Source organism: Thioclava sp. JM3 (genome assembly GCF_002213185.1).
Classification (GTDB): domain Bacteria; phylum Pseudomonadota; class Alphaproteobacteria; order Rhodobacterales; family Rhodobacteraceae; genus Thioclava; species Thioclava nitratireducens.
In genome coordinates, this window is the sequence record NZ_NBOB01000007.1 from 1 (window position 1) to 223,303 (window position 223,303).

Genomic DNA, 223,303 nt, shown 5'->3' on the forward strand with positions numbered 1-223,303 from the left:
AAGAGTTCGCCAAAGGCTGGGCGCTCGATCGCAACTTCGCCCCGCAGATGGACGAGGCCACACGCGAAGCCCGCTACACTGCGTGGAAAAAGGCGGTCGAGGCCACCATCGCGGCGGTCTGACCTGCGGCGACGGGTCAGCCCCCCTTTCCCTTTCGCGTATTTTGCTCTTTCTTGTCCCGGTTCGACCCGAAGACAGGAGCCATTCGATGACCCGCTACCCCCGCGACCTGCGCGGCTACGGCCGCACGCCCCCAGATCCGCAATGGCCGGGAAAGGCGCGCGTAGCGATCTCGATGGTGCTCAACTTCGAGGAGGGCGGCGAGAACAATATCCTGCACGGCGATGCGGCGTCGGAGGCGTTCCTGTCCGATATCGCAGGCGCCGCGCAATGGCCAGGCCAGCGACACTGGAACATGGAGTCGATCTACGAATACGGTGCGCGCGCAGGCTTCTGGCGGCTGCACCGGTTGTTCACCAGGCTGAACGTACCACTCACGATCTACGGGGTCGCGACCGCGCTGGCGCGCGCGCCGGAACAGGTCGCTGCGATGAAGGAAGCGGGCTGGGAGATCGCCTCGCACGGCCTGAAATGGGTCGAGCACAAAGATATGGCGGAAGACGAAGAACGCCGCCAGATCGCCGAGGCTATCCGCCTGCATACCGAGGTCGTCGGAGAGCGTCCGCGCGGATGGTATACCGGGCGCTGCTCGGCCAACACGGTGCGGCTGACCGCAGAAGAGGGTGGCTTCGACTGGATCTCCGACACTTATGACGACGACCTGCCCTATTGGCTGGAAGTGGGCGCGCGGGACCAACTCGTGATCCCTTACACGTTGGAAGCCAACGATATGCGCTTTGCCACGGCGCCCGGCTATATCGAGGGCGAGCAGTTCTTCCAGTACCTCAAGGACAGTTTCGACACGCTCTATGCCGAAGGGATGGACGGCGCGCCGAAGATGTTCTCGGTGGGCCTGCATAACCGCCTGATCGGGCGGCCGGGAAAAGTTGCGGGGCTGAAGCGCTTCCTCGATTACGCGCTGTCGCATGAGGGCGTCTGGTTCGCGACCCGTGGAGAGATCGCCGCGCATTGGGCCGCGACCCACCCCCACACGCGCCGCGAACGCCCGAGCCAGATGAGCCGGGACCGTTTCGTCGAAGTCTTCGGCGGCATATACGAACATTCGCCCTGGATCGCCGAGCGGGCCTTCGAGCTGGAGCTGGGCCCGGCCCATGACAGCCATGAAGGGGTGGCCTCGGCGCTTGTCCGCATCTTCCGCTCGGCTTCGGAGGCGGAGCGTCTCGGCGTGCTGACCGCGCACCCGGATCTCGCGGGAAAACTCGCCCAAGCCAAACGTCTAACCGCAGAAAGCACCTCGGAACAGGCGAGCGCCGGGCTCGACGCGCTGACCGACGAGGAACGCGCCACGTTCGAGGCGCTCAACGCCGCCTATACCGAAAAATTCGGTTTCCCCTTCATCATCGCCGTAAAAGACAATACCAAGGCGTCAATCCTCCACGCCTTCCGCCGCCGGCTTGACCAGGGCCGCGAGACGGAATTCCGTGAGGCCTGCAAACAGGTCGAGCGGATCGCGTGGCATCGCCTGAACGCCATGGACCTTTGATGGAATACACCTATTACGCCCCGACGGGCGGTTTGCCCGATCAGAACCAGCGCGCCCGCGAGCGCGCGCAATTCAACACCTCCTACGCCGTGATCCCGCGCGGTGTGCTCTCCGACATCACCATCTCGCTGATGCCGGGCTGGGAAAACACCCGCGCCTGGGTGCTCGCGCGGCCGCTGTCGGGCTTTGCCGAGACCTTCGCGCAGCTGATCGTCGAAGTCGCGCCGGGCGGCGGTTCGGACAATCCCGAACCCGATCCCGAGGGTCAGGGTGTGATCTTCGTGCTCGCTGGCCACATCCGCCTCGTGATCGAAGGCGTCGGCCACGAACTGGACGCCGGCGGCTACGCCTATCTCGCCCCGGGCACGCAATGGTCGGTCGCGAATGATCAGGACACGCCCGGCACCTTCGTCTGGATCCGAAAGCGCTACGAGCGTGTGCCCGGCATCGACGCGCCGGAAAGCTTCGTCACCGCCGATCAGGACAAGCCGCCGCTCGAGATGCCCAACACCTCGGGCTACTGGTCGACCTCGCGCTTCGTCGATCCGAACGATCTGCGCCACGACATGCATGTCAATATCGTGACCTTCATGCCGGGCGGCACCATCCCCTTCGCGGAAACCCACGTCATGGAGCACGGCATCTACGTGCTGCAGGGCCGCGGAGTCTACCTGCTGAACCAGGACTGGATCGAGGTCGAGGAGGGCGACTTCATGTGGCTGCGCAGCTTCTGCCCGCAGGCCTGCTACGCCGCCGGTCGCCGTCCGTTCCGCTACCTGCTCTACAAGGACGTGAACCGCCACCCGAAGCTCGGCTCGCCCATCTCGAGCTGACCCTTTCGGCTTGGTCGAAATATCCCGGGGGTGAGGGGGCAGCGCCCCCTTTCTTCCGCCCGAACCCGGAGGCGCCATGCAGATCAAGGCCGAACCGCTGACACCCGAGGCGTTTGCCCCGTTCGGGGATGTGCTCGAGGCGTCCGGCGCGCCCGACAAGCTTATCAATGCCGGGCTCTGCGGGCGCTACCATGATCGCGCACAGCTTGATTTCGGGGCGGAGTCCGGCGGGCGCGCCGGACTCTCGATCTTCAAGGCGGAGCCGCGAACGCTGCCCTATCTTTGTGACCTGCTGGAGCGGCACCCCGAAGGCTCGCAGGCCTTCCTCCCGATGAGCGCGGACCCGTTCCTCGTGATCGTGGCACCGGACGCAGGCGGCAAGCCCGGCACGCCGCGTGCTTTCCTGACCGACGGCGCGCAGGGCATCAACCTCCATCGCGGGACGTGGCACGGTGTACTGACGCCGCTCGCAGCGCCCGGTCTCTTCGCCGTGGTGGATCGGATTGGCGAAACCGCGAACCTCGAAGAACATCCGCTGGACGCTCCCTTCACCGTCACCGTGTGACGCATCGTCAAAGAGGCATGGACACTTCCGCCGATCTTTCCCAATCTGCGCCAAATCGATTTGGGGAGGAGCAAGAATGAAAACGCGGATCGCACTTTTGCGCGAGATGGGCAAGGCGCGCCCCTATACCGACAGCCAGCCGCTGGAGATCGTCGAGGCAGAGCTGGACGATCCCGGCCCGGGCGAGTTGCTGATCAAGATGTCCGCGGCGGGCCTGTGCCACTCGGACCTGTCCGTCATCAACGGCGACCGCCCGCGCGACATGCCTGTGGCGCTGGGTCACGAGGCGGCGGGCGTTGTCGAGGCCGTCGGTCCCCATGTCACGCGCTTCGCGCCCGGCGATCACGTCGTCCTCGTCTTCGCGCCGTCCTGTGGCCATTGCGTGCCCTGCGCCGAGGGGCGGCCCGCGCTTTGCGAGCCGGCCGCGGTCGCGGCGGGTAAGGGCAGCCTGATCACCGGGTCGAAACGCATCTCGGTCGCGGGCGAGCATGTGAACCACCATATCGGCGTGTCGGCCTTCTCGGATTACGCAGTCGTCTCCGAGGCGTCCTGCGTGAAGATCGACAAATCGATCCCCCTCGACCAAGCCGCGCTGCTGGGCTGCGCGGTGCTGACCGGCGTCGGCGCGGTGCTGAATTCGGGCGGGCTGAAGACCGGGCAAAGCTGCGCGATCATCGGCCTTGGCGGCGTCGGCCTCGCGGGGCTTCTTGGCGCGGTCGCGGCAGGCGCGCGCACACTGGTCGCGGTCGATTTGGCCAAGGACAAACGCGACCTCGCTCTCAAGCTTGGCGCGACCCATGCCATCGACCCGACCGAGGAAGGCGCGGTGCAGAAACTGCGCGACCTTACCGGCGGCGGCGTCGATCTCGCGGTGGAGCTGGCTGGCGCGGCTCCGGCGCTGCAATTCGCCTATGCCATCACCCGGCGTGGCGGCACGACCGTCACGGCGGGCCTGCCGAACCCGAAGGCGGAGTTCACGATCCCGGCCGTGTCGCTGACGGCGAACGAACATGCGCTGAAGGGATCCTACATGGGCTCCTGCGTGCCGGTCCGCGACATCCCGCGTTTCGCGCAGATGATGGTGCAAGGGCAACTGCCGATCCCGGACCTGATGACCCATCGCCTAAAGCTCGAAGACATCAACGAAGGTTTCGAGCGGCTCGCCGCGGGAGAGGCGATCCGGCAGGTCATCGTCTTCGACTAAGCGCCGATCTCGGCCCGCAACCAATCGCGGAAGGCGCTGACATGCGGCGCCTCCCGCGCGCGCTCGGGCAGGATCAGCGCGTAATTCTCACCGGTGGCAAACCGGCGCGGCGTCGCCTGCACCAGCCGCCCCGAGGCCAGCGCCCCTTGCGCGATGATCGCGGGCACCAGCCCCAGCCCCATGCCCGCGCTCGCCGCATCGAGGATCATGTCGAAATGATCGAACCGCGCGCCGCGGAGGATATGCCGCGCGTCGCGCCCGCTCTCGCGGAACCAGTCGAGCCAGAGCGTCGGGCGCGTCGACTGCTGCAAGAGGGGCAGCGCCAGCAGCGCGTCGTCCTCCAATTCCGCGCGCCCCGTCATCAGGTGCGGCGCGGCCACGACGATCAATTCCTCCGCAACGAGATTTTCGACCTCGGCCCCCGCCTGTTCATGCCTGGAGCGCATGATTGCCAGGTCGAATGGCTCCCGCGCGAAATCCACCGGCAGCAGTCGCGCGCTGAGATCGAGGCTCACCTCCGGCTGCGCGGCCTCGAACCCGGCCAATCGCGGGATCAGCCATGACCGCGCAAAGCTCGGCAGCACGGCCATGCGCAGCACCGCGCGCGCGCCGCCGAAGGCCATCGCCCCCATCGCGGCCCGGTCGATCTGACCAAGGATTTCTTCTGCCTGCGCAAGGAAAACATGACCTGCCGGCGACAGAGACAGCCGTTTGCGCACCCGGTCGAACAGCGCCACGCCCAGCCGTTCCTCCAACGTCCCGAGCGAGCGCGACACCGCCGATTGCGTCAGGTTCAACTCCGCTGCCGCCCGCGTCGTCGTGCCGAGGCGCGCGCAGACTGCGAAGGCCTGCAGCTCGTTGATCGTAGGAGTGTAGCTTTTGCGCATGGTCGCGAGGGTGCTCCGCTGTGTCTTGCCGGATCATGCGCAAAACTCATCATCTTCGCAAATTTAATCGTTTGCGCCGCGCGGCACGATGCCTAGAGTTCGACGCAACGAAAGACAGATCCCGAGGACCGCCATGACCGACCGCCCCACGCTCAAAGCCAAGGATGCCCCCGATCTGGGCAAGTTCACCTGGGACGACGCGCTGCGTCTGGAAACCCAGCTGAGCGAAGAGGAGCGGATGCTGCGCGATGCGGCCCGCGCCTATGCGCAGGACAAGCTGCAACCGCGCGTGATCGAGGCCTTCGAGAACGAGACCACCGACCCCGCGATCTTCCGCGAGATGGGTGAGATGGGCCTCTTGGGCGCGACCATCCCCGAGGAATATGGCGGGATCGGCGCGGGCTACGTGTCCTACGGCCTGATCGCGCGCGAGATCGAGCGCGTCGATAGCGGCTACCGCTCGATGATGTCGGTGCAATCGAGCCTCGTGATGTATCCGATCTACGCCTATGGCTCGGAGGAACAGCGGCAGAAATATCTGCCGAAGCTGGCCTCGGGCGAGTGGATCGGCTGTTTCGGCCTGACCGAACCCGATGCGGGCTCGGACCCGGCGGGCATGAAGACCCGCGCCGAGAAGACCGACGGTGGCTACCGCCTCACCGGCTCGAAAATGTGGATCACCAACTCGCCGATCGCCGATGTCTTTGTCGTCTGGGCGAAGTCCGAGGCCCATGGCGGCAAGATCCGCGGCTTCGTGCTGGAGAAGGGCATGAAGGGGCTGAGCGCGCCGAAGGTCGGGCAGAAGCTGTCGCTCCGCGCCTCGATCACCGGCGAGATCGTCATGGACGGCGTCGAGGTCGGCGAAGACGCGCTGCTGCCGCATGTCGAGGGGCTGAAAGGTCCGTTCGGCTGTCTCAACCGCGCACGCTACGGCATCGCCTGGGGTGTGATGGGCTCGGCCGAGTTCTGCTGGCACGCCGCGCGCCAATACGGCCTCGATCGCAAACAGTTCAACAAGCCTCTCGCGCAGACGCAGCTGTTCCAGAAGAAGCTCGCAGACATGCAGACCGAAATCACGCTGGGCCTGCACGCCGCGCTGCAGGTGGGCCGCCTGATGGACGCAGCCGATGCCGCCCCCGAGATGATCTCGCTCATCAAGCGCAACAATTGCGGCAAGGCGCTGGATATCGCGCGGATGGCCCGCGACATGCATGGCGGCAACGGCATTTCGGGCGAGTTTCAGGTGATCCGCCACATGGTCAACCTCGAGACGGTGAACACCTACGAGGGCACCCATGACGTGCACGCGCTGATCCTGGGTCGTGCGCAGACGGGCCTGCAGGCCTTCTTCTGATGGCCCCGCTGGAAGGTGTGAAAGTCGTCGAACTGGCGCGGATTCTGGCCGGTCCCTGGGCCGGTCAGGTGCTGGCCGATCTCGGCGCGGAAGTGATCAAGGTCGAAGCGCCCGAGGGCGACGATACCCGCCGCTGGGGCCCGCCCTTCATCGCGCGCGAAGGCGACGGGCCGGAGGGTCGCTCGGCCGCCTATTTCCACGCCACCAATCGCGGGAAGATTTCGGTCGTCGCCGATTTCCGTACCGAAGAAGGCCAGAAGATCGTGCGCGATCTGGTCAAGGACGCGGATGTGGTGATCGAGAACTTCAAGCTCGGTGGGCTGAAGAAATACGGCCTCGATTACGAGAGCCTTTCCGCGATCAATCCGCGTCTCGTCTATTGCTCGATCACCGGTTTCGGGCAGGACGGTCCTTACGCGAGCCGCGCGGGCTATGACTTCCTGATCCAGGGCATGGCTGGCTGGATGGACCTGACCGGCGATCCCGAAAGCCAGCCGCAAAAGGTGGGCGTGGCCTTCGCGGACATCTTCACCGGGCTTTACGCGGTGATCGGCATTCAGGCGGCGCTCGCTGCGCGGGCGCGCACCGGGCGAGGGCAGTTGGTCGATATGGCGCTTCTGGATTGCGCGGTGGGCGTGCTCGCCAATCAGGGGATGAACTTTCTCGCCACAGGCAATGCGCCGCATCGCTTAGGCAACGCGCATCCCAATATCGCACCCTATGAGGTTGTTAGCGCCCAGGATGGCGATCTGATCCTCGCAGTCGGCAATGACGGGCAGTTCCGGCGGCTTTGCGAGGTGCTGAGCCTCGACCTCGCAGCCAATCCTGACTTCGCCACGAACGAGGCGCGCGTCGCCAATCGTGAGGCTATGCGCGCGGCCCTCTTCCCTGCGCTTGCGGAATGGCCGCGCGCCGATCTGCTCGCCGCGCTCGAAAAGGCGACGGTCCCCGCGGGCCCGATCAACTCCGTCGATCAGGTCTTCGCCGACCCGCAGGTTGAGGCGCGCGGAATGCGGGTCGAGGCCGAGGGTATCCCCGGCATCCGCACGCCGATCCGTTTTTCGGACACGCCCTTGGCGGAACCAAAACCCGCCCCGAAATTAAAGGCCGACTAGCCTCTTCCTCTTGGTGGAAATATCCCGGGGTGAGGCGGGATCAGCGGCCTTCCAGTGGAAGGACGCCCCGCCGAACGCCCGAAGCGCAAGCGAAGGGCCGTCAGCGCGGGGGCAGCGCCCCCTCCAAGTTCACCCGCTGCAAGCCAGCGTCAGCGCGATCGGGATATTGTCCGGCCCGCCATGCACATCGGGTTGGTTGACCGACACGTTCGGCACGCAGGTCGCGCCGTCGGCCAAGCCGCGGATCACCACCGGGTCCGATTTCACCGGCACCAGTCCAGTCAGGTTCTCGGGGTCATACATCTCGATGCGCAGGTCGTTCGGGTCTTCGGGCTGGGCCAAGGCGAGCGCGAAGGCCATCGTGACGGCCCCATCCTTCACCGTCGCCTGAAAGCCGTAGATCTGGGGATCGGGCAGTTGCTCGGCCCCTTTCCAGAACCGGGTGTAGAAGAACGAGCCTTCCGAATTCTGCTTCGCCGCGTCTTGCAGCGGCGCCAGCTCGTCTCCGGTGAAGGCCCCGTCGCCATTTTTGTCGAAACTCTGGATCAGCCAGTCGGACACGGTCGGATCGAAGGTCCAACTCTCGCCGATATGGGTGACTTTGCCGCTCTCCATGCCGACAAGCAGACGGATCAGGATTTCGTCTTCCGGGTGGGCGTTCGCGAGCCCCGGCAGCAGCCCGATCAGACCGGCGAGGGTGAGAACGGTGCTGCGGATCATGGTTGGAAATCCGGTTTCTTGCTGCCGGGCGGGGCGGCGGGCGGCGGCGCGCCGAAGCTGGGGAAAGCATCGGCCTCGGGCACTGCGGTTTCTGCCGCGGGCGCGTTCTCCGAGGCGGCGGTCGAAGGATCTACATTCTTCGGCTTCAGCTTGCCGCCCATCAGTGCGACGCCTCCGTAAAGCAGTCCGATCGCGACCAGCCAGCTGCCGACGATCCGGCCTGCTATCTCGAACCATTGCGCCTGCCAGCTGCGCAGCACCAGATAGACCGAGCCGATCAGCCAGATGCCCAGGCCGATCCCGGCGAGGAAGACCCAAGGCGCACCGCCATAGCTCGGGTCGGACAATTTCACCGAGAGCGCATACATCACCCCCAGAACAAGTCCCGCTGGCACGATCAGCACGGGCCGCGACCACCGCCCCAGGGCGAGCGTGGCACCGATGGCGATGGCCGAGATCGGCATGGTCAGGAAGTGATGCGTGATCGCGCCGGGGAGTTGTTGCAACGCGGCCATCAGCTCGATGCGGAAGGTGAAGCCGAGCGCGATCCCGACGGCCCAGAGCAGCGCCGCGAACAGTGCAGCGCGCCGCCCGACCAAGGCCAGCGAGATCCCGAAGCCGAATAGCGGGAACAGTCGCTCGATCGCGAGCGCGTCGCGTATCAGCCACGCCCCGGTCTCGCCGCGGTCCGCAGGCGGGATCAGCGCCAGCACAATCAGAGCGGTCAGCCCGGCCAGCACCCAGAGGTGACGCAGCCAGCTAAGGCCGGAACGGTTATGCGATACGTCAATGGCCAAAGAGGCTCAGCCCACCTTGCAGGAACCCGAGCTGAGATTGCAGGTAACCCAGTGCCAGCGCAAGGAAGCCGAGCCCGACCACCGCGATGATCGCGCCCAGCCCGCGCGAGAACTGTCCACCCCGGATCGGGTCGAGGACGAGACCCACGCCGACCCCGATCACGTGGATCATCCCGGTCGCCAGCACGAAGCCGATCGCGAAATCTGCCGGGTCGGCGGCCATCGGCAGCTCTGCCCCATGTGCGTAACCGTGGTAAAGCGCGAAGACCGAGATGATCGCGAGCGCTATCCATTCGTAGGGCTTCCATGCGGTGGCGATGGCGAGGCCGAGAACTACGATCGACAGCGCGATCCCGATCTCGATGCCGGGCAGCGGCAGGCCGAGAATGCCGATCACGCCACCTACGACCATGATCAGCGGGAAGGTCACCGGCAATTGCCAGACCTGACGTCCACCCATCTGCGCGCCCCAGAGGCCCACCGCGAACATCGCGAGGAAATGGTCATAGCCCGAGAGCGGATGCTCGAACCCTGCGGTGAAACCGCCCGAGCCGGTCGCGGTGATGTGGGCGGCGGCCACCTGCGGCAGCATCAGGGCGACGAGGCCCAAGAGGGCGGCAAGGCGGCGATGGATCATGCGGAGGCTCTCTGTCCCGTGACTCTCGAGCGGCATCTTCCGGATCGTCGCGCGAAACTCAAGGCGGCAAAGCGTTCACCGCGTCTCACCATCGATTGAAGGGTGCGCGAGGGCTCAGCCCGCGCCGAGGAGGGCCGATATCTGGTAGGTTGCGAAAGCCGCGAGATAGGCCAGCGCGAACATGTAGACCACCGCGACCCACATCCACTTCGCCGAACCCGCCTCGCGCCGGATAACCGCCAGCGTGGAGATGCATTGCGGTGCGAAGATATACCATGCGAGCAACGCCAGCGCGGTGCCGAGGCTCCACTGATCGGTAAGCGTGTGGATCAGGCCGTTCTCGCCGCCCACCGCGTAGACCGTGGCTAGCCCTGCGACCGCGACTTCGCGGGCGGCCATGCCCGGCACCAGCGCCACGGCGATCTGCCAGTTGAAGCCCAAAGGCGCGAGGATCGGCGCGACGAAGTGGCCGATCATCGCGGCGAAGGAATAGTTGATCGCCGGTTGCGTCGCGCCCTCGGGGGCCATCGGGAAGGTCGACAGGAACCAGATCACCACCATCGCCCAGAAGATCACGGTGCCGGCCCGGCGCAGGAAGACCCGCGCGCGCTGGTAGAGCCCCAGCGCAATATTGCGCAGGATCGGCATCTTGTAGTCGGGCAGGTCGAGCATCAGTGGCGCCGAACGCTCTTCACGTGCGAAGATATGCCGCGCGACGAAGGCCACTGTGAGAACCGAGAACACGCCAGCCGCATAAAGACCGAACATGACCAGCCCCTGCAGGCTCAGCCCGCCGAGCACTTTCGTGTTGGGGATGAAGGCGGCGATGATCAGCGTGTAGACGGGAATGCGCGCCGAGCAGGTCATCAGCGGCGCGACGAGGATCGTCGTCAGCCGGTCGCGTTTATTGTCGATCACCCGCGCGGCCATGATGCCGGGGATCGCGCAGGCGAAGCTCGACAGAAGCGGGATGAAAGCGCGCCCGTTCAGCCCGGCGCGGCCCATGATCCGGTCCATCAGGAAGGCCGCGCGCGCCATGTAGCCGAAATCTTCCAGCAGCAGGATGAAGAGGAAGGTGAACAGGATCTGCGGAAGAAAGATGATGACCGAGCCGATGCCCGCGATCAAACCGTCCGAGATGAAGCTTTGCACCAGCCCTTCGGGCATCACTTGCGTCACCAGCGCGCCCAGCGAACTGAACGCCCAGTCGATCGCATCCATGAAGGGCGCGGCCCAGGAAAAGACCGCCTGAAACATCACGAAGAGGATCGCCAGCAGGATGATCGGCCCCGCGATCGGGTTCAGCACCACGCGGTCGATCTTGGCGGAAATCGTGTCGGGCTCGGGCGGGCGGATGACGTGGGTCTTCACCAGCCGTTCCGCCTCGCGCATCGAGACCCGCATGTCATGCGTACTCGGAACCGCCCAGCTCGAAGGTTGCGGGTCGTCGAGGCCGGCTTCCAGCATCGGATCCACCTTGGACCACAACTCGTCGAGCCCGCCGCGGCGGACGGCAGTGGCCGGGATCACCGGGATGCCCAGTTCCTCGCTCAGCGCGACATGGTCGATCTGCAAGCCGCGATGGCGCGCGATGTCGATCATGTTGAGGATCATCACGATCGGCAGGCCGATCTTCTTCAGTTCCGAGACCAGGCGCAGCGCGCCGCGCAGGTTGGTCGCATCGCCCACCGCGAGGATCATGTCGGGGACGCGCTCTCCTGCGCGCTGGCCCAGCAGCACGTCGCGGGTCACTTCCTCGTCCGGAGAACGGGCGCGCAAGCTATGGGTGCCGGGCAGGTCGATCAGCGCGAACTTGCGCCCCGCAGGCGTGGTCGCCACGCCGACTTTGCGCTCCACGGTCACGCCGGAATAATTGCCGACCTTCTGCGTCGCACCGGTCATCGCGTTGAACAGCGCCGTCTTGCCGCAATTCGGCGCACCGACCAGCGCGGCCTCGATCGGCTGGGCGTCGGGATCGGTCTGCGGGGCTTTGGGCTGGTTTATGGCAGGAGCCGACGTCATTCCGCGAGGATGGCCATCGCCTCGGCACGCCGCAGAGCGACGGTGGTGTCGTTCACGCGCACCGCGATAGGATCGCGACCGAACGGACCTTCGTGAAGGATGTGGACCGACGCGCCCTCGATGAAGCCAAGCTCCAGCAGGCGCAGTTCCAGCTCGTCCGCGTCATAGCCATCCTTTCCGGCCAGCGGGCAGACAGAGACCAGAGTGCCCCGGAACCCGCGACGGCACTGGCCAAGCGGCAGTGCGCATTTGCAGGTTTCGTTCTCGATAGGGCTGGCCTTCATGAGGGCACCTCCGTGATGGGTCGCGAGTCGGTCTTCGCTTCCTATCGTCAGGAGATAGTCTGGAAATTGATCTCTGACAAATGAAGTCTGGTATTTTCCCGCCTTCGTGATCGATTATTTTACTCAGGAATTTAGAAGGAGTCTAAACTGTGGCGTAAGCCCATGAATTCGTTAGGCTGAAGGAGAAAGGCGCCGCGCCCTCGAGAGCGACGCCTTCACGCCGGTTTTCCGTCGGATCGACCTCTCAATGCTCGCGGAAAGCACGGTTCATCGAATCCACCACTGGTTTCGCGATGTATTGGGCGAAGGTCCGCGACGCGGTCTGGATCATCACTTCCACCGGCATCCCGGGCATCGGCGCGAAGCCCGGTACCCGGCGCAGCTCCGAGGCGGGCAGGCGGATGCGGGCGATATAGACCTCGCGGGGATGTTCGCCCGAGCGCTCCACGATCGCGTCGGCGGAGATGTAATAGACCTCCCCAATCAGGATCGGCGTCGTGCGCTGGTTGAGCGCCGAGAGCCGCACCGACGCTTCCTGTCCGACCTTGATCGCGTCGATATCGGTGCGCGCGATCATCGTCTCGATGATGAGCGGGGCTTCCGAGGGCAGGATCTCGGCGATGACCTTGCCCGCCTCGATCACGCCGCCCGCGCCGGAATAGTTCAGCCGCACCACGGTGCCGGAAACCGGGCTTTCGATCACCACGCGCTTCAGGACGGAGGTCGCCTTGCGCTCTTGCTCGCGTACGGAATCGAGTTCCGCCTGCACGGTCTCCAACTCGTCGAGCGCGGCCTGCTTGTGGGTCTCGATCGTCTGCTTGGTCTGCGCCTGGTATTTCGCGCGCATCTCCTCGCTCTCGCCGATCTCCGCCTTGAGGCGGCCGATCTGCCCTTCCGCATCGGCCAGAGCGCGCAGCAGCGCGTTCAGCTCGGTTCGCCGGATCAGCCCGCTCTCGAAGAGTTTCGCCTTGCTCTCATGGTCCTCGGCCAGCAGGTCGCGCTGGGCCTCCGCGGCAATCAGCTGCGCGCGGTAGCCTTCCGAACGGCTCTCCATCGCGGCGATGTTGCGCGCCAGCAGGTCCAACTCGCTTTGCACTTTCGCCTTCGTCACGTCAAAGGCGAGGCGTTGGGAATCCATCATCGCGGCGATTTCCACGTCGCGCCGGGCGTCCTGCAGCCATTTCGGGAAGACCAGTTCGCGCCAGCCGTCATATTCGGCCTGTATCCGGGCCTCCATCGATTCCAGTCGCGCGCGGCGCAGGAATAGCGCGCGTTCATTGGCGAGCGCCGAGGTCTCGTCGAGGCGCAGGAGCGGTTGCCCCGCGGTGACGAAATCGCCCTCGGAGACATTGATCTCTTTGATGATCCCGCCTTCGAGGTGCTGGATCATCTTGTTGCGGCCCGTGGCCACGAAAGAGCCCGGCGCCATGACGGCGGCGGCGAGCGGTGCGCTGAAGGCCCAGACGCCGAAGCCGCCAAAGGCCATCGCGAAGATCGTCAGCCCGACGATGACCAGCGTCTTGATGCTGCGCGGGACCTCGGTCGACCAGTCGGGGGTCTCGTGGGAGTTGAGCGGGTTCGTCAGAAGGAGTGTCATGCCGGGGCTCCTTGCATCGGGGCGGTTGCGGCGACGTTCTGCGCCGCTGCGCGTTGTTGCTGCACCTGCTGGGCCTTGGCCTGCTTGCGCCGCTCCAGCTCTGCGAGCATCTGGTCGCGCCAGCCGAACATCGCGATATTGCCGTCGTTGAGCAGCATGATCTTGTCGACCGCGCTGAGCAGCGAGGGTTTCTGCGTGACCACGACCACCGTGATCCCGTTGGCCTTGGCATGACCGAGCGCGCGCACGAGGGCCGCGTCGCCTTGCGTGTCTAGGTTCGAGTTCGGCTCGTCCAGCACCACGAACTTCGGATCGCCGAAGAAGGCGCGCGCCAGACCGATTCGCTGTTTCTGTCCGCCCGATAGCGGCGAGCCGTCGGAGCTGACGACCGTCTCGTAACCCTGCGGCAGCGAGGCGATCATCTCGTGCACATCGGCGAGCGCGGCGGCGCGATGGATCGCGGCGTCGCTCGCATCCTCCCGCATCCGGGCGATGTTCTGCTTGATGGTGCCCGGGAAGAGCTGCACGTCCTGCGGCAGGTAGCCGATGCTTTCGCCGAATTGCCGCGGGTCCCAGTTGCGGATGTCCATCAGGTCGAGCCGCACAGCTCCCGAGGTCGGCAGCACCGATCCCACCAGCATCTTGCCGAGCGTCGTCTTGCCGGCGCCCGAATTGCCGATGATCGCCAGTTGGTCGCCGGGCGCGAGCGAGAAGGTCAGCGCGTTCAGCACGACATGCTTGGTGCCTTGCGGAACATAGAGGAGACGCTCGATATCGAGCCGTCCTTCCACCTTGGGCAGGCGCAGCTTGTCGTTGCGGGTCTTGGCGGAGGCCAGAAGCTGGCCGACCCGATCATAGGCGCCGCGTGCCAGCAGGAAGGAGTTCCATCCCTCGATCGCGCCTTCGATCGGTGCGAGCGCACGGCCCGCGACGATCGAGGCGGCGATCACCATGCCGCCGGTGATCTGCCCATCGAGCGCGAGATAGGCGCCCCAGCCCAGCATCCCGATCTGGGTGAACAGGCGGAACATCCGCGACGCGGAGGCGGTGAAGACGTTGCGATCCTGCGCCTCGGTCTGCGCGCGCAGGGAGGCGGCGGTATCGCGACCCCAGATCGACACGGCTTCGGGGATCATCGCCATCGCGTTGATGATCTGGCTGTTGCGCGACATCGACTCAAGGTGCAGGTTCGCCCGGGTCTGCGCGATATTGGCACGGCTGAAGCCGTCCGAAGTGATCTTCTGGTTGATCCAGGCAAACAGCATAAGGATCAATGCGGTCACGACCACGATCGTGCCGAGATGCGGGTGGATCAGGAAGACCGCAAGCACGAAGATCGGCGCGAAGGGCACGTCCAGGAAGGACAGCAGCGTGCCGGAGACAAGGAAGCTCCGCAGCGCGTTGAGATCGCCCAGAACCTGATATTCGCGCCCGTTGGAATGCAGCGAAGCCTGCGCTGCAGCCGACAGGACCGGTGCGCCGAGCCGCGCGGCCACATCCACCGCCGAGCGCATCAGTACCAGCCGGCGTACCGCGTCGAGCAGCGTCTGCACCACGATCGCCCCGGCAATCACGATGGTCAGCATCACCAGCGTGTCGGTCGAGCGCGAGGTGAAGACCCGATCGGAAATCTGGAACAGATAGATCGGTACCGCGAGGATCAGGATATTCGTGGCGCAGGTCATCAGCACGACGAAGGCCATGTTCACGCGCAGCCGCTTTTTCATGTCATGCAGCGTGCGGGTGAAATCCACCGGGCCGAGGCGCTTGTGAAAGGCTGGGGTGGAGGGTGGCGCCGGTGGGGAGCCGGAGGCATTTTGCGCGGGGACACGACCCGCCTCCTTTCGGGCGTCAGCACCACCCTCCGTCCGGGCGGCGACTGTCTCGACAGTCCCCTCCGCGCCGGTTTCGTCGGCGCGCGCTTTCGCCCCGGGACCGTCGCCCGTCGCGGTTTGCGCCTGCCGTTTGTCTGTCGGATCGGCCTGCGGCGGATCCACGTTCCGAGCCATCGCGTCATGACCATCTTGGCGGGTCGCCTGCCCCCCGGCGGCGTCGTCAGTCCTGTCTTTCATCGAAGTTCCCCTAGTGAATGAAGTTCCGCCCCTCCGTCAGGCCAGAACCGTGTGCAATGCATCGAGCGACCCGCTTCCCCCGTGGGAGCCCGGATGCACCTGGAATTCGTCATCGTCGTAAGTCGGCGCGTTCTCGATCATCCCGTCCGCGAGGAACGCCACCGCCTCCGAGGCAAGCGCCCCTTCGCTGGGGCTCGTCGGGCCGAGGGGACCGCCGCTGCCATCGTCCATCATCCCCGCCTGCCAGATCACCGCGTCGGAATAGACGCCATCGGCGGCCATGATCGTGCTGTCGACGCCCGCGACAGTCAGCGACGAGACGTTGGCGAGCGTGTTGCCGCCCGCATCGACGTCGAATTCGCCCGGACCGTCGACCGATATCAGGTCGGCATCTTCGAGAATGTTGATCTGGGTGAGGTTGTCGCGAACGATCAGGTCTCCCTCGATATAGAGTACCCGCAGTGCCATCTGGCCGCCCAAAAGCTCGTCGCCCAGCAGCCCTTCGACCGCGTCGTAGGCCGCACCCGGCGGCATCGAATAGCCTTCGCCCGGGTTCGGATCGAGGCCGCTGTAGATCTCCGCCAGCTGGTCGAGGACGTTCTGATATTGCGGGTCCATCTCCAACTGCGTGTCGATGCCCACTTTGGTCAGATGCGCCTCATTCCACAGCAGGTTATCCTCGCTCGAGACATGGCCCACGCCGCCGTGTCCGATGCCGCCCGCGCCGCTCATCACCAGATCGTCGTCGAGCAATACGTTGATCTGCTCGAGCTGAGCGATCTCGTACATGTTGCCGCCGATCATGATCAGGTCGAACTGCGCGCCCGCTTCCAGCAGAAGCTGCAGGTTGACGGTCGAGTTGTCGCCCATCACGATCTCGGCGGAATAGGAGCCGAATTCGAAGCTCACCAGATCCCCATCGGAGACCGCGTTCACCTGCGTCATGTGGTTGTCGACAATCAGGTCACCGCGAATTTCCGTCATCGCGATCAGGCTGCCGCCGGGCGGCATCACCAGGTTAAGGAAGTTCGCGGGATTGGCCTCTTGCGTGTAGACCGCGACGTTGTGGCCTAGCGAGGCGAGCGGGTCGGCGCTGTCACCATTACCCAAGCCTTGCCCGCCCGCGCTGTTGCCTGTGCCGTGGTGGCCGAGACCGGGCTTCATATCCGCGTCGCGCAGCACGTTCACCTGCGAGATCACCGAGAGCGAGGTCACCGATCCGCCGACCGCGATCACCGGCGCATCGAGCCAGTCATGCACCACCTGTGACTGGTTCAGCAGAAGGTTGTTGCCGGTGCTGAGGCTCTGCGCGATTTCCAGTGCCATGCCCGCGGGATCGACGGGCATATCGGGGCCTTGGACCGTTCCGGCCGCCCCTTCGCCATCTCCGCCGATACCGTCGGTCTCCACCTCGATCACACCCGCGTCGAGCGGTGTATCCTCCGACTCGTCGTCCGAGGGGTCGCGTGCTTCCAGCCGAAGTTTCAATGTCTCGGGCAATTCGTCCATGAGCTGCCCGTCGAACACGACCGCGCCCGAAAACGCGGGTGGCAGGAGGGAGGCCGCCGCCTCTTCACCGTCGAGGCTTTCGCTTTGCAGCTCGGTCATGGCCTCCGGGTCGGTTGCGCCCTCCTCGAGACCGTCGCCCTCTTCCGGGTCGGTCGGCGCGGCGAAGATCGTCTCGCTGCGGAACATCGCGGCCGTCACGCCGTCGGGCACGGAATCGGGATCGAGCGCGTCGATCTGCGCCATCAGCGCCTCCGCCTGCGCTTCGACGGTCATGCCGACGGGTGCGGCACTCACCGTCAGCGCATCTGCATATTCGGCCAATGCCATCAGCTTCGACGATGTGGCCGCCGGGCCGTACTCGTCCATCAGCTCGGCCGGCATCATGAAGGGCTTGTCGTAGAGCACGTCATGATCGCTCAGCGTGTTGATCTGCGAAGTGATGTGGAGCACCGAGGAAGGTGGCGCCATTCCGAGAAACATCTGAAGCGGTACCGGAACGGGCGGAAAATCATAGGGCGGGATTGCGAGCTGGCCGGACGGCAACCCGGGCGGTGCGATATCGCGCAGCTGATAATCGTCGACGAAGGGAAGCCACGGCGCCTCTGGCGGAGGCACCAGCGGGAGCTTCAGCTGCAGCGACGGATCGAAATCCTCGAGCAGGTAATCCGAATTGACGCTGACATTGACGGAGAGCAGATCCCCCGGCGAGGGCGCGGAAGCCTGCAGCGCGCGAAAGGCGTCGTATTCCTGTCGGGCGACATTGGTCTCGGTCGTCTGATTGAAGGCACCGATGAAATGGGCGATGATTTCGGTCTGCCGGTCAAGCATCTTCCTTCCCCCCTTCATGACGCTGAAAACCCGCGCTTGGATGCGGGGCGTCAGACTGTCGGTTCATCGCATCCGGCGGGGTGAACTCCGCCGCGGGCAAGGTCCGGGCGTGATGCGATGCGAAACGGCCCGAACGGAATGCGGCGCGCCTCTCGTGGAGGCACGCCGCGTGTTTGCTTACGATGCGTCGTCGTCGCCGATATAGGAGGACGACAGGTTGCCGCCGACCACGGTGGTATCCACGGCATTGCCGAGGATGTTGGCGCCCATCACGATCGACTGGTTGAACGCGGTGGTGTCGATGGCCGCGCTCGCATCGGCATAGGACTGGCCGGTGACGATACCATCGTCGCCATTGCCCGACCCCCAGTTGCCGAGGCTGCCGCCATTGCCGCCGCCGCCTGCGGTGACGTCGCCGCCACCGTTACCGCCGCCGGCATAGCCGCCGGTCGCCCAGGAGCCGCCGCCCGAGGCTTGCGAACCGGTCGAAGACCATCCGTAACCGTCGCCGCCGGCGCCGCCGTTTCCGCCGTCACCGGTGCCGGTGCCAGTACCAGTACCGGTCGCCCGTGCATCAGCCATTGCCTGGCCGGAATCGGTCGCGCTTGCATTGCCACCGTCGCCGCCCATCTGCGGATGGTGATGCTTCATCATCATCGGCATGCCGCCGCCGCCGTCGCCGGCGTTTGCGATTGCGCCGCCTTCGTCCGCTCCAGCACCCGCCATGCCGCCGCCCATGCCGAGGCCCATACCGAAGCCGTCGCCACCGTCGCCGCCATCGTCGCCTTCACCCTCGGTTTCCGAGGCTGCGAGCGAAACGCCGCCGCCCGAGAGGGCGATACCGCCACCCGCGAGCGCCATGCCGCCCGACGAACCGACATCCTCGGCGCCGTTGCCGCCTTCGGAGGATGCGTCGATCCCGTCATCGGAATGCGCCGAATTGTCCTTGATCACGGCGTCGACCTGGAAATTCGCGTCGTTGGAGACTTTGGGATCATTGAGCGTGTCGTTGTCGGTGAGCGTGTTGGCCTGCGTGTTGACCATCATCACGTCATTACCCATGCCGTTGAGCATGTCGCTGAGGTTGATGTCGTCACCCGGATCGTAGTCGTAGGTATAGGTCATATCGCCATCGGCAAAGACCATGTCGCCCACGTCCGAGTTGTCGATATCCGCGAAGTCGTTGTCTTCGCCGAAGATCCCCTCATCCGGGAAATCGATCGTGATGGTGTTGGTGTTGCTCGAAGTCGAGTTGGAATTCGTGTCGGTATCGACACGGTTGTGGTTCGTGTCGTCGAGACGATTGGTATTGCTTGCGTCACCGCCGTCAGCATGGGCACGAGCCGCTGAAGATGAGTCAGCATTAGCATCGGCGTTTGCACGGGAATCCGAGTCCGAGACGGCTTCCTGATGCTGGTGCTGCTGCTGTTGCTGCTCCTGCTCCTGCGTGTCATGCATCGGCTTTTTCATGTCGTCCTTGTCGGGACCGTCATGCGGTTTGTTCGGCTGTTGACCCGAATATCCATAATTACGATTAACCATTTCATTTCTCCCAGTTGATCGGTCCGGGATCCGTCACTCTGTCTAAAACGGATATGGTTCGGACCATTGCTATGCAGGGCTTTCGCCCCGATGAATGTCCGCTTCCCCAACCGCTCGGCACCCCGGTCCCGATCCCCGAATCGAGCGATTCGCAGGTGGGTCACCCTTTCCGGGCGGAATGTGGAAACAGACGAGTCACAGCCCCCAGCTGCGACACCAACATCCTGCGCCCCGTGATCCGGTGGACCTAGCTAGCAAATGGGTCTAGCCGGCCGGTGCACCGTTTTAACCGGCTGAAAATCAACCGTTTCCCCATGCGCTCCGCGCTGTGGCCTGCGGAATCCCGGACCATCGGAGAAATTTTCACGAAGTTGTCGCAGATGCCCAAAGCTGAACAAGGTGTAGTGGCGACTCGATCACAACCTACCATTTGTGACGCGTCCCAAGCGGCGTGGAGCGAAAAACCGTGATTCCGGACGCGATTCGCTTAGACTTACGTTGCGTAAGAGAATCCTTACCGTTGGGTAAACACTTCGGGTAACGCTGATCTCACTGGTCCGTGATATGGTGGATGCGGGCGATATGACGTGGGGTTAGTCGCCCGAACATTTGAGTTCAGGGTAGGACGAGGGGGCCACCATGAATGCGTTGCATAAGAGTGAACCTGCGGGGGCGCGCGTGATGCCGTCCTGCCGCAAACAAGACGCAGCGATCTGCTTTCTTGGCGCATCGCATGTTTTTTCCGATACCGTTTTGCGAACCGTAGATGCCGAAGTGACGCCGGCGACGTGCCTGCGTCTGAACGATTTCGAGACGCTGCTCGAGGAATTGCAGTCCGACGGACGGATCGATCATCGCGGCACGCTGTGTTCGCTGATCGTGGACGAGGATCACGCCGATGGTCTGGTCGCGCTCGCGGAACGTCGCGAGCCGTTCCTGTCGCGCGTGAAACTGATCATCGCGATCGAGGACGAGGCGTACGCGCAGGATCTGATGGCGCGCCACGGCTCTGCGATACTGGCGCATCACATCAGTCTGCTGCCGATGAACGTGAATCTGACGACTTGGCTTCTGATCCTGCGGATGATCGTCTCGGGGGGGCACTACATCCCGCCCGCGCTTCTGCACTGCCGTCCGTCAGAGCTGCCTATGCCGATGCTGAACGGCGCCACCGCGACGGAGTCTGCCAATGCGATCTGCCTGTCGGGGCTGACGCCGCGCGAAACCGAGGTTCTGGAGATGCTCGCCTCGGGCCAGCCGAACAAGATCATCGCGGGCAAGCTGAACCTGTCCGAACATACGGTTAAGCTGCATATCCACCGCATCATCGGGAAGCTAGGCGTCACCAACCGCACCGAGGCGGCGATCTGGTATCACCGTATCCGAGGTGCCTAAGGACCCGCCCGCGCCCGCGGAGGTGCGCCCGCCGGATTTCGATCGGTTCCTGATGCTGATCGGACGCATCAATTATGCCTGGACCAATACCGAGAGCCTGTTGATCCATCTGATCGCCGGGCTCGCCGGGACCGACAAGAGCGTCGCGACGATCATCCATCTGACATTGAACACCACGCGTGCGCGGCTCGATCTCGTGGATCGGCTGGCCAAGCGCGACGACTGTCCCTGCGCGCCGCGGGCCTGCGAACGGGTGCTGGCGGTGTCGGCACGGATGAAGAAAGTGTCGGGGCTGCGCAATCACTTCAACCATTGCCTCTACGCTTTCGACGAGGGCGGAGGTCCGGTGCGCGCGATCCAGATGCGTATCGCGGATCGCAAGACCAGTCTGCGGATTGGAGAGGAAAGCGTTCTGGACAGCGCGACGCTTACCGAACTGGAAGCCGCGCTTGCCGAAATGCAAGCAATCAATGCCGAGATCTGGGCGATCGCCAAGGAATACAAGATGCCGCTTTGAGGCGGGCAGGGGAGGTCGGAACTGCGCGACAGCCAACCTCAGTTGCGCAGCTGGCGTCCCAACGCCTCGGCCAGTTCCCACGGGTTCGTCGGCTTCGAGAAGACCGGGATTTCCGGCATGATCGATTGGAAGGCAAGCGGCAGCTGCTCGGCCGTGTTCACCACCAGGGGCACTTCGCGCTTCCACAGCTCGACGATCAGGGCTTCCGCCGATCCGTCCAGCAGGTTCATGTCGAGGATCGCGCCATCTACGGAGACCGAGTCATCCGTAAGCGCCGCACGCGCACGTGCCAGGGTCGCGAACGGTCCCGCAACCTGACCGCCTGCTTCCTCGACCGAGAAGGCGATGTCATAGGCGATGAATAATTCATCTTCGACGACGAGGACATTGCTGCCCTCGAGGCAAGAAATACTGCTCTGTAGCATGGGCTATACTACCCTTTTATCAGGTCCATTGGCACGGTCATGCGAGCTTGGAACCCGTCGGGAACCCATTCGGTTCCATAGGTTCCCCGCAATTGGCCCTGAATCGTCAGGTCTATCAAGCGCGACCCGAAGCCGCTGTTGCTTGGTGGCACCAGTTTCCCGGGGTGGCCGCTTTCCCGCCAATCAAGCTCGAGCTGGCCGGAGAACTCGCGCCACGTCAGCTCCAGACGCCCCGCATCGTGCGAAAGTGCGCCGTATTTCACAGCGTTAGTGGCCAGTTCGTGGATTACCAGCGCGAGGTTGGTGGACCCCGCATGGTTCAGCGCGAGGGCGGGACCGCCGAGGGTCAGCCGTGGATCGTCGAGATTGGTGTAGGGCGAAAGCACGCCCAGCAACAATTCGCGCAGTTCGACCATGCCGCGGAAATCGCGCTCGGGTGTGGCGGTCGGATTGATCAGCTCATGGGCGCGGGCGAGCGCGCCGATCCGTTCGCGCAGGCCCCGCGCCATCTCGTCCGGCGTCGTCGCGTGGCGGGCGGTCATGCCGACCAGCCCCGACATCATCGCGAAGGCGTTCTTGACCCGGTGATTGAGCTCGCGCGTCAGCGTGTCGCGTGCCTGCGCGAGCTGGCGCTCCTCTGTCACGTCGCGCAGATAGGCGAGGATCGCGCCGCTCTCGGGATAGATGCGAGCTTCCAGAATGCGCCCGTCGCGCCCGATCTGATCGGCGACGGTCGGCGTGCCTGTGCGCCGGGCTTCTGCCAGCGCCTCCGCCAGTTTGCTCTCGCGCAGATGCGGCACGGTTTCCCAGAGCGATCGCCCGATCGCCTGCGACTCGGTCGCGGCCCCGACAGCGGCACGGATGCGTGCGCGCATGACAGAATTGGCGAAGCGGATATTGTCGTCGCGGTCGATTTCGATGATCGCGTCGGAGGTGATTTCGTGGAAATTCGCGAGACGGCGGTCAATTTCGGCCGCACGTTCGCGCGCCTCGTTCAGTTCGGAAATGTCGAGCGCGGTGGCCACGGCCACCGGCGGCTCGCTCTCGATCGGTTGCGCCGAGATCAGCAGGTTGCTTTCGCTTCCGTCGCGGCGCACGCAGCGCAGCTCCATATGGTTGATCTTTTCGCCGTGGCGTGCGGCGCGCACGATCGGAAATTCGCTGAGGCTGAGCTTGCGGCCTTCCGGCGTATAAGCGTCGAAGGCGAGCTGCTTGCCCACCTCGCCGTTCTTCACGCCGAACATCTCGATCGCGGTCGCGTTCAGATCGAGGAGCCGCCCGGTGCCCAGCTCGGCCACGCCCACGCCGACCGGCATCTGATCGAGAATGGCGCGGTAGCGGTTTTCCTCGCGGTGGGCGACGTTGATCTGGTGGCGTAGCCGGATTTCCGCCTCGACGCCCGCGGCGATGTCGGACAGAGCTTCGTACTCTTCCTCGGTCCATTGCCGCGCCTCGCGGTCGATCAGGCAGAACGCGCCGAGCGGTTGCCCCTCGATCGTGCGCAACGGCACACCGAGATAGGCGATCACGCCCAGATCGCGCACCGCGCCATTCTCGCCCAGCACCGCATCCTCGCGCGCGTCGGACACACGCAGCGGCGCATCGGTTTCCACGACATAGCGGCAAAAGGAATGGGTGAGCGGCGTCTCCGATGGAGAATGGGCGTCGAAGCGATCCGGCCCGCTTTGCGCCACGAAGACCTGACGGTTCTCGTCGACCATCGAAACCAGCGAGATAGGCACGCCGGTCATCCGCGTCGCGAGACGCGTCGCACGCGCGAAGATGTCTGCGGGAGCGCTCTCCAGCAGTCCGGTCTCGCGTAATGCCCGAAGGCGCGCCGGATCGGTGAGTCGGGACCGGGGCGCGGGGTCGGATGAGGGTGAGGGCGGTGCAGTGGTTTTCATGCGCAGGCTTTCATATTCCACCTATGCTCAGATAAATCCGTTGCGCCCAGTGTCATAAGACATGACAGCGATCACGATTTTCCCCGAAAGCGATTTTTTGCAAGGTATTTCGTACGGCAGCTGTGGTGCTTGCTAAATGCAGCGCCGAGAACTGGCGTTTCGCGAGTTCCACGGCGGTTCTTCCCTGAAATATCTAACGCTTTTTTACGGGTGCCGTAAGGTGAGGATTCGCGCAGCTTCGCGCTTCGGCAGGAAGGCGCGTAGGCGCCCCGAGACTCTCGGGACGCGCTATTCGCAAGCGCAAGAGCGCGCTTAGCAGGCTGTGGCAGGTGTCATGCTGCGCTGGTCCAGAAGGAAGTCGGTCACCATCGCACCGATCCACATGCAGAACAGCGCCAGCCACGCGGTGCCCGCGAGAACCGAGGTGCCCGTCACCCCGTTGCCGATGGCGCAACCGCCGGCGAGCATCGCGCCAAAGCCCATGAAGACAGCCCCGATCATCGAGCGCCGCATTACTGGCACCGAGTCGAAGCCCTGCCATGCGAATTGGCGCGAGAGGAGCGAGCTCAGGAACGCGCCGAGCACCACGCCCGGCACGAGGCCGACGTCGAATTCCAGCACCGAATGGCGGTCGAGGAAGAACATCAGCGTATTGGCCGAGGGGCCCGAGAAGGTGACGGAATTGACCGGCACCGGATCGAATGCGACCTGGCTCAGCATGAAGGTCAGCACCCAGCCCACCGCGACCGCGAAGCCGACGCCGGAGGCGAAGATCCACGTCTTCACACCAATCTCGTTGCGCTTGGCCAGATACATGCCTGCGATGGCGAAGACGATGCCGACGGCGAGCCCGGTCCAGTCCGGCAGATGCAGCGCGTCGAGGATATTCACGTTCTGCGCCCCGGTAATCCAGAGGCCGGCGAGTCTATCGCGCAGCGGTGCGAGGATGCCCTTGAGGCTCATCGTGGCGGTCACGGCGAAGATCAGCCCCGAGACGACCGAGCGCAGGTTGCCCGTCGCCGCGAGCACGAGAAGCCGCCCCGAACATCCGCGCGACAGCACCATGCCGACGCCGAAAATGAGGCCGCCGATGATCGCGCCCGACCACGAGCCCGGCACCGACATCATCCGGCTGTCGGCCTGCCGGAACAGGTCGAGCAACTGCGCGCTCTGCACCCAGACCAGCGCGGTCGAGAAGGTCAGAAACCAGACCGCGACCTTGCCGCCCAGCTTGCCCCGCGCGAATTCCACGGTCGCAGCCCGCAGGCAGAAGTTCGATTTCTGCGCGGCCACGCCGAAGATGAGCCCGGTGATGACCCCGAAAAGCGCCGCCGTGGGGCCTTCGCCGATCCGCTCGATGAGTGCGATGATGTCCATAGCCAGATCTCCCGTTCGCGCACGGGTTTTGCCAGAAACCGCAGAAACGCACATTGATCTGAGTCAGGTCGCACCTTTTGCAGACTTGCCGTGGACGCTGCCGTCGCGTCTAAGGAAAGCATGATGAAGTTCCGTTCCGTCCCGCTCGACGAAGCCCACGAGCTGCCCCGCTGGCGCAGACCCGAAGCGCTGCTTTACGTCATGGCCGCTGCCATGCCGATCTCCTTCGCCACCTGGTCGGCGCTCCTGAACAACTTCGTCATCGACGTGGTGAATTTCGACGGCGTCGATATCGGCTGGCTGCAAAGCTTCCGCGAAGTGCCGGGGTTCCTCGCGATCGGGGTGATCGTCGTGCTCTGGGTAATGCGCGAGCAGACGCTGGCCATCCTGTCGCTGCTGCTTCTGGGCGGGGCGACGGCGGTGACCGCCCTTTTCCCGAGCTTCGCCGGGCTCATCATCGTGACGCTGCTCTCGTCGATCGGGTTTCACTATTTCCAGACGGTGAACCAGTCGCTGCAATTGCAGTGGATCGACAAGGCAAAGGCGCCACAGACGCTGGGGCGGATCGTGGCCATCGGCTCAGGCGCGTCGCTCGCCGCCTATGCAGTGCTGGTGCTGACATGGAAGACCTTCAATCTCAGCTACGAGTTCGTCTACGCCACAGCCGGGATCGCGACGATGGTGATGATGGCGGCCGCCGCGCTGATTTATCCGCAGTTCCACACCCGCGAGCCGCAATCGAAGAAATTCGTGCTGCGTCGCCGCTACTGGCTCTATTACGCGATCACCTTCATGGCGGGTGCGCGTCGGCAGATCTTCGTGGTCTTCGCTGCCTTCATGATGGTCGAGCGCTTCGGGCTGCGGGTGGACGAGATCACCGCGCTCTTCCTGATCAACTTCGCGGTCAACATGGCCGCCGCGCCGGCAATGGGCCGCTTCGTGCATCGCTTCGGCGAGCGCCGCGCGCTGATCTTCGAATATGTCGGGCTGACGCTGCTGTTTCTTTCTTATGGCGGGATCTACTGGTTCGGCTGGGGCATCTGGCTCGCCTGCGCGCTCTATGTCGTCGATCATCTGCTGTTCGCGCTGGCCTTCGCGCAGAAGACCTATTTTCAGAAGATCTGCGACCCCGAGGATATCGCGCCCACCGCCGCCGTCGCCTTCACGATCAACCATATCGCCGCCGTCTTCCTGCCAGTGACGCTGGGCTATCTCTGGATGGTCTCGCCCGGCGCGGTCTTCGGGCTGGCGGCCTCGATGGCGTTGATTTCGCTGGGGCTTGCGCTGCTGGTGCCGCGTCACCCCTCGAAAGGCTACGAGACCGTGCTGCAGGGGCTTGGCCCGGTTCCGGCGTGAACTGGAAATTTCGTCGAGCCGCGCCTATCTGAGAGGGGCGCGAAAGGGAGACTCACAATGCTGTTCGGAAAACCCGCCACCATTCCCACCAAGGCCGAGGCCCTGCCGGGCCGCGACGAGGCGATGCCTCTGGCAGAGCCGCATTTCCTCTGGGGTCGCGACCTGCGCTCCCCCGTGCCCGAAGGCATGGAAGAGGCGATGTTCGGCATGGGCTGCTTCTGGGGCGTCGAACGTATCTTCTGGAACACCGACGGCGTCTGGCTGACCATGGTCGGTTACGCGGGCGGGCCGACACCCAACCCGACCTATCGCGAGGTCTGCACCGGCATGACCGGCCATAACGAGGTGGTCCGCGTGATCTACGATCCGGCCAAGGTCAGTTACGACGATCTGCTCCGCATCTTCTGGGAAAACCACGATCCGACCCAGGGCATGCGTCAGGGCAATGATCGCGGCACCCAGTATCGCTCGGGCATTTACACCTATACCGACGCGCAGAAAGAGGCGGCCGAAGCCTCGCGCGAAGCATATGCAGAGCGCCTGAGTGCGGCGGGCTACGGAACTATCACCACCGAGATCATGGACGCGCCGCCCTTCTACTATGCCGAAGATTATCACCAGCAATATCTGGAGAAGAACCCCGGCGGCTATTGCGGCATCGGGGGGACCGGCGTGACCTGCCCGATCGGGCTGAACGCGTGATCCGATGGGCGCGCGGGCCGCTTGACGCCTCGCGCCCGCGGCCCTAAGCCCGGGCGCAACCATCCCGAGGAGCGCGCCCCATGACCACCTTCACCGCCTTTACCACGCTGGCCGATCGCGAGGCCGCCGAGGCGCTGTCCGAACGTCTCGAAGAGCTCGATCCCGGCCCCTATGGCACGGGCGTGTTCGAGATCGAGGACGGGTCGGGCCGCTATGAGGTCTCGGGCTATTTCCTCGAGGCACCTGACGACGTGGCGCTCGACCTGCTGGCGATCTCGCACGGGGCGCAGCCTTTCGTCGTTTCGGAAATCCCTGAGACCGATTGGGTCGCCCATGTGCGCCGCGAACTGGCCCCGGTCCGCGCGGGCCGTTTCTTCCTCTACGGCAGCCATGACGAGGACAAGATCCCGGCCGATGCGATTGCGCTGCGGATCGACGCGGCGATGGCCTTCGGGACGGGCCATCACGGGACCACCTCGGGCTGCCTGACGGCGCTCGACGATCTGGCGAACGAGGGTCACACCTTCCACAACGTCGCCGATATAGGCTGCGGCACCGCCGTTCTGGCGATGGCAGCGGCGAAGCTCTGGCCCGAACCGGTTCTGGCCTCCGATATCGATCCAGTCGCGGTGGAAACGGCAGCGGCGAATGTCGCGGTGAACGATCTTGAGGGCCGCGTGATCTGCATCGAGGCCGCGGGCTTCGGCGATCCGCGCCTGAAAGAGGCCGCCCCCTTCGATCTGATTTTCGCCAATATCCTCAAAGGCCCGCTCGTCGCGCTTGCCCCCGAAATGGGCCGCAACTGCGCCGAATCGGGCTTCGTGATCCTCAGCGGGATTCTCAACGAACAGGCCGATGAAGTCGTCGCCGCCTATCAGGCGCAGGGCTTTGTTTCCCATTCGCGTAAGGAATTCGGCGAATGGACGACATTGGTCATGCAGCGCGCCTAATCCGCCACAAATCCGCTCTGATTGTCGTAAGGATTGCTTTACCCTGTTTTGAGAAATTGCCTTCGGGGCATCGCAGTCAACGGGGTTTGCCATGCGCGATCCACAAATAGAGTCCTTTGAAAAGCGGCTGCATCGGATCGACCAGATTCATCAGGCTGGCGGCGCATTCGAGGCGTCCGGTGCCTTGGGCCGCAGCTATTTCGACTCCATGCGTCCCAAGGTGCGGCGCCATTTTCCGTTGCGCGGTGTGGCGCTGATCTTCGCCGGTATTCTGCTGGTGAAGGGCGCCATGCTCGCCCAGGTTGGGCAGGCTAGCTACGAGGCGCGTGTCGCAAGCCTCGCCGGTGGTTCGCAATTCGAACGGGTGGGGGCCTGGATCATGCATGCCGATCCGATTACCCGGAAAATCGCCGGCTGGCTCGCACCGTTCATCGGCTAGGAACCCAAGCCTGTATCCCAAAAAGAAAGGGCTGCGCCGTTGCCGGGGCAGCCCTTTTCGCATGACCTTTCGGTCGACTTAGCGCAGACGCGCCACGTCGAGCCGGGTCAGGCCGATATCGTCCAGCGCGCGGTCGCTGAGCTTCATCAGAGCCTTGCGGGTGACGCGTGCGTCGTTCCAGTCGTGCAGGGCGGCGATCAGCGAGGTGATGACGCTCGGTCGGGCGCTGCGGCTCATGCGGGTGTTGATATCCATCGAAGCCATGGGGAGGATCCTTCGTTCACAAACTGCTCAAGTTTCGGGCATTCCATCTTCTGAGGCGCAGATAAGACTGGCAGAGCGCGAAAACAATCTCAGTTTTGGCAGCCCCGCCATGCAGGAATCGCATGTGATAGAAGGCCCGTTTCTGCATCGCCTCTGGCCGATGTTCCCTTTTCGTGCTAGTTCTTGCGAAACAACACGAGAACGAGGCAGGGCAGATGCGGGTGATCGGGATCGATCCGGGGTTGCGCAATCTCGGATGGGGCGTGATCGAGATGGACGGATCGCGGCTCAGGCACGTCGCGAACGGGATTCTCCACTCCGAAGGTAAGGATTTGGCAAAGCGCCTGCTGGTGCTGCACGAAGGGCTGAGCGCGGTCATCGCGACTCACGCGCCCGAGGCCGCGGCGGTGGAGCAGACCTTCGTCAACAAGGACGCCGTTGCGACGCTGAAACTGGGGCAGGCGCGCGGCATCGCGCTTCTGGCGCCGGCGCAGGCCGGGCTGGAGGTCGGCGAATACGCCCCGAACGCGATCAAGAAAACCGTCGTCGGCGTCGGTCATGCCGACAAGACGCAGGTGCAGCACATGGTGCGCCACCAACTGCCCGGCGTGCAGTTCGAAGGCCCGGATGCCGCCGATGCGCTCGCCATCGCGATCTGCCACGCCTTCCACCTGCAATCGGCGGCCCGGATGAACGCGGCGCAGCTCTCCCGCGAGGCCCTCGGCACGACGCAACGGAGGCGCGCATGATCGGTCGCATCGCAGGCGTCATCATCCACCGCGCGCTCGACCACGTCATGATCGACGTGCGCGGGGTGGGATATGTCGTCCATGTCAGCCAGCGCACTGCACAATCTCTGCCGCCCGTAGGCCAGGCCTGCGCGCTCTATACCGACCTTCTGGTGCGCGAAGACCTTTTGCAACTCTTCGGCTTCCCGACGCTGCTGGAGAAGGAATGGCACCGGCTGCTGACCTCGGTACAGGGGATCGGTGCGAAAGCCTCGCTCGCGATCCTCGGCACGCTCGGCGCGGAAGGGCTGGGCCGGGCGATCGCGCTGGGCGACTGGTCAGCGGTGAAATCGGCCCCCGGCGTCGGTCCGAAACTCGCGCAACGTGTGGTGCTGGAACTGAAAGAGAAAGCACCTTCCGTCATGGCAATGGGCGCGGAATTGACCGTCGACGCCTCTCCCGAGGTGATCGAGGATGCGCCCGCGAAAAAGCCCGCGAAGAAAGCCGCGCCCGCCGCCACGCCGAAGGTGAACTTCACCGCCGAGGCGATCTCTGCGCTCACCAATTTGGGCTACGCGCCTTCCGATGCTGCTGGTGCCGTGGCGCAGGCCAATGACGATCCGGAGGTCACCGATACCGCCAAGCTGATCCGCGCGGCGCTTCGGCTCCTGGCCCCTAAGGATTGATCTTCTTCTTGATCTAAATATCCCGGGGTGCGGGGCAGGGCCCCGCTTGCTCCCCTCCGCCAAAGGCGCGACAGTAGATGACGATGAGCGAACCCGATCCCACGTTGCGGCCCGACCGCTTGCCCGAAGACGCCGACCGCGCTCTGCGGCCTCAGGCGCTGGAAGAATTCACCGGTCAGGCCGAGGCCCGCGCCAATCTGCGGGTCTTCATCGAGAGCGCGAAGATGCGCAGCCAGGCGATGGATCACACGCTGTTCCATGGCCCCCCCGGTCTGGGCAAGACGACGCTGGCGCAGATCATGGCGCGCGAGCTGGGCGTGAACTTCAAGATGACCTCGGGGCCGGTGCTTGCCAAGGCGGGCGATCTGGCTGCGATCCTGACCAATCTCGAAGCGCGCGACGTACTGTTCATCGACGAGATTCACAGGATGAATCCGGCGGTCGAGGAAGTGCTCTATCCCGCGATGGAGGATTTCGAGCTCGACCTCGTGATCGGGGAAGGCCCCGCCGCTCGCACTGTGCGGATCGAATTGCAGCCTTTCACGCTGGTCGGCGCGACGACGCGGCTTGGTTTGCTGACGACGCCGCTGCGCGATCGTTTCGGCATCCCGACCCGACTGCAATTCTACACCGAGGACGAGCTGGACCTGATCGTGACGCGCGGGTCACGGCTTCTGGGTATCCCGTCGGATCCGGAAGGCACCCGCGAGATTGCCAAGCGCGCCCGGGGTACCCCGCGCATCGCCGGCCGCCTGCTGCGCCGAGTCGTCGATTTCGCGCTGGTCGAAGGCGACGGGCGGCTGACTCGCGAGATCGCGGACCGGGCGTTGACGCGGCTGGGCGTCGACAATCTCGGTCTCGACGGCGCGGACCGGCGCTACATGATGCTGATGGCAGATCATTACGGCGGCGGCCCGGTGGGGGTGGAGACGCTCTCGGCGGCGCTCTCGGAAAGTCGCGACGCGATCGAGGAAGTCATCGAACCTTACCTGCTGCAACAGGGCCTGATTAGCCGCACCCCGCGCGGGCGGATGCTGGGCGCGCGGGCGTGGCGGCATCTGGGGCTGGAAGCTCCGAAACCGGCAACCCCGCAGACGGACCTGTTCGGCGATGGCTAATCCCCTGGCACGTTTCGAGATCACCGAGGCCGAGATCGACCGCGTCGTCGCGCGCTTCTACGAGCGCGTCCGGGAACATGCGATGCTGGGCCCGGTCTTTGCGGTGCATGTCACCGACTGGCCGACACATGAGGACAAGGTCGCACGGTTCTGGAAGAACGCGATCCTTCGCAAACCGGTCTATGACGGCTCGCCCATGCAGGTCCACCGGGCGGCGGGCAACGTGCGCCCGGGCATGTTTTCGACCTGGCTTGCAGAATTCGACAAGGTGCTGCGCGAGGAGCTCTCGCCTGAACAGGCGAAAGGTTGGTCAGCGCTCGCCCATCGCATTGGCATGAGCCTGCGCCAGGGCGTGGTCGAACGCGAGACGCTTCCGGGCGGTATTCCGAAACTGAAATGACAATGGGGGCTCTGCCCCCGCTGGCACCGCCAGCCCCCGGGATATTTAAGTCAAGAGGAAGAGGATCAGTCCTCTTTCTTCCCGAACACGCCCGTCAGCGACCGCCCGATCAGGTTGGTCACGCGCGGCTTTTGTAGTTTGCGGAAGGGCATCGGGCGGCAGACCTCCAGCGCGGCGATGCCGACGCGGGCGGTCAGCGCGCCGTTGATCACGCCTTCGCCGAAGCGGCGCGAAAGTTTCGAGACCAGATGACCGCCGGTGACGGTCTCGATCAGATCGTCACCCGCCGCTACCGCGCCGGTCGCGACGAGATGGGTCATCACAGTCCGCGCCAGCCGAACCGAGCCGAGTGTGCCCGAGCGCCCGCCATAGATTTCCGCGATGCGCCGTATCATCCGCAGGTTTGCGGTAAGCGCGGTGAACACATCGGCCAGCGCAAGCGGCACGACGGCGGTCACCGTGGCGACGGTGCGCGACGCGGCCTCGATCTCCAGCCGGGCCGCGGCGTCGAGCGGTCCCATCAGCTCGGTCTCTGCCAGCCCCATCAGCGTGTCGGTGTCGAGCACTTCGCCCGTTTGCTCGGCCAGTCGTTTGCGCGCCCAATCCATTTCGGGCCGCGCGGCATAGAGGCCGGAGACATGGGCCGTCACCTTGCGGGCGCGGCTTAGGTCGTCGGCGCTCAACGCTTCCGAGACTTCCTTGTGGACCTTGTCGAGCCGCGCCAGCCGCGAGAAGGCGGCGATTTCGCGCGCCGTGATCAGCAGCGCGCCAAGCGCGAAGGCCGCTACCAGCGCGGTGCCAATCCAGCCGAGGATCGGATGAGTGGCGAACAGCCCGTCGATGAAGCGCCAGAGCGCGACGGAAATCAGGAAACCGACCAGCGCCACTGTCGCGCGCCAGAAGAACCGCACGATGGGCGAGGCGCGGCGTGCCCCCAGTCGGGTCGCGATCTGCATGGCGCGGCCTTCCAGCCGTTCCTCGGTCGCGCTCGGCATATCCTCGATCGGCGCGGCCTCGGCGGGCGAGGGCGCGTCCTCGATCTCGATCATCACCGGTTTTTTCATAGCTTGTCCCCGATCAGGAAATCGGCCGCGCGGTCGAGCCGGATATGCGGCGGGCCTTCGCCGGGCCTCAGGATCACCGGGGCCGGGGCGAAGTTCATGATCGAATAGTCTTCGTCAAGCCATGCGCTGGCCCCTTGGGCGGCGGGCGAGAGAAGCTGCGCCGGGTCGGCGGGCAATTCGCCGGGATAGAGCGCGACCGATTTACCATTCTCCAAGCGGCCGCGCACGGCCTGCAACTCCACCCCGTCATGCGAGAGGGTTTCTTCCGTAGTGCTGCGCAGGGCCGCGATCGACAGGGCCAGCGTCTTCGCGCCCGCGAAATCGGCGCGGTCCCTGGCCTCGCGCAGCAGTGCGCCGGTGATCGCGGTCAGGCGAGCGTGTTGGGTGTGATGCAGGTGATCGGCCTTGGTCGCGGCGAAGAGGATTTTCTCCACCCGCTTGCCGCCGATCAGCGAGGTCAGCCAGCTTGCGCGCCCCGGGCGGAAGGCCGCCAGAATATCGGCCATCGCCTGCCGCAGATCGTCGAGCGCGGCAGGCCCGGAGTGGATCGCGCCCAGTACGTCGACCAGCACCACCTGCCGGTCGATCTTGGCGAAATGGTCGCGGAAGAAGGGGCGGACCACTTCGCGCTTATAGGCGTCGTAGCGCCGCTCCATCTCGCGCCGGAGCGAGCTGCGCGGGGCGTCGCCCGCGGGCAGCGGCGCGAAGGTCAGCGCGGGCGATCCGGCCATCTCTCCGGGCAGCAGGAAGCGCCCCGGCGTGCAATCGGAGAACCCCGCATCGCGCGCCGCGACCAGATACCGGGTGAAGCCCGCCGCCAGCGCCTTGGCCTGCGGCTCGGTGAACTCCGCCGTGCCATCCGTCGCTTCGGACTGCGCCAGATACTCCGCGCCTTGCGGACGGTTCGGCAGACGCGCCAGCGCCTCGGCCGACCACTCGGCATAGCTCTTGTCCATCAGCCCGAGATCGAGCAGCCATTCGCCGGGATAATCCACGATGTCGAGATGCACGACGCGCGGCCCGCGCACCGCGCCCAGCATCCCGCGCGGCTGGATGCGGAAGGACAGGCGCAGCTCCGAGACCGCGCGCGTGCCGTCCGGCCAATGCGGTGACGGGCCAGTCAGCGCGGCAAGGTGGCTCTCGTAGTCGAAGCGCGGCACGGTGTCGTCCGGCTGCGGCTGCAGATAGGCGGCGGTGATGTCGGAGGCGGACCCCAGCGCAGGCATCCGCCCCCGGTCCAGCAGGTTCGCGACCAGCGAAGTGATGAACACGGTCTTGCCCGCGCGCGACAGCCCCGTCACGCCGAGCCGGATCACCGGTTCGAACAGCGCTTCCGAGACCGATTGGCCCATGCCTTCGATCCCGCGCGTGATGCCGTCCGCAATGTCGGAAATGCCCAAAGCCTGCCCCTCGTCCTCGTTCACGAACAAGATAAGCAGCGGTGAGTATTAATGAAAGAGAGGGCGGACACGCGGCCCGCCCTCCGAAGATTTCTTCTGCCGCGCGCCGGTCTCAGACCGCGAGACAGATATATTTCATCTCAAGATAGTCCTCGACGCCGTGATGTGACCCCTCGCGGCCCAGACCGGATTGCTTCACGCCGCCGAAGGGCGCGACTTCGGTCGAGATCAGGCCGGTGTTCACGCCGACGATCCCGTATTCCAGACCCTCCTGCACGCGGGTGATGCGGCCCACGTCGCGGGCGTAGAAATAGCTCGCGAGGCCGAAGATCGTGTCATTGGCCTTGGCGATCGCCTCCTGCTCGGTCTCGAACTTGAAGAGCGGGGCGACTGGGCCGAAGGTCTCCTCATGCGAGACCTTGGCCTCCTGCGTGACCCCGGTCAGCACGGTCGGCTGGAAGAAGGTACCTCCCATCTCGTGACGCGCGCCGCCGGTGACGATCGAGCCGCCGTGGTCGAGCACGTCCTGAATGTGCTCCTGCACCTTCTTGACCGCGTCCTCGTTGATCAGCGGACCGGCCTCGACACCTTCCTTCAGGCCATCGCCCACCTTGAGCTTCTCGACCGCCTTGGCCAGCTTCTCGGCGAAAGCGTCATAGACCCCGGACTGGACGTAGATGCGGTTGGCGCAGACGCAGGTCTGACCGTTATTGCGGAATTTCGACGCCATCGCGCCTTCGACCGCCGCATCGAGATCTGCGTCGTCGAACACGATGAAGGGCGCGTTGCCGCCCAGCTCCATCGAGCATTTCATCACCTGATCCGCCGCTTGACGCAGCAGGATACGTCCCACCTCGGTCGAGCCGGTGAAGGTCAGCTTGCGCACGGTGTGGTTCTCGCAGAATTCCTTGCCGATATCGGAGGCTTTCGCGGAGGTGATGACCGAGAGGATGCCTTTGGGCAGGCCCGCCCGTTCACCCAGTACCGCCATCGCCAGCGCCGAGAGCGGCGTCTCCGAGGCCGGGCGGCAGACGAAGCCGCAGCCCACGGCAAGCGCCGGGCCCGCCTTGCGCGCGATCATCGCGTTGGGAAAGTTCCACGGCGTGATCGAGGCGGCGACCCCAATCGGCTGCTTGATCACGGTGATCCGCTTGTCGCGCTGATGGCCCGGGATCGTCTCGCCGTAGACGCGCTTGGCCTCTTCGCCGAACCACTCGATGAAGCCTGCGCCATAGGCGACCTCGCCCTTCGCCTCGGCCAGCGGCTTGCCCATCTCGGCGGTGAGGATCGCGCCGAGATCGTCCTGGTTCTCCATCATCAGGTCGTACCATTTGCGCATGATCTGCGCGCGTTCCTTGCCGGTGCGCGCCGCCCAGTCCTTCATCGCCTCGTCGGCGGCAGCGATGGCGCGGGCGGTTTCGGCGCGGCCCAGATCGGGCACGGTGCAGATCACGTCGCCGCGCGCCGGGTTGGTCACCTCGAAGGTGGTGCCGTCATCGGCATCGACCCATTCGCCCGCGACGAGGGCCTTGGTCACCAGAAGCGAGGGATCCTTGAGGATGGATTTGAGGTCGGTCTTGTCGTCGAGCATGATGTCCTCCGAAGGGCTGGATGGGTCGTCCGGTCAATGCGCCGGGGTGTGGGATGTTCCGTAACGGCTGCGCCAGCAGGGCTGCAGATCGCCGGGGTGTTCTTTGGCCTCATAGATGGCGCGGGCGATGGCCCGGGCAAGCACGCAAGACGCCGCATGGCCAAGCTGGAACGGGTCGCGGACCGGGTCGTGCAGGGGCTTCTCGCCGGTCGCGGCGGCGAAGATCAGATCGCCGTCCATCGGCGTGTGCGAGGGCACGATGGCCCGCGCCATGCCGTCATGGGCCGCGGTGGCCATGCGCTGCGCCTGCGCTTGGCTGAGGGCTCCATCGGTCGCGACGATGGCGATGGTGGTGGCCTCGCCCTGGCGTTTCGTCGGTTCGGGCTCGGTGGCGGGACCGTGCCGGGGCGCTGGACCGAGTCCGCCGAATTCGCCCGCGATTTCCCAAGGCGCGGCCCAGAAATGCGGCCCCTCGCCGACGGTCGCCGAGCCGAGCGCATTCACTGCTACGAGTGCCCCCACCGTGAAGCCGCTCTCCAGCACGGCCGAGGCAGAGCCAAGTCCGCCCTTCACCGTGCCGGTCATCGCCCCGAAGCCCGCCCCGGCGCTGCCGATCTCGAACCGCTCCGAAGCAGCCTGGAGCGCCGCGCGCCCGAGCCCGGGATAGGGCGTGTCGACCCAACTCTTGTCGCCACCATTGAGCAGATCGAACAGGATCGCGCCGGGCACGATCGGAACGCGCTGATCGCCCACCGCGAAACCGCGGCCTTGCGCGCGCAGCCCCGCCATCACCCCATCGCAGGCACCAAGCCCGAAGGCCGAACCGCCCGAGAGCACAAGCGCATCGACCTCCTGCACCAGCTTGTCCGGCGCAAGAAGATCGGTCTCCCGCGTCCCGGGGGCGCCGCCCATCACCTGCACCGCCGCCGTGAAGGGGCGCTCGCCGACCAGAACGCTCACGCCCGAGCGCAGGCCCGCATCTTCGGCATTGCCCACGCGCAGCCCGGCGATATCGGTGATCAGATTGTTCGGCCCTGCCTTCATCTTCCTCTTGGTCCAAATATCCTGGGGGTTTGGGGGCAACGCCCCCAAGTCAAACCGCTTTTCTCAGATACAGCGCCCGCCATCCACTTCCAGCGCAACGCCGGTGATCATGCTCGCCTCGTCCGAGCACAGGAACAGCGCTGCATTCGCCATATCTTCGGGGGTCGAAAACCGCCCGAGCGGGATGGTGGAGAGAAACTTCGCACGGATCTCCGGTGTGTCCTCACCCATGAAGCTCTTCAGGAGCGGGGTCTCTCCGGCGACCGGGTTGATCGCGTTGACCCGCACGCCGGACGGCGCCAGCTCGACCGCCATCGCGCGGGTGGCTGTGATCATCCAGCCCTTCGAGGCGTTGTACCAACTTAGATTGGGCCGCGGACTAACGCCGGCGGTGGAGGCCACGTTCAGGATCGCGCCCGCGCCGCGCGCCTTCATCTCCGGCACGATATGGCGCGCCGTCAGGTAGACCGATTTCGCGTTCACCCTCAGGATTCGATCGAATTCCTCCTCGCTCACGTCCTCCATCGGCTTCGGCAGATGGGTGGTCCCGGCGTTGTTCACCAGAATGTCGATCTGACCGAAGGCCTCGCGTGCGGCCTCCGCCATGGCAGCAACATCCGCATCGCGGCTGACATCCACGGTGCAGGCCACGCCGCCGGTTTCGTCCGCAATGGCCTGTGCGGCCTCCGCGTTGAGATCCGCGACCAGTACACGCGCGCCCTCGGCGGCGAAGCGGCGCGCGATCCCCGCCCCGAAGCCCGAGCCCGCGCCGGTGACGATCGCGCTTTTGCCTTCCAGTCTCATCTCTCCTCCTCCTCGGGGCCTACTGTTGTCGCAGGACACATCGGGTGCAAGGGGGCTCTGCCCCGGTTCCGGCCCTTCGCTTGCGCTTCGGGCGTTCGTCGGGGCGTCCTTCCACCGGAAGGCCGCTGATCCCGCCTCACCCCCGGGGTATTTCCGCCAAGCCGAAAGCCTCAGCCATGCCAGGCGGCGACGGTTTTCAGGACGGAGAAGCCATAGAGCGCCTCGAACCCTTTCTCGCGCCCGTGACCGGATTTGCCGACGCCACCGAAGGGAAGCTCCACGCCGCCACCTGCGCCATAATTGTTCAGGAAGACCTGTCCCGCGCGCAGGCGGCGGGCGAGCCGCATCGTCCGCCCGCCATTCTCCGACCAGACCGAGGCGACGAGCCCGTATTCTGTGCCGTTCGCGATGGCGACGGCCTCTTCCTCGTCCTCGAAGGGGATGACGATCTGCGCCGGGCCGAAGATTTCCTCCTGCGCAAGCCGATGTGCGCCGTGGCCGCCACCGATCAGGGTCGGCGCGACGTAATGGCCGCTCGCCGGGGCGTTCTCGGCGATCCGGCCTCGGGCCGCGATGGTGAGGTCGGACGCGAGCGCGAGGTAGCCCTCGACGATCTCCTTCTGCCGCGCCGAGATCAGCGGGCCGAGGTCGTGATCGCCAAGCGCGGGGCCTGCGACGAGGCTTCGGTAGCGCGCGGCCATCATTTCCAGAACCTCGTCGTAGCGGCTGCGCTGTACGAGGATGCGCGACGAGGCCGAGCAGGTCTGGCCCGCGTTCTGGATGCCCGCATTCACGAGGAAGGGCAGCGCGCGGTCGAGATCGGCATCGGCGAAGACGAGCTGCGGGGATTTGCCACCGAGCTCCAGCGTGACGGGCACGACATTGGTGGCCGCCGCAGCTTGGATGCGCTGGCCCACCGCGACCGATCCGGTGAAGGAGATGTGGTCGATCCCCGGATGGGCCGAGAGCGCGGCGCCGGCTTCTTCGCCCAGACCGGGCACGATATTGAGCGCCCCGGCTGGCATTCCGGCTTCTTGCGCGATCCGTCCGAAGGCCAGCGCGGTGAGCGAGGCTTCCTCGGCGGGTTTCACGACCGCCGCGTTGCCCATCGCCAGCGCGGCCCCGACCGAGCGGCCGATGATCTGCATCGGGTAGTTCCACGGCACGATATGCGCAGTCACGCCGTGCGGCTCGCGCAGCGTGTAGGCGGTGTAGCCGTTGAGATAGGGGATCGTCTCGCCCATCACCTTGTCGGCGGCGCCGCCGTAGAATTCGAGATAGCGCGCGAGCGCCGCCACATCGGCCCGTGCCTGCGTCAGTGGTTTGCCGACATCGAGCGCCTCGATCACCGCGAGATCCTCGGCATGGGCGAGCACGAGCCTCGACATCTTCAGCAGGAGCCGCCCGCGTTCCGCCGCGCTCAACTGCCCCCATTCGCCCGCAAGCGCGGCCTGCGCGGCCTCGACCGCCGCGTCGATCTCCTCCGAGCCGCCGCGGGCGATCTGCGCGATTTCGCGCCCATCGGACGGGCATGCCACTTGCAGGCGCGCATTGGGCTTGTGCCAGACGCCTCCGATCAGTATCTCCTCGGGATCGAACCAAAGCCGCAAACTCATGCGCGGCACCTCCTCTTGTCACGCGATTTCGCAGCACGCTCCGCTTGCACGCGCGGAAAATCAAGGGGGCAGGAATCTGCCGGAGTCGCTCCGATCACATTCATGTGAGTGTGAGTGGAGGGAACTTTCCCCTATCTAGCCCCTTGAATGACGGAACCGGGCAGAAGGCCCACCGAAAAAGAGACAGGAATATTGCAAGTGACCGCGAGTTATTCGACGCTCAAACGCGCGATCCGACCGGCCATGCTCTTCGGGCTGGCTGGCATCTTGGCTGCCTGCGCGAGTGCGCCGGAACAGCGCTACGCGCAACCGACCCAGTCGACGAAGGCCGTGCCCTCGGAATATCAGGCACGCGAAGATGACGGGAAAACCATCCCGGCGATCAACCCGAAGTATTTGGTTGAGCGCAACCGCCGTCAGATCGTGCCCTATCACGGGCCCGAGGCCGTCGGGACGATCGTCGTCGATCCTTATGCGCGCTTCCTCTACTACATCACCGAGCCAGGCAAGGCAGAGCGCTACGGCATCGCCGTGGGCCGCGATGGCAAGACTTTCTCGGGCAGCGCCACGATCGAGCGCAAGCAGGAATATCCGAGCTGGACGCCGACCCAGAACATGATCCAGGAAGATCCCGACCTCTACGGGCCGCTGAAAGACGGTCTGCCGGGCGGTCTGGACAACCCGCTGGGGGCGCGCGCGCTTTATCTTTACCAGGGCAACCGCGATACCTATTACCGGATTCACGGCACGATGGACCCGTCCTCGATCGGTCGTGCGACGTCGGCCGGCTGTATCCGCCTCTTCAATCAGGACATCATCGACCTGTTCTCGAAAGTGCCGAAGGGCACGCCGGTGAAGGTTCGCAGCCGCGCCGAAAGCCTCGAGATGGAAGGGCCCGTGGTGCAGCTGCATTCGGGCTACGTGGTCTCCGCCTATAATCAGGTGGCGATCAACGAAGACGAGGCCGCGTGGAAAGCGGGCCGGATTCCCGATCAGAAGAAAGTCGAAGAGGAACAGCATCAGGCTTCGGTCGCGATGGCCCAAGAGGTCGGCGGCTCGGGCGAGAATGCCAACTCCACTGTCGATTGCGGCTATTCCGGCACCGGCACCTGTGTCGATAGCAACAACTGATCGAACCGATCTTGGACAAGAAATTTGCGGCGCGTGGGGCAACCTCGCGCCGTTTTTCATGGGGGCTCGGTCTTTTTGCGAGCGGGGCAAAATCATGCGCGACGCGCCCGATGTCGCAGCGTTTGCGCGTTCACGTCTTTCCTTGCGGGCCGGGTGACGCTAGGACTCGCGCGCAAGCAGATCAGGAGGATGCCATGAGCGTCACCGGAACCACGCGGCAGAAGATGCCCGCAGATATTCTCGCGATGAAGGGCGGCGCGCCGATCGTTTGCCTGACCGCCTACACCACGCCGATTGCGAAGCTGGTCGACAGCCATTGCGATCTCGTGCTGGTCGGCGACTCGGTGGGCATGGTGCTCCACGGACTCCCTTCGACGCTGGGCGTCACCATGGAAATGATGATCCTCCACGGCAAGGCCGTGGCGCGCGGTCTGTCTAACGCGCTGATGGTGATCGACATGCCCTTCGGCTCCTACGAGGAAAGCCCGGCGCAGGCGTTCCGCAACGCGTCGCGGCTGATGGCCGAGACCGGCGCGGGGGCGGTGAAGCTCGAAGGTGGCGCGCATATGGCCGAGACCATCGCTTTCCTGACCGCGCGCGGTATCCCGGTGCAGGCCCATATCGGGCTGACCCCGCAATCGGTGAACACGCTGGGTGGCTACAAGGTGCAGGGCCGCGGCGACAGCCGGGCGCGTCTGGTCAAGGATGCGAAAGCCGTGGCCGAAGCGGGGGCATTCTCGGTGGTGCTGGAAAAAGTGCCGCAGGGGCTGGCCGATGAGATCACCGCGATGGTCGCTATCCCCACCGTCGGCATCGGCGCGGGTGCCGGCTGCGACGGGCAGGTACTGGTGGTCGATGACATGCTGGGCCTCTTCACCGATTTCAAACCGAAATTCGTCAAGCGTTTCGGCCAGCTCGGTCAGGAAGCCGAAGCCGCCGTCGCCGATTACGCAGCCGAAGTACGTGATCGCAGCTTCCCGGCAGCCGAGCACAGCTTCGCCGATGAGGTGAAAAAATGACGCAGGTGATCCGCAAGGCCGCTGAACTGCGCGACAAGGTGGCGGCGTGGAAGCGCTCGGGGATGCTGGTCGGCGTGGTGCCGACGATGGGCGCGCTGCATGACGGCCACCTCAGCCTCGCCCGCGCCGCGCGCAAGCAATCGGACCGCGTGATCGTGACGGTCTTCGTGAACCCGATGCAGTTCAACAATGCCTCGGATCTCGACAAATACCCGCGCGACGAGGCACAGGATCTGGCGCTTCTAGAAACGGAAGGGGTCGACGTGCTCTTCGCGCCCGGTGTGGACGAGGTCTATCCCGACGGGTTCTCTACCACCGTGTCCGTGTCGGGTATCACCGAGCCGCTCGAGGGCGCCTTCCGGCCGGGCCATTTCGATGGCGTGGCGACGGTCTGCTCGAAGCTCTTCGGCATGACGCAGGCGGGGCGCGCATTCTTCGGCGAGAAGGATTGGCAGCAATTGCAGGTGGTCCAGCAGCTTACCCGCGATCTCAACATGCCGATCCGCATCATCGGCTGCCCGACCATCCGCGAAGAGGACGGTCTGGCAATGTCCTCGCGCAATGTGCGGCTGACCGCTCGGGAGCGAGCACTGGCGCCGCGTCTGCATAAGGTGATGCAGGAGGCGGCCGCGAAGATCCGCGACGGCGTGCCGGTCGAAGGCGCGCTCAACGATGCGAAAGCCGAGTTGAAGGAAGCGGGCTTTGGGGAACTCGATTACCTCGAGCTGCGCACGGTCGACGGGCTGAAGCCCGCGGCGGATCTGTCGCAACCGACGCGGATGCTGGCCGCGATCTGGCTCGGCGATGTGCGTCTGATCGACAATATCGCGGTCTGATATCTCGAGGGGGCGCCGCCCCGCGACTACGTCGCCCCCCGGGATACTTGGACAAGCCCGAAGGCCGGGTGATCCTGCATCGCCTTGGTTGAAATATCCCGGGGTGAGGCGCGGCACGCGCCGAGGGGCAGCGCCCCTAAGAACCCAGCAGTTCCGCCAGAACCAGCGCCATGACCTTCGCGCTGTCGGTCATATCCTCGATGCCGACCCATTCGTCGGGCTGATGGGCGAGTTCCAGAAGGCCCGGCCCGTAGGCGATGCAATTCTGCAGCCGGCCGATGCGGTCGATGTGTTTCTGGTCATAGGTACCGGGCGAGACGACATACGCCGCCTCGCGGCCCAGCACAGCCTCGATCGCGGCGGCGGTGGAGCGCACGATAGGCGCGCCCTTGTCGGTCATCGTGGGCTGCACTTCGAACAGGTCGCGGATTTCGTATCGGAAGCTCGGGCGCTGCGCCCTCACGCGTTCCATCAGGTCTGCAATCTCGGCCTTTACCTCGGCAAGGTCTTCCTCGATCAGAAAGCGGCGGTCGATTACGATGCGGCAGCGATCGGCGACACAAGGCGTGGGAAGGCCGGTGTAATCGGCCTCCTCTTCCGGCGCGCCGCCATGGATCGAATTGACGTTCAGCGTCGAGGCCCGCGCGCCTTCGGGGATCACGGGCATCTCGGTATGCTTGCCCAGAAGGAGGGGATAGAGCGTCTCCTCCATCTCGCTCAGAACGGCGCTCATATGGCGGATCGCGCTGTCGCCGAGGAAGGGCATCGAGCCATGCGCGATGCGGCCGTGGGTTTCGATTTCGGCCCACCAGACGCCGCGATGGCCGAGGCAGATCTGGTCCTTGTGCAGCGGCTCGGGGATGATGACGTGCTGCACGCGGGCGGAATCGAAGCGGCCTTGCTCGGCCAGATAGGCCACGCCGCCATAGCCGCCCGATTCCTCGTCGGCAGTGACGGAAATCTCGATGCTGCCCCTGAAGTCGGGGCAGGTGTCGAGGAAGGCCTCTGCAGCGATCACCGAGGCCGCCAGCCCGCCCTTCATGTCGCAGGCGCCGCGCCCGTAGATGCGGTCGCCGTCGATCTCGGCGCCGAACGGATCGCGGGTCCAGCCGTGGCCGATCTCGACCACGTCGTGATGTGAATTGAAATGCACGCAGTCGCCGGGGCGCGCGCCCTCGAAGCGGGCGACGAGGTTCCAGCGCGGATAGGGCTCGCTGTCGCCGGGCGCGCCACGGGCGCGGATCATCTCGGTCGCAAACCCGCGTTCGGAGAGACGCTCGGCAAGATATTCGCAGATTTCGCGGTAATTGCGCCCCGGCGGGTTCAGCGTCGGGATGCGGATCAAGGCCTGCGTCAGCGCGATCAACGCGTCGCGGCGGGCATCGATTGCGGTCTTGAGGCGAGTGGCAAGGTCCATACCCAAGGCTAGCGCCGCTCGACGCGGCGGGCCAAGCGAAAACAGCTGGACTGAAAACACGTGGCTTTCGCGGACGGCGCGCGCTATTGCGGGACAAAATCCTACGGAGGGACCGGATGAACCTGTTCTTGGCCTTCGCGCTCGTGCTCTGCATCGCGGTCGGAGGGTGGCTGTCGAAATACGACTGGGCGAAGCTTCTGGCATTGGTGCCTGTGGCGATGATCGTGCCTGCCTTCTACATGACCGGCACCGCCTGCGGCGCGGGCTTCGTGCTGCATTTCTTCTCTGACACGGCGAGCTGCTCGAACGGCTACGTACCGCGGCAGATGTTCGCCGCGACCTACGTGATGGCGCTGATCCCGGTCGCGGCCTCCGCGATCGTGATCAAGCTGATCCGGATCGGCATGGCGCGCCGCAAAGGCTGATCTGGTCAAGCCCGCCGCTGCGGCCTAGGCTTGCGACAGCGAGGGGCAAGGAGGGCGCGCGATGCTGGCCTTCATCCGACTGGCGATATTCGGCCTGATCCTACTGACGGTCCTGTTCTGGCTGGTGCGTCTCTATGCCCGGTCGGTCCGGCGCGAGGCGCTGGAAGAGGATTGGAACGAGGCCGCAGCCGAGGGTCGGGCCGAGACCACACGCGAGGCTTACGTCGAGGCCGGGATGCGAGACTACGAGAAAAGTCTGCTGCGCAAGCTGATCTGGCTGGTCTATGTCCTGCCGATCGTCGTGGTCGGGCTGATTGTCTATCTGATGAATTACAGGTGAGGGTGCGATGCGTTACGTGAAATGGGGCTTCTGGCTGGTCGTGATCGGCTTTGCCGCCGTGTTCCTGCATTACAACCTGCCACGCCATGACATCGTGCGGATCGTCGGCACCGAGGTGCGCCGGATCGACTTCGGCGAGAACTCGATCTTCTGGGCCGCGCCCGATGTAGGCACTGCGAACGCCACGAGCCGCGATGTGCGCTTCATCAACACGGTGCGCCCGAACGGCAAGACACTGGTCTTTCGCAACGAGGATACCGGCTGGGGGTGGCCGCCCTATTTCAAGCTCGACAGTTCGGATTTGCAGGCACAGGCCGAGTCGCTGATCTCGACCTCTGCCGATCCGATCTGGGTGTCGGTCACGCGCTATGGCTGGCGCTCGCGCTGGCTGACGATCTTTCCGAATGCGGTCGGACTGAAGGTCGTGCCCGCTCCCGATACGCGCATTATCCCTTGGGCGAATATCGTCATCCTGACGCTGCTCGTCATCATCGTCCTGACGATCCGCGCGATGTGGCGGCAGTTCCGTCAGCGCTCGATCGATCCGCTTTTCGAGGAGGCGGGCGAAGCCTGGGACGATGCCGAGGAAGGTGCGAAGGGTTGGTTCGACCGCTTCATCGGACGCAAGTGAGACGGAGTTTCAGGGCCGCCGGGCGGCACCCGACTCAGACCGACGCTGAAACGCGAAAGCCCCGCCACTGGCGGGGCTTTCGATAGGTATTTGATCCGCGCTCAGGCGTTGGCGGCGCGGATCTGCTCGGCAGCTTCCTTGTTGAAGCTCACGCCCTTGGTCTCGAAGAGCTGATCCAGCTCACCCGAGAGGGTCATCTCGGTGATGATGTCGCAGCCGCCGACAAACTCGCCTTTGACGTAGAGCTGCGGGATGGTCGGCCAGTCCGAATAGTCCTTGATGCCCTGACGGATGTCCTGATCCGCCAGCACGTTGACGTCCTTGTAGGTCACGCCCATGAAGTTGAGCACGCCCGCGACGCGGCTCGAAAACCCGCATTGCGGCATGTCCTTGGTGCCCTTCATGAAGAGAACGACGTCATTCTCGGAGATTTGCTGGGCGATCTGGTCTTGCGCGTTCATCGCTTAATCCTTTCTCCGTCCCGGCTCGGGACGCGTGTGAAATCACTCGGGCGCCTTGGTGGTCAGTGCGAGCGCGTGCAGCACCCCGTTCGGCCCGTCCATCGCCCCCTTGAGCGCGGCATAGACTGCGCGCTGTTGCTGGACTCGGTTCTTGCCGCGGAAGCTCTCGTCAATGACCTCCGCTGCCCAATGATTTCCGTCCCCAGCGAGATCGGTGATCGTGATCTTGGCATCGGGGAATTCGGCCCGGATCAGGGCTTCGATGTCATGGGCTTCCATTGCCATAAATAGGGCTCCTCGTCCTTTGCCGCAAACTTAAGTGGCGCGGCGGCTGGCTGCAAGGGGATGCGCGGGGCGGTGCGAGCTTATGCGGTGGCCGCTGGTGGGTGCAGCCGCGACAGGTAGAACATGAGCGTCGCGATGACGACGCTGCCGGTGAACATCGCGGCGGCTCCGGCGGCGGTCACTTGCAGGGAATGACCCGGCGCGCCGACTTCTCCGGCCAGTAGGAAACACATGTTGATGTCGATCCCCATCAGCGTGGTCCGGGGATGGGCGCGCAGTAGCGCACCGCCCGCGATGAAGGCGAAGGCGAGTATCAGGAACTCGGTCTGATCGCCGCCCGACAGGTGGGTCAGCCCGCGATAGGCGATGGCGGCGAGGACGCCAAGCGCGACGCCGGGCACCAGGAAGCGCACGGCGGGGCGCGGATTCGGCATGGAGCCCAGCACCGAGGAGAAGACGATCACCGACAATGCAGCTGCCGTCGCGGCGGGGTGGGTGAAATGGGCGTCGATCAGCGTGGCCGCGCCCGTGAGCGCCGCCACCGCCGCCATGCGCAGCCAAAGCTGCTGGATAAAATGCGGGTTCGGGCGCGGCGGCATCGGCGCGCGACGGGCGGGCGTGAAGAGCCAGTTCACCGCCGTCACCGAGATGACGCCCAGAAGCGTGCAGGCGACCCGGTCGAGTGCGAGCGGGATTGCCTCCGCCCCCATGCCGAGCGCGGGCATCACCACAACGCCGACCGTGATCGCCATCAGCGTGAAACCATAGGCCCAATGCGTCCCGATCCGGTAGGCGATCCCCACGCCCACGGCCGCCGTCAGCGCCACGGTCAGCGCGATTCCCGGCACTGGCAGCCAGCGAAGCGCGGCGATCCCGATTGCTGCCCCGACCAAGGTGCCCACAACCCGCAACAACGCGCGCAGCGCCATGTCTTCGCGATGGGGCTGGATTACCACCCAGACCGGCATCGCCGCCCAGTAGGCGTTGGTCAGCCCGAGCAACCGCGCAACGGTCAGGGCGAGCGTCGCGGCGAGGAACAGCCGGGCGGCATAGGCAAGGGTGGAGCTGGTCAAAGCGGGAACCTGAAATCGGTGTGTCGCGGCGATACTGGTCTGTGCGCAGGCGGCAAGAAACCGCCCGGCGTGCATGTCCGCTCTGCGTCAGATCACAGAACTCAGGCGTCGATCGCCGCTTTGAACGCGCTGCGATAGAGGGTCGACAGCTCCTCCAGCGGGGCGCTCTCCGAGCCGAAGCTTACCGTGTCCCCGCCGAAACGACCCACGGTGTAAAGCGGCACCTCGGCGCGGCGGGCGGCGACCATCAGCGCCTCGGCCTGATCGAAGGAGCAGGCCACGAGGTAACGCCCCTGATCCTCGCCGAAGAGCGTCGCGATGTCGCCAGCTTCAAGCGTGACACCCAGACCGGCCTCTTCCGCCATCTCGAAAGCCGCGAGCGCGAGGCCTCCGTCCGAGAGATCGCTTGCGCCTTTGACCAGCGCGCGGTTCTCGCGGAGGAACTCGCCATTGCGTCTCTCGACGTCGAGGTCGACTGCCGGCGCGTCACCCGCCTCGATCCCGAAGGCTTCGAAGGCGAGCGCGGATTGATCGAGATGGCCCTTGGTTTCGCCGATCACCATCGCCACGTCGCCCGCCGTCGGTAGGCCCGCGATCAACTCGTCGAGCGAGCTCAGCAGACCGACCGCGCCGATGGTCGGGGTTGGCAGGATGCCGGTGCCGTCGGTCTCGTTGTAAAGCGAGACGTTGCCCGACACGATCGGCATGTCGAGTGCGCGCACGGCGGCGTCGATGCCTTTGATCGCACCCACGAACTGGCCCATGATCTCGGGCTTTTCCGGGTTGCCGAAGTTCAGGTTGTCGGTCGAGGCGAGGGGTTTCGCGCCCACGGCCGTCAGGTTGCGGTAGGCTTCGGCCACCGCCTGCTTGCCGCCCTCGAACGGGTTCGCCTTTACGTAGCGCGGGGTCACGTCGGCGGTGAAGGCCAGCGCCTTGTCGGTGCCGTGCACGCGCACGACGCCTGCGCCGAGACCCGGGCGGCGCACCGTGTCACCCATCACCTGCGTGTCGTATTGCTCGTAGACCCAGGACTTGTGCGCGTAGTTCGGCGAGCCGATCAGTTTCTTGAGCGCATCGATAGCACCGATCTCGGGCAGCGCCTCGCCCGCGGTCGCGACGGGCGTCTCGACCCAGGGACGATCGTATTCGGGCGCTTCCGAGGACAGTTTCGACAGCGGCACGTCGGCTTTCACCTCGTTGCCATGCACGATCAGGAACCGGTCTTCCGCGATGGTCTCGCCGACGATGGCGAAGTCGAGATCCCACTTCTCGAAGATCTCGCGGGCGATGTCTTCCTTCTCGGGGTTGAGGACCATGAGCATCCGCTCCTGGCTCTCCGACAGCATCATCTCATAGGCGGTCATCGCGGCTTCGCGCTGCGGCACCGCGTCGAGGTTGAGCTGCACGCCGAGGCCGCCCTTGTCGCCCATCTCGACCGCGGAACAGGTCAGGCCCGCGGCCCCCATGTCCTGAATCGAGATCACCGCGCCGGTCTGCATCAGCTCGAGGCAGGCCTCCAGCAGGCATTTCTCGGTGAAGGGGTCGCCGACCTGAACGGTGGGGCGCTTTTCCTCGATCGTGTCGTCGAACTCGGCCGAGGCCATCGTCGCGCCGCCGACGCCGTCGCGACCCGTCTTCGCACCGAGGTAGACGACCGGCATGCCGATGCCGGACGCGGCGGAGTAGAAGATCTTGTCAGCATCGGCCAAGCCCGCCGCGAAGGCGTTCACGAGGCAGTTGCCGTTATAGGAGGGATGGAAACGCACTTCGCCGCCCACATTCGGAACGCCGAAGCAGTTGCCGTAGCTGCCCACGCCCTCGACCACGCCTTTGACGACATGGGAGGTTTTCGGGTGGTCGGGCATACCGAAGCTCAGGCTGTCCATTGCGGCCACCGGACGCGCGCCCATGGTGAACACATCGCGCAGGATGCCGCCGACGCCAGTCGCGGCGCCCTGGTGCGGTTCGATGTAGGAGGGGTGGTTGTGGCTCTCCATTTTGAAGACCACGGCCTGCCCGTCGCCAATATCGACGACACCCGCATTCTCGCCCGGACCACAGATGACCTGATCGCCCTTGGTGTGCAGCGTGCGCAGCCATTTCTTCGACGACTTGTAGGAGCAATGCTCGTTCCACATCGCCGAGAAGATCCCGAGTTCGGTGAAAGTCGGCTCGCGTCCGATGATCTCGAGGATCCGGTCGTACTCGTCGGGTTTCAGGCCATGGGCTGCGATGAGATCAGGCGTGATCTGCGGCTCGTTCATGAGGATCCTCCGGCATCGGCTTCGCCGCCCCTATTAGGCCAATATGTGCAGGGGGAAAAGAGAGGCCGGACGTTGCGGAAAGAAAAAACGCGAGGCCCGAAGGCCCCGCGTCGTGAAAGCGTCTTGTCGTGGTACGTCCGGCTTACGAGCGCATGTCCACTTGCGTCTCGAGGTTGGTCAGCAGTTCCGAGACGGTCCAGCCGAGCTTGACCTCGCCGTTCGCAGCGGCGTCCTTCGGCACGTTGACCTTGAAGAGCGACACGGTGGTGTCGAGCTTCGGCGAGGTGCGGACATAGATGGTGTCGTAGCCGTCATGCGACTCGACCTTCTCGATCATGCCGATCACGTTACCATCGGCGCTCATCGCCTTGTCCTCCGCGTTGGCCGCGGTCTTCAGGCCGGTGATGCCGGCTTGATCGGTCAGCTGGCGCTGCGCGGGAATCATATCCGACCCCATCGATGTGTTCGCGAACTCGGCGGTGCCGGTCTTCACGTCGGTGATGCCGTATTGATCGGTCGATGCGTAGGTGTTCGACGAGGTGACGGCGGGCGGGGTGCCCATCGACGAAGTCTCTCCCGGAACGGTGCCGGTGCGATAATCGGCGATACCGTAATACTGGCCGTCGTTGTTGTTGGTGGACGGGATCTTCGTCAGGTCGAGGGCCGAAGCCGAGCCTGCGATGGTCATCGCACCCAGAAGAGCGGTCGAAGCGGCAAAGATGTTTTTCGTCGTGGTCATATCAGTATCCTTTCAACTGGTTACCAAATCCTGCGCCGTTGTCGGCGTCGGGGAGGAAACGGGGTGGAATCGTCGAAAGTTCACTGAAATAATTGTGAGTGACATCGCGGATTTTTAAATGAACCGAAGGGGATAGCTGTGCGTAACGCGGGGCTTGCGCGGTCGCGTCAGCGTGAAATTTCGTGAGACCGAGGCTGATGTCGGGGGCTCTCGCGCGGTGCGTGAAAACCGCATCCGGGCGTCGGGCAAAAAAAAGGCCGAGCAAAGCTCGGCCAAAGTCCAACAGGGAGGTAGAAGGTGCTGCGCCTTTCGGCACGGCCAACCCTTCTGAGCCTCATTTATGGGCAGTTTGTTAACGCATCAAGGGAAAACATGCTGCGAATGCATCATGGCCGGTATGCGTTGCGGTAAAGTCGCGCTGCAACCCTAGGCTGAATCGCCTGCCTGGAAGCGCCGATAGTTGGTGATCTCTTCCTGAATGAAGTCGCGGAACGCAGTCACGCGGCGCGAGGAGCGCAGCTCTTCCGGGTAGGCGAGGAAGATCGGAATCTCGACCGATTCCAGATCAGGCAGCACGCGCTGCAGATCGTTGAAATCTGCGGTCAGGTAGTCGGGGAGGATGCCGATGCCGATATGGTTCAGCACGGCCTGCAATACGCCGAAGTAGTTGTTCACCGTCAGCGTCGAGCTTTGATCGAAGGCCAGCACCTGCCGCGCAAGCTGGGCACCGGCCTGTACCTGCGGTGTGCGGGGGGTCTGGCAGATCAGGCGATGCTTGCGAAGATCTTCGATCTTCTCGGGGGCACCCCATTTCGCGAGATACTCGGAGGTCGCGTAAAGCCGCATACGGATGTTCAGCAGACGCTTGCGGATCAGGTCGGCCTGCGCGGGCTCTTTCATGCGAACGGCGACGTCGGCCTCGCGCATCGGCAGGTCGAGCACCCGCTCCTCCAGCATGAGGTCGATCTTCAGATCGGGATATTTCTCGTAAAGCTTCGTCAGGCGCGGCGCGAGCCAGAGCGTGCCGAAGCCCGTCGTGGTCGTCACGCGCAGCTCGCCGAAGACTTCTTCTTCGCTGTCACGGATGCGTGCGGAGGCGCTGTCGAGCTTTTTCGCCATCGAGGAGGTGGCCTCGAACAGCAACTCCCCCTGCTCGGTGAGAATCAGTCCGCGGGCGTGACGGTGAAACAGAGTCGTTCCAAGCGCCTCTTCGAGCGCCCGGATCTGTCTGCTCACGGCAGATTGAGACAGGTGCAGCGCATCGCCGGCATGAGTCAAAGACCCCGCATCGGCCACTGCGTGGAAGATTCTGAGCTTGTCCCAATCCATCAAGGTCACTTTCGCTGTATCATCTGCTGTTCCGCGCAAGTTTCTTTACATTAATCTCGAGGATTTACGAAACCGCTAAGTAACAATTTTCCGCTTTCTAGGTCAGATATTATGACCTACCATGTCTTCATGCCCAGTTAGCAAGGGGAGGTGCTTAATGGGAAGGCAAGAAATATCCCTAGCGGATCGGTTCGACCTAACGAAATCTCCGGTTTTGCTGAACGGGACGCAGGCTTTGGTGCGTCTGGTTCTGGCTCAGGCCGCACGGGACAAGGCGGCGGGGCTGCATACGGCCGGCTATGTGACAGGCTATCGCGGCTCGCCGCTGGGCGCTGTCGATTTGCAGATGGCGCGCGCCAAGACCGTGCTCGAAGAGAGCGACGTTCGCTTCCAGCCGGGCCTGAACGAAGACCTCGCGGCCACCGCGCTGTGGGGCTCGCAGCAGGCGGAATTGCGTGGCGAAGGCAAGTATGACGGCGTTTTCGGCCTCTGGTACGGCAAAGGTCCGGGCGTAGATCGCTCGGGCGACGTGATGCGTCACGCCAATATGGCGGGCACGTCGAAACACGGCGGCGTCCTCATGGCGATGGGCGACGACCATACCGGTGAGTCCTCGACCGTGCTGCACCAGTCCGACTGGGCGATGGTCGATGCCTACATGCCGGTGCTGTCGCCCGCGGGCGTGCAGGAAATCCTCGATTTCGGGCTCTATGGCTATGCATTGAGCCGTTTTGCCGGGGTCTGGGTCGGTCTGAAAACGATGAAGGATACGGTCGAGGCGACTGCAGTCGTCGACGGCGATCCCTTCCGTCAACACTTCGTGATCCCCGAGTTCAAGATGCCCGAAGGCGGGCTGAACATTCGCTTGGGCGACACTCCGGTGGCTCAGGAAGCGCGGATGATCGACTTCAAGCGCTACGCGGCAGAGGCTTTCGCGCGCGCCAACCGCATCGACAACCGCGTCTGGGGCAAGCCCGGCGCGAAGATCGGTCTGGTCGCTGCGGGCAAGAATTGGCTCGACTTGACCCATGCGCTCTCGCTGCTGGGGATCGACGAGGCAGAGGCCGAACGGCTCGGCATTACCACCTACAAGATCGGCCAGACCTTCCCGCTTGACATGGAGAGCTTCCACGAATGGGCCGAGGGGCTGGAGCTGATCATCGTCGTCGAGGAAAAGCGCAAGCTGATCGAGGTGCAGGTCAAGGAAGCGATCTTCGACGACCGTCGTGGCCGTCGCGTCTATGGCTGGCACAAGGGCGACACATGGAAGAATGGCCGCCAGGTGGAGCTGTTCCCGACGCGCTACGCGCTCGATCCGGTGATGATCGCGCGCAAGCTGGGCGATATCTTCATCGAGGAAGGCCGCGGGACCGACGCGATCAAGGCGGGTATCGCCAAGATCGAAGCCGCCCAACGCGCCGACAACGCCCCTGAGATCGCGACCCGTACGCCATGGTATTGCTCGGGCTGCCCGCATAACAGTTCGACCAAGGTGCCCGAGGGCGAGCGCGCCTATGCCGGGATCGGCTGTCACTACATGGTGCAGTGGATGGGCAGGAACACGGAAGGCTTCACCCATATGGGCGGCGAGGGCGTGAACTGGGTCGGCGAGGCCCCGTTCTCGACGCGTGAGCATATGTTCCAGAACCTTGGCGACGGCACCTACAACCACTCGGGCGCGCAGGCGATCCGGGCGGCTTTGGCAGCCGGCACCAACATCACCTACAAGATCCTGTTCAACGATGCGGTCGCGATGACCGGGGGGCAGGAGAACGAGGGCGACCTGACCTCGCAGCAGATCGCGGCGGAAATCGTGGCGATGGGCGTGAAGCCGGTCGTGGTGGTCTATGACGAGAAGGAAGAGCTGGACCTGTCCACCTTCCCCGCTGGCGTCGAGAAGGTCGAACGGGCCGAGCTGATGAACGTGCAGAAGCGGCTGGCGAAGACGAAAGGCGTCTCGGCGCTGATCTATGTCCAGACCTGCGCCGCCGAGAAACGCCGCCGCCGCAAGCGCGGCAAGTTCCCGGATCCGGACAAGCGTGTCTTCATCAACACCGACGTCTGCGAAGGCTGCGGCGATTGCGGGGTGCAGTCGAACTGCGTCTCCATCGTGCCGGAAGAGACCGAACTGGGCACCAAACGCGCGATCGACCAGTCGTCCTGCAACAAGGACTTCCGCTGCCTCGACGGGTTCTGCCCGAGCTTCGTGACGCTGCACGGCGCGAAGGTGAAGAAGGCGGAAGCGCAGGCGCTCGACCTGCCGGACCTGCCGGAGCCCACGCTGCCCGCGATCGACGGCACCCATAACGTGGTGATCACCGGCGTCGGCGGCACGGGCGTCGTGACCATCGGCGCGGTGCTGGCGATGGCCGCCCATATCGACGGCAAGGGCGCAGGCATGATGGAGATGGCCGGTCTCGCCCAGAAGGGCGGGGCAGTGCATATCCACCTGCGCATCGCGAACAAGCCCGAGGATATCTCGGCGATCCGCGTCGCGGTGGGCGAGGCCGATTGCGTGATCGGGGGCGATCTGGTGGTCTCCGCCGGTGCCAAGACACTGGGGCTCATGACGACGGGCCGCACCGGCGCCGTGATCAACAGCCACGAGATCGTCACCGGCGAGTTCACCCGCAACCGCGACTTCCGCCTGCCGGGCGAACAGCTTCGGCTGAGCCTCGAGGCGCGGCTGAAGGACCGGGTGGCCTTTGCCGACACGTCGGAACTCGCGCGGCATATGCTGGGCGACTCGATCTATTCGAACATGGTCGTGCTGGGGGCTGCGTGGCAGCAAGGCTACGTGCCGCTGACCCTCGAGGCGATCTTCCGGGCAATCGAGTTGAACGGCGCGAAGCCCGAGGAGAACAAGCGCGCCTTCAATCTGGGGCGCTGGGCGATGGCCTATCCGGAGGAGGCTGCGAAGGCGATGGCGGCGGAGGTCGTGGAGGCCCCGGTCGATCCGGTCGAGTTCCGGGCCAACCATCTCGTCGACTACCAGAACAAGCGGCTCGCCAAGCGTTTCCGCAAGCTGGTGGACGAGGCGCCGTCGGAGCTGCGTGAGGCCGTCGCGAAGGGCTATCACAAGCTCCTGGCCTACAAGGACGAATACGAGGTCGCGCGTCTGCATCTGTCGACGGCAGAAAAGGCGCGGGCCGAGTTCGAGGGCGATTTCGAGATGCATTTCCATCTCGCCCCGCCGATCCTGTCCAAGGAAGGCCCGGACGGACGTCCGAAGAAGCGTGAATTCGGCCCCGGCATGGAGCGTGGCTTCCGTCTTCTGGCGAAGCTGAAAGGGCTGCGCGGTACGCCGTTCGATCCTTTCGGCTATGCCGAGGAGCGCAAGATGGAGCGGGCGCTGATCAAGCAATACGAGGCCGACATGGCCGAAGTGCTACCCAAGGTCACGCCAGACACGATGGAGATCGCGCGCGAACTGGCCGAATTGCCGCTGACGATCCGCGGCTTCGGCCCGGTCAAGGCGCAGGCCGAGCAAATGGCGGCGAAGCGGCGCGAGGAACTGCTCGCCGCTTTCCGCGCAGGTGGCGCTCCGCAGAAAATGGCCGCCGAGTGACGGCTGTCATCTGAGTGTCGTACCTTCGTGACATGGCGCTGGCAGAGTGAAGCCAGCCCATGTTGCGGAGGTACGAGATGACCGCCACCCCGACGGCCCCCCGGATGCCTGTCCGCCACGCCACACAGGAAATCTCATATGCTTGGTCCGCGCGCTCGAAAGGCGCGCGGGTGCTGATCCGCGCGATGGAGAACGCGACCGGGCGGATCGGGTTGATCCGGCGAGCACGCGGCTACGAGCATGACATCGCGCAAGGTGCGGATTTCTGGCAGGTGATGGCCGAGCGCTACGGGCTGCAGATCGAGGTGACCCGCGGCGCGCTCGCCAATATCCCGCAGACCGGGCCGTTGGTGCTGATCGCGAACCACCCTTACGGCATTCTCGACGGGCTGATCATGGGCCTGCTGCTGTCGCGCATTCGCGGCGATTTCCGTATCCTCGCCCATAACGTCTTCAAGCGTGCCGAAGAGATCGACCGGGTCATCCTGCCGGTGGATTTCTCCGAAACCAAAGAGGCCGCGAGGGCCAACCTGCGCACCCGCGCCGAGGCGCTGCGCTACCTCGGCGACGGTGGCGCGATCGGTGTGTTTCCGGGCGGCACGGTTTCGACCGCCGCTAAGCCCTTTGGGGCGCCGATGGATCCGGGCTGGCGCAATTTCACCGCCAAGATGATCGCGAAATCCGATGCGACCGTGGTGCCGGTCTTCTTCGAGGGCCATAACAGTCGCCTGTTCCAGCTGGCGAGCCATTTGCATTACAGCCTGCGCATGGGGCTGATGATCCGCGAGTTCAAACGTCATGCCAATCGTCCGGTGCGGCTCTGTGTGGGTGAGCCGGTCCCGCAGGCCGATCTCGCACCGCTGCGTGAGCGTCCGAAACAGATGATGGATTTCCTGCGCCGTGCGACGTATGACTTGTCGCCGACTCCCTTGAAGTCCTACGGCTATGGCTTCGAGTTCGAGGCGAAATACAGAAACTGACCGGTGTCCGTGCGCGGCCCGGACGGGCAAGGGGCGCGAGCATGGCGGTAGGCGTTTTCGATTCAGGTCTGGGCGGACTGACGGTCTATGATGCCTGCGCCAGGCGGCTGCCGGATATGGCCTTTTGCTATTACGGCGATAACGCCCATGCGCCTTACGGCGTGCGCGATGCCGATGACATCTTCAACCTGACCTGCGCGGGCGTGGAGCGTTTGTGGGAAGAGGGCTGCGATCTGGTGATCCTCGCCTGTAACACGGCTTCGGCCGCCGCGCTCAAGCGGATGCAGGAAACCTGGATCCCCGAGGGCAAGCGCGTGCTGGGCGTCTTCGTGCCGATGATCGAAGCGTTGACCGAACGCAAATGGGGCGACAACTCCCCGCCGCGCGAAGTTGCGGTGAAGCACGTGGCGCTGTTCGCGACGCCCGCGACGGTGGCCTCGCGCGCTTTCCAGCGCGAACTGGCCTTCCGCGCGATCGGCGTGGATGTTGAGGCGCAGCCCTGCGGCGGCGTGGTCGATGCGATCGAGACTGGCGACGAAATCCTCGCCGAGGCGCTGGTGAAATCCCATGTCGAAGCGCTCAAGCGTCGGATGCCGAAACCCGAGGCAGCGATCCTCGGCTGCACCCATTACCCGCTGATGCAAAAGACCTTCCAGGAAGCACTGGGGCCAAACGTCGACGTCTACAGCCAGGCCAACCTCGTGGCCGAGAGCCTCGCGGATTATCTGGAGCGTCGACCCGAGTTCAAAGGTGCGGGGACGGAATCGAAATTCCTGACCACCGGCGATCCGGCCTCGGTCTCGAGCCACGCGACGCAATTCCTGCGCTACGCGATCCGCTTCGAGGCCGCCTGAGGCGCCTGATCGTCGTGGCCCTCAGCCGAACCGGTTCGGCCCGCGCGTACCGCGCTGGACCATGAACACGAAGAGCGCGATGCCCCAGACCAGCATCACGATCCCCCAGATCGCGAGAAGCGCTGCGGACATGCCCGCCATGGCTGCCGGGTCCTGCACGCCGTAGGACATGACCGTCAGGCCGATCACGAGGCCGCCGAACACGCTCGCTAGAAGGTAGCCGCCGACCCACCAGCCCGAGCGGTCGGTGTCATGCAGGCGTCGAACCTGCGCCGAGATCGATGGCAGGAACGTCGCGATGGAAATCACTGCGCTGATCGCCGTGCCGTCCTCGCCCATCGAGCCTTCGGCCATGGCGCCGATGATGCTCGCCAGCATGACGAAGAGCGCGAACCACCAGTATTCCGAACGGCTCGCCCGACCCTTGAAGGTCGCGTATTTCCTGAAACAGACCTTGATCGCCTCGACGAAGCTGCGCGAGGGGGCCCCGTCGTAAAGCCCGTCCGAGCCGATCCCGCGCTGCGTACGGTCGCGTTCGATCGAGGCCTCGGCATAGGCACGCGGATCGGCGGAGGAAAGCTTGCCCTCCTGCTGATGGCGCTGTGCGATGCGGGCGGCGTAATTCGTCGCGCCGCTATGCGGATCGGTGCCGGTTGCCGAGGTGTCGGGCGGCCGCCGGAAGAAGTGATCGCCCGCAGGCTCCCATCCCTCCATTCCGTCTTGCCAAACCATCGTTTCGGGCTTGATACGACCTCCCCGCACCATATCCATCATATGTTCCGGGGGGAACGGGCCGACGGGATCCTTCCCATCGGCGTAATACCACTGCTCTGCCACGGCCTGCCTCGTTCACTGTCGGTCGTCGACCCGTCTCACACGGAGTTTATTTGAGTGTGAGCTTAGGGTAAGGGAGAGCCGAGCGACAAGCGCGGAGGACCAAATGACCAAGAAAATCGCGATTCTGGGCGCGTCGGGCTATACCGGCGCTGAACTCGTCCGGCTGATCGCCACCCATCCGAACATGGACATCGTGGCCCTCTCGGGCGAGCGTAAGGCGGGCATGGCAATGGGTGACGTGTTCCCGCATCTGCGCCATCTGGGCCTGCCGGATCTGGTGAAAATCGAAGAGATCGACTTCTCGAATGTCGATCTGGCCTTCTGCGCACTGCCGCATGCGACTTCGCAGGCAGTCATCAAGGAGCTGCCGCGCGATCTGAAGATCGTCGACCTCTCGGCCGATTTCCGGCTGCGCGATCCTGCGGAATACGAGAAGTGGTACGGCAAGCCTCATGCTGCGGTCGAGCTGCAGAAAGAGGCGGTCTACGGGCTGACCGAGTTCTACCGCGATGCGATTCGCGAAGCGCGACTGGTGGCGGGCACGGGCTGCAATGCCGCTGCGGGCCAATTTGCGATCCGTCCGCTGATCGAAGCTGGCGTGATTGATCTCGACGACATCATCCTCGATCTGAAGAACGGTGTCTCCGGCGCGGGCCGGTCGCTGAAGGAAAACCTGCTGCACGCAGAGCTGTCGGGCGGTGTCGCGCCCTATTCGCAGGGCGGCAAGCACCGTCACTTGGGTGAATTCGATCAGGAATTCAGCGCCTTGGCGGGCCGCCCCGTGTTGGTGCAGTTCACCCCGCATCTGGCGCCGTTCAATCGCGGCATCCTTGCCTCCGCCTATGTGAAGGGCGAGCCCGAGGCCGTCTACAAGGCGCTGGCCGACCGCTATGCGGAAGAAACCTTCATCGAAATGCTACCTTTCGGCGCAGTTCCGTCCACCAGGTCTGTAACTGGCTCCAATTATGCCCATATTGGTGTATCAGGAGACAGAATTCCCGGGCGCGCGCTCGTGGTCGTCGCGATCGACAACCTCTGCAAGGGGTCGTCGGGACAGGCGATCCAGAACGCGAACCTGATGCTCGGGCTGGAGGAAAGCGAAGGGCTGATGCTCGCCCCCGTCTTCCCTTGATCCGCGTCAATGGCAAGGCCGGCGCGGTGAGGTAGACGAAACGGCATCTCAGGAGGCGAAGAGATGAAGAGTCTGAAGAAGAAACGTCGTATCCAGGTGCTCAGCGTGGCGGCGCTGGCCTTGGTGATCGCGACCGGCACGATCGGGTACTCGATGCGGAGCGGCATCAACTTCTTCCGTGCACCTTCGCAGCTTGCCACCGAACCGCCGCAGCCCGGCGAAGTCTTCCGTCTCGGCGGGCTGGTCGAGAAAGGCTCGCTCAAGCGCGGTCAGGGCGAAGTCATCGAATTCAAGGTCACCGATGGCGGCGCGACCGTCCCGGTGAAATTCGCGGGCGTCCTGCCGGACCTCTTCAAAGAGGGACAGGGCATGATCGGCACGGGCAAGATGGAAGGGGATACGTTCGTGGCCTCGGAAATCCTCGCCAAGCATGACGAGAACTACATGCCCAAGGAAGTCGTCGACGCGCTGAAGGAGCAGGGCGTCTACGAGGGCCCGTCCTCCTGATCCCCACCCCGGCGAACGCTCGCTTGCAGCACTGTTAACCGCACGGCCCGAGCCTGCCTGACGTTGTCATCAACGGAGGCAGGCCATGAAATCGGTCACCCAGATCGCGGCGGAGATCGTCGCGCGCGAAGGCGGTTATGTCGATGATCCGGACGATCCGGGCGGCGCGACCAAGCACGGCGTCACGCTCGGAACCCTGCGCCGGTTGGGGCGCGATCTGACCGGCGATGGCCGGGTGGACGAGATGGATGTCCGCGCGCTCGACCCCGCGCAGGCTGCCGAGATATTCATCGAGCATTACTACAAGGGTCCGCGTATCGACCGGCTGCCACCCTCGGTACAGGCCTCGGTCTTCGACATGTATGTGAATGCAGGCGGCAATGCGGTGGTGATCCTGCAGCGTCTGCTGGGCGACATGGGTCAGCGTGTCGTGGTCGACGGGATCATCGGCCCGCAGACCATCGCGGCCGCCGAACTCGCAGATGCGGCCGCGCCCGGCTATTTCGCCGATGCCTACGGGATCGCGCGGCGCAATTACTACTACCGGCTCGCCGATGCGCGCCCCGCCAGCCGCAAATACGCCACGACACGAGCGGGCGCGAAGGGCGGCTGGATCCGCCGCGCCGAGGAATTCATTTCCCCACGCTTTCACCTGACCGAGGGCGAGCATCGCAAGCGGGTGGCGAAATGGGCTTGATCGAAAAACTGCTCGGCGGTGCGGGCACGGTGAAGGCAGCAGGCGAGGCCGCCAGTTCCGTCGCGGAGGTATTCGTGCCCAATGCCACGAAGAAGCTCGAAGCCGCACAGACCGCCTATCTTGCGGCGCTGCAGGAACACGGCGCCGAGTTCGAATATATCCGACCCGGTCGCTTCGATCGCATCGTGAACGGCCTCAACCGCCTGCCGCGCCCGGTGCTCGCTTTCGGGATCGTGGGGCTCTTCGTCTATGCGATGCTCGACCCGGTCGGCTTCGCGCAACGGATGGTGGGCCTAGACTACGTACCCGAGCCGCTTTGGTGGCTTCTGGGCGCGGTGGTCAGTTTCTATTTCGGCGCGCGCGAGGCGCATTACTTCCGGATGAAGAAGGTGCCGGCGGTGCCTCCCGCAGAGCTCGCGACTCCTCCGGACGAGGAAAACGCGGCGCTTTCGGCGTGGCGGTCTGGCGAGAAACAGAACGGGTAGGGGGCGCTGCCCCCGCGCCCTGCGGGAACCCCCCGGGATATTTCGAAAGAGCGAAGACGAGCGCGGTGTCCGTCTTCGCTTTTGCCCAAAGATCCCGGGATGAATTCGCGAAAGCTTAGAGGGGCAGCGCCCCTGATGGCCTCAGTCGCGGGTGCCCGCGAACCGCTCCTGCCACTCTTCGCGCTCTTCATCCGTGATCTTGCGGAAAAGGACCTCGGGCGTGGTGAAGGCATGGCCCGCGGGCAGCGCCTCTAGCGCGGTCTTCACATCGCCCGGCCAGTCGCGATCCTCGTCGCCCATCGCCTCGAGCATGATCTTCGCCGCATCGGGAATGAAGGGCGCCGAGAGCACCGCGTAGATCGGGATAAGGTTCAGCGCGAGCCTTGCGATAGCTGCCGCCTGATCGGGATCGGTCTTGAACACCGACCACGGTGCCGACGCCTGCAGGTATTCGTTGCCCGCGACCCAGATCCCGCGCAGCTCCATCGCCGCCTTGCGGATATCCTTCTCTTCCATATGCGTCTCGTAGGCGCGGATGCGGGTGGTCAGCTCCTCGATCAGTGCCGCTTCCTGCTCGCCCCAGCTGCCGCCTTCGGGGATCGCTTCGCCGAATTTCGAGCGGGTGAACTTGGTGATACGGCTGACGAAGTTGCCCAGCACGTCGGCAAGGTCCTTGTTCGCCGAGACCTGGAAATTCTCCCAGGTGAATTCGGCATCCGCGCTTTCGGGGGCGTGGGACAAAAGCCACCAGCGCCAGTAATCGGCGGGCAAAAGTTCCAGTGCCTGATCCATGAAGACGCCGCGACCGCGCGAGGTCGAGAACTGGCCGCCATCGTAGTTCAGGTAATTGAACGACTTGATGTAATCGACGAGCTTCCACGGCTCGCCCGAGCCGAGGATCGTCGCGGGGAACGAGAGCGTGTGGAAGGGCACGTTATCCTTGCCCATGAACTGCGTGTAGGTGACGTCTTCCGCGCCCTTGTCGGTGCGCCACCAGCGCTCCCAATCGCCGCCCGTCTTTTCGGTCCATTCCTCGGTCGCGGCGATATATTCGATCGGCGCGTCGAACCAGACATAGAAGACCTTGCCTTCCATGCCCGACCACGGCGCGCCCTCGAATTGCGCGGGCACGCCCCAGCTGAGATCGCGAGTGATGCCGCGATCCTGCAGCCCGTCGCCGTCATGGAGCCATTTCTTCGCGATCGAGGTGGTCAGCACCGGCCAGTCGGTCTTGCTGTCGATCCACGCATCGAGCTGATCTTTCATCGCCGACTGGCGCAGGAAGAGGTGCTTGGTCTCGCGCATCTCCAGATCGGTCGAGCCGGAAATCGTGGAATGCGGGTTGATCAGGTCGACCGGATCGAGCTGCTTGGTGCAGTTGTCGCATTGGTCGCCGCGCGCGCTCTCGAAGCCGCAATTGGGACAGGTGCCTTCGATGTAGCGATCCGGCAGGAAGCGCCCGTCGGCCTTGGAATACATCTGGGTTTCCGAGACTTCACGGATCAGCCCGGCCTCGGCCAGCTTCACGGCGAAATGCTGCGTCAAGCGATGGTTCTGCGGGCTCGACGAGCGCCCGAAGTGATCGAAGCTGAGGCGGAAGCCTTCCGCGATCTTCGCCTGCACCTCGTGCATCTCGGCGCAATACTCGGCGACCGGCTTGCCCGCTTTCGCTGCGGCCAGTTCGGCGGGGGTGCCGTGCTCGTCGGTGGCGCAGATGAACATCACCTCGTTGCCTCGCGCGCGCTGGTAGCGGGCGAAGAGATCAGCCGGCAGCTGCGAGCCCACGAGATTGCCGAGGTGCTTGATGCCGTTGATATAGGGAATGGCCGAGGTAATGAGATGGCGCGCCATGTAGGACCCTCTTGCTGTGGAGCGTTTGGGCGCGGGTTTACTAGGGAATCATGCGAAGGGCTAGGGGGGAGCGCCGAGACGCGCCCGCTTGCGGCTTTGCGATCAGTCGAGCGTGTAGACCTTGCCGATCGCGCCATCGGTTTCGCGCCATGTCTCGGTGCCGGCGCGCTGATAAAAGGCGAGTGCAAAGAGGGCGCGCGCGTCCAAGACTTGCTTTTGCGCGGGTGGCGTCGATAGTCGGGGCGAGAGTGCAAAAGCGTGGGGGGCAGGCGGTGCTGATACATGCCGGAGACGATCGGAGCGTTTCGATCGACCTCGCGCTGGCGGTCTGGCTGTCGCTGGTCGCGGGTGCGGTGAATGCGGCCGGGTTCCGGGCGCTCGGCTATTTCTCGGCCAACATGACCGGGAATGTCTCGACCGCGACCGACCTGCTCGCGCTGGGGCGGTTCGGCACGGCGATCTGGTTCCTGCTGCTGCTTCTGGCTTTCGTCTTCGGCGCCTTTGCGTCTGGCGTGCTGATCGACGTGGGGCAGCGCCGGCGGTTGCACGGGATCTATGCGCTGTCGATCCTTCTGGAAGCAGGACTGCTGATCGTGCTGACGATCCTGGACATGGTCTGGGCCGCGGCGATGAGCGAGCATCTGATGATGATCGGCCTCAGCTTCCTGATGGGGCTGCAGAACGCGGCGAGCACGAAAATCTCGGACGGGCGGGTGCGCACAAGCCATGTGTCCGGCATCGCGACCGATCTGGGGTTGGAGCTTGCGGCGCTATTGCCGGGCGCGCGCGATGCGGAAACCAGGCAGGTGTTGCGATCGCGGCTCCTGCTGCACGTCGCGACGCTGTGTTCCTTCTTCGCGGGCGGCATCGCAGGCGTGCTGGGATATGAGCGCATCGGCCCGATGGTCTTCGCGCTGGCGGCGGCGCTGCTGATCGTCATCGCCGTGCCGGAACTGCGCAAGGTCTATCGCGGGGGGCGGTGAAAGCCGTGTCCCCGCGATGGTGGAGGGAATGAAAAAGGGCGCCCGCGAGGCGCCCTTTTCCGTAACAGTCATGCAGCTCAGGCTTAGAAGCCGAGGCCGGCATACTTGTTCTTGAACTTCGACACGCGGCCACCGGTGTCCATGAGGCGCGACGAACCGCCGTTCCACGCCGGGTGCGAGGTCGGGTCGATGTCGAGGGTGAGGGTGTCGCCCTCGGAGCCCCAGGTCGAGCGGGTCTGGTATTCGGTCCCGTCGGTCATCTTGACGGTGATCGTGTGGTAGTCGGGATGGGTATCGGCTTTCATGGTCCCGCTCCTTATTTCGCAGCTTTGGGCTTGTAGTGGGTGTCTTCGGCGATACGAGCCGACTTACCGCGACGGGCGCGCAGGTAGTACAGCTTGGCGCGACGCACACGGCCACGGCGGACCACTTCGATCGAGTCGATGTTGGTCGAATAGAGCGGGAACACACGCTCCACGCCTTCGCCGAAGGAGATCTTGCGCACGGTGAACGAAGCCGCCAGCGTGTCGCCGCCCTTGCGCGAGATGCAGACGCCTTCATAGGCCTGCACGCGCGAACGGGTGCCTTCGGTCACTTTGTAGCCGACGCGAATGGTGTCACCGGCTTTGAAATCCGGGATGGTCTTGTTGAGCTCGGCGATTTGTTCCGCCTCGAGCTGTGCGATCAGGTTCATCGCAACGTCCTTTCACATGCTCACGGTTTGTCCCGTGAAGGTTTCGCCGCCTCAGAGCTCCGCGTCTTCATCGGGTCCGGTCGCCTTTTCAGGGTCGCGCCCGCGGGAGATTTCAGGTCGTCTTTCGCTTTTTCGCCCTTCGCCGGTGCCGTGTCGCGGACTGAAGAAGGCTCCGCCGGGCAACAGCAAAAGGGTCCGAGGGCCGATTCCGGTCCGGACCCGCGCGTATTACGGGGAAATGGGGTGTGGATCAAGCCTGTTTTATAGGGGCGCGCGGGATCAGCTGGATGAATTGTCGTTTGAGGGAAGCCCCCGCTTCTCCCACAAATCCGGCCGTCGTTCCTGCGTGAGTTTCTCGCTCATTTCGCGGCGCCAGTCTTCGATCTTCTTGTGGTTGCCCGAGGTCAGCACTTCGGGGATCGAACGGCCTTCCCATTCGGCGGGGCGGGTGTATTGGGGGTGCTCCAGCAATCCGCTGGAATGGCTTTCCTCCACCGCGCTCTCGGCATTGCCCAGAACGCCCGGCAGCAGCCGCACGGTGGCGTCGATCAGCACTTGGGCGGCCACCTCGCCGCCGGTGAGGACGAAATCCCCGATCGAGACTTCCTCGACGCTGAAATGCTCCAGCACGCGCTCGTCCACGCCCTCGAAGCGACCGCAGAGAAGCGTCATGCCGTCGGCCTCTGCGAAGCGGCGCGCCATCTCCTGCGTCAGCGGCTTGCCGCGCGGCGAGAGATAGACGACCGGCCAGCGCGCACGGTCATCCGGCGTGCCGTGGGCGGCCTGCTTGAGCGCCTCGCCCACCACATCGGCGCGCAGCACCATGCCCGCGCCGCCGCCTGCGGGGGTGTCGTCGACGTTGCGGTGTTTGCCGATGCCGAAGGGGCGCAGGTCGATCGTCTCAAGCGCCCAGAGACCCAGATCGCGGGCGCGGCCCAGAAGGCTCAGACCCAGCGTGCCGGGGAAGGCCTCAGGGAAGAGCGTGACGATCTTCGCGGTCCACGCGCCTTTCAGCCGCAGCGGCTCGTCCATCAGCGAGCTGGGCTTGCGCGTCGGCGAGATCGTCAGGCGGCCATGCGACTTGGTCGCGAGCTTGGGTTTGTCGTCACTCATCGGATTTCGCCTCTGCCTCTTCGCGCCATGCCGCTCGCAATATGGCGCGCTTTTTCTCTTTTGTGGCCTCGCGCGGCAACCCTTCGGCGTTGATCGCGGCGAGTTGGTCGGCCAGCGCCGCCCGATCCACCCGCCGCGGGCGCGCGTTGGCCGTGGTCCCGACGCCAAGCGACGCGCGAATTTCGGGGGGCACGCCCATCAGATCAAGAAGCGGCGTCAGCGGGCCGTGAGGATTATCGCGGGCTTCGTCGAGCATGACCCAGTTCACCGGGAAAGGCGCCACGGCGCTTACGATCTCACGCAGAACGGGGGCGAGATCGAAGCCCGACAGTCGGGTGCGGAAGGTGTCGAGCGAGTCCGTCAGCATGCCGCTGCGCACGTGCTGCCAATGCAGGCTGTCGATCCATGCGGTCTTCTCGCGGGTGGTCAGGAAGAGTTGGAACTCCAGCGCGTCTTCGTATTTCGCGTGGAACATCTCCGCCAGCGCGCCCATCAGGGCTGGCGTTGCGGAATAGTCCAGCACGCCATCGCGCCCCGGCATGTGGCCTGCGAGCCCTTCGATCGAGATCACGGCTTGCCTGGTGTCTTCGGGGAGGGCATCGGCCCAACTGGCGAGCGCGGCCTGATAGAGCCCCAACTCGAACGGGTCCCGCGTCAGCGAATAGGCGCGGGCAGCGGCGGCCGCGTCGGGAATGTCTTCGCGCAGCGCAATCACCCAATCGGGCAGATGGGCGCTGACTTCGCGCAGTCCGGTCTGGATCGTGGAGGTGCCGGTCTTGTGAAAGCCCGGATGGACGATCACACGCATCCGATTACAGATCCTCGGGCGGATCGACGACGATACGCTGCGCGGCGAGATCCACGGTCGGCACGATGGCCTTGGTGAAGGGCAGTAGCAGCGCCTGTTTGCGCCCGGGCGCGTAGATTTCGAGAATGTCACCCGCGCCGTGATTGTGTACCGCGCGCACGGTGCCGATCTTGGCGCCGCCGGTGTCCACCACCGTCAGCCCGATCAGGTCGGCATGATAGAATTCGTCGTCAGGAAGCGAGGGCAGCTTGTCGCGGTCGGCCCAGAGGGTCGTGCCCCGCAGCGCATCGGCCTCTTCCTTCGTGGCCACGCCCGACAGCCGTGCGCCAAGCCCGTTCTTCAGGCCCCGCGTCAGCGTTACGTCGAACTGGCGTGCGCCGTCTTCGGTATAAAGCGGGGCATAGCCTGCGATATCCTCGGGTTCGGCGCAGAAACTCTTGAGGCGCACTTCGCCCTGCACGCCGAAAGCTCCGGCAATGGCACCCACGCAGACGCGTTCGGGTTGGGTCATGATGCGATCCTCTGTGCTAGATCGGATGGGGCAGGGGCCGGGCACATATCGCGCCCGGCCCACCAGCCATCCATAGCTGCCGATTATTCTTCGGCGGGTGCTTCTTCGGCGTTCGCCTCGGCGGCCTTGGCGGCACGCTGTTCGGCGCGCTCCTGGGCTTTCTTGCCCGGAACGGCTTTCTTCATGTTGGCGCGGGTCGCCTTGCTGCGCTCGCCAGCGGCTTCGAGGAAGCGCGCAATGCGGTCGGTCGGCTGTGCGCCCTGGTCGAGCCAGTACTTCACGCGCTCGATGTTCATTTTCACGCGGTCTTCGCTGTCCTTCGGGAGCAGCGGGTTGTAGGTGCCCAGCTTCTCGAGGAAGCGGCCGTCACGCGGCATGCGCGAGTCGGTAGCGACGATCGAATAGAACGGACGCTTCTTGGAGCCCCCACGGGCGAGGCGGATTTTCATAGCCATGTCAGTTGTCTCCTTTGGATGGCTGGTGATGGGCCGGATGGCCCGTCATTTCTGGAATTGCTCGTGATGCCGGATCACTTCCGAAATCACGAAATTGAGGAACTTCTTCGCGAATTCCGGGTCGAGCCCGGAATCGCTCGCCAGCTTTTCGAGCCGGGCGATCTGCTTGGCCTCCCGATCGGGATCGGAGGGCGGAAGGTCGTGCTCTGCCTTCAGCTTGCCGACGGCCTGCGTCTGGGCAAAGCGTTCGGCCAGCGTGTAGATCATCACCGCATCGAGCCGGTCGATGCTCTCGCGATGTTCTTTCAGCAGCTCAGCGGCACGGGTGGTTGCATCGCTCATGCGGCGGCCTCCTTCGGGGCGGGGTGACGCCAGACGACGATCGGCGGCTCCCCGGGATAGGCGGCCTGCGGGTCGGGGCGCGCGCCCAGACGCTCGGCCAGCGCGGTCGAACGGGTGTTGTTCGGGTCGATATAGCTGACAGCGGTGGACCATTTCAGGTCGCGGAACGCATGAGCGATCACCGCGCGCGCAGCCTCGGCCACGTAGCCCTTGCCCTCGGCCTCCTGCGACCAGACCGACCAGGCGATCTCGGCCTCGGGCCAGCTCTCGGGCATCCATGGGCCGAGCGCCCCGAAACCCTGATCCGAGCCGCGCTCGGTCATCACGAACATGCCCCAGCCGCGCAGGACCCAATGGCCGGCGATCGCCGCGAAGCTGCGCCATGCGGCTTCGGGGGTCGGCTCTTTCACCGGGCGGAACCAGTGGCTGCGCTCGGACATGTAGAAATCGCGCCATGCCGCCCAATCCGCAGCCTTCGGGGCGCGGAGCACGAGACGCTCGGTCTCGAGAACAGGCGTGGAGGACAGCGCGACGGTCATCTCGATCACTTCTTCTTGCCGAAGCCCGACAGGCCCGGCGGCAACGCGCCGCCCAGACCGGGCATGCCGCCCTTGGGCATCTTGCCGCCCATCGCCTTGGCGGCGGCTTCGACCTCGGAGGGATCCATGTTTGCCAGATCCGGCGCGCCGCCGCCTTTGCCGCCCATCATCTTCATCGCCTGTTTCATCATGCCGCCCTTGCCCATCTTCGAGAGCTTCTTCATCGAGTCGGACATCTGGCGATGCATCTTCAGCAGCTTGTTGAGATCGGACACTTCGAGGCCCGCGCCCGCCGCGATCCTCTTCTTGCGGCTCGCCTGAAGGATCTGCGGGTTGGCGCGCTCCTTCTTGGTCATCGAGTTGATGAGCGCGATCTGGTGGCTGATCGTCTTGTCATTCAGCCCGGCGTCTTCCGCCTGCTTGGCGTATTTCGACATGCCCGGCATCATGCCCATGACGCCCTGCATCCCGCCCATCTTGATCATCTGCTCAAGCTGGTTCTTCATGTCGTTCATGTTGAACAGGCCCTTCTGGAAGCGCTTGGCCATGCGCTCCGCCTGTTCCTGTTCCAGCGTTTCCTGCGCGCGCTCCACGAGGGCGACGATGTCGCCCATACCGAGGATGCGGCCCGCGATACGCTCGGCCTCGAAGGTCTCGAGCGCGTCCATTTTCTCGCCCAGACCCACGAAGCGGATCGGCTTGCCGGTGACCGCGCGCATCGAGAGCGCCGCACCACCACGACCGTCGCCGTCCATCCGGGTCAGCACGACGCCCGAGACGCCGACCTTCTCGTCGAACTCGGTCGCGACGTTCACGGCATCCTGACCGGTCAGGCCATCGACGACGAGGAGCGTCTCACGCGGGTTTGCGACATCGCGCACCGCCTGAACCTCGTCCATAAGCACTTCGTCGATATGCAGACGTCCCGCGGTGTCGAGCATGTAGACGTCATAGCCGCCGAGCGTCGCTTGCTGCTTGGCGCGCTTGGCGATCTGCACGGCGCTTTCGCCCTTCACGATCGGCAGCGTGTCGACACCGATCCGGGTGCCGAGGATCTGCAGCTGCTCCATTGCCGCCGGGCGGTTGGTGTCGAGCGACGCCATCAGCACGCGCTTGTGCTCGCGGTCCTTGAGACGCTTGGCGAGCTTGGCGGTGGTGGTGGTCTTACCAGAGCCCTGAAGACCGACCATCAGGATCGGCGCGGGCGGGTTGTCGATCTTCAGCGCATCGGCAGGCTCTTCGCCCGCGAGCATCTTGATCAGCTCGTCATGAACGATCTTGACGACCTGCTGGCCCGGCGTGACCGATTTGGTGACCGCGGCGCCGGTGGCCTTGCCCTCGACCGATTTGATGAACTGACGGGCGACCGGCAGCGAAACGTCAGCTTCGAGAAGCGCGACGCGCACTTCGCGCATGGCCGTTTTCACGTCATCGGCGGAAAGCGCACCTTGTTTGGTCAGCCGGTCGAAGACGCCGCCTAGGCGCTCGGATAGACTTTCGAACATGGGCCACCCTCCTGTGATTGGGGCCGGGACAAACGACAAGCGCACCAGTGGGCGCAACGCGCTGACTGGTGGCGATCCCGACCTCATGCCGGGACCGGAGGGATTCGTCCTCCGGGGAAATCTCGCGTGAACTATGACAAAGGCCCCGCGGAGTCAACCACGGGGCCAGTCGGGGGAGGTAGGGAACGTCTTTGCAGGCTGGGGGATCAGGCTGCGAGCTCGATGATCTGGGTCTCTGCCTTGGCGATCGCCGCCGCCTCGTCGAGGTTCACGCCTTCGGCTGCGACCACGGTCACGTCGGTGATGCCGATGAAGCCCAGAACCTGCTTGATGTAGGGCGTCGCGAAATCGAAGGCGGAGCCCTGCGGCACGCCGCCCGAGGAGTAGGCGATGATGACGCGCTTCGGGCCGGCGAGGCCTTCGGGGCCGGCATCGGTGTAGCGGAAGGTCTCGCCCACGCGGCAGACCATGTCGATCCAGTGCTTGAGCGGACCGGTGACGCCGAAGTTGTAGACGCCGCAGCCAATGACGATCGTGTCGGCGGCCTTGAGTTCGGCGATCAGCTCGTCGGACAGGGCGAGCAGCTCTTTCTGCTCGTCGCTGCGCTGGTCGGCCGGGGTATAGGCTGCGCCGATCCATGCACCGTCGATGGCGGGAATGGCGGTCGCGTCGCGGGCGGTGACGTCGCCGCCGATCCGCTCGACGATCTTGTCCGTGAGGCGTTTGGAGATCGACGCGTCGCCTTTGATGGAGCTGTCGATACGAAGGGTCTTGGTCATGGGGAGGACTCCGTAAAACGTGTTCGATTTGGGGTCGTGATTTTCGTTCTGCGCCTTACTTGTCCCTTGCAATCCAGAACGCAACGGGCATGATCGAGCAGATTATGTTCACGGGCGCACAGCATGAGCTTTGACAGTTGGGATGAAATCCGTACCGCGTTTCACGTGGCGCGGATCGGCACCGTTTCGGGTGCAGCGGAGGTTTTGGGCGTTCACCACGCGACGGTGATCCGCCATGTCGACGCGTTGGAAGACAAGCTGGGCACGAAGCTGTTCCAGCGCCATCCGCGCGGTTACACGCCGACCGAAGCGGGGCAGCAACTGCTCTCCGTGGGTCAGGCGACCGAGGACCAGTTCAGCCAACTCGCCGCCCGGATCGCGGGCGCGGGCGACGAAGTCACGGGCGAGCTGATCGTGACGTCGCTGACTGCGGTTTCGGTGCTGGTGCTGCCCGCGATGGAAAAGCTTCTGGGCGAATATCCCGGGCTGCGGCTGCGCTATCTGACCGATCAGCGCGTGTTCCGGCTGGAATATGGCGAGGCGCATGTCGCGATCCGCGCCGGCAACCGCCCGACCGAGCCCGACAACGTCGTGCAGTCGCTGGGCCGGATGCAGAATGCGCTCTATGCGAGCCACGCCTATGTCGAGCGCTTCGGGATTCCGCGGTCCAAGGAAGAACTCGCAAAGCATCGCTTCGTGTCGAACGACAACCGCGACAGCCGCGCGCCGTTCTACCGCTGGCTGCGCGACAACGTCCCCGACGAGCAGGTCGTGTTCCGCGCGAACGAGCACGAGAGCCAGGTCGATGCGATCAAGGCGGGTCTGGGCTTGGGCTTCCTGACCGTGCCGATGGGGCGCGCCGATCCGACGCTCGAAGAGGTGGTGAAGCCCTATGATACCTGGGACACCAACCTGTGGCTGGTGACCCATGTCGATCTGCACCGGACGCCGAAGGTTCAGGCCGCCGTGAAGGCGATCAAGGAACAGGCGGCGCGCTCGGACGGTCTGATCCTGAACTGAGCTATTCTGCGGCGTGTAGCCGCCGGACCGGAGCGGGCGCAGGCTCTGTCTCGTCGCGGGCCTTCCGGCGCCGGGCCACAGCCTTCGCGCCGAAATTGTCGCGCCCGTAGGCGAAGGCGAATTGCAGCGCGAGCCCGCCGAAGATCAGAATGCTGTCCTGCCAGATCCCGCCCGGATGTACCTGCTTCACCGTCTGGCCCGCGATCGCCAGCACCGTGCCGAGCGCGAAGATCGGCAGCGAGTGGCGGCCCAGCATCCGGATCGGCTCCAGCACGCGCGCCTCGGCGATGCGCGGGACGATCCCCGGCAGCGACAGGATGTAGGCGAGCGCCAGCAGGTGCAACAGGCGCGGCAGCGACACGAATGTCTTGTCGAAGCCCGCGATGAAGAAGGGCACGTTCCACTGGCGCAACTGCCAGACCGCGTGGCCAAAATTCTTCAGCATCCAGTCGTTGTGAATCCACACGAAGGTCAGTGCCAGCCAGCCCGCCGCAAGCGCGATGATCCAGCCTTTCACAGGCACGAGCCGCTTGCCTTGGCGCAGCGAAAGGCCCGTCAGGATGCCGAGGCTGAACACCAGTTGCCACGCCAGCGGGTTGAAGAACCAGCCGCCTTCCATCGGGTAGTTCGGCAGGTTCAGCCGGAACAGCCCCGTCGCCGCCCAAAGCCCGACCGAGGTCGCCAGCAGCGCCAATTTGCTGCGCTGACCGATCCGGATCAGCGCGGGCGCCATCAAGAGAAGCGCCATATACATCGGCAGGATGTTCACATAGCCCAGCTGGTGACCCAGCGTCGCGATCCCGATCAGGAAGCCAAACTGGTCTGTGCCATAGATCTTCATCGCGTTCTTGGACAGCATCGCCTCGTTACCCCAGAACTGCACGGCGGCCGAGACGATGGCGATCGCCCAGACTGCAGTCAGGATATGCACGAGATAGAGGAGCCACGCCCGGCCCCAAAGTCGCGAGGTGCCTTCCCAGCTCAGCCCCTTGGCCAGTGCCGGACCGTAAGCCAGCGCGGCGGCAAGGCCGGACATGAAGACGAAACCCTCCGCCGCATCCGAGAAGCCCAGATTGCGGGAGGTGAAGTTCTCGTAGAGATTGCCCGGGATGTGATCGATATAGATCATCACCAGCGCGAGGCCGCGGAACAGGTCGATCCGCAGGTCGCGCCCGGGTTTCATCAGCGCGATATTACGCATGTGCGGGGCTCCGGTGAGGGGCGTCCGCGAAACCGGCGCGGTCGCCCTCGGGGGCCGGGAAAGCATTTTCCCAGCGGGTGAAGATCGCATCGTGCAGACGCAGGATGCGCGGCGTGTCGATCTCGCTAGGCACCAGCATCAGCTGCGAGGCCGAGGGTTGCGACGACCACGAAATCAGCCACGGCGCGGCGATCATCGGCAGACCGACCGGCAGCAGCCAGAACAGCAGGCCGGGCGCGAGCCACCACGTGACGGCGAGGCCCGCAGCACCGATGGCGACAATCCACCACGCCGCGTTGAACCCGTCGGCCACGCTCAGCCGTCCGTCGCCGCGGTTGTTGGTGGGCCAGCCTCCATCCGCACCGAACAGTACCTGAAAGACCGAACGCGTGGCGAAGGCCAGCAGCACCGGGGCCGTGAGCGAGGAGAAGAGCAGCTCGCTCAGCGTCGAGGCGAAGGCGAGGTTGCCGCCGCCGAAGCCGCGCGCCGTGCCGTTCATCGCGGCGCGCGCGGCGATCAGCAGTTTCGGCACCAGCAGCAGGCCGAAGATGCCGATGGCGAGGCCGATCGCCTTCGAGGCCTCCGACGGCGGGAAATAGGGGAAGGGCCAGTAGGGCTCGGGGAAGTAATCCGGCGGCGGCACGAACAGGGGCGCCGCGATCGAAGCCACGAGAAAGCCCAGCCAGAACAGCGGCGCGATATAGGCCATGATGCCCTGTGCAAAGACGAACCGCGACCAGCCACGCAGCCCCGGCGCGCCGATGATGCGCGCATGTTGCAGGTTGCCCTGACACCAGCGGCGGTCGCGCTTGGCGTGATCGACGATATTCTCCGGGCCTTCCTCGAACGAGCCCTCCAGATCGTCGTCGAGCCGCACGAGCCAGCCGTTGCGTGCCAGAAGCGCGGCTTCGACATAGTCGTGGCTCATCACATGCCCGCCGAAGGGCGGTTGCCCCCTCAGCGCGGGCAGGCCGCAGCTTTCGGCGAAAGCGCGCGTGCGCACGATGGCGTTGTGGCCCCAGAACGGGCCGGTCTTGCCCTGCAGCATCGCCAGGCCACGCGCGAAGACGGGCGAGAAGAAGCTGGCCGAGAATTGCATCGCCCGAGCGAAGCGTGAGCGACCCCGCACGACTTTCGGCAGGGTCTGCAGCAGGCCAAGGCGGGGCTCGGCCTCGATCCGACGGATCATCTGCAGGATCGTCTCGCCTTCCATCAGGCTGTCGGCATCGAGGATCAGCGCGAAATCATAGGCCGCGCCGGAGCGGGTGATGAAATCCTCGATATTGCCCGCCTTCTTTCCTGCGTTGTTGGTGCGGCGGCGATAGAAGAACCGGCCAAGCGCGTCGCGCTCTTCCACGAGATGGGCGAAGACCTGCAGTTCGCGATGGGCGATGTCGTCCTTGCGGGTGTCCGAGAGGATCGCGAAATGGACCTCCGCGTCGTCGTCGGTCGCGGCGAGCGAGGCATCCATCGCGGCCACGCGCGAGAAGGTGGAGACCGGGTCTTCGTTATAGACCGGCACCAGCACGACCGTGCGCCCTTGGATCCGCGCATGGGGGTCCACCCGCGGCGGTGGTTCTGCACGCGAGGTGAGGCCGATCAGTGCCTGCACAGCGCCCCAGGCGAGCCAGAGCGTCGAGATCAGGATCAGCAGCGCGCGCACCACGTCGAGCGTCTGCAGCCCATCGGCCTGCCCGAACTGGATGAACAGTACGAAGGCGCCGATGCCCGCAAGCGCTGCAAGCCCGAGCGCCAGAGCGCGCAGGCCGATCAGCAATGCGCCACGGGGGCGCGCTAGCGCGGACATGTCAGGTGCCTTCCCCGACCGGGCGGCGGGTCAGCATCCGGGCGAGCCGGGTACTCAGCCGAAGATCGGGTTCGATCTGTTGCGCAGGCATGGACATCGGGGCGACCGGCAGCGCGGCGGGCCCCTCAACGAGGTCTTCGGGGGACAGTCGGCGCAGGGCGCTCGGCTGGTCGGTCAGCGCCGGCACAGCCGGCAGCTTCAGGTGTGATTTCATGCTTTGGTCCACTGATAGAGCCAGGTCTCGGATAGGTTCCGTCCAAAACCGGCTAGTGTCGCAGAGAGTTCCACCGGCGCTTCGCCATCGGCGGAAATATCCAGAACGAGACGCCAGACATTGTCCTGCTCGACCTTCGACAGGGCTTGAGTCACGATCTTGCCCTTGTTCGCGTGGGTGACCGGCTTGATCTCGTCGACAGCCGATGCGGGGAGGCGCGAAATCTCTCCGCCTTTGAAATCAATGACGAATTTCCGGGTTCCCTTAGTGTTCTCGACGCCCGACACGCCGCCGGTTCCGGCCCATGTCTGGTTGACATAGGCGCGTTGATCGCTCGGATCGGGGGGAAGGTCGCCCCATTCGAGGCGATAGGCGAATTCCAGCGCATCGCCTGCTTTTGCCGGAGCTTCGGGCACCCAGAACGCGACGATATTGTCGTTCACCTCGAGTTTCGAGGGAATCTCGACCAGGCGAACCATGCCCTTGCCCCAGTCGCCCTGCGGCGTCACGCGGACCGAGGGGCGGCGCTCGTAACGGGCCGAAGCGTCCTGATAGTGATCGAACTCGCGCTCGCGCTGATAGAGCCCGAAGCTTTTCGGCGCGCTCTCCGCGAAATAGGAGGAGGCGAGCGTGTCGGGGTTCTGCAGCGGCCGCCATAGCTTGTCGCCATCGGCCTGCTCGATCGCCAGCCCGTCGCTGTCATGCACGCGCGGGCGGTAATCGTCGAAATCGTGCCGGTTGCGCGGTCCGTAGAGGAACATCGAGGTCAACGGCGCCACGCCGAGCTGCTGGATATCCTCGCGGATGAAGAGGCGTGCGGTCACGTCGACCGCGGTCGCCTCGCCGGGCGTGATGACGAATTTGTAGGCCCCCGTCAGCGAGGCCGAATGCATCTCTGCGAAGACGGTGATCGAGTTCGCGCCCGAGGTCGGCGTCTCGACCCAGAACTGAGTGAAGCGCGGGAATTCCTCGGCGACCGAGACGCCGGTATTCACCGCCAGTCCGCGCGCGGAGAGCCCGTAGGCCGAGCCGCGCCCGAGCGCGCGGAAATAGGATGCGCCCTGAAACGCGATCAACTCGTCCATGACATCGGGGCGGTTGATCGGCGTATTCAGCCGGAAGCCCGCGATGCCCGGCAGATCGGCATGTTCGGGAACGATCTTGCGCGCTTTGCTTTGATAGATGAAATCGTCGGTCGAGAAGGTCATCGGGCGCGCTTGCCCGTTCTCGACGCTGGAGAGATGCACCGGCTCCTTGAAGAGCCAGCCCAGATGGAAGGCCTGCAACTCGAAACGCGTGTCCTCGATATTCTCGAAGCGAGACTTGTCCGGGTCGAAGCGGATCATCCGGTAGCTGTCGTAATCCAGCTTGCTCAGGAAATCGGCCGAGCTGGTTTCCGGCGGGACAGCTTCGCCCTTGGCGGCTTTCTGCATCCGCGCCGCGAGATCGTCGAAGGAAAACGGCGATTGCTGCGGTGCGGCGGGAGCCGGGGCAGGGGCGGTCGAGGGCTCGGCCGGGGCGGCGCTATCTTGCGCGAGCGCATGGTTCGGCCAGCCTCCCGTCGCGCCGAGCGCGCCAAAAGCGGAACCGGCGGCGAGGAGCTGACGGCGGGAAAGGCGGGGCACTTGCACAGTGCGGGAATGAGACATCTGTTTCCCTGCGATTACAGTCGCTTCGCGCGGCCTCACAAGGGCCGTGCTGCAATTTGCATATCCACATGACTTGAAAAACTGCAAGAGGCGAAGCGAGGCCGCTGGGGCGGACAGGGCCGAGCCATGCGATTCTCGCATAACACCGCCCATCCATGCATCGAAAAGCGCAATTTCCCGCCGATTCCGCGACATTTTCGCCGCAGATTGCTGCGCCTGCAAAGGGCGCCGCGCGGGCGGGTCGCTGTCGCATTCGGGCGGCACCGGCACAATGCCTTGCGATTCTGGTCAGGAAACGTCTTCGTGAAGCTTGACAGCCATGTCCCCTGTGCGCAGGTAAAGTAAAGCTTGCGCGGGGGGAGAGTGCGGTCGCATCCATCGCCCCAAGGCCCGCCAGAGAACGGACCGGAGAGAAGATGTCGCCTGCCCTGATCGCCGCTTTGCCCTTCCTGGGCGCAGCCATGCCGTCGATCCTGATCCGCACCGGACGCACCAATGCCGCAGCGGTTTCAGCCCTGTTCACGGGGCTTGCGCTGCTTGGGTTGTTGCTCAACCTGCCGACCGTGATGGCGGGGGGTGTCGTCGAGACGAAGATCGACTGGCTGCCTTGGCTGGGCCTGAACGTGAATTTCTGGATCGACGGTCTGGGGATGCTCTTCGCGACACTGATCCTCGGGATCGGGTTGCTGATCATCCTCTACGCGCGGTTCTACCTGTCGAACAGGGATCCGGTTGGCCAGTTCTACACTTACCTGCTTCTGTTCCAGGGCGCGATGGTGGGGATCGTGCTGTCCGACAACATCCTGCTGCTGCTGATCTTCTGGGAGCTGACCTCGCTCAGCTCCTTCCTGCTCATCGGCTATTGGAAGCACCTGCCCGCGGGCCGTCAGGGCGCGCGCATGGCGCTGACCGTGACCGGCTTGGGCGGGCTCTCGATGATCGCGGGGATGCTGATCCTCGGAAATATCGCGGGCAGCTACGACATCTCCGAGATCCTGAAGCACAAGGACGCGATTCAGGCGAGCCCCTATTACATCCCGGCCCTGCTCCTGATCCTCGGCGGTGCGTTCACCAAATCCGCGCAATTTCCGTTCCATTTCTGGCTGCCGCACGCGATGGCCGCGCCGACGCCGGTCTCGGCCTATCTGCATTCTGCGACGATGGTGAAGGCGGGGCTGTTCCTGATGGCGCGGATGTGGCCGGTGCTCTCGGGCACGCCGGAATGGTTCTACATCGTGGCGAGCGTGGGCCTGATCACCATGCTGATCGCCGCCAAGATCGCGATCTTCAAACATGACATGAAGGCGTTGCTGGCTTTCTCGACCGTCTCGCATCTTGGCCTGATCACCTTCATGCTGGGGCTGGGGACCGAGGCCGGTGCGCTGGCCGCCGTCTTCCACATCATCAACCACGCAACCTTCAAGGCGGCGCTTTTCATGTCGGCGGGCATCGTCGATCACGAGGCGGGCACGCGCGACCTGACCCGCGTCTCGGGGCTGCGCAAGCTGATGCCGATCACCTTCGTGATCGCGACCATCGCCGCGCTGTCCATGGCCGGGATTCCGCTGTTCAACGGCTTCTTGTCGAAAGAGATGATGCTGGAAGCCGCCGCCCATACCAAATGGCTCGAAAATGTCTGGCTGATCCCGGTTCTGGCGACCGTCGCGGCGCTGTTCTCGGCCACCTATGCCTTCCGCTTCATCAGCCACGGCTTCTTCGGCCCGCCGCCGCAGGATCTGCCGAAGACCCCGCATGATCCGCCTTTCGGCATGTGGATCAGCCCTGCCTTCCTGTCCTTCCTCGTGATCGCGATCGGCCTGTTTCCGATGGCGGTGGCGGGCGGCTATGTCCAGATGGCGACCAATGCGGTCGTCGGTGGCGGCTATCACATGCACGAGCTGAAGATTTGGCATGGCGTCACGCCGGCGTTGATCATGTCGGCCATCGCTGTCGCCGGCGGTATCGCGTTGCTTGCTGCACATCGTCCCTTCCAGCGCCTCTGGGACACCACGCCGCGTCCCGAGGCCAAGGCGATGTTCGACTGGGTGATTGCGCGCGCGCAGGGTCTGGCGGGCTGGATCACGCAGGCGCTGCATAACGGTGCGATGGCGCGTTACCTGATGCTGTTCACGATCACCTCGGTCGGCGTCGGTCTTTACGCCTTCACGAGCGGCACGCTGGGCCCCCAGACGCGGGCGCTGACGCCGGTGAACGGAGCTGCGGTAACCTCGTGGCTGCTGTTGCTGACCGCGACGATGTGCATCGTCGCCTTCCATCACAACCGCATCCTCGCGCTGGTGCTGATCGGGATCGTCGGCCTGACCGTCTCGGTCTCCTTCATCTTCCTGTCCGCACCCGATCTCGCGCTGACGCAGATCTCGGTGGAGGTCGTGACGACGGTGCTGATGCTTCTGGCGCTGAACTTCCTGCCGAAGATTACCTCGATCGAGTCGAGCCGGATGAAGATCAGCTTCGATGTGGTGCTCTCGGTCGTGGCGGGCGTCGCGGTTTCGGGGCTGATCTACGCGCTGCTGACCCGCGATTTCGCCTTCCCGACGATGTCCGGCTACATGCTCGACAACAGCTATAATCTCGCGGGCGGGGATAACGTGGTGAACGTGATCCTCGTGGACTTCCGTGGCTACGATACCTTTGGCGAGATCACGGTGCTCGGCATCGCCGCGCTGGTGATCTTCGCGCTGACCGAGGCGCTGCTGCAGGGCGCCTCGTCGCGCAAGCTGATCGCATGGCGGCCCGACGTGCCGCGCGGCGGCGACAAGCACCCGCTGATGCTGCTGATCGTGACGCGGGTGATGATGCCGATCGCACTGGTCGTGGGCCTGTATATCTTCCTGCGCGGCCATAATGCGCCCGGTGGTGGCTTCATCGCCGGTCTGGTGATCGCGATCGCGCTGGTCACGCAATACATGGCCTCGGGCTTTGCGTGGACGCAGGCGCGCCAAAAGGTCTATTACCACGTGCTGATCGCGTCCGGCGTGCTGGTCGCAGGGATCACCGGGGCAGGGGCCTTCTTCAACGACATGCCCTTCCTGACCTCCGATTTCGGCTACGTGAAACTGCCCGGCCTAGACAAGTTCGAGCTGGCGACGGCGGCGGGCTTCGACCTTGGCGTCTTCCTTGGCGTCGTGGGCTCGGTGATGCTGGCGCTTGGCGGTTTGTCGCGCCTCGCACGCCGTGCCGCTATGGGTGAGGAAGGCGGCGAGGACGGTGCGCATATCGCCGCCGAGAAACCTGAAGCCCGCGTGCTCGCGCCACTCTCGGCCGGGCCATATCCACCCGACGCCAAAGTGCCCCGCCGCTGGTGGAAGACCGCCCGCGCCGCGCGCGAAGCCACCCAGCACGAACGTGACATCGTGCACGAGAACAAGAAGAACCACGGGGGCGATCACTGATGGAAGTGCTCGTTGCATCGGCCATCGGCGTGCTGACCGCCGCCGGCATCTACATGATCCTGCGTCTGCGCACCTTCCCCGTGGTGGTGGGCATGTCGCTGCTGTCCTACGCGGTGAACGTCTTCCTGTTCGCCACCGGTCGTCTGGTGATCAACCAGCCGCCGATCCTGCGCGAGGGCGTGACTTCCTATACCGACCCGATCCCGCAGGCGCTGGTGCTGACCGCGATCGTGATCTCCTTCGGGATGACGGCGGTGGTCGTTATGCTCGCGCTTGGCGCCTTCATCGAGGCGGGCAATGACCGCATCGACCTCGAGCAAGAGGAGGACGGCCGATGATGGAACATTGGATCATCGCGCCTGTCCTGATCCCGGCGATGCTTGCACCGCTGATCGTGCTGTGGATGCGCTACGATCTGGTCACACAGCGCGTGGCCTCGATCCTCGGCATGTCCGCACTGGTCGTGCTGGCGATCGTGCTCATGATCTCGGCTTCGATGAACCCGCCCGATGTCTACCGCCTCGGTAACTGGGAGCCGCCCTACGGCATCGTGCTGGTCCTCGACCGGCTGTCGGCGCTGATGCTGCTGCTGACCTCGATCCTCGGCCTCGTGATCGTGCTCTATGCGATAGGCTCGGGCTGGGACAAGCGCGGCTGGCATTTCCACTCGCTGATGCAGTTCCAGATGATGGGGATCAACGGTGCCTTCCTGACGGGCGACGCGTTCAACCTGTTCGTCTTCTTCGAGGTTCTGCTGATCGCCTCCTACGGTCTGATGATCCATGGAGGCGGGCGCGCGCGGCTGAAATCGGGCGTGCAATATGTCGTCTACAACCTCGCGGGCTCGACGCTGTTCCTGTTCGCGCTGGGTACGATCTACGCGACGGCGGGCACGCTCAACATGGCGGATCTCGCGGTGAAGGTCGCGCAGATGCCGGTCGATCAGACGGCGCTGATCAAGGTCGGCGCGGCGCTGCTGATGGTGGTCTTCGCGGTCAAGGCAGCGCTGGTGCCGCTGCAATTCTGGCTGCCCGCGACCTATACCAACGCGCCCGGCCCGGTGGCGGCGTTGTTCGCGATCATGACAAAGGTGGGCACCTACGCGATCGTTCGCGTCTACACGCTGATCTTTCCGATCACCGGCACCGCCGGCACGCTTGCGCATGACATCCTGCTGCCCGCCGCGTTCCTGACGCTGGCGATCGGGATGATCGGTATTTTCGGGGCGCGCGATCTGGGTCGCACGGTCGCCTATGCGGTGATCGGCTCGGTCGGTACGATGATGCTGGGCTTCGCGCAGTTCACCCAAGGGGCAACCTCCGCAGGTCTCTACTACATGGTTCACTCGACGTTGGTGGCCGCGGCGATGTTCCTGATTGCCGATCTCGTGCGTGAGCGGCGCGGCCGTTGGGGGCTCGGCTATACCGATGCGCCTCTGATGAAGAACCACGGGCTGATGGCCGGGATGTTCTTCGTGGGCGCGATCGCGATGGCGGGGATGCCGCCGCTGTCGGGCTTCCTCGGCAAGCTGATGATCCTCGACGCGACGCGCGGCCAATGGGCGCTCTGGGCCACGGTTCTCGTGACCTCGCTGATCGCCATCGTGGGCTATGCCCGGGCGGGTAGCCAGGTGTTCTGGCGTTCCTACGCCGTCGAGGCCGAGGAGGACGAGCTGCCGGCCGGGCCTAAGGATGCGAGCGCGCCGGGCCTCGCCTTCACCGCGACCGGTATCCTGCTGGCGGGCTCCGTGGCGCTGACCGTGCTGGCCGGACCTGCGAGCAACTGGCTGCAGGGCACCGCCGCGCAACTCTTCACGCCGTCGCAATATATCGACGCGGTTCTCGCGGGCGCCGAAGCACGCGCGCAGGAGGCGGCGAAGGTCGGCGCGCATGAGCATGGCCATATGGAAGTGAGCGAGGAGATGCAGGCGGAGGACGGGCATGGTGGCGACACCGGTGTCGCGGACCCGCACGCTGCCGACGGTCAACCGGCCGGTCAGAGCGACACCCACACCGAGACGGGGCAGGATGCCCCCGCCGCGGCGCATTGAGGGGAGCAAAGATATGATCCGCAAGATCCTTCCCCACCCCTACCTGACCGTCACGCTGGTGATGGTCTGGCTGATGCTGGCCAATAGCTACACGCTCAACTCGCTGGTCTTCGCGATCCTCGTGGGGCTCGTGATCCCGTGGATCACCGCACCCTACTGGCCCGCGCGCCCGAGTTTCGCGAAGCCGCTGAAGATCATCGAGTACATCTTCATCGTGATCTGGGATATCATCGTCGCGAATATCACGGTGGCGAAGATCGTCCTCTTCATGCCCAATTCCAAGCTGCACCCCGCCTGGGTCTCCGTGCCGCTCGACATTGTCACGCCCGAGGCGGTGACGGTGCTGGCGGGCACGATCACGATGACGCCCGGAACGCTGACGGCGGAACTGGCCGCCGACGGTCACTCGCTGCTGGTCCACGCGCTGCACGCGCCGGATGCCGATGAGGTGCGCGACGAGATCAAGTCCCGCTACGAGGCCCGCCTGAAGGAGATTTTCGAATGATCACCTATGCCCTGATCTTCGCCATCACCTGCTATTCGATGGCGCTTCTGTTCAACCTCTTCCGGGTCGTCAAGGCGCCCGGCGTGACCGACCGGGTTCTGGCGCTCGACACGATGGCGATCAACGCGATCGCGATGATCGTGCTCTTCGGCATCTGGGAGGGGACCGCGCTCTTCTTCGAGGCGTCGATCCTCTACGCGATGACGGGCTTCGTGGCGACGGTTTCCTTCGCCAAGTTCATCCTGCGCGGCGACATTATCGAGTGAGGGCGTGATGGAACTGTTCTGGGATATCCTGATTTCAGCGCTGCTCGTGATCGGTGGCATCTTTGGCCTCGTCGGCAGCTTCGGGCTGGTCAAACTGCCCGACCCGATGACCCGGCTACATGCGCCCACCAAGGCCGCGACGCTGGGCGTGGGCGCGATCCTGATCGCCTCGATGGTCTGGTTCGCGGTGAAGCAGGGCCACGTGACCCTGCACGAGCTGATGGTCACCATCTTCATCTTCCTGACGGCCCCGATCACGGCGCATTTCATCTCGAAGGCGAATATCTTCCGCGATTGGCCGCCCGAAAAACTGCCGAAACCCGCCGGCGAGGGCGACTGGGCGGTGCATACCGCCGATGCCGATACCTCGAAAGGCGAGCTGGCGGTCGAGCGGGAAAAGAACATCCCGCATGAGAACGACTGACTCCCTGACGCCGCGAAATGCTTTGACGTGGGCGTAAGCCGTGGCCGGCTGATCTCCGGAGGAGATTTCGGGAGACTTTTGCGATGCGGATGCGACTGATGCTGTCCCATCTGTCGATCTGGGTGATGATCGCAGTCGTCGCTGCGGCGCTCTACTGGACCGCGCAGGGACCGTGGTGGCTCTGGGCGGTCGCGCTGCTCGGCATCCCGGCGCAGATGCTCAACGAATACGGGCTTCATCGCTACATCTTCCACATGACGCCCCCGAAACGGCAATGGGCCTTCAACTGGCTCTACCGGGTGCATTACGGACACCACGAATTCCCGACCTGTTGGCCGCTTCTGTTTGCGCCGCTCTCGGTGATCGTGCCGGTGCTCGTGGGCAATACCGCGCTTCTCTGGGCGGTGCTGGCGCTGATCGGCGCGCCCCATGCGTTCGACATCGCCGTGGCCGTCGTGCCGCTGGGTGGAGCCGCCACCTTCCTCGCTTATGAATGGTTCCACACCACCGCTCATGTGACGGTGAAGAAGACCGCGATCGAGCGGCATGTCTCGACGCTGCACAACCAGCACCATTTCCGCGACTTCTCGAAATGGTTCCACGTCACGGCAGGGGGCGAGGTGATCGACCGGCTGATGGGTACCGCGATTTCGCGCGATCAGCTCAAGACCCAAAGCCGCGTCGAGTTCATCCGGACCCTCGGCCTGCGCCCCGACGACCCGCGCCTGATCGCGGCACGGGAGAAATTCGCGCCGCGCTTCGGGATCACCGAGGCCGAAGTCTCGCGGGCGGGTCATGTCGGAGGGGGCGCTGCCCCCGCGCGCTGACGCGCGCCCCCCGGGATATTTGGACAAGCCCGAAAAAGCGCGCGGTCTGCCTCTTCGGGCTTGCTGAAATATCCCGGGGGAGGCCGCAAGCCGGGGGCGGCGCCCCTTACAGGTTGTCAGTCACGCGGAAGCCTTCGGGGATCGTGTCGCGCCCTTCCAGCACCAGATCGACCATCACCTCGGCCACTTTCGGCGCCATGCCGAAGCCGATCTTGAAGCCGCCATTGGCGATGAAATGGCCCGGACGGTCGGGCCAGTCACCCAGCATCGGCGCGCGCGATTTGGCGCGCGGGCGCACCCCGGCCCAACGGTCGATCACCGGGGCCTCGGCGAGGGGCGGGCAAAGCGCGCGGGCTTTCTCGATCAGCGCGTCGAGCTGCGCATCGGTCGTGTCTGGGGCGGCGAATTCGCGCTCGGAGGTCGACCCGATCGCGACCGTTCCATCGGAATGCGGGATGATGTGGAGGCTTTCCGCGAAAAGCTGAGGCACGTCGCCAGCCGCGTATCTCAAGAGCGCCGATTGGCCCTTCACGCCGCTGCCGATGGTCTTGCCGACCACCGCGTTCAGCTCGGCCAGACCTTCGGCGCCGGTCGCGTGGATGACCGGACCAACCTCGTCGGCCTCGCCGATCACGATCTCCGCACCCATCGCTTCGAGCGCCGCGACCAGCGCGGCCCCGGCGGCGCGCGGATTGGCGCGCGCCGTGAGCGTGTCATGGATCACGAGCCCGGTGGGCGAGGGGGGCGCGAAGGCGCCGAACTCCGCAGTCTCGGCCACGCGCCATGTGGCGAAGCCCTGCCACAGCTCGGCCGCCCCCGCCGCGCGGTCCCTGGCGCGTGCGATCTGCGCCTCATCCGCGAGCGGCTGCAGCCGCCCGAGACGCGCATAGCCCGGATCGCCGCCACCGATGCGTTGCACCTCGCCCCAGAAATCCTCGGCCATTCGGAGACTCTCGAATTGAAACTGTTTCTTGGGGTTCCAGTTCTCCGGCACATGCGGGGCGAGCGCGCCGACATGGCCACCCGAGCTGCCCGCGCCGATGCGGCTGCGTTCGATGAGCCGCACCTTCGCGCCGCGCTTCGCCGCGACGAAGGCGATCGCGAGGCCGAAGATGCCGCCGCCGCGCACGGTTATGTCGTGTCTGCCGCTTGTCATTTCGCGCCTCCTGCTTCAAGGCTGGGCCGGAGACTGTGGACTATCCCCGATGAACGCCCCTGACCAGAGCAAAGCCGATCTCGATTGGCGCGATGACCTTGTGCCGGTCTCGCGACGGTTCGACGATCCCTATTTCAGCCTTGCAGGCGGTCTGGCCGAGACGCGGCATGTGTTTCTGGCGGGCAATGACCTGCCCGCGCGGCTGCGTCCTGGCTTTCACGTGGCCGAGCTGGGCTTCGGCACGGGGCTGAACCTGCTTGCGTTGCGGCTGGCCTGTCCCGAGGACTGCCCGATCCGCTTCACCTCCTTTGAGGCCTATCCGATGGAGGCGGACGAGATCGCACGGGCGCTGGACGCATTTCCGGAGACCGCGCCCGTCGCCGGTCCTTATTTGGACGCCTGGGCTGCAGGGCAGCGTCAGTTTCAACTCGGTCCGGTGGCGGTGGAGATCATCGAGGGTGATGCGCGCACGGCGCTTCCCGCTTGGGACGGCGCTGCCGATGCGTGGTTCCTCGACGGGTTCTCGCCCGCGAAAAACCCCGAGCTTTGGGGCGAGGGTCTGATGGCCGAGGTCGGCGCGCATACGGTGCCGGGCGGCACATTCGCGACCTATACGGCGGCGGGCTTCGTGCGCCGCGCGCTCGAGGCCGCCGGTTTCGAGGTCAGACGTGGCCCGGGTTTCGGGCGCAAACGCCATATGTCGCGCGGGGTGAGACATGGTTGAACAATCGACCCGCCGCGGCATTGCGCTGATGGTCGCGGTGACCTTCATCTTCGCGATCCAGGACGGCATCTCGCGCCACCTGGCCGAGACCTACAACGTCTACATGGCGCTGATGGTGCGGTTCTGGTTCTTCGCCGCCTTCGTGCTTGCGATCGCGGCGCGCAGCCCGGGCGGGATCAAGCGGGCGACGCGCTCGGGCCGGCCTTGGGCGCAGGTCTTCCGCTCGGTCGTCCTGATCACCGAGGTGATCGTGATGGTGCAGGCCTTCGTCTATCTCGGGCTCGTCCATTCTCATGCGGTATTCGCCTGCTACCCGCTTCTGGTCGCGGGTCTCTCCGGGCCGGTGCTGGGCGAGAAGGTCGGCTGGCGGCGCGTGGCGGCGATCGGCGTGGGCTTCATCGGGGTGCTAATCATCCTCAAGCCCGGTTTCGGTGTTTTCTCCCCCTATGCGCTGATCCCGCTGGCGGCGGCGACACTGTTCGCGCTCTACTCGCTGATGACGCGCTACGTGGGTCGGGTCGATCCGGCTTCGGTCTCTTTCTTCTACACCGGTGTGATCGGCGCCGTGGTAATCACCGTGGTGGGCATATGGCATTGGGAAAACATGATCCCATCCGATTGGGCGTGGATGATCGTGCTGTGCTTCACCGCCGCGACCGGGCATTTCCTGCTGATCAAGGCCTATGAGGTGGCCGAGGCCTCCGCGATCCAGCCCTTCGCCTATCTCCAGCTGGTCTTCGCCTCGACCCTGGGTGTCGTCGTCTTCGGCGAGGCGCTGGAATGGAACGTGGTGATCGGGGCTGGGGTCGTGGTCAGCGCGGGGCTCTTCACCCTCTGGCGCGCGCGGGTGGCCCAAGAGGCTTAACCGCCTCTTTCGCTTCGGTTCAAATATCCCGGGTGAGGCCGTGAGGCCGAGGGGAAGTGCGCCTCAATCTTTCACGTCGCCGCGCAGGACGTCGGTGAATTTCACCTCCTCCTTGCCCAGTCGAGCGCGGTAGGGTGGGATCGCTTCGGAGACGCGCATGACGTAGTTGCGGGTCTCGGTGAAGGGGATCATCTCGACCCAGTCGATCACGTCGACAGTCCCAACGCGGGGGTCGCCGCGATCCTCTATCCAGCTTCGCGGGCGGCCCGGACCGGCATTGTAGCCCGAGGCGACAAGCACCGAGGATGCGCCGAACTCGTCACGCAGTTCCGCGAGATAGGCGCCGCCCAACCTGAGGTTGTAGGTCGCATCCGTCGTCAGCCGCGCCTTCTCGTAGGGCAGGCCGGTTTTCTCCGCCATCATCTTCGCGGTGCCGGGCATCAGCTGCATCAGGCCCTGCGCGCCGACCGGAGAGCCGACGCCGACCGCGAACTGGCTTTCACGGCGGGCGACGGCGAGGACCAGTTCCTCCGGCACGCCCAGGTCATGGCTCGTCAGGCCCGGGATCGGCCAGAGCGCCTGCGCGATGATCTCGCCCTTCAGTGCGGCACGTTTGCCGATGATCAGCGCGAGATAGGTGTCATCCTCTTCCAACGCGTATTGGGTCAGGGCGCCGAAATTGCCCGGGCCGAGGCTCTCCTCGAGGTGCAGCACGAAGCGCGCGCCCAGCTCGTTTTCGCCCGCCTCGTAAAGCAGTTGCGCGGCCTTGAAGACGGAAGAATGGCGCAGCTTGTAGCGTCGCCAGTCGGGCAGGTCGGGGCCCTTGGCGAAATTCGCTGGCAAGGGCAGGTTCAGCCGCTCGGCCGACAGGAGCCCGTAATAGGCGTCCTGATTTTCCGCGCCTTTGCGCCATGCGGCCTTGGCTTCGTCGCTGCGGCCCAGAACCTCGAGCGCGCGGCCTTGCCAATACCACGCGCGCGACGACGAGATCGGCCCGTCCACCGCTTTCTCGAGATTGTGAAAATGGTCGAGCGCCGTGTCGGCACGGCCCAGTTTCAAGGCGGCATAGCCCGCCACCCATTCGAGATCGGCGTAATCTGCCCCGCCCGGTTCCAAGTGGTGCGAGGAAGCCAGATCATAGGCGCGCTGGGTATTGCCCGCGCGCAGGTCCCAGCGCGACTGATAGCCGCGCAGCGTGGCCCAAAGGTCGGGATCTTCCAGATCGGTCGCGGATTTCGACCGCTCGAGGATCAGCTCTGCCGCGCCGTCTTCCAGCCCGGCGCGCCAGCGCCACATCGCGCGGTCGCGGGCAAGCCCTGCGGACCGCTCGACCATGTAGCCGGGGACGGCGGCCACGAGATCGTCCACGCCCTGCTCGCGCGCCTGCAGGGCGATCCGCGCCTCGGCGACGGCCTTGGTGCCGGGCGTGACCAGATCGATCATCCGGCGCGCATCCGACAGGTGACCGCGATCGAGCATGTTCTGCATCCGCCCGCCATGATCGGCGGAGATAAGCGAGGGATAGTCGGCCAGAAACTTCGCCTGCTCGTCTGCCTCCATTGGCAGTTGGCGCCAGGCGGTCTTGGCGACCTCGGCCGCCTGCGCCTTCTGCCCCAGGGCGAGATGCGCACCAATCAACGCCAGCGCGCCGGTGCCGGTCTGCGGAGGGCCGAGCTTGAAATAGGCGATCACCTCGCGCGGCGGGATGCCGTCGAGCTTGGCCTCGCCTTTCTCGCGCAGCCACGGCATGCCGGGCCAATCGGCGCGACGTGTGGCGAAATCGAGGTAGTCGGCGAAGTCGCCCTCGCCATCGCGCAGGCGCTTCCACTCGATGACATCGAAGCCGAGGGGGCCCACGCGACGCGCGAGATTTTCGGCCTCGTCCCAATCGCCGGAATTGGCCGCCGCGAAGGCATCGGACAGCGCGGAACTCGCAGCGCGAAGCGCGGCCGGCGAGAGCGCGAAACTCGAAGCCGCAAGCGCGGCGAGGAACTGGCGTCGGATCATCATGGCTGCTCGTGGTCGCGGGTTTGTCCCTTTGCTACGGGCCTCTCACAGATGGGGATGAATCACAAGTTGGCAACAGCCGCGCAACCGCCTATAACCCGGCCGATTTCCGCCGGGACGACTCAACCCCCCGGCCCAACCAAAAAAGGAGCGTGTCATGTTCAAAGGGTCTCTTCCCGCACTGGTCACGCCGTTCAAGGACGGCGAGCTGGATCTGGACACGCTCAAGAAACTTGTCGAGTGGCATATCGATCAGGGCAGCCACGGCCTCGTGCCGGTCGGCACGACCGGTGAGAGCCCGACGCTGAGCCATGCCGAGCACATGACGGTCATCACCGAGGTCGTGAAAGCCGCGAAGGGCCGCATTCCGATCATCGCGGGTGCAGGCTCGAACTCGACGGCGGAAGGTGTGCGGCTGATCCAGCACGCCGGCAAGACCGGGGCCGATGCGGCGCTCGTCGTGACGCCCTATTACAACAAGCCGACGCAGCGCGGCATGATCGAGCATTACCGCGCGCTGCACGATGCCTGCGAACTGCCGATCGTGATCTACAACATTCCGGGCCGCTCGGTGGTCGACATGATCCCCGAGACGATGGGCGAACTGGCGAAGCTGCCGCGTATCGTGGGCGTGAAGGATGCGACCGGCAAACTGGAGCGCGTCTCGATGCAGCGCGCGACCTGCGGGCCCGATTTCATCCAGCTCTCGGGCGAGGACGCGACGGCGCTCGGCTTCAATGCGCATGGCGGCGTGGGCTGTATCTCGGTGACGGCGAACGTCGCGCCCAAGCTTTGCGCGGAATTCCAGGAGGCGACGCTTGCCGGCGATTACGCCAAGGCGCTGAGCTATCAGGACAAGCTGATGCCGCTGCACATGGCGATCTTCCTCGAGCCGGGCGTGGCGGGTGCGAAATACGCGATGTCGAAGCTGGGCATGTGCTCGGCCGAGGTGCGTCTGCCTCTGACCGAGTTGCTGCCCGAGACGAAGACCGCGATCGACGCGGCAATGGTCCATGCCGGTCTGATCTGAGTTTCGCCTCCACCGAATAAGAAAACGCCGGCGCGATAGGGTTCGCGCCGGCGTTTTTTTGTGTCCAGAAGCTTACTGCAGAGCGCTGCGCAGGTCATCCATCGCGATCGAGCTGTATTTCTGAGGCTGATCCGACGGGGTGGCCGCCGCGGGGGTGACGATTTCGGGCGCCGCTTGCTCGACCGCAGGAGCCGGCGAGGTCTGCTCGGCATTCGCTTCGAGACGCGGCCTCGTTGCCTCGGTCGGCGTTTTCGCGTCGGCCTCGGGCTGAATATAGGCGAGGGTGACGGTGATCCGACGGTTCGACGGATCGCGCGGATCGGCCGGCTTCAGCGGGTCGGTATCCGACAGACCCGAGACGCGGGTGACCCGTTCCGGGGCGACACCGGCGGCCACGAGCGCCCGGCGCGTCGCGTTGGCGCGGTCCGAGGACAGTTCCCAGTTCCCATAGGTTCCGCCCGCTTTCTGATAGGGTACCGAGTCGGTGTGGCCCGCGATCAGCACGTCATTGGGCAGATCGGAGAGGGCGCGGCCGAGCTGATCCATCAGCGCCAGCGTGGGCCCATCGAGCTTCGCGCTGCCCGAGGCGAACATGGCTTTGCCCGCCTGATCCACGACTTCGATATTCAGCCCGTCCGGCGTGCGGCGGAATAGGACGTTCTGCTGCAGCGGACGCAGGTCCGGAACGCGCTGGATCGCCTGCGTGATCCGGGTCTGAAGCGTCTGGAAGCGGGCGTCGTCGACGGCATGCGGTGTGGCTGCAGCAGTCTTCGCGCCGGTTGTGTCGCCTGCCTCTGCCGTCGCCTGCACCGCGTCGGCGACTTTATTCGTCGTCGCGTCCGGCGTGGCCTCCTTGGAACTGCCGGAGGCGTTGGCCAGCTCGGTCGAGGGGGCTGTCTCGCTCCCGGCGCCGGGATTGGCGGGAATCGTGTCGTCGGCGCGCGAGGCGTTCAGCACCCCTTTCGGCCCGATCGTCTCGCCGGCGAGGGGGCCGGTGCCGCCGGGGGCCTGCATCGAGACTTTCGCAGGGGCGAAGTAATCGGCGATCCCCGTGAGCTGGTTCTCGTCCGAAACGGAGAGAATCCACATCAGCAGGAAGAAGGCCATCATCGCGGTCATGAAATCGGCATAGGCGACTTTCCACGCTCCGCCGTGATGCTCGGATTCGTGATCGTCATCGCTCCGCTTCACGATGATCGGCGCCTGATTCGACCGTGCCATGAGTTGCCCTTTCCCACCTCGCTGGCAGGAGCCAGCAGTCTTCTCTGGGCATGCGTTTTCTGCAGCCCTTGAGTGTGGGTTGTCGGCTTAAAAATGGGCCAAAAAAGGGCGATAATCGTTCATGATCTGGAAACAAAGATGCTGGCCGACCGCTTTGGCATCCTGCCCAGAGTGGCGGAACTCGTGCCCGCCGACCCTTCCTCAGGCGTCGTGGAGCGATGCTTCGTAGTCGTCGCGGCTGTGTTTGCCCAATCCGACTTTCTTGGCATAGGCCGCTTTGCGGGCCGAGTAGCTCGGTGCGACGAGGGGCATGTCAGCAGGCAGGTTGAACAGGGCGCGATATTCGTCTTCGCTCAGCCCGTGTTCCGAGCCTAGGTGGCGCTTGAGCATCTTGAAGCCGCGCCCGCAGCACAGGCAGAAAACCTTGTCTTCGGTGACGGCCTCTTTCACGGGCAGCGCCGGTTGCGGCCGCGCGGGACTGGAGCTAGCTGTTGGCGCCTCTGCCGCGTGATTGGCGGCCGCGTTGTGCAGATCCTCGTCGAACTGCGCGGAGAGTTTCGCCACGAGGTCGACCACCTGATCCGCCGTCACATCCGAACGCGCGGCATAGGCCGCAGCAACTGTCGCGATAATGTTTGCTGCATCCGTGGGCCGGTCCTTCGACATCTGGTCTCTCCAATGCTTAAAGTTGCACTCTCCCCGGATTAGTCCAGAAAGTTACGTGCGAGGCGCGTTTCTGTCAATGAACGCGTGAATCTGTGTTTGGGTTTCCGGGGAAAACACTGTTTCTGCACAGGATTGTTTCGCTGAGTGCTTCGCCTGTCCTGTGGCTGCTCAATGGAGTTTGCCTTTTGTGCGCCATCGCTGCTTGGCGTATTGGTAGTTCGGCGCGGTCGTCGGATAATCCGGCGGAAGCCCCCATTTCGCGCGGTATTCCTCGAAGGTCATTCCGAGTAGGTTTTGGAGGTGACGCTTCAACATCTTGATTGGGCGGCCCGTTTCCAGACAGATCAGTCGGTCTGGTAGGACGCTCTCCGAGATTGGCACCGCAGGAACGCGGGACGTCGCAGGCTCGCCGGACCGGTCCGGGGAATGTTGCGTCATGTCTATCCTCACATGTTTTTGTCCTACGGGAGAAAGATTGAAGGAATTCTTAAAGTTAGGTCAAAGAAATCAACTTTTCCCACGAGACGTCACGAAGGCGCGGTCCATGTCAAATGACTGGTCGGGCTTGTCAGGTGTAAACACGTAAATTAGTTGCATAAAGCAGGTAAAAAAAATTGAAAACGCGAACATGCCGGGGCAGGCGGATTTACGCTCTCTCCTTCAGCTTGGCGCTGCGTTATTCAAAAAAAGGGCTGCGCGATGGGGAGCGGCGCGAAACCTAAGGTTCGCGTCGACGCGCAGAGAGATACGGGGAGTTGCCTTTTGTTTGGCTCGAGCGCCATGCGGAGACAGAACGTTATCGTCGTAGCGGAAGAAAACGCGAAGCAAGCCAAGTTGGCTGCCTTCTTTCTTGCGTGCTGTGGTTGGGCCTCCTTACCGTTCGCGACGGCGGTGGAGGCGGAGCAGTATATCCTGCTGCATGGCAATCCGTGCCTGTTGATGATCAGTCTTGCGCAGCCCGAGGGCGCAGCGGATCTGATCCGCACCTCGCGTGTCAGTACGCCCGAGAGCCTCATCCTTTTCGTCGATCCCTCGAGCGACGGAGTGTTCGCTGCCGAGATGATCCTCGCTGGCGCCGATGACGTGCTCCGGGAGCCCTATTCCGACAGGGAGTTGACGGCGCGCCTCTGGCTTCGGGCGGGGAGCAGATTGCCCATCAGTTTCCCGGGAGAAGAGAGGCGGGTCGCGCGCCTCAAGATAGACGAGGAAAACCGGCTCACCGGCCCAGACGCGACTGAAGCTGTCCAGCTGACTCCCATGGAGCGGGAGATCATGTGCGAGCTTATCCGCAGCGGCGGTCGAATCGTGACCCGCGACGCGCTCTCGCGCCGGATCGACAACACTATGTGGGTCTATGGCGACCGGAAGTTTGACGTTCACATCACCAAGATCCGCAAGAAGCTGCGCGATGCGTTCGGCGACCGATATGTCGTCGAAACGGTGCGATCCGCCGGATACTCGTTCTATGAAATTCCCCAGCGAAAGCCCTCAGACTCTGCAACCTAAGGTTGATTCGCTGATCCTCCGAAACTGGTTTCGAGGGAGTGCCTGTCAAGCGCTGAATTGTTAACGTCTCAGCGATTGATCGTGAGCACACAATTTGTAGCGGAACCGTCGACAAGCTGTGGATGATTGAAGTTGTAGCCACAACTTGTAGCGTAAGAGGCCATGAAAAATTGGGTCATCGACGCTTCTTTCGAGGTTCGCCTGGGGATAACTCGGCGCGGCGGCAAGTTGTCCTTTTGGGCAGGAACTATCCTTACTCGCCTTGCAGTTTTAACAATCCTTAACCTTACGGGAAAGGGAATCGCTGGTAATCTGCAGCCACTGACTTTGGGGGACTTGGGGATTAGGGATGTCCATGAAAAGTAACAATTTGTTAGCGCAAATTTGGGAAGGCTCGGTGAAGCAAGTGTCAGCCGGAGCAGGTTCTCAGGGAAGTTTGGTGGCGGCTGCGCTTCTGCCTGCGCAGACCGTGGTGCTGCGTTCGACACACAAGGAAGCAAGCCTGCTCGTGCTGCCCGAGTCGGAAGAGCTTCTGCCGGGTATTTCGCTTGGCGACGTGCTCGTGGAAGAGCTGGGTATCGAGGTGCCTTATGGAAGCCTCGTGGTCATCGAGCCAGCGAATGCCGCGGAGGTGAAGCATGGTTTTGGGGACCGCGCGATCAACCTCCGCCTGCCGGCCATGGCGTCGCGGCCCCGGAGCGAGTTCTCGGTGCACGAAGATGCGCGCGATTGCAGCGCAACCGCGATGGGCGGCTATCTCTGAACGTGAGTACAGTGCCGAAAGCCGGTATGAACGCGCTGCTCGGCGGGTGGGCCGTGCAACCGCGACATCGTTGGAAATACGAAGCGCCGCCCTTGGGGCGGCGCTGCCTTTTGGGGCGTTAATCTAGGGTTAACCAGAAAACACTGCGATTAACTCGCCTTTAATCAAGTAAAGCTTTCTCCAAACAGGGCGCCGTGGTCTTCTGTTCAGCAAGAATAGAGTGAATAGAGGCGGGTAATGTTTGCATTGAGCTTTCGTGCTGCACTTGATGCGCCGTTTCTCGATGTCGAAGAAGAGCGGCAGGCGATCTCCCGGTGGCAGGAATACGGAGATCAGAACTCGCTTGAAATTCTGCTGCGGTCGCATGTCCGGCAGGCGTATGCACAGGCGCGTCGCTGGGCGTCCAATCCGGTCGAGCTCGAAGACCTCGTGGCCGAAGGGATCATCGGTCTGATGCGCGCCGCCGAACGGTTCGATCTGACGCAGGATGTCCGGTTCTCGACCTACTCGCATTGGTGGGTGATGACTTGCGTGCTGAACGCCCTCGCCCGGATCAAAACGGTGATCGACGTGCCGGCGCGGGTCTATCTCGATGCGCGGATGGGGCGGCTCGACAATCCCGAGGCGAGCCAGCTTCTGACCGGTCTCGTCGCTTTGGACGCCAAATCCTTCGATGACAGTGACGCCGACCTGATGGAGATGATGCCCAGCCCCGATCTCACACCCGAGGAACAGACGCTGGCGTCCTCCGCCGCGCGGGCTGCGCATGAGGTGCTGAGCAGCGCGCTGGATGATCTGGACGCGCCGGATCGCGAGATCGTTTTGCGGCGCAAATTGCAGACGCCGCCGGAGTCGCTCGACGATCTGGCCCGTGATCTTGGAATCAGCCGTGAGCGTGCCCGACAGGTCGAGAAGCGTGCGCTCCTCCGGCTGAAGCGGTGTCTCGAAAAACGCGGCTTCAGCCCCGCGATGCTGAACTGAGGAGAAGGGCGATGGCACGTCATCTGATGATCGCAGGGCACGGGCGCGCAGGCACCACGCTATTTTACAACATGCTGCGCGAGACTCTCAAAGGTTTCGAAATCCCGCCGCGCGAGACCAGCGCGCTTTCCACGATCGGGCAGCCGGGCGACTGGGTCAGCAAGCGGCCGCTCGATATTTTCCAGGTCGCGAATGTCGCGCGAGCGAATGTCCGTAGCAAGCAGATCGATCTGATCGTGCCGCTGCGCGACCCGCGCGACATCCTCGTGAGCCGTCATTCGGCGGTGCCGGACGATTATTTCATCTCGGCGGACGCGATGTATTTCATCGGCGGTCCGGATGCGCCCGCGCCGGTGATGCCGGGGTTCCTGCAGATTCACGAGGCGATCGGGACCGTGCTGAGATCCGGCATTTTCCCGCAGGGTGTATTCCTCCTGAAATACGAAGACCTGGTCAATGATCCCGACAGGATTCAGCAGAAGTTGCGCGATGCGCTCGGTCTGCAATTCGAAGGGCATTTTTCCGATTTCGGCGCCGCCGAAATTCCCGAGGAGTTGCAAGGCCCGCTCAACGGTGTGCGCCCGGTGGAAAAGGCGCGTGCGAAGTGGCTCGACGAAGAGCATCGGGCGCGGATTTTCGATCAATTCTCGCGCTTCCCGGTGCTGTTCGACCTGCTCGAGCAGTTGGGCTACGAAAAGGATCGCGACTGGTTCGCGCCGTTCATGGCGTGGCAGGCGGCCTCGGGGCCCCGGAGCAAGCGTATGAGTTTCGTGTGACGAGGGTGATGAGATGGACGCGATAGCCGCGACATTGTTGAAGGTAACGGCGTCGGCCGCAGGCACCGGGCGCAAATCCGCGACAGAGGGGACCGGTTTCGGATCGCTCGTGCAGGGCGTGCCGGCGGATTGGCTTGCAGCTTCGGGCGTGGGGGCTGCCACGGCGGCCGCGACGCCGGAGGCTGGCGCAGGCGCAGCGTCCGCCTTGACCGACAATCCAGCGCTTCAGGCCGAGCTGGCCGGCAAGCTGCAAACGGTTCGCGACGGCGCGCTGGCAGAGCTGGCGCAGGGCAAGTCGATGAGCGAGGTGCTCAAAAAGCTGGGCGCGTCGCTGGCTACGGTCCTCACGGAGTTCGACGCGGCGCATGGCACGAAGCTGCAGCAAGGTTTGATGCGGGCACTTGAAGGTATGCGGCTGCAAACTGACGGCGCGGGGGCAAAGCCCGCCTCGGATCGTGCGAGCGACAAAAGCGACACGATCGACGCGGTCTTCGCGAGCCTTCTGGTCTCGCTCGGTCTGCAAGCGAAGCCATCTGGGACTGCATCGCCGCAAACGGGTGGTGCGCAGATTCCGTCGGTAGCGGGGCTCATGCCCGCGCACTCTGCTGGCAATCTATCCTCTCCGGCGGCACAGCCGAAGCTTGAGGCAACGCAGACGCAGTCGCAGGCGCAGGCGATCATCGCCGTTCCGCAGGGGCTTGCCGGGGTGTTTCCAGCGCCGCTCACGGCGGAGATTCAGCAGAGCGACATGGACCCGCGGGTGCGCGCCGTGCTGGAAGCTGCCGCCAACGGCGCCACGAACACCGGCAAGGTCGAGGCGCAAGCCGCGGTTCTGCCTGCAGCGCAGAGCAAGGGCGACCCCAAGCCCGCCCAGTTTTTTGCCGAGGCCGCCCGTGCAGGCGTCTTGCCCGAAACCGCGGTGGCGCGGCTCACGCAGCATGACGCCAGTCACGTTGCGCGCAGCGACGCTGCTGCTCAATCGGCGCAGACGGCGGCCCAACCCTCGCCGCGCTTCGCGGCCTTCGTCGCGACGCAGCTTCGGCGCGCGGATCTGCAGGAAGGACGCACCCGCGTGGCGCTGACCCCGCGCGGGCTCGGCGATATCGAGATCGACGTGGAGCGCGACAAGCGTGGTCAGGTCAACGTGGTCGTGCGCGCCGAGAGCCCGGCGGTGCTGAGTGCGTTGCGCGGCGATCGCGAGACCTTGGCGGCGATCCTCGCCGGGCAGGGGCTGCAGATGGATAGCGGCGCGCTCGATTTCGAGCAGTTCGGCGGTCACGGCGAACGGGGCGATGAGCGCGCGTCCGGCGCGCATGTTACCGCAGATGAAGACATCCCCGTGCTGGGCGCCGACTGGCAGCCCACCATTCTCGACGGACAACTGGATATCAGGACCTGAGGAGCCACCGATGAGCATCTCTCCGACAAGCACCAATCCCGCTGCGACCGCGGCCGACGCCAAGGCGAACCCGGCGCAGTCCAAGATCTCGGCGGATTACAACAGCTTCTTGCAGCTTCTGACGGCGCAGATCCGAAATCAGGATCCGCTGAAGCCGATGGATTCCACGCAATTCGTTTCGCAACTGGCGCAGCTGAGTCAGGTCGAGCAAACGGTGCAGACCAATACCAACCTCAAGACCATCGATGCCAAGCTGAGCGCAATGGGTGCGATGTCGGATGTGGCCCTGATGGGCAAGACAGTGTCGCTCGCCTCCGACCGGATCGAGTTGCGCGACGGTCAGGCCAGCACCAGCTACGAGCTTGCCGCACCCGCCGACAAGGTGACCGCGATCATCAAGACGGAAGACGGGACCGAACTGCGCCGGATTACTGGCCTGCCCGGACGGGCGGGCGAGAAGATCGCGCTGAACTGGGACGGGCGCGATTCTGCGGGGTTGCCGGTGCCGGATGACACGTTCCGGGTCGAGATCGACGCGCAGGACGCCGATGGTAATGCGGTCTCGTATGACACCTATCCCAGCACGCAGGTGGAGCAGGTGCGCTTCTCTTCGCAGGGGCAATCGCTGGTTCTTCGCAATGGCGAGGAAGTGCCGAGTTCGCTCATCGTCGCGGTGTCGGGCTGAAACGCCTGCACCGGGCGCGATCCGTGATGGGAGGCTTCCTATCCCTGCTTGAACGGCTCGGCGCTGTTTACCTTGGTCGCTTGTAGGCCGGGTACTCGGTCCGCGAGGCCGCGCTCTAGCAGGGTGGCGAGGTCCTCGGGTTTGACCGTATCGGGATCGAACATCCGGTTATCCGCGAGCTTGCTCAAAAGGTCGAGTGTCTCGTCGCGCAGCTTCGGCACCAGCGCGGGGCCATCGGGAAGCCCGTCTCCCTTCAGCACCAGTGTTGCGTCGACGCTCAAATAGCTGATCGTACCCGCCCGGTAGACCGGCACCGTGACAGGCCCCAAGGCGACGTCACGCGGCGCGGGTTCGGGCGGCGCTTCTGGGGCAGCAGGTCGCGGCGCGATCTGGCTTCCGCCCAGATAGCCCAGCCCCGCCGCGACGATCGGCACCACCACGACAAGCAGTACGAGTGTTCTCCAGCGCGGCATCGGAGACGATCAGTAGGGGAGGACGACGTCGAGCGCGTCTTCCCCGTAGCGGGGCTGTTGCACCTTGCTGATCTGACCGCGCCCGCCATAGGAGATGCGCGCCTCGGCGATCTTCTCGTAGGGGATGGTGTTGTCCATCCGGATGTCTTCCGGACGGATGATCCCGGCCACACGCAATTCGCGCAGCTCGTGATTGACCTTCACCTCCTGGCGTCCCGCGATCACGAAATTCCCGTTCTGAAGCTTCTGGATCACGAGGGCCGCGACCTTCAGGCTGATGGTCTCGTTGCGCTTGATCGAGCCGCTGCCGTTGGAGGTCGATTGCGAGCTGAGATCGACGATGTTGCTGCCGGTGGGCAAGTCCTTCTCGCTGACGCCGGGCAGGATCTTGGCGATCTTGCCGCCATAGCCAAGGAAGGTCGGAAAACCGACGCTCTGGCTGCCGTCGCGGCTCCGCTGGGACGCGTTCTGAAGCTGCGCCTCGTCCTTGATGTTGATATCCACCGTCAGCAAATCGCCCACCTTGTCGGCACGCTGATCGCCGAAAAAGCCGGTGGAGCCGGTCTGCCAGAGCGACGCGGCCTCGGCCCGCTGCGGAATGCGCGTGGGCTCGAGCGGCGGCATCGGCACGCTCACCCGGTTCACCTCGGGGATCGTGTCGCCATCGACCACCATGTCGCTCACTTTTGGGTCGCGCTCAAAGGCCGTGCCGGAACCGCAGGCGGCCAGTGCGAGCATCGGCAGGATGTAGAACGGATGTCTCACTTCTGAATCTCCACTTTGCCGTCGGGCTTGGCGATGCCTTCGACAATCTTGTTGCTCACGAGATTGACCACGCGCACTGACTGGTCGGCATGGGCGTCGGAGATCGCCTTGCCGGGTGCGGTCAGGGACATGGCGCCTTTCGAATATTCGATCGAGACCGGGTCGCCGCGCGAGATGATGACCGGCTCGGTGATGGATTGGCTCATCACCGGGCGTCCGCGGGCGAGCACGCGGCGCACCTGCATCCCCTCCAGATGGTCGAGCCGCGTCACCGCATAGGCGCCCACCTGACCGTAGGGCAGGTCGACGACCTGAAAATCATCTCCGGAAAGAATCTTGCCGGGAAGCAACTGCTGCGCCGGCACCGGGACGGGCACGTTGAGCAGCGCAAGCCCCGCGAGGCGGCGCACGTCGCCCGAGGCCTCCACCGCATTCGCCAGGAACTGCCCCGTGGAGCGGTCCATCCAGAAGTCGCTTATCATCTCCGCGTCGCCCGGGTCGCTGTCTTGCAGCGTGATCTCGAAATGGCCGCTCGGCGGCATCTCCAGCCCCCAGGACTGCTCCGCCTTCTCGGCGATCAGCACGCGCACGGATTCGGCGCTCGCGGGGGCGACGAGAAGCGCGGCGGCGAGCGTGGCGAGAACGGCGGTCGCGGAGGCGCGTATCGGGCTCATGGCATCACTTGATCTGGTTCGAGGTGGACATCATCTGGTCGGCCGTCTCGATGGCCTTCGAGTTCATCTCGTAAGCGCGCTGCGCCGAGATCAGGTCGGTGATCTGCTGGATGATGTTGACGTTCGAGCTTTCGAGATAACCCTGACGCAGGATGCCCACGCCCGGATCGCCCGGAAGCGCCTCGGTCGGATCGCCCGACGCGGTCGTCGCCTGCAGGAGGTTGTTTCCAAGCGGTTTCATCCCCGCCTCGTTGACGAAGGTCGCCATCGTCAGCTGGCCGATCTGAACCGGGGTCGGGTCCTTGCCGACATAAGCCATCACGAGGCCCTGCTGGTTGATCTCGACATTCGTGGTGTTCGCCGGGACGTTGATCCCGGGCGCGACCTCGTAGCCGTCGAGGGACACGATCTGTCCCTCGGGGCTCAGCTGGAAGGTACCCGCCCGCGTATAGGCCTGGCTGCCATCGGGCATGTTGAGGGTGAAATAGCCGCCGCCGTCGATTGCGAGGTCGAGCTGGTTCTCGGTCTGGACGAGCCCGCCCTGGGTGTTGAGCCGCACCACGCCCGCGCTTTGTACGCCGAGGCCGATATCCACGCCCACAGGGCGCGCTGTCCCGTCGGCAGAAGTCAGCGAGCCTTCGCGTTGCAGCGACTGGTAGACCAGATCCTGAAAGGCGGCGCGGGTGCTCTTGTAGCCGGTGGTGTTCGCGTTCGCGATGTTGTTCGAGATCACGTCCACATTGGTCTGCTGGGCCAGCATCCCCGTCGCGGCAATTCCAAGTGCTCTCATGGTTCAGCTCCTTTTCGCGCCGGTCAGACTTTGCCAAGCCTGCGCAACGTTTCCTGACGAAGGTTGTTCTGTTCATCCATCAACTTCACCGCGCGCTCATAGGAGCGCTGGATGTCCATCATCCGGGTCATCTCGACCACCGGTTGGACATTGCTCTCCTCGATGAAACCCTGAGCGACCTGCGTCGTTTCGGATGGCGTAAAGGCGGGTACGGCGCCGCCGGGCGCGGCAAAGAGGCCTCCACCCAGCCGGCTGTAGCTCTGGATGTCGGGTACGGCGAACATGCCCAGCGTGCCGATCGTGCCGTTATTCGGCCCCGAAATCGTGCCGTCGCGGGAAATGGTGATCTCCTCGCCCGGCGGGATCGCGATCGGCGCGCCGCCCCGGTCGAGTACCCGATTGCCCGACAGCGTCACGAGATTGCCTTGCGGGTCGACGGTCAGCCGGCCGTCGCGCCCGAAAGCGGTCTGGCCCGCCGGCGTCTGGTAGGCGAACCAGCCATCGCCGTTCAGCGCCACATCGAGCGGGTTCGAGGTTTTCGTGAGGGATCCCTGCCGGTCGTCGAGATAGGAGCCCTTGTCGAGCACGTAGCTCACGTCATCCTCGGCCCCGGCATTGCCCTTTGACTCGAAGCTCTCGGTCAGCGAGCGCTCCGCCTTGAAGCCGGCCGTGTTGGCATTGGCCATGTTGTTGGCGGAGATGTCGAGACTGCGCCACAGCGTCGAGGCGAGGGATAGGGAGACGTAATTTGAGCTATCCATGAATGTCCGCCCGCGCGAATATAACTTGTGGCTTTGCTTGGACTGCTGCCGATTTCCGGTCAATAATGTTTGCTCTTCTTGGAATAATCAATACTATTCTTTAAAGAGGGAAGGAATTCTGGCGCATTTGGGCAAGAGGTGATGGAATTGCGAAGCGGTTTCCCCTTGATGGGCGGCGTTTTGGCGCTCTGTCTTCTGTGCGGCCCCGCCGCGGCGGAGGCCATACCTGCGCCGCCACCATTCGATTTCGCGCAATACACTCAGGCGGGCTTCCTTGCGGACCGCGATGCGCTAACCGCAGGTTTCGCCGCGGCCGAGCCCGGGCCGTCGCGCGCGGTCGCGCGGCTCAATCTGGCTGAATTCTATCTCGCGCATGTCATGTTGCCCGAGGGGCGGTCGGTGCTGGGCGACGAGATGCCTGACGGTCTGATCCCCGCCGAACAGGCCCGCTGGCGCGCGATCGCCGCCGGGTTCGATATCATGGAAGGGGTGGGGGTGCCGACTGGCACGCTCTTGCCCAATGCGGATTGGGCGAACTGGCAGGATTATCACCTCTGGGCGGCGCTGAATGCGATCACGCAGGGCGACGCGGAGGAGCTCGAGGGGAACCTCGCGGGTGCGGCGGACCGGCTGCCCGCCTATCCGCCCGTTTTCGTGGAGGCCTGCCTGCCCGCGCTTCTGGAAGGCGCGATCGCGGTCAAGCAATGGGCGCTGGCCGAGCGACTGAGCCGGGATTTCGACAACTATCCCGAGTTGAAGGCCCAACCGGTTTACAGCTTCCTCATCGGGCGGGTGGCAGAGCAATCGCATCATCCGGAGAAGGCCTATGCCGCCTATCGTGAAGCAGCGAAGGGGCGGGATCGATACGCTCAGCGGGCGCGGCTCGCTCTGGTCGATCTCGGCCTTGCGAAGGGTGCGCTCACGACGGACCAAGGTTTATCCATGCTCGCCGAGGCCAATCTTGCGTGGCGCGGCGACCGGTTCGATCTTCAGGCCCTCGAACAGCGCGCGCATCTGGGGGAAAAGAGCGGTCGCGATGTGGAGGCGCTGATCGCCTATGGCGAGATCCTGACCCGTTTCCCGGACCGCCCGCAGGCGCGGACGGCCGCCGAGGCGGCGGATCGGTTGCTCAAGGCGTTCTATGCGAAAGGCGCGGCGGGGAAGATATCGCTCACCGCCTTCACCGAAGGCCATCAGCGCTTGGAGCCCTATTACGAGGCTCGCGCCGATTTCCATGCCTATGCCGAGCAATTCGCGGATCGTCTGCTGGAACTGGGCGCCACGACGCAAGCCTCGTCGGAATATCGCAAGATCCGAGAGGCTCTCAGCGTGCAGCGCAAAGATAACCCCGAGGCGGTGTCGCAGGACCGGATGGCCTATCTTGCGCTTCGCGAGGCGGAAGCACTTGCCCGTGGCGGGCAATTCGCGCGTGCTGCCAAGGTGTTGGAGGCCTCCGAGCGTCCCGCCGACGCGCAGGAGCTGAACCAGTTCAACGCGCTGCAGGCCCGCGTTCTGGCCGAGGCCGGAAAGACCGATGCGGCCCTAGACACCAAGGTCACCGCGCAATCGATCGACCATCTCCGGTTGCAGGCGCAGCTCCATTGGAAGAAGGGCGACTGGGAAGCGGCGACGCGGTCCTATCGCGCATTGTGGAGGACAGCCTCTGGTGATTTTTCGGAGACCGATGCGGTCCAATTGCTGCTGGCTGCCTACCGGTCCGGCGACCTGACTACGGCCCGCAGCGTCGCAGAGGTTTTCCCCCGTCTCGCGGGGCGGGAGGACCTGAACAAGCTCGTCGCAAGCCTGCTGGCCGAGCCCGCCAAACTGACCCCGCTGATGGACGCCGCAGCGCGGGATCGGCTGCGCAACGCCGGTGACGCGATCGAGATGGTCGGGGCGGAGGCGAAGCGGGCAGGAGGCTAGGTATCTTTGCTATGCATTGGCCCCTGACGCGAGTCCAAAGAAAAACGGCGGATATTTTTAACTTCAGTGAAACATCACTCGTCTATCTCTTGGATAGGACCCCTTTCTCTTCGGACATGAGAGGATAAAACCATGAGTATTTCGAGCGCAATGCAGACCGGTGTGAGCGGCCTGAATGCGAACTCCGTCGCCGTTGGCGAGATTTCCGAGAATATCGCGAATGCGAACACCACGGGCTACAAGCGCAGCTTCGCCCAGATGGTGACCATGACGCCGACCGGCGGGCTCAACGCGCCATCCGGGGTCAATGCCGTCGTCTCCTCCGATCTGCAGAATGGCGGCGCGGTGATCCCTACCAACTCGCCCACCGATTTCGCGGTGAACGGGAACGGGTTCTTCGTCGTGTCCAGCAACGCCAATACCAGCGTGCAATCCGATTACGTCATGACGCGCGCCGGCTCGTTCCAGCCCGACGAGAACGGCAACCTCGTCAATTCGGCGGGCTACTTCCTGTCCGGCTATCCTTACACGGACGTCAAACTCGCCACGATCGACGGCAACAGCTTCAACGGGCTGAAGACGGTGAACATCACGGACGCCACGCTGAGCGCGAAGGCGACCACCTCTATCGGGGTGCAGGGCAATCTTCCCTCGCAGGAAACCGGCAACGCGACGCCGGGCGCGCCTTTCACCTCCTCGTCGCAATATTACACGCCGCTCGGGGCGGTGAAGCGGCTCGAATATTCGTGGCAGCCGACCTCGACGCCGAACCAATGGGACATCACTGTCTCCGATGGTGACGGCGTGCCCTATGGTCAGGTGACGGTCGATTTCGCCCCGGGCGGTGCCAATGCCGGCGCGCCGATCAGCTATTCCGGTGTGACCAACCTCGCCACGGCCCCCGGCGCTTTCTCGATGGACACGACCACCGGCGTGATGAGCCTGACGATGAATGACGGCGGCACTACGCAGCCGATCGAGATCGGGCTCGGCGCATTGAACAGCTTCGACGGGATCACCCAGTTCGCTGGCGATTTCACGCCCCAGAAGTTCACTGCAGACGGCTCCTCGTCCGGCGCGCTGACCCGGATCGAAGTCGACGATACCGGCACGATGTACGGAATCTTCGACAACGGGCAGCGCCAGCCGCTCTACAAGATTCCGCTCGCCCATGTGGAGAACCCCAACGGCATGCAGGAGATCGACGGCGACGCCTATCGTCTGACCCGCGACAGCGGCGCCTACACGATCCACAAGGCGAACGAGGGTCCGGTGGGCACGATCAGTTCGGGTGCGCTCGAAGGGTCGAATGTCGATATCGCGCAGGAACTGAGCGATCTGATCCGCACCCAGCGGGCCTATTCCACCAACGCCAAGATCGTCACCACGATGGACGAGATGCTCGACGAAACCACGCGCCTCAAGCGCTGATCGTCACGCTGAGAAGAACGGAGCAAACCGATGAGCTTGACGGGCGCCCTCCAGGCGAGCACGAGCGGTCTGCGCGCGGCGCAGATGCAGTCGGAAGCGACCTCGCGCAATATCGCGAATGCGAGCACCGAGGGCTATGTGCGCAAGGAACTGCCGCAGGTCACTATCTCGGGCGGCCTCGTGCAGACCGGCGAGGCGCGGCGCGACGTCGACGCCTCGCTCAACCGCATGTATCGGCAGCATTCTTCTGCCATGGCGCGCGAGCAGGCGATCTTCGAGGCGGTGGGCGAATATACCGCGACCCTCGGCCAGCCGGGCGATGGGCTGTCGCCCGCGGATCGGCTGACCGACCTGCGCAGCTCGATGATCGCGCTGGCGAACAATCCGGGCAACAACGCGGCGCAGAACGGAGTGGCCTCCGCCGCGCAGGAGATGGTGACGTCGCTCAACCAGAGCAGCGACATGCTCGCGCGGATCGGTGGCGAGGTTGATATGGAGATCAAGTACGACGTCTCCGATTTCAACGAGACGCTGCATAAGATCACTTCGCTCAACAAGCAGATCTCGGATGCGCAGCCCGGCTCGCTCGGCGCGGCCGATCTCGGCGACCAGATGGACGTTCTGGTGGAAAAGGCGTCGAAGTTGATCGATATGCAGGTGCGCCGCTCCACCGATGGGCGGGCCACGCTCTACACCGCGGGGGGCACGCCGCTCGTCGATGGCGATCAGGCAAATTACGTCACCTATGACAAGGTGGCCGGAAAGCTGTTCGCGGGCAAGACGGAGATCACCCCGGAAACAACTGACGCGCGCGGCTTCCAGAATGGCAGCATTGCCGGGCTGTTCGCGGTGAAGAAGGATGTTCTGCCGCGCTTCCAGCTTCAGCTCGACGAGATGGCGCGCGGCCTCGTGCAAGGGTTCGAGGGGGCGGATGCCTCGCTCGCTCCGGGGCAGGCGGGTCTCTTTACTGACGCTGGTGCGGCTTACGATCCCGCGAAGCTCGACGGGCTTGCCGGACGGATCGCCGTGAGCGCAGCCGTGGACCCTGCGCAGGGCGGGCAGTTGTCGCGACTGCGCGACGGGATCGGTGCGACCACGCCGGGCGCGGCCGGGGATTCGACCCAGATCGAGGCCTTTGTGTCGATGTTCGACGCCCCGCTTTCGGCGAATCCGGACACCGGGCTGGCGGCGTCCCTGTCGTTGCGCGACTACGGCAGCAGCATGATCTCCGCGCAGGAGTTCGAGGGCACCCGCGCGCAGGAGCGTTTCGCTGCCGCCCGCACCGCCGCTGAAACCGTGAACGGTACGCGTCAGAGCATTCAGGGCGTGAATATCGATGACGAGATGCAAAAGCTGATCACGATTCAGCAAAGCTACGCCGCCAATTCGAAAATGATGACCGCCGTCATGAAGATGATGGACACGCTGCTCGCCGCCGTCTGAGGAGACTGAACGATGATCCCCCTGATCCGGAATTCGCTGTCGACCCTGCAGATGAGCATCATCTCGCGCCGCTCGGTCGACCGCACCACGGCAGAGCTGCAACGCACGAGCGACGAGGTCGCGACCGGGCGCAAATCCGATGTCTACGCGGATATGGGGGCGAAATCGGCCTTCGTCCTCGCTCTGGAAGATCGCGCGACCACAAATTCGAATTACGTCACCTCGAACAAGCTCCTCGGAAGCAAGCTCGATATGATTGCATCGAGCGCGTCGACGGCGCGCGGGGCCGCGCAGGATGTGCTCGGGCTCGCCGTCGGTAACCTCGAGCAACCCGGCGCCGCGGCGGCGACCCTGCAGCAAAGCGCCTGCGCGGCGCTCGATACCATCATGACGAGCCTGAACATCTCGCTCGACGGCGAGCACCTGTTCTCCGGCGTCGCGTCGGACAAGCCCGCGCTGCGGGGCTATGATGTGGCGAATGGTGCGACGGGCCTGTCGGCAAAGGATGTCCTGGCGGGCATCGTCGGTGGCGGCCCAGCGGATGCGACCCAGGCGGCGGCGATGCTGTCGCAGATCGACAGCGTGTTCGACGACAGCAATGCCGATCCGGCCAAGCGCTTCAGTTCTACCTTCTTCAAGGGCGACGCGACGAGCGGAGCGGCGCGCAAGTCGGCGTTGATCGGGGATGGCGAGACGCTTGATTACGGGATGCAGGCGAACGATCCCGAATTCCGCGACATCATCAAGGGGCTCGCACTCTTCGCCTCGACCGACGTCTCGAAGATCACGGATCGGGATGCCTATAAAAGCTGGGTGGCGGCCGGGGTCAAAGCATTGAGCGATGGGGTAGAGGGGCTGCGCAATTCCGAGACCGCCTTGGGTGCGAAGCAGAAGCGGCTCGACATCAAGCTGACGCAGCAGCAATCGATGGATGCGGTGCTCAACAGTCGGCTGTCGGATTATGTCTCGGTCGATCCCTATGAGGCCGCGACGCGGATGACGGCACTCCAGACGCAGCTCAACGCGAGCTACAGCGTTGCCGCGCAGATGTCGAAACTGTCGATCCTGAATTATCTCTGAGCCGCGCGTTTATCGCGCGGCCACCGTGCGGCGCGAGTCGGTCTGCTCGTAAGCGGCGATTTTCACGTCGCTCGTGCTGTCCAGTTCGCTGAACTTGTAGCCGCGACCATAGACCGTCTCGATATACTGGTGGCCGCTTTCGGCCGCGTCGGCGATCTTCTTGCGCAGCTTGCAGATATAGACGTCGATCACCTTGTCGAAGGGCTGGTCGTCGCTCATCCCGTAGACCGCGTCATAGATCGCGCCCTTCGCGATCACCTTGTTCGCGTTCAGTGCCAAGTGCTGGAAGATCGCGTGTTCGCGGTTCGACAGTTTCAGCCGCACACCGGAGACAAGCGGGTCGCGCCCGTCGAAGAAGGCGGTGATTTCGCCGACGCTGATGCTCTCGGCGGCGTGGCCATATGAACGCCGGATGATCGAGTTGATCCGCGACAGCGCCTCGATCCCCTTGATCGGGCTGACCATGACATCGTCTGCCCCGGCATCGAGCGCCTCGGAGGCGTCGCGCGAGTTCTTGAAGTCCCGCATCACCAGAACCGGGTTGCGGCAGCCGCAGCTGCGGATGGCCCGGATGTATTCGGTCACTTCGGGGCAGTCGCCGATCAGGATCGCCCGCGTGTCGACCCCCTTCTGGTTCAGCGTGCTGAGATCGGACGCGAAGAAGGACGCAGGGACGAGGACGGGCTGCAACCCAACGCTCTCCAGCTCGCCGAGCAGGCCGCGAACACGACCATCGCGAGGCTCAAAGACGTAAATATTCATACAGGTCTCCATCCCGGGCAAGTTTCTCGCACAAGCGGCAAGCTCACGCTAAGTTGCCACAAAGGATTAGTCAAGAATAGTACCGATTTATATTGGACACTATTCGCGTTTTACTTTAATTTAATGGAATGTGTCGGTGACGTGAGGAAACTATGCTTGCTGCCTTGTGCCGAAAAAGTCGTCGGGCGTCGCTTTCTTGCGCCGGGTTTCGCGGAGCGCTCGTCGCGCTCTCCGTCTTTGCGGGGGTGCTCAGCGCAATCCCGGCCACCGCACAGGTCCGGATCAAGGACATCGCCAGTTTCGAAGGCGTGCGCGAGAACCAGCTCGTGGGCTACGGTCTCGTCGTTGGCCTGAACGGGACTGGCGACACCCTCAACGGCAGCCCTTTCACGAAGAAGTCGATCGAGGGGATGCTCGAGCGGCTCGGGGTCGGCAATCTCTCCGGCGATGCGATCAAGACGAAGAATACGGCCGCGGTGATGGTGACGGCCAAGCTGCCGCCCTTCGCCCGCCGTGGTTCGACGATCGACGTGACGATCTCCTCGCTCGGCAATGCGGACAGCCTGCGGGGGGGCACGCTGATCGTGACGCCGCTCGTCGGCGCCGACGGTGAGATTTACGCCGTGGGGCAGGGGCCGATCTCGGTTGCGGGCTACAGCGCGAAGGGCAACGCGGCGAGCATCGTGGACGGTGTGCCCACGGTCGCGCGCATGGAGAATGGCGCAATCGTCGAGAAAGAGATCGATTTCGAATTGAACTCCATGAACTCGGTGCGTCTCTCCCTGCGCGAGCCGGATTTCACGACGGCCTCCCGGGTCGCAGGGGTGATCAATGACAAGCTCGGCCACAACACCGCGCAGATGCTCGACCCCTCCACGATCGAAGTGCAGGCGAAGGGCAAATATGGTGTGCCGGAGCTTCTGGCGATGATCGAGAACCTCCCCGTCACGCCCGACTCCGTGGCGAAAGTAGTGGTCGACGAGAAGTCCGGAACGATCGTGATCGGCGCCAATGTGCGGATCGATCAGGTCGCGATCAGCCAGGGCGGGCTGACCGTGAAGGTCAAGGAAAGCTACGCGGTCAGCCAGCCGAAGCCTATCTCCATCGGGCAGACGGTCGTGGTGCCCGAAACGGATGTGCAGGTCGAAGAGCGCAACACTCAGTTCAGCGTGCTCCAAGGGGGTGATGTCAGCCTTCAGGACCTCGTGGACGGTCTCAATGCGATCGGTGTCGGCGCGCGGCAAACCATCTCGATATTGCAGGCGATCAAAGCCGCCGGCGCGCTTCATGCCGATCTGGAGATCATCTGATGAACCCGCTCGGTCCGTCGAAGCCATTTCTCTCGGCTGCGTCGCTCAAGGCGCCTGCCGCATCTGGTGCGAAGTCGCAGAACGCGAAGGAGATCGCCAAGAATTTCGAGGCGACCTTCCTGCAGCAGGCCGTGGGCGAGATGATGAAGACCGTGAAGATGGGCGGGCTGGATGGCGGCCACGCCGAGGAGATGTGGAAGTCCTTCCTCGCGCGCGGCATCGCGGATGAGATCGCCGCCTCGGGCCGGACCGGAATCGCGCAAAGCGTCGAGCGGATGATCGGCGCCTATACTTCGAACGGAGAAGATCATGGCTGAAGAAACCCCGTCGCGTTTTCGCAAGCGGATGCAAGCCCGGCGCGACGATATCTCCGCCGACGGGCCCGTCCTAACCGAGGAGGACGACGCCAACCTCGCCGCTTTCGAGGCGAATATCGATGCGACGCTCGATCTGTTGCATGAGGAAATCGCGGCGGTCGAGGCGGGACATCTCGACCGCGTCACGGAGCTTTATGATCGCAAGGCGGACCTTCTGAAGCGGATCGAGCTGAAGATCCCTGTGATCGAGCCGTTTCTGGAGGCGTCTGAGCATGCCGCGCCCACACTTCGCGAGAAGCTCCGCCAGCTGAAGGTCGCCGTGCAGGACAATAGCGTTCTGTTGTCGCGGATGTCCGACGCGACCCGGGACATCGTGCGCGAGATCGAGAAAATCCGGAACCGGCACAGCCTCGACGGTCTCTATGGAAAGAGTGGCAAACCGGTCACAGGACAGGATGGTCCACAGATGCATATCGATAAGGAATTCTAGGTTTCGGCCAAACGTTAACCCGCGCTTAATCTTCGGTCCAAAATTCCTCTCCACGGCTCGCGCCGTTTTTCTGTCAGAAGACGAAAACAAAATATCTTTCAGAATGAGGAGTGACCAGAAATGTCGTCCATTCTTACCAATACCTCCGCGATGAATGCTCTTGCGACCCTGCGTTCGGTGAACAAAGGTCTCGAAGACACGCAAAACCGCATCTCGACCGGCAAGAAGATCAACTCGGCGAAAGACAACGCCGCGTATTTCTCGATCTCGGAATCGATGAACAGCGACAGCGGCATGTACAAGTCGATCAACGAAGGCCTGACCCTGACCAAGAACTCGGTTTCGACCGCACGTCTCGGCGCAGAGTCGGTAAAGGATCTCGCCCAGCAGTTCGTCGAGCGTGTTTCGTTCGCGCAAGGCGATGCGGTGGATCATGCTGCGGTTCAAAAGGAACTCCGCAGCATCGTTGATCAGATCGGCACCACGATCAGCCAGGCAACCTTCAACGGTGACAGCCTCGTCGACGGCTCGGCCAACGTGACGGTCGTCACCGGGATCAGCCGCGCAAGCGGTTCCTTCGCAACGACGTCGATGACCTTCCAGGCGGTCGATCTCTCATCGCTTCAGGCGACGCTGAGCGGGATCGACATCTCTGGTGGTTCGGCGGCGGTTCTGACCAGCGCGCTGACGAGCGCCCAAAGCGCTCTCTCGACGGCGATCGACAACGCGACCTCGCTGGGCGTTGCGGAGAAGTCGCTGGAAGCTCAGCAGAACTTCCTTGGCAAGCTGACCGACAAGCTCGACACCGGTGTCGGCAACATGGTCGATGCGGACATGGAGCAGGAGGCGGCTCGCCTTCAGTCCTACCAGGTTCAGCAGCAGCTCGCGACGCAGTCGCTCTCGATCGCGAACCAGGGTCCTCAGAACCTTCTGAGCCTGTTCCGCTAATCGGTGGCGAAGACATGAATGGAAAGGCCCCGTGCAGTGCGGGGCCTTTTCTTTTATCCCGCTTGGGTTGTCTTTTCCCTCAAAGTTTAAAAACGCCTTTAACCGGGGCGTGCTAAGTTCGGGCAAAGAGAACAAAAGAATATCGAGAGGAGAGCTTGCATGAGCGTCGCCGCGTATAAGCGAACCATTTCCGAAACCGAGTCTCCGCGGCAGATCGAGCGTCGTATCCTGTCGCGCGTCACTGGCGAGCTTGAGGCCTTTCTCGTCGATTATGACGAGGCGCCACGGGCCGGACGGGGGGCGATCCTCGCGCAGGGGCTGCGCACCGCGCTCTGGGAAAACGAACGCATCTGGACGGCATTGCGCGATGACCTCGCGGAGCCTGCGAACCAGTTTCCCGCCGAGTTGAAGGCCGGGCTGATCTCGCTCGCGCTCTGGGTCGAGCGGCAGACGCAGATGGTGATGGGCGGCGGCGGCGCGGTTGCGCCGCTGGTCGAGGTGAACCGCAACATCATTCGCGGGCTCAGCGGCGACGCGGGCGAGCCGGTGGCTGCGGAATAAGAAGGGGCGCGGGTCATGGCATTACGACTGACGTTGAAACCGAACGAGCGGATCGTGGTCAATGGATGCGTCATCCGGAATGCCAACCGCCGACAGACGCTGCAGATCGAGAACACTGCCGACGTGATCCGGGCCGAAGACCTGCTGGATGAAAACTGCGAGCCGACCCCGGTGAAGCAGGCCTATTTCCTGATCCAGACCGCGCTGATCCGCGCCGACACGCGCGACACGCTGGTGCCGGTCATTCAGGAAAAGCTCGCCGATCTTGCCACGATCTTCAGTGCCGCCGTGGTTGGCGGTGTTTTCGAGGCCGCGAACTGGGTGTCTCAGGGCGATTATTACAAAGCGTTGAGCGCGCTGCGCCCGGTCATGCGCCGCGAAGAAGAACTGTTCGCCCGCCTGTCCGCAAACACGAGCGCGACGGCGGCGCTGGAGGGCGAAGAATGCTGACGATTTCGGGCATGAGCAGTCGGCTCGCGCTGAGCCTGATCGATCGGACGCAGGCCAAGCAACTCGATCAACTGGCGCAAGAGCCGCAGCATGCGCGCGCGATCAGCCGTTTCCGCGAGAAGATCGGGGATATCCATACCGCGGCCGACTTGGTGAAGGATTACGACGCCTATAGTTTCGTGATGAAGGCCTTCGATCTGGAAGACCAGATGTTCGGCAAGGCGATGATGCGCGAAATCCTTTCGAGCGATCCCAATGACAAAAGTTCCCTCGTCAACAGGCTCACCGATCCGCGGTTTCGCAAGCTCTACGATGCGCTCGGGTTCACCAATGGCGGCACTGCAAACGCGAATACCTCCTCGGCCTCGTGGCAGGACAAGATCGTCGATCAATATGTCAGCCAGCAGTTCATCAATGGTGAGCGCGACCAGAACGAGACCGTCGGGTCCGTGCTCGAATTCCGGCAGAAGCTCGGCGGCGTCAAAACATGGTATTCGGTCCTGAAAGACAAGGATATGGCGCAGTTCATGCGCACCGCTTTGGGGATCCCGAATGACGTGGTGAAGCTCGATGTCGAGCGGCAGAAACAGATTTTCGAGGACAAGTTCGATCTTCCGAAACTCAAAGACCCGAAAGAGGTCGATGATCTGGTCTCCCGTTTCGTCGCTGTGTCCGATGCGAATAACTTCTCAATCGGAGGGGCGGCGGGGAATGCTGCGGTGACGCTGATGCAAGGCGCGGTGCAGGGGGGCTCGGGCCAATTCGTGCCCGCGACCTTCGATTTGACTGCGATCGCTACCTTCTCGGCTTCGCGCTACCGGTAAGCTGGTCGCCGGTCACGGACGGCTTCAGTCGATAATCACGTCATCATCGTCGAGCGGAATGCGGATTTCGTCCTCGCGCGACAGCTCGAGCGCATAGTCCACAAGCGCGGATTGCGCTTCTTGCACCTCGCGCCCGCGCACCGGACCCATCGCGGTCATTTCCTCGTTCAGCATGTCGCGCGAGCGGGCGGGCAGGGCGCTCAGGAAGTAGTCGCGTACCTCCTTCTTGGCCCCGCGCAAGGCGAGCGGAAGCGTTTGCCCTTCGACCCCGCGCATGACTTTGACGAGGCTCTGCTGGTCGAGCTTGCACAGATCGTCGAAGGTGAACATCTTCGCCTTGATCGCACCGAACGCCTCGGGAATACGCTTTTCCAGACGCTGGGTGATGTCGTCGAACAGCTTGCTGTCGAGTTTGTTGAAGAGATCGGCCATGCGCTGCTGCGGGTCCGGCCCGGTATTGCGCGTCGCCGAGCTCATGAACTCTTTCTGCAACGTTTCTTCGATGTTCTGGAAGACGTAACGGGGAACGGTCTCGATGCCGATCATCCGCTCCAGCACTTCCATCATGCGCTCTTCGCCCAGAAGCGGCAGCACTTTCGAGGCGACCTCGGGTTTCACCTTGCTCAGGATCGCCGCGACCGTCTGGTCGTGCTCTTCCTTGAGATAATTTGCGATGATCTGCTCGTTCAGCGCCGAGAAGTTTTCCCAGATATTGCGTCCTACCAGCGGGCCCTGAATCTCGTTCATGATGTCGGAGACGCGCTCGTCGGGGAGGAACCCCTTGAGCATGCTCTCCGCCATCTCCATCGAGCCCACGAGGCCGCCGCCATCGCCTGCGGTTTCCATGAACTCGCTCATCACCTCTTCGACGATATCGGCGGGGATCGTACCAAGGGACGAGATCGCATGGGTGATCGAATGGATGTCGTAATCGTCGAGCCGCTGCATGAGCCCTGCGCCGTGTTTCTCCCCGAGGCAGAGGAAAAGAATCGCTGCCTTCTCTGGGCCACGCAGTTTCTTGTAATCCCGGGAGGTTCTCATCGTCGGCGCTCGATCTGTTCTGAGGTCTCGGCAAGGATAGCAGGCTATCCTTGTATTCTCAATCAAGATCGCCCGCTATTCTTTGTAGCGATGTGTTTTCTAAGGATAGGGGCGGCGCAGAGGCTTAGCCACCCCCGCCATAGGCGACGTAAGATTGCATCATGCTCCCTGCGAGCATGTACCAGCCGTCGATCAGCACGAAGAAGATGACCTTGAAAGGCAACGAGATCATCACCGGCGGCAACATCATCATGCCCGCACTCATCAGCACCGATGCGACGATGAGGTCGATCGCGATGAAAGGCAGATAGATCAGGAAGCCGATCGTGAAGGCGCGCCGCAGCTCGGAGATCATGAAGGCGGGCACGAGGGTGCGCCAGTTCGCTTCCTCCGCCGTGGCAGGCGCGGGCGTCTCGGGCGCGGGTTCGGCGTTTTGCCCCGCTTCGTTGTCGCGGACGAGATCGGCGAAGAGCTTCAGGTCCTTCGGGCGCGTATTGGCGAACATGAAGGCCTTGAACGGCGCGCCGATCCCGACGAGCGCCTGTTCCTCGGTCACCGTGTTGTTCAGAAGCGGCCGCAGCCCCCCGGTCCAGGCATCGTCGAAGACCGGCTGCATCACGAAGAAGGTCATGAACAGCGCCATCGCGCTCAGCACCATGTTCGGCGGCGTCTGGTTCAGCCCCAGCGCTGAGCGCAGCATCGAGAAGACGATCACGAAGCGGGTGAAGCTGGTCATGACGACAAGGACGCCCGGCGCGATGCTGAGCACGGTCATCAGCGCGATCAGCTGAATGATCCGCCCGCTCAGGCTGGCCGATGCATCGCTGCCTGGCGCGGCATTGTTCAGCCCCTGCGCTAGGTCGCTCAGCAACCCGCCCGCCTCCTGCGCCTCTGCGCCGCTGCTGAAAGCGAGCGACGCGACGAGCGTCAGGGCGACAAGTGGCAGGCCGGGTTGCGCCGTCAGAAATCGCTTCGTGAGGTGGATCATCGTTTCGGGACGTAGTCTTTGACGATCTCGGTGAGCGTGACGCCGAGCCGGTTGTCGCCCACTTTCACCAGATCGCCTCGCGCCACCAGCCGGTCGTTGATCACCACGTCGACCGGCTCGCCAATCTTTTTCTCCAGCTCGATGACCGAGCCGCGGCTCAGGTTCAGAAGCTGCGAGATCGGGATACGGCTCTGACCCAGCACGATCTGCACCGAGAGCCCGACATTGAGCATCGCGTTGACGTTCTGCCCGTCGGCATCGCTCTCGGCGTGTTTGCTGGCGAGCGTATGCAGCAGGGTCTCGGCTGCAGCGGCGTGGGCTTCGCCCTTCGTCGGCTGGGTTCCGGTTACCGGAATCTCAGGCGGCTGCGTGGATTCGGGCGTATCGTTGTCGGACATTTACACGGCTTTCCTGATTGGTGTGGCTTGGGGAGAGATCGTCTGCCGCAGGGCGATGAGGATACTGCGGCAGACCGTCTCGAAGCTGTAATCCATCACGCCGTCTTCCCAGTCGGCATGGATGTCGCCATCGGCAAGCGCCGGGTCCGCGACGATGTTCAGGGCGGGGCTGTTCGGCCCGGCGCTGGCCTCGATCACCGGCGTCAGCCCCGTGACATTGGCGGGGGAGAGGCGGATCGTGAGGCTCGGTTTGCGCAGCGCGATTTCCATCGCCCGACGGATCTGGGTCTCGACCCGCGCGGTCGAGCAGCTCTCGATGAATTCGGGGAAAACCTTCTCGCAAACGCGCAGCGCGAAGCCGCAAAGGTGTCGCTCCAGTGCCGCTTGATGAGCGAGCTGGTTGCCAAGAAGTGCTGTGATCTCCGGCGAGAGCTTTTCCAGCGCCTCGGTCTGGCGTGCCTCGAGCGAGGTCCTGATCTCGGTGGTAGCCTCGTTGCGGCCTTGCGCACGGCCCGCCTCGAACCCTTGGGCGCGCGCGGCCGCCGCCGCGGCATCGAGATCGGCCTGGGTGAAGACCCTCAGGCGTTCGGCGGCGCGGCGGGCGTCTTCCGCCTGCATCTCTTCATCGAAGTCTCGCTGGAAAACCGTCATGTCATGCCTCGTTGAGCAGCCAGCCGCGCAGGACCTTGAGGGCCTCTTGCGGTTCTTCTTCGGCGATCTTCTGGATTGCCGAGACCTTGCGCTTCAGGATCGCGCCGCTGATCGCGAAGTTGGTGACGAGCTCCTCGTCCCTGGCGGGATCGTAGCGCTCCGCACGTTGGACGGGCGCTGCGGGCTCGGCGGCCTCCTGCGTTCGGGGCGCGACGGCACTGGCGGGCGCTGCGGGCAGGTTGTTGCCCGCGGGTGCCGCTGCTTCCGCCTCGCCCTCGGGGGCTGCGAGTGCCCCGGCGCCGGGCGCCTCGCTTAGCCGCGCGCGTTCGCGGTCGGCCCGGTTCAGCAACGGGCGCAGACCGAAGACAAGCACCGCGACCACGATCAGAAGGGCAAAGACCCAGCGCAGGATCGACACGATATTGTCGGAGAGCCGCTGCATCAGCGTCGGGCCGACCGGGCCGCCGACTTCCATCGAGTAATCGATGAAGCGCAGGCTATCGACTGAGACTGTATCGCCGCGATTCTGGTCGTAGCCGATCGCCGATTTCACCAGTGCGGTGAGACGCGCGATTTCCTCGGGCGAGCGTTGTTCGTATTTCAGCGAGCCGTCGTCCTGCACGTTGTATATGCCGTTGACCAGCACGGCGACCGACACGCGCTTGACTGCACCCGCTTCGGTCGTGGTCTCGCGCCGGGTGTTGCCGATTTCGTATTGCACGGACTCGCCGTTCTTGCTGCGGCTGTCGGTCGTGCTGCTCGCGCCGGGGCCGCCAAGCGCGCCAGGGATGTTGTTCCCGGTGTTCACACCCGTATCGCCATTCTGCACACCCTTTTGCTGCTCGGCGTTGTTCTGGGTGGAGCGCACGACTTGCTGATCGGGGTTGAAGCTTTGCTGCACCACGACTTCACGCTGGTTGGACAGGTCGACATTGACCTGCACGCGGGCATTCCCCGCACCGACACGCGCCGTCAGGATCTGCTCGATCGAGCGCGCCATCCGGTCTTCGGTCGCGGCCTTGTTCGACTGGAGTGTCGCTTGCCCGGCCGCATCCGAATTCTCCGCGAGGATCGTCTCGCCGCTGGCCGAGAGCACCGTCACTCGGTTGCCGTCGAGATTGGGTACTGCCGCCGCGATCAGGTTGCGAATGGCCAGCGCCTCCTTGCGGCTGATGCCGCGGGTGGAGGCGGCGCGCACGATGACGCTCGCGCTCGGGTCGGGGCTGGTGCGCGAGAAGGCTTCGCGCTCGGGCAGAACCAGATGGACGCGGGCGCTGCGCACCCCGTCGATGGTCTGGATCGAGCGCGCCAACTCGCCCTCCATCGCGCGCAGACGGTTCACATGCTGCATGAAGGTGTTCATTCCGAAGCCGCTTGCGTTGTCGAACAGCTCCCAACCGGGTTCGCCATCCACTGGCAGGTTCTTTTCGGCCAGCGCCATGCGGGCGCGGGCCATGTCTCCCTCCGGCACCGACACCGCGCTGCCATCTGCAGACAGTTGCGTCTTGAACCCTGCCTGTTCGAGCGCGTCGACGATTCCGGCTGCGCTGGAGGGCGAAAGCTGGCTGTAGAGCAGCTTGTAGTTCGGGGCGGTCACGACGGATAGGCCGAAGACCAGCGCGAACACGCTGACGACGCCGACGGCCCCAAGCATCAGCAGCTTGCGCCGTCCCAAGGATTGAAGATTCCGCAAGAATTGCTGCACGGCGAACACCAGTTATTCTTCATCTACGCAATAGAGGCTATTCTATCTTTGTATTGCAAGTAAAGTCTGGATGTATATACTTTACGACATCCAATGAAGATCGGGTTTTATCTTTAGGTTCGACGAAGAGAGGCGCGGTAGCCGATGACAGATGCGGCGGTTGATGGAGAAGAGCTTGCCGAAGCGCCTGCCGGGCGCTGGCGTGTCTTGCGTGACCACAAGCGTCTCGTGATGGCGGCGGGCGCCCTCGCGGTCGTGGCCATGTTCTGCGGTGGATTCGTCGCTTTCGGTGGCGTCTCTGCCCTCACCGGGGGCAAACCCGCAGGGTCGGCAGGCCATGGCGGTACGGGCGCGGGCGCCGCGGCGGGCGGGGACGCGCTACTGGATTTCGACGACATCGTGGTGAACATCACCGGGACGACTGCGGACGGCGCCTCCGCCGCGCGCTACCTCAAGATTCACCTCGCGCTGGTCTATCCCGAATCGCCGGATGCCGAAGCCGCGATGGCCGAGAAGAAACCCTTCATCCGCGATACCTTCACCGGATTCCTCCGGCAGATGACGGTCGAGGATCTGCGCGGCAGCATCGGTCTCATCAAGCTCAAGGCGGAACTGCTCAAGCGCGCCCGCGCGGTCGTCGGGGACAATACGCCGAGCGAGGTTCTCATCAGCGATCTGGTGGTGCAGTGACGATGGCGGAGCAGGCGGACATGGCGATGGCGGCGACGACGACGGCGGAGGTCGAGGACGAGATCATCCGCATGTCGATGCTCAATTACGAGCGTCTGCCGATGCTGGACGTGATCTTCGAGCGCTTCGTTCTGTCCTTCTCCAGCTCGCTCAAGTCGCTGACGGGTTCGGTGCTGGACGTGACGCTGGGCGACGTCGAATACCTGCCCTTCGCCGACGCGATGAAAAGCCTGCCCAAGCATGGTTTGATCGCGGTCGCGCAGGCCGATCCTTGGGATGACCAGTTTATCCTTTCGCAGGATCCGGTCTTCCTGTTCTCCGCGCTCGAACTGATGCTGGGCGGGCAGCCGACGGGGCGGGCGAAGGATGCCAAAAACGGCTTCACGACGATCGAGCGCAGGATGGGAGAGCAGGTCGCCGAACGCATCCTCGCCGACATGGCGGTGGGCTTCCGTCAGATTTGCGAAGTCTCATTCCAGGTCGACCGGATGGAGAGCAATCCGCAATTCGCGAACATCGCTCAGCCCAACAGTCCCACGGTCCGCGTACCGCTCAAGGTCAGCCTCGAAGGCTACCACGGCGAGGTTCATCTGATCCTGCCTTACTCGACGCTGGAGCCGGTGCGCCCGCTGCTCACCAAGATATTCTTCGGGGATCGGCTGGGCGCGGACAGCTCGTGGCGTACGCAGCTGAAACAGAAGATCGAAGGGTCGTCGGTGGCGCTGACCGCGCAGCTGCACGAGCTTGTGGTACCGATGCGCGAGATTCTGGACTGGAAAGTGGGCGACACGCTCGACCTCGGGATCGACGACACCCAGCCGGTCCTTCTGCTCTGTGCCGGGAGTCCGGTTCTCGAAGGCGAAATGGGCAAGAAGCAGAACGGGTCGATGGCGCTGAAGGTGACCGCGAACCTCATGGGAAAGGACGAGTGGAGCAATGATGTCGATGCTGATTAACGCGATTATTCTCGTGTCTCTTGTGGGGCTGATGGCCTATGGCGTGGTGATCACGCGACGGGTCAAGAAGCTGATGCTCGTGCTCGAGGAAATGGAGCCGCTCGTCGCCGCTTTCTCCGCGGCCGTGGACAAATCGCAGCTCTCCGTCGAGGAGATGAAGGACGCGGTCGCTGAGGCGCAGAAAGCGCCCGCGCCCGAACCGGCGCCCGCGCAAGAGGCTGCGCCCGCCCTGACCTTCAACTCGCGCCGCGCCGCGCCGAAAGCGCCGATGGGGCTGACCCGTGTGACCGGCAAGGCCGAGCTGGTGAAAAGCTTCTTCGAGCAGACCCGCGTGCGCCGGGAGGCGCAGGGGCAATGGTGAAGAGCCGCCCCCTGCAGGTTCTCGTCGGTGTGCTGCTGCTTTCGGGCGGCGCGAAGCTCGCGACCAGCCTTCCCTCGGACATGATCCCGTTCCCGGACTCGCTTTTGCAGGCGGCTCTCGCAAGCGGAGCGGAAAAGCCGCCCGCGGTAAAGGCTTCGTCGGCGGACGCTCCCGGCGATGCCAAGAGCAGCTGCCCCCCGACGCCGGAGGAGCTTTTGATGTCCGTGCGGCAGGAGCGCGACCTTCTTGCGGAACAGAAGAAGAAGCTCGACGCCCGCAGCGCCGAGATCGAGCTTGCCAAGCAGGGGCTCGACACCCAGTCGCAGCATCTCACCGAGTTGAAGGACAAGGTGACCAAGCTGCTCGACCAGGTCGACAAATCGCATACCGCCGACGTCGATCGCCTCGTGTCGATCTACAAGAACATGAAGCCGGCGGCGGCGGCTTCGATCATGAACGACCTCGATATAGAGGTGACGGTCATGGTGCTGGCCACGATGAATGAGCGCGACGTCGCCCCGATTATGGCCGCGATGACCCCGGTGCGCGCGCGGGCCGTCTCCAAGATCATTCTCGAACGTTCGAAGCTGCCGGGCGACCAGAAGCTGGTCAACGTCAAGCTCAACTGAAACGCGCGGGCGTTCCGGCCCGCGCAGCTACCCGAATTTGCATCCGTTTTGGGGAAAAGGGGCGTTCAGCCCCTATTCTCATTCCTCGTCGTCCCGCAGGACCGAGCCTTTCGGCGGCGCGCGCCGGATGTTGCGACGCAGATCCATGACATAGCCAATGATCTCCGCAACCGCCTGCCAATGCTCGACCGGCACGGTGTCATCCACTTCGATCGTCGCGTGCAGCGTACGCGCGAGGGGCTTATTCTCGACGATCGGCACCTCGTTCTCGCGCGCGATCTGCCGGATGCGGGCGGCCACGGCATCGGCCCCCTTGGCGACGCAGACCGGTGCGGCGTCGCTGCCCTGTTCGTATTTCAGCGCCACGGCATAATGCGTCGGGTTCGTCACGATCACGCTGGCGGTCGGCACGGCCTGCGCCATGCGCTGGCGGGCGCGCCTGCGTGCGATCTCCGCACGGCGGCCCTTGATCTGCGGATCGCCCTCGGAGTCCTTCATCTCGTCGCGGATTTCCTTGAGAGACATGCGCAGTTTGCGCCGCCACTCGAACCGTTTCCAGATGATGTCGCCGATGGTGATCGGCACGAGGAACACCATCGCTGCGCTCAGCAGCCATCCGGCCCAATGGGCGGCGTAGCTCGGAATGTTCTCGGGCAGGAAATTCTCGCCCTGCCAGATCCCGGTGACCGCGCGTTTCGCCACCCACAGCGCGAGCACGCCGATGACGAGAACCTTGGTGATGCTCTTGGCGAACTCGACCAGTGCGCCGGGCGAGAACATCTTCTTCAGCCCCCCAAGCGGCGAGAGCTTCGACAATTTCGGCTTCATCCGGTCCGACGAGACCACGGTTTCTCCCTGGATCAACACGCCGAACAGCGCGGCCAGAAGCATCACGCCGAAGATCGGGGCGGCCCATCCCGCGATCTCGCCGAAGAGCATGCTGAGGATGTCGCCAATATCGCGCGCGCCTGCCGACCCTTGGCCAATCTTAACCTGGCCCGCCCCGGCGAAGACCTGACCAAGCGAGGTCATCGCCCGGCCCGCCACGAGTGGCAGGATGAACATCACGATCATCAGCAGCGAGAAGACCGACATCATGTTGCCGGTCTCGCGCGAGGAGGGCACGTCGCCTTTTTCGCGCGCCGATTTCAGCCGCTTGTCTGTCGGCTCTTCGGTCTTGGAGGATTTATCCTGTTCGTCGCCCTCGGCCACGGCGCGCTCCTTAGGGTATGACGAAAGTGCCGAGCCAGTCGGTGAACCGGCCGAGGAAGACATGCAGCATGCTGGGCGACGCCGCCGCAAGGATCAGCAGGCCCGACGCGATCAGCGCGGGTGCTGCGACGAAGAAGACAGGCAGCGCGGGCATCATCCGGTTTGCAAGCCCCATCCCGAGATTGAAGATCAGCCCCATGACGAAGAACGGCGCCGCGATAGCCGCCCCGATATAGAGGCTGGCCGACGCGGCCTTCACGATCTGCTTCGCCATGTCGCCCAGCAGCAGGGTGCCCGGCGGAAAGACGTCGTAGGAATAGAGCAACGCGCGGATGATGACGTGATGCGTGTTCGTGACGAAAATCAGCGCGACGCCCGAGATCAGCAGGAAGCTCGCGATCATCGTGGAGCCCTCGAACGACCCGAGGCTCGGCGCGAAAGCATTGGCGAGACCCGAGACCTGCCCGGCCTGATGCCCCGCAAATTGCAGCGCGCTGAACAGCACCCGTGCAGTCAGCCCGATCCAGATACCCGTCGTCACCTCAAACCCGAGATAGATCGCGAAAGTAACGAGATTGTCGGGCTGCATCGGCAATACTGGCGTCGCGGGATAAAGCGCGAGGCTGAACACCACTGCCATCGCCAGACGGCTTCGGGTCGGCACCTGCATCTCGCCGAAGCCCGGCATGAACATCATAGCGCTGCCCAGCCGGGCGAAGACTATGAGATAGCCGAATAGCTGCGCGTCGAGAAATGTGCTCAGCCCGCTCACCCCTCAGGCCCCGATCGTCCCGACCGTCTTCATCGCGGCCTTTCGGTGCACCTCGTTATGCGAGATCACCTGAGTCATCGGGCTTACGCGTTCGAGCATCGAGCGGACATAGCCGCGCACTTCCGGCGCGACCATCAGCGCGGGCCATTCGTCGCGTGCGGCGTGGCGCTGGATTTCCTGACGCGCCTCCAGCACGAATTCCTGCACGCGCTGCGGCGACATCAGGAAGGTCCGATCCTTGCCGTTGATCTTCACCGCTTCGCCGAATTCATGCTCCCACGCACCCGACATTGTCAGCACCGGCACGAAGCCCGAAGCATCCGCCAGCGCGCGGCAGATCTGGTTCGCAAGGCGGGCGCGGACCCGCTCGGTGATCACGGCAGGGTTGGTGCTCGACGGCGCGGCCTCGGCCACCGCCTCGATGATGAGCGGCAGGTTGCGGATCGAGATACGCTCGGCCAGCAGCGATTGCAGCACCTGCTGAAGCAGGATTTCCGGGGCGGGGTTGGAGATGTCGCTCGCGAGTTTCTGGTAGTCCCGGTCCAGCTCGGCCAGAAGCTTCTTCACCGCGCCATAGGTGAGCAGTTCGGACATATGCTCCTTGATGATCTCGGTGAGATGGGTGGTAATCACGCTCTCGGGGTCCACGACCGTATGGCCCTGCTGTTCGGCCTCGGACGCGCGCGCCGGGTCGATCCAGACCGCGCTCAGCCCGAAGGTGGGCTCCTTGATCCGCTCGCCGGGCAACTTCACTTGATCGCCGGACGGGTCGATCACCATCACGAGGTTGGGGCGCAGCTCGCCTTTCGCCGCCTCGACGCCCTGCACGAGGATCGAATAGCTGTTCGTCGGCAGCATCGGGTCGTCCTTGATGCGGACCGAGGGCAGGACGAAGCCGTAATCCTTCATGAAAAGATTGCGCAGGCTTTTGACCTTGCCGGGCAGGGCGGCGTCCATGCTCGAGATCAGCGGCACCAGTCCCGCGCCGAGGCTGAGGCGCAGCTCGTCGAGCTTGAGTTGCTGCTGCGTCGTCTCGGCCGAGGTTTCTTCCATCTGGGCCGCGCGGGCTTCTGCTGCCGCCTCGTCGCTGGCGCGCAGCGCGGCCTGCTCCTGCATCACATAGCCCAGCCCCGCGAGCAGCCCGGCCAGCGCGAAAAACACCACGATCGGGAAGCCGGGCAGCAGGCCGATCCCGCCAAGAAGCACCGCCGCCATGTAGAGCGCTTTCGGGAAGTTCGACAGCTGCCCGAGAACCGCCTCGTTCGCCGCGCCCTCGGTGCCGCCTTTCGTGACGATCAGGCCCGCTGCCAGCGACACTACCAGCGCCGGAATCTGCGTCACCAACCCGTCGCCGATCGTCAGCACGGTGTAGTTACCCGCCGCCTGAGAGACGCTCAGCCCGTGCTGGACGACGCCGATCAGGATGCCGCCGACGACATTGATCAGCGTGATGATGATCCCGGCCACCGCGTCGCCGCGTACGAATTTCGACGCACCGTCCATCGCGCCGAAGAAGCCGCTCTCGTCCTCGAGCTCCTTGCGGCGGCGCTTGGCCTCCACCTCGTCGATCAGTCCTGCGCCCAGATCGGCGTCGATCGCCATCTGCTTGCCCGGCATCGCATCGAGCGAGAAGCGCGCGGAAACCTCGGCGATCCGGGTCGAGCCCTTGGTGATGACCACGAAGTTGATAACCACGAGAATCGCGAAGATCACGATCCCGATCACGAAATCGCCGCCCACGATGAAGCGCGAGAACCCCTCGATGACGCCGCCCGCCGCGCCGGGGCCGGTATGGCCCTGGCTGAGAATGAGCCGCGTCGAGGAGATGTTGAGCGACAGCCGCAGCATCGTCACCACGAGCAGCAGCGTCGGGAAGGAGTTGAACTCCAGCGGCTTCGGGATCCACAGCGCCACCATCAGGATCAGAACCGAGACCGACAGCGAGATCGCGAGACCGAAATCCAGAATGATCGGCGGAAGCGGAACGAACAGCATCCCGAGGATCAGCGTCACGCCGATCGCGAAGCCGATATCGCGGTTCTTGATGCCGAGCCCCACGAGGTTCTGGCCGAGACTGGTTTGTTTTTGGCTCATTGCGCGCTCAATTCGTTCGCATGAAATTGGGAAGCACGGGTTGCAGGTCGTTCGTCGAATAGATCGAAAGCCGCATGTCCTGATCCGCCGTCAGATCGGCCGACCAGAAGACGGGCAGTTTGCGGCGCGTGGGGCGTGGCGAGGCGGTCATGGTGGGCGCGTCCACGGAGGCGGCGCCTGCGAGCCGTACGAAATAGTCGCCCCGTTTCTGCGCCACCGCGAGATTGCGCCTGAGCGCGGTCAGATAGGTCTGGCGCGCCTCCGGGGTGAAGGAGTGATACGAGCCTGCGGCGAGCCACCAATCCCCCGTCCGCCGATACAGATCGACCAGAAACCGCGCCGCGTAATCCACATTCGCCGCCGGATCGAAGGACTGAGCCAGCGAGTCAAACGCGTCCGGATGCCATTTGCGGTTCACCTGCATGCAGCCCGTATCGATCGAGGTGACGCCCGCTGCTTGCTTCTGGTGGACCCAAGCCATCGCCGCTTCGCGGCTGTCGAACACGCGCCCTTCGCCCGCGGCATTCACGCTCCACGGCCAGACGGTCAAGCGACCTTCATTGCGAAACCCCGCCTCCTGCAGCCCGATCGCGAGCAGCAGGTTGTCGGGGATGCCGTAGCGGTCCTGCGCCGCGAAAATCTGGCGCAGGCATTGCTGGTCATTGCCGAACTTGGAGGGGACGACTGTGGCTGCCTCGGGCACGGAGCGGCTGGAGGTGTAGAACCCCGCCCAGCCCTCGGCCCGCGCGGGGCCTGTCGCGGCGAAGCTCGCGATTGCAAGCGCCGCCAAGGCGCGAAACCACCCCGCCCGCGCCATCAGGTGGGCCCGTTCATGATGAGATCGAAGACGGTATCCGACAGGTGCGAGAGCGTCGCGTAGATGAAGGGCAGGGCGAGCACGAGGCCCACGAAGATCGCGACGATCTTCGGCACGAAGGTCAGCGTCATCTCCTGCACCTGCGTCAGTGCCTGGAAGATCGCGATGCCGAGGCCGACAAGCAGCGCGAGCGCGAGGATCGGGCCGGCCCCGAGCAGGATCGTCCAGATCGTGTCCGACATGATCGCATAGACATCGGCTTCTTCCATGACGCCCCCGCCTGCCTCAGATCGGCATCCGCATGATTTCCTGGTAGGCCTCGACCAGCTTGTCGCGCATCGCCACGGTGACCTTCACGGTGGATTCCAGCGCCATCGTCGCTTCGACGACCTGCTGCGTGCTGGCCTGTCCCGTCAGACCCGCCTGCGCGGTGGTATCGGCCGCACGCATGGTCTGGACCGCGTCTTCGGCGGCGCTCTTGAGCATGTCGCCGAAGCTTTGTCCCGCGGATTTGGCCTCCTGCGCGGAGGCAGGACCGCCGCTCAGGTTGCGCGAGGCGCCATAGGCGCCCCGGATCGCTGCGTTGGAGAGGACTGGATCGCTCATGCGTCACCTATTTCAGAAGGTCGATCATCTCGCGGCGCATCTGGCGACCGGTCTCGAGCATGTTCAGGTTGGCCTCGTAGCTGCGCGCCGCTTCGCGCATGTTGCTCATCTCGATGATCGGGTTGACGTTCGGCAGTTTCACGAAACCCTCGGCATTCGCCGCCGGATGAGCCGGGTCGTATTTCAACACGAAATCAGAGGTGTCGCGACCGACTTCGGTGACATCGACCATCGAGGCGCCTGTCGAGTCATCGACCATTTCGCCGAAGGAGATGGTCTTGCGGCGGTAGGGATCCGCGCCCGGCGTCGAGCCGGTCGAATCCGCGTTGGCCACGTTTTCCGAGACGACCTTCAGTCGCTCGCCCTGCGCGCGCAGCCCGCTTGCCGCGATCGCACCGATTGATTTCAGAGGGTCCATGCTCATAGTCTGCTCCGCACGTTACTCTTTGCCGCTGGCGGCGTTGATAAGCTGGTAGGCCTTTCGATAGAGGTTCGCCGCCAACCGATATTGGTCCGCATTCTCGCTCGCGATCACGGATTGCTGCTCCAGCGCCACGTCGTTGCCGTCGAGACTGCTGTCCCATGCGCCGCTGGCATTCACCGTCTCGACGGTGGTTTCGTGCGACGGGCCGCCGGTTGCGCGCGCCGCGTCGCTCTTCTCGAGGAAGCTCTGGAAGTCGGTGACGTCCCGCGCGCGGTAATTCGGCGTGTCGGCATTGGCGATGTTCTCGGCCAGCACCTTCTGGCGGGCCGCAAGCCACTGCATCCGATCCGAGGCGAGGTTAAAAAAGGATATCGTATCAAGTTTCACGTTGGATCGCTCCGTTTTCATGGATAGTATACTGGTGTGAGAATGGATTGGTAGGGTTTATCCTTGTGAATACGATTTTTTCTTCCTTGAATTATGCGGTTGACGAGGCCGATGAGGCAAGAATTGTCGGTCATGTCCATTCGGTCACGGGCCTGTCGCTGACTGTCGTCGGGCTCGAACGCGCGATGGGAATCGGCCAGCGCTGCATCGTGCACGGGCGGCGCGGTCCGGTTCTCGCCGAGGCGGTCGGTTTGAACGAGGCTGGAACCCGCGTTCTGCCGTTCGGCAGCTGGGATGGCGTCTCGGTGGGGGATCGGGTCGAACTCGACCAGCACGGCGATCTGATCCACCCCGATGAAAGCTGGATCGGTCAGGTCGTGGATGCGCTGGGCCGGCCCGTGCGCAGCGGCACTGGCTGGACCCCGGGGGAGATGGCGCGCGATCTCAAGGCCGCCCCGCCGCGCGCCTTCGACCGAAAGCGGGTCGGCGCGAAGCTCGAGACGCAAATCAAAGTCTTCGACATCTTTACCCCGATCTGTCGTGGCCAGCGCATGGGTGTCTTCGCGGGCTCCGGCGTCGGGAAATCGACATTGATGGCGATGCTCGCGCGCAATACCGATACGGATGTGATCGTGATCGGGCTGGTGGGCGAGCGTGGCCGGGAGGTGCAGGACTTCATCCAGAACGACCTCGGCCCAGAGGGGATGGCGCGCGCGGTGGTCGTGGTGGCGACGGGTGATGAGCCACCTCTGCTGCGTCGTCAGGCGGCCTGGACCGCGACCGCCGTGGCCGAGCATTTCCGCGATCAGGGCAAGCAGGTGCTGCTGCTGATCGATTCCGTCACCCGCTTCGCGATGGCGCAGCGGGAGATCGGCCTCTCCGGGGGCGAGCCGCCGACGACCCGGGGCTACCCGCCCACCGTATTCGCGGAACTGCCGCATCTGCTGGAACGGGCGGGACCCGGCGTCGAAGGGACGGGCGATATCACCGGGCTCTACACGGTGCTGGTGGACGGCGACGACATGAACGAGCCCATTGCCGATACCGTGCGCGGGATCGTGGACGGGCATATCGTGCTCGACCGCCACATCGCCGAACAGGACCGCTATCCGGCGGTGAATGTGCAGAAAAGCATCTCGCGGATGCTGCCCGACTGCCACACCGACGCCGAGTATCGGATCATGCAGGCTGCCCGGCGCGCGCTGGGAAAATATGCGGATATGGAGGATCTGATCCGGGTGGGCGCTTACCGTCCCGGCGCCGATCCCGACACAGATGCGGCGATCCGCTTCCACCAAAGCGCGACGGTTTTCCTGTCGCAGCGGAAATCGGAGCAGCTTGGATCGATGCGGGCCTTCGCGGAAACCTACAGGCTGCTACTGGAAGCGGGTTTCGACGTGCCGCTTCCCGAAGAGGTAGATGGCGAGGGCGCGTAAGCCCGCGGTCCCGAGCGACCCTTAAAGCGCGGCGATTTCCGAAAGCGGGCCGCTCCAGTCGCCGAGCTGCGCCTGGCGATGAAGTTGCAGGTTTCCATACCAACGATCCGGGCTTCCTTGACGGCCCCAATACCACATGCACGCCGCCCCTTTCGGGATCAGCACATGGGTGTCGGGATGCCCCAGCGCACCGCAGAGATGGGCGGTGGTGTTGTCGATGCTCACCACCCGATCGAGCGCCATGATCTGTGCGGCGAACCCGTCGAGATCGGCGAACTGGTCGATTGCGGCATCGTGGAAAAGCGTCAGGTCAGGACGGCTGCGGGCGGCTTGCGCCAGCTCCGCCTCGCGGTCGCCATATTGCAGGTTCACCACCAAGGCACCTTCGGGCAGGGCCCTCAGCATCGTTTCGAGCGCGAGCGAGCGATGCGCTCCGGTGATCGCGTCGCTGCTGTGCCATGCGACGCCGACGATCGGTCGCCCCTGCGCCATCTCGCGATAGCGGGCCCGGGTCATCTCGACCTGCACCGGATCGGCGTTCAGATACCCGCCAAGCGGTCGCGCCGCGAGCGCCTCGACGGTGAGATAGCGCACGAGGTCACCGACGAAGATCATTTCCTCCGGAGCGACGCCCATCTTGTCGACCTTGGTGGTCTCCGCGAAGGCGATCCCAAGGCCGGAACGCTCGATCAAGGGCTTCATCCGGGCCTCGCCGACGAAGGTCACCTTTGCGCCGGCGGGCAGGGGAGCGCGCCCGATGATGGGCAGCAGCGCAAGCTGGTCGCCGATCCCCTGCTCGTCGACGAGAAAGAGGCGATCGCGGGTGGCGAGCCGCTCGGGCTCGGAATTTTCATAGGGAATGCGGCGGCGGTTCGCGTCGGGCTGGCGGCCTGCGTAATAGGGGGCTCCCGCCGCGAAATCGCCTTCGCCCATCAGGAAGGTGCCGTAGGCGCGCCGCACCCAGAGCCCGCCCCCGTCAACGAGGTGAAGGGCTTCGCGAAACGCGATCCGCGCCGCGCGAAAGTCTTCCCGGTCGAGGTGGCAATTGCCGGAAAATCCCAAAACCCGCTGGAACTGCGCGGGATCTTCGAAGCGATGCGAGAGGGTTTCGAGGGCGCGCTCGGTCTCGCCGCACGCACGTAGAGCCGCCATCCGAAGGGTGACGATTTCGTCGCGATGCGCGGGGGGCAGATCGGCCTCGGCCAGCAAGGCATCGGCGCCGACGATGAGGCCCCTGTAGTTCTGGCGGAAGAGTTTCGCCTTGAGCAAGCCGATGCGGTGCGCGATCGGCGCCGGCGAAAGTCTCGCGGCTTCCTCGTAGGCGGGCGCGGCTTCGGCATTGCTTTCGCCTGTGGCGAAGGCGTCGGCCGTGATGAACCAGATCTCGGCCGTCTTCATGCGCTCAGCCATCTTGCGCAGATTTCGTCCGGCCGTGGTCGACCGGTCGAGCCGCCCCATCAGATCGGCATAGAGGCGGGCCATCGGAACGTCTTCGCTGCCACGCTCGATTGCCTGCGCAAACAGATCGATGGCCGCGAAGATGTCGGCCTTGAGAACCCGCGCCTTACCCAGCCCTGCAAGCCCCATCGGATCGGTGGGCGCGATCAGCAGGGCGCGTTCGAAGAACTTCGTCGCGGCTTCGGCCTCGCGGCGGTCGAGCGCCACGGTGCCCAGCACGAGCCACGGGTGACGGTTCGCCGGATGCGCCTGGCTGACCTCATGCGCCAGCCGCGCCGCGTGCGGGCCGGCAGCCGCAGCGAGCGCCTCATAGGCTTCGTGCATCGTCAGCGCCGCTGCGCTGTCCGCGATACCGTAATACTTCGCGGCTTTCGCGGCCCGGGCGCGCCGGTCCTTGCGTGAGAGGGTGGTCTGGGTCATGCGCGTTCCCTCGGAATGGCGAAGTAGTCGATCGAGTGGATGTAGAACACGCTGTCGACCAGCACGTAGTCATGCGCGCGGCACCATTCCTGCGCGAAGGCGAGGAGGTTGTCGCGGCGGGTCTCGACCCAGATCAGCGGGCGGTCGCGCGCGATCAGCCCCTCGGCCCCGGCGAGCACGTCCAGCTCCATCCCTTCAGCGTCGATCTTGAGAAAGTCGGCGCGGGCGTCGGCCATCAGCGCATCCAGCGTCACGACCTTCAACTCGCCCGCTTCGTCAGCGATCAGTGTCGTGGCCCCGAGGTTGTTCTCCTGCGTGGATTCGGCGCGGAAGCTGCCCTCCGCGCGGCCAACGCCGAAGCCCATGCCGCGCCGGTCGATCAGGCCGTCGATCCCGTTCGCGGCGATATTGCCATCGAGAAGCGTCAGTGCGGCGGGGTTCGGCTCCACCGGATAGATCCGCGCCGGGTTCAGATGCTGTGCGTACCAGACAACGTGATTGCCGATATTCGCGCCGACCTCGACGATATGCGGGTGCTTCACGCCGATCAGATCGCGCAGCTTCTCGAGCGAGCTATCCTCGAAGAACCTCCCCTGAAGGTGGGTGTTCTGGATGATGTCGAGCGGATTGGTGATCTGCATCTTCGCCGCCACCCCCCGATGTTCGAGCGGCGCCCAGAGCGGATCGCGCTCGACCGCGTCGGCCCACATCCGCTCGACCTGTCGGGCCCAATCGGCTCCGGTCGCAGAGCGCGGCCCGGTGGAGTGCTGATCGCGGCGGTTGATGAAGAAGATCTCCGGGCGTTTCGCGCAGTGCCCGTTCTGCCAGAGTTGCAGGTAAAGCTTGTAATCCTCGCCCGTATCCATCGCCTCATCGAAGCCGAAGCGCGCCGCGAGTTCGGTGCGGATGAAAGCGCCGATCTGAACCGCGAAGAAGGGTGGCGTGGCGAGAAACTCTGCATAGCTGGAAAGCTCTGCCGGCTGACCGTCACGCAGTTGCGGCTCGCCCGCCGCGTCGAATTCGCAGATCAGCCCCCAAAGCGCATCGAGCGTGGGCTCATCGGCAAGTCGCGCGCCGAAAGCCTCGAACGCGTTAGGGGTCAGCACGTCATCCGCATCGAGGAAGAAAATCCATTCGATGCCCGCCTCCTGCGCTTGCCGGATCGCGGTATTGCGACGTGCAGACCGGCCGTGCAGCCCTTGCATGTCATCCATCGCGTAGTGATGGACATGGTCGAACGGCCCCTTGGAAAAGCCGATCGCGGTCTCGACGGAGGGCGCGCAGCTTTCTTCGAACAACTGGCGATGGCCGGGGCCGATCGGGGTGATGATTGCGCAATCCATGGCTCAGCGCTCCTTGCCGCTTTGTTCATCCGCAAGCGACTGGAAGACGGATTCCCGGATCGTATCGAGCGAGACCTTCCGCGCCTCGCCATGGCTGAGCGCAGGCGTCAGGCCAAGTTGCAGCGCCAGCGCCGAGAAGAAGGTCAAAGCGGCGCCGCCCAACATCGTGCGCATCTGCGGCTTCGCGCCCTCGCGCTTTGCTGGAAACTTGCCTGGCTCCGCGCGCGCCGGGGCAGACAGGGCAGCGGCGCGCGGTTTTGCGGCTTCGGGGGCGATGAAGATGTAGTGGTCGAGCGCGGTCAGTCGCGCCGGCAGCGGCGCCTGCCGCAAGGTCGCGAGAAGCGGGGCCGGGAAGTGATCCGCCGCGGCGTGGATCTGGCCGGGCAGGGCGGTTGCTCCCTGACGCGCGAGTTCCGCCACCTGGATGGCGAAGCTGCGAAGATCGTCGCGGAAATAGACGTCTCGCACCCCGAAGCTCTGCGCATCGGCACCGGCCTCGTCGATGGTAATCCGGATGGTGTCGGCATCGAGGCTCAATTCGCAAGTCGCCATCAGCGCCTCGGCCCGGTGCGTATCGCTCAGCCGCCGGAAGCCGGGCGGGCCGCCATCCGCGCTCACCGGGGCCGTTGTTTCCGCTCGATCGGTAGGCACAGAGGCCGCATTCCTGCTCGTCGGCGGAGCGCTCGATTTCGCGGAGTGTGTCGGGTTCAACTCCGACAGGAGCCGCTCGACCTCGCGCAACGCGGGCGACACCGAGGCGGATTTCGCATCGGTCATCGCTTCCGGGTCGAGCCCCTCGTCGGCGGCATAGGCGAAATTGATCGCGTAATCGCGGGCGATCTCCGGAAGGTTGTCGGTGTCCTGCACGAGCGACAGAATCTTCTGCTCGTCGGAGAACAGCATCCGCCGTGTCTGGTAGCCGTCGATCTTTGGAATGACGCTGAACTCATCCGTGCGCCAGTTCATCGACCGCGCGAGCCTGGGCAGTACGCGCTCGGCCTCGCTCGCGTGGAAGACCAGCATCGCGCAGCCGCCTTCCGGGTCGAGGCCGACGGCCAGACACATGTGCTGCGGCCATTGCTGGAACAGATGGCGCAGATCCTGCTCTTCGAGCAGAAAGGCAATGGCTTCCGCACTGGCGCTCATTCGATGCCCTGAATCCAAGATCAGTGTTGGAATTATCCTATCTATTCATGAATAATCGGTCAAGTTTCCTTGTCTATAGATGACATGGCGTGTTCTGTGCTTATTCTTGTTAATGATTTTGGCATTTATACTTGACTTAACGAGAGCGTCACCGGAGATTTGCTCGAGATTTTGGGGAAACTGCGCCTGCCGGTGAAAGACTGGGGGCGCGAAGCATACGGACAAAGTATAATGACGATCATCCTTGGCCTGTTGGCCGTCGTGGGCCTCGTGTTCGGCGGCTTCCTCCTGTCCGGCGGCAGCATGGACGTTCTGATTCATGCCTTGCCGTTCGAAGGGATGATGATCGGTGGCGCCGCGCTCGGGTCGTTCCTGATCGCCAACTCGTTCGGGATGATCAAGCAATCGGGCCGGGGGCTCGTAAAGGTGCTCAAGGGCAGCAAGTGGAAGACGGCGGATTACACCGACCTCTTGAACCTGCTCTACGAGCTGTCGCGGCTCTATCGCAACAAGGGTATCATCGCGCTCGATCCTCATGTCGAAGCCCCGGAAGAGAGCGAGATCTTCAGCCGCTATCCGCGTATCCTGAAGGATCATTTCGCGATCCAGCTGATTACCGACAGCTTCCGGATGCTGGCGATGAATTTCGACGACAAGTACCAGACCGAGGACGTCATCAACCGCAAACTGAAGAAGCATCACCGCGAGGTTCTGGCCCCTGCCTCAGCGCTCCAGACCGTGTCCGACGCCTTGCCTGCCATCGGCATCATCGCCGCCGTTCTGGGCGTGATCAAAACCATGGGTGCGATCGACCAACCGCCGGAGATCCTGGGTGGTATGATCGGCGGCGCGCTTGTCGGGACCTTCCTCGGCGTGTTCCTTGCTTATTGCTTCGTGCAGCCGATGTCTGGCCGTCTGCGCCAGATCGAGGAAGAGGATTCCGCGTTCTATGCGGTGATCCGCGACATCTTCGTTGCGCTTGTGAGCGACCACCCGCCGAATATCTGCGTCGAGATCGGGCGCGGTAGCATCCCAACCGCGCATCAGCCGGATTTCTACGCCGTCGAGCAGGCGCAGAAAGACCTGCCGCAGGCGGCGTAACCGCGCCATGACCCGCAACCGGATCGCGGCCCTGGAGGTGATCGGGCGGCTGCGGCGGCGTGAGCTCGAAGAGCAGGCCGGCGAGCTATCGAAGCTGAATGCGCAGGTCGCGCGGCTGGAAAGCGAGCGCGATACGCTGACAGCGCGCGCCCGCGCCGAGCTTCACGTCACCTCGCCTGAGACCGCGCCTTACGCCGCCGGATTCCGCGAGGCGGTGCGCGAGACGGTCTCGTGGCTCGATCAGGAGATCGGCACGCTGAACGAACGCCGCGTGCCGCTCGAAGACCGGATGCGAGAGCTGTTCCGAGAGGCGAAGACCTATGACACGCTTCTCGACCGGGCCCGCGCTGAACGCGCGGCGGAGCTGGCAAAGCGCGAGCAGGCGCAGGTCGAGGAGCGCACGCTGCAGCGCTGGCTGCGCGACAGGGATGCGGTCAGAAGCTGAAAATCTCGCCGAGATTGGCGATGATCGTGACGAGCAGGACAACGCCCGCAACGAGCAGCGCGATCCACCAGACATATTGGAAGACGATCGCCGCGATTCCGAGGCTCACCGCATAGCTCGGCAGTCGCCAGTTTTCGCGGAGTGCCGCTGCGATCCCCGCGAGCACGATCGCTAGGATCCCGAGGACCGGCGCCGCGAGGCCGAGGTAGCTGGAAGCCGGGAGTGGTTGCGGCTCCACCGGCTTCGGCGCAAGGCCGAAGAAGGACCGCCAAGCCGAGCGTTTGATCTCGCCAGCGATCTCGCCAATCTGACTTCCGGCAGAGGGCTGAGGCCCGTTCGCAATACCCGAGATCTGCACGAAAACCAGAACCAACGCGGCCGCGCCCGCCAGCAACGCCCAGAAGCCCCAACTGCGAAACAGGGGGCGAAGCGGGGCGGACGGATGGCTTTCACTTTGGGTCATTCCGTGAGGTTAGCCGCGAATCTTGACGCAAATAAGAAGAATGCACGTCGCGCGTTGACGCATCACGCGCCCACCGCACCTGCCCCGCCGGATTCACGCTGGCGTGACGCGTCGTCCTGAGGCTAAGCTTCCTCGACAGCTCATCCACGAAGGGAGACGCCCGATGGAGTTCAGCGAAGCGATCCGCAAATGTTTCTCGAACTACGTGACTTTCACCGGCCGCGCGGCCCGGCCCGAATTCTGGTGGTTCGTGCTCTTCGTCTTTCTCGGGAACATCGTCTTCGGCTTGCTGGATCGCATCCTCTTCGGTCCGATGATGATGCGGGGCGGCGAAGCGTCGCTGCTGGGGGCGATCTTCTCGCTCGTCGTGTTCCTGCCGTCGCTCGCGGTGCTGGTGCGGCGGCTGCACGACCTCGACCGAACCGGCTGGTGGGCCTTGATCATGCTGATCCCGCTGATCGGGACGCTGGTCCTGCTCTTCTTCACCGTTCAGCGCGGCTCGCCGCGCGGTAACCGTTTCGGGCCGCCGCCGCTGCCGCCGCACCAGATGCCGTCCTGACCTGACATGAAAAAGGGCACCCAAGCGGGTGCCCTTCATTCCGTCACCGGATACGCGCCGCTCAGTCGAGCGCCGCATCGCACCGTTTGCAGGTGCCGGGATGCTCATGCGTGCCGACATCGGGCAGAATCTTCCAGCAGCGCTCGCATTTCTGACCGTCGGCCTTCTCGAAGACCACCGAGATGCCCGAAACTTCGGGCAGGCGGTACGCTTCCTGCGGAGCCGGGTCGGCGGTCAGCGCGATGTCCGAGGTGATGCAGAGATCCTCGAAGGGCACCGATTTCAGCGCCGCCAGAACGTCCGCATCCTCGACATGTACGACTGGTGCGGCCTCTAGCGAGGCTCCGATCACCTTGGCCGAACGCTGCACCTCCAGCGCTGCCGTCACCACGCGACGGGCGCGGCGGATGCCATCCCATTTCGCCGCAAGGCTCGCGTCGGCCCAGGCTTCGGGCGTCTCGGGGATGTCCTGCAGGTGAACCGAGGCATCGTCGCCCGGGAAGCGCGACAGCCACACGTCTTCCATGGTGAAGACGAGGATCGGCGCGAGCCAGGTCGTCAGGCGATGGAACAGCAGATCCAGCACCGTGCGCGCCGAACGGCGGCGCAGGCTGTCCTCGGGGTCGCAATAGAGCGCATCCTTGCGGACGTCGAAATAGAAGGCCGACAGGTCCACCGTGCAGAAGTTGAACAGCTGCTGGAAAACGCCCTGGAAATCGAAGGCGTCATAGCCCTTGCGCACCTCGGTATCGAGCTGTGCCAGACGATGCAGTACCCAGCGCTCCAGCTCGGGCATCTCGGTCGGATCGACGCGCTCGGCGTCGGAGAACCCATCGAGATTGCCCAGCATGAAACGCAGCGTGTTGCGCAGACGACGATAGCTGTCGGCGGTGCCTTTCAGGATCTCCTTGCCGATGCGCAGATCGGCCGTGAAGTCCGACTGCGCAACCCAGAGCCGCAGGATATCGGCGCCGTATTGCTCGATCACCTCCTGCGGCGCGACGGTGTTGCCGAGCGATTTGGACATCTTCATGCCCTTCTCGTCGAGCGTGAAGCCATGCGTCACCACGTTGCGGTAGGGCGCGCGGCCCTTCGTGGCGCAGGCCTGCAGCAACGAGGAGTGGAACCAGCCGCGGTGCTGGTCGGTCCCCTCGAGGTAGACATCGGCGATGCCGTCCTCTGTCCCGTCGGCGCGGTCGCGCAGCACGAAGGCGTGGGTGGAGCCGGAATCGAACCAGACGTCGAGCACGTCGAAGATCTGCTCGTACTCGTCGGGATTCACGACGCCTTCCAGAACCTTCGCCTTGAAGCCGTCCTCGTACCACGCGTCCGCACCCTCGGTCTCGAATGCGGCGGTGATGCGCGCATTGACCTCGGCGTTGCGCAGCAGGAAGTCTTCGTCGGTGGGCTTGGCGCCTTTCTTGACGAAACAGGTGAGCGGCACGCCCCAGGCGCGCTGACGGCTCAGCACCCAGTCGGGACGGTTCTCGATCATCGAATGCAGGCGGTTCTTGCCCTTCTCGGGCGTGAAGGTCACCAGCTCCTCGATCGAGGTCAGCGCGCGGGCGCGGATCGTGTCGCCATACTCGCCCATGCCGTCATCCAGCGTGTGGTCGATCGCGGCGAACCATTGCGGCGTGTTGCGATAGATCAGCGGGGCCTTGGAGCGCCAGCTATGCGGATAGGAGTGCTTGATCTTGCCTTTGGCGAGAAGCGCCCCGGCCCAGGCCAGTTGCTTGATGTTCGACACATTTGCCGGCCCGTCCTTGCCATCAGCCGCGACGATCGCCTCGCCGCCGAACAGCGGCAGGTCCTTGCGGTAGCTGCCGTCGGGCTCGACGTTATAGGTCATCTGCAGCCCGTATTTCAGGCCCATCTGATAGTCGTCGTCGCCGTGGCTCGGTGCGGTGTGAACGAAGCCCGTCCCGGCCTCGTCGGTGACGTGGTCGCCGGGCAGGACCGGGACGTCGTAATCCCACTCGCCATTCGCGCCCTCGACGCCGGCATAGGGATGCGAGAGCGTCAGCCCCTCAAGCTCTGCCGCGCTGACATTGCGCACGCGGGTGAAGCTCTCGACTTTCGCCTGATCCATCACCGATTGCGCCAGCGCATCGGCCATCAGCAGCAGTTCGCCTTCCTCGGCGGTCGATTTCTCGCCCAGCGTGTCGACGCGGTAGAGCCCGTAGGCGATGCCCGGATTGAAGGACACGGCGCGGTTTTGCGGGATCGTCCACGGGGTCGTGGTCCAGATCACGACGCTCGCCGCGTGCAGCTGATCGGCCAGCAGCGCCTGATCCGCGGCGTCATATTCGACCGCATCCTCGGTCGGCATGTCGGCATTGCCGCCCCGGCGGACCTTGAAGCGCACCCAGATCGTGTGGCTGGTGTGGTCGTGATACTCGACCTCTGCCTCGGCCAGCGCGGTCTTCTCAACCGGCGACCACATCACGGGCTTGGAGCCTTGGTAGAGCGTGCCGTTCATCAGGAACTTCATGAACTCCTCGGCGATCACCGCCTCGGCATGGTAGTTCATCGTCAGATAGGGATCGGCCCAGTTGCCATAGACACCCAGACGCTTGAATTCCTCGCGCTGGATGTCGACCCAGTTCTCGGCAAAGGCGCGGCATTCGCGGCGGAACGCCACCACGTCGACAGCGTCCTTGTCGAGCCCCTTGGCGCGGTACTGCTCTTCGATCTTCCACTCGATCGGAAGGCCGTGGCAGTCCCAGCCAGGCACGTAGCGCGCATCGCGGCCCATCATCTGCTGAGAGCGAGTGATGAAATCCTTCAGGATCTTGTTGAGCGCGTGACCGATATGGAGATGGCCGTTCGCGTAGGGAGGGCCGTCATGGAGCACGAAGCCGGGGCGCGTCTCCTTCGCGGCCTTCTCGCGCAGGCGATCGTAGACGCCGATCTTCTCCCAGCGCGCCAGCCAGTCGGGCTCACGCGCAGGCAGGCCCGCGCGCATCGGGAAATCGGTTTTCGGCAGGAAGACGGTGCCGCGATAGTCGGGGGCGGTCGTCTCGGTGGTCTGGTCGGAACTCATGGATAGGTCGTCCTTGGGAAAGGGAAGGGCGTGCGCGCGCACGCCGCGAGGCTTGGCGCAATATCCCGGCTACCCTGACGCGTCAGAGCGCCGGGCAAATAATTCGCGGATATGCAGCCAGCAAGAACATGCCGCCCTTATAGGCGTGAGGTGCAAGCGCGGCAAGCGCAGATCAGGGAGGGCTGCCGCCCGTCACCGTGGGTTCGCAATCGCCGAAGAAGAGGGGGCGCTGCCCCCACGCCCGGTCGGGCGCTCCCCCGGGATATTTGTGCCAAGCCGAAACGTCGTTGCAGGCAAAAGCCGGGGATGCGCGGCCGATCGGGCTGGCCCCCTTCCCCCCCCGGTCGCGATCTCTTAGGGTCGGGGCGAAGCGAGGGAGGCAGCATGGCGGAACAGGCAGAAATCACGGGCGAAATGGTGGAGCAGCTCTTCCGGCGCTCTTCCGACGAATATCTATTCGCGCGCTGGGGGCGCCCCGTCGTTCCCGTCGTGTTCGGGGTCGAGGCGGCGACGCTTGCGACGGTGAAGGGCGCGGTCGAGGCGGTGGTGGCGCTTGCAGGGCACAAGATGGCCGAGACCGATCCCGAGCTGGGCGCGAACCTGATGATCTTCTTCTTCCGCGACTGGCAGGAATTGCTCGAGGTGCCCAATCTCGATCACCTGATCGACGGGTTGCAGGATCTGGTGATCCGGCTCGACGATCAGGGGGCGAACCAGTATCGCGTCTTCCGCTTCGACAAGGAGGGCGCGATCCGCGCCTGTTTCGCCTTCGTGCGGATGGATGCGGGGCTCGATGAGGTGCCCGCCGAGGTAATCGCGCTCAGCCAGGCGGTGCAGATGATCCTGCTTTGGTCCGACAAGGCCTTCGTGAAACGCTCGCCGCTTGCGGTGGCGCGCGGGGTGACCGTGCTGCGTCCCGAGATCGCTGCGGTGATTGCAGCTGCCTACGACCCGACGATGCCGGCTGTGGCGAAAGATCCGAGCCACGCGCTGCGTCTCGCGGCCCGCGCCGGCCTGCGTCAGGGCGAGGCCGCAGAGGCGGTACGGGAATTGTCGCGCGAAGTGGGCGAGGCGGAGCCGGACGATCGGGAGAACGAGCATGGCGCATGAGTTTCCGATCCGGGTCTATTACGAGGATACCGACCTCGCGGGGATCGTCTATTACGCCAATTACCTGAAGTTCATCGAGCGCGGGCGGTCTGAATTCGTCCGCGCGCTGGGCGTAGATCAGGTCGCCATGAAGGCCGATTACGGGGTGGTCTTCGCGGTGCGCCGCGTCGAGGCCGATTACCTGCGTCCCGCGAAATTCGACGACGAACTGGTGGTGACGACCGACCTCGTCACCGAAACGGGCGCGCGCTTGGTGATGGAGCAGACCGTGCAGCGCGACGGCGAGGTGCTGTTCACCGCGCAGGTCACCATCGTCTGTCTCAACGAGGCGGGCGCGGCTCAGCGGCTTCCCGCCGATATTCGCCGGAAACTGGCCCCGAAACTGCATTGAAAAGCGGCGGGGTTTCGCCGGTTACATTGTTGTTATGGCGTTCCCCTTACTGCTGATATAGAATCGCTGGTAATCAGAGGCCCGATAACGTGGCCCCAACCGGCGAGCAGTACCTATGGACCATTCTTCGCTTGCGATGGCGCAGGAGATCGATTTCTCCCTGCTGGCGCTCTTTCTGCGCGCATCGCTGACCGTCAAACTCGTGATGATCATCCTCGTCGTGGCCAGCTTCTGGTCCTGGGCGATCATCATCCGCAAATTCATCGCCTATCGCGCGGCGCGCTCCGAGGCGGAAGCCTTCGACCGGGCCTTCTGGTCCGGCGAGCCGCTCGACGAGCTGTTCGACCAGATCGGCCCCGCGCCCGAAGGCGCGAGCCAGAAGATCTTCGCCGCCGGCATGTTGGAATGGCGCCGGTCGCATCGTCAGGACGGGGCGCTGATCACCGGCGCGCAAGCGCGGATCGAACGCTCGATGGATGTCGCGATCCAGAAGGCGACCGAAAACCTCAATTACGGGCTGACCTTCCTTGCGACCGTGGGCTCGATCTCGCCCTTCGTGGGCCTGTTCGGTACGGTCTGGGGGATCAAGGTCGCCTTCGAGGAGATCGCGATCTCGCAGAACACCTCGCTCGCCGTCGTGGCGCCCGGCATTTCGGAAGCGCTGGTGGCGACCGCGCTGGGTCTTCTCGCGGCAATTCCGGCGGTGATCTTCTACAACAAGCTGTCGTCCGATGCCGATCGCATTGCGGGCAACTATGAGGCCTTCGCGGACGAATTCTCGACCATCCTGTCGCGCCAGTTGGATAGCTGATCATGGGTGCGGGTGTTGCAAAACGCGGATCGGGCGGATCGCGGCGCCGCAGGAGCGGACGCGGGCGTCACGCCGCGATGAGCGAGATCAACGTCACGCCGATGGTCGACGTGATGCTGGTGCTGCTGGTGATCTTCATGGTCGCCGCGCCGATGATGACGGTGGGCGTGCCGCTCGAGTTGCCGAAGACGGCGGCCAAGGCCGTACCGACCGAGCAGGAGGTGCCGCTGACGGTGTCGATCCAGGCGGACGGGAAGGTCTCGCTGATGAACTCGGAAGTGCCGCAGGATCAGCTGATCGACCGTCTCAAGGCGATCGCGGCCGAGCGCAAGAGTGACAAGGTCTTCCTGCGCGCGGATGGCAAGATTTCCTATTCTCAGGTGGTGCAGGTGATGGGCGCGCTCAACGGCGCGGGGTTCTCGAACATCACGCTCGTCACCGATACCGGGGGGCCGCAATTGACGGCGCCTGCGGGGAACTGAGCCCAGGGGGCATCGCATGAACCGTGCGGACAAGATCGGTTACGGCCTGTCGGGCGCGCTGCATCTGGGCGTGCTCTTCTGGGTCATTGCCGGGGGCCAGTGGTTCTTCCCGAAACCGAATAAGCCGGTGGTGATCTCTCAGGTCGCGGTGATGTCCGAGAAGGACTTCAACACGATGATGGCCTCGGCGCCGAAGGACGCGCCGCAGCCCACGCCGGATCCGGTCGCGCCCACGGCGCCCGATACGCCAACCGAGACGGCCCCGCCGCCCAAGCCGCCCGCGCCGGAGCCGCAGGCCAAGCCCGAGCCGGAACCGCAGGCGATGCAGCAGCCCGACCCCGTACCGGATGCGCAGCCCGATGTGTCGGCCCTGCAAGAGCCGACGCCGCCTGCCGAAGTGAGCGACACGCCGCCGGAGATCGTGCCGCCGGTCGAGGAGCCTTCGCCGACGGTCACGCCCGATATCTCGCCCGTGCCGAAGCCGAAACAGGCGCCGCGCGTTGCTCCCACGCCTGCGCCCGAGCCGCCGCCCGAGGCGAAGGTCGACCCGCAGGCTCAGCCGCAAGAGGCCCCCAAACCCGCCGACACGCCCGATCAGCCCACCGAGAAGCCGAAGGAGGCGACGGCGCCGCCCGAAGCCTCCACCGAAATCGTGACCGAGGCGAACAAGACCAAGGACAAGCCGGAAAGCTCCGCGCCGCTGGCCTCGCCGCGGCCGAGCGCCAAGCCGAAACCGCCCGCGCCGAAAGAGACGCAGACGGCTGCGTCCCCGGCAGAGAAGAAGCCTGAAGCGCCCAAGCCCGCCGAGAAGAAACCGGCTGAGCCGAAACAGGCTGAGAAAACGCCCGCGCCGAGCGAGCCGAAGAAAGTCGACAGCGCCTCGGTCAACGATGCGCTTGCGGCTGCCTTGGGCGGTGAAGGCACGGGTGGCACCGGCTCTGCGCCGACGGGTCCGCCGATTACCGCGGGCGAGAAAGACGCGCTGATCGTCGATATCAAGCAGTGCTGGAACACCGGCGCGCTCAGCTCGGATGCGCTGCGCACCACAGTGACGCTATCGGTCGACATGCAGCCCGACGGCCACCCGATCATCTCCTCGATCAAGTTGGTCGGGGCGACGGGCGGCACCGGCAACGCGGTCGATCAGGCCTTCGAGGCTGGGCGACGCGCCATCGTTCTGTGCGGCTCGGACGGGTTCCCGCTGCCGCCGGAGAAATATGACCGATGGAAAACGATCACCATCGACTTCAATCCCGAAAAAATGAGGATGAAATGATGGCTGATCGGCGAATTTCCGCGCGGTGTCATGGGGTTGTGATGCACGATCGTGCCGCAGCGCGTTACAAACCGGGCAAGACCCGGAAAGGGAGTGTGTGACATGATGCGTTTCGTTCTCAGTTTGCTGGCCGCTGTGATGCTGGCACCCATCGCCGCAATCGCGCAGGATTCCGAGCCGCTGCATATCGAGATCACCGATGGTGTGATCGAGCCGATGCCGTTCGCAATCGCGGGTTTCATCCCCGAGACCCCCGACGCTGGCCAGATGGCGAGCCAGATCACGCAGGTGATCTCGAGCGATCTGACCGGGACCGGGCTGTTCCGCGAAATTCCGAAATCTGCCTATATCCAGAACGTGTCGAGCTTCGACACGCCGGTGAAGTATTCCGACTGGCAGGCGATCAACGCGCAGGCGCTGGTCGTGGGGTCGGTCGGGATGCAGGGCGGCAAGGTGGTCGTGAAGTTCCGCCTCTTCGACGTGTTCTCCGGACAGCAGATGGGTGACGGGCAGCAGCTTGCGGCCTCGCCGGCAAGCTGGCGGCGTCTGGCACATAAGGTCTCGGACGTGATCTATTCGCGCATCACGGGCGAGGGGCCGTATTTCGACAGCCGCGTTGTTTTCGTCTCGGAAAGCGGGCCGAAGGACAACCGCCAGAAGCGCCTCGCGGTGATGGATTACGACGGCGCGAATGTGACCTATCTCACCGATGCCTCGACCATCGTGCTCGCACCGCGTTTCTCGCGCGACGGGACGAAAGTGCTCTTCACCACCTTCGAGACCGGTTTTCCGCGCATCAAGATGCTCGACGTGGCGACCGCCTCGGCGAGGCTGCTGCCTGAGGTGCCCGGGACGATGACATTCGCGCCGCGCTTCTCGCCCGATGGGCAGAAAATCGTCTACTCGATGGAGCAGAACGGCAATACCGACCTCTGGATGATGAATGTCAGCACGGGCCAGACCCAACGCCTGACGACCTCGCCCGCGATCGAGACTTCGCCCAGCTTCTCGCCCGACGGATCGCGGATCGTGTTCGAGTCCGATCGCTCGGGTACCCAGCAGCTCTACATCATGCCGGTCGGCGGCGGCGAGGCGACGCGGATCAGCTTTGGCGACGGGCGCTATTCGACGCCGGTCTGGTCGCCGCGCGGCGATATGATCGCCTTTACCAAGCAGAACCAAGGCCGGTTCCATATCGGCGTGATGCGCACCGATGGCTCGGAAGAGCGGCTGCTGACCTCGTCCTTCCTCGACGAGGGCCCAACCTGGTCGCCCAATGGCCGGGTGATCATGTTCACCCGGGAGAGCCCCGGCGCCGAAGGCTCGGCCTCGCTCTATTCGGTCGACATCTCCGGGCGCAACCTGAAGAAAGTCTCCACGCCGGGCGCCGCGTCGGACCCGGCCTGGTCGCCGCTTCTGCCGTGAGGGCGGATTAACAAGCGTTAGAGAAACTGGTAGGCTCGCCCGCAATGGGCAGATCAACAAAGGCGGAACCAATGAAATTTGCAGTGAAGGCCGTGTTGGCCATCTCGATGCTGGGCCTCGCGGCCTGTTCGAACCCCGATCAATACGGCTCCGGTGCGACCGGTCCCGGCGGCGCGCTCGGCCCGGGCGGCGCTGGCATGGGCGGCGTCAGCCAAGGCGGGATCAACGATCCGAACTCGCCGGCCTATTTCAGCCAGACCATCGGCGACATGGTGCATTTCCAGGTCGACCAGTCGACGCTGACCGACACCGCGCGCGGCATCCTGAGCCAGCAGGCGAGTTGGCTGGTGAGCCACCCGAGCTACACCGCGATCATCGAAGGCCATGCCGACGAGCAGGGCACCCGCGAATACAACCTCGCGCTTGGGGCGCGTCGTGCCTCTGCGGTTCAGGAATACCTGATCAGCCAAGGCGTGGCCGGCAACCGTCTGCGCACGGTCTCCTACGGTAAAGAACGTCCGCTGGCAGTCTGCTCGACCGAAGAGTGCTACCAGAAGAACCGTCGCGCCGTGACGGTGATCTCGCAATCGGCGGTCGGGAGCTGATCGCGATGCTGAGAGCTTTGCTTCTCGGTGCGGCTGTTCTGGCAGCCGCGCCCGCGCTGGCTCAGGACGCGAACCGCGCCCAGACGCTGGCTGACATCAAGACCGAACTGGGACAGCTTCAGACCGAGATCGGTAGCCTGCGCCAGGAACTGAAATCCTCTGGTCAAGCCGGTCTGCAGAAGGCGGGCGGCGATTCCGCTCTGCAGCGGATGGATTCGATGGAGCTGTCGCTGTCGCATATGACCGACCGCGTCGAGGAGCTGGAAAACAAGATCAACCGCGTCGTCGCCGACGGCACGAAGCGGATCGGCGATCTGAACTTCCGGGTCTGCGAGATGGAAGAGAATTGCGACATTTCGAAGCTTGGCAAGACAGAGCCGCTGGGAGGCGAAGCGCCGAACACCGGTGCGTCGGTCACGGGTCCGGCTCCGGATTCCACGCCCGGACCCGATCTTGCGATCAACGAGAAATCGGATTTCGAGGCGGGCAAGAAGGCCTATGAGGATGGCGATTACGCCTCTGCGGCCGATCTTCTCACGACCTTCCGGCAGACCTATCCCGGTTCCCCGCTGACCAGCGACGCGATGTATTATCGCGGTCTCGCACTGCAAAAGCAGGGTGATGAGGCGGGCGCTGCGCGGGCATGGCTCGACGGGTTCTCCGCCGACCCGAAAGGCTCGCGCGCCGCGGATAACCTGTTGTCGCTCGGCAAGGCGCTGGGGCAGCTCGGACAGCAGAGCGAGGCCTGCACTACGCTGGGTCAGGTGAGCGCACGCTTCCCGGGTTCGTCGGCGGCGGGCGAGGCGCAGAACGCGCAGCAATCGCTGGGATGCCAGTGAGCGTTCTCCGGTGACGCTGGACGACATCGCAAGACACGGTTTTGACCCCGATGCGCCCCGGCGCGTCGGGGTTGCCGTTTCCGGGGGTTCGGATTCGATGGCGACGCTCGCGCTGTTGGCTGCGCATTTCGAGGTCGCCGCGGTGACGGTGGATCACGGGCTGCGCGCCGAGGCTGCCGAGGAAGCCGCATTTGTCGGGCGGTTCTGCGCAGATCGGGGTATTTCGCACACGATCCTGCGCTGGGACGGAGCCAGCGCCGAAGGTAACCTGATGGACGCCGCGCGCCGGGCGCGCCTTGGGCTGATCGGCGCATGGGCGGGCTCGACCGGGATCAGTCATGTCGCACTTGGGCATACTGCCGACGATCAGGCAGAGACCTTTCTGATGCGGCTCGCGCGCGAGGCGGGGCTGGAGGGGCTGTCAGGCATGCGCCCACGCTTCGAGGCCGAGGGGGTGACATGGCACCGCCCGTTTCTGACCCAGACACGAGAGGCGTTGCGCGGTTACCTGCGCAGGCAGGGCATCGCATGGGTCGACGATCCGTCCAACGAAAATGAACGCTTCGACCGGGTGAAGGCGCGACAGGCGCTTGGCACGCTGAAATCTTTGGGTGTCGATGCGCAGGCGGTTGCCGGGGTGACGACAAACCTTGCGTCGGCCAACGCTGCGCTGCATCGACTGCTGATGGCGGAGGTCGAGCGCCATGTCTCCGAGCAATCGGGAGATCTGCTGATCGACGCGACGGGCTTTTCCGTGATGGATCCGGAGTTGCAACGTCGCCTGATCGTGGCAGCGCTGCGCTGGATCTCTGGCGCGGATTACGCGCCACGCGCAGCGAAGGTGCAGACCCTGCTGGCGGAGTTGCCCCGGCAAGGCGACCGCACCCTGCACGGTTGCCGTATCACCACCGCCAAGGGCGCGCTACGCATCACCCGCGAGGCGCAGGCGGTGGCCGATCTGCGCGTGACCCTCGAAGATGGCGCCGCGACCTGGGACCGCTGGGTGGTCACCGGGCCCGCCATGGACGCCACGGAAGTCGCGGCGCTGGGGGAGGCGGGATTACGCCAATGCCCCGATTGGCGCGAAACGGGCCTTCCGCGTGCCTCGCTTGCTGCAAGCCCGGCCATATGGCGCGGCGAAACGCTTGTCGTGGCACCGCTCGCAGGCTTCGGGATCGGCTGGCAGGCGCGGATTTGCCGCGACGCATTCGACACTTGGCTAATTCGACGTTGAACCCGGGCGCGTAATGCCTATTTTCACTGAGGAAGAGGCGGCGACCGCAGGTCAGCCGCCCGATACGATTGGAGGATATTCCTTGGGTAATGCGCGCAATCTGGCCTTTTGGGCGGTGCTGTTCCTGCTGATTTTGGCCCTGTTCAACCTTTTCGGTGATGGGCAATCTTCGATGAACTCGTCCCAAGCGACCTATTCGGAGTTCATGGACGCCGTCAACAAAGGCGAGGTGAAGAACGTCCGCCTCGATGGCGAAGAGGTGCGCTACCAGCTCGCCGACGGCACGAGCTTCACCACCGTCAAGCCTCTGGAAGATCAGATCGCAGAGAAGCTGATCGACAAGGGCATCGCGGTGAGCGTCGTCAAGCAACAGCAATCCGGCTTCATGTCGCTGCTGGGCGTCTGGCTCCCGTTCCTCGTGCTGATCGGCATCTGGATCTTCTTCATGAACCGGATGCAGGGCGGCGGCAAAGGCGGCGCGATGGGCTTCGGCAAGTCCAAGGCAAAACTGCTGACCGAGAAACATGGTCGCGTGACCTTCGACGACGTGGCGGGCATCGACGAAGCCAAGGAAGAACTCGAAGAGATCGTCGAATTTCTGCGCAACCCGCAAAAATTCTCGCGCCTTGGCGGCAAGATCCCGAAAGGCGCGCTGCTGGTGGGCCCTCCGGGCACCGGTAAGACGCTTCTGGCCCGCGCGATTGCGGGCGAGGCGGGTGTGCCGTTCTTCACCATCTCGGGCTCCGACTTCGTCGAGATGTTCGTCGGTGTTGGCGCATCCCGTGTCCGCGACATGTTCGAACAGGCCAAGAAGAACGCGCCCTGTATCGTCTTCATCGACGAGATCGACGCGGTGGGCCGTGCCCGTGGCGTCGGCATCGGCGGCGGCAATGACGAGCGCGAACAGACCCTCAACCAGCTGCTGGTCGAGATGGACGGGTTCGAGGCAAACGAAGGCATCATCATCATCGCGGCGACGAACCGGAAAGACGTGCTTGACCCCGCGCTGCTGCGTCCGGGCCGCTTCGATCGCCAGATCCACGTGCCGAACCCCGATATCAAGGGCCGCGAGAAGATCCTGACGGTTCACTCGCGCAAAGTGCCGGTGGGGCCCGATGTGGACCTGCGCACCATCGCGCGCGGCACGCCGGGCTTCTCGGGCGCCGACCTGATGAACCTCGTGAACGAAGCAGCGCTGATGGCGGCGCGCGTCGGGCGTCGTTTCGTCTCGATGGAAGATTTCGAGAACGCGAAGGACAAGGTGATGCTGGGTGTCGAGCGCCGCTCGATGGTCCTCACCCCCGAGCAGAAGGAAATGACCGCCTATCACGAGGCCGGTCACGCCATCGTCGGACTGTCGCTGCCGAAATGCGATCCGGTCTACAAGGCCACGATCATTCCGCGCGGTCAGGCCTTGGGTATGGTCGTCTCGCTGCCCGAGATGGACAAGCTCAACTACCACAAGGACGAGGCCAAGCAGAAAATCACCATGACGATGGCGGGCAAGGCTGCCGAGATCATCAAATGGGGCGAGGAGCATGTCTCGAACGGCCCGGCTGGTGACATTCAGCAGGCGTCGGCCATCGCCCGCGCGATGGTGATGCGCTGGGGCATGTCCGACAAGGTCGGCAATATCGACTACGCCGAGGCGCATGAGGGCTATCAGGGCAACACCGCTGGCTTCTCGGTCTCGACCAAGACGAAAGAGCTGATCGAGGAAGAGGTGCGCGGCCTGATCGAAGAGGGCTATCAGGAGGCCCGCCGCATCCTCACCGAGCGGATCGAGGATTGGGAACGTCTGGCGCAGGGGCTTTTGGAATACGAGACCCTCACGGGCGACGAGATCAAGAAGGTCCTCTCCGGAGAGCCGCTGGGCGGTGACGACGATGACAGCTCCTCGGGAAGCCTGCCGTCGGTGACCGCGCTGCCCAAGACGTCCAAGAAAAAGGATCAGGGCGACGGCGGGGCGGAAACCACCCCCGAGCCTTCGGCCTGATCGCGCAGGTTCGCGAGAATGGTCACGCGTGACGCTTCAGTGCCGGGCGCAGCCGATTGGGATCCCGACGCTTATGCGCGGTTCCGCAATCTGAGGCTGCGCCCGGCACTCGACCTTCTGGCGCGGGTTCCGCATCTGCCAGAGCGCGGCAAGATCATCGATCTGGGCTGCGGCAATGGCGCGGTGGGCGAGACGCTGAACCACCAGTACCCCAAGCGTAAGATCGTGGGCGTCGACAATTCCGAGGCGATGCTCAAGCGCGCTGCGGCGACCGGCGCCTATCATCGCTGCGATCTGGTCGATATTTCCGAATGGACGCCCAACAAGCCACCCGCGATGATCTTCTCCAACGCTGCACTGCATTGGCTGCCCGATCACGCGAAGCTGTTCCCGCGTCTGGCCGGAGAACTGCGCGAGGGCGGCGTTCTGGCGGTGCAGATGCCCGCCCAGCACGGCGCGCCGTCGCATCGCATCCTGCGCGACCTGTCGCAAGAGATGTTTCCCGACCGCTTCAACTTCGCCGGCTGGGTGCCGCCCGTGGCCCCGGCGGTGGATTACGCGAAAATGCTTAGCCCCCTCGGCGAGGTCGACATCTGGCACACCGAATATCTGCAGGAACTGGAGCCCACGCCGGGCGCGCATCCGGTCCGCCGCTTTACGGAAAGCACGGTGATGCGACCTTTCCTGCGGCTCTTGGGCGACACTGAAGCGCAGGTTCTCATCGAACGCTATGAAACCGCGCTGGAGACGGTTTATCCTTTGCGGGACGACGGTAGCGTCTTTTTCCCGTTCCGTCGTCTGTTTGTCGTCTTGTCAAAGAGGGGCTGATGGCCGCGCTGAAACCCACGCAATATCAAGGGGAGGTCGTCTGGCTCGGGCTGGTGACCACAGAGGGACAGCTGACCTCGACCCCGGTCGAAGAGATCGAATTCACCTTCGACGGTCCCGTGGGAGAACTGCATGGCGGACGCACACGTCCCTCTTGTTCGCGGGTCACAGATCAGCATCCCAAGGGCACCGAGATCGCCAATGTCCGCCAGCTGACGATCCTGTCGGCCGAGGAGCTGGCGGAGACCGCTTTCGCGATGGGCGTGCCGGAAATCGATCCGTCCTGGGTCGGCGCGACGATCGTGCTGCGCGGCTTGCCGGATCTGACCCATATCCCGCCCTCGGCGCGGCTTCAGAACGAGACCGGGCTGACACTCGTCGTCGATATGGAAAACCGCCCCTGCGTCCTGCCGGGCCGGGTGATCGAAGAGCACTATCCAGATAAAGGCAAGCGCTACAAACCCGCAGCGCACGGACGGCGCGGCGTCACCGCATGGGTCGAACGTCCGGGCCGGCTGGTGGTCGGTGAGACGCTGCGGCTGCACATCCCCGATCAGCGCGCCTGGGAGCTGATGGACGAGGTCCGCTGAGGCGATTTAATCCCGCAACGGTCGCTTCTTTCCCTTTCGCCGCGTCGTCAAATGGTTACCCTCCGTCAGCAGGAGGACCAGATGACCAGTGATCTCGATATTGCCCGTGCCGCCACGCTGCGCCCGATGCCGGAAATCGCAGCGAAACTGGACATTCCTGAAGACGCCCTGATCCCCTATGGCCGCGACAAGGCGAAGCTGGAGGCGGAGTTCGTCGCTGGGCTGGATGGGCGCGAAACCGGCAAGTTGATCCTCGTCACAGCGATCTCGCCGACCCCCGCGGGCGAGGGCAAGACGACGACGACCGTGGGCTTGGGCGACGGGCTGTCCCGGATCGGAAAGCGCGCCGCGATCTGCCTGCGCGAAGCCTCGCTCGGCCCGAATTTCGGGATGAAGGGTGGGGCCGCGGGGGGCGGTTACGCGCAGGTCGTGCCGATGGAGTCGATGAACCTCCATTTCACTGGCGATTTCCACGCGGTCGGCGCGGCGCATAACCTGCTCGCGGCGATGATCGACAATCACATCCATTGGGGCAACGCGCTCGAGATCGACGCGCGTCGGATCACGTGGCGGCGTGTGCTCGACATGAACGACCGGGCGCTGCGCGACATCGTCGTCAGCCTCGGCGGCGTCTCGAACGGCTTCCCACGCCAGACCGGCTTCGACATCACCGTCGCCTCCGAGGTCATGGCCTGCCTCTGCCTGAGCCGCGACCTGACGGATTTGCAGGAGAGGCTCGGTCGGATCGTCGTGGCCTATCGGCGCGACCGCTCGCCGGTGACCTGCGCCGAGATCGGAGCCGACGGCGCGATGGCGGTGCTGTTGAAAGAGGCGCTGCAGCCCAATCTCGTGCAGACGCTGGAGGGCACTCCCGCTTTCGTCCATGGCGGGCCCTTCGCCAATATCGCGCATGGCTGCAACTCGGTGATCGCGACGCAAAGCGCGCTGAAGCTGGCCGATTACGTCGTGACCGAAGCGGGGTTCGGGGCCGATCTGGGTGCTGAGAAATTCTTCGACATCAAATGCCGTAAGGCCGGACTGACGCCGAGTGCTGCTGTGGTAGTGGCGACGGTTAGGGCGCTGAAGATGAATGGCGGTGTCGCTAAGGCGGATCTTGGCGCGGAGGATGTTGCCGCGGTCGAGGCGGGCTGCGCTAATCTCAACCGTCACATCGCGAATATGAAGAAATTCGGCGTACCGGTCGTGGTCGCGATCAACCGCTTCACTGCCGATACCGAGGACGAGATCGCAGCGGTGCGCGCCGCCGCCGAGGCGCAGGGCGTGGAGGCGGTTCTATGCACACACTGGTCGGAAGGCGGCGCCGGAGCCGAGGCGCTGGCCGAGAAGATCGTCGCGCTTACCGAGCGCCCTTCGCAATTCGCGCCGCTCTATCCCGATGACATGCCGCTGATCGAGAAGATCGAGACCATTGCCACGCGCATCTACCACGCGAGCGACGTCTATGCCGATCAGAAGATTCTCAACCAGCTGCGCGACTGGGAAGCGGCGGGCCATGGGAACCTGCCGATCTGCGTGGCCAAGACCCAGTATTCCTTCAGCGCGGACCCGACGCTGCGCGGGGCGCCCTCGGGCCATACGCTGCCGATCCGCGAGGTGAGGCTCTCGGCCGGGGCGGGGTTCGTCGTGGTGATCTGCGGTGAAATCATGACCATGCCGGGCCTCCCCCGGCACCCGGCTGCGGAGACGATCGGCCTCGATGCCGACTGCCGCATCACGGGTTTGTTCTAGGCGCGCGGTCTTGAGCTTGTTGGGCCAAGCTGCGATAGGGGGCGCAAGTGTTCCGGGAGCCTTGTCGATGAAAACCCCGTCCGAACTACACTCGATGGAAGAGCTACGCGTCGCGATCGATGCGCTCGACCGGGAGCTGGTCGAGATGCTCGCCGCGCGCACCCGGCTGATTGCCCGTGCGGCGGAACTCAAACAGGAAAATGGCTGGCCTGCACGCATCCCCGACCGGGTCGAGGACGTGGTCTCGAAGGTGCGCGCCGCAGCGGAGCCTGCCGGGCTCGATCCCGATCTCGCCGACCGTCTGTGGCGCGAGATGATCGAGCATTTCATCGGGCAGGAAGAACAGGTTCTGGGCAAGGGAGACCCCGATGAGCGCCACGATCATTGACGGCAAGGCGTTTGCGCAGGGCAAGCTGGACGAGACTTATGCCGAGGCGCAGCGGCTCTCGGAGGCAGGCTGGGCGCCGTGCCTCGTCTCGATCTCGGTAGGTGACGTCGCCGCCGCCGAACTCTATGTGCGCAACCAGAGGAAATATGCCGAGAAAGCCGGCGTGGCCTTCGAGGTGCGCAACTACCCCGAGACGATCAGCCTCGAACAGCTTCAGGGCGTGCTGGCCGGTCTGAACGCCGATCCGCGCGTCAACGGCATAATCATCCAGCGCCCGCTGCCCGCACATATCCCGGTCAAGGCGCTGCAAAAGGCGGTGCATCCGCTCAAGGACGTGGAGGGGATGCATCCGTCCTCGATCGGCAACATCGTCTATAACGAGCTGGAACTGGGCCCCTGCACCGCCGTCGCAGCGGTGGAGATCCTGAAATCCCTGCCGCTCCAGACCGAAGGGCTCAATGTCTGCGTGATCGGCCACTCCGAGATCGTGGGCAAGCCGATCGCCTTCCTGATGATGGGGCTCGGCGCCACCGTCACGGTGTGTCACCACATGACGCGGCAGGTCTCGGTGCATTCGCGCGCCGCAGACGCCGTTTTCGTCGCTGTGGGAAAGCCGGGGCTGGTGCACGGCGAAATGCTCAAGCCCGGCGCGGCCCTGATCGATATCGGCATCAACCGGGTCGAGGGGCGCACCGTGGGCGACGCCGATTTCGACAGCTGCGCAGAGGTGGCGGGCTGGATCACGCCCGTCCCAGGCGGGGTGGGGCCGGTCACGGTCTCTACGCTGATGAACAACGCGGTCCGCGCGACCCGCATGCAGATGGACCATTACCGCGCGACCTTCGCGGCGGCGGAGTGACGGAGGAATGAAATGACGGCGACGATCATCGACGGGAAGGCCTTCGCAGCGAGCGTGCGCGAGAAAGTGGCCGAGCATGTCACCCGGCTGCAGGAGGAACACGGCATCACGCCGGGCCTCGCAGTCGTTCTGGTGGGCGAAGACCCGGCCAGTCAGGTCTATGTGCGCAACAAGGGCAAGCAGACGCTTGAAGCCGGGATGAAGTCCTACGAGCACAAGCTGCCCGTCGAGACCTCCGAGGCCGATCTGCTTGCGCTGGTCGAGAAGCTGAACGCCGATCCGGCGGTGCATGGCATCCTCGTGCAGCTACCGCTGCCCGATCACATCGACGAGGAGAAGGTGATCAATTCGATCACCCCCGCGAAGGATGTCGATGGGTTCCATATCCTCAATGTGGGTCTTCTGGGCACCGGGCAGAAATCGATGGTACCCTGCACGCCGCTGGGCTGCCTGATGATGCTGCGCGATCAACTGGGTAGCCTCTCGGGGCTGAACGCCGTCGTGGTGGGGCGCTCCAACATCGTCGGCAAGCCGATGGCGCAACTGCTGCTGCGCGACAGCTGCACCGTCACCATCGCCCATAGCCGCACCAAGAACCTCGCGGATGTCTGTCGCGGCGCCGATATCCTTGTCGCGGCCGTGGGCCGTCCACGCATGATCCCGGGCGACTGGGTGAAGCCTGGCGCGACCGTGATCGATGTCGGCATAAACCGGATCGACGCGCCCGAGAAGGGCGAGGGCAAGACGCGGCTGGTCGGCGATGTCGATTTCGACAGCGCCAAGGAGGTCGCCGGCGCGATCACCCCGGTGCCGGGCGGCGTCGGGCCGATGACCATCGCCTGCCTGCTGGCCAACACGGTCACCGCCTGCTGCCGCGCGAACAATCTGCCCGAACCCGAGGGTTTGACTGCCTGACGAAAGTAGGTAAGGATTTCCGCAGGTTGGACAGGAGAAAACGGCCTTTGCCGTTGTCGGACCTGTGATGCTTGCGTTACCCAAGCGTCAATTGAGGCGTGGCGGCTATGGCAGGATTCTGGAAGACATATTGGCGGGCGTTGAAGATTCCGGCTCTGCCGGTGATCTGGATCGTCGCATCGCTTTTCGGCGTCGCCGCCGGTCCGTTCAACTCCCTCGAATCCATGTCCTTCGGCGCACGCTTGGTTTTCTGGCCGACCAGTATCGCCGTGGGCATTCTGATAGGCGCGGCAATCCGCATTTTCGTGCGGCGCAAGTTGGGTTTACGCTGTTTCCGATACGAGGCTCCGACCCTCGCGGGTCTCTCGGCTCTCGTGCTGACCGCGCCGCTTTACCTGCTCGTCCTGCTGCTTGCGGAGAAGCCGAATTTCGGCGGGTTCGAGATATTCCACATGGCCGCATATATCTTTGGCCTCTCGATGGCGGGATCAATCCTGCGGCACTGGATGGCGCCCGAGCAGGGGCGCCGGACGCGGTCGCGTGAGATCCATGCCGCTGCTTATCCGACAGAAGCGCCGAGCGGGGCCGATCCGTCGGCCGAGGAAGCTCCGACACGGCCCGCGCCACGTCTGCTCTATCGGCTCGAGCCGGACTTGCGCGCGCCGTTGATCCGGCTTGCGGTGAATGACCACTACGTCGACGTGGTCACCGAGGCCGGGCAGACCAGTCTGCTGATCCGGCTTGCCGATGCGATCGCCGAGACCGAGGGCGCGCCAGGCCTGCAGGTCCATCGCTCGCATTGGGTGTCGCGCGAAGCGGTGCGCGCGATGCGCAAGGAGAAGGGGCGGGTCTTTCTGGAGATGTCCGACGGCGAAGAGGTGCCTGTCTCGCGCACCTACCAGCCGCGCGTCGAGGCTGCGGGCTTCCCGCCTTCCGGAGCGGAGCGGCTGGCCGCGCAGTAGCGCCGTCAGTGGACGATCACCTCGTCTTTCACGAACATGTTGTCCCAGGCGCGATCCACCAGCTCCGGTGTCATCTGATAGGGGATGCCCTCGAATTCGCAGATCGAGATCATCTGGTCGATCAGGAAGATCGGCTGATAATTGGCGTAGACATTGTCGATGGTGGGATATTTCACCTTGAGCAGGTGCAGCAGCGCTTTCTCATCCAGTGGCATCTGCCGCTTCTTCGCCACCATCTGGAAGATCTTGAGATAGTCGGATTGGTTCGGCCCGTCGATCTTGATCTTGAAGAAGATACGACGCAGTGCCGCCTTGTCGAAGATATCGTTCGGGTGGAAGTTGGTCGAGAAGATCACCAGCGTGTCGAAGGGCACCTCGAACTTCTCGCCCGACTGAAGCGAGAGGATATCGCGGTTCTCTTCCAGCGGCACGATCCAGCGGTTCACCAGCTTCTGCGGCGGCTCTGCCTGACGGCCAAGGTCGTCCACGATGAAGACGCCGCCCGCCGATTTGAACTGCAGCGGCGCGGTATAGGTGCGCGCGGTCGCGTTGTATTTCAGATCGAGCATGTCGAGCGACAGTTCACCACCGGTAATCACGGTCGGGCGCTCGCAATAGACGTAGCGCTGATCGAACTGCATCCCGCGCTTGCGCAGGGCGGTGGGATCGTCCTCCTCGACGGGGACGGGGGTGTGTACGATAGGGTCGTAGACGGTGATGATCTGACCGGCATATTCGACGGCGCGGGGGATGAAGATATTGTCGCCGATCGCGTCGCGTATACCGTTCGAGATCGAGGATTTCCCATTGCCGGGCGGACCGTACATCAGGATCGAGCGCCCCGAGGAGACCGCCGGACCAAGCTGGCCGATCAGGTCGGGCGGCAGGATCAGGTGGCCCATCGCGCCCAGAAGCTGCTGGCGGGTCAGCTGGATGTTGCGGATCGACTGGCGCTTCACCTGCTCGCGATAGATCGTCAGCGGGACAGGCATCGCGCCGTAATATTCCGACTGTGCGAGCGCATCGAGCGCGCGCGCCTTGCCGCTATCGGACAGCTGGAATCCCATCTCGCCGCCGGAATTGGCGTGCAGCGTGCCCATCGCCTCCAGCAGACCGTGCTTGCGGCACATGTCGATCAATTCCTGCACCATGGTAATCGGCAGGCAGACCAGCTTCGACAGCGCGGAGGCCGTGTCCGTATTGGTGCGGAACATCGTCTTCAGGAGAATGTCGCGCATCACCACGACATTTAGCCCCGTTTCCTCCAGCGCGCGCGGCGGGACAGGGGCGATGACATTCGCGGTCATCATGTTCATCTGGCGCATCCTCTCGGCTATACGTCCCGTCTGATCAAAAACGGGGCGAAGATCGGTCCGGGCCAATCTTGCTGGCGATTGTGGCCAAAAGTTGGAAAAACAGGGTAATCGTCGCGATACCTGGTCGGCGGGCCGAACAATCAGCCAAGGGCCGCGAGCAGCAGGTACGCCCAGAGCGTGCCGACCAGCGCCAAGCCCATCGGGAAGTCCTTGCGCTTCCAGCTGACCCAGTCGGGGGTCGCGTTCACCACTGCAGGGATTGCACGAAAGATGCGATGCGCAGCGAAGGCGGCCAACAGGAAGGCGCAGAGCAGGAACATCGTCAGTTGCACGTCGAACAGGTCATGCGAGAAGAATGGCGCGGCGCCGGCGGCGAATTTCGCGTCTCCCGCGCCGAAATGCGCGATCTGGTTCAGGACATAGCCGATCGCGAAGACGACGAGCGCATGGGTCCAACGCCATCCATAGACGTCGAGCGGCAGCAGGAGCGGCCCCGCCACCGCAAAGATCAACAGCAGCGCCAGTACCGCCTTGTTGCGGATCTTCATGTATTTGAGGTCGGTAAAGACCACCCAGGCGCAAACCGGGGTAATCAGCACCAGAAAGATCAGCGCCGACAGAGGCGGAGCAAGACCGAGCATTCCGTCAGCCCTTCAGCGCGCTCGAGGATCCCTGATCGAGCGCCTTCAGCGCCCGGTCGGCCTCCGCGAAATATTGCGGATTGGTGTCGATCGCGTCTTGCAGAAGCGTCTTGCCGATATTGACGTCGCCGCGCTTCACCGCCGCGAGACCCGCCGTATAGAGCAATTGCGCCCTCTCGGTCTGGGTCATGTCGATCACGGGCAGGTCGTATTTGCCCTGGCTCGCACGGGCGAGTACGAGGTTGTTCTTCGTGGTGAAGCGCGTCGGGTCGTAGGTGAGCGCTTCCTTGAACAGTTTCTCGGCCCCCGCCGCATCGCCGCGGCTGAGCTTGGAAAAGCCCCAGTTGTTGTAGATGCCCGCGGGCTTCGTGGTCAGGCCCGCCGCGGTCTCGTAGAAGCTGTCGGCCTTCTTCCACTTTTTCTCGCTATCGGCGACCATCGCCTCAAGCCGGTAGCGGTCGTAGGTCTCGTGGGTCGGCGGCACGGTGTCCAGCGTCGCCTTCGCTCCGGACCAGTCATTGGAGCGGATCTGCGCCTCGGCCATCGACACGCGGTCGTCATTGGTCGCGCCCGGCATGGCGATGACCTCCTGCCAGACCTTCACGGCCTGCACCGGCTTCTGAGCGCGCACGAGCGATTTCGCGAGGCCGCGCTTGGCGTCGATCCGGTCGGGGTGGTCGTTGGACAGCCGGGTGAAATAGGTAACGGCCTCGTTCGGGTCGGCGACCGTCAGCATGATGTCGGTGAGGTTGGTCTCGTCGACGGCATTCACGCTTTTCATCGCGCGCGCGACTTCGGCGTCGCTGTTATTGCCCATACAGCCAGAGAGAGTCATCGCACAGCCAGCCAAGGCTGCCAGAAAGATCGGGTGGCGCATGTTACCTGCGTCCTTTTTGCTCGAGCCTCAGTGCTTCGTCAGCAGCAGGTAGTCACCGACCCCTTTCCTGACGAGCGTGAACTGCTTGTCCTGTGGCGCAGCGTAACCCGGCTCCTCGATTTTTGCGAGCGCCCGCGTGAGGTTTTGCTTGATCGCGTCCGATTGGCCACTGTCCAGCGCGAAGGCCAGTTTGAAGACGCGGGCGGCTTCGGCGTATTTGCCGCGCTCCATCAGAACGACGCCGAGGTTGTTCCACGCCGGCACGAAGGTCCGATCGGCTTCGGTCGCCCGGCGCAGCATCTGTTCCGCCTGGTTGAGACGCCCGAGCTTCAGGTCGGCCGAGCCCACGCCCGAGAGGATTTCCGCCGTGGCGCCATGCTGGCCTGCCGCGCGGTAATAGGCTTTCAGGGCAAGCTCGTATTCACCCGCTTCCATCAGCCGGTGGCCGACCAGAAGCCCGTCGACCGCCTCCGCTCCGGGTTTGGTGCCGGGGGCGAAAGCGCCCCGTTTCTCAGCCGAAAGGCCGCCCGGGTTACAGGCGGCCAGTGCGGTTACTGTCAGCGCGGCCAGTATCAGGCCGCGGCGCTTTGGGATCATGCCGTCAAATGCCCATATTCTTGAAGTTCTCAAGCATATCATGGATCGACGGGCCAACAAGAATGATCAGAAGCGGCGGCACGGTGAACATCATCGTGCCCAGCGTCATCTTGGTCGGGATCTTGTTGGCGGCTTCCTCGGCGCGCATGATCCGCTTGTCGCGCATGTCGGCGGCATAGAGGCGCAGGGCCTCTGCGATCGAGGTGCCGAATTGCTGCGACTGAATCATCACGGTCACAAAACTCGCGATATCCGGCACGCCCGAGCGTTCGCCGAAATTGCGCAGCACGGTCGCCTTGTCGAGACCGGCCTTGATCTCGTGCGCGACCATCGCGAATTCTTCCGACAGTGCCGGGTAGGATTTGTTCAGCTCTTTCGAGACGCGGATGATCCCCTGATCGAGGGACTGGCCCGCCTCGACGCAGACGAGGAGCATGTCGAGTGCATCGGGGAAGCCGTTCTGCATCTCGTCGGTGCGCGCTGCCACGCGCTTGTTCACCCAGTATTTCGGGCCGTAATAGCCCACGCCGCCGGGCCCGAGCACCCAGAGCACGGTGCCCAGCATCCCCATCGCCTGCCCTTCGGGCGCGCTGGAGTTGTAGAGCACGACATAGAGCGAGCCGAGCGCGAGCAGGCCGATGCCAGCCGCGAACTGAACCGCGTGGAAGGTGCGCACTGCATTCGGACCGCGATAGCCGGCCGATTGCAGCCATTTGCGTGACTCCGACAGTTCCTCGGCATTTTGCGGTTCGAGGAAGGCCGCGTATTTCTGCAGTTTGTCGTTCTGCGTGTCGCGCAGCTTCTGACTGGGGCTGTCGTTGTTCGTGCTGGGTGCCTGACGCGGCGGGCGCGGGGCATTGCCACGGATCTTGTCAAAGGGGTCTTCGCGCTTCTTCAGGAGCGCGGGGACCGCAGCGAGCACGAGAAGCCCGCCAAGACCTGCGAGCGCCATCATCGGACCCATCGGCCCGAGCGCATCGATCAGCATCTGGTTGATGGCAGCGAAATCCATTGGGCTCTCCTCAGACCTTGATGGTTGTCATGACCTTCATGAAGATCACGTTGGCGCCGAGCAGCAGGAACACCACGATCGCGGCCGGAATGAAGGCCGCGGTCGTTTTGACCTCGTCGTAATAGTCGGGCGAGACGACCTGAATGATCACCATCACCACGACGGGGAAGGCCGAGAGGAAGATGCCCGACCAGCGCGGCTCCGCGGTAATCGCTTTCACCCTGCGGAACAGCCGGAAGCGTGAGCGGATCACCTTGGACAGACCGTCGAGAACCTCTGCGAGGTTCCCGCCCGAGGTCTGCTGGATCGACACGGCGACCGCGAGGAAGCGCAGATCCTGCATGTCGAGCCGTTCAGCCATTTCCGAGATCGCCTCGGCCACGTTGCGACCGTAGGCCGCCTCGTCGGCGATGATGCCGAATTCGGTGCCCAGCGGATCGGGGATCTCGCGCGCGACCGCCTGGATCGCGGAGGGCAGGGGGTGGCCGACGCGAAGCGAGCGCACCATCAGTTCCACCGCGTCGGGTAGCTGCTCCTCCATCAGGGCCATGCGTTTCTTGGCCTTCGAGTTGACCCAGAAATAAACGCCGCCTACGCCCATGAACAGCGCGAGGAAGATGCGGATGAAAATGCCGGCATCCGAGCTCAGCGTGAGTGCCATGAAAGCGGCGAAGCAGGCGAAGGCCATGATGCCGATCAGCGCCATCGGCGAGAACGCGATGTTGCCCTTCTGCGCCTTGTCTGCCAGCAGCGAATAGAGCGGGATCGAGCGCGCGTCGCTATGCTGCGACGCTTCCTTGCGCAGACGCTCCAGCACCTCTTCGCGCCGTTCGCCCTTGTTGAGCATCTCGAGGCGGCGATTGACCCGCTTGTTGAGCGAGATCGATTTGCCGAAGACCAGCAGGTAGACGCCTTCGACGAGCAGCAGAACCGCGACGAAGATCAGCAGGTAGATAATGGGGGTCGCCATGACGGAGTGTCCTTAGTCCTGCACGGGTTCGTAGATCGACGCCGGCAGGTCGTAGCCCCATTGCCGGAACCGATCGGAATAATGAGAGCGCACGCCGGTCGCGGTGAAGCGGCCGATGATCTTGCCGTCGGGGGCAAGCCCGAGACGCTCGTAGCGGAAGACTTCCTGCATCGAGATCACGTCGCCTTCCATGCCGGTGATTTCGGTGACCGAAACCATGCGGCGCGAGCCGTCCTGCAGACGCGAGGCCTGCACGATCAGGTTCACAGCCGAAGCGATCTGGCTGCGCATCGCCTTCATCGGCATCTCGATGCCCGACATCGAGATCATGTTCTCCAGACGCGCCACGCCATCGCGGGCGGAGTTCGCGTGAATTGTGGTCATCGAGCCGTCGTGGCCCGTGTTCATGGCCTGCAGCATGTCGATGACTTCCTCGCCGCGCGTTTCGCCGACGATGATCCGGTCGGGACGCATCCGCAGCGCGTTCCTGAGACAGTCGCGCTGGGTGACCGCACCCTTGCCTTCGACGTTCGGCGGGCGGCTTTCCATCCGGCCCACATGGGTCTGTTGCAGCTGAAGTTCCGCCGTATCCTCGATCGTCAGGATGCGCTCGGAGTTGTCGATGAATGAGGAAAGCGCGTTCAGGGTCGTCGTTTTACCTGAACCCGTCCCGCCCGAGACGATCACGTTGAGACGGGTCGCGACGGCGGCTTGCAGATAGGCCGCGATTTCCTCGGTGAAGGCGCCGTAACTGACGAGATCGTCAATCCCCAGCTTGTCCTTCTTGAACTTACGAATGGAGACGAGCGAGCCGTCCACCGCGATCGGCGGCACCATCGCGTTGAAGCGCGAGCCATCGGCGAGACGCGCGTCCACATAAGGGTTCGATTCATCGACGCGACGGCCCACGGCCGACACGATCTTGTCGATGATGCGCAGCAGGTGGCGTTCGTCCTTGAAGGTGATGTCGCTCAGTTCGAGCTTGCCATTGCGCTCGATGAAGATCTGCTGCGGGCCGTTCACGAGAATATCGTTGACGGTGTCGTCCTTCAGAAGCGGCTCGAGCGGGCCGAGCCCCATGACCTCATCGTAAAGCTCTTGTTGCAGCGCCTGGCGGTCCTGCGCGTTCAGCGCGACCGAAAGCTCGGTCATCGCCTCGGCGGTGATGTCGGCGATCTCGGCGCGCAGCTCGCGTTCGGAGGCGTGCTCAAGTGCGGCGAGGTTCAGGTTCTCCAGCAGCCGCTTGTGCAGCTCCACCTTGAGTTCCTGAAGGCGCTGTTTGCGTTTCTTTTCCTTGTCGACGGCCACCGGGTCGGCAGCAACCTTCGCTGGGCCCATCTTGCGATGGACCACCTGCGTCTTCGGCGCAGCGTCGATCGGCGGCGGCTTGGCGGCACCGGGCACGGGCGGCGGGGGGGCGGCCTTGCCGTTGGTGGGCTTTGCCCCGTCTTTCTTGTAGCGCGAAAACATCTGGACGTGTCCTTTCGGGTCAGGCGGCTGCTTCGACGGCTTCGTTCAGCTCCACCAGCGAGCCTGCGAGCTTCTGGAATTCCTTGCGTAGCGGCACTTTCGGTGCCGAGAGCGCCAGTGGCAGCCCGTGATCGTTGGCCTGAGTGATCTGCTTGCCGCCATCGCTCATCAGCAGCTCGAGCGAGATATCGAGGCTCTCGGCCAGTCGCTTCACGCGGGCCTTGCCGTTGAGATCGGTGAATTTCGGCGCGCGATTTAGCACGTAACGCAGCTTCTCGGTCGGCAGCCCCTCGGACTTCAGCGCCCGCTGCATCCGCAGCACGTTCTGGGCCGAGCGCATGTCCAGCTCGATCAGCGCGAAGTAGAGATGGGCCTTGTTCAGTACCGTCTCGGTCCAGCTGACCACGGTCGAGGGCATGTCGATCACGACGAAATCGTAATGTGCCCGCGCCATGTCGATCAGGCGCTCCAGATCGTCGCCGCTCAGAAGGTCCAGCGGCAGCATGTCGGTCGGCGCGGTCAGCACGTCGAGCTTGTCGTTGAAGCTGAGCATCGCCTGTCGGAAGGTCTCTTTGTCCATATGCTCGGTATCGGCGAGCATTTCGTAGATCACCTCGCGGCGCGGCAGGTCGAGATAGGTCGCGGCGGCGCCGAATTGCAGGTCGAGATCGAGCAGGCAGACTTTCGGCGAGGTCGACGGGGCTTTCTTCTTCTTTTTACCGTCGTGGATCGTCGCCATTTCCCAGGCGAGGTTCACCGCGAAGGTGCTTGCACCGACGCCACCGGACAGGCCGTGAACCGGGAGGACGACACCATCGTGGTTGCCGGTCGCCGCAAAGGTCGGCGCGTGGACGGGGGGCGCGGCTTCGACCGGCGGGGCGGCTTGGCCAAGACGCTCGATCGCGTCGTGCAGCGCGCCTTCGGGAAGCGGGTAGGGGACGAAATCATCCGCGCCGAGCCGCAACAGTTGATGCAGCGCGATCGGGCTGACCTCATCGGCAATCAGGATGACGCGGATGTTGCGGTCCTTCGCCTCGGTGATGATGCCGGAAATCTTGGTCAGCTCGTCCTCGTCTTCGCCATTCACGGCGATCGCGATGAACTCGAGCTGTTCCGCGTCGGGCTGGCCGAGGAAGATGACCGCTTCATCGAAGGTCAGATCGCCCCAGCTTTCGCCGAGCTCGGTTTCCATATCCTCGATCAGCAGATCGAAATTCGACACATCGCGGGACACGGTGCACGCCTGGATCGGGGCCGGCTCCGAAGTCATGATAGCTGCTGCAGTCATTGCCTCTGTCCTCTTTTTCGTGACCCGTGGCGCGGTTCGGTTAACTCTGTTCATACGCCGCGGACCGGACGCGACTCGCTGGACGCGCCTATTCCGTCGAGGCTCAATCTCGTTTCTAATCTGGGCGACATTGGGGCCAGACTGTTTCAATTGTGGGATATTGAGAGACGATAAAGAAAAACGGCGGGCTTTGTTGAAAGCGCCCGCCGTCTTTGGGTCTCCTTTGCCGCGATGTTGCGACAAGGTTAGCGAATTCAGTGGCTTAGTTGCCGCCGCCGCTATTGTTGTTGCCGCCGCCGGCTGTCGCCGAGGCGATATAGTCGCGATAGATTACCGCCGCGTATTTTCCGTCGAGCAGCATAGGCCGGCCCTTGGTCACGAAACCGGAGACCTCGGTGACGGTGCGGCGATTCTGCGCGTTCGGAGCCTGCGTGTAGACAAGCGGATGCGTTTCGCCGAAGGAAACGACCGCCTCCAGCCGCGCGCGGGAGATGCCTTGCGACACGAGGAAATTCACCACCGCGCGGGCGCGCCGCATCCCCAAGGCCTTGTTATAGGCGTCGGAGCCTACGAGGTCGGTATGCCCATAGACCCGGAAGCGTACTTCCGGGTTCTGCCGGATCCAGTTCGCCTGCATCAGCAGCGCATTGCGCGCCTGCGCATCGAGCACCGAGGAGTTGAAGGCGAAATGCACCGTGTTCGGCACGTCGGCGGCGAATTTGCGCGTCATGTTGATGACGTAGCTTTGATTGCCGCTCATCATCGCCTGGTTCTGCGCGATCGCGGAGCCGAATCCGAGGGAGCCTTCCGTGGTCGAGCCGACCTCGGAGTTGAAGACCTTGGTGCCTTCGGAACAGCCCGCCAGCAGAGCCACGGTTCCGACGGTGATCGCGAGGGTGCGCAGTTTCATGTTCCCAGCCATCTCGCTCACTCCATCACATAGCCATAGGACCCGGAGAAGTCCTGCTTGGCGACTTCCGCGGCAGGACCCTTCTGCGGTGCTCGACCGCCCGAGGTTCTGCCGTTGAGGAACAGCTCGGACTCGGTTGGCGGCTTCAGGCGATCCGTCGGCAGCACCAGCGTGTCGCCCTTCACGGGCGAGACCAGATGCGGCGTGACGATGATCACCAGTTCGGACTGCTTGCGTTCGAACTCGGTCGAACGGAACAGCGCGCCGAGCACCGGCACATCGCCGAGCCACGGGATCTGCCCCACGGAATCGTTGAAGTCGTCCTGCAGCAGACCCGCGATCGCGAAACTCTCGCCGTCGCGCATCTCGACGGTGGTCGAGGTCGAGCGCTTCTTGAAGGCGCTGACGTTGAAGGTCCCGCTCGTGTAACCGTTCGCCGTGTCGATCGAGGAGACAGAGGCGGCGATTTCGAGGTTGATAACGTCACCATCGACGACGCGCGGGGTGAAGGACATCTCGACGCCGAAGGGCTTGTACTGGATCGAGACGTCACCGTTGTTGAGCACCGGGATCGGGTATTCGCCACCGGCGAGGAAATCCGCGGACTGACCGGAAAGCGCGGTGAGGTTGGGTTCCGCAAGGGTGCGAACCACGCCTTTGTTCTCAAGCGCCTGAATGAGAACGCCCAGCTGGAAGGTCCCCCGGGTCAGGCCGATGCCGATCCCGTTCTCGTAGCTCTGCGAGGCAGCGTTCGAGGCGGTCGTTGTGGTGCCCCCGAAGCCAGCCCCCGCGCCCAAGCCTCCGTTCGGACCGAGGCTGGCATTGATCGAGGAGCTGAGGCTTTTCGCGACCGAGCGCTGCATCTCTGCGAAGCGCACTTTCAGCATCACCTGCTGCGTACCGCCCACCATCATCAGGTTCGACACCCGGTCGGGCGCGTAGCGATTGGCCAGTTCCAACGCGCGGCTGAGTTTCTGTGCCGAGGAAACAGTGCCCGACAGCACGATACCGTCATTCGCGGTGCGGACCTGGATGTTTTCGCCGGGCAGAATCTGCTTGAGGCGTTCCTTGAACTCCGCGAGGTCCGGGGTCACCTGAACGTCGACATTGGAGATCAGCTTGCCGTCAGCGCCGAGGATCGTCAGTGTCGTCCGGCCCGGAACCTTGCCGAGCACATAGATCGAGCGGTCCGAAAGGGTCTGGATGTCCGCGATGCCAGGGTTGGCGATCGAGAGTTCCGAGAACGGCGTGTCGCTTTCCACGACCACCGCACGGTTGAGCGGAACGGTCAGCGGCGCTTGAGTGGCGCCGGACATGATCCGCAACGTGTCTGCCTGCACCGGGCCCATCGCCGCGATGCTCAACGCCATGCCACATAGGCAGGCCTGCATCAAAGTTCTAAATTTCATCTGTGACCCTGCCTCTCCGATCACGCCACTCGCAAATCTTCTGCCTGCTTAGGGACTGTTATGGTCCATTATTGCGGGAAAGAATGCGGCAAGACCTGTTTTTTTGCAAGAATCAATGGATTGAGCGTCGTTCTTGATGTGGAAAACGTGTCACATATGAAAGCGGGGCCCCGTAGAGCCCCGCGCAAGCGACTGATATTTGTCATTTATTTAATTCGTGCAGGGGATCGGCGTCTCGATGACTTCCGTGCCCTTGCGGGTCTTGATCGTGCAAACCTGCGCTTTTTCGACCTGTTTGACTTCTTCTTTCTTGATGCCAAGCAGCTCATCGCGGTTGATTTCGATCTGGCCGAGTTGCGCGCTGTTCTCCAAACCGACGAGCGAAAGGGTCAGGCGACCGGTGTTCTGTGCGAGCGTCAGGGCCGCGACCTGCTCGGGGCTGACTTCTGCCGTGACCGAGCGCGCGATCTGGGTCGCGCTGGTGCGGTCGGGATCGGTGCTCTGGTCGATCGCGATCAGTTTCAGGTTGCTGTCGATCAGCTTCGTGACGGGTTCCCCGTTGATTGAGCCGGACCAGTAGACATCGACAAAATCTCCCGGACGCAGGAAGCCCGAAACTGCAGAAGTTGACGAAACTTGGATCGTGAACGCGCGGCGTCCGTCAGGAAGGCTCGCCATGATGCCCGCGTTCTCGCCCGGTTGGGTGACACGCGACGCCAGAATGACTTCTCGCGGCGAAATCTCACGCATGGAGGCGCGCTTGCGCGTTTCGCCTTCAAGGAAGACAGCCTTCTTGGCCTCTTCGGTGCCGGGTTTTGCGGAGATCCTGTCGAAAGCATATTTCGGCACGGCATTTGCCTGCACCTTGATCACGGCGAGATCTTCCGGGCCGAAATGCTCGCCGTATTTGAGCGGTTTCCGCGCGACGACGACATCGGCGAGCTTGGGGGCATTCTTCTGCATCTCGGCCAATTGATCGCGTTCCGCCTGGAACTGCGCGATCTGTCCCTGCGCCATCATCACGGCGACACCAGCGAGGCCGACACCGGCCACGAGGAAAAGAACAAAAATCAGTCGCATCGCTTCTTCCTTCTGTTGTCTGATCGGCGACAATCCTGTGAATAGAGCCGCTTATTACAGATCAAAGTGGCGAAAACTTGGCGCATCCGCAGCACTGGTGAGTATCAGCCCTCGTCGTCGGCGAGTTCGTCGGCCGTGAAGGCAGGGGTAACTTCCTGCTTGTCGATATATTTTGCGATCTTGCCAGAAGTGCCGGCGGTCTGGGTCCAGATCATGGCAGTCGCCATGAAACCCAAAGCGACCAGCGATGCCGTGAGCACGACCCAATCGACCGTTACGGCGCCATCTTCCCCACGAAGTACTTTCTTCAAATTGAAAATCAGTTTGTTCATTTCTGTGTCTCGACTTTCTCAACGGGACCTTTGGTGAAAACTTGGCGGGAGGGAGTGGCGGAAATTGGGCGGTCGCGGGGTATTTTCTGCAACCTGGCGCGCCTGCTGTGCGCGACGCGTTAGTTCAGATTGCATGAGCCCGCGATTTGAAATGATGAGACCGCCCGGGAAGGGGCGGTCTCTGCATCTTCCGACTGAGCCGGAAATTACTGCGGCAGGTAGCCGTCAGCTTGACCAGCGGTGACTTCGTCAGCGGTGAAGGCCTCGGTCACTTCTGCGCCGTCGAGGTAGCTTGCGATCTTGCCCGACAGACCAGCGGTCTGGGTGCGGACCAGGGCCAGCGCGGCGGCGCCGAGGCCGACGACGGCAGCGGTCAGCACAACCCAGTCAACGGTCACAGCGCCGTCTTCTTCGTCGTGGAACTTCTTGAGTTTGAAGAATTTCATCATGGTGTCTCTCCTAAGGTTTTGTCTCTGCCCCGCGGTCCCGGTTGGCGTCCGTGCCGGTTTCCGTCTCGCGGTATGGGGACATATGGCCTCCGGAACGTGGCGCGATTTGGGCGCATCGCAGGCGATTTCGCGAAAATGGAAATTCAGGCTGACGCGCAATCTAACCCATTGTGAAATAATGAAATAAAAATCCAAATTTTTTGGAACATTTGCATTTTGCGTCAGGATTCCGGTCATCACACCGCGATTCGCGGGACTCAAAGGGGCGGATTTTCTGGAATTTTTCTGGGTTTTCAGGGATAGTCGGGCCAAAGCGGCCCTCGAGAGCCGCGCGAGGCAGTGAGCAGGTGGCGCAGATGCGCAAGGTTTTCGCAGGGATTCTCTGCAGTGCGATGGTGGCCGTGGTCGCGCCCGTGGGGGCCGAGCCCGCAGCCCCCCTCTTCAAGAGCGTGAAGCCCAAGACGGTCAAACCGCCCGCGCCGGGCACCAAACGCTTCATCACCATCCAGATCGACCCTGAGGAACAGAAGCGCCAGCTTGCCGCGATGGCGAAGCAGCCCTGGGAGCCGGAAACGGCGCCTCCCGCGGACGACAGCGCGACGGGCGATGCTCCGGCCTCTACGCCGACGCCGCGCGTGCCGGCGCATTACGCGTGGTATTGGAACAAGGTCTCGCCGCGCCTGGGCGAGCGAGCGGGGCGGTTCGATCAGGCGATTTCCGCTCTGTCGCAAGGGCCGAAAGGTACGCGGGTGCGCGAGCCGCGGCTCAACGATCTGGCGAAGATCGCACGGGCGCATGGCACCGATATCCTGCGTTCGACCATCGGGACCGAGGTCTCGCCAGCGCTGGTGCTGGCGATGATCGCGGTGGAATCGGGCGGGCGGCATGACGCGCAAAGCCATGCAGGGGCCGTGGGGCTGATGCAGCTGATCCCAGCGACCGCAGAGCGGTTCGACGTCGAAGACAGCAAGGACCCGGCGCAGAACATCGCGGGCGGGGTGAGCTATCTCGACTGGCTGATGAAGGAATTCGACCGCGATCCGCTGATGGTCATCGCCGCCTACAACGCGGGCGAGAACGCGGTGAAGCGCAATGACGGCGTGCCGCCCTATGCGGAGACGCGCGACTACGTGCCTAAGGTGCTGGCGGCGTGGAACGTGGCGCGGGGGCTCTGTGCGACGCGCCCGCAGCTGGTGAGCGACGGTTGCGTTTTCCGGGTCACCCAAATGGCAAAGAGCGGCCCCTGAAGGCCGCTCTTTCCGTAACTAACCTATGGAGGCGATCAGTTGACGATCGTCGCCTCGGTCGCTTCGCGGATCTCGTCCTCGGTGACGCCCTCGGCGCATTCGACGATCTTCAGCCCGCCCTCGACCACATCGAGGACACCGAGATTGGTGATGATGCGGTTGACGACGCCGGTGCCGGTCAGCGGCAGGGTGCATTCCTTCAGCAGTTTGCTGTCGCCATGCTTGTTGGTGTGATCCATCACGACGATGACTCGCTTCACGCCCGCCACCAGGTCCATCGCGCCGCCCATGCCCTTCACCAGCTTGCCGGGGATCATCCAGTTCGCCAGATCGCCATTCTCGGCCACTTCCATCGCGCCGAGGATCGCCATTGCGATCTTGCCGCCACGGATCATCCCAAAGCTCATCGCGCTGTCGAAATAGACCGTGTTGGGCAGTTCGGTGATCGTCTGCTTGCCAGCGTTGATCAGGTCGGGATCCTCTTCGCCCTCATAGGGGAAGGGGCCCATGCCCAGCATGCCGTTCTCCGATTGCAGCGTGACGTGCACGCCCTCGGGGATGAAGTTCGGGACCAGCGTCGGGATGCCGATGCCGAGGTTCACATAGGTGCCGTCTTCAAGCTCCTGCGCCGCGCGGGCGGCCATCTGATTTCTATCCCATGCCATGGGTCAGGCCTCCTTCTTTTCGCGGGTGGTGACTTTCTCGATGCGCTTCTCATGTTCGCCCTGGATCAGGCGGTGCACGTAGATGCCGGGCAGGTGGATGCAGTCAGGGTCGAGCGAGCCCACGGGCACGATCTCTTCGACTTCCATCACGCAGACCTTGCCGCACATCGCCGCCGGTGGGTTGAAGTTGCGGGCCGTCTTGCGGAACACAGCGTTGCCGGTCTCATCCGCTTTCCACGCCTTCACAATGGAGACGTCAGCGAAGATGCCCTCTTCGAGGATGTAGTGCTCGCCGTTGAACACCTTCACCTCTTTGCCTTCGGCGATCTGGGTGCCGTAGCCGGTCTTGGTGTAGAAGCCGGGGATGCCGTGGCCGGCGGCGCGCATGCGCTCTGCCAGAGTGCCCTGCGGGTTGAATTCCAGCTCGAGTTCGCCGCTCAGATACTGGCGCATGAACTCGGCGTTCTCGCCCACGTAAGACGACATCATCTTCTTGATCTGCTTCGTGTCGAGCAGCTTGCCGAGGCCGAACCCGTCCACGCCGCAATTGTTCGACGCGACGGTAATGTCCTTGACCTTGCTCTCGACCAGCGCGTCGATCAGCATTTCAGGGATGCCGCAGAGGCCGAAGCCGCCTGCCGCGATCAGCATTCCGTCGAAGAGAAGCCCGTCGAGAGCCTCCTTCGCGGAACCGTAAATCTTGTTCATGGATATCCTCCGCTCATATGCGCGTGAAGATGACGCCGGGGCGGAGGGGAGTCAATTGCTGCGATGCGGCGAGGGTGGTGTGTTGGGGTCAACTTCGCGCGCGAGCGCGCCGGGAGGGGGCTCTGCCCCCGCGCTGTCGCGCTCCCCCGGGATTTTTTCATCAAGACGAAGTGGGCGCGGGCGCCTCACTCCTCGTCGGTCTTCTTGGCCGCCGTCTTTTTCGCCGCGGGTTTCTTCGCGGCGGTCTTCTTGGCGGTCGGTTTCTTGGCCGCGGACTTCTTCGCGGTCGTTTTTTTAGGCGCGGCTTTCTTCTTCGTGCCGCCCTTCTTGGCCGCCTTCGCCTCGATCAGCGGAAGCGCGTCTTCAAGCGTGACGGCTTCCGGTTCAAGCTCTTTCGGCAGGGTCGCGTTGATCTTGCCCCATTTGACGTAGGGACCGTAGCGCCCCGGCATGACCGCGATCGGGCCGCCCTCGGGGTGTTCGCCCAACTCCTTGAGCGGTTTCGCGGCGGCACCGCGCCCGCCCTTGGCGGCTTTCTGGGCGATCACTTCCACGGCGCGGTTCATGCCGATGGTGAAGACCTCGTCCACTTCCGGCAGGTTCGCGTAGATGCGGCCTTTCTTGACGTAGGGCCCGTAGCGGCCGATCCCGGCTTCGACCAACTCGCCGTCCTCGGGGTGCGGGCCGATCTCGCGCGGCAGACTCAAGAGCAGCAGCGCCTTTTCGAGGTCGATTTCTTCGGGTTTCCAACCCTTGGGCAGCGAAGCGCGAGGGGGTTTCGGCACATCCTCGGTCGGCTCGCCCTTCTGGACGTAAGGGCCGAAACGTCCGACACGCAGCGTGATCGCCTGCTCCTCGTCATAGCCCAGCACCTTGCCGTCGAGTGCCTGAACCTCATCGTCGCCCTCGGGCGCCGACAGAGGCCGGGTGAAACGACATTCGGGATAGTTGCCGCAGCCGATGAAGGCCCCGCCGGAGCGCGCGGTCTTCAGGTGCAGCTTGCCACTGCCGCAAAGCGGGCAGATGCGCGGGTCCGACCCGTCGGGGCGCGGCGGATAGAGATGCGGCGCCAGAACCTCGTCGATCTTGTCGAGCACTTCCGAGATCCGCAGCTCCGACGTCTCTTCCAGAGCTGCCGAGAAATCACGCCAGAAGCGCTTGAGCACTTCCTTATAGTCGCGATCGCCTGCGGAGATATCGTCGAGCTGATCTTCCAGATCGGCGGTGAAATCGTATTCCACGTAGCGCTTGAAGTAGTTCGACAGGAAGGCCGTCACCAAGCGCCCGGTATCTTCCGGGATCAGGCGGTTCTTGTCCTTGCGGACATAGCCGCGATCCTGAATCGTCGTGACAATCGAGGCATAGGTGGAGGGGCGCCCGATGCCGAGCTCTTCCATCCGCTTGACCAAGGTCGCCTCGGTGTAGCGCGGCGGCGGTTGGGTGAAGTGCTGCTCGGGCGTGATGTCGCCCTTCTTCGCCTCTTCGCCCTCGTGGATCTGCGGCAGACGGTTGCTGTCCTCGCCCTCATCGTCGTCGCGGCCCTGATCGTAGACTTTCAGGAAGCCGTCGAACACAACGACGGAGCCGGTCGCGCGCAATTCTACCTGTTCGTCGCCGGAGCCGACGAGAACGGTCGTCCGCTCGAACCGGGCCGCTTCCATCTGCGACGCGATCGTGCGTTTCCAGATCAGATCATACAGCTTCCACTGATCGTCGGAGAGCTTCAGCTTGTCGGGCGATTTCGACATATCCGTGGGGCGGATACATTCGTGCGCTTCCTGCGCGTTCTTCGCCTTGTTCTTGTACATGCGCGGGCTTTTCGGGACGTAGCTGTCGCCGAACTTGTCCTTGATCGCATCGCGCGCCTGCATCACCGCCTCGGGGGCCATGTCGATGCCGTCGGTCCGCATATAGGTGATGTGCCCCGCCTCGTAGAGACGCTGCGCCGCCGACATCGTGGCGCGCGCACCGAAGCCGAACTTGCGGCTGGCTTCCTGCTGCAGCGTCGAGGTCATGAAGGGCGGGTAGGGGTTGCGGTTGGCGGGCTTCGCCTCGACCGAGGTCACACTGAGATCGCGCGAGGTGATCGCCTGCACCGCCATCTCGGCTGCGGTCTCGTTCTCGAGGTCATATTTCTCGAGCTTCTTGCCGCCGAGAACCGACAGGCGCGCTTCGTATTCCTGACCGCGCGGCGTCGTCAGGATCACCTTCACCGTCCAGTATTCACGCGGTTTGAAGGCTTCGATCTCCATCTCGCGCTCGACGATGAGGCGCAGGCAAACCGACTGGACACGGCCCGCCGATTTCGCGCCAGGCAGCTTGCGCCAGAGAACCGGCGAGAGGTTGAAGCCCACGAGGTAATCGAGTGCGCGGCGGGCGAGATAGGCCTCCACCAGCGGGGCATCGACATCGCGCGGATGCTTCATCGCTTCTTGGATTGCGGTCTTGGTGATCGCGTTGAAGGTGACGCGGGAGACGTTCTTGCCCTTGAGCTTCTTCTCCAGCGCTTCCTGCAGGTGCCACGAGATGGCTTCGCCTTCGCGATCGGGGTCGGTTGCGAGGATCAGCGTGTCGTCATCTTTCAGCGCGTCGGTGATCGCCTTGATGTGCTTTTTCGAGTCGCTAGCGACTTCCCATTTCATCTCGAAATCGTGCTCGGGATCGACCGAACCGTCTTTCGGAGGCAGATCGCGGACGTGACCGAAGGAGGCAAGAACGGTGTAATCGGACCCTAGATACTTGTTGATCGTCTTGGCCTTGGCAGGGGATTCGACGACGACAACGGCCATAAGGTCCTCACTATTCAGCGCTAAAGGGTCTGGGCGCGGAACATGTGGGGGTTTGGTGGGGATTGTCAATGCACCCTGGCGCTGAGGAAATCCCGCAGGCCTTAAACCGGGCGGCTGATCAGCCCGCCGCGATGGCGCTCTATTCGGCCCTCGATTTCGAGTGCGGTGAGGGCCTGTGAAAAGGCCGCCGCCGGCACGTCGAGATCGCGGATCACCTGATCCTCGGCGGTGGGGGAGGGGCCGAGCCGTTCGAGGATCTTCGTGCCCAGATCGGCAGGTTCCGGAGCTGGCTTTCCGGACGAACGCCGGGGGCTGGGTTCGGGTGCGGTCCGGGCGACGGTCGCTCTCCGCGCATTGAGCGCGGCCAGCACGTCCTCGGGCCCGCGCACCAATGTCGCGCCGTCGCGGAGCAGCGCGTTGCAGCCGCCCGCGCGCCCGTCCATCGGGTGTCCCGGGACGGCCATTACCTCGCGCCCCTGATCGAGCGCATCGCGCGCGGTGATCAGGCTGCCGGATTTCAGGGCCGCTTCGACCACGACGACGCCGGCGCTGAGCCCCGAGATAATCCGGTTGCGCGCAGGGAAGTGGCGCGCCTGCGGCTGCGTGCCGGGCGGGGCTTCGGTCAGCCGCAGCCCGGTCTCCGCGATCTGTCGGGCAAGCGTCGTGTTCTCCTGCGGGTAGATCACGTCGATTCCACCCGCCTGCACCGCGATCGTCCCGGTGAGCAGGGCGGCCTCATGGGCGGCGGCATCGATCCCGCGCGCCAGCCCGGAGACCACGCAGATGCCCGCCTCGCCCAGACCTTCGCTCAACCGCTTCGCCATGCGCAGCCCCAGCGAGGACGCGTTGCGCGCACCGACTAGCGCGATCATCGGGCGGGTGAGCAGCTCCGGCTGGCCAAGCGCCCAGAGCACGGGTGGCGCATCGTCGATCTGCGCAAGCGCGGGGGGATAGTCAGGCCCTCCATGAATCAGGAGCAGCGCCCCTGCGGCCTTGCCCGCCTTGATCTCTGCGCGGGCCTGTTTCTCGGGGAAAGGGGTGTAATCGGTGACGCCCGCCGCGCGTGCGACCTCTGGCAGGGCCGCGAGCGCTGCCGTCGCGGAGCCATGTTCGCCGATCAATCTGTGAAAAGTTGTGGGCCCGACACGTCGGGAGCGAATGAGGCGAAGAGCAGATAGTTCGTCTTCTTCCGTGGTGGGTGGGGTGAAGGGGGTGGGGTAAGAAAACAAATCTGTTTCCATCCGGCCCTCCGCCTCAATCGCCCACCCTTCTTGCCGTGTTATTCTTAATAAGTTGTTACCAAAACTCGGTGTGCGCGGCGTTTGGAAGGAATTTTCTGCGTTTTGACTGCAAATTTTCGGCGTCGCCGATTTGTAGCTTCTGATCGCGCGGGCGAAGCGGTCTTCATGGACCGTTCCGCCCGTATCTGTCGGAAACGATTACGCCGCCGAGCCGCCCACCGTGAGGCCGCCGATCATCAGGGTCGGCTGGCCGACGCCGACCGGTACCCATTGCCCCGCCTTGCCGCAATTGCCGATGCCGGGGTCGAGGGCGAGGTCGTTGCCGATGGCGCGGATATGCTGCATCGCGGTCGGCCCGTCGCCGATCAGCGTCGCACCTCTTACTGGTGCGCCTACGACACCGTTCTTCACGCGATAGGCTTCGGTGCAGTTGAAGACGAACTTGCCATTGGTGATGTCGACCTGACCGCCGCCGAAGCCGACCGCATAGATGCCGTCCTTCAGATCGGCGAGGATCTCGCCCGGATCGGCATCGCCGCCGAGCATATAAGTATTGGTCATCCGCGGCATCGGGGCATGGGCGAAGCTCTCGCGCCGCCCGTTGCCGGTGGCCTCGACGCCCATCAGCCGCGCGTTCTGGCGGTCCTGCATGTAGCCTACGAGCACGCCGTCCTCGATCAGCACGTTCTTGCCCGAGGGCGTGCCCTCGTCGTCAATCGTGATCGAACCGCGCCGATCGGGGATCGTGCCGTCATCAAGCACGGTGACCCCTTTCGCGGCGACCTGCTGGCCCATCAGCCCGGCGAAGGCCGAAGATTTCTTGCGGTTGAAGTCGCCTTCCAACCCGTGCCCGACTGCTTCGTGCAACAGCACACCCGGCCAGCCCGGGCCAAGCACCACATCCATAACGCCCGCTGGCGCTGGTTCTGCGCGCAGGTTCACCAGCGCGATGCGCAGCGCCTCACGCGCGACGGGTTGCCAATGCGCGGGTTCGATCAGGCCCGACAGTCCGAAGCGTCCGCCGCCACCATGACCGCCGGACTCGCGCCGCCCGTTCTCTTCCACGATCACCGAGATGTTGATCCGCGCCATCGGGCGGATATCCGAGACCAACCCGCCCTCGGGCCGAAGAATGAAGACCTCCTGCAGGCTCGCCGCCATCGAGGCCGAGACCTGCACGACGCGCGGGTCGAGGTCGCGGGCGAAGGCGTCGATCTCGCGCAGTATGTCGATCTTCGCCGCGAAGGGCGTGTCGGAGACCGGATCGGTATCACTATATAGATGCAGGTTCGTGCCTTTGGGCGGGGGCGCCATCGTTCCGCCGCCGTCGCCCACGGCCAGCCGCGCAGTTTCGGTCGCCCGCTTCAGCGCGGCTTCGGAAATCTCGGTCGAATGGGCATAGCCCGCGACATCGCCCTTCACCGCCCGCAGGCCGAATCCTTCGGAGGCGTCGTAAGAGGCGGTCTTGACCCGCCCGTCATCGAACACGAGCGCCTCGGACCGACGCTGTTCTAGAAACAACTCGCCATCCTCGGCCCCCGCGGTCGCCTCGCGCAGCAATTGCAGGGCGCGGTCCTTGTCGAGCTTGTCCTCGAATGGCGCGAAACGGTCGGGCTGGGTCATCGTCTCTCCTCGGATAGCGATCAAAATTGCCAAAATGTCGCAGCTTTTGCTTGCGCCATCCTCCCAATATGATTTTAAAGTGAGAACACGCAACGGTGAACGGTTTGGGAGAGCCGGACGCCGTCGGGCGGCAGGGAGAAACGCCGCCAAAAGGGAGACATGGGACTTATGCGCTTTGCAAGCAAGGGCCGCGGTATCGCGGCCGCTGTCACGTCGGCTGTTCTGTCGACGCTCGTCGCCGGGCAGGCCTCGGCTCAGGACATGATCAAGGGGCTGCCGGTAATCGGTAAGCCGCATCTGGGCGGGACGGGGTTCCAGCCAGCGTCGTCCAACCTCGCGGAAGACCAGCAATGGCTCGACCATATGCTTCTGGTCATCATCGCCGCGATCTGCGTTCTGGTCTTCGCCCTGATCATCTATTCGCTGCTGCGCTTCAACAGCCGCGCCAACCCGACGCCGCGCAGCTTCACCCATAACACGCCTCTCGAGATCACCTGGACCTTCGTGCCGATCGTGATCCTCGTGGCGATCGGGGCCTTCTCGTTGCCCGCGCTGTGGAACCAGCAGGAAATTCCCGAGGGCGACATCACTGTGAAGGTCACCGGTTACCAGTGGTACTGGGGCTACGAATACCCCGATGAGGGCATTTCGTTCGATTCGCTTCTGCTCGCGAAGGAAGACCTCGAAGAGCATGGCTATGCACCTGACGAATACCTGCTGGCAGCTGACAACGCGATGGTGGTGCCGAAAGGCAAGACGATCGTCGTGCAAGTCACTGGCGCGGACGTGATTCACAGCTGGACCGTGCCGGCCTTCGCGGTGAAGCAGGACGCCGTGCCGGGCCGGATCGCGCAATTGTGGTTTAAGGCCGATCAAGAAGGTGTGTATTTCGGCCAGTGTTCGGAGCTTTGCGGCACCAACCACGCTTACATGCCCATTGTGGTCAAAGTTGTCTCACCGGAAGTTTACGCTAACTGGCTCGAGCGTGCGAAGAATGACTTCGCCTCGGTCGAGACGGATGGGGCGGTTCGGGTCGCACAGAACTGAATACATCGTGCGATAACACCCGAGGAACGCTTTCATGAGTGACATCAGCTATATTCGCCAACAGGACAACGAGGCGCGGTTCGGCGACTACATCGCGCTTCTGAAGCCGCGCGTGATGTCGCTGGTGGTCTTCACCGCTTTCGTCGGTCTCGTGGTGGCGCCGAATCCGGTGCATCCCTTCGTGGGCTTCGTCGCGATCCTGTTCATCGCGCTGGGCGGTGGCGCCTCGGGCGCGCTGAATATGTGGTATGACGCGGATATCGACCGGATCATGCGCCGCACTCGCGGTCGTCCCATCCCGGCGGGCCGCATCTCTGAGCGCGAGGCGCTGGGCTTCGGGCTGGCGCTCTCGGGCATCTCCTGCGTGATGCTGGCGCTGGCCACGAATATCTTCTCGGGCCTGTTCCTTGCTTTCACCATCTTCTTCTATGTCGTCGTCTACACGATGTGGCTGAAGCGCGCGACGCCGCAGAACATCGTGATCGGCGGCGCTGCGGGCGCCTTCCCTCCGATGATCGGCTGGGCCGTGTCGACGGGTGGCATCTCGATCGAATCCGTGGCGATGTTCCTGCTGGTCTTCCTCTGGACGCCGCCGCATTTCTGGTCGCTCGCGCTGTTCATGAAGTCCGATTACGACGAGGCGAAAGTGCCGATGCTGACCTCGACCCATGGTCGGGTGGTGACGCGCAAGAACATCCTGTTCTACGCCTTCATTCTCGCCCCCATCGCTGTCGGCACCGGTTTCACCTCGATCGGCGGCCCGGTCTATTTCGCGACGGCGCTGATCATGAATGCGCTCTTCATCAAGGGCGCGATCGAGATTCACGCCCGCACCGAGGCGCAGGCGGAGGCCGACAAATACGCGGTCGAAAAGCGCTTCTTCTATTTCTCGCTCATCTACCTCTTCGCGCATTTCGCGGCTTTGCTGGCCGAAGCGGGGCTGAGCTATATCGGTTTGGGAGCTTGGTAAGCGATGGCAATCACCCGGGACAGTGACCTCCATATCCGCCGGTTCACCCGCAATGTGGGGCTTGGAGCGGTTCTTCTCGGGTTCGTCGCGATCGTCTTCGGCCTGACCGTGGTCAAGGTCGAGAACGGCTCGAAGATGGAAGCCTACGACCACCAGCCGCGCGCCTCGGTGCTGCCGGCGGAGGGCGCCTCGAAATGACCCAGCGCCCCACAGATCGGTCGAATACGCGCGTGCTGCTCTCGCTGCTCGCGGTGATCGTCGTGATGGGGGCAGGGGCTTGGGCTGCGGTGCCGTTCTACAACTGGTTCTGCAAGACCACCGGATATGGCGGCACGACCAACACTGCCGAGGTGCTGCCCGACAAGGTTCTCGACCGCGAGATTCTCGTGCGTTTCGACGCCAACGTGGCACCGGGCATGCCGTGGAAATTCAAGCCGGTCCAGACCGAGATGAAGCTGAAGATCGGCCAGAACGGGCTGGCCTTCTACGAGGCCTACAACCCGACCGATCACGTCATCGCGGGCACGGCGAGCTACAACGTCTCGCCCGATGTGGCCGGCTACTATTTCGACAAGATTCAGTGCTTCTGCTTCACCGAACAGGTGCTGCAACCCGGGGAGAGGGTGCAGATGCCGGTGAGCTTCTTCGTCGATCCCGGCATCGTCGATGATGCGGATGCGAAGCGGATTCACGCGATCACGTTGAGCTACACTTTCTATCAAACCGACCTTCCCGAGCCGGAAGACACCGCCTCGGTCCGTCAAAGGGAGACGGAGACGGTCAACTAGCCATCGGAGGGAGACGCATGGCCCACGCAAAGAACCACGACTACCACATCCTACCGCCCTCGATCTGGCCCTTCCTCGGTGCCGTTGGTGGCTTCATCATGCTCTTCGGGGCGGTGCTCTGGATGCAGAGCATCACCCATTACGTCTTCTTCGGCGGCCTGCTCGTGGTGCTTTATACCATGTATGGCTGGTGGTCGGACGTAGTCCACGAAGGCGAGACCGGCGATCACACGCCCGTCGTCCGGATCGGCCTGCGCTATGGATTCATCCTGTTCATCATGTCCGAAGTGATGTTCTTCGCGGCCTGGTTCTGGAGCTTCTTCAAGCACGCCATGTACCCGATGGGCCCGATGAGCCCGCTCAAGGATGGCGTCTGGCCGCCCGAGGGCATCGTTACCTTCGATCCATGGCACCTGCCGCTGATCAACACCGTAATCCTGCTGCTTTCGGGCGTGACGCTAACCTGGGCGCACCACGCTCTGGTCCATGAGAACGACCGCAGCCAGGTCAAGCAGGGGCTAATCCTCACGGTGATCCTCGGCGCGTCCTTCACGGTGCTGCAGGCCTACGAATACAGCCACGCGGCCTTCGGTTTGGCGGGCAATATCTACGGCGCCAACTTCTTCATGGCGACGGGTTTCCACGGGGCGCACGTGATCATCGGGACGATCTTCCTGCTGGTCTGCCTGCTGCGTATCGTGCGCGGCCAGATGACCCAGAACGAGCATGTTGGTTTCGAGGCCGCCGCCTGGTACTGGCACTTCGTCGATGTGGTCTGGCTCTTCCTGTTCGCGTCGATCTATATCTGGGGCAGCGCGTAAGCGCCCCCGGCCATCACACGCAAAATGCGCAGATCGGCGCGGGGGGCGACCCTCGCGCCGCTTTCTTGGAGGCTTGATGAAACGCTATATCTTTCCGCTGCTGCTGGGCGTCGTCGGCTGCGCGATCCTGATCTCGCTCGGCATCTGGCAGGTGCAGCGCCTTGGCTGGAAAGAGGCGATGCTGGCCGAGATTTCCGCCAAGATCGAAGGCCAGCCGCAGGCGCTGCCGCCTGAAGGCACCGACACCAAGCCGCTGAAATACGAACCCGTCACGGTAAGCGGGCGCACGACGGGCCAGGAGATCCTCGTGCTTTCGGGCCAGAAGGGCGTCGGCGCGGGCTACCGGGTCATCGACGCTTTCGAGACCGATCAGGGCCGCAAGATCCTGCTCGATCGTGGCTTCATCCCCGAGGGCGAAAAGGGCGCCGACCGCCCCGCAACGGATCTGACCGTCACCGGTAACCTGCACTGGCCCGAAGAGACCGACGGCTACACCCCCAAGCCCGACGCGAAGACCGGCATCTGGTTCGCCCGCGACGTGCCCGCGATGGCCGCGAAGCTCGGCACCGAGCCGATCCTGATCGTCGCCCGCACCGTCCAAGGCGCGGCGCAGGGCATAACGCCGGTCCCCGTCACGATCACCGGCATCCCCAACGACCACCTCGGCTACGCGATCACCTGGTTTTTGCTCGCAATCGTCTGGGCCGGGATGACAATCTTTCTTCTCTGGCGTATCAGGCGGCAACAGGCCTGAGGATTGACGATGCGTTATGTTTCCACTCGGGGCAAAGCCCCGGTTCTGAATTTCGGCGATGCGATGCTGACGGGGCTTGCCCGTGACGGCGGGCTCTACGTGCCCGAGACCGTGCCGCAGTTTTCAGCCGACGAGATCGCCGCGCTCGCAGGGCAACCCTACGAGGAAATCGCCTTCCGCGTGATGAAGCCCTTCGTCTCCGAGACCTTCTCGGACAAGGAACTGCGCGGCGCCATTTCCCGCGCCTATTCCGGCTTCGGCCATGTCGCCCGCGCGCCGATGGTGCAGCTGGCGCCGAACCACTTCCTGCTGGAGCTGTTCCACGGCCCCACGCTCGCGTTCAAGGATTTCGCGATGCAGGTGATCGGACAGCTGTTCCAGATCGAACTGCAAAAACGCAATCAGAAGATCACCATCGTCGGCGCCACCTCGGGCGATACCGGCTCGGCCGCGATCGAGGCGTTCCGCGGGCTCGACAATGTCGATGTGTTCATCCTCTTCCCGCATGGCCGGGTGTCCGAGGTCCAGCGCCGCCAGATGACGACGCCCGTCGAGGGCAACGTCCACGCGCTCGCGCTCGATGGCGATTTCGACGATTGTCAGGCGAAGCTGAAGGACATGTTCAACGATTTCGACTTCCGTGACGAGGTCGGTCTGGCGGGCGTGAACTCGATCAACTTCGCCCGCGTGCTGGCTCAGATCGTGTATTTCTTCTCCTCCGCCGTGGCGCTTGGCGCGCCGCACCGCAAGGTGTCCTTCACCGTGCCCACCGGCAATTTCGGTGATATCTTCGCGGGCTTTCTCGCAAAGGAAATGGGTTTGCCGGTCGAGCGTCTGGTGATCGCGACGAACCAGAACGACATCCTGCATCGCTGCCTCGAGAAGGGCGATTACACCAAGCAGGGCGTCACGCCCTCGATCTCGCCGTCGATGGATATCGAGGTGAGTTCGAACTTCGAGCGCGCACTGTTCTGGGCCTACGGCAAGGACGGGGCCGCGATCGAGAAGCTGATGGACGAGCTGAAAACCGAAGGCTCCTTCACCGTCTCCGAAAACGCGATCGGTGCGCTGCGCGATATCTACGACAGCGGCTCGGTCGGCGAGGCGCGCACGATGGAAGAGATCGGCGATACGCTCAAGGAAACCGGCGAATTGCTTTGCCCGCATTCGGCGGTCGGCGTGAACGTGGGCAAAGCTGCCGTCGCGCGTGACCCGGCCACGCCGATGATCACGCTCGCGACCGCGCATCCCGCGAAGTTCCCCGATGCCGTGGAAGAGGCGACGGGCATCCGCCCCGACCTGCCGCCGCGCATGGCCGACCTGTTCACCCGCGAGGAGCGTGTGACCCGGGTGCCGAACGACCTCGCCGACCTTGAAGCGCTGATCCGGGAGCGTCGCCGCACATGATCGAAATGACCACCCTGAAGAACGGCTTGCGTATCATCACCGAGACGATGCCGGGCCTTGCCTCCGCCGCGATCGGCGTCTGGATCACTGCCGGTGGCCGCCACGAACGCCCCGAGCAGAACGGCATCGCACATTTCCTCGAACATATGGCGTTCAAGGGCACCAAGACCCGCTCGGCGCTGCAGATCGCGGAAGCGATCGAGGATGTGGGCGGCTATATCAACGCCTATACTTCGCGCGAGATGACCGCCTATTACGCCCGCGTGCTGGCCGAAGACGTGCCGCTCGCACTTGACGTTATTTCGGACATCCTGCTGAACCCGGTCTTCGATCAGCGTGAGATCGAGGTGGAGCGCGGCGTGATCCTGCAAGAGATCGGCCAATCGCTCGACACGCCCGACGACGTGATTTTCGACTGGCTGCAAGAGGCAGCTTACCCTGATCAGCCGATGGGCCGCACCATCCTCGGCCCGGCGGAGAAGGTCCGCAGCTTCGCGCGCGACGATCTGTCCGGCTTCGTGTCCGAGCATTACGGCCCGGATCAGATGATCCTCTCGGCGGCCGGTAATGTCGATCACGCGGAGATCGTGAAACGCGCCGAGGATATCTTCGGTGACCTGCGCCCCGCGCTGAACCCCGCGCCTTATCCGGCGAAATGGGTTGGCAACGAGCGGCGCGAGATCAAACAGCTCGAACAGGCGCATTTCGCGCTTGGCATCGAAGCGCCCAGCTATCGCGACGCCGATCTATATACCGCGCAAGTCTATTCGGTCGCGATGGGCGGGGGCATGTCCTCGCGCCTGTTCCAGAAGATCCGCGAAGAACGGGGCCTGTGCTACACGATCTTTTCGCAGGCCGGCGCCTACGAGGACACCGGCATGTTCACCGTCTACGCGGGCACGTCGGGCGACGAGATTCGCGGTCTGGCCGAGCTGACCATCGACGAGTTGAAACGCGCGGCCGAAGACATGACCGAGGTCGAGATCGCCCGCGCCCGCGCCCAGATCAAGGCGGGTCTGCTGATGGGGCTGGAAAGCGCTTCGGCGCGCGCAGAACGCATGGCGCGCAGCCTCTATATCTGGGGCCGGGTGCCCGGGATCGACGAGGCTTCGGCCCGGATCGACAGCGTCACCCGTGACGCGGTGCGCGATTTCGGGGAACGGCTCGCGATCGGTGGTCGCACCGCGATGGCGCTTTACGGTCCGGTCAAGGATGCTCCCGAACTGGGCGCATTGCGGGAAAGGCTCGCCGCCTGATGTTCGCGCGCCGTCGTCAGCTGCGGATCGATACGGATCGGATGATCCTTCGTCCGCCGCAGCATGGGGATTATCGCCCGTGGGCCAGCCTGCGTGAGGACAGCCGCGCCTTCCTGACCCCGTGGGAGCCGAGCTGGTCCTCCGACCATCTCGGGCGCAAGGCCTTCTCCAACCGGGTCTACTGGGCCGCGCGCGCGATCGCGAATGGCACCGCGGTCCCCGTCTTCCTGTTCTCGCGCCGCGATGAGACGTTCCTCGGGGCGATCACGCTCGACAATATCCGGCGCGGACCGGCGCAGGCGGGCACGCTGGGCTATTGGATCGGCCAGCGTCACGCGCGTCAGGGTTACATGCGCGAGGCGATCGAGGCCGTCGTGCATTACGCCTTTACCAAGCTCGACCTCAGCCGGATCGAGGCGGCCTGCCTGCCCGAGAATGCGGCCTCGCGCGGGGTTCTGGAGAAATCCGGTTTCAAATACGAGGGCGTCGCGCAAAGCTACCTGCAGATCAACGGGCGCTGGCGCAATCACGTCCTCTATTCCAACCTGCGCTCGGATCGCCGGGGACGGACGGATGTCCGATAGGGGCGCCTGCGTTCGCGCGACATGTTGCGGGGCGAACGGCAGAGGGGGCGCTGCCCCCGCTGGCGCAGCCAGCCCCCCGGGATACTTAAGCCAAGCCGAAGGAGTCAGAGATGCGTACCGCCGCTGATGAAAGTTTCGTCGAGACGCTGCGGGAGGCGGTGCCGCGCCTGAGCCTCGGCGCGCCGGGGGCGGCCTATCTCGAAGAGCCGCGCGGGCGCTATCACGGTATCGGCGGGGTGCTGGTGAAGCCGACGTCGACCGAAGAGGTCGCGGCGGTGCTGAGGCACTGCCACGCGGCGGGCGTCGCTGTGATGCCCTATGGCGGCGGCACCGGGCTGGTCGGCGGCCAGATCACCGAGGACGGCCCCGCGCCGGTGATCCTGAGCCTCGAGAAAATGAACGCGGTTCGCGCGGTCAGCGGCCATGTGCTGGAGATCGAGGCAGGCGCGACTCTGCTTGAGGCGCAGCAGGCGGCGGAAGGCGTGGAGCGGCTGTTTCCGCTGACCATCGCGAGCCAGGGCTCCGCCCGGATCGGCGGTGTGCTGGCGACCAATGCGGGCGGGGTGAACGTACTGCGCTATGGCAACGCGCGCGAGCTGTGTCTGGGCGTCGAGGCGGTGCTGGCCGATGGCACGGTGATCTCCGGCCTCAAGCATCTGCGCAAGGACAATACCGGCTACGATCTGAAGGACCTGCTGATCGGGTCCGAGGGCACGCTCGGGATCATCACGGCCGCGACGCTGCGGCTCTTCCCGCGCCCGGCGGCGGTCGGCACGGCGATGATGGCTGTTGAAAGCCCCGCCGCAGCGCTGGAACTTCTGGAACTGGCCGAGGCCCGGATGCCGGGCTGTGTCTCGGCCTTCGAGTTGATCTCGGGGCAGGGGCTGCGTTTCCTCGACGAGGTCGGACCGGAAGTACATCAACCTTTCGAGGTGCGCCCCGACTGGTCGGTGCTGATCGAGATCGGTCTGCCCGAGGGGCTCACCCCGGAAGAGGCGCTTGCGGAGCTGTTCGAGGCCGCCGAGGGGCTGGTCAGCGACGGGGTGATCGCAAGCTCCGAGAGCCAGCGCGCCCAGATGTGGTCGCTGCGCGAGAGCCTGCCGGAAGCGAACAAGCGGATCGGGTCGATATCGAGCCACGACATCTCGCTGCCGCTGCCGAAACTGGCCGTTTTCATCGAAGAGGCGCGTGGCGCTCTTCTCGACCTCGGCAATATCCGGATCAACTGCTTCGGCCATGTCGGCGACGGCAATCTGCATTTCAACGCCTTCCCCGCCGAGGGGCGCGACCGCAAGGAATACGAGAACCTGCGCCGTGCGATCCCCGAGACGGTCTATGATCTGGTCGACCGTTTCGGCGGCTCGATCTCGGCCGAGCATGGGATCGGGCGGCTCAAGGTGGGCGATCTGGAGCGCTACGGCGATCCGGGCAAGCTGGCCGCGATGCGCGCGATCAAGGCGGCGCTGGACCCGAAAGGCATCCTGAACCCCGGCGCGGTGCTGGCGGAGCGCTGAAGGCCAAGAGAAACGCGCCCCGCCAGGAGAGCAGGCGGAGCGCGGCGTTCTGGTTCACGTGTCATAGCAAGCAGCCGAACCATCTGGCCCGGCCAGGTTAGGTCGATTTGCGTAAGAAAGACGTCAACGCGGCCCCAGCGCGGCGGCCTGCCGCGCGATCCGTGCTACATCGCGGCTTAGGGGAAGGTCGTTCTCCATCCGGTCTACATCGACCCAGCGCGCATCCAGAGCGTCATCGGCGGCGACCGGCTCTCCGGCCTGCCACTGACATTCGACCGCGATCAGCACGAAGTGATGCTCCAGCGCGCCCGCATCGTCATGGGCAAGTACATCGAGCGCGTTGAAGGCATGGGTGGCCCGCGCCTGCACGCCGGTTTCCTCCAGCAATTCGCGCTCTGCCGCCGCGAGAAGCGTTTCGCCAAGCTCGACCTTGCCGCCGGGAAAGCCCCATAGCCCGGCATCGGGCGGGTTGGCCCGTTGCACCAGCAGGGCCTGTCCGTCGCGGATCACGACGGCGAGAATGGCGGGGACCGGACGGGGGCTCACGCCCCCTCGAATTCGCAGAGCACGCTGACATTCATGCCGCGGTCTTCGAGCAGTTTGCGCCCGCCCAGTTCCGGCAGGTCGACGATGAAGGAGAGGCCCACGATCTCGCCGCCCACGCGTTCGATCAGCTGGATGCCCGCCTGCGCGGTGCCGCCGGTGGCCAGAAGGTCGTCGACGACCAGAACCTTCTCGCCGGGCTTGATCGCATCCTCATGCATCTCCATCACCGCCTCGCCATATTCCAGCTGGTAAGCCTGCGAAATCGTCTGGCCGGGCAGCTTGCCCTTCTTGCGGATCGGCACGAAGCCTTTCGACAGCTGATGCGCGATCGCGCCGCCGATGATGAAGCCGCGCGCCTCCAGCCCCACGACCTTGTCGATCTGCTGGCCCGCCCACGGGTGAAGCATCTGGTCGATCGCCATGCGGAAGCCGCGCGGATCGGCGAAAAGCGTGGTCACATCGCGGAACATGATCCCTTCATGCGGGAAGTCGGCGATGGTGCGGATATAGTCTTTGACGTTCATGGGATCCTCAGAGCTCGAGCACGCGGCCCGCGATGTTCTTCAGTTTGCGCGCCATCTCGGGGGCGCGCTTGTCGGGGGCGGTCATGATCGCGCTGTCGAGGGCGCGGGTGCAGCCGGTGGCGCAATCGCCCGCGGCCCCGTTCAGCAGACCCGGGAGGGCCGCGACCAGAGCGCGCGCCTTATCGGCATTTTTCATCGCGACGGCAACGACCTGCGCCACGTCCACTGCATCGTGATCGGGATGCCAGCAGTCGTAATCGGTGATCATCGCGACGCAGGCGTAATGCAGCTCCGCCTCGCGGGCGAGCTTGGCCTCGGGCATGCCGGTCATGCCGATCACATCAGCGCCCCATTGGCGGTAGAGCTCGCTCTCGGCTTTGGTGGAGAATTGCGGGCCTTCCATCGCGACATAGGTGCCCCCCTCGTGGACGGTGACGCCGGTCTTGCGCGCGGCCTCGGCGCAGGCGGTCGAAAGCTCCGCACAGACGGGATGGGCCACCGAGACATGACCGACCATGCCGGGACCGAAGAAGGTCTTTTCGCGGGCGAAGGTGCGGTCGATATACTGGTCCACAATCAGGAAATCGCCCGGCGCATAGGCCTCTTTCAGCGAACCCACGGCGGAGACGGCGACGAGATCGGTCACGCCCAGCTGTTTCATCGCGGCGATATTGGCGCGGTAGGGGACGGTGGTCGGCGTCTCGACATGGCCGCGGCCGTGGCGGGGCAGGAAAGCCATCTTCACGCCATCGAGGCTGCCGGTCAGCACCTGGTCGGAGGGCGCACCGAAAGGTGTCTCGACGGTGACCCACTCGGCCCCTTCCAGCCCGTTGATCTGATAGACGCCCGAGCCGCCGATCACCCCGATCATCCTGTCCATTCCGCGCATCCTCCGCCTGTCTTTTCCGCGTCGCAGCGAGCCTAAGGCCCGGGCGCGCGGGAGGAAAGAGGGATTGCAGCCACTTGCCGCGCGGTCTATCGCCGATGAGCGAGGGAAATGGGAGCCCTCACGGGAGAGAATTTATGGAAAACCTGCGCGGCTCGGTGCTGATGGTCATAGCGATGGCGGCCTTCGCGATGGAAGACATGTTCGTCAAATCCGCCTCGACCCATCTCGCGGTGGGCGTGGTGCTGATGCTGTTCGGCCTCGGCGGGATGGCGGTCTTCGGCGTACTTATCACCGCGCGCGGTCAGCGGCTGCTGCATCCGGCGCTCGCCTCGAAACCGCTCCTGATCAAGCTCGCGCTCGAAGTGGTGGGGCGTCTCGGCTATACGCTGGGGATCGCGCTGACGCCGCTCTCGAACGCCTCCGCCATCCTGCAGGCGACACCGCTCGTCGTCGTCGCGGGCGCGGCGGTGGTGTTTTCCGAGCGTGTCGGCATCCGGCGCTGGGTCGCGGTGGGGATCGGGTTCATCGGCGTGCTGATCGTGCTGCGCCCCGGCCTCGAAGGTTTCGTTCCGGCTGCCCTTTGGACCGTTCTGGGCATGCTGGGCTTTGCGGGGCGCGATCTGGCGACGCGCGCCTGCCCGCCGGTCCTGTCGAATTTCCAGCTCAGCTTCTACGGCTTCATGATGCTGATCCCGACCGGCGTACTGATCCTTCTGATCTTCGGCGGCGTCACGACGCCCGATCTTGTTTCGCTGCGCGATGTGGCCGGCGCGGTGGCCTTCGGCAGCCTCGCCTATTGGTCGCTGACGAAAGCGATGCGTATGGGCGAGGTTTCGGTCATCACGCCCTTCCGCTACACCCGCCTGATCTTCGCGCTGATCCTCGGGGCGGTCGTGTTCGGCGAGCGGCCTGACACCGCCATGATCTTCGGCGCGGCGCTGATCGTGGCGAGCGGCCTCTACACGTTGGTCGAAGGCCGCCGCAGCCGGATCCGCGCGCGGGTCAGAGCTTAGGCCGCAACATCTCGAAGGTTTCCGACACGGCGGCGTAATCGCCGCGATTGCCGAGCCGCACCAGACGGTCGGGCGGCGAATAGAGCCCGTCCTTGAGGCAATCATCCGCGATGTGAATGCCAGTGACCTCGCCATGGACGAGGTAATTGCCCTCGCCCAAGAGCTTGATGACCTGCACGACGCGACATTCGAGCGAGGCGGGCGCCGCCGCCACGCGCGGGCAGTCGATGGTCTCGCATTCCGCCTTCTCGATCCCGCATTCGGCGAATTCGTCGGTGCCCGCGGGATAGTTGGCGCAGGAGGCGTTCATCTGGTCCTTCAGCGCATAGGTCACGAGATTGGCGCAGAACACCCCCGCCTCGCGCAGTTGCGAGACGCTGTCCTTCGTGCCGTCGCGATCGGGCTTCACCCCGGTCGAGGCGAAGATCACCTGCGGCGGCGTGTAGGCGACCGCGTTGAAGAAGGAATAGGGCGCGAGATTGTCGCCCATCTCGCTGCGCGTCGAAATCCAGCCGATCGGGCGCGGGGCGACGATGGAGTTGAACGGGTTATGCGCGAGCGGGTGGCCATCCGAGGTGCGATAGAACATGCTTTCTCCTGTTTGATCCCGAACTTAGCGCGTGCTACCGCGCAGGAAAGGGGCAGCCTGAAAGGGGCAGCGATGCACGAGCTCGCGCAAGAGACGGCAGAGGACTGGTGGGAGGTCGAGGCGCTCTACGACCTCTGCTTCGCGCCGGGCCGCACGGCGCTGTCCTCCTATCGCCTTCGCGACGGCGTCGATCCGGTCCGGGAGCTTTGCCTCACGCTGCGTCAGGACGGCATCCTTGCCGCCGTAATCCGCTACTGGCCGGTGCGGGTCGGCGGCAAGCGCGTCCTGCTGCTCGGGCCGATCGCGGTCCACCCGACGCGGCAGGGCGAAGGCCTGGGCGGAATTCTGATGCACGAAAGCCTCTCGCGCGCCGCCGATCTCGGCTGGGAGCGTGTGCTGCTGGTGGGGGACGCGCCCTATTACCAGCGCTTTGGCTTTTCAAAGCTCGAAGATGTCGAGATGCCGCCGCCAACCAATCCCGACCGCGTTCTGGGGCTCGAACTGGTGCCCGGTGCCTGGGAGGGCGTGCACGGTCAGGTCGAGAAAGACGACTGATTGCCGAAGCGCTCCCGCCGCCCCATATCTGGAAAAGGCAAGGAGGCGATGATGGCAGATATTCTTCCCCCCGTAAGCGACCCTGCGATTCTGGGCCAGCTCGACACCCTCGCGAAACGCCACCGCGCTGCGGGCGGCTTGGTGATGCAGCTGATCGGCTATGTCGGAGGTTCCGCCGAAGGGCTGCTCGGCAAATTGCCCACGCCGGTCCGTAATGGGCTGGATGGGGCGACCGAGCGCGCGCTTTCGGGCGCGATGACAGCCGCCGAGCGCTCGCGCGGAATCGTCGCGGACCGGCCCGACTGGATGAACCGCACGCTGACCACCGCAATGGGGGCCGCAGGCGGCGTCGGCGGTCTGGGCAGTTCGCTCGCCGAGTTGCCCTTCACGGTCACGATGCTACTGCGCGCCATACAGGGCATCGCCGCCGAACACGGCTTTGACCCGGCCTCCGAGGAAGTGCGGCTCGAATGTCTGCGGGTCTTCGCATCTGCCGGGCCGCTCGAGGATGATGACGGGATGGATCTGAGCTTCCTCGCCGCGCGCGCGACGATCACCGGGTCGAGCATGAAGTCGCTGATCGCAAAGGTCGCGCCTCGCCTGTCGATCGTGCTGGGTCAGAAACTCGCCGCCCAGGCCGCCCCGCTTCTGGGCGCAGTCGCGGGCGCTGCGGTGAACTACGCCTTCACCAGCTATTATCAGGAAATCGCCCGCGTCCATTTTGGGCTGAAGCGCCTTGCCCGGGACACCGGCACCGATGAGGGCGTTCTGCGCGAGGAGCTTGTCGCCCGCATCGCCAAGTGATCGCGACGCCGCGCCTCTGTTTTCCGTCGAATGCCTCCGGCGGGGATATTTAGACCAAGAGAAAGGTAGCTTCGCTTCCTCTTGTCGAAAATATCCCGGGGGGCTCCGAAGGAGCGGGGGCAGCGCCCCCCCTACGTACCACTAGGCGAGAGCAGCTTCTCAGCCCTTCGCGTCCTCAAGGATCATCTGCGCCGCCTTTTCGGCGATCATCATCGTCGGTGCGTTGGTGTTGCCCGAGGTGATCGTCGGCATCACCGAGGCATCCGCGATGCGCAGCCCTTTCAGCGCTTTCAGCCGTAGCCGCGGATCGACCACGGCACCGTCATCAGGCCCCATCCGGCAAGTGCCGACGGGATGGAAGATCGTGGTGCCGATATCGCCCGCGGCTTTCACCAGCTCAGCTTCGGTCTGATAGTCCGGGCCGGGCTTATATTCCTCGGGCTTGTATTTCGCGAAGGCCGGTTGCGAGGCGACACGGCGGACCTGCCGGATCGCTTCGGCGGCGACGCGGCGGTCGCCCTCGGTCGAGAGGTAATTCGGCGCGATTTCGGGATGGGCGCGGAAATCGGGCGAGGTGATATGCACATGGCCGCGGCTCTCGGGGCGCAGGTTGCACACGCTCGCCGTCATGCCGGGGAAAGCGTGGACCGCGTCGCCGAACTTGTCGAGGCTGACCGGCTGGACGTGATACTCCAGATCGGGCGTCTCCTTCTCGGGGAAGCTGCGGGTGAAGATGCCCACCTGCGACGGCGACATCGACATCGGCCCCGAGCGGAACAGCGCATATTCCATCCCGATCTTCGCCTTGCCCCAGAGGGTCGAGGCCATGGTGTTGAGACTCTTGACGCCCGAGACCTTGTAGATCACGCGCAGTTGCAGGTGGTCCTGCAGGTTCTCGCCCACACCGTTCACTTCGGCCACCGGGGTGATGCCGTGCTGGGACAGCACGTCGCCGCGCCCGATTCCCGAGAGCTCGAGGATCTGGACCGAGCCGATCGAGCCCGCCGAGAGCACCGTCTCGCCCGCCTTCACATCGTGGCTCTGTCCGTTCTGGTTGTAGCGGATGCCGATTACGCGCCCCTCTTCGATCAGGAGCTTCTCGACCTGCGCGTTGGTCTCGATCCGCAGGTTCTGGCGTTGCATCGCGGGTTTCAGGAAGGCTTTCACCGCGCTCCAGCGCCAGCCGGATTTCTGAGTGACGTGGAAATAGCCGCCGCCCTCATTGGTGCCGGTGTTGAAATCGTCGGTGCGTGGGAACCCGGCCTCTTCGGCGGCCTCGAGAAAAGTATCGAGCATCTCCCAGCGCACGCGGGCTTCTTCGACCCGCAATTCGCCGCCAGCGCCATGCAGGTCGCTCTCGCCGCGATAGAAATCTTCCTGCTTCTTGAACAGCGGCAGCACGTCGTCCCAGCCCCAGCCGGGGTTGCCCGCCTGCGCCCACATGTCGTAATCGCGGGCCTGGCCGCGCATGTAGATCATGCCGTTGATCGAGGAGCAGCCGCCGAGGATGCGCCCGCGTGGATAGAGCAGTTCGCGCCCGTTCAGTCCGGCTTCGGCTTTCGACTTGAAACCCCAGTCGGTGCGCGGGTTGCCGATGCAATAGAGATAACCGACGGGGATGTGGACCCAGTGGTAGTTGTCACGCCCGCCGGCCTCCAGCAGCAGCACCTTGTGCTTGGGGTTCTCCGACAGTCGGTTGGCCAGAACGCAGCCTGCGCTGCCGCCCCCGACCACGATGTAATCGTATTGCTCCATAAGCCCCTCCCGAACTGCGCCTCCGGGCAGGACTTTCGCAAGCTGCCGTCCGGGAAACAAGGCCATGGACCGTTCATTCGCGCAAAGTCGCTTTGCGAAAACGCAAGGAGGGGCTTGCCTGTGAGGGGGGTGATCCGTTCTATGACGCAAATCTCGCCGGAGCCTTTCATGGTCCTTTACCGCCTTCTCGTCAGTATCGCGAGCCTGCCTGTTCTGGCGGCGTTGCTCTGGCGCGTTCTGCGCGGACGCGAAAGCCGGGTCGCTTTGTTGGAGCGGTTGGGCGGTGGGGAGGCCGCGCCGGGACGATTGTGGCTGCACGCGGCCTCGAATGGTGAACTGACCTCCGCCAAGCCTTTGATCGAAGCGCTGCTGGCCGCCGATCCTGCGTTGCAGCTGTTGGTGACGGTGAACACGGTGACGGCGCGCGCGCTGGGGCAGGGCTGGAACGATGCCCGCATCGCGATCCGTATGGCGCCGCTTGACCATCGTGCGGTGCTGCGGCGGTTCCTGTCGCGCCATGCCCCCCGCGCGCTGGTCGTGATCGAGAACGAGCTGTGGCCGAACCGCATGGCGCTGATGGCCGATGCACAGCGTTCGATCTTTGTGATCGGTGCCCGGATGTCGGCCCGCTCGGCGGCGCGCTGGGCGAAGATTGGCATCGCGCAGCCGATGGTGGCGCAGATCACCGCGCTCTCGGCGCAGGATGCGGGGTCCGAGGCGCGGTTCCTCGACCTTGGCCTGCCGCAAGAGCGGCTGATGCCCCCCGCCAACCTCAAGACCTCGATAACCGTCGCACCGGGCGTGCCGCTCGACTGGCCGCGCAGCGACACGGTGTTGGCCGCGTCGACCCATGAGGGGGAAGACGCGACGATCCTCGCCGCCTTTGCGAAGGCGCGCACGCACCGACCGGGCCTGCGCCTGATCCTCGCCCCGCGCCATCCCCGCCGTGCGCCCCAGATCGCAGCTCTGATCGCCAAGGCCGGGCTGCGTCATACCACCCGCTCGAAGGACGGACCCCCGACCGCGGAGGTCTATCTGGCCGATACGCTGGGCGAAATGGGCCGCTGGTATGCGAGCGCGGGCCTGTGCTTCGTGGGCGGCTCGCTTGTCGAAAAGGGCGGTCATACCCCCTATGAACCGGCGAGCTTCGACTGCGCTTTGCTGCATGGTCCGGATGTCGCGAATTTCGCCGCAGCCTATGCCGCACTCGACGCGGCAGGCGGCGCGCGGCTTTGCGCGACCGAGTCGGATCTCGCCGCTGCGTTCGCCACGCTCGACGCCGACGAACAGGCGGAAATGGCGCGCGCCGCGCGGGCGGCGCTTGGGCCGCCAGCCGATGTCGAAAGCATCGCAACCGCGCTCATCGCGCGTCTATGACCTGCGCCAATATGCTTGCATCGCGGGTTAAATAGCCTATTTGCTTACCCATTCGGGAGATGCAGAGATGATCCGTTATACGCTGCAATGCGAGAATGAGCACCGCTTCGACAGTTGGTTTCCCTCGGCCTCCGGGTTCGAGGCGCTCAAATCCGCAGGCCAGCTGGAATGTGCGGTTTGCGGCTCGAAAAACGTCGAGAAGTCGCTGATGGCGCCGCCCGTCGCGCAGACACGCAAAGCGCAGGAGGGCGCGCCTGAACGCCCCCTCTCGCAGCCGCATTCCGAGGCCGAGCAGGCTCTTGCCGCGATGCGTCGCGAGATCGAGAAGAACTCCGATTACGTCGGCATGAACTTCGCTACCGAAGCGCGCGCGATGCACGAGGGCACCGCCAGGAAACGCGCGATCCACGGAGAGGCGAAACTCGACGACGCGCGCAAGATGCTCGAGGACGGGCTCCCGGTTCTGCCGCTGCCCTTCCTGTCGACTCGCAAGACGAACTGACCCTTTTCGCTCTTTCCAAATATCCCGGGGTGAGTTCGCGAACGCGAAGAGGGGCAGCGCCCCCGAGCCGATCTGCAGGCCCTGAAACGCCAAATCTCTTGCGTGCCCCAACGGCTTGAGCTAGCAGAGGCGCGACTCTGCCCAAGGGGGATTTCCATGCCCATTCTGGTGATGAAATTCGGCGGCACTTCCGTCGCCGATCTCGACCGGATCGCAAACGCCGCCGAAAAGGTGAAGCGTGAAGTCGAGCGCGGTTACGATGTCATCGTGATCGTCTCCGCGATGTCGGGCAAGACCAACGAACTCGTCAACTGGGTCGAGACCACGTCGCCGCTCTACGATGCGCGCGAATACGACGCCGTGGTCTCCTCGGGTGAGAATATCACCGCCGGCCTGATGTCGCTGCGCCTGCAGGAGATGGGCGTCTCCGCGCGCAGCTGGCAGGGCTGGCAGGTGCCGATCAACACGACCTCTGCGCATGGCGCGGCGCGCTTCGTGTCGATCCCGCGCGAAAATCTTGACCAGAAATTCTCCGAAGGCTTCAAGGTCGCGGTGATCGCCGGCTTCCAGGGGCTGTCGCCGGAGAACCGGATCACGACGCTCGGCCGGGGCGGCTCGGACACGACCGCTGTGGCTTTCGCCGCTGCGTTCGGCGCGGAGCGATGCGACATCTACACCGATGTCGACGGCATTTACACCACCGACCCGCGCGTCTCCTCCAAGGCGCGCAAGCTCGACCGCATCGCCTTCGAGGAGATGCTGGAACTCGCGAGCCTCGGGGCGAAGGTTCTGCAAACCCGCTCGGTCGAGCTCGCGATGCGCTACAAGGTGCCGCTGCGCGTGCTAAGCTCCTTCGAGGAAACCACGGAGAATTCGGGCACTCTGGTCTGCGACGAGGATAAAATCATGGAATCGAAAGTTGTCTCCGGCGTCGCCTTTTCTCGCGACGAAGCGAAAATGACCCTCGTGACGGTCGAGGACCGCCCCGGTATCGCCAGCGCGATCTTCGGGCCGCTCGCGGATGCCGGTGTGAATGTCGACATGATCGTCCAGAACATCTCCGAGCGTCAGGCCGAGCACGAGGTCAAGGTCACCGACATGACCTTCTCCTGCCCGGTCAATCAGGTGGCCCGCGCCCGAAAGGCGATGGAAGACGCTCGCGACGCCGGTCTGATCCAGTTCGACGAACTGGTCGCCGACGAGGACGTGGCGAAAATCTCCGTCGTCGGGATCGGCATGCGTTCCCACGCGGGTGTCGCCGCGAAGATGTTCAAGGCGCTGGCCGCCGAAAACGTCAACATCAAGGTTATCTCCACGTCGGAAATCAAGATTTCGGTGCTGGTCGACCGCAAATATCTGGAACTGGCGGTTCAGGCCCTGCATGATGCCTTCGAACTCGACAAGGCCTGAGTAACCCGAAGGGCCGCAGCAACAGGGACGACCTGCGCGGATGGTGGAACTGAGCGAAAGTGATAGTCGCACGCTGTTGCGACGCCTGCGCGATACGCTGGCCACGGAGGGCGACGGGCAGGACCGGCTCAACCACATCACCCAGATCATCGCGGATTCGATGGGCACCGAGGTGTGCTCCATCTATCTGTTCCGCGATCCCGAAACGCTAGAGCTTTGCGCGACCGAAGGTCTGAAGGCAGAGGCTGTCCACCACACGCGGATGCGTCTGGGCGAAGGTCTCGTGGGCCGCGTGGCGCGGTCGGGCCGCCCGATCAACTCCGCCGATGCGCCCTCCGAGCCGGGCTTCCGCTACATGCCGGAGACAGGCGAAGAGATTTACTCCAGCTTCGTCGGCGTGCCGATCCAGCGCGTGGGCGAAAAGCTGGGCGTTCTGGTCGTGCAGTCGAAGGACGAGCGCAGCTTCTCGGATGACGAACTTTATGGGCTCGAGGTGGTCGCGATGGTGCTGGCCGAAATGACCGAGCTTGGCGCCTTCACCGGCGGCGAGAATTCCGAGATCGGTGCGACTCACCGCTTCCCGGTCATGTTCCGCGGTGCGACCGGTCAGGAAGGCGCCGCCGAGGGGCGCGTCTGGCTGCACGAGCCGCGCGTCGTCGTGACGAACCCGGTCGCCGAAGATCCCGAGGCCGAGGCCGCGCGCCTCGAGGAGGCCATCACCGAACTGCGCGGCAAGATCGACGAGATGCTCGCCAGCCCGACCCTGATCGACAAGGATCAGCGGCAGGTGCTGGAAACCTTCAAGATGCTCGCCGCCTCCAAGGGCTGGAAACGGCGGATGCTCGAAGACATCGCAGCGGGCCTCTCTGCCGAAGCTGCAGTCGAGAAGGAGCAGAACGCCGCGCGCGACCGGATGCGCAAGGCGCCCGATCCGTACCTGCGCGAACGGCTCAACGATCTCGACGACCTGTCGAACCGCCTGCTGCGGCAGCTGACGGGGCAGGGCAGCGATACCGGTGCCGAGATGCCCGAAAACCCGGTGCTCGTGGCCCGCAATATCGGCCCGGCGGAACTTCTCGACTATGATCGCAAACTCAAGGGCGTGGTGCTGGAGGAAGGTTCCGTCGGCTCGCATGCCGCGATCGTCACCCGCGCGCTCTCGATTCCGCTGGTGATCCATGCGGGCCGGATTACGGCGGAGGCACTGAACGGTGACCCGATCCTCGTCGACGGTGATCAGGGCGTGGTGCACCTGCGGCCAGAGGAAAGTGTAGCGCATGCATTCCGCGACAAGATCGCGATGCAGGCCGAGGCGCAGAAACGCTATGCCTCGCTGCGCGACCAACCTGCGGTCGATCGATCGGGCCAGATTGTCTCGCTGATGATGAATGCTGGGCTGATGGCGGATCTGCCCTCCCTGAAGGGCTCCGGCGCTGATGGGGTGGGGCTGTTCCGCACTGAACTGCAATTCCTGACCCGCACAAAGGTGCCACGCCGCGACGAGTTGGTTCAGCTCTACAAGCGGGTGATGGACGCGGCCGACGGCCGACGGGTGAATTTCCGCACGCTCGATATCGGCTCCGACAAGGTGGTTCCCTACATGAAACCGCAGGACGAGCCGAACCCGGCGATGGGCTGGCGCGCGCTGCGGGTGGGGCTCGACAAGCCGGGTATCCTGCGAATGCAGCTGCAGGCGCTCTTGCGCGCAGCCGACGGACGCCCGACGTCGATCATGTTTCCCTTCATCGCGCTCCCCGAGGAATTCTACGCCGCGCGCGATACCTTGCTGCGGGTCCGCGATCGCGAGGCCCAGTTGGGCCGCACCGTGCCCGAGGAGTTGCGCATCGGCGCGATGCTGGAAACCCCGAGCCTCGGCTTCGCGCCGGACAGCTTCTATCGCGATTGCGATTTCATCTCGATCGGCGGCAACGATCTGAAGCAGTTCTTCTTCGCCGCCGACCGCGAGAACGAACGGGTGCGTCGCCGCTACGATACGCTCGACGGGTCCTTCCTGAACTTCCTTGAGCGGATCATCGCACGCTGCGCGGTTTCGAACACGAGCCTCAGCTTCTGCGGCGAGGATGCGGGGCGCCCGATCGAGGCGCTGACCTTCGCGGCGCTCGGCATTCGTACGCTTTCGATGCGACCCGCTTCGATCGGTCCGGTCAAACATCTGATCCGCCGCGCCGATCTGGGGGAACTGCGGCAGGTGATCCAGCAGGCGCGCAATGCAGGGCAATCCACTGTGCGCCCCGCGGTAACGAGCTACCTCGCGCATCTCTGACAGGGGCAGGGGCCTCTGAGGTCGCAATAAAAAAGGGGCGCTGCCCCCTCTGTCCTTCGTAAATTCACCCCGGGATATTTACGCCAAGGCGAAAGAGGTAAGCCTTCGCCTTGGCACACATTTTCCGCGGGGGCCTGGGGGCGCGAAGCCCCCAGTCTTTGCCTTCCGTCTCAGCCGGCGGCCAGACGTTTTTCCTCGGCCGCTTTGTAGGCTTTGTCCGAAGGCGCGATGAAGGTGTAGAACATCGGCACCACGAACAGCGTGAACATCGTCCCGATCAGGATCCCCGAAAAGATCACGAGGCCCATCGCCTTGCGTGCCTCTGCGCCCGCGCCTTGCGCGAGGATCAGCGGCACCACCGCCAGCGCCATTGCGGCGGTGGTCATCAGGATCGGACGCAGACGGGTCTGCGCGGCCTTCACGATCGCCTGCCGGCGGGTGAGGCCCGATTGCTCGCGCTGCTGGTTGGCAAACTCGACCATCAGGATTCCGTGTTTCGTGATCAGCCCCACCAGCGTGATCAACCCCACCTCGGAATAGATGTTGAGCGTGCCCAAGCCGAGGTTCAGCGGCAGCACCGCGCCAAAGATCGTCAGCGGCACCGTCATCATGATGATGAAGGGGTCGCGGAAGCTCTCGAACTGGGCGGCGAGCACCAGATAGATCACCAGCACGGCCGCCGCGAAGGCGATCACGATGGTATTGCCTTGCTGAGTCTCGATCCGCGATTGGCCCGAATAGTTCACGAAGAAGCCGTCGGGCATCACCTGATTGGCGATGTCCACGATCGTCTGCACGCCCTCGCCGGTGGAGCCGCCGGGCAGGGGGAGCGCCGTGATCGTCGCCGCGTTCAACTGGTCGAACTGTTCGATCGAGGCGGCGTTCACGCCGGTGTCGATCTTCACGAGCGATGACAGCGGGATCATCGCACCCGAGGCGGAGCGGACGAAGTAGCGGCCCAGCTCCTCGGGATTCGCGCGGAATTCCTGAGGCACCTGCGGGATGATGTCGTAGCTGTTGGAGTCGCGGTCGAACTGCGCCACCGACGCTTCGCCGACCAACAGCCCCAGCGTCGAACCGATATCCGAGACCGGCACGTTCAGCGCCGCCGCCCGGTCGCGGTCGATCGTGACATTGACCTGCGGGCTGTCGAAGTTGAGTGAGTTCTGTACGACGATGAACTTGCCCGTGGCCTGCGCCTTGTTCTTGATCTCCTCGGCCACCTCGGCGACGCGTTTTGCGGAGTGGATCGACTGGATCACCACCGATATCGGCAGGCCGCCCCCGGTGCCCGGCAGCGACGGCGGCGCAAAAGCGAAGCCCTTCAGGCCGGTCGATTTGCCCAGATCGCTCTGGATCTCCTGCTGGATTTCCTTCTGGCTGCGGGTGCGATCCGCCCAGTCCTTGAGCGCCCAGATATAGATACCCTGAGAGCTGTCGCCGCCGAAGCCCGCGATCGAGAAATCGGTGCGCACTTCGGGGATGTCGGCGGTGTCGCGTCCGACCTGGTCGATATATTTCTGCGTGTAGTCGCTGGTCGCGTAGCGTGGCCCGTTCAGAATCGCGAAGAGCGCGCCGTTATCCTCGTCTGGGGCAAGCTCGGAATTGGTGTTCATCAGCATGAACCCGGTCACGCCCACCAGCGAAACGACGATGAGCAGCGTGATCCCGCGCAGGTCGAGCGAGCCGTCGACGCGCCGTCCGTACCAGCCCGAGAGCCGATCGAAATTGCGGTCGACGAACGCCTGGAAGCCCTTGGACTCGCCATGTTTCAGCAGGCGGCCCGACATCATCGGCGTGATCGTCAGCGCGATGATCCCTGACAGGATCACCGACCCCGCGAGTGCGAAGGCGAATTCACGGAACAGCTGTCCGGTCAACCCGCCGGTGAAGCCCAGAGGCGCGAGCACTGCGGCCAGCGTGATCGTCATCGCGATGACCGGCCCGGTGATCTCCTTCATGCCCCGCACGGCGGCGGGGATCGGTTTCATCCCCTCTTCGATATGTCGGTGGATATTCTCCACCACCACGATCGCGTCATCGACGACGAGGCCGATCGCCAGCACCATTGCCAGCAGTGTGAGAAGGTTGATCGAGTATCCCAGCGCCAGAAGCACTGCGAGCACCCCGATCAGCGAGAGCGGAATGGTCACGATGGGCATCGCCACCGAGCGCAGCGAGCCGAGGAACAGAAGGATCACCACGGTCACGATCGCGACCGCCTCGCCGATGGTCTTGAACACCTCGTGGATCGAGGCCGAGATCGTCTCGGTCGAGTCGTAGACCAGCTCGATCTTCATGCCTTCGGGAAGCGTTGCGTTGATATCGGGCAGCGCCTTGCGCACCGCCGCCGCCGTATCGAGCGGGTTGGCAGCCGGCGTCGGGTAGACGCCGAGGAACGTGCCCTCTTTGCCTTCGAAGGTGACGATCTCGTTCTCGGAGGCCTTGGCGAGCTCGATCTTCGCGACATCGCGGAGGCGCACCACGTCATCGCCCTTGCCGGTGATCGGCAGCTTGCCGAAGGCTTCGGGCGTCTGCAGCGTGGATTGCAACGTGATCGACTGGGCGACGTATTCGTTTTTCGTCTTGCCCGGGGCCGAGAGGAAGTTCGACGCCTGGATGGCGCCCACCACTTCCGACGCCGTGACGCCGCGCGCAGCCAGCTTGTCCGGATCGATCCAGACCCGCATCGCGTAATCGGAGGCGCCGATGATCTGGGTCTGCGCGACGCCCGGAATCGTGGACATGCGCGGACGGATCACCCGGCGCAGATATTCGGTCAGCTGCTCGGGGGTCATGTTGGGGTTGAGCGCCGCGAGATACATCAGCGCGAAGGTCTGGCCGGTGCCCTTCTGGATCACCGGGTCCTTCGCGGCCGACGGCAGTTGGCCCTTCACCTGCTGCACTTTCGAGAGCACCTCGGTCATCGCCGCGTCGGAATTGGACCCGAGCTTCATATGCACCGAGATAACCGAGGCCGACGGCCGCGACTGGGTGGTGACGTAATCGACGTTTTCAGTGGTCGCCACGGCAGCAGCGAGCGGCGAGGTGATGAAGCCCTGGATCAGTTCGGGCGAGGCGCCGGGATAGGCGGTGGTGATGGTGACCACCGTTTCCTCGACTTCCGGATATTGGCGGACGGGCAGGTTAAAATAGGCCTGCGCCCCCAGCAGGAGCATGAACGCGCCCAGAACCATCGACAGGACGGGGCGGCGGATGAAGATCTCGGAGATATTCATGGGCTTGGCCTTACTGCGCCTTCGCGCCGTCTGAGGTCGTGTCCGATGAGGCGTCCGACGTGGTGTCCGAGTCCCCCTCCGCGCTGGCGCTCGAGTTGCCGTCCGAAGACGCCTCGGAGTTTGCCGCGGCGTTGCCCTCCATGCCGAAGGCTTTCATCACCTCTTCGGTCGAGGGCGCATCGGGATCGGGCGAAATCGCGTTGTCGATGCTCACCGTCGCGCCGGAGTTCAGCTTGTTCTGACCCGCGTTGACGACCATGTCGCCCGCTTTGAGACCCTTGGTGACTTCGATGAGTTGGCCGGAGCGGCGTCCGAGCGTGATGAAGACCTGCTTGGCGACCAACTGCGGCTTATCCGCGCCTTCGGGGGTCTCCTTGCGCACCACGTAGACGGAATCGCCGTAGAGGTTGGAGCTGACCACGGTCTGCGGCAGGGCGATCACGTTATCCTCTGCGGGCAGCACCACAGTGACATGCACGAACTGGCCGGGCGTCAGCTTGCCTTCGCCATTGGGAACCTCGGCGCGCAGCGTCACGAGGCGCGAATTCGGGTCGATCTTGGGCTCGATCCCGGTGATCTCGCCTTTCAGGTCGACGGAGCCGTCCTCGGTTTGCACCTTGACGGTCTGGCCCGCTTCGGCCAGCCGCGCCTGCTGCTCGGACAGGGTGAAGTCGACCCGCATATGATCGCGATCCTGCAGCGTCGCATAAGTGGTGCCGGTTCCGACATATTGGCCGACCTCCACCCGCGGAATGCCGATGATGCCCGCAAACGGCGCTGTCAGGCGCTTCTTCTCGAGCAAGGCCTGGAGCTTCGCGACGCTTGCGCGCGCTTCCTGTGCGCTTGCTTCGGCCTGATCGAGATTGGAGGTGGCGGACACGCCCCGGTCGGCGAGCTGACGCGCGCGCTTGAGATTGGTCTCGGCGAGGTCCTGAGCGGCCTTGGCCGAGGCCAGATCGGCGCGCTCGGAGCTGTCGTCGATCTGCAAGAGCACCTCGCCCTTCTCGACCTTGTCGTTCGCTTCGAAATGAATCGCCTGCACCGTGCCGCCCATTTCGACGGCAAGTTCGGTCCCTTGCACGGCGGCGGCGGTCCCGATCGCCTCGAGGCCCGGCTCCCAGGTGATGGGCTTCACCTCGCTGACCGAAACCGCCACGGGGGGCTGCTTCATATTCGCGAAGAACTGCGCGATCATCTTGGAGCGGAAAAGATTGTAGCCGACGACGCCACCCACCACGAGGATGAGGGCGACGAGAGCGATGAGGAGGCGTTTGATCATTTGGATGTCCCGTCAAAATCCCTGTTTGCGCATGGTTTCGGCCCCGCCGACCGACCCGCGCGCGATTTTTGAACCATTTGGTTCACGTCTGCGCCCTGTCAATACGCGAGCGACGCTAAAAGGATGGGTCACAGTGCCGTGAAGGCAAGGTGGAAAACCGGTGCGGCCAAGCAATACTTGGCGTTTTGTAACGTCAAGATCGCGGAAATCTGATTTTTTCCGCCTCGACCGCCAAGAAACGTGCATTATCTTTACTTGTACCTGCGATCCTGACGGCCCCGCGTCGCTTTGCAGCGGTGTCTGGTTCTAGGAGTTTGCATGGATCCCCTTTCTTTTTTGCGCATCGGTTTCGAGGCCGCGCGGATCGGCGTCGAGGCGCAAGCGGTGATCTCGATGCGAGTCGCGGGGATGATGGGGCTTTGGGATGTTTCCCCGCTCGAATCGTTCCAGATGATGCAGGAAAAGCCAGTGGCGGTCGCGGCGGCGGCAGAGGCTGCAGCTTTCGCGCTGATGCGCGGACAGACGGCAGATCGGGCGATTTCGGCTTCGATGACGCAGATCGGAAACCACACCAGCGCCAACATGATACGATTGTCGCGCCGCGGCCCCAGCTGGTTCTGATGGGTTGAGCCGGGCAGGGCCGCCACGCTGGCGCGGCGGCCCCGTAGTCTTCAGGCGGCGCTGTCTTCCTCGACCGCGTCATCGCCTTCTTCGACGCTTGCGGGCATGACCATGGCCGTCAGGATCGTCGGCATGTCGACCACGCCGATCGGCTTGTTCGCCTTGTCGACAACAGTCGCCATGCGCACCTCGGCATCGGCCATCCGGCGCGCGATCTTCTCGAGCACCGAGCTGGCTTTTACCTTCATCTTCGGCAGCTCGCCTTCCGGCAATGGCATCGCGATGGTCTCGGCCCGGATCACGCGACCCCGGTTCACCTCGCGGACGAACTCGGCGATGTATTCATTCGCCGGGCGCAGCACGATTTCCTGCCCAGTGCCCACCTGATTTAGCGCACCGTCGCGCAGGATCGCGATCTTGTCTCCCAGCCGCAGCGCCTCGTCGAGGTCGTGGGTAATGAAGACGATCGTCTTCTTCAGCTCCGCCTGCAGGTCAAGAAGTACCTTCTGCATGTCCATCCGGATCAACGGATCGAGCGCGGAGAACGCCTCATCCATCAACAGGATGTCGGCATCGTTGGCCAGCGCGCGGGCTAGACCCACCCGCTGTTGCATGCCCCCCGAGAGTTGGTTCGGGTAGTTGTCCTCGTAGCCCGCAAGACCAACGCGCGCGATCCATTTCTTCGCGATCGGCTCGGACTCCTTGCGGTCGATGCCCTGGATATCGAGGCCGTAGCAGGTGTTTTCCAGCACGGTCCGGTGCGGCAGAAGCGCGAATTTCTGGAACACCATCGCGGTCTCGTGGCGGCGGAATTCACGAAGCTCCTCTTCGTTCATCTTTACCACATCGCGGCCATTATAGAGGATTTCCCCGGCCGTGGGCATGATCAGCCCGTTGATATGGCGGATGAGCGTCGACTTGCCCGAGCCCGAGAGGCCCATGATCACCGAGATCTTGCCCGGCGGCAGGTCGAGGTTGATGTTCTGCAGACCGAGCACATGGTTGTGCTTGTCGTTGAGCTCTTCCTTGCCCATGCCGCCCTGCACGACCTCCACGTAATCTTTGGGGCGCGCCCCGAAGATCTTGTAGAGATTTCGGATTTCGATGCCAGAGCGGGTCTCGTCCGCTGCGTTTGTCGTCGCATCAGTCATGGCCAGCCTCCGAATGTTTCTGCAGCCGCTTGCCGAACGCCTGGCTTGCGCGGTCGAAGATGATCGCGATCGCGACGAGCGCGAAGCCGTTCAGGAAGCCGATGGTGAAGAACTGGTTGTTGATCGCCTGCAGCACGTTTTTACCGAGGCCGCCGACACCGACCATCGAGGCCACGACGACCATCGCCAGCGCCATCATGATGGTCTGGTTGACGCCCGCCATGATCGTCGGCAGCGACAGCGGAAGCTGGACGCCCCAGAGTTTCTGACGCGGGTTGGCGCCGAAGGCGTCCGCGGCTTCGATGACTTCCTTGTCCACGAGGCGGATGCCCAGATTGGTCAGACGGATCATCGGCGGGATCGCGTAGATCACCACCGCGATCACGCCGGGCACCTTGCCGATACCGAAGATCACGACGACCGGGATCAGATAGACGAAGGATGGCATGGTCTGCATGACGTCGAGCACCGGCGTGAGGATTTGCTGCATCCGGTCCGAGCGCGCCATCAGGATGCCGATCGGCAGTCCGAGGATGATCGCGATCAGCGTCGCCACGGTGACCATCGCGAGGGTGGTCATGGTGTCCTCCCACAGGCCGAAAATGCCGATGAAGGCAAGGCCCATGGCCGAGCCCATCACGATCTTCGGATTGCGCGAGGCGAACCACACCACGACGAGGATCAGCGCGAAGATGATGAACCACGGCGTGTCCACGAAGGCGTGTTCGAGAGTGTTGAGAAACCATTGAAGCGGCCGCGTGGCCGCGTCGATTTGATCGGAATAGGCGCGGACGATGCCGCGGAACCCGTCGTCGATGCCCATGCGCATGTGGCGCAGGGTGGAGTTGGGAAGGGAAGGGAACTCACAGAGCAGTTCCGGCAAGCCCCAGCATGAAGATGCCATCTTGTTATGTCCTCCGGTCGATTATTTGCGCCGGTTAAGAGAAAGCGCGCGCAAGGCTCCCCTTACGCGCGCCAAAATCTCGGTTCGCCCGCTCAGAGCGCGTCCTCGACCTTCTTGATCACGTCGTCGGAAAGCCACGCTTTCCAGACATCCGGATAGTTCTCGAGGAAGTAGTAAGCGGTGTCCTCGTTGGTGCCTTGGTTGTCGGCCTGCCAAGCGAGGAACTCGCCCACGATCTTGTTCGACCATTCACGCTTGCCAAGGTAGTCCATGGCCACCGCGTTGTTCTGGGCGAACTCCTTCGTCACGACCGTAAACACGTCCGAGGTCGGGTAGGCGTTGGGCTTGGGATCGACGCAATCGGCCTGCGAGTTGCACTCGTCCCAGGCTTTCTTGTCGTTCGGAACACCTGCGTCGAGCTTGACCATCGGGTATTTGCCGAGGATCGCCGTCGGTGCCCAGTAGTAACCCAGCCAGCCCTTCTTGGACTCGTAGGCATTGGCGATCGAGCCGTCGAGGCCCGCAGCCGAACCGGTGTCGACCAGCTTGAAGCCCTTCTCCTCGGCCTTGTGGGCCTTGAAGCGGTTCGCGGTCGAGATCTGGCAGTTCCATCCCGACGGGCAGTTGTAGACGCCACCGATCGACGGCTCTTCGGGATCGGGGAACAGCTCGGGATGCTTCAGCGCATCGTCGACCGTCTTGATCTCGGGGTGCTCGTCGGCGACGTATTTCGGAATCCACCAGCCTTCTTCGCCGCCATCCTTGAGGATTTCGGCGGCGATCACGAGGCGGTCCTCGCTGACGGCCTTGTCGAGCGCGACCTTTACCGCGTTCACCCAAAGCTCGGGCGCGATATCGGGCTCGCCCTTCTCGTTCATCGAGGTGAAGGTGGGCATCGTGTCGCCGGTCACCAGCGTCACGTCACAGCCGTAGCCGTTTTCGAGAATGATCTTGTCGACCCAAGCGGCGACACCGGCCGAAGCCCAGTTCATTTCCGCTTCGGTGACGGAACCACATTCGCCGTCGGCGGCGAAGGCAGGCGCCGAGAAGGTCGCCAGCGGCAGCGCCGTCAGTAGCGCGGCAAGCGCTTTCTTGTTCATACAGGTCCTCCTGTTGTGGCAGCTTTGATTTGAAGCGATCCGCGCGGGCTGCCGCCGTGATACCGGTCGCGATAAGTCCCGGATTTTCCCGGGTTGGAATCCTCATGAAGTCACGCTCACGTGAGAACGCGCGCAGGACTTGCCAAATTCCGACACTTCTATGTCGTAAATAACCAAGTCGAGGCGCGCAACCTTTTCACGGACCTTTCCGGCTCCGTGCGGCGTTACAGCCGCACGAAGAGGTGAAAGCATGACAACCGAGCCCAAGGACTCCGTTTCGTCGGAGAATAACACGGGGTTTTCCGCCGCCGTGACCCCCGGTGCGGACTCCGCGCTTACGTCCGGTATAAGTCACGGGAAAGACGTCGGAAATTCCGATTCTGACCCCGATTCCGGCGCCCCGCCGCAGCCGAGCGCCGCGCTGCGTCGCGAAGCGGTCGCGCTGATTGCGAACCCCTCTTCGGGGGGCAATGCCAAGGACGAGGAAGCGATCAGCCGCGCGATGGAGGCGCTTGGTGACGGTGCGTCGCTTTATCGATGGTCGCCGGAAAGCGACATCGTGGCGACCGTGCGTAAAGCGCTCGACGAGGGCGCGGAGATGATCGTGGCGGCGGGTGGTGACGGCACCGCGATGGCTGTCGCGGGTGCGCTGGTGGGGCAGGATGTGCCGATGGCCGTACTGCCCCTCGGCACCTTCAATTTCTTCGCCCGAGGTCTGCGTCTCTCCGAGGATCCGGAAGAGGCGGCGCGCGCGATTCGCGAAGGCAAAGCGCACTCGATCCGCGTCGGCGAAGTGAACGGGCAGGTGTTTCTGAACAATGCCTCGCTCGGCATCTACCCGTCGATCTTGAAGGCGCGCGAGGACATCTATGCGCGCTGGGGGCGCCGCCGGATCGTCGCGCATTGGTCGGTGTTCAAGACCTTCCTTCGGTTCCAGCGCCCGATGCAGCTGAAGATTACGGCTGACGGAAAAAAGCTGAGTCGACGCACGGCGCTCGTCTTCATCGCCCGCTCCGCCTATCAGCTCGATTTCTTCGGGCTCGACGGGGCGACCGTGATCAGCGACGACGCCTTCGCGGTGCTCGTGGCAAAGGCGCAGACCCGCCGGGATCTCTTCCGTCTCTCCATGCGCCTTGTGCGCCGCAAGACAAAGCAGGGCGAGGATTACGAGTTGATCCGGGCGAAATCCTTCGAGATCGAAACCGCGCGCCGGCGAGGCCTTCTGGCCTATGACGGTGAGAAATGCCGCGCTGAGAGCCCATTCCGCTTCAAGATGTCCGACGAGCCGCTCTGGATCGTGCTGCCCGCGGCGCATGGCGAGACCGAACCCCAAGACGCAACTGCATGACACGTATCGTTCACCTTTCCGACCTGCATTTCGGGCGCAGCCTGCCCGAACTCGAGATGCCGCTTCTTACGGCACTGAACCAGCTCGAACCTGATCTGACGGTGATCTCGGGGGATTTCACGCAGCGCGCCCGGCGCGGTCAGTTCATGCAAGCTCGGATGTTCCTCGAGCAGATCGAGAGTGAGACGCTCTCGGTGCCCGGCAATCACGACACGCCACTCGACAATATCGTTCTTCGGATGCTCAAGCCCTTCGGGCGCTACAAATCCGCGATCAATCACGATCTCGAACCTGTCTACGAGACCGACAGCTTCAAGGTGGTGGGCGTGAACACGGTCAACCGCTTCGCGTGGCAGCGCGGGAAGGTGCCCGACCGCACGATCTCCCGTCTGTGTCAGGAATTCGAAGAAGTGGGCGAGAGATTGCGAGTCGCAGTGATGCACCATCCGCTCGAACACGGCCCCGAGGTCGACAAGGCTCTCATGGAGGGGGCAGGGGACGCGCTGCAGGGCATGTCGGAATGCGGTGCGGATCTCGTGCTTTCGGGGCATCTGCACACCGGGTTGGTGGCCCCCTTCTCGGCCGTGCCGGGCATACTGTTCGTGCAGGCGGGGACGGGCCTGTCCTCGCGCCTGCGCGGCGAGCCGAATACGTTTAACGTGATCGAAGGGGGGCGCGACGCTCTGTCGATCACGCTTTACGGGGCGCGGGACATGAGCTTCGAGCCGATCGAGAACGAGAGGTTCATCCGCGCCCCGGACGGGACGTGGATCCGGGCCTGATCAGTTCGGCTTGCCGGAAATGTCGCCCCAATCGAGAACGGGGGCGGCGTCGATCTCATGCGCGTCGAGCATCGAGGCGACGCGCTCGAGCGAGGCGATGATCTGAGCCTGCTCCCAATCTTCCAGTGCCTCGAATCGGCGGACGAAGATTTGCTGCAGGGCGTCGGGCGCCTCGTCGATCGCACTCGCGCCGAGCTCCGTAATCACGATATCGGTCTGACGGCGGTCCCGTTCGGAGCGCTGACGGGTCACCATGCCCTTGCGCTCGAGCTTGTCGATCAGCGCTGTCATCGTCGCCTGGCTCACGCCCATGCGCTGTGCGATGGCCTTGGGGGTCGACCAGCCTTTTTCGGAAATCACCTGAAGCACGCGGAACTGCGCAGGCGTCAGCCCGGCAGCCTTCGCCAGGTCGCGACCGAACATTTCGGTCGCGCGCAGGATTCTACGCAAAGCGATCAGGCTCGTATCGACACGCTCCATCAGGCGGCGGGCCCCTTTTTTATCAAGACGGCCCAGTATCGCAGAGAGTTCCGTGTTCTGCAATTGCTTGGCTTTGCTAAGCTTATTTCGTTCGCTTCTACTCATTTGCTTTGTCATACTAACGGTATTTAGGGCTTATAAGCAAGAATATAAGGCTATAAGCGGAACTTTTCCGGGTTCCATTAGTTAGGTGGTTGAAATTTTCGACTACATGAACTACTTAGGCTACCGAAGCAAACGAGAGGAAAGAGCTGTGCCGCAAGTCGAGTCGATCAAGAAGGGTTCTGAACTGGTCTTCCGTAAGCCGGAGTCCGAAGACGGCAGCGAAATCTGGAAGCTGATCCGCCGCTGCAAGCCGCTTGATGAAAATTCGATGTATTGCAACCTTCTGCAGTGCGATCACTTCGGGGACACCTGTGTCCTCGTGGAGCGCGAAGGCGAGGTCGTCGGCTGGATTTCGGGCTACATCGCCCCGTCCGAGCCGGACACGTTCTTCGTGTGGCAAGTGGCTGTTTCCCCTGACGCGCGGGGGCTGGGTCTTGGCAAGCGTATGCTGCGCCACCTCATCCAGCGCGACGTCGCCGAAGACTGCACCAAGTTGAAGACGACCATCACCAAGAGCAACGAAGCCAGCTGGGCGCTCTTCCGTTCCTTCGCCCGTTCGATGGGCGGCGAGCTGACCGATGAGGCGCACTTCCACGAAGAAGACCATTTCGACGGCCACGCCTCGACCGAACATATGGTCACCATCACCTTCCCCGAGGAGGCGCGTGCTGCCGCCTGATCTCAGGCCGCGCACCCTCCTCTTTCCCCCAATTCTACGGAGTCCCCCATGACCGTTCATTCGACGGATAAGACGATCTTTACCCAACGCGAATCTGAAGCCCGCTCCTACTGCCGCGGCTTCGATACCGTTTTCACCAGCGCGCAAGGCTCGGAGCTGACCGACGCCGAGGGCAACACCTATATTGACTTCCTCGCCGGTTGCTCGTCGCTGAACTACGGGCATAACGACCCGGACATGAAGCAGGCGCTGATCGAGCACCTGACCGAGAACAAGATGGGCCACGCGCTCGACCTGCACACCGACAGCAAGGGCAAGTTCCTGCGCGCCTTCGAGGAGCATATCCTCGCGCCGCGCGGCATGGACCACAAGCTGATGTTCGTCGGTCCGACCGGTGCGAACGCCGTCGAAGCCGCGATGAAGATCGCGCGCAAGGCGACTGGCCGCACCAACATCATCACCTTTACCAACGGCTTCCATGGCGTGACCATGGGCGCTCTGGCGGCGACCGGTAACGGCTATCACCGTGGCGGCGCCGGTATGGACACGCATGGCGTGACCCGCATGCCCTATGACGCCTATGCCGATGGCGTCGATTCGGTCGCGCTGCTCGACCAGATGCTCTCGGACGCCTCGGGCGGGATCGACGCTCCGGCGGCGATCATGCTGGAGACGGTTCAGGGCGAGGGCGGCCTCAACGCCGCAAGCCCGGAATTCGTGAAAGGCGTCGAACAAGTCGCCCGCAAGCACGGTGCGCTGTTCATCATCGACGACATTCAGGCAGGCTGCGGCCGCACCGGCACCTTCTTCTCCTTCGAGGAGATGGACGTGATGCCGGACGTCGTGACCCAAGCGAAGTCGATCTCCGGCTTCGGCATGCCGATGGCGCTGGTTCTGGTGCGTCCCGACTACGACGTGTTCGGCCCGGCCGAGCATAACGGTACCTTCCGCGGCAACACCCATGCCTTCGTGACCGCCACCGTGGCGATCGAGAAGTTCTGGGCCGACGACAAGTTCCAGAAGGAACTGGCCGTGAAATCGGACGTCCTCCGGGAAGGTCTGGCCGCCGTGGCCGATCTCGTGCCGGGTGCCTTCCTCAAGGGCCGGGGCCTGATGCAGGGTGTCGATGTCGGCACCGGCGAGCTTGCCTCGGCGATCTGCGGTCGCTGCTTCGAGAAAGGTCTCGTGATCGAAACCTCGGGCAATGACGACCAGGTCGTGAAGGTGCTCGCACCGCTGACCACGCCGATGGAACAATTCCGCAAGGGGCTGGAAATCCTGCGTGAAGCCGCCACCGAGGTGACCGGCGAACGCACGGACATCGCGGCGGAATAATCCGCCCCCCCTCCCCGGCGATCCAACGAATTCAAATACGGAGAAACGATCATGATCGTTCGTGATTTCAACAAGCTCAAGAACACAGACCGCGACGTGTCCGATGCCGACTGGAGCAGTGTTCGTATGCTGCTGGCCGACGACAAGATGGGCTTCAGCTTTCACATCACCACGCTAAAGGCCGGTTCGGATCACACGTTCCACTACAAGCACCATTTCGAGAGCGTCTACTGCATCTCGGGCAACGGCCACATCACCGAGCTCGACAACGGCACGCGCCACGAAATCAAACCGGGCGTGATGTATGCGCTTAACCTGCATGACCATCACCGCCTCGTCGCGGGGGACGAAGATCTCGTCATGGCCTGCTGCTTCAACCCGCCGGTGACCGGTAACGAGGTTCACCGTGAAGACGGGTCGTACGCGCCGGCCGAAGAACTGGAAAATTCGTAAGGGGGCCAAATTGACCCACCAGAATCACACGGTCGAAAAGATCGGCGGCACCTCCATGAGCCGCGTGGACGAGTTGCTCGACACGCTGTTCATCGGAGACCGCAAGGGCGCCGATCTCTATAACCGCATTTTCGTCGTCTCGGCGTTCGGTGGCATCACCGATCTGCTGCTCGAACACAAGAAATCGGGCGAGGCGGGTGTCTATGCGCAATTCGCAAAGGCCGACAGCGAACATGGCTGGCACGAGGCGCTGAGCCGCGTGTCCACCGCGATGATCGAAGCCCATGAGAATGTGCTCAAGCATCCCGGCGACATCGCGCAGGCGACCGAGTTCGTCCGCGAGCGCACCGAAGGCGCGCGCAACTGCCTGATCGACCTGCAGCGTCTGTGCTCCTACGGGCACTTCCGGCTCTCGCAGCATATGCTGCAGATCCGCGAATTGCTGTCGGGTCTGGGCGAGGCGCACTCCGCTTTCGTCACGACGCTCCTGTTGCAGCGCAACGGCGTGAACGCACGTCTCGTCGACCTGTCCGGTTGGCGCGACGAGACCGATCACGACCTAGAAGGCCGGATCATGGGTGCGATGAAGGACATCGATCCGAAATCCGAGCTTCCGATCGTGACGGGCTATGCGCAATGTGCCGAAGGCTTGATGCGGGAATTCGACCGTGGCTACTCCGAAGTGACCTTCTCCAAGCTCGCAGCCCTCACCGGCGCGCGCGAGGCGATCATTCACAAGGAATTCCACCTGTCTTCCGCCGACCCGAAGCTGGTGGGCGAGGGCAAGGTGCGCAAGCTGGGTCACACGAACTATGACGTGGCCGACCAGATGTCGAACATGGGCATGGAGGCGATCCACCCGAAGGCCGCCAAGACCCTGCGCCAGGCGGACGTTCCGCTGCGTGTCACCAACGCGTTCGACCCGGGCGATCCGGGCACGCTGATCGACGACAAGCCCGCCAAGGAAGCGGCGGTCGAAATGGTGACCGGCCTCGATATCATCGCGCTCGAAGTGTTCGAACAGGACATGGTCGGCGTGAAGGGCTACGACGCCAAGATTCTCGAGGTGCTGACGCGCCACGACGTTCGTATCGTGTCCAAAGCCTCGAATGCGAACACGATCACCCATTACGTCGATGCCCCGATCCGTGTGCTGCAGCGCGTCGAGAAGGATCTCTGCGAGATTTATCCCTCGGCGGAAATTTCGGCCCGGATGCTATCGATGGCCTCGGTCATCGGGCGTGACCTGAGCGGTCTCTCGGTACTGACCCGTGGCCTGCAGGCGATCGCGAAAGCGGATATGGAAAGCCTCGGCGCCACGCAGGGCCCGCGGAATGTGGACGTGCAATTCGTCCTCGAACGGGACGATCTGAAACCCGTGATCAAGGCGCTCCACGAGGAGTTCATCCCGGAAGAAAGCGCCCTCAAGCAAGTTGCGTGAAAGACGTGACGCCAACTTTGTATAAAGCCCGTGCGGAACTCCGCGCGGGCTTTTTTCATTGAGCCTGCGACATCCCGCCACGCTGCGACGTTTGAACCATGGCCCGGCGGTTGCCGTACCCTCGGGTAAGTCTAGTTCTTATCACGTAACGTGCAGAAACGCGGACGACCATGAGCATATTCGACATACCGACACTCGATCTGGCGCGGGCGCAATTCGCCTTCGTCGTCGCGGCACACATCGTCTTCCCGGCCTTCTCGATCGGCACGGCGAGCTACCTGATGGTGCTGGAAGCCCTGCGGATGATCACCGGCAAACAGGTCTACCAGCGAATTTTCGAGTTCTGGAAACACATCTTCGCGGTGGTCTTCGGGATGGGTGTCGTCTCGGGCGTCGTGATGTCCTACGAGTTCGGTCTGAACTTCGCGCATTTTTCCGACAAGGCGGGCCCGGTGATCGGGCCGCTGATGGGCTACGAGGTGATGACGGCCTTCTTCCTCGAGGCCGGTTTCCTCGGGATCATGCTGTTTGGCCGCAACCGGGTGAACAAGTGGATCTACATGTTCGCGGTCACGATGGTCGCGGTCGGCACCTTGATCTCGGCCTTCTGGATTCTCTCTGTGAACAGCTGGATGCAGACGCCGCAGGGCTTCAAGATCAACGATGTCGGCCAATTCATTCCGACCAGCTGGCTCGAGGTGATCTTCAATCCCTCGCTGCCCTATCGTTTCGTGCACATGGTGCTGGCGGCCTATCTCACGACCGCGCTCGTCGTGGCGGGTGTCGGCGCGTGGCATCACATCCGGGGCAATGCGGACGATGCCGTGCGCACCATGTTCCGCATGGCGATCGGGATGATCCTCGTGACCGCACCGATCCAGATCTTCGCCGGCGACCAGCACGGGCTCAATACGCTCGAACATCAGCCTGCCAAGATCGCGGCGATGGAAGGGCATTGGGAGACCAGCAAGGGTGCCGGGCTGATCCTCTTCGGCATCCCGAACCCGAGCAAGGAGCGCACCGATTACAAGATCGAGGTGCCCTATGCGTCCTCGCTGATCCTGACCCACTCGCTCGATGGCGAGGTGCCGGGCCTCGGGGACTTCCCGCCGAATGAGCGCCCGCCGATGACGATCGTCTTCTTCACCTTCCGGATCATGGTGGGGCTCGGCTTCGCCTTCGCCGCGATCGGGCTCTGGGGCGGCTGGCTGATGTGGCGCAAGCGCCTGCACGAGCCGGGCCTGTTCCACAAGGTGGCGCTGGTCTTCGCGCCGGGCGGCTTCCTCGCGATCATCATGGGCTGGTTCACCACCGAATTCGGCCGCCAGCCCTACACCATCTACGGTCACTTCACGACGGCGGAGTCCGTGTCCTCGCTGACGGCGGGGCAGGCCTGGGCCGCGCTGATCGGGTTCGTCGTGGTCTATGCCTTCCTCTTCGGTTCGGGCACCTTCTACCTGCTGCGGCTGATGCGGCGCGGACCGGAAGGTGCCGAGCCGGTGGAGAACACGCCGCAGCGCGCAGGCGGCGTGGCGGGCGCGATGCTCGCCAATGATGTGACGACCGAGAAAGAGGGGGCCCACGCATGACCGGATTTGCGCATTACCTGCCCGACATCTGGGCCGCGATCATCGCCTTCGCGATCCTGACCTACGTGGTGCTCGACGGGTTCGATCTCGGCATCGGCATCCTGTTTCCGTTCCTCGGCTCCGAGGAGAACCGCACCCGCGCGATGAACTCGGTCGCCCCGGTCTGGGACGGCAACGAGACATGGCTGGTGATGGGCGGCGGCGGTCTGCTTGCCGTCTTTCCGCTGGCCTACGGGATCATCCTGAACGCACTTTATATCCCAATCGTCATAATGCTGCTCGCGCTCGCTTTCCGGGGGGTGGCCTTCGAGTTTCGCGGCAAGACCCGGCGCTGGCAGCGGCTGTGGGACCGGGCGTTCTTCGGCGGCTCGCTCGTCGCGACGCTGGCGCAGGGCGCGATCCTCGGCGGGCTGCTGCGCGGCCCCGAAGTGACCGACCGGACCTTTACCGGCGGCCCGTTCGACTGGGTGAGCTTCTTCTCGCTCGGCACCGCGCTGGCGCTGGTGGCGGGCTACGTGATGCTGGGGGCGGCCTGGCTGGTCATCAAGACTTCGCACGGGCTCTATGATCTGGCGCGCCGGATCGGGGAGCGCGCGCTGATCGCGACGCTGGGGTTCATCGGCCTCGCTTCGCTCGCCACCCCGTTCCTGCATCCGGAATATTATCACCGCTGGTTCCAATGGCCGGGCGTGATCTGGAGCGCGGTGGTGCCGCTTTTGCTGCTCGTGGCGGGCTTCGGCTACTGGACGGCGATCCGCTCGGACCGAGGCGTCGTCGCCTACCTGTCGGGGATCGCTATCTTCGTGCTGTGTTTCGCGGGACTGGGACTGTCGATCTTCCCCTATATCGTGCCCGCCTCGATCACCATCCGCGAGGCCTCCACACCGGCGATGTCGCAGGGCTTCATCCTTGTCGGCGCGGCGATTTTCCTGCCGATCATCCTTGCTTATACGGCCTATGCCTACTGGGTGTTCCGCGGCAAGACGTCCGAGCATGAACATCACTACTGAGTGAGGCGCGAGAACCGCTGGAACCGGGGGCGCAAACGCTTGGTTGGGTCTGCGTGATCCATATCCCGCGTACAGATTTCATGCCCGACGTTTTCCATATGTCGCCTTCAGCCGGTAAGCCCGGCCTACGCGCGTCCCTCGGGGCGCGCGTGCTCGTATCTGCGCGGACCAAAACCGGAGGAGCTGCGCGCCATGTCTGACAAGCTAGATAAACTTCCCGAAGAAAGCGGCCCGTCGGGCGGGTGGGGCTCGTTGAAGGGTATCGCCCGGATCTTCGGTGAATCCTGGCCTTCTTCGCCTGACGTGCTGCGCGAACTCGAGCGGCAGAACAAGCCGGGCGGCTTCATGTGCGCCTCCTGCGCCTTCCCGAAACCTGCCAATTACCACCCGTTCGAATTCTGCGAAAACGGGGCGAAGGCGACGCTCTGGGAGATGACGAAATCGCGCCACACGCCCGAGTTCTGGGATGATCATACGGTTGCGGAACTCAAGGACTGGCCCGATCACGAGCTGGAAAAGACCGGCCGCCTGACCGCGCCGATGCGCTACGATCGCGCCTCCGACCGCTATATCGAGGCCAGCTGGGACGAGGCTTTCTCAGAGATCGGGACGATCCTGAAGGGGCTGCCGAAGAAAGAGGTCGTATTCTATTCCTCGGGCCATGCCGGGCTGGAAGCGAGCTATCTCTGGGCTCTGATGGCGCGCGCCTACGGCAACAACAACCTGCCGCAAAGCTCCAACATGTGCCACGAGACGACTTCGGTCGGCCTCAAGAAGGTGATCGGCTCGCCGGTCGGCACCATTCTCTGGGAAGATCTCGAAGAGACCGACTGCTTCTTCTTCTTCGGTCAGAACCCCGGCACCAACTCGCCGCGTTTCCTGCATCCGCTAAAGGCGGCGAAGGATCGCGGGGCGAAGATCGTCACCTTCAATCCGGTGAAGGAACAGGGGCTCGTCAGCTTCGTCGATCCGCAGAACCTCTACGACATGGCGCGGGGCCACGAAACCAAGATCTCCGACCAGTATCACCAGTTGAAGGCAGGCTCGGACATCGCGGCGCTGACCGGCCTGTGCAAGGCGGTGCTCGAAGAGGACGAGAAAGCCCAGGCGCAGGGTCGCCCAGCGGTCGTCGACTGGGAGTTCCTGAAAGAGCACGCGATCAATTACGACGAGTTCCTGACCTTCTGCCGCACGACGTCGTGGGAACAAATCACCGAGGAATGCGGGCTGTCCGAGGCCGAGCTGCGGCAGGCGGCGGATGTCTACATCCACGCCCAGAAGGTCATCGGCGTCTATGGCATGGGGCTTACTCAGCACGCGCATGGGGCGACCAATATCGGGATGCTGGTGAACTTCCTCGCGCTGCGCGGCAATATCGGGCGCAAGGGCGCGGGGTGCTGCCCGGTGCGCGGCCACTCCAACGTTCAGGGCCAGCGTACGGTGGGCATCGCCGAAAAGGCGAAGCTGATCCCGATGGACAAGCTGCGCGAGCTCTACGATTTCGAGCCGCCGCAGGAAGACGGTTTCCACATCGTCGACGCCGCGCAGGCGATGCTGGAGGGCAAGGTCTCGGCTACCTTCTCGCTCGGCGGCAACTTGGTTCGCGCGCTACCCGATAGCGACCGGATAGAAGAGGCGTGGCCGAAGCAGAAGCTCACGGTGATGATCTCGACGAAGCTCAACCGTTCCCATCTCTATCCGGGCGAGGTGGCTTATATCCTCCCCTGTCTGAGCCGGTCGGAAAAGGACGAGCAGGAAACGGGTAACCAATACGTCTCGGTCGAGGACAGCTTTTCGATGATCCATGGCTCTCTCGGCAAGGGTGCGCCCGCGTCGGACAAGCTAAAATCCGAGCTGGCGATCACCTGTAGCATCGCGAAGGCGATCTGCGAGCCTAACCCGAAGCTGAAATGGGACGAGTGGGTGAAGGACTACTCCAAGGTCCGAGACCTGATCGAGGCGACCTACCCGGACGACTTCCGCGGCTTCAACGAGCGACTGAACGAGCCGGGCGGGTTCTGGCGCGGCAATCCGGCGCATGATCGCATCTGGAAGACCGAGAGTGGCAAGCTGGAGTTCACGACGCCGTCCAAGCTCAACGCGCTGGGGTTCGACGACAAACCGGGCCGCTACCGGATGATCACGATGCGCTCCAACGACCAGTTCAACACCACGATCTACGGCTATTCGGACCGCTTCCGCGGGATCGAGGGGACGCGTGACGTGCTCTTGATGAACAAGATCGACATGGCCGATCTGGGGCTCGAGCACGGCGACCCTGTGGTTGTCCATGGCGACATGGATGATGGGGTCGTACGCAGCAAGACCGGGCTGAAGGTCGTCACGTTCGAGCTGCCGCGCGGCACGGTCGGGGGCTATTACCCCGAGTGCAACGTGCTGGTGCCGGTGGGGCTCAATGACGAGCTGTCGAAGACGCCCGGCTCCAAGGGCGTCCCGGTGCGTATCGAGAAAGCCTAAGCGGGAACGGCGGCGGGGCGACGGCTGTCGATCCACGCGATGGCAAGGAAGACAAGCCCCGCCGCTGCCAGCCCCGCACCGACATAACCTGTGGCGGTCCAGCCATAGCCTTCCGCCAGCGCGATCCCGGCAAGAAACGGCCCGATCGCGTTGGCGAGATTGAAGGCCGCGTGATTGAGGGCAGCGGCGAGCGTCTGAGCCTCGCCCGCGACTTCCATCAGCCGCATCTGCATCGGGATCACCATCCCGGCGGTCGAGCCGAGCGCGACCATCGCCACCGACATCGCGACCCAGTTGCCGATGGTGAAGGTGTAGAGGATCGACATCACCATCATCCCGCAAAGCAGGATCACCCCCGCGCCGAAGCGCGACCAATCAGAGAGCTTGCCCGAAATCCAGTTGCCCAGCGTGCCGCCCACGCCGAAGGCGGACAGTGCCACAGGGATCGTCCAGGCGGGGCCTGCCTGCGTGTCGATCATCGCCGCTGACAGGTAGGAATAGACCGCGAAGATGCCGCCGAAGCCGATCGAGCCTACAAGAAGCGTCAGCCAGACCGAGCGATTGGCCAGAGCACCGAGCTCGCGCATCGGGCTGGCGTTCGGATCGCGCGGTGTCGCAGGGGCGACGCGCGCGATCATCAGGGCCGAAGCCGCGCAGATCACCGCCACGATAGCAAAGCCCCAGCGCCAGCCGAAATTCTGGCCGATCGCCCCCGCCAGCGGCACGCCCACGATATTCGCGATCGTCAGGCCGGAGATCACCATCGCGATGCCCTGCGCGCGTTTGCCTACGGGCATCAGGTCAGCGGCGAACAGCATCGCCATCCCGAAATAGGCCCCATGCGGCAGGCCCGAGGCGAAGCGCGCCGCCATGAAGCTATCCATATTCGGTGCGAACCCGGCCAGCAGGTTCGCCACCGCATAGAACCCCATCAGCCCGATCAGGAACTGCTTGCGCGGGATTTTCGCGCCGATCACCGCCAGAAGCGGCGCGCCGATCACGACGCCAAGCGCATAGACCGAGATCGCATGACCGGCCCGCGCCTCGGTGATCCCGAAATCGGCCGCGTAATAGGGCAGCAGCCCCATGGACGCGAATTCGATCACGCCGATACCGAAAGTGCCAAGGGCCAGCGACAGGATCACGGCCCGCGCGTGGCGGGGTTCGAGCGTCATGGTAGTCTCCGAAAATAGGCGTGTAGCGCGAGTATCAGCCCCGTGACTTAGGCGATTGCTGCGCTGCGGCAAGGGGCGCCCCGGTTATTTCCCGTAATAGTCGCGGAACCACGCCACGAATTTCGCGATCCCCTCGCGGACATTCGTCTGCGGACGGTATCCGGTAAGGCTTTGCAGAAGCGAGGCATCGGCCCATGTCGCGGGCACGTCGCCTTTCTGCATCTCCATGTAATTGCGCTTTGCGGGGCGGCCCAGCTCGGCCTCCAGCGCATCGACGAAATCCAGAAGCTTCACCTTGTCGGAATTGCCGATATTGACGATCCGGTAGGGGGCCACGGGCGAAAGGCTGTCGCCCTCGGCGATCTCGTCGCGCGAGGCGGGGCGCTCGGGGACTGCGTCGATCAACAGGCGGATGCCGCGCACGAGGTCTTCGACATAGGTGAAGTCGCGATACATCTCGCCATGGTTATAGATGTCGATCGGGCGGTCGTTCAGGATCGCATCGGTGAACTTGAACAGCGCCATATCAGGACGGCCCCACGGCCCATAGACCGTGAAGAAGCGGAACATGGTCGTCGGCAGGTTCCACAGGTGAGCATAGGAATGGCCCATCGACTCGGTCGCCTTCTTCGTCGCCGCGTAGATCGTCAGCTGCGTGTCTGCCTTGTCGGTCTCGGCATAGGGCATGTCCTCGTTCGCGCCGTAGACCGACGAGGTCGAGGCCATCAGCAGGTGCTTAACCTCGTGGCGGCGCGCGGCCTCCATCACGTTGAAGGTGCCCACGATATTCGCCTCGATATAGGCGCGGGGCTGTTCGAGGCTGTAGCGCACGCCGGCTTGAGCTGCGAGATGGACGATGATCTCGGGTTTGAACTCATCCGCCATCGCGTCGAAGGTCTCGAGATCTTCGAGCATCCCCTCGGTCGCGGAGAAATTCGGGTTCTGCAGCAGCATCGCATGGCGGCGCTGTTTGAGGGCGACATCATAATAGTCGGTCATCCCGTCATAGCCATGCACCCGGTAACCTTCGTCGAGCAGCAGCTTCGCCAGATGGTAACCGATGAAGCCCGCGGTGCCGGTGATCAGGATGCGCCTCATGAATGTCCCTCGCAAATACTGCATCTGCAGTAGCGAGAGGGGGGTGGGAAGGTCAAGCGAGGCGGAGAAAATGTCACCGGGCAGACGAGGGGAACGGCAGCCCAAGCCACCGCCCAAAGCGCGAACGCGGGAGTTGCGTGCGCGGGGCAAACGCACTATACGCCCCCGGTGGCCCGACGGCCGCATCAGAATCAACGCAAAAAGCCGTGTCCCTTCCGCACTCGCTTCGGGAAGGTGTTCCGGCAAGGAGAAGCGATATGAAACTCAATGAACTGCGCGACAACGAAGGCGCGGCCCAGAAGAAAAAGCGCGTCGCCCGCGGTCCCGGCTCGGGCAAGGGCAAGATGGCTGGCCGTGGTATCAAAGGTCAGAAGTCGCGTTCGGGTGTGGCCCTGAACGGTTACGAAGGCGGCCAGATGCCGCTCTATCGTCGTCTTCCGAAGCGTGGCTTCACCAAGCCGAACGCGAAGAAGTTCAACGTCGTGAACCTCGGCCAGATCGAGAAATTCATCGAAGCCGGCAAGCTCGACGCGAAATCGGACATCACCGAAGACGCTCTGGTCGCGGCCGGTGTCGTGCGCCGCAAGCTCGATGGCGTGCGCGTTCTCGCCAAGGGCGACATCAAGTCGAAAGTGGCTCTGAAGGTCACCGGCGCTTCGAAATCGGCCATCGAGGCTGTCGAGAAGGCTGGCGGCTCGGTCACGGTGGCGCAGGCCGCTGAATAAGCTGTTGTGAGCGGGCCCCGGCCCGATTACATAGGCGAAGGTTTTCTAGGCGCCGCCGACCGGGAACCGGTTGGGCGGCGCTTTACATGAAAGAGACGAGCATATGGCATCTGCTGCAGAGCAAATGGCGGCGAACCTCAGCTGGGACGCCCTGGGCAAAGCCACCGAGCTGCGCCAGCGCATCTTCTTCACCATTGGTTTGCTGATCATCTACCGCCTTGGCACCTATATTCCGGTTCCGGGCATCGACGCGCAGGCACTGCGCGAATTCATGCAAAGCGCGGGCTCCGGCCTTGGCGGCGTGTTGTCGATGTTCACGGGCGGCGCGCTCGGTCGGATGGGTGTCTTCGCACTCGGCATCATGCCCTATATCTCGGCCTCGATCATCATCCAGCTTCTGACCGCTCTGGTGCCCGCACTCGAGCAGATGAAGAAGGAAGGCGAGCAGGGCCGCAAGAAGATCAACCAGATCACGCGCTATGCGACCGTGGCCCTGGCGACCTTCCAGGCATGGGGGCTGGCCGTCTCGCTCGAGAAGGGCGATCTGGCACACGATCCGGGCCTGTTCTTCGTCGCAGCCGTGGTCATCACGCTCGTCGGCGGCACAATGTTCCTGATGTGGCTGGGTGAGCAGATCACCGCACGCGGCATCGGCAACGGCATCTCGCTCATCATCTTCGTCGGTATCGTCGCGGAAATCCCGGCGGCTCTGGCCCGCTTCCTCGAGCAGGGGCGTGCGGGTGCGATCTCCACTCCGGTGATCCTCGGGGTGATCCTGATGATCGCGATCGTGATCACCTTCGTCGTCTTCATGGAACGCGCGCTGCGCAAGATCCATATCCAGTATCCGCGCCGTCAGGTGGGGATGAAGGTCTATGACGGCGGCTCCAGCCACCTGCCGATCAAGGTGAACCCGGCGGGCGTCATCCCGGCGATCTTCGCCTCGTCGCTCCTGCTGCTGCCGACCACCATCGCGACTTTCTCGGGCCAGAACACCGGTCCCGTGATGTCGACGATCCTCGCCTATTTCGGCCCGGGTCAGCCGCTGTATCTGCTGTTCTACGTCGCGATGATCGTGTTCTTCGCCTATTTCTACACCGCGAACGTGTCGTTCAAATCGGACGAGGTCGCGGATAACCTGAAAAATCAGGGCGGCTTCGTGCCCGGCATCCGTCCCGGCAAGAAGACCGAGGAATATCTCGACTACGTCGTCAGCCGCGTTCTGGTGATCGGCTCTGCCTATCTCGCGGCGGTCTGCCTTCTGCCCGAGATCCTGCGTTCGCAGCTGTCCATCCCGTTCTACTTCGGCGGCACCTCGGTTCTGATCGTGGTCACCGTTTCGATGGACACCATCAACCAAATTCAGTCGCATCTTCTGGCCCACCAATACGAGGGTCTGATCGAGCGTTCGCAGCTTCGCGGCCGTTCGGGCAAGAAGAAGAAGGGGCCGCGCAAGCCGCCCGCGCGCCGCTAAATCCGCCAAGCGTTTTCAGGGGGAGCCGACATGGCAAATATCATTCTTCTCGGCCCGCCTGGCGCGGGCAAGGGCACCCAGGCCCGCCGTCTCGTCGAAGAGCGCGGCATGGTCCAGCTCTCGACCGGCGACATGCTGCGAGAGGCGAAGGACTCGGGCACCGAGATGGGCAATGTCGTCGCCGAAGTGATGGCCAAGGGCCAGCTGGTGACCGACGAGATCGTCATCGGTCTGATCGAGGAAAAGCTCGCCGCCGGTGGCGAAGGCTTCATTTTCGACGGCTTCCCGCGGACGCTGGGCCAGGCCGATGCCCTGGGCAAGCTGCTCGCCAAGATGGGCACCAAGCTCGACGCGGTGATTGAGATGCAGGTCGATGACGAGGCGCTTGTCGCCCGCATCACCGGCCGCTCGACCTGCGGTGGTTGCGGCGAGGTCTATCATGATCAGACCAAGCCCTGGCCCGCGGATGGCAAATGCGAGAAGTGCGGCGGCACCGACGTGAAGCGTCGTGCGGATGACAACGAAGAAAGCCTGCGCACCCGGTTGATGGAGTATTACAAGAAGACCTCTCCACTGACCGGCTATTACTACCACGCGGGCGATCTGTTCACGATCGACGGGCTGGCCGAAATCGAGACCGTAGCGACCTCGATCGCGCGGATTCTCGACCAGCAAGGGTAATCGTAAAAGAAGCCTTGACCCGGAGGGCGTTTACCTCTAGGTCACGGCGTCTCCGATGAGAATCGTTTCCGAAAAGGGAGAGATTCCCTCGGGGATTAATCGTGGGGTCCGAAGCGCCAGTTTCGGGCCTCGTGTTGTGAAAAAAGGGCCTGGGGTTACGGGCTCGCAACGAAAGGATACACGCTTTGGCTCGTATTGCTGGCGTCAACATTCCGACCGGGAAACGCGTCCCGATCGCACTTACCTACATCACCGGGATCGGTCCCCATTCGGCTAAGCAGATTTGCGAAGCCACGGGTATCGACGTGACCCGTCGCGTCAACGAGCTTTCGGACTCCGAAGTGCTCGCGATCCGCGAACATATCGACGCCAACTACACCGTCGAGGGCGACCTGCGCCGTGAAGTTCAGATGAACGTCAAGCGCCTGATGGATCTCGGCTGCTACCGTGGCCTGCGTCATCGTCGCAACCTGCCCGTGCGCGGTCAGCGCACCCATACGAATGCGCGCACGCGCAAAGGCCCGGCGAAACCCATCGCTGGCAAGAAGAAGTAAGGGGAGGCAGGACAAATGGCTCGTGATAAGGTTCGCGCTAAGCGCAAGGAACGCAAGAACATCGCCGCTGGCGTTGTTCATGTGAACTCCTCGTTCAACAACACCAAAATCCTGATCTCTGACGTGCAGGGCAACGCGATCTCGTGGTCGTCGGCTGGCACGATGGGCTTCAAGGGCTCGCGCAAGTCGACCCCCTACGCCGCTCAGATGGCTGCGGAAGATGCGGCCAAGAAGGCTCAGGAACACGGTCTGCGCACCGTGGACGTCGAAGTTCAGGGTCCGGGTTCGGGTCGTGAATCGGCGCTGCGCGCGCTGGCTGCGGTCGGTCTGACCGTCACCTCGATCCGTGACGTGACCCCGATCGCCCATAACGGCTGCCGCCCGCCGAAGCGTCGCCGCGTCTAATCTAGATTACGACGGTCGGGCCGCGCGGAGTTCCCGTGCGGCCCGCCCGCATTTTTCGGTTTTATCCTCGGGCGTCCCCGACTTTGGGCATGGGTCTGGGACAGGTATGGAGGCAAACGCATGATCCACAAGAATTGGGCTGAACTCATCAAGCCGACGCAGCTTGAAATCAAGCCCGGCAACGACCCGCTGCGTCAGGCGACGATCGTCGCCGAACCGCTCGAGCGTGGCTTTGGCCTGACGCTCGGCAACGCGCTGCGCCGCGTACTGCTCTCGTCGCTTCAGGGCGCCGCGATCACCAGCGTCCAGATCGACAACGTGCTGCACGAGTTCTCGTCGGTCGCGGGCGTTCGTGAAGACGTGACCGATATCGTCCTGAACCTCAAGGGCGTGGCTCTGCGTATGGACGTTGAAGGTCCGAAGCGCCTCTCGATCTCGGCCAAGGGCCCGGGCGTCGTGACCGCTGGCGACATTACCGAGACCGCGGGCATCGAGGTCCTGAACAAGGATCACGTGATCTGCCACCTCGACGATGGCGCCGACCTGTTCATGGAATTGACCGTGAACACCGGCAAGGGCTACGTCGCCGCCGACAAGAACCGTCCCGAGGATGCGCCCATCGGCCTGATTCCCGTCGACGCGATCTATTCGCCGGTCAAGAAAGTCGCCTACGAAGTGCAGCCGACCCGTGAAGGTCAGGTTCTGGACTATGACAAGCTGACCATGAAGGTCGAGACCGACGGTTCGCTGTCAGCCGAGGACGCGGTGGCCTTCGCTGCCCGCATCCTGCAGGACCAGCTTTCGATCTTCGTCAACTTCGAAGAGCCGGAATCGGCTGGCAAGCAGGACCAGGACGACGGTCTCGAGTTCAACCCGCTTCTGCTGAAGAAAGTGGACGAGCTGGAACTGTCCGTGCGTTCGGCGAACTGCCTGAAGAACGACAACATCGTCTATATCGGCGACCTGATCCAGAAAACCGAAGCCGAGATGCTCCGCACCCCGAACTTCGGCCGCAAGTCGCTGAACGAGATCAAGGAAGTGCTCTCGGGCATGGGGCTGCATCTCGGGATGGAAGTCGAAGATTGGCCGCCGGAGAACATCGAAGATCTGGCCAAGCGTTTCGAAGACCAGTTCTGATTGACGAATTGAGGGGCGTTGGCTAAACGCCCCTCCAATGCCCGGACTGCCGGGGACTATCTGGGTCACAAGACCCCAAGGTGAGTCGGTGACACGCATCGCCGGCCTGACAAAGCAAAACGCAAGATTGGAGAATGACAATGCGTCACGCACGTGGCTACCGCCGCCTCAACCGTACCCATGAGCACCGCAAGGCGCTCTTCGCCAACATGGCTGGCTCGCTGATCGAGCACGAGCAGATCAAGACGACCCTGCCGAAGGCGAAAGAACTGCGCCCGGTCATCGAGAAGCTGGTCACGCTCGCCAAGCGCGGCGATCTGCA

At 64.0% G+C, this 223,303-nt stretch carries 222 protein-coding genes (1 of these 222 cut by a window edge); 118 read left to right on the plus strand and 104 right to left on the minus strand.

What is annotated here, in order from left to right; all coding sequences use genetic code 11:
• Positions 1-208 precede the first annotated feature (208 nt).
• The 4 genes from puuE (at position 209) to B6V73_RS13940 (ending at position 4,226) form a co-directional block, all read left to right on the plus strand.
• Positions 209-1,624 (plus strand): allantoinase PuuE, encoded by a 1,416-nt coding sequence (puuE, locus tag B6V73_RS13925; RefSeq protein ID WP_088725545.1) that lies wholly within the window; start codon positions 209-211, stop codon positions 1,622-1,624.
• Positions 1,624-2,457 carry a bifunctional allantoicase/(S)-ureidoglycine aminohydrolase gene (locus tag B6V73_RS13930; RefSeq protein ID WP_075775756.1) on the plus strand — a complete coding sequence of 278 codons (834 nt, stop codon included), beginning with the start codon at positions 1,624-1,626 and terminating at the stop codon, positions 2,455-2,457. Before puuE ends, B6V73_RS13930 begins: the two co-directional genes overlap by 1 nt.
• 76 nt (positions 2,458-2,533) lie before the next feature.
• Complete coding sequence (locus B6V73_RS13935; protein ID WP_088722874.1) at positions 2,534-3,022, plus strand: ureidoglycolate lyase; 489 nt, start codon at positions 2,534-2,536, stop codon at positions 3,020-3,022.
• A gap of 76 nt (positions 3,023-3,098) precedes the next feature.
• On the plus strand, positions 3,099-4,226 hold the full coding sequence (locus B6V73_RS13940; RefSeq protein WP_075775758.1) for a zinc-dependent alcohol dehydrogenase family protein: 1,128 nt from the start codon (positions 3,099-3,101) through the stop codon (positions 4,224-4,226).
• On the opposite strand, the gene B6V73_RS13945 is transcribed toward B6V73_RS13940, so the two are convergent.
• The gene (locus tag B6V73_RS13945; RefSeq protein WP_088725546.1) at positions 4,223-5,113 is read right to left on the minus strand and encodes a LysR substrate-binding domain-containing protein; all 891 of its coding nucleotides are present in this window, start codon (positions 5,111-5,113) and stop codon (positions 4,223-4,225) included. The genes B6V73_RS13940 and B6V73_RS13945 overlap by 4 nt on opposite strands.
• Positions 5,114-5,246: 133 nt before the next feature.
• Here B6V73_RS13945 and B6V73_RS13950 point away from each other — a divergent pair, with 133 nt between their 5' ends.
• Entirely contained in the window at positions 5,247-6,467 is a 1,221-nt protein-coding gene (locus B6V73_RS13950; RefSeq protein ID WP_088725547.1) for an acyl-CoA dehydrogenase, read from the plus strand.
• Positions 6,467-7,582: a CaiB/BaiF CoA-transferase family protein gene (locus B6V73_RS13955; RefSeq protein WP_088725548.1), complete on the plus strand. Its 1,116-nt coding sequence runs from the start codon at positions 6,467-6,469 to the stop codon at positions 7,580-7,582. Before B6V73_RS13950 ends, B6V73_RS13955 begins: the two co-directional genes overlap by 1 nt.
• Before the next feature lie 129 nt (positions 7,583-7,711).
• Here B6V73_RS13955 and B6V73_RS13960 read toward each other — a convergent pair whose 3' ends face one another.
• The 9 genes from B6V73_RS13960 to B6V73_RS13995 form a co-directional block, all read right to left on the minus strand.
• The gene (locus B6V73_RS13960) at positions 7,712-8,302 is read right to left on the minus strand and encodes a DUF1007 family protein (protein ID WP_168174903.1); all 591 of its coding nucleotides are present in this window, start codon (positions 8,300-8,302) and stop codon (positions 7,712-7,714) included.
• A complete protein-coding gene (locus B6V73_RS20830) occupies positions 8,299-9,099 on the minus strand; it encodes a hypothetical protein (RefSeq protein ID WP_168174904.1) in 801 nt (266 codons plus the stop codon). The genes B6V73_RS13960 and B6V73_RS20830 overlap by 4 nt, the downstream gene beginning before the upstream one ends.
• On the minus strand, positions 9,089-9,736 hold the full coding sequence (locus B6V73_RS13965; RefSeq protein WP_088725550.1) for a HupE/UreJ family protein: 648 nt from the start codon (positions 9,734-9,736) through the stop codon (positions 9,089-9,091). The genes B6V73_RS20830 and B6V73_RS13965 overlap by 11 nt, the downstream gene beginning before the upstream one ends.
• Before the next feature lie 114 nt (positions 9,737-9,850).
• Positions 9,851-11,758, minus strand: coding sequence for a ferrous iron transporter B (locus B6V73_RS13970; RefSeq protein ID WP_088725551.1), 1,908 nt, complete (start codon positions 11,756-11,758; stop codon positions 9,851-9,853).
• Positions 11,755-12,042: a FeoA family protein gene (locus tag B6V73_RS13975; protein ID WP_075775765.1), complete on the minus strand. Its 288-nt coding sequence runs from the start codon at positions 12,040-12,042 to the stop codon at positions 11,755-11,757. The genes B6V73_RS13970 and B6V73_RS13975 overlap by 4 nt, the downstream gene beginning before the upstream one ends.
• 244 nt (positions 12,043-12,286) lie before the next feature.
• Positions 12,287-13,639, minus strand: a complete 1,353-nt coding sequence (locus B6V73_RS13980; RefSeq protein WP_088720465.1) for an HlyD family type I secretion periplasmic adaptor subunit — start codon at positions 13,637-13,639, stop codon at positions 12,287-12,289.
• A complete protein-coding gene (locus B6V73_RS13985) occupies positions 13,636-15,711 on the minus strand; it encodes a type I secretion system permease/ATPase (protein WP_088720464.1) in 2,076 nt (691 codons plus the stop codon). Before B6V73_RS13985 ends, B6V73_RS13980 begins: the two co-directional genes overlap by 4 nt.
• A gap of 36 nt (positions 15,712-15,747) precedes the next feature.
• A complete protein-coding gene (locus B6V73_RS13990) occupies positions 15,748-18,048 on the minus strand; it encodes a hypothetical protein (RefSeq protein WP_088725552.1) in 2,301 nt (766 codons plus the stop codon).
• A 177-nt stretch (positions 18,049-18,225) separates the two neighbouring features.
• Positions 18,226-19,590 (minus strand): hypothetical protein, encoded by a 1,365-nt coding sequence (locus B6V73_RS13995; protein WP_088725553.1) that lies wholly within the window; start codon positions 19,588-19,590, stop codon positions 18,226-18,228.
• 774 nt (positions 19,591-20,364) lie between these two features.
• On the opposite strand from B6V73_RS13995, the gene B6V73_RS21145 reads away from it, so the two are divergent.
• Together B6V73_RS21145 and B6V73_RS14005 are read left to right on the plus strand one after the other, a co-directional pair.
• The gene (locus B6V73_RS21145) at positions 20,365-20,985 is read left to right on the plus strand and encodes a response regulator transcription factor (protein WP_240504145.1); all 621 of its coding nucleotides are present in this window, start codon (positions 20,365-20,367) and stop codon (positions 20,983-20,985) included.
• Entirely contained in the window at positions 20,978-21,502 is a 525-nt protein-coding gene (locus B6V73_RS14005) for a hypothetical protein (RefSeq protein WP_233243104.1), read from the plus strand. The genes B6V73_RS21145 and B6V73_RS14005 overlap by 8 nt, the downstream gene beginning before the upstream one ends.
• A gap of 38 nt (positions 21,503-21,540) precedes the next feature.
• On the opposite strand, the gene B6V73_RS14010 is transcribed toward B6V73_RS14005, so the two are convergent.
• The 3 genes from B6V73_RS14010 to B6V73_RS14020 form a co-directional block, all read right to left on the minus strand.
• On the minus strand, positions 21,541-21,927 hold the full coding sequence (locus tag B6V73_RS14010; protein ID WP_075775769.1) for a hypothetical protein: 387 nt from the start codon (positions 21,925-21,927) through the stop codon (positions 21,541-21,543).
• Between the two features lie 8 nt (positions 21,928-21,935).
• Positions 21,936-23,831 (minus strand): PAS domain S-box protein, encoded by a 1,896-nt coding sequence (locus B6V73_RS14015; protein WP_088725554.1) that lies wholly within the window; start codon positions 23,829-23,831, stop codon positions 21,936-21,938.
• 312 nt (positions 23,832-24,143) lie between these two features.
• Positions 24,144-25,208, minus strand: a complete 1,065-nt coding sequence (locus B6V73_RS14020; protein WP_075775771.1) for a YeeE/YedE family protein — start codon at positions 25,206-25,208, stop codon at positions 24,144-24,146.
• 123 nt (positions 25,209-25,331) lie between these two features.
• Here B6V73_RS14020 and B6V73_RS14025 point away from each other — a divergent pair, with 123 nt between their 5' ends.
• The 4 genes from B6V73_RS14025 to B6V73_RS14040 all read left to right on the plus strand — a co-directional run bounded on the left by B6V73_RS14025 (position 25,332) and on the right by B6V73_RS14040 (position 28,655).
• Positions 25,332-26,564 carry an MFS transporter gene (locus B6V73_RS14025; RefSeq protein ID WP_088720459.1) on the plus strand — a complete coding sequence of 411 codons (1,233 nt, stop codon included), beginning with the start codon at positions 25,332-25,334 and terminating at the stop codon, positions 26,562-26,564.
• A 57-nt stretch (positions 26,565-26,621) separates the two neighbouring features.
• On the plus strand, positions 26,622-27,266 hold the full coding sequence (gene msrA / locus B6V73_RS14030) for a peptide-methionine (S)-S-oxide reductase MsrA (RefSeq protein WP_088725555.1): 645 nt from the start codon (positions 26,622-26,624) through the stop codon (positions 27,264-27,266).
• Positions 27,267-27,346: 80 nt separating this feature from the next.
• Positions 27,347-28,216 carry a 50S ribosomal protein L11 methyltransferase gene (locus tag B6V73_RS14035; RefSeq protein WP_088725556.1) on the plus strand — a complete coding sequence of 290 codons (870 nt, stop codon included), beginning with the start codon at positions 27,347-27,349 and terminating at the stop codon, positions 28,214-28,216.
• A gap of 91 nt (positions 28,217-28,307) precedes the next feature.
• Positions 28,308-28,655 carry a hypothetical protein gene (locus tag B6V73_RS14040; RefSeq protein WP_075775775.1) on the plus strand — a complete coding sequence of 116 codons (348 nt, stop codon included), beginning with the start codon at positions 28,308-28,310 and terminating at the stop codon, positions 28,653-28,655.
• 78 nt (positions 28,656-28,733) lie between these two features.
• On the opposite strand, the gene B6V73_RS14045 is transcribed toward B6V73_RS14040, so the two are convergent.
• The gene (locus B6V73_RS14045) at positions 28,734-28,919 is read right to left on the minus strand and encodes a DUF1127 domain-containing protein (protein WP_075775776.1); all 186 of its coding nucleotides are present in this window, start codon (positions 28,917-28,919) and stop codon (positions 28,734-28,736) included.
• Positions 28,920-29,134: 215 nt separating this feature from the next.
• On the opposite strand from B6V73_RS14045, the gene ruvC reads away from it, so the two are divergent.
• From ruvC to B6V73_RS14065, 4 genes are all read left to right on the plus strand, one after another.
• The gene (ruvC, locus tag B6V73_RS14050) at positions 29,135-29,668 is read left to right on the plus strand and encodes a crossover junction endodeoxyribonuclease RuvC (RefSeq protein ID WP_088720456.1); all 534 of its coding nucleotides are present in this window, start codon (positions 29,135-29,137) and stop codon (positions 29,666-29,668) included.
• Positions 29,665-30,333 (plus strand): Holliday junction branch migration protein RuvA, encoded by a 669-nt coding sequence (gene ruvA, locus B6V73_RS14055; RefSeq protein WP_075775778.1) that lies wholly within the window; start codon positions 29,665-29,667, stop codon positions 30,331-30,333. The genes ruvC and ruvA overlap by 4 nt, the downstream gene beginning before the upstream one ends.
• 83 nt (positions 30,334-30,416) lie before the next feature.
• The gene (ruvB, locus tag B6V73_RS14060; RefSeq protein WP_088720487.1) at positions 30,417-31,451 is read left to right on the plus strand and encodes a Holliday junction branch migration DNA helicase RuvB; all 1,035 of its coding nucleotides are present in this window, start codon (positions 30,417-30,419) and stop codon (positions 31,449-31,451) included.
• Positions 31,444-31,851, plus strand: coding sequence for a group III truncated hemoglobin (locus B6V73_RS14065; RefSeq protein ID WP_088720455.1), 408 nt, complete (start codon positions 31,444-31,446; stop codon positions 31,849-31,851). The genes ruvB and B6V73_RS14065 overlap by 8 nt, the downstream gene beginning before the upstream one ends.
• A 65-nt stretch (positions 31,852-31,916) precedes the next feature.
• On the opposite strand, the gene B6V73_RS14070 is transcribed toward B6V73_RS14065, so the two are convergent.
• The 6 genes from B6V73_RS14070 to B6V73_RS14095 all read right to left on the minus strand — a co-directional run bounded on the left by B6V73_RS14070 (position 31,917) and on the right by B6V73_RS14095 (position 39,370).
• Complete coding sequence (locus tag B6V73_RS14070; RefSeq protein ID WP_233243103.1) at positions 31,917-32,915, minus strand: TIGR01620 family protein; 999 nt, start codon at positions 32,913-32,915, stop codon at positions 31,917-31,919.
• Positions 32,912-34,315: a YcjX family protein gene (locus tag B6V73_RS14075; protein WP_088725557.1), complete on the minus strand. Its 1,404-nt coding sequence runs from the start codon at positions 34,313-34,315 to the stop codon at positions 32,912-32,914. The genes B6V73_RS14070 and B6V73_RS14075 overlap by 4 nt, the downstream gene beginning before the upstream one ends.
• A gap of 112 nt (positions 34,316-34,427) precedes the next feature.
• Positions 34,428-35,906 (minus strand): NAD-dependent succinate-semialdehyde dehydrogenase, encoded by a 1,479-nt coding sequence (locus B6V73_RS14080; protein WP_088725558.1) that lies wholly within the window; start codon positions 35,904-35,906, stop codon positions 34,428-34,430.
• 33 nt (positions 35,907-35,939) lie between these two features.
• Entirely contained in the window at positions 35,940-36,950 is a 1,011-nt protein-coding gene (locus B6V73_RS14085; protein ID WP_075775781.1) for a P1 family peptidase, read from the minus strand.
• 63 nt (positions 36,951-37,013) lie between these two features.
• The gene (locus B6V73_RS14090) at positions 37,014-37,754 is read right to left on the minus strand and encodes an SDR family oxidoreductase (RefSeq protein WP_075775782.1); all 741 of its coding nucleotides are present in this window, start codon (positions 37,752-37,754) and stop codon (positions 37,014-37,016) included.
• Positions 37,755-37,924: 170 nt separating this feature from the next.
• Positions 37,925-39,370 carry an aldehyde dehydrogenase family protein gene (locus B6V73_RS14095; RefSeq protein ID WP_088725559.1) on the minus strand — a complete coding sequence of 482 codons (1,446 nt, stop codon included), beginning with the start codon at positions 39,368-39,370 and terminating at the stop codon, positions 37,925-37,927.
• 198 nt (positions 39,371-39,568) lie between these two features.
• Here B6V73_RS14095 and B6V73_RS14100 point away from each other — a divergent pair, with 198 nt between their 5' ends.
• From B6V73_RS14100 to panC, 3 genes are all read left to right on the plus strand, one after another.
• Positions 39,569-40,501 carry a L,D-transpeptidase gene (locus B6V73_RS14100; protein WP_341865719.1) on the plus strand — a complete coding sequence of 311 codons (933 nt, stop codon included), beginning with the start codon at positions 39,569-39,571 and terminating at the stop codon, positions 40,499-40,501.
• Between the two features lie 194 nt (positions 40,502-40,695).
• Entirely contained in the window at positions 40,696-41,520 is an 825-nt protein-coding gene (gene panB / locus B6V73_RS14105) for a 3-methyl-2-oxobutanoate hydroxymethyltransferase (protein WP_078602157.1), read from the plus strand.
• A complete protein-coding gene (panC, locus tag B6V73_RS14110) occupies positions 41,517-42,356 on the plus strand; it encodes a pantoate--beta-alanine ligase (protein ID WP_075775786.1) in 840 nt (279 codons plus the stop codon). Before panB ends, panC begins: the two co-directional genes overlap by 4 nt.
• Positions 42,357-42,492: 136 nt before the next feature.
• On the opposite strand, the gene B6V73_RS14115 is transcribed toward panC, so the two are convergent.
• Entirely contained in the window at positions 42,493-43,773 is a 1,281-nt protein-coding gene (locus B6V73_RS14115; protein ID WP_075775787.1) for an acetylornithine deacetylase/succinyl-diaminopimelate desuccinylase family protein, read from the minus strand.
• A 116-nt stretch (positions 43,774-43,889) separates the two neighbouring features.
• On the opposite strand from B6V73_RS14115, the gene B6V73_RS14120 reads away from it, so the two are divergent.
• The 3 genes from B6V73_RS14120 to B6V73_RS14130 all read left to right on the plus strand — a co-directional run bounded on the left by B6V73_RS14120 (position 43,890) and on the right by B6V73_RS14130 (position 45,169).
• A complete protein-coding gene (locus B6V73_RS14120) occupies positions 43,890-44,198 on the plus strand; it encodes a hypothetical protein (RefSeq protein ID WP_075775788.1) in 309 nt (102 codons plus the stop codon).
• Positions 44,199-44,259: 61 nt separating this feature from the next.
• Entirely contained in the window at positions 44,260-44,538 is a 279-nt protein-coding gene (locus B6V73_RS14125; RefSeq protein ID WP_088720447.1) for a hypothetical protein, read from the plus strand.
• Positions 44,539-44,545: 7 nt separating this feature from the next.
• Positions 44,546-45,169: a DUF1523 family protein gene (locus B6V73_RS14130; RefSeq protein ID WP_075775789.1), complete on the plus strand. Its 624-nt coding sequence runs from the start codon at positions 44,546-44,548 to the stop codon at positions 45,167-45,169.
• A 101-nt stretch (positions 45,170-45,270) separates the two neighbouring features.
• On the opposite strand, the gene grxD is transcribed toward B6V73_RS14130, so the two are convergent.
• The 7 genes from grxD to B6V73_RS14160 form a co-directional block, all read right to left on the minus strand.
• Positions 45,271-45,630 (minus strand): Grx4 family monothiol glutaredoxin, encoded by a 360-nt coding sequence (gene grxD, locus B6V73_RS14135; RefSeq protein ID WP_075775790.1) that lies wholly within the window; start codon positions 45,628-45,630, stop codon positions 45,271-45,273.
• Between the two features lie 42 nt (positions 45,631-45,672).
• Positions 45,673-45,915: a BolA family transcriptional regulator gene (locus B6V73_RS14140; protein ID WP_075775791.1), complete on the minus strand. Its 243-nt coding sequence runs from the start codon at positions 45,913-45,915 to the stop codon at positions 45,673-45,675.
• An 80-nt stretch (positions 45,916-45,995) separates the two neighbouring features.
• Positions 45,996-46,988: an FUSC family protein gene (locus B6V73_RS14145; RefSeq protein ID WP_168174905.1), complete on the minus strand. Its 993-nt coding sequence runs from the start codon at positions 46,986-46,988 to the stop codon at positions 45,996-45,998.
• Between the two features lie 101 nt (positions 46,989-47,089).
• Entirely contained in the window at positions 47,090-49,252 is a 2,163-nt protein-coding gene (gene purL, locus B6V73_RS14150) for a phosphoribosylformylglycinamidine synthase subunit PurL (RefSeq protein WP_088725561.1), read from the minus strand.
• Positions 49,253-49,394: 142 nt separating this feature from the next.
• The gene (locus B6V73_RS14155) at positions 49,395-49,991 is read right to left on the minus strand and encodes a hypothetical protein (RefSeq protein WP_075775794.1); all 597 of its coding nucleotides are present in this window, start codon (positions 49,989-49,991) and stop codon (positions 49,395-49,397) included.
• A gap of 1 nt (position 49,992) precedes the next feature.
• Positions 49,993-50,307: a hypothetical protein gene (locus B6V73_RS20500; RefSeq protein ID WP_143597912.1), complete on the minus strand. Its 315-nt coding sequence runs from the start codon at positions 50,305-50,307 to the stop codon at positions 49,993-49,995.
• A 110-nt stretch (positions 50,308-50,417) separates the two neighbouring features.
• Entirely contained in the window at positions 50,418-51,320 is a 903-nt protein-coding gene (locus tag B6V73_RS14160) for a LysR family transcriptional regulator (protein ID WP_075775795.1), read from the minus strand.
• A gap of 157 nt (positions 51,321-51,477) precedes the next feature.
• Between B6V73_RS14160 and B6V73_RS14165 the strand changes: the two genes are divergently transcribed.
• The 3 genes from B6V73_RS14165 (at position 51,478) to murI (ending at position 56,722) form a co-directional block, all read left to right on the plus strand.
• The gene (locus B6V73_RS14165; protein ID WP_088725562.1) at positions 51,478-54,888 is read left to right on the plus strand and encodes an indolepyruvate ferredoxin oxidoreductase family protein; all 3,411 of its coding nucleotides are present in this window, start codon (positions 51,478-51,480) and stop codon (positions 54,886-54,888) included.
• 77 nt (positions 54,889-54,965) lie between these two features.
• Positions 54,966-55,868, plus strand: coding sequence for a lysophospholipid acyltransferase family protein (locus tag B6V73_RS14170; protein WP_088722897.1), 903 nt, complete (start codon positions 54,966-54,968; stop codon positions 55,866-55,868).
• Between the two features lie 41 nt (positions 55,869-55,909).
• Positions 55,910-56,722 (plus strand): glutamate racemase, encoded by an 813-nt coding sequence (gene murI / locus B6V73_RS14175; protein WP_075775797.1) that lies wholly within the window; start codon positions 55,910-55,912, stop codon positions 56,720-56,722.
• Positions 56,723-56,743: 21 nt separating this feature from the next.
• Here murI and B6V73_RS14180 read toward each other — a convergent pair whose 3' ends face one another.
• Complete coding sequence (locus B6V73_RS14180; protein ID WP_143597913.1) at positions 56,744-57,559, minus strand: DUF805 domain-containing protein; 816 nt, start codon at positions 57,557-57,559, stop codon at positions 56,744-56,746.
• Between the two features lie 103 nt (positions 57,560-57,662).
• Here B6V73_RS14180 and argC point away from each other — a divergent pair, with 103 nt between their 5' ends.
• From argC to B6V73_RS14200, 4 genes are all read left to right on the plus strand, one after another.
• Positions 57,663-58,691 carry an N-acetyl-gamma-glutamyl-phosphate reductase gene (gene argC / locus B6V73_RS14185; RefSeq protein WP_088725563.1) on the plus strand — a complete coding sequence of 343 codons (1,029 nt, stop codon included), beginning with the start codon at positions 57,663-57,665 and terminating at the stop codon, positions 58,689-58,691.
• Between the two features lie 63 nt (positions 58,692-58,754).
• Entirely contained in the window at positions 58,755-59,198 is a 444-nt protein-coding gene (ccmE, locus tag B6V73_RS14190) for a cytochrome c maturation protein CcmE (protein ID WP_078522044.1), read from the plus strand.
• Between the two features lie 85 nt (positions 59,199-59,283).
• Positions 59,284-59,895 (plus strand): holin-associated N-acetylmuramidase, encoded by a 612-nt coding sequence (locus B6V73_RS14195; protein ID WP_088725564.1) that lies wholly within the window; start codon positions 59,284-59,286, stop codon positions 59,893-59,895.
• A complete protein-coding gene (locus B6V73_RS14200; RefSeq protein ID WP_088725565.1) occupies positions 59,886-60,380 on the plus strand; it encodes a holin family protein in 495 nt (164 codons plus the stop codon). Before B6V73_RS14195 ends, B6V73_RS14200 begins: the two co-directional genes overlap by 10 nt.
• Positions 60,381-60,521: 141 nt before the next feature.
• Here B6V73_RS14200 and metG read toward each other — a convergent pair whose 3' ends face one another.
• Complete coding sequence (gene metG / locus B6V73_RS14205; RefSeq protein WP_075775803.1) at positions 60,522-62,231, minus strand: methionine--tRNA ligase; 1,710 nt, start codon at positions 62,229-62,231, stop codon at positions 60,522-60,524.
• Between the two features lie 248 nt (positions 62,232-62,479).
• Here metG and B6V73_RS14210 point away from each other — a divergent pair, with 248 nt between their 5' ends.
• A complete protein-coding gene (locus tag B6V73_RS14210; protein ID WP_158275125.1) occupies positions 62,480-63,214 on the plus strand; it encodes a YoaK family protein in 735 nt (244 codons plus the stop codon).
• A gap of 83 nt (positions 63,215-63,297) precedes the next feature.
• On the opposite strand, the gene rpmE is transcribed toward B6V73_RS14210, so the two are convergent.
• The 10 genes from rpmE to B6V73_RS14260 form a co-directional block, all read right to left on the minus strand.
• Positions 63,298-63,519 carry a 50S ribosomal protein L31 gene (gene rpmE, locus B6V73_RS14215; RefSeq protein WP_075775805.1) on the minus strand — a complete coding sequence of 74 codons (222 nt, stop codon included), beginning with the start codon at positions 63,517-63,519 and terminating at the stop codon, positions 63,298-63,300.
• An 11-nt stretch (positions 63,520-63,530) separates the two neighbouring features.
• Positions 63,531-63,908, minus strand: a complete 378-nt coding sequence (rplS, locus tag B6V73_RS14220; protein WP_075775806.1) for a 50S ribosomal protein L19 — start codon at positions 63,906-63,908, stop codon at positions 63,531-63,533.
• A 279-nt stretch (positions 63,909-64,187) separates the two neighbouring features.
• Positions 64,188-65,021, minus strand: a complete 834-nt coding sequence (trmD, locus tag B6V73_RS14225) for a tRNA (guanosine(37)-N1)-methyltransferase TrmD (protein ID WP_088725567.1) — start codon at positions 65,019-65,021, stop codon at positions 64,188-64,190.
• On the minus strand, positions 65,014-65,829 hold the full coding sequence (locus tag B6V73_RS14230) for a hypothetical protein (protein ID WP_088725568.1): 816 nt from the start codon (positions 65,827-65,829) through the stop codon (positions 65,014-65,016). Before B6V73_RS14230 ends, trmD begins: the two co-directional genes overlap by 8 nt.
• Positions 65,830-65,833: 4 nt before the next feature.
• A complete protein-coding gene (gene rimM / locus B6V73_RS14235) occupies positions 65,834-66,340 on the minus strand; it encodes a ribosome maturation factor RimM (protein ID WP_075775809.1) in 507 nt (168 codons plus the stop codon).
• A gap of 83 nt (positions 66,341-66,423) precedes the next feature.
• On the minus strand, positions 66,424-66,795 hold the full coding sequence (gene rpsP / locus B6V73_RS14240) for a 30S ribosomal protein S16 (RefSeq protein WP_075775810.1): 372 nt from the start codon (positions 66,793-66,795) through the stop codon (positions 66,424-66,426).
• 45 nt (positions 66,796-66,840) lie between these two features.
• Entirely contained in the window at positions 66,841-67,137 is a 297-nt protein-coding gene (locus B6V73_RS14245) for a chorismate mutase (RefSeq protein WP_088725569.1), read from the minus strand.
• Positions 67,134-67,676 (minus strand): GNAT family N-acetyltransferase, encoded by a 543-nt coding sequence (locus B6V73_RS14250; protein ID WP_088725653.1) that lies wholly within the window; start codon positions 67,674-67,676, stop codon positions 67,134-67,136. The genes B6V73_RS14245 and B6V73_RS14250 overlap by 4 nt, the downstream gene beginning before the upstream one ends.
• Positions 67,677-67,681: 5 nt before the next feature.
• Positions 67,682-69,181: a signal recognition particle protein gene (ffh, locus tag B6V73_RS14255; protein ID WP_088725570.1), complete on the minus strand. Its 1,500-nt coding sequence runs from the start codon at positions 69,179-69,181 to the stop codon at positions 67,682-67,684.
• 206 nt (positions 69,182-69,387) lie between these two features.
• Complete coding sequence (locus B6V73_RS14260) at positions 69,388-69,960, minus strand: NAD(P)H-dependent oxidoreductase (protein ID WP_075775813.1); 573 nt, start codon at positions 69,958-69,960, stop codon at positions 69,388-69,390.
• Positions 69,961-70,083: 123 nt separating this feature from the next.
• Between B6V73_RS14260 and B6V73_RS14265 the strand changes: the two genes are divergently transcribed.
• The gene (locus B6V73_RS14265) at positions 70,084-70,980 is read left to right on the plus strand and encodes a LysR family transcriptional regulator (RefSeq protein ID WP_075775814.1); all 897 of its coding nucleotides are present in this window, start codon (positions 70,084-70,086) and stop codon (positions 70,978-70,980) included.
• 1 nt (position 70,981) lies between these two features.
• Here B6V73_RS14265 and B6V73_RS14270 read toward each other — a convergent pair whose 3' ends face one another.
• From B6V73_RS14270 to B6V73_RS14285, 4 genes are read right to left on the minus strand one after another with little or no spacing between them, the layout of a single operon-like run.
• Positions 70,982-72,181, minus strand: coding sequence for an OpgC domain-containing protein (locus B6V73_RS14270; RefSeq protein WP_168174906.1), 1,200 nt, complete (start codon positions 72,179-72,181; stop codon positions 70,982-70,984).
• Positions 72,174-73,988: a glucans biosynthesis glucosyltransferase MdoH gene (mdoH, locus tag B6V73_RS14275; protein WP_088725572.1), complete on the minus strand. Its 1,815-nt coding sequence runs from the start codon at positions 73,986-73,988 to the stop codon at positions 72,174-72,176. The genes B6V73_RS14270 and mdoH overlap by 8 nt, the downstream gene beginning before the upstream one ends.
• 1 nt (position 73,989) lies before the next feature.
• Positions 73,990-74,202 (minus strand): hypothetical protein, encoded by a 213-nt coding sequence (locus B6V73_RS14280; protein WP_088725573.1) that lies wholly within the window; start codon positions 74,200-74,202, stop codon positions 73,990-73,992.
• The gene (locus tag B6V73_RS14285) at positions 74,199-75,851 is read right to left on the minus strand and encodes a glucan biosynthesis protein G (protein ID WP_088725574.1); all 1,653 of its coding nucleotides are present in this window, start codon (positions 75,849-75,851) and stop codon (positions 74,199-74,201) included. The genes B6V73_RS14280 and B6V73_RS14285 overlap by 4 nt, the downstream gene beginning before the upstream one ends.
• A gap of 416 nt (positions 75,852-76,267) precedes the next feature.
• Between B6V73_RS14285 and B6V73_RS14290 the strand changes: the two genes are divergently transcribed.
• The 7 genes from B6V73_RS14290 (at position 76,268) to B6V73_RS14320 (ending at position 83,336) form a co-directional block, all read left to right on the plus strand.
• Entirely contained in the window at positions 76,268-79,264 is a 2,997-nt protein-coding gene (locus B6V73_RS14290; protein WP_088725575.1) for a monovalent cation/H+ antiporter subunit A, read from the plus strand.
• Positions 79,264-79,602, plus strand: a complete 339-nt coding sequence (locus B6V73_RS14295) for a Na+/H+ antiporter subunit C (RefSeq protein ID WP_075775819.1) — start codon at positions 79,264-79,266, stop codon at positions 79,600-79,602. The genes B6V73_RS14290 and B6V73_RS14295 overlap by 1 nt, the downstream gene beginning before the upstream one ends.
• Entirely contained in the window at positions 79,602-81,314 is a 1,713-nt protein-coding gene (locus B6V73_RS14300; RefSeq protein ID WP_088725654.1) for a monovalent cation/H+ antiporter subunit D, read from the plus strand. The genes B6V73_RS14295 and B6V73_RS14300 overlap by 1 nt, the downstream gene beginning before the upstream one ends.
• 13 nt (positions 81,315-81,327) lie before the next feature.
• Entirely contained in the window at positions 81,328-81,819 is a 492-nt protein-coding gene (locus tag B6V73_RS14305) for a Na+/H+ antiporter subunit E (RefSeq protein WP_075776007.1), read from the plus strand.
• Positions 81,816-82,085: a K+/H+ antiporter subunit F gene (locus B6V73_RS14310; protein ID WP_088725576.1), complete on the plus strand. Its 270-nt coding sequence runs from the start codon at positions 81,816-81,818 to the stop codon at positions 82,083-82,085. Before B6V73_RS14305 ends, B6V73_RS14310 begins: the two co-directional genes overlap by 4 nt.
• A 7-nt stretch (positions 82,086-82,092) precedes the next feature.
• On the plus strand, positions 82,093-82,509 hold the full coding sequence (locus B6V73_RS14315; protein WP_075775822.1) for a Na+/H+ antiporter subunit G: 417 nt from the start codon (positions 82,093-82,095) through the stop codon (positions 82,507-82,509).
• A gap of 98 nt (positions 82,510-82,607) precedes the next feature.
• Entirely contained in the window at positions 82,608-83,336 is a 729-nt protein-coding gene (locus tag B6V73_RS14320; RefSeq protein WP_240496990.1) for a sterol desaturase family protein, read from the plus strand.
• A 106-nt stretch (positions 83,337-83,442) separates the two neighbouring features.
• Here B6V73_RS14320 and B6V73_RS14325 read toward each other — a convergent pair whose 3' ends face one another.
• The gene (locus B6V73_RS14325; RefSeq protein ID WP_088725577.1) at positions 83,443-84,492 is read right to left on the minus strand and encodes an FAD-binding oxidoreductase; all 1,050 of its coding nucleotides are present in this window, start codon (positions 84,490-84,492) and stop codon (positions 83,443-83,445) included.
• Between the two features lie 49 nt (positions 84,493-84,541).
• Here B6V73_RS14325 and mnmD point away from each other — a divergent pair, with 49 nt between their 5' ends.
• Positions 84,542-85,216, plus strand: coding sequence for a tRNA (5-methylaminomethyl-2-thiouridine)(34)-methyltransferase MnmD (mnmD, locus tag B6V73_RS14330; RefSeq protein WP_088725578.1), 675 nt, complete (start codon positions 84,542-84,544; stop codon positions 85,214-85,216).
• Positions 85,209-86,081: a DMT family transporter gene (locus B6V73_RS14335; protein WP_088725579.1), complete on the plus strand. Its 873-nt coding sequence runs from the start codon at positions 85,209-85,211 to the stop codon at positions 86,079-86,081. Before mnmD ends, B6V73_RS14335 begins: the two co-directional genes overlap by 8 nt.
• A 63-nt stretch (positions 86,082-86,144) precedes the next feature.
• Here B6V73_RS14335 and B6V73_RS14340 read toward each other — a convergent pair whose 3' ends face one another.
• Positions 86,145-88,091, minus strand: coding sequence for a lytic transglycosylase domain-containing protein (locus tag B6V73_RS14340; RefSeq protein ID WP_088725580.1), 1,947 nt, complete (start codon positions 88,089-88,091; stop codon positions 86,145-86,147).
• Between the two features lie 154 nt (positions 88,092-88,245).
• Between B6V73_RS14340 and dapA the strand changes: the two genes are divergently transcribed.
• Positions 88,246-89,118: a 4-hydroxy-tetrahydrodipicolinate synthase gene (gene dapA, locus B6V73_RS14345; RefSeq protein WP_088720420.1), complete on the plus strand. Its 873-nt coding sequence runs from the start codon at positions 88,246-88,248 to the stop codon at positions 89,116-89,118.
• Positions 89,119-89,190: 72 nt separating this feature from the next.
• Here the strand turns inward: dapA and B6V73_RS21345 are convergent, their stop codons facing one another.
• The 3 genes from B6V73_RS21345 to B6V73_RS14360 form a co-directional block, all read right to left on the minus strand.
• Entirely contained in the window at positions 89,191-90,339 is a 1,149-nt protein-coding gene (locus B6V73_RS21345; RefSeq protein WP_088725581.1) for a flagellar motor protein MotB, read from the minus strand.
• A gap of 201 nt (positions 90,340-90,540) precedes the next feature.
• Positions 90,541-91,005 (minus strand): MucR family transcriptional regulator, encoded by a 465-nt coding sequence (locus B6V73_RS14355; RefSeq protein WP_088720418.1) that lies wholly within the window; start codon positions 91,003-91,005, stop codon positions 90,541-90,543.
• 168 nt (positions 91,006-91,173) lie between these two features.
• Positions 91,174-91,443 carry a MucR family transcriptional regulator gene (locus B6V73_RS14360; RefSeq protein ID WP_075775830.1) on the minus strand — a complete coding sequence of 90 codons (270 nt, stop codon included), beginning with the start codon at positions 91,441-91,443 and terminating at the stop codon, positions 91,174-91,176.
• A gap of 324 nt (positions 91,444-91,767) precedes the next feature.
• On the opposite strand from B6V73_RS14360, the gene B6V73_RS14365 reads away from it, so the two are divergent.
• The 6 genes from B6V73_RS14365 to B6V73_RS14390 all read left to right on the plus strand — a co-directional run bounded on the left by B6V73_RS14365 (position 91,768) and on the right by B6V73_RS14390 (position 97,115).
• On the plus strand, positions 91,768-92,511 hold the full coding sequence (locus B6V73_RS14365) for a response regulator transcription factor (protein ID WP_168174907.1): 744 nt from the start codon (positions 91,768-91,770) through the stop codon (positions 92,509-92,511).
• Positions 92,512-92,860: 349 nt separating this feature from the next.
• Positions 92,861-93,274, plus strand: coding sequence for a hypothetical protein (locus tag B6V73_RS14370; RefSeq protein ID WP_141104932.1), 414 nt, complete (start codon positions 92,861-92,863; stop codon positions 93,272-93,274).
• 237 nt (positions 93,275-93,511) lie between these two features.
• Complete coding sequence (locus B6V73_RS14375; protein ID WP_088725583.1) at positions 93,512-94,255, plus strand: sigma-70 family RNA polymerase sigma factor; 744 nt, start codon at positions 93,512-93,514, stop codon at positions 94,253-94,255.
• Positions 94,256-94,266: 11 nt separating this feature from the next.
• The gene (locus B6V73_RS14380) at positions 94,267-95,031 is read left to right on the plus strand and encodes a hypothetical protein (RefSeq protein ID WP_088725584.1); all 765 of its coding nucleotides are present in this window, start codon (positions 94,267-94,269) and stop codon (positions 95,029-95,031) included.
• A 13-nt stretch (positions 95,032-95,044) separates the two neighbouring features.
• The gene (locus B6V73_RS14385) at positions 95,045-96,430 is read left to right on the plus strand and encodes a flagellar hook-length control protein FliK (RefSeq protein ID WP_088725585.1); all 1,386 of its coding nucleotides are present in this window, start codon (positions 95,045-95,047) and stop codon (positions 96,428-96,430) included.
• Positions 96,431-96,440: 10 nt separating this feature from the next.
• Positions 96,441-97,115 (plus strand): flagellar hook assembly protein FlgD, encoded by a 675-nt coding sequence (locus tag B6V73_RS14390; protein ID WP_168174908.1) that lies wholly within the window; start codon positions 96,441-96,443, stop codon positions 97,113-97,115.
• 38 nt (positions 97,116-97,153) lie between these two features.
• Here B6V73_RS14390 and B6V73_RS14395 read toward each other — a convergent pair whose 3' ends face one another.
• Genes B6V73_RS14395 through flgF form a run of 5 tightly spaced genes read right to left on the minus strand, consistent with a single transcriptional unit; the run spans position 97,154 to position 100,578 of the window.
• A complete protein-coding gene (locus B6V73_RS14395; RefSeq protein ID WP_143597914.1) occupies positions 97,154-97,588 on the minus strand; it encodes a hypothetical protein in 435 nt (144 codons plus the stop codon).
• Between the two features lie 9 nt (positions 97,589-97,597).
• On the minus strand, positions 97,598-98,353 hold the full coding sequence (gene flgH, locus B6V73_RS14400) for a flagellar basal body L-ring protein FlgH (RefSeq protein ID WP_341865721.1): 756 nt from the start codon (positions 98,351-98,353) through the stop codon (positions 97,598-97,600).
• Positions 98,350-99,027: a flagellar basal body P-ring formation chaperone FlgA gene (flgA, locus tag B6V73_RS14405; protein ID WP_088725588.1), complete on the minus strand. Its 678-nt coding sequence runs from the start codon at positions 99,025-99,027 to the stop codon at positions 98,350-98,352. Before flgA ends, flgH begins: the two co-directional genes overlap by 4 nt.
• 4 nt (positions 99,028-99,031) lie before the next feature.
• Positions 99,032-99,817 (minus strand): flagellar basal-body rod protein FlgG, encoded by a 786-nt coding sequence (gene flgG, locus B6V73_RS14410; RefSeq protein WP_075775839.1) that lies wholly within the window; start codon positions 99,815-99,817, stop codon positions 99,032-99,034.
• Between the two features lie 23 nt (positions 99,818-99,840).
• Complete coding sequence (gene flgF, locus B6V73_RS14415) at positions 99,841-100,578, minus strand: flagellar basal-body rod protein FlgF (RefSeq protein ID WP_088725589.1); 738 nt, start codon at positions 100,576-100,578, stop codon at positions 99,841-99,843.
• 141 nt (positions 100,579-100,719) lie between these two features.
• On the opposite strand from flgF, the gene B6V73_RS14420 reads away from it, so the two are divergent.
• The 4 genes from B6V73_RS14420 (at position 100,720) to B6V73_RS14435 (ending at position 106,455) form a co-directional block, all read left to right on the plus strand.
• Entirely contained in the window at positions 100,720-102,501 is a 1,782-nt protein-coding gene (locus B6V73_RS14420) for a hypothetical protein (protein WP_088725590.1), read from the plus strand.
• Between the two features lie 132 nt (positions 102,502-102,633).
• Positions 102,634-103,932, plus strand: coding sequence for a flagellar hook protein FlgE (locus tag B6V73_RS14425; protein ID WP_088720410.1), 1,299 nt, complete (start codon positions 102,634-102,636; stop codon positions 103,930-103,932).
• A gap of 30 nt (positions 103,933-103,962) precedes the next feature.
• Positions 103,963-105,375 (plus strand): flagellar hook-associated protein FlgK, encoded by a 1,413-nt coding sequence (gene flgK / locus B6V73_RS14430; RefSeq protein ID WP_088725591.1) that lies wholly within the window; start codon positions 103,963-103,965, stop codon positions 105,373-105,375.
• Between the two features lie 12 nt (positions 105,376-105,387).
• Entirely contained in the window at positions 105,388-106,455 is a 1,068-nt protein-coding gene (locus tag B6V73_RS14435) for a flagellin (protein ID WP_088725592.1), read from the plus strand.
• Positions 106,456-106,464: 9 nt separating this feature from the next.
• Here B6V73_RS14435 and B6V73_RS14440 read toward each other — a convergent pair whose 3' ends face one another.
• Positions 106,465-107,217 (minus strand): response regulator transcription factor, encoded by a 753-nt coding sequence (locus tag B6V73_RS14440; protein WP_075775843.1) that lies wholly within the window; start codon positions 107,215-107,217, stop codon positions 106,465-106,467.
• Positions 107,218-107,369: 152 nt separating this feature from the next.
• On the opposite strand from B6V73_RS14440, the gene B6V73_RS14445 reads away from it, so the two are divergent.
• The 7 genes from B6V73_RS14445 (at position 107,370) to B6V73_RS14475 (ending at position 112,117) form a co-directional block, all read left to right on the plus strand.
• Entirely contained in the window at positions 107,370-108,527 is a 1,158-nt protein-coding gene (locus tag B6V73_RS14445; RefSeq protein WP_077701085.1) for a flagellar basal body P-ring protein FlgI, read from the plus strand.
• A complete protein-coding gene (locus B6V73_RS14450; protein WP_075775845.1) occupies positions 108,527-108,844 on the plus strand; it encodes a rod-binding protein in 318 nt (105 codons plus the stop codon). The genes B6V73_RS14445 and B6V73_RS14450 overlap by 1 nt, the downstream gene beginning before the upstream one ends.
• Positions 108,837-109,334 carry a hypothetical protein gene (locus B6V73_RS14455; RefSeq protein ID WP_088725593.1) on the plus strand — a complete coding sequence of 166 codons (498 nt, stop codon included), beginning with the start codon at positions 108,837-108,839 and terminating at the stop codon, positions 109,332-109,334. The genes B6V73_RS14450 and B6V73_RS14455 overlap by 8 nt, the downstream gene beginning before the upstream one ends.
• A gap of 120 nt (positions 109,335-109,454) precedes the next feature.
• Entirely contained in the window at positions 109,455-110,282 is an 828-nt protein-coding gene (locus B6V73_RS14460; RefSeq protein ID WP_088722923.1) for a flagellin, read from the plus strand.
• 159 nt (positions 110,283-110,441) lie between these two features.
• On the plus strand, positions 110,442-110,843 hold the full coding sequence (locus B6V73_RS14465) for a flagellar biosynthesis regulator FlaF (RefSeq protein ID WP_075775847.1): 402 nt from the start codon (positions 110,442-110,444) through the stop codon (positions 110,841-110,843).
• 15 nt (positions 110,844-110,858) lie between these two features.
• Positions 110,859-111,293, plus strand: a complete 435-nt coding sequence (locus tag B6V73_RS14470; RefSeq protein WP_088725594.1) for a flagellar biosynthesis repressor FlbT — start codon at positions 110,859-110,861, stop codon at positions 111,291-111,293.
• On the plus strand, positions 111,287-112,117 hold the full coding sequence (locus B6V73_RS14475; RefSeq protein WP_088725595.1) for a DUF1217 domain-containing protein: 831 nt from the start codon (positions 111,287-111,289) through the stop codon (positions 112,115-112,117). The genes B6V73_RS14470 and B6V73_RS14475 overlap by 7 nt, the downstream gene beginning before the upstream one ends.
• 24 nt (positions 112,118-112,141) lie before the next feature.
• Here B6V73_RS14475 and B6V73_RS14480 read toward each other — a convergent pair whose 3' ends face one another.
• From B6V73_RS14480 to fliF, 5 genes are all read right to left on the minus strand, one after another.
• Positions 112,142-113,158: a flagellar motor switch protein FliG gene (locus B6V73_RS14480; RefSeq protein ID WP_075775850.1), complete on the minus strand. Its 1,017-nt coding sequence runs from the start codon at positions 113,156-113,158 to the stop codon at positions 112,142-112,144.
• A gap of 124 nt (positions 113,159-113,282) precedes the next feature.
• Positions 113,283-114,146 carry a flagellar type III secretion system pore protein FliP gene (gene fliP / locus B6V73_RS14485; RefSeq protein ID WP_088722925.1) on the minus strand — a complete coding sequence of 288 codons (864 nt, stop codon included), beginning with the start codon at positions 114,144-114,146 and terminating at the stop codon, positions 113,283-113,285.
• Positions 114,143-114,544: a FliM/FliN family flagellar motor switch protein gene (locus B6V73_RS14490; RefSeq protein WP_088725596.1), complete on the minus strand. Its 402-nt coding sequence runs from the start codon at positions 114,542-114,544 to the stop codon at positions 114,143-114,145. The genes fliP and B6V73_RS14490 overlap by 4 nt, the downstream gene beginning before the upstream one ends.
• A complete protein-coding gene (locus B6V73_RS14495) occupies positions 114,545-115,195 on the minus strand; it encodes a FliH/SctL family protein (protein ID WP_088725597.1) in 651 nt (216 codons plus the stop codon).
• Position 115,196: 1 nt separating this feature from the next.
• Positions 115,197-116,870 carry a flagellar basal-body MS-ring/collar protein FliF gene (gene fliF / locus B6V73_RS14500; RefSeq protein WP_346426027.1) on the minus strand — a complete coding sequence of 558 codons (1,674 nt, stop codon included), beginning with the start codon at positions 116,868-116,870 and terminating at the stop codon, positions 115,197-115,199.
• A gap of 174 nt (positions 116,871-117,044) precedes the next feature.
• Here fliF and B6V73_RS14505 point away from each other — a divergent pair, with 174 nt between their 5' ends.
• The 4 genes from B6V73_RS14505 to B6V73_RS14520 are packed head-to-tail and all read left to right on the plus strand — an operon-like array spanning position 117,045 to position 119,536.
• Complete coding sequence (locus B6V73_RS14505; protein ID WP_088725598.1) at positions 117,045-117,590, plus strand: flagellar basal body-associated FliL family protein; 546 nt, start codon at positions 117,045-117,047, stop codon at positions 117,588-117,590.
• 2 nt (positions 117,591-117,592) lie between these two features.
• Positions 117,593-118,546: a FliM/FliN family flagellar motor switch protein gene (locus B6V73_RS14510; protein ID WP_075775855.1), complete on the plus strand. Its 954-nt coding sequence runs from the start codon at positions 117,593-117,595 to the stop codon at positions 118,544-118,546.
• On the plus strand, positions 118,530-118,907 hold the full coding sequence (locus B6V73_RS14515; RefSeq protein WP_077701087.1) for a hypothetical protein: 378 nt from the start codon (positions 118,530-118,532) through the stop codon (positions 118,905-118,907). The genes B6V73_RS14510 and B6V73_RS14515 overlap by 17 nt, the downstream gene beginning before the upstream one ends.
• Positions 118,901-119,536, plus strand: coding sequence for a hypothetical protein (locus tag B6V73_RS14520; protein ID WP_088725599.1), 636 nt, complete (start codon positions 118,901-118,903; stop codon positions 119,534-119,536). Before B6V73_RS14515 ends, B6V73_RS14520 begins: the two co-directional genes overlap by 7 nt.
• Positions 119,537-119,614: 78 nt before the next feature.
• On the opposite strand, the gene flhB is transcribed toward B6V73_RS14520, so the two are convergent.
• Genes flhB through B6V73_RS14560 form a run of 8 tightly spaced genes read right to left on the minus strand, consistent with a single transcriptional unit; the run spans position 119,615 to position 125,848 of the window.
• Entirely contained in the window at positions 119,615-120,748 is a 1,134-nt protein-coding gene (gene flhB, locus B6V73_RS14525; protein ID WP_240504146.1) for a flagellar biosynthesis protein FlhB, read from the minus strand.
• Between the two features lie 10 nt (positions 120,749-120,758).
• On the minus strand, positions 120,759-121,520 hold the full coding sequence (locus B6V73_RS14530; protein ID WP_233243101.1) for a flagellar biosynthetic protein FliR: 762 nt from the start codon (positions 121,518-121,520) through the stop codon (positions 120,759-120,761).
• Between the two features lie 3 nt (positions 121,521-121,523).
• Positions 121,524-123,614, minus strand: a complete 2,091-nt coding sequence (gene flhA, locus B6V73_RS14535; protein WP_088725601.1) for a flagellar biosynthesis protein FlhA — start codon at positions 123,612-123,614, stop codon at positions 121,524-121,526.
• Between the two features lie 7 nt (positions 123,615-123,621).
• Positions 123,622-124,404: a lytic transglycosylase domain-containing protein gene (locus B6V73_RS14540; protein ID WP_240504147.1), complete on the minus strand. Its 783-nt coding sequence runs from the start codon at positions 124,402-124,404 to the stop codon at positions 123,622-123,624.
• Between the two features lie 26 nt (positions 124,405-124,430).
• A complete protein-coding gene (gene fliQ, locus B6V73_RS14545) occupies positions 124,431-124,700 on the minus strand; it encodes a flagellar biosynthesis protein FliQ (protein WP_075775861.1) in 270 nt (89 codons plus the stop codon).
• 16 nt (positions 124,701-124,716) lie between these two features.
• Positions 124,717-125,037: a flagellar hook-basal body complex protein FliE gene (locus B6V73_RS14550; protein WP_088720395.1), complete on the minus strand. Its 321-nt coding sequence runs from the start codon at positions 125,035-125,037 to the stop codon at positions 124,717-124,719.
• 7 nt (positions 125,038-125,044) lie between these two features.
• Positions 125,045-125,455, minus strand: a complete 411-nt coding sequence (gene flgC / locus B6V73_RS14555; RefSeq protein WP_088725657.1) for a flagellar basal body rod protein FlgC — start codon at positions 125,453-125,455, stop codon at positions 125,045-125,047.
• Between the two features lie 21 nt (positions 125,456-125,476).
• Positions 125,477-125,848, minus strand: a complete 372-nt coding sequence (locus tag B6V73_RS14560; protein ID WP_088720394.1) for a flagellar basal body protein — start codon at positions 125,846-125,848, stop codon at positions 125,477-125,479.
• Between the two features lie 86 nt (positions 125,849-125,934).
• Between B6V73_RS14560 and B6V73_RS14565 the strand changes: the two genes are divergently transcribed.
• Positions 125,935-127,284 carry a FliI/YscN family ATPase gene (locus tag B6V73_RS14565; protein ID WP_199224671.1) on the plus strand — a complete coding sequence of 450 codons (1,350 nt, stop codon included), beginning with the start codon at positions 125,935-125,937 and terminating at the stop codon, positions 127,282-127,284.
• 21 nt (positions 127,285-127,305) lie between these two features.
• Here the strand turns inward: B6V73_RS14565 and B6V73_RS14570 are convergent, their stop codons facing one another.
• Genes B6V73_RS14570 through B6V73_RS14580 form a run of 3 tightly spaced genes read right to left on the minus strand, consistent with a single transcriptional unit; the run spans position 127,306 to position 131,651 of the window.
• Entirely contained in the window at positions 127,306-129,162 is a 1,857-nt protein-coding gene (locus B6V73_RS14570) for a hypothetical protein (protein ID WP_088725603.1), read from the minus strand.
• Positions 129,159-130,505 carry an FkbM family methyltransferase gene (locus B6V73_RS14575; protein WP_088725604.1) on the minus strand — a complete coding sequence of 449 codons (1,347 nt, stop codon included), beginning with the start codon at positions 130,503-130,505 and terminating at the stop codon, positions 129,159-129,161. Before B6V73_RS14575 ends, B6V73_RS14570 begins: the two co-directional genes overlap by 4 nt.
• A 3-nt stretch (positions 130,506-130,508) precedes the next feature.
• Complete coding sequence (locus B6V73_RS14580) at positions 130,509-131,651, minus strand: hypothetical protein (protein WP_088725605.1); 1,143 nt, start codon at positions 131,649-131,651, stop codon at positions 130,509-130,511.
• 231 nt (positions 131,652-131,882) lie between these two features.
• Here B6V73_RS14580 and motA point away from each other — a divergent pair, with 231 nt between their 5' ends.
• Positions 131,883-132,752, plus strand: coding sequence for a flagellar motor stator protein MotA (gene motA / locus B6V73_RS14585; protein WP_075775869.1), 870 nt, complete (start codon positions 131,883-131,885; stop codon positions 132,750-132,752).
• A gap of 7 nt (positions 132,753-132,759) precedes the next feature.
• Positions 132,760-133,197: a flagellar FliJ family protein gene (locus B6V73_RS14590; protein ID WP_088725606.1), complete on the plus strand. Its 438-nt coding sequence runs from the start codon at positions 132,760-132,762 to the stop codon at positions 133,195-133,197.
• On the opposite strand, the gene B6V73_RS14595 is transcribed toward B6V73_RS14590, so the two are convergent.
• The gene (locus B6V73_RS14595) at positions 133,187-133,660 is read right to left on the minus strand and encodes a hypothetical protein (RefSeq protein ID WP_088725607.1); all 474 of its coding nucleotides are present in this window, start codon (positions 133,658-133,660) and stop codon (positions 133,187-133,189) included. The genes B6V73_RS14590 and B6V73_RS14595 overlap by 11 nt on opposite strands.
• 163 nt (positions 133,661-133,823) lie before the next feature.
• Between B6V73_RS14595 and B6V73_RS14600 the strand changes: the two genes are divergently transcribed.
• Positions 133,824-134,219, plus strand: a complete 396-nt coding sequence (locus tag B6V73_RS14600; RefSeq protein WP_075775872.1) for a DUF805 domain-containing protein — start codon at positions 133,824-133,826, stop codon at positions 134,217-134,219.
• Between the two features lie 61 nt (positions 134,220-134,280).
• On the opposite strand, the gene ileS is transcribed toward B6V73_RS14600, so the two are convergent.
• Complete coding sequence (gene ileS / locus B6V73_RS14605; RefSeq protein WP_088725608.1) at positions 134,281-137,265, minus strand: isoleucine--tRNA ligase; 2,985 nt, start codon at positions 137,263-137,265, stop codon at positions 134,281-134,283.
• A gap of 414 nt (positions 137,266-137,679) precedes the next feature.
• Between ileS and B6V73_RS14610 the strand changes: the two genes are divergently transcribed.
• From B6V73_RS14610 to B6V73_RS14690, 17 genes are all read left to right on the plus strand, one after another.
• Entirely contained in the window at positions 137,680-138,375 is a 696-nt protein-coding gene (locus B6V73_RS14610) for a hypothetical protein (protein ID WP_240504152.1), read from the plus strand.
• On the plus strand, positions 138,365-138,766 hold the full coding sequence (ybgC, locus tag B6V73_RS14615) for a tol-pal system-associated acyl-CoA thioesterase (protein WP_088720385.1): 402 nt from the start codon (positions 138,365-138,367) through the stop codon (positions 138,764-138,766). The genes B6V73_RS14610 and ybgC overlap by 11 nt, the downstream gene beginning before the upstream one ends.
• 115 nt (positions 138,767-138,881) lie before the next feature.
• Positions 138,882-139,577 (plus strand): protein TolQ, encoded by a 696-nt coding sequence (gene tolQ / locus B6V73_RS14620; RefSeq protein ID WP_088720384.1) that lies wholly within the window; start codon positions 138,882-138,884, stop codon positions 139,575-139,577.
• A 2-nt stretch (positions 139,578-139,579) separates the two neighbouring features.
• Positions 139,580-140,059 carry a protein TolR gene (tolR, locus tag B6V73_RS14625; protein ID WP_075775876.1) on the plus strand — a complete coding sequence of 160 codons (480 nt, stop codon included), beginning with the start codon at positions 139,580-139,582 and terminating at the stop codon, positions 140,057-140,059.
• Positions 140,060-140,075: 16 nt separating this feature from the next.
• The gene (locus B6V73_RS14630; RefSeq protein ID WP_088725609.1) at positions 140,076-141,335 is read left to right on the plus strand and encodes a hypothetical protein; all 1,260 of its coding nucleotides are present in this window, start codon (positions 140,076-140,078) and stop codon (positions 141,333-141,335) included.
• 102 nt (positions 141,336-141,437) lie between these two features.
• Positions 141,438-142,760 carry a Tol-Pal system beta propeller repeat protein TolB gene (gene tolB, locus B6V73_RS14635; protein WP_075775878.1) on the plus strand — a complete coding sequence of 441 codons (1,323 nt, stop codon included), beginning with the start codon at positions 141,438-141,440 and terminating at the stop codon, positions 142,758-142,760.
• Between the two features lie 71 nt (positions 142,761-142,831).
• Positions 142,832-143,365 carry a peptidoglycan-associated lipoprotein Pal gene (gene pal, locus B6V73_RS14640; protein WP_075775879.1) on the plus strand — a complete coding sequence of 178 codons (534 nt, stop codon included), beginning with the start codon at positions 142,832-142,834 and terminating at the stop codon, positions 143,363-143,365.
• A 5-nt stretch (positions 143,366-143,370) separates the two neighbouring features.
• Positions 143,371-144,204, plus strand: a complete 834-nt coding sequence (ybgF, locus tag B6V73_RS14645) for a tol-pal system protein YbgF (protein ID WP_341865723.1) — start codon at positions 143,371-143,373, stop codon at positions 144,202-144,204.
• A gap of 10 nt (positions 144,205-144,214) precedes the next feature.
• Positions 144,215-145,438 carry a tRNA lysidine(34) synthetase TilS gene (tilS, locus tag B6V73_RS14650; protein WP_276206800.1) on the plus strand — a complete coding sequence of 408 codons (1,224 nt, stop codon included), beginning with the start codon at positions 144,215-144,217 and terminating at the stop codon, positions 145,436-145,438.
• 82 nt (positions 145,439-145,520) lie between these two features.
• Positions 145,521-147,434 (plus strand): ATP-dependent zinc metalloprotease FtsH, encoded by a 1,914-nt coding sequence (gene ftsH / locus B6V73_RS14655; RefSeq protein WP_075775881.1) that lies wholly within the window; start codon positions 145,521-145,523, stop codon positions 147,432-147,434.
• A gap of 18 nt (positions 147,435-147,452) precedes the next feature.
• Positions 147,453-148,262 (plus strand): methyltransferase domain-containing protein, encoded by an 810-nt coding sequence (locus B6V73_RS14660; protein ID WP_088725610.1) that lies wholly within the window; start codon positions 147,453-147,455, stop codon positions 148,260-148,262.
• Entirely contained in the window at positions 148,262-148,852 is a 591-nt protein-coding gene (locus tag B6V73_RS14665; RefSeq protein WP_075775883.1) for a sulfurase, read from the plus strand. Before B6V73_RS14660 ends, B6V73_RS14665 begins: the two co-directional genes overlap by 1 nt.
• Positions 148,853-148,933: 81 nt before the next feature.
• Complete coding sequence (locus B6V73_RS14670) at positions 148,934-150,601, plus strand: formate--tetrahydrofolate ligase (protein ID WP_088725611.1); 1,668 nt, start codon at positions 148,934-148,936, stop codon at positions 150,599-150,601.
• A gap of 67 nt (positions 150,602-150,668) precedes the next feature.
• On the plus strand, positions 150,669-150,989 hold the full coding sequence (locus tag B6V73_RS14675; RefSeq protein ID WP_075775885.1) for a chorismate mutase: 321 nt from the start codon (positions 150,669-150,671) through the stop codon (positions 150,987-150,989).
• A complete protein-coding gene (locus B6V73_RS14680) occupies positions 150,970-151,848 on the plus strand; it encodes a bifunctional 5,10-methylenetetrahydrofolate dehydrogenase/5,10-methenyltetrahydrofolate cyclohydrolase (RefSeq protein ID WP_088720379.1) in 879 nt (292 codons plus the stop codon). Before B6V73_RS14675 ends, B6V73_RS14680 begins: the two co-directional genes overlap by 20 nt.
• A 12-nt stretch (positions 151,849-151,860) precedes the next feature.
• On the plus strand, positions 151,861-152,763 hold the full coding sequence (gene folD, locus B6V73_RS14685; RefSeq protein ID WP_088720378.1) for a bifunctional methylenetetrahydrofolate dehydrogenase/methenyltetrahydrofolate cyclohydrolase FolD: 903 nt from the start codon (positions 151,861-151,863) through the stop codon (positions 152,761-152,763).
• A 107-nt stretch (positions 152,764-152,870) separates the two neighbouring features.
• Complete coding sequence (locus B6V73_RS14690; RefSeq protein WP_088725612.1) at positions 152,871-153,725, plus strand: LytTR family DNA-binding domain-containing protein; 855 nt, start codon at positions 152,871-152,873, stop codon at positions 153,723-153,725.
• A 5-nt stretch (positions 153,726-153,730) separates the two neighbouring features.
• Here B6V73_RS14690 and B6V73_RS14695 read toward each other — a convergent pair whose 3' ends face one another.
• From B6V73_RS14695 to B6V73_RS14755, 13 genes are all read right to left on the minus strand, one after another.
• Entirely contained in the window at positions 153,731-155,041 is a 1,311-nt protein-coding gene (locus tag B6V73_RS14695; RefSeq protein ID WP_075775890.1) for an ATPase, read from the minus strand.
• Positions 155,042-155,181: 140 nt separating this feature from the next.
• The gene (locus B6V73_RS14700) at positions 155,182-155,682 is read right to left on the minus strand and encodes a prepilin peptidase (RefSeq protein ID WP_088725613.1); all 501 of its coding nucleotides are present in this window, start codon (positions 155,680-155,682) and stop codon (positions 155,182-155,184) included.
• Between the two features lie 4 nt (positions 155,683-155,686).
• Positions 155,687-156,559 (minus strand): hypothetical protein, encoded by an 873-nt coding sequence (locus B6V73_RS14705; protein ID WP_075775892.1) that lies wholly within the window; start codon positions 156,557-156,559, stop codon positions 155,687-155,689.
• A 27-nt stretch (positions 156,560-156,586) separates the two neighbouring features.
• On the minus strand, positions 156,587-157,156 hold the full coding sequence (locus B6V73_RS14710; protein ID WP_088720374.1) for a tetratricopeptide repeat protein: 570 nt from the start codon (positions 157,154-157,156) through the stop codon (positions 156,587-156,589).
• Positions 157,157-157,160: 4 nt separating this feature from the next.
• Positions 157,161-158,168, minus strand: a complete 1,008-nt coding sequence (locus B6V73_RS14715; RefSeq protein ID WP_075775894.1) for a type II secretion system F family protein — start codon at positions 158,166-158,168, stop codon at positions 157,161-157,163.
• Between the two features lie 10 nt (positions 158,169-158,178).
• Entirely contained in the window at positions 158,179-159,138 is a 960-nt protein-coding gene (locus B6V73_RS14720; RefSeq protein ID WP_075775895.1) for a type II secretion system F family protein, read from the minus strand.
• Positions 159,139-159,150: 12 nt separating this feature from the next.
• A complete protein-coding gene (locus B6V73_RS14725) occupies positions 159,151-160,608 on the minus strand; it encodes a CpaF family protein (protein WP_075775896.1) in 1,458 nt (485 codons plus the stop codon).
• Positions 160,609-160,627: 19 nt separating this feature from the next.
• Positions 160,628-161,896: an AAA family ATPase gene (locus B6V73_RS14730; RefSeq protein ID WP_075775897.1), complete on the minus strand. Its 1,269-nt coding sequence runs from the start codon at positions 161,894-161,896 to the stop codon at positions 160,628-160,630.
• Between the two features lie 262 nt (positions 161,897-162,158).
• Positions 162,159-162,806: an OmpA family protein gene (locus B6V73_RS14735; protein WP_075776016.1), complete on the minus strand. Its 648-nt coding sequence runs from the start codon at positions 162,804-162,806 to the stop codon at positions 162,159-162,161.
• 17 nt (positions 162,807-162,823) lie between these two features.
• A complete protein-coding gene (locus B6V73_RS14740; protein WP_088720370.1) occupies positions 162,824-164,215 on the minus strand; it encodes a type II and III secretion system protein family protein in 1,392 nt (463 codons plus the stop codon).
• Positions 164,216-164,425: 210 nt separating this feature from the next.
• A complete protein-coding gene (gene cpaB, locus B6V73_RS14745; protein ID WP_088725614.1) occupies positions 164,426-165,295 on the minus strand; it encodes a Flp pilus assembly protein CpaB in 870 nt (289 codons plus the stop codon).
• A 104-nt stretch (positions 165,296-165,399) separates the two neighbouring features.
• Positions 165,400-165,627 carry a hypothetical protein gene (locus B6V73_RS14750; RefSeq protein WP_088725615.1) on the minus strand — a complete coding sequence of 76 codons (228 nt, stop codon included), beginning with the start codon at positions 165,625-165,627 and terminating at the stop codon, positions 165,400-165,402.
• A 206-nt stretch (positions 165,628-165,833) separates the two neighbouring features.
• Positions 165,834-166,076 (minus strand): hypothetical protein, encoded by a 243-nt coding sequence (locus B6V73_RS14755; protein ID WP_088725616.1) that lies wholly within the window; start codon positions 166,074-166,076, stop codon positions 165,834-165,836.
• Between the two features lie 356 nt (positions 166,077-166,432).
• Here B6V73_RS14755 and B6V73_RS14760 point away from each other — a divergent pair, with 356 nt between their 5' ends.
• A complete protein-coding gene (locus B6V73_RS14760; protein ID WP_075776018.1) occupies positions 166,433-167,323 on the plus strand; it encodes a lytic transglycosylase domain-containing protein in 891 nt (296 codons plus the stop codon).
• 35 nt (positions 167,324-167,358) lie between these two features.
• Here B6V73_RS14760 and B6V73_RS14765 read toward each other — a convergent pair whose 3' ends face one another.
• The 5 genes from B6V73_RS14765 to tldD form a co-directional block, all read right to left on the minus strand.
• Entirely contained in the window at positions 167,359-167,988 is a 630-nt protein-coding gene (locus B6V73_RS14765) for a CoA transferase subunit B (RefSeq protein ID WP_075775901.1), read from the minus strand.
• Between the two features lie 3 nt (positions 167,989-167,991).
• A complete protein-coding gene (locus tag B6V73_RS14770) occupies positions 167,992-168,696 on the minus strand; it encodes a CoA transferase subunit A (protein WP_088720366.1) in 705 nt (234 codons plus the stop codon).
• A 185-nt stretch (positions 168,697-168,881) separates the two neighbouring features.
• Positions 168,882-171,485: a type I DNA topoisomerase gene (topA, locus tag B6V73_RS14775; RefSeq protein ID WP_088725617.1), complete on the minus strand. Its 2,604-nt coding sequence runs from the start codon at positions 171,483-171,485 to the stop codon at positions 168,882-168,884.
• Positions 171,486-171,586: 101 nt separating this feature from the next.
• Positions 171,587-172,726, minus strand: a complete 1,140-nt coding sequence (gene dprA, locus B6V73_RS14780) for a DNA-processing protein DprA (RefSeq protein ID WP_075775904.1) — start codon at positions 172,724-172,726, stop codon at positions 171,587-171,589.
• 198 nt (positions 172,727-172,924) lie between these two features.
• A complete protein-coding gene (gene tldD / locus B6V73_RS14785) occupies positions 172,925-174,349 on the minus strand; it encodes a metalloprotease TldD (RefSeq protein WP_075775905.1) in 1,425 nt (474 codons plus the stop codon).
• A 261-nt stretch (positions 174,350-174,610) separates the two neighbouring features.
• Between tldD and coxB the strand changes: the two genes are divergently transcribed.
• From coxB to B6V73_RS14835, 10 genes are all read left to right on the plus strand, one after another.
• Positions 174,611-175,396 carry a cytochrome c oxidase subunit II gene (gene coxB, locus B6V73_RS14790; RefSeq protein WP_233243109.1) on the plus strand — a complete coding sequence of 262 codons (786 nt, stop codon included), beginning with the start codon at positions 174,611-174,613 and terminating at the stop codon, positions 175,394-175,396.
• A 34-nt stretch (positions 175,397-175,430) separates the two neighbouring features.
• Positions 175,431-176,366: a heme o synthase gene (gene cyoE / locus B6V73_RS14795; RefSeq protein WP_088720362.1), complete on the plus strand. Its 936-nt coding sequence runs from the start codon at positions 175,431-175,433 to the stop codon at positions 176,364-176,366.
• A 3-nt stretch (positions 176,367-176,369) separates the two neighbouring features.
• Complete coding sequence (locus B6V73_RS14800) at positions 176,370-176,564, plus strand: hypothetical protein (protein WP_075775908.1); 195 nt, start codon at positions 176,370-176,372, stop codon at positions 176,562-176,564.
• Positions 176,561-177,154 (plus strand): cytochrome c oxidase assembly protein, encoded by a 594-nt coding sequence (locus B6V73_RS14805; RefSeq protein WP_075775909.1) that lies wholly within the window; start codon positions 176,561-176,563, stop codon positions 177,152-177,154. Before B6V73_RS14800 ends, B6V73_RS14805 begins: the two co-directional genes overlap by 4 nt.
• Before the next feature lie 17 nt (positions 177,155-177,171).
• Entirely contained in the window at positions 177,172-177,975 is an 804-nt protein-coding gene (locus B6V73_RS14810; RefSeq protein ID WP_088720361.1) for a cytochrome c oxidase subunit 3, read from the plus strand.
• A gap of 73 nt (positions 177,976-178,048) precedes the next feature.
• Positions 178,049-178,729: an SURF1 family protein gene (locus tag B6V73_RS14815; RefSeq protein WP_168174909.1), complete on the plus strand. Its 681-nt coding sequence runs from the start codon at positions 178,049-178,051 to the stop codon at positions 178,727-178,729.
• Between the two features lie 9 nt (positions 178,730-178,738).
• The gene (thrC, locus tag B6V73_RS14820; protein ID WP_088725619.1) at positions 178,739-180,136 is read left to right on the plus strand and encodes a threonine synthase; all 1,398 of its coding nucleotides are present in this window, start codon (positions 178,739-178,741) and stop codon (positions 180,134-180,136) included.
• Positions 180,133-181,392, plus strand: coding sequence for a pitrilysin family protein (locus tag B6V73_RS14825; protein WP_075775913.1), 1,260 nt, complete (start codon positions 180,133-180,135; stop codon positions 181,390-181,392). The genes thrC and B6V73_RS14825 overlap by 4 nt, the downstream gene beginning before the upstream one ends.
• The gene (locus B6V73_RS14830; RefSeq protein WP_075775914.1) at positions 181,392-181,976 is read left to right on the plus strand and encodes a GNAT family protein; all 585 of its coding nucleotides are present in this window, start codon (positions 181,392-181,394) and stop codon (positions 181,974-181,976) included. The genes B6V73_RS14825 and B6V73_RS14830 overlap by 1 nt, the downstream gene beginning before the upstream one ends.
• A gap of 110 nt (positions 181,977-182,086) precedes the next feature.
• Positions 182,087-183,490: an FAD-binding oxidoreductase gene (locus B6V73_RS14835; protein ID WP_088725620.1), complete on the plus strand. Its 1,404-nt coding sequence runs from the start codon at positions 182,087-182,089 to the stop codon at positions 183,488-183,490.
• A 123-nt stretch (positions 183,491-183,613) separates the two neighbouring features.
• On the opposite strand, the gene B6V73_RS14840 is transcribed toward B6V73_RS14835, so the two are convergent.
• The 3 genes from B6V73_RS14840 to B6V73_RS14850 are packed head-to-tail and all read right to left on the minus strand — an operon-like array spanning position 183,614 to position 185,440.
• Positions 183,614-184,036, minus strand: a complete 423-nt coding sequence (locus B6V73_RS14840) for an NUDIX hydrolase (RefSeq protein WP_088725621.1) — start codon at positions 184,034-184,036, stop codon at positions 183,614-183,616.
• The gene (locus tag B6V73_RS14845; RefSeq protein WP_088720355.1) at positions 184,033-184,560 is read right to left on the minus strand and encodes an adenine phosphoribosyltransferase; all 528 of its coding nucleotides are present in this window, start codon (positions 184,558-184,560) and stop codon (positions 184,033-184,035) included. Before B6V73_RS14845 ends, B6V73_RS14840 begins: the two co-directional genes overlap by 4 nt.
• Before the next feature lie 7 nt (positions 184,561-184,567).
• Positions 184,568-185,440 (minus strand): S-methyl-5'-thioadenosine phosphorylase, encoded by an 873-nt coding sequence (locus B6V73_RS14850; RefSeq protein WP_088725622.1) that lies wholly within the window; start codon positions 185,438-185,440, stop codon positions 184,568-184,570.
• Positions 185,441-185,583: 143 nt separating this feature from the next.
• Here B6V73_RS14850 and B6V73_RS14855 point away from each other — a divergent pair, with 143 nt between their 5' ends.
• Positions 185,584-186,462, plus strand: a complete 879-nt coding sequence (locus B6V73_RS14855; RefSeq protein WP_088725623.1) for a DMT family transporter — start codon at positions 185,584-185,586, stop codon at positions 186,460-186,462.
• Here the strand turns inward: B6V73_RS14855 and B6V73_RS14860 are convergent.
• Positions 186,452-187,051: a flavin reductase family protein gene (locus tag B6V73_RS14860; protein ID WP_075775920.1), complete on the minus strand. Its 600-nt coding sequence runs from the start codon at positions 187,049-187,051 to the stop codon at positions 186,452-186,454. The genes B6V73_RS14855 and B6V73_RS14860 overlap by 11 nt on opposite strands.
• Before the next feature lie 72 nt (positions 187,052-187,123).
• Here B6V73_RS14860 and B6V73_RS14865 point away from each other — a divergent pair, with 72 nt between their 5' ends.
• Entirely contained in the window at positions 187,124-187,606 is a 483-nt protein-coding gene (locus tag B6V73_RS14865; RefSeq protein WP_075775921.1) for an N-acetyltransferase, read from the plus strand.
• A 51-nt stretch (positions 187,607-187,657) separates the two neighbouring features.
• Complete coding sequence (locus tag B6V73_RS14870; protein WP_346426028.1) at positions 187,658-188,410, plus strand: EcsC family protein; 753 nt, start codon at positions 187,658-187,660, stop codon at positions 188,408-188,410.
• Between the two features lie 159 nt (positions 188,411-188,569).
• On the opposite strand, the gene B6V73_RS14875 is transcribed toward B6V73_RS14870, so the two are convergent.
• Complete coding sequence (locus B6V73_RS14875; protein WP_088722953.1) at positions 188,570-190,165, minus strand: GMC family oxidoreductase N-terminal domain-containing protein; 1,596 nt, start codon at positions 190,163-190,165, stop codon at positions 188,570-188,572.
• Between the two features lie 168 nt (positions 190,166-190,333).
• Here B6V73_RS14875 and B6V73_RS14880 point away from each other — a divergent pair, with 168 nt between their 5' ends.
• From B6V73_RS14880 to ptsP, 4 genes are all read left to right on the plus strand, one after another.
• Positions 190,334-191,542: a glycosyltransferase N-terminal domain-containing protein gene (locus B6V73_RS14880; protein WP_088725659.1), complete on the plus strand. Its 1,209-nt coding sequence runs from the start codon at positions 190,334-190,336 to the stop codon at positions 191,540-191,542.
• A 67-nt stretch (positions 191,543-191,609) separates the two neighbouring features.
• Entirely contained in the window at positions 191,610-192,044 is a 435-nt protein-coding gene (locus B6V73_RS14885; RefSeq protein ID WP_088725625.1) for a DUF1178 family protein, read from the plus strand.
• A 156-nt stretch (positions 192,045-192,200) separates the two neighbouring features.
• On the plus strand, positions 192,201-193,454 hold the full coding sequence (locus tag B6V73_RS14890; protein ID WP_075775925.1) for an aspartate kinase: 1,254 nt from the start codon (positions 192,201-192,203) through the stop codon (positions 193,452-193,454).
• A 40-nt stretch (positions 193,455-193,494) separates the two neighbouring features.
• Positions 193,495-195,738: a phosphoenolpyruvate--protein phosphotransferase gene (gene ptsP / locus B6V73_RS14895; protein WP_075775926.1), complete on the plus strand. Its 2,244-nt coding sequence runs from the start codon at positions 193,495-193,497 to the stop codon at positions 195,736-195,738.
• A 170-nt stretch (positions 195,739-195,908) separates the two neighbouring features.
• Here the strand turns inward: ptsP and B6V73_RS14900 are convergent, their stop codons facing one another.
• Positions 195,909-198,977 carry an efflux RND transporter permease subunit gene (locus tag B6V73_RS14900; protein WP_075775927.1) on the minus strand — a complete coding sequence of 1,023 codons (3,069 nt, stop codon included), beginning with the start codon at positions 198,975-198,977 and terminating at the stop codon, positions 195,909-195,911.
• A gap of 10 nt (positions 198,978-198,987) precedes the next feature.
• Positions 198,988-200,256, minus strand: coding sequence for an efflux RND transporter periplasmic adaptor subunit (locus tag B6V73_RS14905; protein WP_088725626.1), 1,269 nt, complete (start codon positions 200,254-200,256; stop codon positions 198,988-198,990).
• A 318-nt stretch (positions 200,257-200,574) separates the two neighbouring features.
• Between B6V73_RS14905 and B6V73_RS14910 the strand changes: the two genes are divergently transcribed.
• Positions 200,575-200,877, plus strand: coding sequence for a hypothetical protein (locus B6V73_RS14910; protein ID WP_075775929.1), 303 nt, complete (start codon positions 200,575-200,577; stop codon positions 200,875-200,877).
• 50 nt (positions 200,878-200,927) lie between these two features.
• Here the strand turns inward: B6V73_RS14910 and B6V73_RS14915 are convergent, their stop codons facing one another.
• The 3 genes from B6V73_RS14915 to B6V73_RS14925 all read right to left on the minus strand — a co-directional run bounded on the left by B6V73_RS14915 (position 200,928) and on the right by B6V73_RS14925 (position 204,032).
• Positions 200,928-202,028 (minus strand): glycine betaine/L-proline ABC transporter ATP-binding protein, encoded by a 1,101-nt coding sequence (locus tag B6V73_RS14915; RefSeq protein ID WP_088725627.1) that lies wholly within the window; start codon positions 202,026-202,028, stop codon positions 200,928-200,930.
• Positions 202,021-202,932 carry a proline/glycine betaine ABC transporter permease gene (locus B6V73_RS14920; protein WP_075775931.1) on the minus strand — a complete coding sequence of 304 codons (912 nt, stop codon included), beginning with the start codon at positions 202,930-202,932 and terminating at the stop codon, positions 202,021-202,023. The genes B6V73_RS14915 and B6V73_RS14920 overlap by 8 nt, the downstream gene beginning before the upstream one ends.
• 92 nt (positions 202,933-203,024) lie before the next feature.
• Positions 203,025-204,032 (minus strand): ABC transporter substrate-binding protein, encoded by a 1,008-nt coding sequence (locus B6V73_RS14925; RefSeq protein ID WP_075775932.1) that lies wholly within the window; start codon positions 204,030-204,032, stop codon positions 203,025-203,027.
• A 250-nt stretch (positions 204,033-204,282) separates the two neighbouring features.
• Between B6V73_RS14925 and B6V73_RS14930 the strand changes: the two genes are divergently transcribed.
• Both B6V73_RS14930 and B6V73_RS14935 read left to right on the plus strand, forming a co-directional pair.
• Positions 204,283-205,380, plus strand: a complete 1,098-nt coding sequence (locus B6V73_RS14930) for a diacylglycerol kinase family protein (RefSeq protein WP_088725628.1) — start codon at positions 204,283-204,285, stop codon at positions 205,378-205,380.
• Complete coding sequence (locus B6V73_RS14935) at positions 205,377-206,162, plus strand: metallophosphoesterase family protein (RefSeq protein WP_088725629.1); 786 nt, start codon at positions 205,377-205,379, stop codon at positions 206,160-206,162. Before B6V73_RS14930 ends, B6V73_RS14935 begins: the two co-directional genes overlap by 4 nt.
• Here B6V73_RS14935 and B6V73_RS14940 read toward each other — a convergent pair whose 3' ends face one another.
• Positions 206,163-206,642 carry a MarR family transcriptional regulator gene (locus B6V73_RS14940; protein ID WP_075775934.1) on the minus strand — a complete coding sequence of 160 codons (480 nt, stop codon included), beginning with the start codon at positions 206,640-206,642 and terminating at the stop codon, positions 206,163-206,165. It abuts the gene before it with no gap.
• Between the two features lie 253 nt (positions 206,643-206,895).
• Here B6V73_RS14940 and ectA point away from each other — a divergent pair, with 253 nt between their 5' ends.
• The 7 genes from ectA to B6V73_RS14975 all read left to right on the plus strand — a co-directional run bounded on the left by ectA (position 206,896) and on the right by B6V73_RS14975 (position 215,732).
• A complete protein-coding gene (gene ectA, locus B6V73_RS14945) occupies positions 206,896-207,426 on the plus strand; it encodes a diaminobutyrate acetyltransferase (RefSeq protein WP_075775935.1) in 531 nt (176 codons plus the stop codon).
• Positions 207,427-207,474: 48 nt separating this feature from the next.
• Complete coding sequence (gene ectB, locus B6V73_RS14950) at positions 207,475-208,761, plus strand: diaminobutyrate--2-oxoglutarate transaminase (protein WP_075775936.1); 1,287 nt, start codon at positions 207,475-207,477, stop codon at positions 208,759-208,761.
• A 51-nt stretch (positions 208,762-208,812) separates the two neighbouring features.
• On the plus strand, positions 208,813-209,214 hold the full coding sequence (locus B6V73_RS14955) for an ectoine synthase (protein WP_075775937.1): 402 nt from the start codon (positions 208,813-208,815) through the stop codon (positions 209,212-209,214).
• Between the two features lie 10 nt (positions 209,215-209,224).
• Entirely contained in the window at positions 209,225-210,655 is a 1,431-nt protein-coding gene (locus tag B6V73_RS14960; RefSeq protein ID WP_075775938.1) for an aspartate kinase, read from the plus strand.
• A gap of 170 nt (positions 210,656-210,825) precedes the next feature.
• Complete coding sequence (locus tag B6V73_RS14965; protein ID WP_075775939.1) at positions 210,826-212,244, plus strand: cytochrome ubiquinol oxidase subunit I; 1,419 nt, start codon at positions 210,826-210,828, stop codon at positions 212,242-212,244.
• Complete coding sequence (gene cydB, locus B6V73_RS14970; RefSeq protein WP_088720344.1) at positions 212,241-213,254, plus strand: cytochrome d ubiquinol oxidase subunit II; 1,014 nt, start codon at positions 212,241-212,243, stop codon at positions 213,252-213,254. The genes B6V73_RS14965 and cydB overlap by 4 nt, the downstream gene beginning before the upstream one ends.
• 192 nt (positions 213,255-213,446) lie before the next feature.
• On the plus strand, positions 213,447-215,732 hold the full coding sequence (locus B6V73_RS14975; protein ID WP_088725630.1) for an FdhF/YdeP family oxidoreductase: 2,286 nt from the start codon (positions 213,447-213,449) through the stop codon (positions 215,730-215,732).
• Here B6V73_RS14975 and B6V73_RS14980 read toward each other — a convergent pair.
• Both B6V73_RS14980 and B6V73_RS14985 read right to left on the minus strand, forming a co-directional pair.
• Positions 215,729-216,907 carry an MFS transporter gene (locus B6V73_RS14980; RefSeq protein ID WP_088725631.1) on the minus strand — a complete coding sequence of 393 codons (1,179 nt, stop codon included), beginning with the start codon at positions 216,905-216,907 and terminating at the stop codon, positions 215,729-215,731. The two genes, B6V73_RS14975 and B6V73_RS14980, sit on opposite strands and share 4 nt — an antisense overlap.
• An 84-nt stretch (positions 216,908-216,991) precedes the next feature.
• Complete coding sequence (locus B6V73_RS14985; protein WP_088725632.1) at positions 216,992-218,005, minus strand: SDR family NAD(P)-dependent oxidoreductase; 1,014 nt, start codon at positions 218,003-218,005, stop codon at positions 216,992-216,994.
• A 257-nt stretch (positions 218,006-218,262) separates the two neighbouring features.
• On the opposite strand from B6V73_RS14985, the gene rplO reads away from it, so the two are divergent.
• From rplO to rplQ, 7 genes are all read left to right on the plus strand, one after another.
• On the plus strand, positions 218,263-218,730 hold the full coding sequence (gene rplO, locus B6V73_RS14990) for a 50S ribosomal protein L15 (RefSeq protein WP_075775944.1): 468 nt from the start codon (positions 218,263-218,265) through the stop codon (positions 218,728-218,730).
• 103 nt (positions 218,731-218,833) lie between these two features.
• Positions 218,834-220,204, plus strand: coding sequence for a preprotein translocase subunit SecY (gene secY / locus B6V73_RS14995; RefSeq protein ID WP_075775945.1), 1,371 nt, complete (start codon positions 218,834-218,836; stop codon positions 220,202-220,204).
• 30 nt (positions 220,205-220,234) lie between these two features.
• Positions 220,235-220,885: an adenylate kinase gene (locus B6V73_RS15000; RefSeq protein WP_088725633.1), complete on the plus strand. Its 651-nt coding sequence runs from the start codon at positions 220,235-220,237 to the stop codon at positions 220,883-220,885.
• A 185-nt stretch (positions 220,886-221,070) separates the two neighbouring features.
• Positions 221,071-221,439 carry a 30S ribosomal protein S13 gene (gene rpsM, locus B6V73_RS15005; RefSeq protein WP_075775947.1) on the plus strand — a complete coding sequence of 123 codons (369 nt, stop codon included), beginning with the start codon at positions 221,071-221,073 and terminating at the stop codon, positions 221,437-221,439.
• Between the two features lie 15 nt (positions 221,440-221,454).
• Positions 221,455-221,844: a 30S ribosomal protein S11 gene (rpsK, locus tag B6V73_RS15010; protein ID WP_038076914.1), complete on the plus strand. Its 390-nt coding sequence runs from the start codon at positions 221,455-221,457 to the stop codon at positions 221,842-221,844.
• Between the two features lie 120 nt (positions 221,845-221,964).
• Positions 221,965-222,981 (plus strand): DNA-directed RNA polymerase subunit alpha, encoded by a 1,017-nt coding sequence (locus B6V73_RS15015; RefSeq protein ID WP_075775948.1) that lies wholly within the window; start codon positions 221,965-221,967, stop codon positions 222,979-222,981.
• A gap of 140 nt (positions 222,982-223,121) precedes the next feature.
• Positions 223,122-223,303 carry the 5' portion of a 50S ribosomal protein L17 gene (rplQ, locus tag B6V73_RS15020; protein ID WP_075776021.1) on the plus strand. It continues 238 nt past the right edge of the window, so the window shows 182 of its 420 coding nt (coding positions 1-182); it begins with the start codon at positions 223,122-223,124; its stop codon lies off the right edge, out of view.

What these genes read in the sequence shown, in the direction of transcription:
- puuE (WP_088725545.1), top strand. Translation starts at nt 209, where the DNA reads ATGACCCGCTACCCCCGCGACCTGCGCGGCTACGGCCGCACGCCCCCA.
- B6V73_RS13930 (WP_075775756.1), top strand. Translation starts at nt 1,624, where the DNA reads ATGGAATACACCTATTACGCCCCGACGGGCGGTTTGCCCGATCAGAAC.
- B6V73_RS13935 (WP_088722874.1), top strand. Translation starts at nt 2,534, where the DNA reads ATGCAGATCAAGGCCGAACCGCTGACACCCGAGGCGTTTGCCCCGTTC.
- B6V73_RS13940 (WP_075775758.1), top strand. Translation starts at nt 3,099, where the DNA reads ATGAAAACGCGGATCGCACTTTTGCGCGAGATGGGCAAGGCGCGCCCC.
- B6V73_RS13945 (WP_088725546.1), bottom strand. Translation starts at nt 5,113, where the DNA reads ATGCGCAAAAGCTACACTCCTACGATCAACGAGCTGCAGGCCTTCGCA.
- B6V73_RS13950 (WP_088725547.1), top strand. Translation starts at nt 5,247, where the DNA reads ATGACCGACCGCCCCACGCTCAAAGCCAAGGATGCCCCCGATCTGGGC.
- B6V73_RS13955 (WP_088725548.1), top strand. Translation starts at nt 6,467, where the DNA reads ATGGCCCCGCTGGAAGGTGTGAAAGTCGTCGAACTGGCGCGGATTCTG.
- B6V73_RS13960 (WP_168174903.1), bottom strand. Translation starts at nt 8,302, where the DNA reads ATGATCCGCAGCACCGTTCTCACCCTCGCCGGTCTGATCGGGCTGCTG.
- B6V73_RS13965 (WP_088725550.1), bottom strand. Translation starts at nt 9,736, where the DNA reads ATGATCCATCGCCGCCTTGCCGCCCTCTTGGGCCTCGTCGCCCTGATG.
- B6V73_RS13970 (WP_088725551.1), bottom strand. Translation starts at nt 11,758, where the DNA reads ATGACGTCGGCTCCTGCCATAAACCAGCCCAAAGCCCCGCAGACCGAT.
- B6V73_RS13975 (WP_075775765.1), bottom strand. Translation starts at nt 12,042, where the DNA reads ATGAAGGCCAGCCCTATCGAGAACGAAACCTGCAAATGCGCACTGCCG.
- B6V73_RS13980 (WP_088720465.1), bottom strand. Translation starts at nt 13,639, where the DNA reads ATGACACTCCTTCTGACGAACCCGCTCAACTCCCACGAGACCCCCGAC.
- B6V73_RS13985 (WP_088720464.1), bottom strand. Translation starts at nt 15,711, where the DNA reads ATGAAAGACAGGACTGACGACGCCGCCGGGGGGCAGGCGACCCGCCAA.
- B6V73_RS13990 (WP_088725552.1), bottom strand. Translation starts at nt 18,048, where the DNA reads ATGCTTGACCGGCAGACCGAAATCATCGCCCATTTCATCGGTGCCTTC.
- B6V73_RS13995 (WP_088725553.1), bottom strand. Translation starts at nt 19,590, where the DNA reads ATGGTTAATCGTAATTATGGATATTCGGGTCAACAGCCGAACAAACCG.
- B6V73_RS14010 (WP_075775769.1), bottom strand. Translation starts at nt 21,927, where the DNA reads ATGCTACAGAGCAGTATTTCTTGCCTCGAGGGCAGCAATGTCCTCGTC.
- B6V73_RS14015 (WP_088725554.1), bottom strand. Translation starts at nt 23,831, where the DNA reads ATGAAAACCACTGCACCGCCCTCACCCTCATCCGACCCCGCGCCCCGG.
- B6V73_RS14020 (WP_075775771.1), bottom strand. Translation starts at nt 25,208, where the DNA reads ATGGACATCATCGCACTCATCGAGCGGATCGGCGAAGGCCCCACGGCG.
- B6V73_RS14025 (WP_088720459.1), top strand. Translation starts at nt 25,332, where the DNA reads ATGAAGTTCCGTTCCGTCCCGCTCGACGAAGCCCACGAGCTGCCCCGC.
- msrA (WP_088725555.1), top strand. Translation starts at nt 26,622, where the DNA reads ATGCTGTTCGGAAAACCCGCCACCATTCCCACCAAGGCCGAGGCCCTG.
- B6V73_RS14035 (WP_088725556.1), top strand. Translation starts at nt 27,347, where the DNA reads ATGACCACCTTCACCGCCTTTACCACGCTGGCCGATCGCGAGGCCGCC.
- B6V73_RS14040 (WP_075775775.1), top strand. Translation starts at nt 28,308, where the DNA reads ATGCGCGATCCACAAATAGAGTCCTTTGAAAAGCGGCTGCATCGGATC.
- B6V73_RS14045 (WP_075775776.1), bottom strand. Translation starts at nt 28,919, where the DNA reads ATGGCTTCGATGGATATCAACACCCGCATGAGCCGCAGCGCCCGACCG.
- ruvC (WP_088720456.1), top strand. Translation starts at nt 29,135, where the DNA reads ATGCGGGTGATCGGGATCGATCCGGGGTTGCGCAATCTCGGATGGGGC.
- ruvA (WP_075775778.1), top strand. Translation starts at nt 29,665, where the DNA reads ATGATCGGTCGCATCGCAGGCGTCATCATCCACCGCGCGCTCGACCAC.
- ruvB (WP_088720487.1), top strand. Translation starts at nt 30,417, where the DNA reads ATGAGCGAACCCGATCCCACGTTGCGGCCCGACCGCTTGCCCGAAGAC.
- B6V73_RS14065 (WP_088720455.1), top strand. Translation starts at nt 31,444, where the DNA reads ATGGCTAATCCCCTGGCACGTTTCGAGATCACCGAGGCCGAGATCGAC.
- B6V73_RS14070 (WP_233243103.1), bottom strand. Translation starts at nt 32,915, where the DNA reads ATGAAAAAACCGGTGATGATCGAGATCGAGGACGCGCCCTCGCCCGCC.
- B6V73_RS14080 (WP_088725558.1), bottom strand. Translation starts at nt 35,906, where the DNA reads ATGCTCGACGACAAGACCGACCTCAAATCCATCCTCAAGGATCCCTCG.
- B6V73_RS14085 (WP_075775781.1), bottom strand. Translation starts at nt 36,950, where the DNA reads ATGAAGGCAGGGCCGAACAATCTGATCACCGATATCGCCGGGCTGCGC.
- B6V73_RS14090 (WP_075775782.1), bottom strand. Translation starts at nt 37,754, where the DNA reads ATGAGACTGGAAGGCAAAAGCGCGATCGTCACCGGCGCGGGCTCGGGC.
- B6V73_RS14095 (WP_088725559.1), bottom strand. Translation starts at nt 39,370, where the DNA reads ATGAGTTTGCGGCTTTGGTTCGATCCCGAGGAGATACTGATCGGAGGC.
- panB (WP_078602157.1), top strand. Translation starts at nt 40,696, where the DNA reads ATGAGCGTCACCGGAACCACGCGGCAGAAGATGCCCGCAGATATTCTC.
- panC (WP_075775786.1), top strand. Translation starts at nt 41,517, where the DNA reads ATGACGCAGGTGATCCGCAAGGCCGCTGAACTGCGCGACAAGGTGGCG.
- B6V73_RS14115 (WP_075775787.1), bottom strand. Translation starts at nt 43,773, where the DNA reads ATGGACCTTGCCACTCGCCTCAAGACCGCAATCGATGCCCGCCGCGAC.
- B6V73_RS14120 (WP_075775788.1), top strand. Translation starts at nt 43,890, where the DNA reads ATGAACCTGTTCTTGGCCTTCGCGCTCGTGCTCTGCATCGCGGTCGGA.
- B6V73_RS14125 (WP_088720447.1), top strand. Translation starts at nt 44,260, where the DNA reads ATGCTGGCCTTCATCCGACTGGCGATATTCGGCCTGATCCTACTGACG.
- B6V73_RS14130 (WP_075775789.1), top strand. Translation starts at nt 44,546, where the DNA reads ATGCGTTACGTGAAATGGGGCTTCTGGCTGGTCGTGATCGGCTTTGCC.
- grxD (WP_075775790.1), bottom strand. Translation starts at nt 45,630, where the DNA reads ATGAACGCGCAAGACCAGATCGCCCAGCAAATCTCCGAGAATGACGTC.
- B6V73_RS14140 (WP_075775791.1), bottom strand. Translation starts at nt 45,915, where the DNA reads ATGGCAATGGAAGCCCATGACATCGAAGCCCTGATCCGGGCCGAATTC.
- purL (WP_088725561.1), bottom strand. Translation starts at nt 49,252, where the DNA reads ATGAACGAGCCGCAGATCACGCCTGATCTCATCGCAGCCCATGGCCTG.
- B6V73_RS14155 (WP_075775794.1), bottom strand. Translation starts at nt 49,991, where the DNA reads ATGACCACGACGAAAAACATCTTTGCCGCTTCGACCGCTCTTCTGGGT.
- B6V73_RS14160 (WP_075775795.1), bottom strand. Translation starts at nt 51,320, where the DNA reads ATGGATTGGGACAAGCTCAGAATCTTCCACGCAGTGGCCGATGCGGGG.
- B6V73_RS14165 (WP_088725562.1), top strand. Translation starts at nt 51,478, where the DNA reads ATGGGAAGGCAAGAAATATCCCTAGCGGATCGGTTCGACCTAACGAAA.
- B6V73_RS14170 (WP_088722897.1), top strand. Translation starts at nt 54,966, where the DNA reads ATGACCGCCACCCCGACGGCCCCCCGGATGCCTGTCCGCCACGCCACA.
- murI (WP_075775797.1), top strand. Translation starts at nt 55,910, where the DNA reads ATGGCGGTAGGCGTTTTCGATTCAGGTCTGGGCGGACTGACGGTCTAT.
- argC (WP_088725563.1), top strand. Translation starts at nt 57,663, where the DNA reads ATGACCAAGAAAATCGCGATTCTGGGCGCGTCGGGCTATACCGGCGCT.
- ccmE (WP_078522044.1), top strand. Translation starts at nt 58,755, where the DNA reads ATGAAGAGTCTGAAGAAGAAACGTCGTATCCAGGTGCTCAGCGTGGCG.
- B6V73_RS14195 (WP_088725564.1), top strand. Translation starts at nt 59,284, where the DNA reads ATGAAATCGGTCACCCAGATCGCGGCGGAGATCGTCGCGCGCGAAGGC.
- B6V73_RS14200 (WP_088725565.1), top strand. Translation starts at nt 59,886, where the DNA reads ATGGGCTTGATCGAAAAACTGCTCGGCGGTGCGGGCACGGTGAAGGCA.
- metG (WP_075775803.1), bottom strand. Translation starts at nt 62,231, where the DNA reads ATGGCGCGCCATCTCATTACCTCGGCCATTCCCTATATCAACGGCATC.
- rpmE (WP_075775805.1), bottom strand. Translation starts at nt 63,519, where the DNA reads ATGAAAGCCGATACCCATCCCGACTACCACACGATCACCGTCAAGATG.
- rplS (WP_075775806.1), bottom strand. Translation starts at nt 63,908, where the DNA reads ATGAACCTGATCGCACAGCTCGAGGCGGAACAAATCGCCGAGCTCAAC.
- trmD (WP_088725567.1), bottom strand. Translation starts at nt 65,021, where the DNA reads ATGAGTGACGACAAACCCAAGCTCGCGACCAAGTCGCATGGCCGCCTG.
- B6V73_RS14230 (WP_088725568.1), bottom strand. Translation starts at nt 65,829, where the DNA reads ATGCGTGTGATCGTCCATCCGGGCTTTCACAAGACCGGCACCTCCACG.
- rimM (WP_075775809.1), bottom strand. Translation starts at nt 66,340, where the DNA reads ATGACCCAACCCGAACGCGTCTGCGTGGGTGCCATTGCCGGAGCTTTC.
- rpsP (WP_075775810.1), bottom strand. Translation starts at nt 66,795, where the DNA reads ATGGCTATGAAAATCCGCCTCGCCCGTGGGGGCTCCAAGAAGCGTCCG.
- B6V73_RS14245 (WP_088725569.1), bottom strand. Translation starts at nt 67,137, where the DNA reads ATGAGCGATGCAACCACCCGTGCCGCTGAGCTGCTGAAAGAACATCGC.
- B6V73_RS14250 (WP_088725653.1), bottom strand. Translation starts at nt 67,676, where the DNA reads ATGACCGTCGCGCTGTCCTCCACGCCTGTTCTCGAGACCGAGCGTCTC.
- ffh (WP_088725570.1), bottom strand. Translation starts at nt 69,181, where the DNA reads ATGTTCGAAAGTCTATCCGAGCGCCTAGGCGGCGTCTTCGACCGGCTG.
- B6V73_RS14260 (WP_075775813.1), bottom strand. Translation starts at nt 69,960, where the DNA reads ATGACCAAGACCCTTCGTATCGACAGCTCCATCAAAGGCGACGCGTCG.
- B6V73_RS14265 (WP_075775814.1), top strand. Translation starts at nt 70,084, where the DNA reads ATGAGCTTTGACAGTTGGGATGAAATCCGTACCGCGTTTCACGTGGCG.
- B6V73_RS14270 (WP_168174906.1), bottom strand. Translation starts at nt 72,181, where the DNA reads ATGCGTAATATCGCGCTGATGAAACCCGGGCGCGACCTGCGGATCGAC.
- mdoH (WP_088725572.1), bottom strand. Translation starts at nt 73,988, where the DNA reads ATGTCCGCGCTAGCGCGCCCCCGTGGCGCATTGCTGATCGGCCTGCGC.
- B6V73_RS14280 (WP_088725573.1), bottom strand. Translation starts at nt 74,202, where the DNA reads ATGAAATCACACCTGAAGCTGCCGGCTGTGCCGGCGCTGACCGACCAG.
- B6V73_RS14285 (WP_088725574.1), bottom strand. Translation starts at nt 75,851, where the DNA reads ATGTCTCATTCCCGCACTGTGCAAGTGCCCCGCCTTTCCCGCCGTCAG.
- B6V73_RS14290 (WP_088725575.1), top strand. Translation starts at nt 76,268, where the DNA reads ATGTCGCCTGCCCTGATCGCCGCTTTGCCCTTCCTGGGCGCAGCCATG.
- B6V73_RS14295 (WP_075775819.1), top strand. Translation starts at nt 79,264, where the DNA reads ATGGAAGTGCTCGTTGCATCGGCCATCGGCGTGCTGACCGCCGCCGGC.
- B6V73_RS14300 (WP_088725654.1), top strand. Translation starts at nt 79,602, where the DNA reads ATGGAACATTGGATCATCGCGCCTGTCCTGATCCCGGCGATGCTTGCA.
- B6V73_RS14305 (WP_075776007.1), top strand. Translation starts at nt 81,328, where the DNA reads ATGATCCGCAAGATCCTTCCCCACCCCTACCTGACCGTCACGCTGGTG.
- B6V73_RS14310 (WP_088725576.1), top strand. Translation starts at nt 81,816, where the DNA reads ATGATCACCTATGCCCTGATCTTCGCCATCACCTGCTATTCGATGGCG.
- B6V73_RS14315 (WP_075775822.1), top strand. Translation starts at nt 82,093, where the DNA reads ATGGAACTGTTCTGGGATATCCTGATTTCAGCGCTGCTCGTGATCGGT.
- B6V73_RS14320 (WP_240496990.1), top strand. Translation starts at nt 82,608, where the DNA reads ATGCTGTCCCATCTGTCGATCTGGGTGATGATCGCAGTCGTCGCTGCG.
- B6V73_RS14325 (WP_088725577.1), bottom strand. Translation starts at nt 84,492, where the DNA reads ATGACAAGCGGCAGACACGACATAACCGTGCGCGGCGGCGGCATCTTC.
- mnmD (WP_088725578.1), top strand. Translation starts at nt 84,542, where the DNA reads ATGAACGCCCCTGACCAGAGCAAAGCCGATCTCGATTGGCGCGATGAC.
- B6V73_RS14335 (WP_088725579.1), top strand. Translation starts at nt 85,209, where the DNA reads ATGGTTGAACAATCGACCCGCCGCGGCATTGCGCTGATGGTCGCGGTG.
- B6V73_RS14340 (WP_088725580.1), bottom strand. Translation starts at nt 88,091, where the DNA reads ATGATGATCCGACGCCAGTTCCTCGCCGCGCTTGCGGCTTCGAGTTTC.
- dapA (WP_088720420.1), top strand. Translation starts at nt 88,246, where the DNA reads ATGTTCAAAGGGTCTCTTCCCGCACTGGTCACGCCGTTCAAGGACGGC.
- B6V73_RS21345 (WP_088725581.1), bottom strand. Translation starts at nt 90,339, where the DNA reads ATGGCACGGTCGAATCAGGCGCCGATCATCGTGAAGCGGAGCGATGAC.
- B6V73_RS14355 (WP_088720418.1), bottom strand. Translation starts at nt 91,005, where the DNA reads ATGTCGAAGGACCGGCCCACGGATGCAGCAAACATTATCGCGACAGTT.
- B6V73_RS14360 (WP_075775830.1), bottom strand. Translation starts at nt 91,443, where the DNA reads ATGACGCAACATTCCCCGGACCGGTCCGGCGAGCCTGCGACGTCCCGC.
- B6V73_RS14370 (WP_141104932.1), top strand. Translation starts at nt 92,861, where the DNA reads ATGTCCATGAAAAGTAACAATTTGTTAGCGCAAATTTGGGAAGGCTCG.
- B6V73_RS14375 (WP_088725583.1), top strand. Translation starts at nt 93,512, where the DNA reads ATGTTTGCATTGAGCTTTCGTGCTGCACTTGATGCGCCGTTTCTCGAT.
- B6V73_RS14380 (WP_088725584.1), top strand. Translation starts at nt 94,267, where the DNA reads ATGGCACGTCATCTGATGATCGCAGGGCACGGGCGCGCAGGCACCACG.
- B6V73_RS14385 (WP_088725585.1), top strand. Translation starts at nt 95,045, where the DNA reads ATGGACGCGATAGCCGCGACATTGTTGAAGGTAACGGCGTCGGCCGCA.
- B6V73_RS14390 (WP_168174908.1), top strand. Translation starts at nt 96,441, where the DNA reads ATGAGCATCTCTCCGACAAGCACCAATCCCGCTGCGACCGCGGCCGAC.
- B6V73_RS14395 (WP_143597914.1), bottom strand. Translation starts at nt 97,588, where the DNA reads ATGCCGCGCTGGAGAACACTCGTACTGCTTGTCGTGGTGGTGCCGATC.
- flgA (WP_088725588.1), bottom strand. Translation starts at nt 99,027, where the DNA reads ATGAGCCCGATACGCGCCTCCGCGACCGCCGTTCTCGCCACGCTCGCC.
- flgG (WP_075775839.1), bottom strand. Translation starts at nt 99,817, where the DNA reads ATGAGAGCACTTGGAATTGCCGCGACGGGGATGCTGGCCCAGCAGACC.
- flgF (WP_088725589.1), bottom strand. Translation starts at nt 100,578, where the DNA reads ATGGATAGCTCAAATTACGTCTCCCTATCCCTCGCCTCGACGCTGTGG.
- B6V73_RS14420 (WP_088725590.1), top strand. Translation starts at nt 100,720, where the DNA reads ATGGAATTGCGAAGCGGTTTCCCCTTGATGGGCGGCGTTTTGGCGCTC.
- B6V73_RS14425 (WP_088720410.1), top strand. Translation starts at nt 102,634, where the DNA reads ATGAGTATTTCGAGCGCAATGCAGACCGGTGTGAGCGGCCTGAATGCG.
- flgK (WP_088725591.1), top strand. Translation starts at nt 103,963, where the DNA reads ATGAGCTTGACGGGCGCCCTCCAGGCGAGCACGAGCGGTCTGCGCGCG.
- B6V73_RS14435 (WP_088725592.1), top strand. Translation starts at nt 105,388, where the DNA reads ATGATCCCCCTGATCCGGAATTCGCTGTCGACCCTGCAGATGAGCATC.
- B6V73_RS14440 (WP_075775843.1), bottom strand. Translation starts at nt 107,217, where the DNA reads ATGAATATTTACGTCTTTGAGCCTCGCGATGGTCGTGTTCGCGGCCTG.
- B6V73_RS14445 (WP_077701085.1), top strand. Translation starts at nt 107,370, where the DNA reads ATGCTTGCTGCCTTGTGCCGAAAAAGTCGTCGGGCGTCGCTTTCTTGC.
- B6V73_RS14450 (WP_075775845.1), top strand. Translation starts at nt 108,527, where the DNA reads ATGAACCCGCTCGGTCCGTCGAAGCCATTTCTCTCGGCTGCGTCGCTC.
- B6V73_RS14455 (WP_088725593.1), top strand. Translation starts at nt 108,837, where the DNA reads ATGGCTGAAGAAACCCCGTCGCGTTTTCGCAAGCGGATGCAAGCCCGG.
- B6V73_RS14460 (WP_088722923.1), top strand. Translation starts at nt 109,455, where the DNA reads ATGTCGTCCATTCTTACCAATACCTCCGCGATGAATGCTCTTGCGACC.
- B6V73_RS14465 (WP_075775847.1), top strand. Translation starts at nt 110,442, where the DNA reads ATGAGCGTCGCCGCGTATAAGCGAACCATTTCCGAAACCGAGTCTCCG.
- B6V73_RS14470 (WP_088725594.1), top strand. Translation starts at nt 110,859, where the DNA reads ATGGCATTACGACTGACGTTGAAACCGAACGAGCGGATCGTGGTCAAT.
- B6V73_RS14475 (WP_088725595.1), top strand. Translation starts at nt 111,287, where the DNA reads ATGCTGACGATTTCGGGCATGAGCAGTCGGCTCGCGCTGAGCCTGATC.
- B6V73_RS14480 (WP_075775850.1), bottom strand. Translation starts at nt 113,158, where the DNA reads ATGAGAACCTCCCGGGATTACAAGAAACTGCGTGGCCCAGAGAAGGCA.
- fliP (WP_088722925.1), bottom strand. Translation starts at nt 114,146, where the DNA reads ATGATCCACCTCACGAAGCGATTTCTGACGGCGCAACCCGGCCTGCCA.
- B6V73_RS14490 (WP_088725596.1), bottom strand. Translation starts at nt 114,544, where the DNA reads ATGTCCGACAACGATACGCCCGAATCCACGCAGCCGCCTGAGATTCCG.
- B6V73_RS14495 (WP_088725597.1), bottom strand. Translation starts at nt 115,195, where the DNA reads ATGACGGTTTTCCAGCGAGACTTCGATGAAGAGATGCAGGCGGAAGAC.
- B6V73_RS14505 (WP_088725598.1), top strand. Translation starts at nt 117,045, where the DNA reads ATGACAGATGCGGCGGTTGATGGAGAAGAGCTTGCCGAAGCGCCTGCC.
- B6V73_RS14510 (WP_075775855.1), top strand. Translation starts at nt 117,593, where the DNA reads ATGGCGGAGCAGGCGGACATGGCGATGGCGGCGACGACGACGGCGGAG.
- B6V73_RS14515 (WP_077701087.1), top strand. Translation starts at nt 118,530, where the DNA reads ATGTCGATGCTGATTAACGCGATTATTCTCGTGTCTCTTGTGGGGCTG.
- B6V73_RS14520 (WP_088725599.1), top strand. Translation starts at nt 118,901, where the DNA reads ATGGTGAAGAGCCGCCCCCTGCAGGTTCTCGTCGGTGTGCTGCTGCTT.
- flhA (WP_088725601.1), bottom strand. Translation starts at nt 123,614, where the DNA reads ATGAGCCAAAAACAAACCAGTCTCGGCCAGAACCTCGTGGGGCTCGGC.
- fliQ (WP_075775861.1), bottom strand. Translation starts at nt 124,700, where the DNA reads ATGGAAGAAGCCGATGTCTATGCGATCATGTCGGACACGATCTGGACG.
- B6V73_RS14550 (WP_088720395.1), bottom strand. Translation starts at nt 125,037, where the DNA reads ATGAGCGATCCAGTCCTCTCCAACGCAGCGATCCGGGGCGCCTATGGC.
- flgC (WP_088725657.1), bottom strand. Translation starts at nt 125,455, where the DNA reads ATGGACCCTCTGAAATCAATCGGTGCGATCGCGGCAAGCGGGCTGCGC.
- B6V73_RS14570 (WP_088725603.1), bottom strand. Translation starts at nt 129,162, where the DNA reads ATGACCCAGACCACCCTCTCACGCAAGGACCGGCGCGCCCGGGCCGCG.
- B6V73_RS14575 (WP_088725604.1), bottom strand. Translation starts at nt 130,505, where the DNA reads ATGGATTGCGCAATCATCACCCCGATCGGCCCCGGCCATCGCCAGTTG.
- B6V73_RS14580 (WP_088725605.1), bottom strand. Translation starts at nt 131,651, where the DNA reads ATGAGCGCCAGTGCGGAAGCCATTGCCTTTCTGCTCGAAGAGCAGGAT.
- motA (WP_075775869.1), top strand. Translation starts at nt 131,883, where the DNA reads ATGACGATCATCCTTGGCCTGTTGGCCGTCGTGGGCCTCGTGTTCGGC.
- B6V73_RS14590 (WP_088725606.1), top strand. Translation starts at nt 132,760, where the DNA reads ATGACCCGCAACCGGATCGCGGCCCTGGAGGTGATCGGGCGGCTGCGG.
- B6V73_RS14595 (WP_088725607.1), bottom strand. Translation starts at nt 133,660, where the DNA reads ATGACCCAAAGTGAAAGCCATCCGTCCGCCCCGCTTCGCCCCCTGTTT.
- B6V73_RS14600 (WP_075775872.1), top strand. Translation starts at nt 133,824, where the DNA reads ATGGAGTTCAGCGAAGCGATCCGCAAATGTTTCTCGAACTACGTGACT.
- ileS (WP_088725608.1), bottom strand. Translation starts at nt 137,265, where the DNA reads ATGAGTTCCGACCAGACCACCGAGACGACCGCCCCCGACTATCGCGGC.
- B6V73_RS14610 (WP_240504152.1), top strand. Translation starts at nt 137,680, where the DNA reads ATGGTGGAGCAGCTCTTCCGGCGCTCTTCCGACGAATATCTATTCGCG.
- ybgC (WP_088720385.1), top strand. Translation starts at nt 138,365, where the DNA reads ATGGCGCATGAGTTTCCGATCCGGGTCTATTACGAGGATACCGACCTC.
- tolQ (WP_088720384.1), top strand. Translation starts at nt 138,882, where the DNA reads ATGGACCATTCTTCGCTTGCGATGGCGCAGGAGATCGATTTCTCCCTG.
- tolR (WP_075775876.1), top strand. Translation starts at nt 139,580, where the DNA reads ATGGGTGCGGGTGTTGCAAAACGCGGATCGGGCGGATCGCGGCGCCGC.
- B6V73_RS14630 (WP_088725609.1), top strand. Translation starts at nt 140,076, where the DNA reads ATGAACCGTGCGGACAAGATCGGTTACGGCCTGTCGGGCGCGCTGCAT.
- tolB (WP_075775878.1), top strand. Translation starts at nt 141,438, where the DNA reads ATGATGCGTTTCGTTCTCAGTTTGCTGGCCGCTGTGATGCTGGCACCC.
- pal (WP_075775879.1), top strand. Translation starts at nt 142,832, where the DNA reads ATGAAATTTGCAGTGAAGGCCGTGTTGGCCATCTCGATGCTGGGCCTC.
- ybgF (WP_341865723.1), top strand. Translation starts at nt 143,371, where the DNA reads ATGCTGAGAGCTTTGCTTCTCGGTGCGGCTGTTCTGGCAGCCGCGCCC.
- B6V73_RS14660 (WP_088725610.1), top strand. Translation starts at nt 147,453, where the DNA reads ATGGTCACGCGTGACGCTTCAGTGCCGGGCGCAGCCGATTGGGATCCC.
- B6V73_RS14665 (WP_075775883.1), top strand. Translation starts at nt 148,262, where the DNA reads ATGGCCGCGCTGAAACCCACGCAATATCAAGGGGAGGTCGTCTGGCTC.
- B6V73_RS14670 (WP_088725611.1), top strand. Translation starts at nt 148,934, where the DNA reads ATGACCAGTGATCTCGATATTGCCCGTGCCGCCACGCTGCGCCCGATG.
- B6V73_RS14675 (WP_075775885.1), top strand. Translation starts at nt 150,669, where the DNA reads ATGAAAACCCCGTCCGAACTACACTCGATGGAAGAGCTACGCGTCGCG.
- B6V73_RS14680 (WP_088720379.1), top strand. Translation starts at nt 150,970, where the DNA reads ATGAGCGCCACGATCATTGACGGCAAGGCGTTTGCGCAGGGCAAGCTG.
- folD (WP_088720378.1), top strand. Translation starts at nt 151,861, where the DNA reads ATGACGGCGACGATCATCGACGGGAAGGCCTTCGCAGCGAGCGTGCGC.
- B6V73_RS14690 (WP_088725612.1), top strand. Translation starts at nt 152,871, where the DNA reads ATGGCAGGATTCTGGAAGACATATTGGCGGGCGTTGAAGATTCCGGCT.
- B6V73_RS14695 (WP_075775890.1), bottom strand. Translation starts at nt 155,041, where the DNA reads ATGAACATGATGACCGCGAATGTCATCGCCCCTGTCCCGCCGCGCGCG.
- B6V73_RS14700 (WP_088725613.1), bottom strand. Translation starts at nt 155,682, where the DNA reads ATGCTCGGTCTTGCTCCGCCTCTGTCGGCGCTGATCTTTCTGGTGCTG.
- B6V73_RS14705 (WP_075775892.1), bottom strand. Translation starts at nt 156,559, where the DNA reads ATGCGCCACCCGATCTTTCTGGCAGCCTTGGCTGGCTGTGCGATGACT.
- B6V73_RS14710 (WP_088720374.1), bottom strand. Translation starts at nt 157,156, where the DNA reads ATGATCCCAAAGCGCCGCGGCCTGATACTGGCCGCGCTGACAGTAACC.
- B6V73_RS14715 (WP_075775894.1), bottom strand. Translation starts at nt 158,168, where the DNA reads ATGGATTTCGCTGCCATCAACCAGATGCTGATCGATGCGCTCGGGCCG.
- B6V73_RS14720 (WP_075775895.1), bottom strand. Translation starts at nt 159,138, where the DNA reads ATGGCGACCCCCATTATCTACCTGCTGATCTTCGTCGCGGTTCTGCTG.
- B6V73_RS14725 (WP_075775896.1), bottom strand. Translation starts at nt 160,608, where the DNA reads ATGTTTTCGCGCTACAAGAAAGACGGGGCAAAGCCCACCAACGGCAAG.
- B6V73_RS14730 (WP_075775897.1), bottom strand. Translation starts at nt 161,896, where the DNA reads ATGACTGCAGCAGCTATCATGACTTCGGAGCCGGCCCCGATCCAGGCG.
- B6V73_RS14735 (WP_075776016.1), bottom strand. Translation starts at nt 162,806, where the DNA reads ATGAAACTGCGCACCCTCGCGATCACCGTCGGAACCGTGGCTCTGCTG.
- B6V73_RS14740 (WP_088720370.1), bottom strand. Translation starts at nt 164,215, where the DNA reads ATGAAATTTAGAACTTTGATGCAGGCCTGCCTATGTGGCATGGCGTTG.
- cpaB (WP_088725614.1), bottom strand. Translation starts at nt 165,295, where the DNA reads ATGCGACTGATTTTTGTTCTTTTCCTCGTGGCCGGTGTCGGCCTCGCT.
- B6V73_RS14750 (WP_088725615.1), bottom strand. Translation starts at nt 165,627, where the DNA reads ATGAACAAACTGATTTTCAATTTGAAGAAAGTACTTCGTGGGGAAGAT.
- B6V73_RS14755 (WP_088725616.1), bottom strand. Translation starts at nt 166,076, where the DNA reads ATGATGAAATTCTTCAAACTCAAGAAGTTCCACGACGAAGAAGACGGC.
- B6V73_RS14760 (WP_075776018.1), top strand. Translation starts at nt 166,433, where the DNA reads ATGCGCAAGGTTTTCGCAGGGATTCTCTGCAGTGCGATGGTGGCCGTG.
- B6V73_RS14765 (WP_075775901.1), bottom strand. Translation starts at nt 167,988, where the DNA reads ATGGCATGGGATAGAAATCAGATGGCCGCCCGCGCGGCGCAGGAGCTT.
- B6V73_RS14770 (WP_088720366.1), bottom strand. Translation starts at nt 168,696, where the DNA reads ATGAACAAGATTTACGGTTCCGCGAAGGAGGCTCTCGACGGGCTTCTC.
- topA (WP_088725617.1), bottom strand. Translation starts at nt 171,485, where the DNA reads ATGGCCGTTGTCGTCGTCGAATCCCCTGCCAAGGCCAAGACGATCAAC.
- dprA (WP_075775904.1), bottom strand. Translation starts at nt 172,726, where the DNA reads ATGGAAACAGATTTGTTTTCTTACCCCACCCCCTTCACCCCACCCACC.
- tldD (WP_075775905.1), bottom strand. Translation starts at nt 174,349, where the DNA reads ATGACCCAGCCCGACCGTTTCGCGCCATTCGAGGACAAGCTCGACAAG.
- coxB (WP_233243109.1), top strand. Translation starts at nt 174,611, where the DNA reads ATGATCAAGGGGCTGCCGGTAATCGGTAAGCCGCATCTGGGCGGGACG.
- cyoE (WP_088720362.1), top strand. Translation starts at nt 175,431, where the DNA reads ATGAGTGACATCAGCTATATTCGCCAACAGGACAACGAGGCGCGGTTC.
- B6V73_RS14800 (WP_075775908.1), top strand. Translation starts at nt 176,370, where the DNA reads ATGGCAATCACCCGGGACAGTGACCTCCATATCCGCCGGTTCACCCGC.
- B6V73_RS14805 (WP_075775909.1), top strand. Translation starts at nt 176,561, where the DNA reads ATGACCCAGCGCCCCACAGATCGGTCGAATACGCGCGTGCTGCTCTCG.
- B6V73_RS14810 (WP_088720361.1), top strand. Translation starts at nt 177,172, where the DNA reads ATGGCCCACGCAAAGAACCACGACTACCACATCCTACCGCCCTCGATC.
- thrC (WP_088725619.1), top strand. Translation starts at nt 178,739, where the DNA reads ATGCGTTATGTTTCCACTCGGGGCAAAGCCCCGGTTCTGAATTTCGGC.
- B6V73_RS14825 (WP_075775913.1), top strand. Translation starts at nt 180,133, where the DNA reads ATGATCGAAATGACCACCCTGAAGAACGGCTTGCGTATCATCACCGAG.
- B6V73_RS14830 (WP_075775914.1), top strand. Translation starts at nt 181,392, where the DNA reads ATGTTCGCGCGCCGTCGTCAGCTGCGGATCGATACGGATCGGATGATC.
- B6V73_RS14835 (WP_088725620.1), top strand. Translation starts at nt 182,087, where the DNA reads ATGCGTACCGCCGCTGATGAAAGTTTCGTCGAGACGCTGCGGGAGGCG.
- B6V73_RS14845 (WP_088720355.1), bottom strand. Translation starts at nt 184,560, where the DNA reads ATGAACGTCAAAGACTATATCCGCACCATCGCCGACTTCCCGCATGAA.
- B6V73_RS14850 (WP_088725622.1), bottom strand. Translation starts at nt 185,440, where the DNA reads ATGGACAGGATGATCGGGGTGATCGGCGGCTCGGGCGTCTATCAGATC.
- B6V73_RS14855 (WP_088725623.1), top strand. Translation starts at nt 185,584, where the DNA reads ATGGAAAACCTGCGCGGCTCGGTGCTGATGGTCATAGCGATGGCGGCC.
- B6V73_RS14860 (WP_075775920.1), bottom strand. Translation starts at nt 187,051, where the DNA reads ATGTTCTATCGCACCTCGGATGGCCACCCGCTCGCGCATAACCCGTTC.
- B6V73_RS14865 (WP_075775921.1), top strand. Translation starts at nt 187,124, where the DNA reads ATGCACGAGCTCGCGCAAGAGACGGCAGAGGACTGGTGGGAGGTCGAG.
- B6V73_RS14870 (WP_346426028.1), top strand. Translation starts at nt 187,658, where the DNA reads ATGGCAGATATTCTTCCCCCCGTAAGCGACCCTGCGATTCTGGGCCAG.
- B6V73_RS14875 (WP_088722953.1), bottom strand. Translation starts at nt 190,165, where the DNA reads ATGGAGCAATACGATTACATCGTGGTCGGGGGCGGCAGCGCAGGCTGC.
- B6V73_RS14880 (WP_088725659.1), top strand. Translation starts at nt 190,334, where the DNA reads ATGGTCCTTTACCGCCTTCTCGTCAGTATCGCGAGCCTGCCTGTTCTG.
- B6V73_RS14885 (WP_088725625.1), top strand. Translation starts at nt 191,610, where the DNA reads ATGATCCGTTATACGCTGCAATGCGAGAATGAGCACCGCTTCGACAGT.
- B6V73_RS14890 (WP_075775925.1), top strand. Translation starts at nt 192,201, where the DNA reads ATGCCCATTCTGGTGATGAAATTCGGCGGCACTTCCGTCGCCGATCTC.
- ptsP (WP_075775926.1), top strand. Translation starts at nt 193,495, where the DNA reads ATGGTGGAACTGAGCGAAAGTGATAGTCGCACGCTGTTGCGACGCCTG.
- B6V73_RS14900 (WP_075775927.1), bottom strand. Translation starts at nt 198,977, where the DNA reads ATGAATATCTCCGAGATCTTCATCCGCCGCCCCGTCCTGTCGATGGTT.
- B6V73_RS14905 (WP_088725626.1), bottom strand. Translation starts at nt 200,256, where the DNA reads ATGATCAAACGCCTCCTCATCGCTCTCGTCGCCCTCATCCTCGTGGTG.
- B6V73_RS14910 (WP_075775929.1), top strand. Translation starts at nt 200,575, where the DNA reads ATGGATCCCCTTTCTTTTTTGCGCATCGGTTTCGAGGCCGCGCGGATC.
- B6V73_RS14915 (WP_088725627.1), bottom strand. Translation starts at nt 202,028, where the DNA reads ATGACTGATGCGACGACAAACGCAGCGGACGAGACCCGCTCTGGCATC.
- B6V73_RS14920 (WP_075775931.1), bottom strand. Translation starts at nt 202,932, where the DNA reads ATGGCATCTTCATGCTGGGGCTTGCCGGAACTGCTCTGTGAGTTCCCT.
- B6V73_RS14925 (WP_075775932.1), bottom strand. Translation starts at nt 204,032, where the DNA reads ATGAACAAGAAAGCGCTTGCCGCGCTACTGACGGCGCTGCCGCTGGCG.
- B6V73_RS14930 (WP_088725628.1), top strand. Translation starts at nt 204,283, where the DNA reads ATGACAACCGAGCCCAAGGACTCCGTTTCGTCGGAGAATAACACGGGG.
- B6V73_RS14935 (WP_088725629.1), top strand. Translation starts at nt 205,377, where the DNA reads ATGACACGTATCGTTCACCTTTCCGACCTGCATTTCGGGCGCAGCCTG.
- B6V73_RS14940 (WP_075775934.1), bottom strand. Translation starts at nt 206,642, where the DNA reads ATGGAGCGTGTCGATACGAGCCTGATCGCTTTGCGTAGAATCCTGCGC.
- ectB (WP_075775936.1), top strand. Translation starts at nt 207,475, where the DNA reads ATGACCGTTCATTCGACGGATAAGACGATCTTTACCCAACGCGAATCT.
- B6V73_RS14955 (WP_075775937.1), top strand. Translation starts at nt 208,813, where the DNA reads ATGATCGTTCGTGATTTCAACAAGCTCAAGAACACAGACCGCGACGTG.
- B6V73_RS14965 (WP_075775939.1), top strand. Translation starts at nt 210,826, where the DNA reads ATGAGCATATTCGACATACCGACACTCGATCTGGCGCGGGCGCAATTC.
- cydB (WP_088720344.1), top strand. Translation starts at nt 212,241, where the DNA reads ATGACCGGATTTGCGCATTACCTGCCCGACATCTGGGCCGCGATCATC.
- B6V73_RS14975 (WP_088725630.1), top strand. Translation starts at nt 213,447, where the DNA reads ATGTCTGACAAGCTAGATAAACTTCCCGAAGAAAGCGGCCCGTCGGGC.
- B6V73_RS14980 (WP_088725631.1), bottom strand. Translation starts at nt 216,907, where the DNA reads ATGACGCTCGAACCCCGCCACGCGCGGGCCGTGATCCTGTCGCTGGCC.
- B6V73_RS14985 (WP_088725632.1), bottom strand. Translation starts at nt 218,005, where the DNA reads ATGAGGCGCATCCTGATCACCGGCACCGCGGGCTTCATCGGTTACCAT.
- rplO (WP_075775944.1), top strand. Translation starts at nt 218,263, where the DNA reads ATGAAACTCAATGAACTGCGCGACAACGAAGGCGCGGCCCAGAAGAAA.
- secY (WP_075775945.1), top strand. Translation starts at nt 218,834, where the DNA reads ATGGCATCTGCTGCAGAGCAAATGGCGGCGAACCTCAGCTGGGACGCC.
- B6V73_RS15000 (WP_088725633.1), top strand. Translation starts at nt 220,235, where the DNA reads ATGGCAAATATCATTCTTCTCGGCCCGCCTGGCGCGGGCAAGGGCACC.
- rpsK (WP_038076914.1), top strand. Translation starts at nt 221,455, where the DNA reads ATGGCTCGTGATAAGGTTCGCGCTAAGCGCAAGGAACGCAAGAACATC.
- B6V73_RS15015 (WP_075775948.1), top strand. Translation starts at nt 221,965, where the DNA reads ATGATCCACAAGAATTGGGCTGAACTCATCAAGCCGACGCAGCTTGAA.